The 230,686-nt window shown below is 69.8% G+C and carries 192 protein-coding genes, 3 tRNA genes and 3 pseudogenes (1 of these 198 running past the window's edge); 89 read left to right on the top strand and 109 right to left on the bottom strand.

All coding sequences use genetic code 11. From position 1 onward, the window contains the following. The 8 genes from OG595_RS21595 to OG595_RS21560 form a co-directional block, all read right to left on the bottom strand. Nucleotides 1–271, bottom strand: the 5' portion of a protein-coding gene (locus tag OG595_RS21595) for a TerD family protein (protein ID WP_329283095.1). Its footprint begins 1,769 nt before the window's first position; the window shows 271 of its 2,040 coding nt (coding positions 1–271); the start codon lies at nt 269–271; the stop codon falls past the left edge of the window. A 126-nt stretch (nt 272–397) separates the two neighbouring features. After that, complete coding sequence (locus tag OG595_RS21590) at nt 398–1,057, bottom strand: hypothetical protein (RefSeq protein ID WP_329274293.1); 660 nt, start codon at nt 1,055–1,057, stop codon at nt 398–400. Further along, nucleotides 1,054–1,689, bottom strand: a complete 636-nt coding sequence (locus OG595_RS21585) for an RNA polymerase sigma factor (protein WP_329274291.1) — start codon at nt 1,687–1,689, stop codon at nt 1,054–1,056. The genes OG595_RS21590 and OG595_RS21585 overlap by 4 nt, the downstream gene beginning before the upstream one ends. 68 nt (nt 1,690–1,757) lie before the next feature. Further along, the gene (locus OG595_RS21580) at nt 1,758–2,507 is read right to left on the bottom strand and encodes a TIGR03943 family putative permease subunit (protein ID WP_329274288.1); all 750 of its coding nucleotides are present in this window, start codon (nt 2,505–2,507) and stop codon (nt 1,758–1,760) included. Beyond that, nucleotides 2,504–3,478 (bottom strand): permease, encoded by a 975-nt coding sequence (locus tag OG595_RS21575; protein ID WP_329283093.1) that lies wholly within the window; start codon nt 3,476–3,478, stop codon nt 2,504–2,506. The genes OG595_RS21580 and OG595_RS21575 overlap by 4 nt, the downstream gene beginning before the upstream one ends. A 165-nt stretch (nt 3,479–3,643) precedes the next feature. Next, nucleotides 3,644–4,987: a helix-turn-helix domain-containing protein gene (locus OG595_RS21570; protein ID WP_329274287.1), complete on the bottom strand. Its 1,344-nt coding sequence runs from the start codon at nt 4,985–4,987 to the stop codon at nt 3,644–3,646. A gap of 318 nt (nt 4,988–5,305) precedes the next feature. Next, on the bottom strand, nt 5,306–5,866 hold the full coding sequence (locus tag OG595_RS21565) for a Uma2 family endonuclease (protein WP_329283091.1): 561 nt from the start codon (nt 5,864–5,866) through the stop codon (nt 5,306–5,308). A 224-nt stretch (nt 5,867–6,090) separates the two neighbouring features. Beyond that, nucleotides 6,091–7,596, bottom strand: a complete 1,506-nt coding sequence (locus tag OG595_RS21560) for an NCS1 family nucleobase:cation symporter-1 (RefSeq protein WP_329274284.1) — start codon at nt 7,594–7,596, stop codon at nt 6,091–6,093. A 492-nt stretch (nt 7,597–8,088) separates the two neighbouring features. Between OG595_RS21560 and helR the strand changes: the two genes are divergently transcribed. Beyond that, nucleotides 8,089–10,281, top strand: coding sequence for an RNA polymerase recycling motor ATPase HelR (helR, locus tag OG595_RS21555; protein WP_329283090.1), 2,193 nt, complete (start codon nt 8,089–8,091; stop codon nt 10,279–10,281). Here helR and OG595_RS21550 read toward each other — a convergent pair. Continuing rightward, entirely contained in the window at nt 10,265–10,528 is a 264-nt protein-coding gene (locus OG595_RS21550; RefSeq protein ID WP_329274282.1) for a DUF397 domain-containing protein, read from the bottom strand. The two genes, helR and OG595_RS21550, sit on opposite strands and share 17 nt — an antisense overlap. After that, entirely contained in the window at nt 10,488–11,336 is an 849-nt protein-coding gene (locus OG595_RS21545) for a helix-turn-helix domain-containing protein (protein WP_329274280.1), read from the bottom strand. Before OG595_RS21545 ends, OG595_RS21550 begins: the two co-directional genes overlap by 41 nt. An 83-nt stretch (nt 11,337–11,419) precedes the next feature. Between OG595_RS21545 and OG595_RS21540 the strand changes: the two genes are divergently transcribed. Together OG595_RS21540 and OG595_RS21535 are read left to right on the top strand one after the other, a co-directional pair. After that, nucleotides 11,420–11,860 (top strand): ATP-binding protein, encoded by a 441-nt coding sequence (locus OG595_RS21540; protein WP_329274277.1) that lies wholly within the window; start codon nt 11,420–11,422, stop codon nt 11,858–11,860. Between the two features lie 57 nt (nt 11,861–11,917). Next, nucleotides 11,918–12,229 (top strand): DUF6401 family natural product biosynthesis protein, encoded by a 312-nt coding sequence (locus tag OG595_RS21535; RefSeq protein ID WP_329274275.1) that lies wholly within the window; start codon nt 11,918–11,920, stop codon nt 12,227–12,229. A 4-nt stretch (nt 12,230–12,233) separates the two neighbouring features. Here the strand turns inward: OG595_RS21535 and OG595_RS21530 are convergent, their stop codons facing one another. Further along, nucleotides 12,234–13,526 (bottom strand): helix-turn-helix domain-containing protein, encoded by a 1,293-nt coding sequence (locus OG595_RS21530; protein ID WP_329274273.1) that lies wholly within the window; start codon nt 13,524–13,526, stop codon nt 12,234–12,236. 172 nt (nt 13,527–13,698) lie between these two features. On the opposite strand from OG595_RS21530, the gene OG595_RS21525 reads away from it, so the two are divergent. Further along, nucleotides 13,699–14,253: a hypothetical protein gene (locus tag OG595_RS21525; protein WP_329274271.1), complete on the top strand. Its 555-nt coding sequence runs from the start codon at nt 13,699–13,701 to the stop codon at nt 14,251–14,253. On the opposite strand, the gene OG595_RS21520 is transcribed toward OG595_RS21525, so the two are convergent. Further along, on the bottom strand, nt 14,254–18,069 hold the full coding sequence (locus OG595_RS21520) for a WD40 repeat domain-containing protein (RefSeq protein WP_329274269.1): 3,816 nt from the start codon (nt 18,067–18,069) through the stop codon (nt 14,254–14,256). Between the two features lie 303 nt (nt 18,070–18,372). On the opposite strand from OG595_RS21520, the gene OG595_RS21515 reads away from it, so the two are divergent. Then, nucleotides 18,373–19,572, top strand: coding sequence for a glycoside hydrolase family 64 protein (locus OG595_RS21515; protein WP_329274267.1), 1,200 nt, complete (start codon nt 18,373–18,375; stop codon nt 19,570–19,572). On the opposite strand, the gene OG595_RS21510 is transcribed toward OG595_RS21515, so the two are convergent. Further along, nucleotides 19,565–23,380, bottom strand: coding sequence for an nSTAND1 domain-containing NTPase (locus OG595_RS21510; RefSeq protein ID WP_329274265.1), 3,816 nt, complete (start codon nt 23,378–23,380; stop codon nt 19,565–19,567). The two genes, OG595_RS21515 and OG595_RS21510, sit on opposite strands and share 8 nt — an antisense overlap. A gap of 248 nt (nt 23,381–23,628) precedes the next feature. Between OG595_RS21510 and OG595_RS21505 the strand changes: the two genes are divergently transcribed. Continuing rightward, nucleotides 23,629–24,462 (top strand): NPP1 family protein, encoded by an 834-nt coding sequence (locus OG595_RS21505; RefSeq protein ID WP_329274263.1) that lies wholly within the window; start codon nt 23,629–23,631, stop codon nt 24,460–24,462. 146 nt (nt 24,463–24,608) lie between these two features. Here OG595_RS21505 and OG595_RS21500 read toward each other — a convergent pair whose 3' ends face one another. After that, nucleotides 24,609–25,406, bottom strand: a complete 798-nt coding sequence (locus tag OG595_RS21500; protein ID WP_329274261.1) for a mechanosensitive ion channel family protein — start codon at nt 25,404–25,406, stop codon at nt 24,609–24,611. Between the two features lie 113 nt (nt 25,407–25,519). Here OG595_RS21500 and OG595_RS21495 point away from each other — a divergent pair, with 113 nt between their 5' ends. Next, nucleotides 25,520–26,806: an amidohydrolase gene (locus tag OG595_RS21495; protein ID WP_443073097.1), complete on the top strand. Its 1,287-nt coding sequence runs from the start codon at nt 25,520–25,522 to the stop codon at nt 26,804–26,806. 97 nt (nt 26,807–26,903) lie between these two features. Here OG595_RS21495 and OG595_RS21490 read toward each other — a convergent pair whose 3' ends face one another. The 5 genes from OG595_RS21490 to OG595_RS21470 form a co-directional block, all read right to left on the bottom strand. After that, nucleotides 26,904–27,803: a hypothetical protein gene (locus OG595_RS21490; RefSeq protein WP_329274256.1), complete on the bottom strand. Its 900-nt coding sequence runs from the start codon at nt 27,801–27,803 to the stop codon at nt 26,904–26,906. Nucleotides 27,804–27,892: 89 nt separating this feature from the next. Beyond that, nucleotides 27,893–28,303, bottom strand: coding sequence for a hypothetical protein (locus OG595_RS21485; protein WP_329274253.1), 411 nt, complete (start codon nt 28,301–28,303; stop codon nt 27,893–27,895). 207 nt (nt 28,304–28,510) lie between these two features. Continuing rightward, entirely contained in the window at nt 28,511–29,521 is a 1,011-nt protein-coding gene (locus tag OG595_RS21480) for an ArsR/SmtB family transcription factor (RefSeq protein ID WP_329274250.1), read from the bottom strand. Nucleotides 29,522–29,676: 155 nt separating this feature from the next. Further along, nucleotides 29,677–30,999, bottom strand: coding sequence for a hypothetical protein (locus tag OG595_RS21475; protein WP_329274248.1), 1,323 nt, complete (start codon nt 30,997–30,999; stop codon nt 29,677–29,679). Between the two features lie 106 nt (nt 31,000–31,105). After that, entirely contained in the window at nt 31,106–32,332 is a 1,227-nt protein-coding gene (locus OG595_RS21470) for a PP2C family protein-serine/threonine phosphatase (protein ID WP_329274246.1), read from the bottom strand. A gap of 99 nt (nt 32,333–32,431) precedes the next feature. Between OG595_RS21470 and OG595_RS21465 the strand changes: the two genes are divergently transcribed. After that, a complete protein-coding gene (locus OG595_RS21465; RefSeq protein ID WP_329274244.1) occupies nt 32,432–32,872 on the top strand; it encodes a hypothetical protein in 441 nt (146 codons plus the stop codon). A 2-nt stretch (nt 32,873–32,874) separates the two neighbouring features. Here OG595_RS21465 and OG595_RS21460 read toward each other — a convergent pair whose 3' ends face one another. Then, nucleotides 32,875–33,357, bottom strand: coding sequence for an SH3 domain-containing protein (locus OG595_RS21460; RefSeq protein ID WP_329274241.1), 483 nt, complete (start codon nt 33,355–33,357; stop codon nt 32,875–32,877). A gap of 152 nt (nt 33,358–33,509) precedes the next feature. Here OG595_RS21460 and OG595_RS21455 point away from each other — a divergent pair, with 152 nt between their 5' ends. After that, nucleotides 33,510–34,469, top strand: coding sequence for a hypothetical protein (locus OG595_RS21455; RefSeq protein WP_329274239.1), 960 nt, complete (start codon nt 33,510–33,512; stop codon nt 34,467–34,469). On the opposite strand, the gene OG595_RS21450 is transcribed toward OG595_RS21455, so the two are convergent. Next, nucleotides 34,375–35,781 (bottom strand): aminotransferase-like domain-containing protein, encoded by a 1,407-nt coding sequence (locus tag OG595_RS21450; RefSeq protein WP_329274236.1) that lies wholly within the window; start codon nt 35,779–35,781, stop codon nt 34,375–34,377. The genes OG595_RS21455 and OG595_RS21450 overlap by 95 nt on opposite strands. Nucleotides 35,782–35,867: 86 nt before the next feature. On the opposite strand from OG595_RS21450, the gene OG595_RS21445 reads away from it, so the two are divergent. Together OG595_RS21445 and OG595_RS21440 are read left to right on the top strand one after the other, a co-directional pair. After that, on the top strand, nt 35,868–36,668 hold the full coding sequence (locus OG595_RS21445) for an alpha/beta fold hydrolase (RefSeq protein ID WP_329274234.1): 801 nt from the start codon (nt 35,868–35,870) through the stop codon (nt 36,666–36,668). 39 nt (nt 36,669–36,707) lie between these two features. Beyond that, on the top strand, nt 36,708–38,654 hold the full coding sequence (locus OG595_RS21440) for an FUSC family protein (protein ID WP_329274231.1): 1,947 nt from the start codon (nt 36,708–36,710) through the stop codon (nt 38,652–38,654). 138 nt (nt 38,655–38,792) lie between these two features. Here OG595_RS21440 and snpA read toward each other — a convergent pair whose 3' ends face one another. Beyond that, a complete protein-coding gene (gene snpA / locus OG595_RS21435; RefSeq protein WP_329274229.1) occupies nt 38,793–39,437 on the bottom strand; it encodes a snapalysin in 645 nt (214 codons plus the stop codon). A 256-nt stretch (nt 39,438–39,693) separates the two neighbouring features. On the opposite strand from snpA, the gene OG595_RS21430 reads away from it, so the two are divergent. Continuing rightward, nucleotides 39,694–40,659 carry a LysR family transcriptional regulator gene (locus OG595_RS21430; protein WP_329274226.1) on the top strand — a complete coding sequence of 322 codons (966 nt, stop codon included), beginning with the start codon at nt 39,694–39,696 and terminating at the stop codon, nt 40,657–40,659. Nucleotides 40,660–40,677: 18 nt separating this feature from the next. Here OG595_RS21430 and OG595_RS21425 read toward each other — a convergent pair whose 3' ends face one another. Further along, entirely contained in the window at nt 40,678–42,756 is a 2,079-nt protein-coding gene (locus tag OG595_RS21425; protein WP_329274224.1) for a PhoX family protein, read from the bottom strand. 332 nt (nt 42,757–43,088) lie between these two features. Between OG595_RS21425 and OG595_RS21420 the strand changes: the two genes are divergently transcribed. From OG595_RS21420 to OG595_RS21410, 3 genes are all read left to right on the top strand, one after another. Further along, nucleotides 43,089–44,774, top strand: a complete 1,686-nt coding sequence (locus tag OG595_RS21420) for a VWA domain-containing protein (protein ID WP_329274221.1) — start codon at nt 43,089–43,091, stop codon at nt 44,772–44,774. 164 nt (nt 44,775–44,938) lie between these two features. After that, nucleotides 44,939–46,564, top strand: coding sequence for a methionine--tRNA ligase (gene metG / locus OG595_RS21415; RefSeq protein ID WP_329274219.1), 1,626 nt, complete (start codon nt 44,939–44,941; stop codon nt 46,562–46,564). A gap of 66 nt (nt 46,565–46,630) precedes the next feature. Then, nucleotides 46,631–46,909, top strand: coding sequence for a hypothetical protein (locus tag OG595_RS21410; RefSeq protein ID WP_329274217.1), 279 nt, complete (start codon nt 46,631–46,633; stop codon nt 46,907–46,909). Nucleotides 46,910–46,939: 30 nt separating this feature from the next. On the opposite strand, the gene OG595_RS21405 is transcribed toward OG595_RS21410, so the two are convergent. Together OG595_RS21405 and OG595_RS21400 are read right to left on the bottom strand one after the other, a co-directional pair. Further along, nucleotides 46,940–47,374 carry a PIN domain nuclease gene (locus OG595_RS21405; protein WP_329274215.1) on the bottom strand — a complete coding sequence of 145 codons (435 nt, stop codon included), beginning with the start codon at nt 47,372–47,374 and terminating at the stop codon, nt 46,940–46,942. Beyond that, nucleotides 47,371–47,580 carry a type II toxin-antitoxin system VapB family antitoxin gene (locus tag OG595_RS21400; protein WP_164408396.1) on the bottom strand — a complete coding sequence of 70 codons (210 nt, stop codon included), beginning with the start codon at nt 47,578–47,580 and terminating at the stop codon, nt 47,371–47,373. The genes OG595_RS21405 and OG595_RS21400 overlap by 4 nt, the downstream gene beginning before the upstream one ends. Nucleotides 47,581–47,703: 123 nt before the next feature. Here OG595_RS21400 and metG (OG595_RS21395) point away from each other — a divergent pair, with 123 nt between their 5' ends. Next, the gene (metG, locus tag OG595_RS21395) at nt 47,704–49,428 is read left to right on the top strand and encodes a methionine--tRNA ligase (RefSeq protein WP_329274211.1); all 1,725 of its coding nucleotides are present in this window, start codon (nt 47,704–47,706) and stop codon (nt 49,426–49,428) included. Between the two features lie 18 nt (nt 49,429–49,446). On the opposite strand, the gene OG595_RS21390 is transcribed toward metG (OG595_RS21395), so the two are convergent. After that, entirely contained in the window at nt 49,447–49,896 is a 450-nt protein-coding gene (locus OG595_RS21390; protein ID WP_329274209.1) for a hypothetical protein, read from the bottom strand. A 398-nt stretch (nt 49,897–50,294) separates the two neighbouring features. Between OG595_RS21390 and OG595_RS21385 the strand changes: the two genes are divergently transcribed. Beyond that, the gene (locus tag OG595_RS21385; RefSeq protein ID WP_329274206.1) at nt 50,295–53,483 is read left to right on the top strand and encodes an FG-GAP repeat domain-containing protein; all 3,189 of its coding nucleotides are present in this window, start codon (nt 50,295–50,297) and stop codon (nt 53,481–53,483) included. Between the two features lie 153 nt (nt 53,484–53,636). Here OG595_RS21385 and OG595_RS21380 read toward each other — a convergent pair whose 3' ends face one another. The 3 genes from OG595_RS21380 to aspS all read right to left on the bottom strand — a co-directional run bounded on the left by OG595_RS21380 (nt 53,637) and on the right by aspS (nt 57,630). Then, nucleotides 53,637–54,632, bottom strand: a complete 996-nt coding sequence (locus OG595_RS21380) for an intradiol ring-cleavage dioxygenase (RefSeq protein ID WP_329274202.1) — start codon at nt 54,630–54,632, stop codon at nt 53,637–53,639. A gap of 156 nt (nt 54,633–54,788) precedes the next feature. After that, complete coding sequence (locus tag OG595_RS21375) at nt 54,789–55,730, bottom strand: intradiol ring-cleavage dioxygenase (RefSeq protein ID WP_329274200.1); 942 nt, start codon at nt 55,728–55,730, stop codon at nt 54,789–54,791. 136 nt (nt 55,731–55,866) lie between these two features. Continuing rightward, nucleotides 55,867–57,630 (bottom strand): aspartate--tRNA ligase, encoded by a 1,764-nt coding sequence (gene aspS, locus OG595_RS21370; RefSeq protein WP_329274198.1) that lies wholly within the window; start codon nt 57,628–57,630, stop codon nt 55,867–55,869. Between the two features lie 220 nt (nt 57,631–57,850). On the opposite strand from aspS, the gene OG595_RS21365 reads away from it, so the two are divergent. Continuing rightward, nucleotides 57,851–60,007 (top strand): ATP-binding SpoIIE family protein phosphatase, encoded by a 2,157-nt coding sequence (locus OG595_RS21365; protein ID WP_329274196.1) that lies wholly within the window; start codon nt 57,851–57,853, stop codon nt 60,005–60,007. Between the two features lie 43 nt (nt 60,008–60,050). Beyond that, the gene (locus OG595_RS21360; RefSeq protein ID WP_329274194.1) at nt 60,051–61,463 is read left to right on the top strand and encodes a cytochrome P450; all 1,413 of its coding nucleotides are present in this window, start codon (nt 60,051–60,053) and stop codon (nt 61,461–61,463) included. 45 nt (nt 61,464–61,508) lie between these two features. Here OG595_RS21360 and OG595_RS21355 read toward each other — a convergent pair whose 3' ends face one another. Next, on the bottom strand, nt 61,509–61,670 hold the full coding sequence (locus tag OG595_RS21355) for a hypothetical protein (RefSeq protein WP_329274192.1): 162 nt from the start codon (nt 61,668–61,670) through the stop codon (nt 61,509–61,511). Between OG595_RS21355 and OG595_RS21350 the strand changes: the two genes are divergently transcribed. Beyond that, on the top strand, nt 61,621–62,406 hold the full coding sequence (locus OG595_RS21350) for a BRO-N domain-containing protein (RefSeq protein ID WP_329283088.1): 786 nt from the start codon (nt 61,621–61,623) through the stop codon (nt 62,404–62,406). The genes OG595_RS21355 and OG595_RS21350 overlap by 50 nt on opposite strands. A gap of 90 nt (nt 62,407–62,496) precedes the next feature. Here OG595_RS21350 and OG595_RS21345 read toward each other — a convergent pair whose 3' ends face one another. The 3 genes from OG595_RS21345 to OG595_RS21335 all read right to left on the bottom strand — a co-directional run bounded on the left by OG595_RS21345 (nt 62,497) and on the right by OG595_RS21335 (nt 66,296). Continuing rightward, nucleotides 62,497–63,468 carry a pirin family protein gene (locus OG595_RS21345; RefSeq protein ID WP_329274190.1) on the bottom strand — a complete coding sequence of 324 codons (972 nt, stop codon included), beginning with the start codon at nt 63,466–63,468 and terminating at the stop codon, nt 62,497–62,499. A gap of 127 nt (nt 63,469–63,595) precedes the next feature. After that, on the bottom strand, nt 63,596–65,554 hold the full coding sequence (locus tag OG595_RS21340) for an Ig-like domain repeat protein (RefSeq protein ID WP_329274188.1): 1,959 nt from the start codon (nt 65,552–65,554) through the stop codon (nt 63,596–63,598). A gap of 268 nt (nt 65,555–65,822) precedes the next feature. Next, nucleotides 65,823–66,296: an SseB family protein gene (locus tag OG595_RS21335; protein ID WP_189149430.1), complete on the bottom strand. Its 474-nt coding sequence runs from the start codon at nt 66,294–66,296 to the stop codon at nt 65,823–65,825. A gap of 208 nt (nt 66,297–66,504) precedes the next feature. On the opposite strand from OG595_RS21335, the gene OG595_RS21330 reads away from it, so the two are divergent. The 4 genes from OG595_RS21330 (at nt 66,505) to OG595_RS21315 (ending at nt 71,312) form a co-directional block, all read left to right on the top strand. Further along, entirely contained in the window at nt 66,505–67,365 is an 861-nt protein-coding gene (locus OG595_RS21330) for an intradiol ring-cleavage dioxygenase (protein WP_329274182.1), read from the top strand. A gap of 174 nt (nt 67,366–67,539) precedes the next feature. Beyond that, entirely contained in the window at nt 67,540–69,366 is a 1,827-nt protein-coding gene (locus tag OG595_RS21325; RefSeq protein WP_329274180.1) for an acyl-CoA dehydrogenase, read from the top strand. 293 nt (nt 69,367–69,659) lie between these two features. After that, the gene (locus OG595_RS21320; protein WP_329274178.1) at nt 69,660–70,994 is read left to right on the top strand and encodes a M18 family aminopeptidase; all 1,335 of its coding nucleotides are present in this window, start codon (nt 69,660–69,662) and stop codon (nt 70,992–70,994) included. Between the two features lie 99 nt (nt 70,995–71,093). Next, nucleotides 71,094–71,312 carry a DUF6458 family protein gene (locus OG595_RS21315; protein WP_329274176.1) on the top strand — a complete coding sequence of 73 codons (219 nt, stop codon included), beginning with the start codon at nt 71,094–71,096 and terminating at the stop codon, nt 71,310–71,312. A 21-nt stretch (nt 71,313–71,333) separates the two neighbouring features. Here the strand turns inward: OG595_RS21315 and OG595_RS21310 are convergent, their stop codons facing one another. Beyond that, nucleotides 71,334–71,801 (bottom strand): cupin domain-containing protein, encoded by a 468-nt coding sequence (locus tag OG595_RS21310; RefSeq protein WP_329274175.1) that lies wholly within the window; start codon nt 71,799–71,801, stop codon nt 71,334–71,336. A 52-nt stretch (nt 71,802–71,853) separates the two neighbouring features. Here OG595_RS21310 and OG595_RS21305 point away from each other — a divergent pair, with 52 nt between their 5' ends. Both OG595_RS21305 and OG595_RS21300 read left to right on the top strand, forming a co-directional pair. Then, nucleotides 71,854–72,861, top strand: a complete 1,008-nt coding sequence (locus tag OG595_RS21305; RefSeq protein ID WP_329274172.1) for a helix-turn-helix domain-containing protein — start codon at nt 71,854–71,856, stop codon at nt 72,859–72,861. Continuing rightward, nucleotides 72,858–73,352, top strand: a complete 495-nt coding sequence (locus OG595_RS21300; protein WP_329274170.1) for an LURP-one-related/scramblase family protein — start codon at nt 72,858–72,860, stop codon at nt 73,350–73,352. The genes OG595_RS21305 and OG595_RS21300 overlap by 4 nt, the downstream gene beginning before the upstream one ends. Before the next feature lie 81 nt (nt 73,353–73,433). Here OG595_RS21300 and OG595_RS21295 read toward each other — a convergent pair whose 3' ends face one another. Next, on the bottom strand, nt 73,434–74,231 hold the full coding sequence (locus tag OG595_RS21295) for a carbon-nitrogen family hydrolase (RefSeq protein ID WP_329274167.1): 798 nt from the start codon (nt 74,229–74,231) through the stop codon (nt 73,434–73,436). 273 nt (nt 74,232–74,504) lie between these two features. Between OG595_RS21295 and OG595_RS21290 the strand changes: the two genes are divergently transcribed. Beyond that, nucleotides 74,505–75,329 carry a maleylpyruvate isomerase family mycothiol-dependent enzyme gene (locus tag OG595_RS21290; RefSeq protein WP_329274165.1) on the top strand — a complete coding sequence of 275 codons (825 nt, stop codon included), beginning with the start codon at nt 74,505–74,507 and terminating at the stop codon, nt 75,327–75,329. Nucleotides 75,330–75,465: 136 nt separating this feature from the next. Here OG595_RS21290 and OG595_RS21285 read toward each other — a convergent pair whose 3' ends face one another. Then, nucleotides 75,466–76,809, bottom strand: coding sequence for an MFS transporter (locus OG595_RS21285; RefSeq protein WP_329274162.1), 1,344 nt, complete (start codon nt 76,807–76,809; stop codon nt 75,466–75,468). Continuing rightward, complete coding sequence (locus OG595_RS21280) at nt 76,806–77,468, bottom strand: GntR family transcriptional regulator (RefSeq protein ID WP_329274159.1); 663 nt, start codon at nt 77,466–77,468, stop codon at nt 76,806–76,808. The genes OG595_RS21285 and OG595_RS21280 overlap by 4 nt, the downstream gene beginning before the upstream one ends. A gap of 311 nt (nt 77,469–77,779) precedes the next feature. On the opposite strand from OG595_RS21280, the gene OG595_RS21275 reads away from it, so the two are divergent. Further along, nucleotides 77,780–78,685, top strand: a complete 906-nt coding sequence (locus OG595_RS21275; protein ID WP_329283086.1) for a D-alanyl-D-alanine carboxypeptidase family protein — start codon at nt 77,780–77,782, stop codon at nt 78,683–78,685. 77 nt (nt 78,686–78,762) lie between these two features. Here OG595_RS21275 and OG595_RS21270 read toward each other — a convergent pair whose 3' ends face one another. Genes OG595_RS21270 through pdhA (OG595_RS21260) form a run of 3 tightly spaced genes read right to left on the bottom strand, consistent with a single transcriptional unit; the run spans nt 78,763 to nt 82,560 of the window. Continuing rightward, nucleotides 78,763–80,229 carry a dihydrolipoamide acetyltransferase family protein gene (locus OG595_RS21270; RefSeq protein WP_329274157.1) on the bottom strand — a complete coding sequence of 489 codons (1,467 nt, stop codon included), beginning with the start codon at nt 80,227–80,229 and terminating at the stop codon, nt 78,763–78,765. Nucleotides 80,230–80,239: 10 nt separating this feature from the next. Further along, nucleotides 80,240–81,205 (bottom strand): alpha-ketoacid dehydrogenase subunit beta, encoded by a 966-nt coding sequence (locus OG595_RS21265; RefSeq protein ID WP_329283084.1) that lies wholly within the window; start codon nt 81,203–81,205, stop codon nt 80,240–80,242. Nucleotides 81,206–81,252: 47 nt separating this feature from the next. Further along, nucleotides 81,253–82,560 (bottom strand): pyruvate dehydrogenase (acetyl-transferring) E1 component subunit alpha, encoded by a 1,308-nt coding sequence (gene pdhA, locus OG595_RS21260; RefSeq protein WP_329274154.1) that lies wholly within the window; start codon nt 82,558–82,560, stop codon nt 81,253–81,255. Between the two features lie 321 nt (nt 82,561–82,881). On the opposite strand from pdhA (OG595_RS21260), the gene OG595_RS21255 reads away from it, so the two are divergent. The 4 genes and pseudogenes from OG595_RS21255 to OG595_RS45380 all read left to right on the top strand — a co-directional run. After that, nucleotides 82,882–83,562, top strand: a complete 681-nt coding sequence (locus tag OG595_RS21255) for a response regulator transcription factor (RefSeq protein WP_329274152.1) — start codon at nt 82,882–82,884, stop codon at nt 83,560–83,562. A 149-nt stretch (nt 83,563–83,711) separates the two neighbouring features. Next, nucleotides 83,712–84,113: a pyridoxamine 5'-phosphate oxidase family protein gene (locus tag OG595_RS21250; RefSeq protein ID WP_329274150.1), complete on the top strand. Its 402-nt coding sequence runs from the start codon at nt 83,712–83,714 to the stop codon at nt 84,111–84,113. Between the two features lie 76 nt (nt 84,114–84,189). Beyond that, nucleotides 84,190–84,723 (top strand): annotated as a pseudogene (locus OG595_RS45385) (phosphotransferase); the annotation flags it as partial. Between the two features lie 384 nt (nt 84,724–85,107). Then, nucleotides 85,108–85,677 (top strand): annotated as a pseudogene (locus OG595_RS45380) (phosphotransferase); the annotation flags it as partial. A 146-nt stretch (nt 85,678–85,823) separates the two neighbouring features. Here OG595_RS45380 and OG595_RS21240 read toward each other — a convergent pair. Then, nucleotides 85,824–87,395, bottom strand: coding sequence for a protein kinase domain-containing protein (locus tag OG595_RS21240; protein ID WP_329283083.1), 1,572 nt, complete (start codon nt 87,393–87,395; stop codon nt 85,824–85,826). A gap of 347 nt (nt 87,396–87,742) precedes the next feature. Between OG595_RS21240 and OG595_RS21235 the strand changes: the two genes are divergently transcribed. After that, nucleotides 87,743–89,446 (top strand): Stk1 family PASTA domain-containing Ser/Thr kinase, encoded by a 1,704-nt coding sequence (locus OG595_RS21235; RefSeq protein WP_329274146.1) that lies wholly within the window; start codon nt 87,743–87,745, stop codon nt 89,444–89,446. Nucleotides 89,447–89,538: 92 nt separating this feature from the next. Here OG595_RS21235 and OG595_RS21230 read toward each other — a convergent pair whose 3' ends face one another. Next, nucleotides 89,539–90,081 (bottom strand): bacterial proteasome activator family protein, encoded by a 543-nt coding sequence (locus OG595_RS21230; protein WP_327696154.1) that lies wholly within the window; start codon nt 90,079–90,081, stop codon nt 89,539–89,541. Nucleotides 90,082–90,244: 163 nt separating this feature from the next. Between OG595_RS21230 and OG595_RS21225 the strand changes: the two genes are divergently transcribed. Further along, nucleotides 90,245–90,649, top strand: coding sequence for a hypothetical protein (locus OG595_RS21225; RefSeq protein WP_329274141.1), 405 nt, complete (start codon nt 90,245–90,247; stop codon nt 90,647–90,649). Between the two features lie 30 nt (nt 90,650–90,679). Here OG595_RS21225 and OG595_RS21220 read toward each other — a convergent pair whose 3' ends face one another. Continuing rightward, complete coding sequence (locus OG595_RS21220) at nt 90,680–91,660, bottom strand: NAD(P)H-quinone oxidoreductase (protein WP_329274139.1); 981 nt, start codon at nt 91,658–91,660, stop codon at nt 90,680–90,682. A gap of 163 nt (nt 91,661–91,823) precedes the next feature. Here OG595_RS21220 and OG595_RS21215 point away from each other — a divergent pair, with 163 nt between their 5' ends. After that, nucleotides 91,824–92,876: an ATP-binding cassette domain-containing protein gene (locus OG595_RS21215; RefSeq protein ID WP_329274137.1), complete on the top strand. Its 1,053-nt coding sequence runs from the start codon at nt 91,824–91,826 to the stop codon at nt 92,874–92,876. Then, on the top strand, nt 92,873–93,721 hold the full coding sequence (locus OG595_RS21210) for an ABC transporter permease (RefSeq protein WP_329274134.1): 849 nt from the start codon (nt 92,873–92,875) through the stop codon (nt 93,719–93,721). Before OG595_RS21215 ends, OG595_RS21210 begins: the two co-directional genes overlap by 4 nt. Nucleotides 93,722–93,758: 37 nt before the next feature. Here OG595_RS21210 and OG595_RS21205 read toward each other — a convergent pair whose 3' ends face one another. Genes OG595_RS21205 through pdhA (OG595_RS21180) form a run of 6 tightly spaced genes read right to left on the bottom strand, consistent with a single transcriptional unit; the run spans nt 93,759 to nt 100,828 of the window. Beyond that, nucleotides 93,759–94,865 carry a potassium channel family protein gene (locus OG595_RS21205; RefSeq protein WP_329274132.1) on the bottom strand — a complete coding sequence of 369 codons (1,107 nt, stop codon included), beginning with the start codon at nt 94,863–94,865 and terminating at the stop codon, nt 93,759–93,761. A 43-nt stretch (nt 94,866–94,908) separates the two neighbouring features. Next, the gene (locus OG595_RS21200) at nt 94,909–96,357 is read right to left on the bottom strand and encodes a molybdopterin molybdotransferase MoeA (RefSeq protein ID WP_329274130.1); all 1,449 of its coding nucleotides are present in this window, start codon (nt 96,355–96,357) and stop codon (nt 94,909–94,911) included. Next, on the bottom strand, nt 96,354–97,280 hold the full coding sequence (locus tag OG595_RS21195; RefSeq protein WP_329274128.1) for an NTP transferase domain-containing protein: 927 nt from the start codon (nt 97,278–97,280) through the stop codon (nt 96,354–96,356). Before OG595_RS21195 ends, OG595_RS21200 begins: the two co-directional genes overlap by 4 nt. A 55-nt stretch (nt 97,281–97,335) precedes the next feature. After that, nucleotides 97,336–98,691, bottom strand: coding sequence for a dihydrolipoamide acetyltransferase family protein (locus tag OG595_RS21190; RefSeq protein ID WP_329274126.1), 1,356 nt, complete (start codon nt 98,689–98,691; stop codon nt 97,336–97,338). Further along, complete coding sequence (locus OG595_RS21185) at nt 98,691–99,695, bottom strand: alpha-ketoacid dehydrogenase subunit beta (protein WP_329274123.1); 1,005 nt, start codon at nt 99,693–99,695, stop codon at nt 98,691–98,693. The genes OG595_RS21190 and OG595_RS21185 overlap by 1 nt, the downstream gene beginning before the upstream one ends. Beyond that, nucleotides 99,695–100,828, bottom strand: coding sequence for a pyruvate dehydrogenase (acetyl-transferring) E1 component subunit alpha (pdhA, locus tag OG595_RS21180; RefSeq protein WP_329274120.1), 1,134 nt, complete (start codon nt 100,826–100,828; stop codon nt 99,695–99,697). Before pdhA (OG595_RS21180) ends, OG595_RS21185 begins: the two co-directional genes overlap by 1 nt. A 175-nt stretch (nt 100,829–101,003) precedes the next feature. Here pdhA (OG595_RS21180) and OG595_RS21175 point away from each other — a divergent pair, with 175 nt between their 5' ends. Next, nucleotides 101,004–101,504 carry an Lrp/AsnC family transcriptional regulator gene (locus OG595_RS21175; RefSeq protein WP_329274117.1) on the top strand — a complete coding sequence of 167 codons (501 nt, stop codon included), beginning with the start codon at nt 101,004–101,006 and terminating at the stop codon, nt 101,502–101,504. Nucleotides 101,505–101,523: 19 nt separating this feature from the next. On the opposite strand, the gene OG595_RS21170 is transcribed toward OG595_RS21175, so the two are convergent. Both OG595_RS21170 and OG595_RS21165 read right to left on the bottom strand, forming a co-directional pair. Further along, nucleotides 101,524–102,114 (bottom strand): TetR/AcrR family transcriptional regulator, encoded by a 591-nt coding sequence (locus OG595_RS21170; protein WP_329274115.1) that lies wholly within the window; start codon nt 102,112–102,114, stop codon nt 101,524–101,526. Beyond that, entirely contained in the window at nt 102,111–103,625 is a 1,515-nt protein-coding gene (locus tag OG595_RS21165) for a 3-hydroxyacyl-CoA dehydrogenase (protein WP_329274112.1), read from the bottom strand. Before OG595_RS21165 ends, OG595_RS21170 begins: the two co-directional genes overlap by 4 nt. 183 nt (nt 103,626–103,808) lie before the next feature. On the opposite strand from OG595_RS21165, the gene paaN reads away from it, so the two are divergent. Further along, nucleotides 103,809–105,515 carry a phenylacetic acid degradation protein PaaN gene (paaN, locus tag OG595_RS21160; RefSeq protein ID WP_329274110.1) on the top strand — a complete coding sequence of 569 codons (1,707 nt, stop codon included), beginning with the start codon at nt 103,809–103,811 and terminating at the stop codon, nt 105,513–105,515. Between the two features lie 9 nt (nt 105,516–105,524). Here the strand turns inward: paaN and OG595_RS21155 are convergent, their stop codons facing one another. The 3 genes from OG595_RS21155 to OG595_RS21145 are packed head-to-tail and all read right to left on the bottom strand — an operon-like array spanning nt 105,525 to nt 108,390. Continuing rightward, nucleotides 105,525–106,316, bottom strand: a complete 792-nt coding sequence (locus OG595_RS21155) for a TrmH family RNA methyltransferase (RefSeq protein ID WP_329274107.1) — start codon at nt 106,314–106,316, stop codon at nt 105,525–105,527. Then, a complete protein-coding gene (locus OG595_RS21150; RefSeq protein ID WP_329274104.1) occupies nt 106,313–107,614 on the bottom strand; it encodes an HTTM domain-containing protein in 1,302 nt (433 codons plus the stop codon). The genes OG595_RS21155 and OG595_RS21150 overlap by 4 nt, the downstream gene beginning before the upstream one ends. Continuing rightward, complete coding sequence (locus tag OG595_RS21145; protein ID WP_329274102.1) at nt 107,611–108,390, bottom strand: DUF5819 family protein; 780 nt, start codon at nt 108,388–108,390, stop codon at nt 107,611–107,613. The genes OG595_RS21150 and OG595_RS21145 overlap by 4 nt, the downstream gene beginning before the upstream one ends. A gap of 312 nt (nt 108,391–108,702) precedes the next feature. Between OG595_RS21145 and OG595_RS21140 the strand changes: the two genes are divergently transcribed. Beyond that, nucleotides 108,703–109,851 carry an acyl-CoA dehydrogenase family protein gene (locus OG595_RS21140; protein WP_329274099.1) on the top strand — a complete coding sequence of 383 codons (1,149 nt, stop codon included), beginning with the start codon at nt 108,703–108,705 and terminating at the stop codon, nt 109,849–109,851. A gap of 57 nt (nt 109,852–109,908) precedes the next feature. Here OG595_RS21140 and OG595_RS21135 read toward each other — a convergent pair whose 3' ends face one another. The 4 genes from OG595_RS21135 to OG595_RS21120 form a co-directional block, all read right to left on the bottom strand. After that, on the bottom strand, nt 109,909–110,238 hold the full coding sequence (locus tag OG595_RS21135; protein ID WP_329283081.1) for a rhodanese-like domain-containing protein: 330 nt from the start codon (nt 110,236–110,238) through the stop codon (nt 109,909–109,911). Nucleotides 110,239–110,274: 36 nt separating this feature from the next. Continuing rightward, complete coding sequence (locus OG595_RS21130; RefSeq protein WP_329274097.1) at nt 110,275–111,171, bottom strand: hypothetical protein; 897 nt, start codon at nt 111,169–111,171, stop codon at nt 110,275–110,277. Nucleotides 111,172–111,250: 79 nt separating this feature from the next. Then, nucleotides 111,251–112,702: a DUF2252 domain-containing protein gene (locus tag OG595_RS21125; protein ID WP_329274094.1), complete on the bottom strand. Its 1,452-nt coding sequence runs from the start codon at nt 112,700–112,702 to the stop codon at nt 111,251–111,253. Nucleotides 112,703–112,923: 221 nt separating this feature from the next. Beyond that, a tRNA-Leu gene (locus tag OG595_RS21120) sits at nt 112,924–113,006 on the bottom strand. A 469-nt stretch (nt 113,007–113,475) separates the two neighbouring features. Between OG595_RS21120 and OG595_RS21115 the strand changes: the two genes are divergently transcribed. The 7 genes from OG595_RS21115 (at nt 113,476) to OG595_RS21085 (ending at nt 122,810) form a co-directional block, all read left to right on the top strand. Beyond that, nucleotides 113,476–114,330, top strand: coding sequence for a DUF3662 and FHA domain-containing protein (locus OG595_RS21115; RefSeq protein WP_329274091.1), 855 nt, complete (start codon nt 113,476–113,478; stop codon nt 114,328–114,330). Between the two features lie 10 nt (nt 114,331–114,340). Beyond that, nucleotides 114,341–114,865, top strand: a complete 525-nt coding sequence (locus OG595_RS21110) for an FHA domain-containing protein FhaB/FipA (RefSeq protein WP_164315837.1) — start codon at nt 114,341–114,343, stop codon at nt 114,863–114,865. A 98-nt stretch (nt 114,866–114,963) separates the two neighbouring features. Next, the gene (locus tag OG595_RS21105) at nt 114,964–116,532 is read left to right on the top strand and encodes a Stp1/IreP family PP2C-type Ser/Thr phosphatase (RefSeq protein WP_329283080.1); all 1,569 of its coding nucleotides are present in this window, start codon (nt 114,964–114,966) and stop codon (nt 116,530–116,532) included. 27 nt (nt 116,533–116,559) lie between these two features. Continuing rightward, on the top strand, nt 116,560–117,999 hold the full coding sequence (locus OG595_RS21100) for an FtsW/RodA/SpoVE family cell cycle protein (protein ID WP_329274088.1): 1,440 nt from the start codon (nt 116,560–116,562) through the stop codon (nt 117,997–117,999). Continuing rightward, nucleotides 117,996–119,468, top strand: a complete 1,473-nt coding sequence (locus tag OG595_RS21095; RefSeq protein ID WP_329274085.1) for a peptidoglycan D,D-transpeptidase FtsI family protein — start codon at nt 117,996–117,998, stop codon at nt 119,466–119,468. Before OG595_RS21100 ends, OG595_RS21095 begins: the two co-directional genes overlap by 4 nt. Before the next feature lie 169 nt (nt 119,469–119,637). Continuing rightward, the gene (gene pknB, locus OG595_RS21090) at nt 119,638–121,632 is read left to right on the top strand and encodes a Stk1 family PASTA domain-containing Ser/Thr kinase (RefSeq protein ID WP_329274083.1); all 1,995 of its coding nucleotides are present in this window, start codon (nt 119,638–119,640) and stop codon (nt 121,630–121,632) included. 146 nt (nt 121,633–121,778) lie between these two features. Continuing rightward, nucleotides 121,779–122,810 (top strand): restriction endonuclease, encoded by a 1,032-nt coding sequence (locus tag OG595_RS21085; RefSeq protein WP_329274081.1) that lies wholly within the window; start codon nt 121,779–121,781, stop codon nt 122,808–122,810. A gap of 95 nt (nt 122,811–122,905) precedes the next feature. On the opposite strand, the gene OG595_RS21080 is transcribed toward OG595_RS21085, so the two are convergent. The 6 genes from OG595_RS21080 to OG595_RS21055 are packed head-to-tail and all read right to left on the bottom strand — an operon-like array spanning nt 122,906 to nt 127,561. Beyond that, complete coding sequence (locus OG595_RS21080; protein ID WP_329274078.1) at nt 122,906–123,655, bottom strand: class E sortase; 750 nt, start codon at nt 123,653–123,655, stop codon at nt 122,906–122,908. Nucleotides 123,656–123,714: 59 nt separating this feature from the next. Beyond that, complete coding sequence (locus tag OG595_RS21075) at nt 123,715–125,157, bottom strand: class E sortase (RefSeq protein WP_329274076.1); 1,443 nt, start codon at nt 125,155–125,157, stop codon at nt 123,715–123,717. After that, nucleotides 125,154–125,792: an aminodeoxychorismate/anthranilate synthase component II gene (locus OG595_RS21070; RefSeq protein WP_329274073.1), complete on the bottom strand. Its 639-nt coding sequence runs from the start codon at nt 125,790–125,792 to the stop codon at nt 125,154–125,156. Before OG595_RS21070 ends, OG595_RS21075 begins: the two co-directional genes overlap by 4 nt. Beyond that, complete coding sequence (locus tag OG595_RS21065; RefSeq protein WP_198539328.1) at nt 125,789–125,971, bottom strand: hypothetical protein; 183 nt, start codon at nt 125,969–125,971, stop codon at nt 125,789–125,791. Before OG595_RS21065 ends, OG595_RS21070 begins: the two co-directional genes overlap by 4 nt. Before the next feature lie 44 nt (nt 125,972–126,015). Next, nucleotides 126,016–126,735: a class E sortase gene (locus OG595_RS21060; protein WP_329274071.1), complete on the bottom strand. Its 720-nt coding sequence runs from the start codon at nt 126,733–126,735 to the stop codon at nt 126,016–126,018. Nucleotides 126,736–126,781: 46 nt separating this feature from the next. Then, nucleotides 126,782–127,561, bottom strand: coding sequence for a DUF881 domain-containing protein (locus OG595_RS21055; RefSeq protein ID WP_329274068.1), 780 nt, complete (start codon nt 127,559–127,561; stop codon nt 126,782–126,784). Between the two features lie 142 nt (nt 127,562–127,703). Between OG595_RS21055 and crgA the strand changes: the two genes are divergently transcribed. Further along, nucleotides 127,704–127,958 carry a cell division protein CrgA gene (gene crgA / locus OG595_RS21050; RefSeq protein ID WP_318319019.1) on the top strand — a complete coding sequence of 85 codons (255 nt, stop codon included), beginning with the start codon at nt 127,704–127,706 and terminating at the stop codon, nt 127,956–127,958. Between the two features lie 339 nt (nt 127,959–128,297). Here crgA and OG595_RS21045 read toward each other — a convergent pair whose 3' ends face one another. Next, the gene (locus OG595_RS21045; protein ID WP_329274065.1) at nt 128,298–129,200 is read right to left on the bottom strand and encodes a rhomboid family intramembrane serine protease; all 903 of its coding nucleotides are present in this window, start codon (nt 129,198–129,200) and stop codon (nt 128,298–128,300) included. 111 nt (nt 129,201–129,311) lie between these two features. After that, complete coding sequence (locus OG595_RS21040) at nt 129,312–129,845, bottom strand: peptidylprolyl isomerase (RefSeq protein ID WP_329274064.1); 534 nt, start codon at nt 129,843–129,845, stop codon at nt 129,312–129,314. A 389-nt stretch (nt 129,846–130,234) separates the two neighbouring features. Between OG595_RS21040 and OG595_RS21035 the strand changes: the two genes are divergently transcribed. Continuing rightward, nucleotides 130,235–130,939: a DUF5324 family protein gene (locus OG595_RS21035; protein WP_329274061.1), complete on the top strand. Its 705-nt coding sequence runs from the start codon at nt 130,235–130,237 to the stop codon at nt 130,937–130,939. A gap of 162 nt (nt 130,940–131,101) precedes the next feature. Here the strand turns inward: OG595_RS21035 and OG595_RS21030 are convergent, their stop codons facing one another. Next, nucleotides 131,102–131,629 (bottom strand): GtrA family protein, encoded by a 528-nt coding sequence (locus OG595_RS21030; protein WP_329283079.1) that lies wholly within the window; start codon nt 131,627–131,629, stop codon nt 131,102–131,104. A gap of 475 nt (nt 131,630–132,104) precedes the next feature. On the opposite strand from OG595_RS21030, the gene OG595_RS21025 reads away from it, so the two are divergent. Next, the gene (locus OG595_RS21025) at nt 132,105–133,028 is read left to right on the top strand and encodes a helix-turn-helix transcriptional regulator (protein ID WP_329283078.1); all 924 of its coding nucleotides are present in this window, start codon (nt 132,105–132,107) and stop codon (nt 133,026–133,028) included. A 351-nt stretch (nt 133,029–133,379) separates the two neighbouring features. On the opposite strand, the gene OG595_RS21020 is transcribed toward OG595_RS21025, so the two are convergent. Continuing rightward, nucleotides 133,380–133,452: transfer RNA gene (locus OG595_RS21020), tRNA-Ala, on the bottom strand. A gap of 182 nt (nt 133,453–133,634) precedes the next feature. On the opposite strand from OG595_RS21020, the gene OG595_RS21015 reads away from it, so the two are divergent. Both OG595_RS21015 and OG595_RS21010 read left to right on the top strand, forming a co-directional pair. Further along, entirely contained in the window at nt 133,635–134,183 is a 549-nt protein-coding gene (locus OG595_RS21015; RefSeq protein ID WP_329274058.1) for a helix-turn-helix domain-containing protein, read from the top strand. A gap of 283 nt (nt 134,184–134,466) precedes the next feature. Continuing rightward, nucleotides 134,467–136,455 carry a serine/threonine-protein kinase gene (locus OG595_RS21010; RefSeq protein ID WP_329274055.1) on the top strand — a complete coding sequence of 663 codons (1,989 nt, stop codon included), beginning with the start codon at nt 134,467–134,469 and terminating at the stop codon, nt 136,453–136,455. Between the two features lies 1 nt (nt 136,456). Here the strand turns inward: OG595_RS21010 and OG595_RS21005 are convergent, their stop codons facing one another. Continuing rightward, nucleotides 136,457–137,818, bottom strand: coding sequence for a hypothetical protein (locus tag OG595_RS21005; RefSeq protein WP_329274054.1), 1,362 nt, complete (start codon nt 137,816–137,818; stop codon nt 136,457–136,459). 291 nt (nt 137,819–138,109) lie between these two features. Further along, nucleotides 138,110–138,238 (bottom strand): DLW-39 family protein, encoded by a 129-nt coding sequence (locus OG595_RS21000; RefSeq protein WP_003999697.1) that lies wholly within the window; start codon nt 138,236–138,238, stop codon nt 138,110–138,112. Nucleotides 138,239–138,587: 349 nt separating this feature from the next. Here OG595_RS21000 and OG595_RS20995 point away from each other — a divergent pair, with 349 nt between their 5' ends. Further along, nucleotides 138,588–138,929 (top strand): DUF6344 domain-containing protein, encoded by a 342-nt coding sequence (locus OG595_RS20995; protein ID WP_329274052.1) that lies wholly within the window; start codon nt 138,588–138,590, stop codon nt 138,927–138,929. Between the two features lie 150 nt (nt 138,930–139,079). Here the strand turns inward: OG595_RS20995 and OG595_RS20990 are convergent. The 9 genes from OG595_RS20990 to dnaA form a co-directional block, all read right to left on the bottom strand. After that, nucleotides 139,080–139,153, bottom strand: a tRNA-Ile gene (locus tag OG595_RS20990). Between the two features lie 179 nt (nt 139,154–139,332). After that, nucleotides 139,333–140,220, bottom strand: a complete 888-nt coding sequence (locus tag OG595_RS20985; RefSeq protein ID WP_329274049.1) for a DUF3566 domain-containing protein — start codon at nt 140,218–140,220, stop codon at nt 139,333–139,335. 18 nt (nt 140,221–140,238) lie between these two features. Beyond that, nucleotides 140,239–142,845 carry a DNA gyrase subunit A gene (gyrA, locus tag OG595_RS20980; RefSeq protein WP_329274046.1) on the bottom strand — a complete coding sequence of 869 codons (2,607 nt, stop codon included), beginning with the start codon at nt 142,843–142,845 and terminating at the stop codon, nt 140,239–140,241. A 42-nt stretch (nt 142,846–142,887) separates the two neighbouring features. Next, entirely contained in the window at nt 142,888–144,948 is a 2,061-nt protein-coding gene (gyrB, locus tag OG595_RS20975; RefSeq protein ID WP_329274043.1) for a DNA topoisomerase (ATP-hydrolyzing) subunit B, read from the bottom strand. 410 nt (nt 144,949–145,358) lie between these two features. Further along, nucleotides 145,359–145,946: a DUF721 domain-containing protein gene (locus OG595_RS20970; protein ID WP_329274040.1), complete on the bottom strand. Its 588-nt coding sequence runs from the start codon at nt 145,944–145,946 to the stop codon at nt 145,359–145,361. After that, complete coding sequence (recF, locus tag OG595_RS20965; protein WP_329274037.1) at nt 145,943–147,064, bottom strand: DNA replication/repair protein RecF; 1,122 nt, start codon at nt 147,062–147,064, stop codon at nt 145,943–145,945. Before recF ends, OG595_RS20970 begins: the two co-directional genes overlap by 4 nt. Nucleotides 147,065–147,116: 52 nt before the next feature. Further along, complete coding sequence (gnd, locus tag OG595_RS20960; protein WP_329274035.1) at nt 147,117–147,992, bottom strand: phosphogluconate dehydrogenase (NAD(+)-dependent, decarboxylating); 876 nt, start codon at nt 147,990–147,992, stop codon at nt 147,117–147,119. A gap of 164 nt (nt 147,993–148,156) precedes the next feature. After that, nucleotides 148,157–149,287, bottom strand: a complete 1,131-nt coding sequence (dnaN, locus tag OG595_RS20955; protein WP_329283075.1) for a DNA polymerase III subunit beta — start codon at nt 149,285–149,287, stop codon at nt 148,157–148,159. Nucleotides 149,288–150,210: 923 nt separating this feature from the next. Next, nucleotides 150,211–152,076, bottom strand: coding sequence for a chromosomal replication initiator protein DnaA (dnaA, locus tag OG595_RS20950; protein ID WP_329274033.1), 1,866 nt, complete (start codon nt 152,074–152,076; stop codon nt 150,211–150,213). Between the two features lie 387 nt (nt 152,077–152,463). Here dnaA and rpmH point away from each other — a divergent pair, with 387 nt between their 5' ends. The 9 genes from rpmH (at nt 152,464) to OG595_RS20905 (ending at nt 159,464) form a co-directional block, all read left to right on the top strand. After that, nucleotides 152,464–152,601, top strand: coding sequence for a 50S ribosomal protein L34 (gene rpmH, locus OG595_RS20945; RefSeq protein WP_006381191.1), 138 nt, complete (start codon nt 152,464–152,466; stop codon nt 152,599–152,601). A 21-nt stretch (nt 152,602–152,622) separates the two neighbouring features. After that, the gene (gene rnpA / locus OG595_RS20940; RefSeq protein WP_329274030.1) at nt 152,623–152,994 is read left to right on the top strand and encodes a ribonuclease P protein component; all 372 of its coding nucleotides are present in this window, start codon (nt 152,623–152,625) and stop codon (nt 152,992–152,994) included. Then, nucleotides 152,991–153,344 (top strand): membrane protein insertion efficiency factor YidD, encoded by a 354-nt coding sequence (gene yidD / locus OG595_RS20935; RefSeq protein ID WP_329274028.1) that lies wholly within the window; start codon nt 152,991–152,993, stop codon nt 153,342–153,344. The genes rnpA and yidD overlap by 4 nt, the downstream gene beginning before the upstream one ends. Before the next feature lie 3 nt (nt 153,345–153,347). Then, a complete protein-coding gene (gene yidC, locus OG595_RS20930) occupies nt 153,348–154,628 on the top strand; it encodes a membrane protein insertase YidC (RefSeq protein WP_329274026.1) in 1,281 nt (426 codons plus the stop codon). Nucleotides 154,629–154,643: 15 nt separating this feature from the next. After that, the gene (locus OG595_RS20925; protein ID WP_329274023.1) at nt 154,644–155,159 is read left to right on the top strand and encodes a Jag family protein; all 516 of its coding nucleotides are present in this window, start codon (nt 154,644–154,646) and stop codon (nt 155,157–155,159) included. 181 nt (nt 155,160–155,340) lie between these two features. Then, nucleotides 155,341–156,057, top strand: a complete 717-nt coding sequence (gene rsmG / locus OG595_RS20920) for a 16S rRNA (guanine(527)-N(7))-methyltransferase RsmG (protein WP_329274021.1) — start codon at nt 155,341–155,343, stop codon at nt 156,055–156,057. A gap of 281 nt (nt 156,058–156,338) precedes the next feature. Next, nucleotides 156,339–157,412 carry an AAA family ATPase gene (locus OG595_RS20915; protein WP_164408513.1) on the top strand — a complete coding sequence of 358 codons (1,074 nt, stop codon included), beginning with the start codon at nt 156,339–156,341 and terminating at the stop codon, nt 157,410–157,412. Next, on the top strand, nt 157,409–158,518 hold the full coding sequence (locus OG595_RS20910) for a ParB/RepB/Spo0J family partition protein (protein WP_329274018.1): 1,110 nt from the start codon (nt 157,409–157,411) through the stop codon (nt 158,516–158,518). Before OG595_RS20915 ends, OG595_RS20910 begins: the two co-directional genes overlap by 4 nt. A 328-nt stretch (nt 158,519–158,846) precedes the next feature. After that, nucleotides 158,847–159,464 (top strand): GNAT family N-acetyltransferase, encoded by a 618-nt coding sequence (locus OG595_RS20905; RefSeq protein WP_329274016.1) that lies wholly within the window; start codon nt 158,847–158,849, stop codon nt 159,462–159,464. 83 nt (nt 159,465–159,547) lie between these two features. On the opposite strand, the gene trxA is transcribed toward OG595_RS20905, so the two are convergent. From trxA to OG595_RS20870, 7 genes are all read right to left on the bottom strand, one after another. Further along, nucleotides 159,548–159,877 (bottom strand): thioredoxin, encoded by a 330-nt coding sequence (trxA, locus tag OG595_RS20900; protein WP_329274014.1) that lies wholly within the window; start codon nt 159,875–159,877, stop codon nt 159,548–159,550. Between the two features lie 43 nt (nt 159,878–159,920). Beyond that, nucleotides 159,921–160,892 (bottom strand): thioredoxin-disulfide reductase, encoded by a 972-nt coding sequence (gene trxB / locus OG595_RS20895; protein WP_329274010.1) that lies wholly within the window; start codon nt 160,890–160,892, stop codon nt 159,921–159,923. A gap of 170 nt (nt 160,893–161,062) precedes the next feature. Further along, nucleotides 161,063–161,971, bottom strand: coding sequence for an anti-sigma factor family protein (locus OG595_RS20890; RefSeq protein ID WP_329274007.1), 909 nt, complete (start codon nt 161,969–161,971; stop codon nt 161,063–161,065). Further along, on the bottom strand, nt 161,968–162,678 hold the full coding sequence (gene sigM, locus OG595_RS20885; RefSeq protein ID WP_329274005.1) for an RNA polymerase sigma factor SigM: 711 nt from the start codon (nt 162,676–162,678) through the stop codon (nt 161,968–161,970). Before sigM ends, OG595_RS20890 begins: the two co-directional genes overlap by 4 nt. 25 nt (nt 162,679–162,703) lie before the next feature. After that, a complete protein-coding gene (locus tag OG595_RS20880; RefSeq protein ID WP_329274003.1) occupies nt 162,704–164,422 on the bottom strand; it encodes a protein kinase family protein in 1,719 nt (572 codons plus the stop codon). A gap of 118 nt (nt 164,423–164,540) precedes the next feature. Continuing rightward, nucleotides 164,541–166,805 carry a murein biosynthesis integral membrane protein MurJ gene (gene murJ, locus OG595_RS20875; RefSeq protein WP_329274001.1) on the bottom strand — a complete coding sequence of 755 codons (2,265 nt, stop codon included), beginning with the start codon at nt 166,803–166,805 and terminating at the stop codon, nt 164,541–164,543. A 47-nt stretch (nt 166,806–166,852) separates the two neighbouring features. Then, complete coding sequence (locus OG595_RS20870; protein ID WP_329274000.1) at nt 166,853–169,231, bottom strand: DUF6049 family protein; 2,379 nt, start codon at nt 169,229–169,231, stop codon at nt 166,853–166,855. A 219-nt stretch (nt 169,232–169,450) separates the two neighbouring features. Here OG595_RS20870 and OG595_RS20865 point away from each other — a divergent pair, with 219 nt between their 5' ends. Further along, entirely contained in the window at nt 169,451–170,893 is a 1,443-nt protein-coding gene (locus OG595_RS20865) for a CCA tRNA nucleotidyltransferase (protein ID WP_329273999.1), read from the top strand. 119 nt (nt 170,894–171,012) lie between these two features. Beyond that, the gene (locus tag OG595_RS20860) at nt 171,013–172,590 is read left to right on the top strand and encodes an ISL3 family transposase (protein ID WP_329273997.1); all 1,578 of its coding nucleotides are present in this window, start codon (nt 171,013–171,015) and stop codon (nt 172,588–172,590) included. 115 nt (nt 172,591–172,705) lie between these two features. Here OG595_RS20860 and OG595_RS20855 read toward each other — a convergent pair whose 3' ends face one another. The 4 genes from OG595_RS20855 to OG595_RS20840 form a co-directional block, all read right to left on the bottom strand. Further along, complete coding sequence (locus OG595_RS20855) at nt 172,706–173,152, bottom strand: LppU/SCO3897 family protein (RefSeq protein ID WP_329273995.1); 447 nt, start codon at nt 173,150–173,152, stop codon at nt 172,706–172,708. Between the two features lie 116 nt (nt 173,153–173,268). Then, nucleotides 173,269–174,531 (bottom strand): MFS transporter, encoded by a 1,263-nt coding sequence (locus tag OG595_RS20850; RefSeq protein WP_329273994.1) that lies wholly within the window; start codon nt 174,529–174,531, stop codon nt 173,269–173,271. Nucleotides 174,532–174,637: 106 nt separating this feature from the next. Beyond that, complete coding sequence (locus OG595_RS20845) at nt 174,638–175,720, bottom strand: inositol-3-phosphate synthase (RefSeq protein WP_329273993.1); 1,083 nt, start codon at nt 175,718–175,720, stop codon at nt 174,638–174,640. Nucleotides 175,721–175,762: 42 nt separating this feature from the next. Beyond that, entirely contained in the window at nt 175,763–176,449 is a 687-nt protein-coding gene (locus tag OG595_RS20840) for a PadR family transcriptional regulator (protein ID WP_329273991.1), read from the bottom strand. A 384-nt stretch (nt 176,450–176,833) separates the two neighbouring features. Between OG595_RS20840 and OG595_RS20835 the strand changes: the two genes are divergently transcribed. Further along, nucleotides 176,834–179,566 carry a transglycosylase domain-containing protein gene (locus OG595_RS20835; RefSeq protein WP_329273990.1) on the top strand — a complete coding sequence of 911 codons (2,733 nt, stop codon included), beginning with the start codon at nt 176,834–176,836 and terminating at the stop codon, nt 179,564–179,566. Between the two features lie 153 nt (nt 179,567–179,719). Next, entirely contained in the window at nt 179,720–181,228 is a 1,509-nt protein-coding gene (locus OG595_RS20830) for a glycosyltransferase family 87 protein (RefSeq protein WP_329273988.1), read from the top strand. Nucleotides 181,229–181,310: 82 nt separating this feature from the next. On the opposite strand, the gene OG595_RS20825 is transcribed toward OG595_RS20830, so the two are convergent. From OG595_RS20825 to OG595_RS20815, 3 genes are all read right to left on the bottom strand, one after another. Further along, entirely contained in the window at nt 181,311–182,345 is a 1,035-nt protein-coding gene (locus OG595_RS20825) for an alanine racemase (protein ID WP_329273987.1), read from the bottom strand. A 66-nt stretch (nt 182,346–182,411) separates the two neighbouring features. Next, entirely contained in the window at nt 182,412–183,533 is a 1,122-nt protein-coding gene (femX, locus tag OG595_RS20820) for a peptidoglycan bridge formation glycyltransferase FemX (RefSeq protein ID WP_329273986.1), read from the bottom strand. A 151-nt stretch (nt 183,534–183,684) separates the two neighbouring features. Then, complete coding sequence (locus tag OG595_RS20815) at nt 183,685–183,999, bottom strand: hypothetical protein (protein ID WP_105970260.1); 315 nt, start codon at nt 183,997–183,999, stop codon at nt 183,685–183,687. A gap of 263 nt (nt 184,000–184,262) precedes the next feature. On the opposite strand from OG595_RS20815, the gene rpsF reads away from it, so the two are divergent. The 4 genes from rpsF to rplI all read left to right on the top strand — a co-directional run bounded on the left by rpsF (nt 184,263) and on the right by rplI (nt 186,002). Beyond that, nucleotides 184,263–184,553 (top strand): 30S ribosomal protein S6, encoded by a 291-nt coding sequence (gene rpsF / locus OG595_RS20810; protein WP_329273985.1) that lies wholly within the window; start codon nt 184,263–184,265, stop codon nt 184,551–184,553. Between the two features lie 80 nt (nt 184,554–184,633). Beyond that, a complete protein-coding gene (locus OG595_RS20805; RefSeq protein ID WP_329273984.1) occupies nt 184,634–185,242 on the top strand; it encodes a single-stranded DNA-binding protein in 609 nt (202 codons plus the stop codon). Between the two features lie 58 nt (nt 185,243–185,300). Beyond that, nucleotides 185,301–185,537 (top strand): 30S ribosomal protein S18, encoded by a 237-nt coding sequence (gene rpsR / locus OG595_RS20800; RefSeq protein WP_006381652.1) that lies wholly within the window; start codon nt 185,301–185,303, stop codon nt 185,535–185,537. 18 nt (nt 185,538–185,555) lie between these two features. After that, nucleotides 185,556–186,002 (top strand): 50S ribosomal protein L9, encoded by a 447-nt coding sequence (rplI, locus tag OG595_RS20795; protein ID WP_006381650.1) that lies wholly within the window; start codon nt 185,556–185,558, stop codon nt 186,000–186,002. Nucleotides 186,003–186,216: 214 nt separating this feature from the next. Here the strand turns inward: rplI and OG595_RS20790 are convergent, their stop codons facing one another. Continuing rightward, nucleotides 186,217–187,554: an MATE family efflux transporter gene (locus OG595_RS20790; protein ID WP_329273982.1), complete on the bottom strand. Its 1,338-nt coding sequence runs from the start codon at nt 187,552–187,554 to the stop codon at nt 186,217–186,219. A 459-nt stretch (nt 187,555–188,013) separates the two neighbouring features. Here OG595_RS20790 and dnaB point away from each other — a divergent pair, with 459 nt between their 5' ends. Together dnaB and OG595_RS20780 are read left to right on the top strand one after the other, a co-directional pair. Then, nucleotides 188,014–189,489, top strand: coding sequence for a replicative DNA helicase (gene dnaB, locus OG595_RS20785; protein ID WP_329273981.1), 1,476 nt, complete (start codon nt 188,014–188,016; stop codon nt 189,487–189,489). 64 nt (nt 189,490–189,553) lie between these two features. Further along, nucleotides 189,554–190,939 carry a serine hydrolase domain-containing protein gene (locus OG595_RS20780; RefSeq protein WP_329273980.1) on the top strand — a complete coding sequence of 462 codons (1,386 nt, stop codon included), beginning with the start codon at nt 189,554–189,556 and terminating at the stop codon, nt 190,937–190,939. A 59-nt stretch (nt 190,940–190,998) separates the two neighbouring features. Here OG595_RS20780 and OG595_RS20775 read toward each other — a convergent pair whose 3' ends face one another. Continuing rightward, nucleotides 190,999–191,451, bottom strand: a complete 453-nt coding sequence (locus tag OG595_RS20775; protein ID WP_329273979.1) for a GNAT family N-acetyltransferase — start codon at nt 191,449–191,451, stop codon at nt 190,999–191,001. 5 nt (nt 191,452–191,456) lie between these two features. On the opposite strand from OG595_RS20775, the pseudogene OG595_RS20770 reads away from it, so the two are divergent. Further along, nucleotides 191,457–192,094 (top strand): annotated as a pseudogene (locus OG595_RS20770) (MFS transporter); the annotation flags it as partial. A gap of 75 nt (nt 192,095–192,169) precedes the next feature. Here OG595_RS20770 and OG595_RS20765 read toward each other — a convergent pair. Beyond that, on the bottom strand, nt 192,170–193,036 hold the full coding sequence (locus OG595_RS20765; protein ID WP_329273978.1) for a GNAT family N-acetyltransferase: 867 nt from the start codon (nt 193,034–193,036) through the stop codon (nt 192,170–192,172). A 162-nt stretch (nt 193,037–193,198) separates the two neighbouring features. Here OG595_RS20765 and OG595_RS20760 point away from each other — a divergent pair, with 162 nt between their 5' ends. Beyond that, on the top strand, nt 193,199–193,831 hold the full coding sequence (locus OG595_RS20760; protein WP_329273977.1) for an HAD family hydrolase: 633 nt from the start codon (nt 193,199–193,201) through the stop codon (nt 193,829–193,831). Between the two features lie 310 nt (nt 193,832–194,141). Then, nucleotides 194,142–195,872: a globin domain-containing protein gene (locus OG595_RS20755; RefSeq protein ID WP_443073092.1), complete on the top strand. Its 1,731-nt coding sequence runs from the start codon at nt 194,142–194,144 to the stop codon at nt 195,870–195,872. A gap of 15 nt (nt 195,873–195,887) precedes the next feature. Here the strand turns inward: OG595_RS20755 and OG595_RS20750 are convergent, their stop codons facing one another. The 5 genes from OG595_RS20750 to OG595_RS20730 form a co-directional block, all read right to left on the bottom strand. Further along, a complete protein-coding gene (locus OG595_RS20750) occupies nt 195,888–196,370 on the bottom strand; it encodes an NUDIX hydrolase (RefSeq protein WP_329273975.1) in 483 nt (160 codons plus the stop codon). Nucleotides 196,371–196,545: 175 nt separating this feature from the next. Beyond that, a complete protein-coding gene (locus tag OG595_RS20745; RefSeq protein ID WP_329273974.1) occupies nt 196,546–197,451 on the bottom strand; it encodes a LysR family transcriptional regulator in 906 nt (301 codons plus the stop codon). Nucleotides 197,452–197,676: 225 nt separating this feature from the next. Continuing rightward, nucleotides 197,677–198,846, bottom strand: coding sequence for a cystathionine gamma-lyase (locus OG595_RS20740; RefSeq protein ID WP_329273973.1), 1,170 nt, complete (start codon nt 198,844–198,846; stop codon nt 197,677–197,679). Beyond that, the gene (locus tag OG595_RS20735; protein ID WP_329273971.1) at nt 198,843–199,334 is read right to left on the bottom strand and encodes a low molecular weight protein-tyrosine-phosphatase; all 492 of its coding nucleotides are present in this window, start codon (nt 199,332–199,334) and stop codon (nt 198,843–198,845) included. The genes OG595_RS20740 and OG595_RS20735 overlap by 4 nt, the downstream gene beginning before the upstream one ends. A gap of 8 nt (nt 199,335–199,342) precedes the next feature. Continuing rightward, nucleotides 199,343–199,720 carry a phage holin family protein gene (locus OG595_RS20730; RefSeq protein WP_329273970.1) on the bottom strand — a complete coding sequence of 126 codons (378 nt, stop codon included), beginning with the start codon at nt 199,718–199,720 and terminating at the stop codon, nt 199,343–199,345. 47 nt (nt 199,721–199,767) lie between these two features. On the opposite strand from OG595_RS20730, the gene OG595_RS20725 reads away from it, so the two are divergent. The 4 genes from OG595_RS20725 to OG595_RS20710 all read left to right on the top strand — a co-directional run bounded on the left by OG595_RS20725 (nt 199,768) and on the right by OG595_RS20710 (nt 202,153). Beyond that, nucleotides 199,768–200,085, top strand: a complete 318-nt coding sequence (locus tag OG595_RS20725; protein ID WP_055529165.1) for a cupin domain-containing protein — start codon at nt 199,768–199,770, stop codon at nt 200,083–200,085. A 172-nt stretch (nt 200,086–200,257) separates the two neighbouring features. Beyond that, nucleotides 200,258–200,470, top strand: a complete 213-nt coding sequence (locus tag OG595_RS20720; RefSeq protein ID WP_329273969.1) for a DUF5326 family protein — start codon at nt 200,258–200,260, stop codon at nt 200,468–200,470. Nucleotides 200,471–200,706: 236 nt separating this feature from the next. Beyond that, a complete protein-coding gene (locus OG595_RS20715; RefSeq protein ID WP_329283071.1) occupies nt 200,707–201,615 on the top strand; it encodes an IclR family transcriptional regulator in 909 nt (302 codons plus the stop codon). A 100-nt stretch (nt 201,616–201,715) separates the two neighbouring features. Next, nucleotides 201,716–202,153: an SsgA family sporulation/cell division regulator gene (locus OG595_RS20710; RefSeq protein ID WP_329273968.1), complete on the top strand. Its 438-nt coding sequence runs from the start codon at nt 201,716–201,718 to the stop codon at nt 202,151–202,153. 124 nt (nt 202,154–202,277) lie between these two features. Here OG595_RS20710 and OG595_RS20705 read toward each other — a convergent pair whose 3' ends face one another. Beyond that, the gene (locus tag OG595_RS20705) at nt 202,278–204,263 is read right to left on the bottom strand and encodes a YibE/F family protein (RefSeq protein ID WP_443073091.1); all 1,986 of its coding nucleotides are present in this window, start codon (nt 204,261–204,263) and stop codon (nt 202,278–202,280) included. Between the two features lie 250 nt (nt 204,264–204,513). On the opposite strand from OG595_RS20705, the gene thiC reads away from it, so the two are divergent. Together thiC and OG595_RS20695 are read left to right on the top strand one after the other, a co-directional pair. Beyond that, nucleotides 204,514–206,325 carry a phosphomethylpyrimidine synthase ThiC gene (gene thiC / locus OG595_RS20700; protein WP_329273966.1) on the top strand — a complete coding sequence of 604 codons (1,812 nt, stop codon included), beginning with the start codon at nt 204,514–204,516 and terminating at the stop codon, nt 206,323–206,325. A 205-nt stretch (nt 206,326–206,530) separates the two neighbouring features. Beyond that, nucleotides 206,531–207,637: a hypothetical protein gene (locus OG595_RS20695; RefSeq protein WP_329273965.1), complete on the top strand. Its 1,107-nt coding sequence runs from the start codon at nt 206,531–206,533 to the stop codon at nt 207,635–207,637. A gap of 46 nt (nt 207,638–207,683) precedes the next feature. Here OG595_RS20695 and OG595_RS20690 read toward each other — a convergent pair whose 3' ends face one another. From OG595_RS20690 to OG595_RS20680, 3 genes are all read right to left on the bottom strand, one after another. Beyond that, nucleotides 207,684–208,559 (bottom strand): hypothetical protein, encoded by an 876-nt coding sequence (locus tag OG595_RS20690; protein WP_329273964.1) that lies wholly within the window; start codon nt 208,557–208,559, stop codon nt 207,684–207,686. A 205-nt stretch (nt 208,560–208,764) separates the two neighbouring features. Continuing rightward, nucleotides 208,765–209,883, bottom strand: coding sequence for a metallophosphoesterase (locus tag OG595_RS20685; protein WP_329273963.1), 1,119 nt, complete (start codon nt 209,881–209,883; stop codon nt 208,765–208,767). A 428-nt stretch (nt 209,884–210,311) separates the two neighbouring features. Further along, nucleotides 210,312–211,424 carry a LacI family DNA-binding transcriptional regulator gene (locus tag OG595_RS20680; protein ID WP_329273961.1) on the bottom strand — a complete coding sequence of 371 codons (1,113 nt, stop codon included), beginning with the start codon at nt 211,422–211,424 and terminating at the stop codon, nt 210,312–210,314. Nucleotides 211,425–211,888: 464 nt separating this feature from the next. Between OG595_RS20680 and hisC the strand changes: the two genes are divergently transcribed. The 6 genes from hisC to OG595_RS20650 all read left to right on the top strand — a co-directional run bounded on the left by hisC (nt 211,889) and on the right by OG595_RS20650 (nt 222,210). Further along, nucleotides 211,889–212,968 carry a histidinol-phosphate transaminase gene (gene hisC, locus OG595_RS20675; protein ID WP_329273959.1) on the top strand — a complete coding sequence of 360 codons (1,080 nt, stop codon included), beginning with the start codon at nt 211,889–211,891 and terminating at the stop codon, nt 212,966–212,968. Between the two features lie 257 nt (nt 212,969–213,225). Then, nucleotides 213,226–214,734 carry a cytochrome ubiquinol oxidase subunit I gene (locus OG595_RS20670; RefSeq protein WP_329273958.1) on the top strand — a complete coding sequence of 503 codons (1,509 nt, stop codon included), beginning with the start codon at nt 213,226–213,228 and terminating at the stop codon, nt 214,732–214,734. 21 nt (nt 214,735–214,755) lie between these two features. Then, a complete protein-coding gene (cydB, locus tag OG595_RS20665) occupies nt 214,756–215,760 on the top strand; it encodes a cytochrome d ubiquinol oxidase subunit II (protein ID WP_329273957.1) in 1,005 nt (334 codons plus the stop codon). A 123-nt stretch (nt 215,761–215,883) separates the two neighbouring features. Next, nucleotides 215,884–219,420, top strand: coding sequence for a thiol reductant ABC exporter subunit CydD (cydD, locus tag OG595_RS20660; RefSeq protein ID WP_329273956.1), 3,537 nt, complete (start codon nt 215,884–215,886; stop codon nt 219,418–219,420). A gap of 93 nt (nt 219,421–219,513) precedes the next feature. Further along, nucleotides 219,514–221,028 carry a GAF domain-containing protein gene (locus OG595_RS20655; protein ID WP_329273954.1) on the top strand — a complete coding sequence of 505 codons (1,515 nt, stop codon included), beginning with the start codon at nt 219,514–219,516 and terminating at the stop codon, nt 221,026–221,028. A 114-nt stretch (nt 221,029–221,142) separates the two neighbouring features. Continuing rightward, complete coding sequence (locus OG595_RS20650) at nt 221,143–222,210, top strand: M23 family metallopeptidase (protein WP_329273953.1); 1,068 nt, start codon at nt 221,143–221,145, stop codon at nt 222,208–222,210. 26 nt (nt 222,211–222,236) lie between these two features. Here OG595_RS20650 and OG595_RS20645 read toward each other — a convergent pair whose 3' ends face one another. Together OG595_RS20645 and OG595_RS20640 are read right to left on the bottom strand one after the other, a co-directional pair. After that, the gene (locus OG595_RS20645) at nt 222,237–223,106 is read right to left on the bottom strand and encodes a Cof-type HAD-IIB family hydrolase (RefSeq protein ID WP_329273952.1); all 870 of its coding nucleotides are present in this window, start codon (nt 223,104–223,106) and stop codon (nt 222,237–222,239) included. A 78-nt stretch (nt 223,107–223,184) separates the two neighbouring features. Continuing rightward, entirely contained in the window at nt 223,185–224,087 is a 903-nt protein-coding gene (locus OG595_RS20640; protein WP_329273951.1) for an LLM class flavin-dependent oxidoreductase, read from the bottom strand. A 289-nt stretch (nt 224,088–224,376) separates the two neighbouring features. Between OG595_RS20640 and OG595_RS20635 the strand changes: the two genes are divergently transcribed. The 3 genes from OG595_RS20635 (at nt 224,377) to OG595_RS20625 (ending at nt 227,326) form a co-directional block, all read left to right on the top strand. Next, complete coding sequence (locus OG595_RS20635) at nt 224,377–224,592, top strand: hypothetical protein (protein ID WP_329273949.1); 216 nt, start codon at nt 224,377–224,379, stop codon at nt 224,590–224,592. A 128-nt stretch (nt 224,593–224,720) separates the two neighbouring features. Continuing rightward, nucleotides 224,721–225,326, top strand: a complete 606-nt coding sequence (locus OG595_RS20630; protein WP_329273947.1) for a restriction endonuclease subunit S — start codon at nt 224,721–224,723, stop codon at nt 225,324–225,326. Further along, complete coding sequence (locus OG595_RS20625) at nt 225,323–227,326, top strand: type I restriction-modification system subunit M (protein ID WP_329273946.1); 2,004 nt, start codon at nt 225,323–225,325, stop codon at nt 227,324–227,326. Before OG595_RS20630 ends, OG595_RS20625 begins: the two co-directional genes overlap by 4 nt. A gap of 268 nt (nt 227,327–227,594) precedes the next feature. On the opposite strand, the gene OG595_RS20620 is transcribed toward OG595_RS20625, so the two are convergent. Both OG595_RS20620 and OG595_RS20615 read right to left on the bottom strand, forming a co-directional pair. Continuing rightward, nucleotides 227,595–228,719 (bottom strand): CBS domain-containing protein, encoded by a 1,125-nt coding sequence (locus tag OG595_RS20620; RefSeq protein WP_329273945.1) that lies wholly within the window; start codon nt 228,717–228,719, stop codon nt 227,595–227,597. A gap of 10 nt (nt 228,720–228,729) precedes the next feature. Further along, nucleotides 228,730–230,514: a GmrSD restriction endonuclease domain-containing protein gene (locus tag OG595_RS20615; protein ID WP_329273944.1), complete on the bottom strand. Its 1,785-nt coding sequence runs from the start codon at nt 230,512–230,514 to the stop codon at nt 228,730–228,732. Nucleotides 230,515–230,686 lie beyond the last annotated feature (172 nt).

The raw sequence follows: 230,686 nt of genomic DNA, 5'->3' as shown, positions 1-230,686 counted from the left end.
CCGCGATCGCCGTCAGGTCGAAGGTGATGCGGTCCTCGTTGCCATCGGCAGTGGGCGCCTTGCCGAGCAACTGCACGCTGCCGTCCGCGGCGACGGGGTTGTTGTAGAAGTAGAAGTCCCCGTCGCTGCGGACCTTGCCGTCGGCGGTCAGCAGCAGGACGGAGACGTCCGCGTCGCCCTCCCCCGTCGGACTGCTCCAGCCCAGTCGCACCATCACCGAGCCGACGTCCTCGCTCAACGCGGCCAGACCAACGTTGGCGCCCTTGACCATCTCGTGCACGAGGCCCCCCAGATGCACCGTAGTGACGTGACACGCACCACACCCCGCGCATCAAGGGAACCCTAGCGCCGGTCAGCGACCATTGGCCCCAAATGGTCGGAAGAAACCCCCTGTTCGCTACTTCTTCGGGGTCTCGAAGGCCTCCCGGAACATCGTCCTCGCCTCGTCCGTGGCCTCGGTTGTGCCGCCGCATGTCGGGATGATGCCGTCGTCGGCGGTGACGAGGTAGTGGGCGCCCATCCGGAACTCCGGGGCCTCCGCGAAAGCCCCGTCGTTGCTGAGGCGGACCTCGTCGGTGGGGTTGGCCAGGTTGGGGTCGAGGCGGTACCAGTGGTCGACCCGGAGGATCACGCGGTCGCCCTCTTCGGCCGTCACCGTGCCCTCGAAGGCGAATTCGCGGTGGCGCAGGGAGTCAGGCGTGGGTTCCGCGCACGCTTCCGAGCCGCTGTCCGGGAGCATCAGGGTCAGGGGCTGAAGCTGGGGCACGCTACCGACTCCCGCCGCGCCTGCCCCCGCCTTGTTTGTCGTGTCCTCTCCGCCCTGCGCGACACCCCAGCTGACACCGCCTCCCACCAGCAGCAGTGCCGTGAAGGCCAGTGCCGGTACGAGGCGGCGGCGCGGCCTCGCGTTCTGAACAGCCTTGGTCGGGGCTGTGGTTGGGGCTGTGTTCGTGTTCATCGTGGCCTCCACGAGACGGGTGACGTCGGGTCGCGGAGCCTTCGAGGTCAGTGCCGGGTCCGTGGCCTTCAGGTGGGCCAGCAACTCGTCGTCGTTCATCGACTGCTCCTTCCGTTTCCGTTTCCGGTACCGGTTCCTTGTCCTTCGTCCGTCTCATGTCCGGGGTGCGGGCCGGTCTTTCGCTCCAACTGGGCCGCCAGTTTCTTCTTCGCCCGGTGCAGCCGGATGCTCACGGCGTTCGCGCTCAGGCCGGTCACCTCGGCGATCCGGCTCGGGGTGAGTTCCTCGTACGCCCACAGGAGGACCACCTCCCGGTCCAGCGCGCGGAGTTGGGCGAGTGCCGCGTGCAGGGCGGTGTGGTCGGGGTCCTCCGTCTCCGCCGTCTCCCGCGTCGTGCCCGTCGCCGTCCACGTCAGGCGTTCCAGCAGCGAGCGTCTACGCCGGTCCGCGCGACGGGCGTTGGCCAGGCAGCCGCGGGCCACGCCGTAGCACCAGGGCAGTACGGCGTCGGGGTCGGGGGCGGGGCCTGGGGCGTGCTTCGACGCCTCCAGACCCGGTACGTCGTCGATACGGCGCCACAGCACCAGCAGCGTCTCCGAGAGCACGTCGTCGACCTGGTCGGGGTCCGCGCGCCGCAGCAGATAGCGGTGCAGCGGCTCCGTCACGACGTGTGCCAGCGCCTCGAAGCGGGCCCGCTGATCCCGGGTGGCCCTCTGTTCCGTCTCCGTCATGGATTCCACGACCTGCCCTGTCCGGCACTCGTGGAATCCTTTCACCACCGCTCAGTTACGAGTGACGGTCAGCGTTTCTCGTACGGGTTCGACGGCTCCGCGACCTTCTTCACCGACCCCGCGTCCAGCACCGGCGGCCAGGCCGCGTCCGAGCCCGGTTTCCCCTTGGGCACCCACGTCCCGGTGACCGTGACCCAGGTGTCCGTGACCGGGGCGTCGGCGTCGCGGATCTCGACCTTGCTCGTCGAGGCGTCGGCCGCGCAGCAGGAGACGAGGAGGCGGGTGACGTACCAGGCGCCGTCGTCCCCGTGGGTGACGAAGCCGGTCAGGCGGACGGTACGGCCCTTGAGGGACCGCCCGCTGTCGAAGATCGCGCGCGAGCTGAACTCGCCGACCGTCAGCTCCAGCGGGTTCCCGGCGGGCAGCGCGGGGAAGGTGCCCACGCCCTGCGCGGCCCGCTGAGCCGCCTCCCGGTCGGCGCTGTACGAGCCCAGGGCGGGCGGCGGGAAGAGGAGCAGCGCGAGGGCGGGGAGCGTCAGCAGCCAGGCGACCCGGGGACCGTGCCCGTGCCCATGCCCATGCCCGTGGGCGTCGTGATCGTGGGCGTCGTGCTCGTGGGCGTCCGTGTCCTCCTCGTCCCGCCGGTGCCGCGCCAGTGCGGCCACCGCCCCCAGCAGCACCAGCAGCACCCCGGACACCACCAGGTACGGCCGCAGCCTCTCCTGCACGTACCGCAGATACAGCTCGCTGAACAGCGAGATCCGCAGCACCGCCCCGCCGGTCAGCAACAGCAGGACAGCGGGTCCGTACCGCCTCACAGCAACCACCACCCGACGACGACACTGCTGCTCACCGCGACCACCCACGTCACCGACGAGAACCGGACGGCGAAGGACCGGCCGAAGGTGCCCGCCTGGAGGGCGATCAGCTTCAGGTCGACCATCGGGCCGACCACCATGAAGGCGAGGCGGGCCGTGGGGGAGAAGCCGCTGAGGGAGGCCGCCACGAAGGCGTCCGCCTCGCTGCACACGCACAGCACGACCGCCAGTACGGCGAGCAGCAGCACGGACAGCCATGCCGAGCCGGTGAACACGTCGAGCACGGACCTCGGTACGACGATGTTGAAGGTCGCCGCCGCGCCCGCACCCAGCACCAGGAAGCCGCCCGCGTGCAGGAAGTCGTGCTGGAGCCCGGCCAGGAACCCGCGCCAGCCGAGGGACGGCTGTCCCCCGCTCCCCGAGGTGGGCTTCCGCAGCCACTCCTCCCGCCCGAACCGTGCCCACAGCCAGCCCATGACGACCGCCGTGGCCAGGGAGGCCACCAGCCGCCCGAGCACCATCTTCGGCTGGCCGGGGAAGGCGATCGAGGTCGCCACCAGCACCACGGGGTTGATCGCCGGTGCGGAGAGCAGGAAGGCGAGCGCGGCGGCCGGGGCCACCCCGCGCCGCATCAGACTTCCCGCGACCGGCACGGACGCGCACTCGCACCCCGGGAGGACGACCCCCGCCGCGCCCGCGATCGGCACGGCGAGCGCCTGGTTGCGCGGGAGCAGCCGGGTGAACACCTTCTCCGGTACGAACGCCCCGATCGCCGCCGACACCACCGTGCCCAGCAGCAGAAACGGCACTCCCTGCACCACGACCGCCGTGAACACCGTCCACCAGGCGGCCACGGCGGGCGTGTACAGGTCGAGGGCGACGGTCGGCCCGAGTACGGAGGCGACGGTGACGATCGCGATCAGCGCGACGCCACCCACGACGGCGTACACGAACGCGCGTACGACGAGCATCAGCCCGTCGGCCACACTCCGCCCGCCGGCGCCGTATCCGCCGCCATACCCTTCGCCGTGCTCGCCGTGCTCGCCGTCCAAGCGCCCGTACCGTTCCGATCCGGTCAAATGTTCACAGTTCAGGCCGAAGGGTAGCCGCCCGTACTGTGCGCCGCCTCCGATTCGTCAAAGAGGAGGCTGTGCGGGCGCCGGGCCCAGGGTGGTGGTCCCGGGGGCCGTACGATGCCCCAGCCCCGTCCGGTAGGCGTCGAGCGCGGCCTCGACCCGGCCGGTCCGGCGCAGCAGATCGCCGAGCAGCCGGCACAGGTCGGCGAGGTCGCCGGCGGCGCCCGCGCGCTCCAGGACGCTGAGGGCGCGGACGTAGTGCTCCTCCGCCCGCTCCGTGTCGCGGGCGTCCTCGGCGATGATCCCGAGCAGCCGGTGGGCGGCGGCCGAGTGGACGGCGCCGCGCTCCGAGGACAGGTCCCCGAGTACGTCGTGCAGCAGCGCCGCCGCCTCGTCCGACTTGCCTCGCCGGTGCAGTACGTCGGCCAGCTCGACCGTGACCTGGCTGCTGTAGAGGGCGGCGCGCTTGGCGGACAGCATGGCGTGCGCCTCCCGCAACTCGGCCTCGGCGCGCGCCAGTTCGTTCTGCTGGGCGTACAGATAGCCGCGCATCCAGTGGCAGTTGGCCAGCTCGGTACGGATCTGAAGCTGCCGGTACAGCTCGGAGGCCTTCGCCAGCGAGGCGTCGGCGTCCGCGTACCGCCCCTCGGCGAGCATCGTCCGGGCCACCTGACGGTGCATCCGGGCGACCAACGCCGGATCGCTCACCTGCGGGGCGAGCGCGAGGGCGAGTTCGGCGGCCTGGGCCGCGCGCGCGTGGGCGCCCATGTCCATGTAGGGGGCGATGGAACTGGCGTAGAGGGGGAGGAGAGCGTCCGGGTCGTGCAGCCCGCTGCGGTTCAGCTCGTCGATCGTGGACTCGAGAAGGTATACGGAGTAGCGGAGTTCGCCGGCGAGGTAGTGCGCGACGGCCCGCCCGCGCAGGGCGGGTACCCGGCCGGTCAGGGGCTCGTCGGCCAGACACCGCTCGGCAAGCTCGAAGTGGTTCTGGGCGGCGGCGAGATCCCCGGTGTCCACCCCGCACTCGCCGAGCCCGAGCAGTGCGGCTGCCTCCTCCGCGAGGAGCCCGAGCCGCGCGGCCTCGTCCCTCAGCTCCGCGTACTGCTTGGCCGCCGCCTCGGTCTCGCCGGTGGCGAGGGTGCGCTGGGCGTCGGTGAGGCGCAGCCGTAGATCGGTGGCCAGGTGGGCGGGCCGCCCGGTCACCAACTCCTCGTACGCCACCCCGAGCCGCTCGGCGATGTGCCGCAGCGCCTCGTCGGAGGCCCGGACGCGTCCCGCCTCCAGGGTGGAGATGTAGGCGGGGGTGTAGGCGGGCTCCGCCAACTGCCGCTGTGTCAGCCCCTGCTCGATACGCAGCCGTTGCACCCGGCGCCCGATGACTTCCGGGTCGTCCCGCTCAGCCATCGCCCAACTCCCCTGTGCCCACTTGCCGTTGAGGTCCGTCAACCTCTACGTTAAGCCACGAGTTAAGCGTGCTTAATACGTCGCTGTTGTTGCGAGGTTGCCGTGCTCTCACACTTCAGAGCGGTCTGCGCGGCGATCGTCGCCGCCGCCACACTCATCATCGCGGCGAACGCCGGCCCGGCACGGGCGGCGGAGCCGCATCATGCCGGGCCACTGAGCCAGGAAACGAGCCGGGAACCGGGTCCGACTCAGGGTCGGCCGGGGTAGGTAAGCGTCAGTTCGAGCGGACCGCCAGAACCGCCGGAACCTCGCGCTCGCTCAGAACTCCGCCGTGTCCAGCTCGAACCCCAGGGGCGCGGGCAGGGGCACGGTCAGGCCCAGTTTGTGCTTCAGGCTCTTGGCGTAGTCGTCACCCGAGGGCTCGGAGTACACCAACACCTCGCCCTCGTCCCGGTCGATCAGCAGATAGACGGGGATGTCGGCACGGGCGTAGCCACGGATCTTCTTGTCACGGTCGCGGGCGGCGGTCGAGTCGGAGGTGACCTCGGCGACCAGGAGTACGGGGGCCGGATCGTGCCACTCCTCCTGGTCGTCGAAACTGCCCTTGGGCGCGACGACCAGGTCGGGGATGACATGGCCGGTCTCGGATGCTCCTGGAACGTTCAGGCCGATGCCCGTGTAACTGCGCAAGGCACGGTCAGTGCGGCGCTCGGCCACCTGATCCACGACCTCCGACACGATCTCCTCGTGCTCCCCATTCGCCGGTGGCACCACGTAGATCTCCCCTTCGACCAGCTCTACGCGCCAGCCCTCAGGGGCAGCCGCACTGAACAGCTCGAAGGCCTGCTCGACGCTTGCGCCGCCCAGGTACTCACGCATACGCCTCTCGTAGCGCTCGCCATCGGGATCATCAGGATCGTCGTACGGACCATGAATGGCCTCGCCCTGGTAACCCGCCATGATGATCGGCTCCGCCGTCGCCATGTCAGACCTCCTTCGCTCAGCGCGACAGTCCCAGGGTAGACCGGCGGCCCGAATACGGAATCCTGAACCATTCACTCGAACGAGCGTGCTGTTACGTTTCCGCACACAGCCGCCCCTTGTCAGACTGCGGGCTCCCGGGAACCCACCAGCCGGCTCCTCCCCCCGCTCACCCCGAAGTAGATCGTCCCGGCGACCAGCACCCCGATGAACCACGAGTACGGTCCCAGCGCGGCCCCGTACCCCGAAGGTCCGTACGTCGGGAGGATGCTGGAGAAGATCGCGCCGACCGCCGCCGCCGCGAAGGCGCGGATGTTCCAGCCGCCCTGGAAGCGGAACTCGCCGTCCTCCTTGTAGAGGTCCGGGATGTTCAGCTGGGCCTTGCGGATGAGGTAGTAGTCGACCACCACCACTCCGAAGATCGGGCCCATCGTCGAGCCGATCGCGTTGACGAAACTCGGGGCGTTGTCCCAGGGGTGGAGGGGGTAGAGGAGCAGCGCGATGACCGCCGCGATCAGGCCGCCCCGCTTGAACGAGATGTGCTTCGGGGCCACGTTGGCGAAGTCGAAGGCCGGGCTGACGAAGTTGGCGACGACGTTGATGCCGAGGGTCGCGACGGCGAACGTCAGGGCGGCCAGCAGGACGAGGAACGCGCTGTCGAACTTCGCCGAGATCGCCGCCGGTTCGAGGATGACCTCGCCGTACACCTTGCTGGCGGAGGCCGTTGTCATCGCCGCCACCAGCGAGAACAGGATCAGGTTGACGGGCAGGCCCCAGACGTTGCCCTTCTTCAGGGTCTTCTCGTCCGGCGTGAAACGGGCGAAGTCACCGAAGTTCAGGAACAGCGCGGCGAAGTACGTCACCCAGGTCGCCGCGATGGCCGCTATCGCGGCGAACGAACCCGGCGTCACGTCCAGGCCGGTCGCGTTCTTCGCCAGGGCGGCCAGGTCCTTGGCGGGCATGTCCACCGTGAAGGACAGCGTGCCCGCCTTCACCGACAGGGCCACCGCCAGCACCAGCATCATCAGCCAGACCGCCGGGCCGGCGAAGTCCTGGAACCGGCGGACCGTCTCCATCCCCTTGCTGATGATCAGCAGTTGGGCCGCCCAGACGGCGAGGTAGCAGATGACCTCCAGCCCGCTGTGGTCGAACAGACGGCTCGTCTCGTGCAGGTGCTTCGGGCCGTCGTAGCGGACGAGGAACGCCACGATCGCGCCCGCCGCCGCGCTGGTCTGGGCGCCGTACCAGAAGGTGGCGACGACCGCTCTGACCAGCGCCGGTACGTTCGCGCCGAAGGTGCCGAAGGAGGCACGGGCCAGGACGGGGTACGGGACGCCCGTGCGCACGCCCGCCTTTCCGATCAGCGTCATCAGGTAGTAGATGATCAGTGATCCGACGCCGATGCCGATCAGGAACTTGAAGGTGTTGCCGGCGACCAGGAACAGGCTGGCGGCGAGGAAGTAGCCGTACAGACTGTGTACGTCCGAGGTCCAGACGTTGAAGATGCTGAACGCGCCCCACTTGCGCTCGGTGGCCGGGGCCAGGTCCTCGTTGTAGAGACGGGGGGAGTAGCCCTCCCTGTCCGCGAGCTCCGTATCTCCGCCTGGGTCTCTGACCGTGTCCGTCATCGCGTTCTCTTCCTGCGCGGGTCGCCACGATGGCGCCGGATGACGTAAAGGGAACGGGCGGGGTGTTTCTCCCAAATGCCGCACACGTAACCGGCCTGTCAATGGAAGTTTTCTTCCATCGGGGATTCGGAGCGGGATCGGAGTGGGATCCGTCGCGGAGCGAGCCGCACAGGGACGGGCGCCGCAAAAAACAAAGGCAAGGAGTTCCGCACCCCTTGCCATGTTCAAGATATAGCGCACCGGGGGGCTTGCGGCAAGGCCCCCGTTGTGCCGCAGAATCTCCGGCCTAGGGCCTTGAACTGCGAAAACGGGGAGTCTCGAAGTGCGTGTTCTGTTGTCGGTCCACGGGTCGGGCGGGGACGTCCGGCCGATGGCCGCCGCCCTCGCGGTGGCATTGCGGGAATTCGGGACCGAGGTGCGGGTGTGCGCGCCGTCGTCCGGACGGGAGCTGATGCTTTGAATCCCCTGACCACCACCACGTCCAGCACCACCATGTCCACCACCAGCGCGTTCGACCTCTCTGACCATCTCTCCGCCAAGGCCGACCCGAAGCTGATCGGCCGCGACGAGGAGCACTTCGCCGCCGTCGCGGCGTGCCTGGAGCAGTCGATCGCCGAGCTGACCGGCCGTCTCGACGCCGAGCGCAGGGCACCCGGCGGCACCGGCCGCGACGCCATGGACCGGGACACCGAGATCCACCGGCTCACCGCCCGCCTGCGCGCACTGCGCCGCTTCGGGCTCGACCTGTGCCTCGGCCACATGGTCAGCGCGGACGACCCCGGGCAGGCCGTGTACGTCGGACGCCTCGGCCTCACCGACTCCACGGGCCGTCGGCTGCTGCTCGACTGGCGCTCCCCCGCCGCCGAGCCGTTCTTCGGCGCCACCCACGGCAACCCGATGGGCCTGGCGAGCCGCCGCCGGTACCGCTGGACCGACGGCCGGATCAACGACTACTGGGACGAGGTGTTCGCCCCGGACGGGTTCGACGGACACGCCGCCGCCCTCGACGACCAGTCCGCCTTCATCGCCAGCCTGGGCACCAACCGCTCACCGCGCATGCGGGACGTCCTCGGCACCATCCAGGCCGACCAGGACGCCATCATCCGCGCCGGTTCGCGCGGCGCGCTCGTCGTGGACGGCGGCCCGGGCACGGGCAAGACCGTCGTCGCCCTGCACCGCTCCGCCTACCTCCTCTACGCCGATCCCCGTCTCGGTCATCACCGTCGTGGCGGTGGCGTGCTGTTCGTCGGCCCGCACCGGCCCTACCTCGCGTACGTCGCCGATGTCCTCCCCAGTCTCGGTGAGGAGGGCGTGCAGACCTGCACACTGCGGGACCTCGTCGACGAGGGGGCCGCCGCGGCGGTCGAGGCCGACCCGGACGTGGCCCGCCTGAAGTCGTCCGCCGACCTGGTGAAGGCCCTCGAGAAGGCCGTCGCCTTCTACGAGGAGCCGCCCACCCAGGGGATCACCGTCTCGACCCCCTGGTCCGACGTCCGGCTGACCGCCGCCGACTGGGCCGTCGCCTTCGAATCGGCCCCCGGTGTGCCCCACAACGAGGCCCGCGACCAGGTCTGGGAGGAACTCCTCACGATCCTCGCCGACAAACACGACAGCGACGACCACGACGGCGACCTCGGTGTCTCACCCGACCAGCTCCGCAAGTCACTCGCGCAGGACGGGGAGTTGGTCGCCGCCTTCAACCGCGCGTGGCCGCTGCTCGAAGCGGCCGACCTCGTCGGAGACCTGTGGTCCGTGCCCGCCTACCTGCGGATGTGCGCGCCCTGGCTGACCCCCGAAGAGGTACGGAAGCTGCAACGCGCGGACGACGTTCACGCCTGGACCGTGTCCGACCTGCCGATCCTCGACGCGGCACGCCAGCGGCTCGGCGACCCGGAGGCCGCCCGGCGCAAACGTCGGCACGAGAGCGTCCTCGCGGCCCAGCGCGAGCGGATGACCCAGGTCGTGGACAACCTGATCGACGCCGTACGCGACTCCGGCGCCGACGGTGACGAGGGCGAGGGCCTCGTGCGGATGCTGCGCGGCCGGGACGCCGGGGTCAGCCTGGTCGACGAGTCCGAACTGACCGTCGCCGAAGCGGACTTGCTCGCCGGGCCGTTCGCGCACATCGTCGTGGACGAGGCCCAGGAACTGACCGACGCGGAGTGGCAGATGCTGCTCCTGCGGTGCCCGTCCCGGAGTTTCACCATCGTCGGTGACCGCGCCCAGGCCCGGCACGGGTTCACGGAGTCGTGGGAGGAACGGCTGCGGCGGATCGGGCTCGACCGGATCAACCTGGCCTCCCTCAGCATCAACTACCGCACGCCGGAGGAGATCATGGCGGAGGCCGAGCCGGTCATCCGGGCCGCCCTCCCCGACGCCAACGTGCCGACCTCGATCCGCAGCGGCGGGGTTCCTGTTGCCCACGGCTCGGCGTCCGAGCTGGACGCGCTCCTGGCCACCTGGCTCGACTCACACGCCGACGGCATCGCCTGCGTCATCGGAGACCCCGGGTTCCGGCCGACGCCCCGGGTGCGGTCACTGACCCCGGAACTGTCGAAAGGGCTCGAATTCGACCTGGTGGTCGTCATCGACCCGGAGAAGTTCGGCGAGGGCATCGAGGGGGCCGTGGATCGCTATGTCGCGATGACTCGGGCGACCCAGCAGCTCGTCATCCTGACCAGCTGACGAACGCGGCGAAGGCCTCCGGCGTGAGCGTGAGAGCGCCCAGGTCGGGGGCCTTTGAGTCGCGGATCGCGATGTGGGGGGTCAGGGGGGCTACTTCGACGCAGTCGCCGCCGGTGTTGCCGCTGTACGAGGACTTGCGCCAGGCGGCGGTGCCGAGGGGGGCGCACTCGACACAATCGCCGCCGCTGGAGCCGCTATACGACGACTTACGCCACTGTGCGCTCGCCAGACTCGGGCTGCTCCCCATAGCGTTCCTCCATAAGTCGAGCGATCAGCACCGCCGACTCCTTCGGAGAGAGGGCGTCGGCCTGCAAACGAGCGTATCCGACAGAACGCTCCCTGATCACTTGCGGGTTGGCAGTCATGTGCCCCGCGTCGTAGCTCTCGCTGTAGTGGATGTCGGGGTCGTCATCGAAGCGTAGGAGATTGAACGAGCCCATCATCGCTGCGTGTTCACCTACTGAGAACGGCAGCACCTGAAGCTGGGTCCACGGCTGATCGAAGCAACCCAACAAGTGGGCGAGTTGCCTCCGCATGATCCCCCGGCCACCGATCTGCCGGTGCAGCGCCGACTCATCCAGCACCACGTACAGGACGGGCGGCTGGTCGCGTTTCAAGATCCGCTGGCGATCCATCCGAGCCGCCACCAGCTCGTCGAGCCTGTCCGTTTGATCGACACCCAGTACAGCCCGTGCGTACTCCTCCGTCTGCAGCAGCCCGTACACCAACTGGCACTGATACGTGGAGATATATGTGGCCCTCGCCTCCATCTCCGCGTAAGCCTGGAACCAGTGCGGCAGTTGGCTGCGCAGCACCAACCCCACCAGCCGCGAGAACTCCCCGTCCGTTCCCAGTGCCGCGTCCACCCGTTCCGCGAACTCCCTGGTGGGAACCTTCCTCGCCGTCTCGACCTGGCCCACCAGTGACCCCGTACAGAAGATGCACGCGCCCAACTCCCCCTGGGTGAGGCCCGCTTCCTCTCTCTTCCTGCGCAGCTCGAAGCCGAAGTAGTCCAGCGGCGACGCACTGGGGTCGAGTTCGCGGATGTTGGGCACTGCGGGCCACCCCCAAGCTGACGCTTCGCGTCGTTGGATTCGTTCCGTAGCCCAGCGTAACCACGCCACTCCACTCTGGTGACGTGAATCACGCAACTGACGCAACCGACCTGGACGAAAGCCCACTTGGGCCGAGGTACGGCATGGACTTCACCCTCGGTGACCACTCGGCCCGGCATCTGCGGTGCATCCTGCGGGCGTACCTCGGCTCCTGGGGCATGTCCGACCTCGCCGACTCCGCCACCCTCGCCCTGACCGAGCTGGTCTCCAACGTCGTACGGCATGTCCCCGACCGGCGCGCCACCGTACTGCTGCTGCGGCGGCCCGGCGGGGTCCTCGTCGAGGTCACCGACACGGAACCGAGGGGCCCGGGGTCATCCACAGCTGTGGATGACGAAGGCGGGCGCGGACTCGTGATCGTCGAGGCCGTCACCGACCGCTGGGGCTGGTACAGCCTGCCCGCGCATCCCACACGTACCGGAAAGACCGTCTGGTTCGAGTGCCGGAGCAAGGAGCCGGTGTGATGGAAACCATGACATACCCCTCTCCTTCCTCCCCCTTCTCCCACATACCGTGGAGTGATGTCCCCTCTGGTCAGAATCAGCAGCGCGTTCGCGCCCCGTTTCGCGGAGTTCGCGTTCGAGCCTGCCTTCACGGCCGCCGTGGACCAGCACGTAGCGGAGATAAGGGAACGGATCGCGGCCGGCGGCCCCGGGCTCGTTCCCCGGCAGCCGCACCGCGAAGACCTCACCGACTACGCGCTCGGGTTCCTCGACGCGCTCGACGAACTCGACTGGCGCGAACCCGTCGGGCACGACTACGCGGTGTGCCGCCTGACCGCCATCAGCTGGCTGGTCGAGCGGCACGACCTCCTCGCCACGCCCACCGATTGACGATCTAGCTGTCATAGGGGACCCAGGCCCGCTCGCCCGCGTCGTTCGTGCCGTACCAGTAGTGCGGCATTCCCCTGATGCTCGTCGTGTGGAACGGGCGGCCGTGGTCGTCGACGCGGATCGTGCCGGTGCGGCCCTGGGAGGACCAGTCGAGTTCCAGGTACCAGCGGGCGTCGTACGCCTGTGTCGTCGCGTCGACCAGCAGCACCTCCGGGTCCTCGGCGGAGACGCGGTACGGGAAGCGCACGGCCGGGATGGTGTGATCGGTGTCGGCGCCGTCCTTCGGACGGGCTGTGGGGCGGTTGACATCCAGGTTCACGGTGAAGCGACGGGGCGTGAGGTCGCCGCCGCAGCCCTGGCCCATGGCGTACGCGCTCCCCGCGGCCGGGGTACCGCGGCTGACGACGCGGACGTGGAGTGCCTCCAGGACCACGGCCGTGGACGACCGCCCCTGCACCGAGATCCGCACCCTCGTCTGCCGCCCGTGCACCGCACCCTGCGTCGCCGTCCACGCCCCGGCGTCCTGCTCCACCGGCGGCGGAGGCACTTGTGCGGGCGGCTTGCCGATGACGTAGTCGTGGTCGCAGCCCTTGTCCCAGACCAGGGAGTCGGTGCTCCAGGCGAGGAGGCCGGCCGACGCGGAGTTCCGGGCAGGCGAGGGGGCACCGGTGGCCGACGGCTTCCCCGAACGGTGGGCTACGCCGGCGGCTGAGGTGCCGGCCTCGGAGGAGCGGTCGTCCGACAGGGCGGACACACTGCCCAGAGTGGCGAGCAGCGCGCAGGCGACGGCGGTGGGCGCCAGGACCCGTCGGCGGCGGAACCAGGGGCGGGGAGAGGGATCGGGACAGGGAGCGAGCTGGTCCGGGGCGGGCTCGTCCGGGGAGGGTTCGTCCCCGGGCCGCTCCGCGGAGCCGGTCTCCTCGGCCAGTACCCCGTCCGCGTCCCCGTCCGCGTCCGGTGCCGGTGCCGGTGCCGGTGCCGGTGCCGGTGCCGGTGCCGGAAGCGCCGTCCGGGCCGACCCTGCCGTACTCACCCGCTGCCGGGCCGCCACCGCCGACAACCACAGCCGGTGCAGTGCGAGCCGCTCCTCCGGGGTCGCCTCGCAGAAGGCCGCGAGGCGCTCCACGGGGGCGAAGTCCTGCGGCACCGCCTCGCCCGCGCAGTAGCGGTGCAGCGTGGAGGTGTTCATGTTGACGCGCCGGGCCAGGGAGCCGTAGCTCCGGTCCGTGCGGTCCTTCAGCCCGCGCAGCAGCGCCGCGAACTCCTCGACCACCTCGACGTCGTCCCGAGTCGACACCGTTCCTCCGTCGTCCGCCCGCGTTCCCGTATCCCAGGCACTCATGTCCCTGCACGTCGGACAGGCCGGGATGGTTCCACCGTCGGCGGCCGTTGTCCCGGGCTCCGGTGACCGCCGATGCTCCTGGTGTCACACCGAGCAACCACATACGGATCAGAAAAGGAATACGCACATGAACGACATGAACGTCATGAATGACGGCATGAACAAGAAGTCCCCCGCACACCGTCGGCCGGGCCGCCGCGCGGCCATCGCCGCCGGACTCGTCCTGGCTGTCGGGCTGGGTGTGTCGGCACAGGTGTCGGCGCGGGCGTCCGTCCCTGCCTCCGCGAAGGTGTCCGCCACCGCGCACAAGCCGATCAGCGGCACATCCGGCCAGGTGGTGACCCGGGTCGCCGACTTCTACGGCGCGTACGTCGACGCCAAGGGCGACTACACGGACCCGGACGCCACGCTGGCCACGGCGCTCCGCAAGCACTACCTGACGCCCGCCTTCGCCAAGCGGCTGGCGGCCTGGGAGAAGAAGAACGGGGCGGACGGCGTCCTGCGGGCCCAGAACGTCCCGGTGCGGTGGACGGTGACCGACAACGGCAGCATGGGTCACAGCCATGAGGTCGTCGTCACCCTGACCTTCGGCAGCGGGGAAACGCTGCAGAAGACCAAGCTCTTCGTGCTGGTGGAGCGGTACAACCACATCTCCGGCATCGAGACCACGAGCGCCCGCTAGCTAGCTCCCGCACACCCTCCTGAACCCCGCATCCGGGATGTACGTCCGCCACTGGTCCCGCGACAGGCCGGCGCCCCCCGCCCGGCCGCACACCTCCCGCACCGCGTCCGCCGGGTCGATCGAGTACCGCTGGAGCGGAACGTGGGCGCTCCCCGCGTACAGGGTCTCGCTGTCGGGTGCGAAGGCGAGTGTTCTGATCGCGTCGCCGGGGGTGGTCAGCGGGCCGCCGAGGGGCTGGCGGGTGGGGATGTCCCACAGCTGGAGGGTGCCCTGGTCACCGGCGACGGCCAGGGTGCGGTGGTCGGGGCTGACGGCCAGGGCGGCGGCTGCTTCCGGGCCCCCTTCGAGCGGGACCGGGAACACGCTGCGCAGGGTGCGCGGGTCGCCGCGCAGGTCGCCGTCCCACAGGGCGACGCGGCCGGCCCAGTCGCCCGCGGCCAGCAGGGCACCGTCGGGGGAGAAGCCCAGGGCACCGGTCTCGGCGCCGTGGACCAGGGGGAGTTCGGTGACCCGGCCGGAGGGCGGACGGGCGGACCGGTTGTCGCCGACGAGGAGGCGGCCGTCGGGGCGGGCGGCCAGGGGCATGCCCTCAAGTCCCTTGAGCACGGCGGTTCTGCGGTGCCGGGAGACGTCCCAGACCTCGTCGTCCAGCTTGCCGAGGTCTCCCATGCGGGTGGCGTAGAGGCGGTGGCCGCCCGGGCCGAGGGCGATTCCCACGGCGGCGCCGAGCGAGCCGGAGTTCGGCAGGTCGAGGGTGGTCCGGGCACGGTGGCGTCCGACGTCCCAGACCGTGATGCGCTGCGGCGACGTCTGGACGCCGGGCGCGGAGACCCCGTACGCGAACGTCGTGCCGTCGGGGCTGAACGCGGTCAGGGCCGTCGTGCCCTGCGGGTCCACCGGCAGGGCGGGGTCGTCGGAGACGGGCGGGGACGGGGACGGCAGGGTGCCCAGGGGGTGGCCGCCGTGGGCGTCGAGGAGCCGGAAGCGGTAGTGGGCGCCGGTGGTGCGTTCGGCGGTGACGAGTGTGCGGCCGTCCGGGCTGAGCAGGACGTCGTCCACGGGGTGTCGGCGCCAGGCGGAGGTGGTCACGGGGGCGATGTCGAGGGTGTGGACCGTGCCCTCCTCCAGGTAGCGCAGGGCCGGGTGGCGGCCGGGGACCCAGGTGAGGCCGGGCGAGAGGGTCTCGTTGTTCAGGGGGTGCCGGAACACCGGGCCGTCCGGGTCGTCGAGCCGCCAGACCCGGACCTCGCTGTCGTCGGCCGTCGCGAGCATCGCCCCGTCCGGGCTGAACGCGACGGCGTCCACGCCGAGCGAGCGGATGTCGGCGACCTGGCGTCCGGTGCCCGCGTCCCAGACCCGGACACCGGTGTTCCCGCTGGTCCCGGTGGTTCCGTTGCCCTCGACGCGCCGCCCGGTGGCGGAGAGGACCGCGAACCGGCCGCCGCCCCCGCCACCATCTGCGCCACCGGCTCCGCCTCCGCCGAACACCACCGTCGAGTCCTCGTCGCAGAGTTTCGGGGAGCGCTCCCATGAGCCGTGCACGGGACGGCGGTCCCGGACGTCCCACAGCCGCGGCGCCTGTCCGGCGGGGCAGACGGCGACCAGGCGGCCGTCCGGTCCCGACGCCACATCGGAAAGATCGGCCGAGCCGTGGGTCGCGAACAGGAGACGACCGTCCACCGCCGACCGCAGCTGCACCCGGCCGTCGGTGGTGCCGGCGAGGAAGGTGGCGCCGTCGGAGCCGAAACGGACGTCCGACCAGTCCCCCGGCGCCCGCAGGGAGCTGCCGGTCCAGCTCCGGGTGGCCGTGTCCCACAGCCGGATGCCGTCCTTCCCCGCGAGAGCCAGCACGCGGGCGTGCGGCCCGGCGGTGAAGAGGTCGCCGTCGGGGAGCCTGCCCTCGGCGACGCGCCGCCCGGTCGCCAGGTCCCAGGTCCGCCAGCGGCCACCGCCCGAACTGAGCAGCGTACGGCCGGAGTCGAGGAGGAACCGCTGGGTGTCGTCGGAGGTGGCGGGGTCGGTGAAGGTGCCCCGTTCGGGCTGGGTGAGGGAGCCGAGCAGGGCGCGGCGGGCCTCGGGCAGCGGTGAGATGCGCCAGGCGGCGACGCCCAGCAGCAGCGCGGTGCGCGGGTCGGTCGTCCGCAGACCGTCGGCGATCTCGGCGACCCGGCGGGCCACGTCACCGGTGCGCCGCTTCTCGTTGTCCTCGTGCTGCGTCCACGCGGCGAGGCCGACGGCGAGCGCCACCGCCAGTACGGCGGACAACGCGCCGAGGAGGGTCCGGGAGCGCCTGGCGCTACGGGTCACGGCCCGGCGTTCCGCCTCGCGGGCCTCCAGGGCGGCCGTGAGGAACTCCCGCTCGTGGACCGTCAGTCCGCTGTCCCCGGCCGCGAACAGCTCCTCGGCGCGGGCCAGCCGGCTGCCCCGGTAGAGGGCGCCGGGGTCGCGGTCGTCCAGCCAGACACGGGCGGCCTCGGTCAGACGCCGGTGGTGGCGCAGGCGCTCCCGGTCCTCCTCGATCCAGTCGCGCAGCCTCGGCCAGCAGGTGATCAGCGCCTCGTGGGCGAGCTGGACGCCGTCCTCGTCGGCGGTGAGGAGACGGGCGCGGGCCAGCCGGTCCACCACCACGGGCACGTCGTCGCCGTCCCACGCGTCGAGTTCGGCGCGGGTGAGGGGGCGCCGGGTGTCGGCGGCGCCCTGACCGGGCTCGATCAGGCGCAGCAGCAACTGGCGGGCGGTACGCGCCCGGGCCCCGGACAGCTGCCCGTACACGTCCTCGGCGGTCGCCGCGATGGCGCCCCGGACGCCGCCGGCCGCTTCGTACCCGGCCAGGGTCAGCATCCTGCTGCGGCGGCGGCGCCAGGTCTCCAGCAGGGCGTGCGAGAGCATCGGCAGCGCGCCGGGCTGGTCGAGGACCTCCTCGACGATCCGCGCGGTCAGCTCCCGCTCCACCAGCAGTCCGGCCGCCTGTGCCGGTCCGACGACCACCTCGCGCAGCTCGTCCGCGCTCATCGGTCCGACCAGCAGGCCCGCGCCGCGCAGGGCGTCGGCCAGCTCCCGGTGCTCGGCGCAGCGGGCGTAGAAGTCGGCGCGTACGGCGATGAGGACCTTCAGCCGGCTGTGCGGGTCGCGGGCGGCGAGCAGCAGGTCGAGGAAGTGGGAGCGCTCCCGCGAGTCGTGACAGAGAGTGAAGACCTCCTCGAACTGGTCCACCACCACCCAGCTGTCCGGCTCCCCCTCCTTCGGGGCCAGCAGATGCCCGTACGTCTGCGCGGGCCGGGCTCCGGGGGTGAGCACCCGCAGCACGGCCGGGCACCCGCGCCGCGCCATCTCGTCCCGCAGCAGGGGTATCAGCCCGGCCCGCAGCAGCGACGACTTCCCGCTCCCGGACGCCCCGAACACGGCGGCGAACCGGTGGTTGCACACCAGTTCCCGCACTTCCTCGACGAGCCGGTCCCGGCCGAAGAAGAGCGCGTGGTCGGCGGGCTCGAAGCGGGTCAGTCCGCGGTACGGCGGCGCGGCGTCCGGCGTCTGGGCGCGTACGGTCCCCGCGGCCTCCGCGTCGGCGTCCTTCCACCGGGGTTCCCACTCGCCGAGGTCGCCGCCGCACGCCCGGACGTACCCCTGGAAGACGGTGAACGACGGCAGTTTCCGTCCGGCCGCCGCCTCGGACAGCGAGGTCACCGAGCAGCCGGCCGCCGCGGTCATCGTCCGGTACGACGGCCCGCCCGCGGCCCTGCGCAGTTCGCGCAGCTCATGGGCGAGCCGCTGCACGGGGCCGGCCTCGGGGTCCAGCTGTCTTTCGGGACGCCCCACGGGACCACCACCGTCCGGATCCGGGTGAAAACGATGTTCAGGACGGCCAACCTACGTTTCGTGCACCGGCGTCGTAAACCGCCCCCGATGTGGCGTTGATGACAGCCCACAGAGGCAACCTGGCCGGCCGCCCGAACATCCATCTTGGTCTAGACCTTAACGTGTTCCGTTCACGAGAGCAGCCTGAGAGCGCTCTCAAAGGAGCGACAAGCACCTGCACCGAGCAAGCGACACGAGGAGGACGAACACGTGTTTGCCAAAGGGGAAGTGCGGACCATACGGAAGGCGCGGAGGGTACGGAGGGTGCGCAGGGCACGGCAGGCGCTGGTGCCCCTGGTCGCCGCCGCGGCCGTCGCCACGGGGATCACGGTCGCCGGCCCGGCGCCGTCCCGCGCCGAAGCCGCGGTGCCCACCACCATCCCCCTGGAGTTCAGGAACAACTCCGGGCGCGGCGACCAGATCTACGTCTACAACATCGGGACCCTGCTCTCGACCGGCCGGCAGGGCTGGGCGGACGCGAGCGGCACCTTCCACGCCTGGCCCGCCGGCGGCAACCCGCCGACCCCGGCGCCCGACGCGTCGATCGCCGGACCGGCCGACGGACAGTCGATGACACTCCGGATGCCGAAGTTCTCCGGCCGCGTCTACTTCTCCTACGGCCAGAAGCTCGTGTTCAAGCTGACCACCGGCGGCCTCGTGCAGCCCGCCGTGCAGAACCCCTCCGACCCCAACGCGGACATCCTCTTCAACTGGACCGAGTACACGCTCAACGACGCCGGTCTGTGGCTCAACAGCACACAGGTGGACATGTTCTCGGCCCCGTACGCGGTCGGCGTCAAGAACACCTCGGGCGCCGTCAAGAACACCGGCCATCTCAAGGCGGGCGGCTACGCCGGGTTCTACAACGCCCTCAAGGGCCAGCCCGGCGGCTGGGCCAACCTCATCAGGACCCGCTCCGACGGCACGATCCTGCGCGCCCTCTCGCCCGGCCACGGCATCGAGTCCGGCGCCCTGCCGAGCACCGTCATGGACGACTACGTCAACCGCGTCTGGGCCAGGTACACGACCTCGACCCTCACGGTGACACCCTTCGCGGACCAGCCCGCCACCAAGTACTACGGCAGGGTCTCCGGCAACGTCATGAACTTCACCAACAGCGCGGGCGCCGTCGTCACCACCTTCCAGAAGCCCGACGCCGACAGCATCTTCGGCTGCCACAAGTTCCTGGACGCGCCCAACGACCTGGTGCGCGGCCCCATCTCCCGCACCCTGTGCGCCGGTTACAACCGCTCCACGCTCCTGACCAACTCCAGCCAGCCCGACACGGGTTCGGCGGGCTTCTACCAGGACACGGTGACCAACCACTACGCCCGCAAGATCCACGCCCAGATGGCCGACGGCAAGGCGTACGCCTTCGCCTTCGACGACGTCGGCAACCACGAGTCGCTGGTCAACGACGGCTCCCCGCAGACGGCGTACATCACGCTCGACCCGTTCAACTGACGCACACCGAGCGGTACTTCACCTCCGGTACGTATGTCCGCCACTGCTCCCGCGAGAGGTCGGCCCCGGTGGGCGCCCCCGCGCTCGCCCGGGCGCACACCAGGGCGACCGCCCGTTCCGGGTCGACGGCGTACCGCTGGAGCGGGACATGCGCGCTGCCCGCGAACAGCGTGCCGCTGTCGGCGCTGAAGGCGAGGGTGTCGACCGGCTCGCCCGGCGTGGTCAGCGGCCCGCCCAGGGGCTGTTGGGTGGCGACGTCCCAGAGCTGGAGGGTGCCGGCGCCGCCCCCGACGGCCAGGGTGGCGCCGTCGGGGCTGACGGCCAGCGCGCTCACCGCCTCGGGCTCCTCACCCAGGGGAGCGGGGAAGACGTTGCGCAGGATGCCCGTACGGTCGCTCAACTCCCCGTCCCACAGGGCGACCCGGCCGGTCAGGTCACCCGCGGCGAGGCGCGAACCGTCGGCGGCGAAGGCGAGGGCGCCGATCTGTTCGCCCTGGACGAGGCCCTTCCTGCTGACCCCGGCGGTGGTTCCGGCCGTGACCCCGGCCGTGGTTCCGGCCGGGGGCAGGCTCGCGGTGCGGTTGTCGCCCACGAGGAGGCCGCCGTCGGGGCGCACCGCCAGATGGGTGCTGGTGAGCCCGGTGAGGACAGTGGTCCTGCGGCCGGTCGCGGTGTCCCACGCCTCGTCGGCCGGATCGCCGAGGGCCGGTGTCCGGGCCGCGTACAGGGTGGAGCCGCCGGGGCCAAGGGCCAGGGCGACCACCGGGGCGCCCGACCCGGGTGCCGTCGCCAGGTCCAGGGTCGCCCGGGGCCGGTCCCGGGCCGTGTCCCAGACCGTGAAGCGCTGCGGGGCCGCCTCCCTGCCGGGCGCCGAGACACCGTACGAGAGCGCGTGGCTGTCGGGGCTGAACGCGAGCAGGGCCACCGTGTTCTCCGGGACCACCGGTTCGGCGGGGTCGGCCGAGACGGGCGGGGACGGGGCCGGGAGGGTGCGCAGGAGGCGGCCGTCGGAGGTGGCCCGGAGTTCGAACCGGTAGCCGCGGCCGACGAGTTGCGCGGTGGCGTACGTGCGGGCGTCCGGGCTCACCCGTACCGCCGTCAGCGGGGCCGCCCGCCAGGCGGGGGTGACCGCCGGGCCCAGTTCCAGGCAGTGGACGGCGCCGCCTTCGAGGTAGCGCAGGGTGGTCCGGCGGATGGGGTCCCAGGAAATCCCGTACAGGTGCTGGTTGTTGAGGGTGTGCCGGAACACGGGGGCCGCCGGGTCGGACAGCCGCCACACCCGGATCTCCGTGCCGCCGACGGTCGCGAGGAAGGTGCCGTCCGGGGTGAACGCGGCCCGCTGCGCGCCCGGTTCGGCGAGGTGGGCCACCTCGCGGCCGGACACGGTGTCCCACACCGTCACGCCGGACCCGGAGAGCGCGGCGAGCCGGTCACCGTCGGCGCCGAACACCAGGGCCGTCCGTGACGCCTCGTCGCACAGGCCGCGGGTCCGCTCCCAGGGGCCGGACAGGGTGCGGTGGCGGGCGACGTCCCGGACCCGCGGGGCGCCGCCCGCCGGGCAGACGGCGACGAGGCGGCCGTCGGCGCTCACGGCCGGGGTCACCGGGCCGCCGCCCGCCGCCCGTTCCTCGAACAGCACCCTGCCGTCGGTGACGGACCGCAGGCGCACCCGGTCGTCGTCGACACCGTCCACGAGGTAGGCGCCCGCCGCGACGCCGGTGACGGAGGTGAAGGGGAGGGCACGCCGGTCGCCGGTCCAGCGGCCGGTGGCCGTGTCCCACAGGCGGATGCCGGCACTCCCGGCGACCGCGAGAACGCGGGCGTCGGGTCCGGCCGCGACCACCTCGCCCGCCGGGAGGCGGCCGGAGGCGATCGGGCGGACGTGGACCACGTCCCAGGTCCGCCAGACGCGGTCGTCGACGCTGAGGAGCGTGCGGCCGGAGTCGGCGAGGAAACGTGCCGGGCCGTCGCCCGGCGCCGGGTCGGTGAAGACGGCGTGTTCCGGCTGGGCGAGGGAACCGAGCAGCGCCCGGCGGGCCTCGGGCAGCGGCGAGATGCGCCAGGCGCCGACGCTCAGCAGCATCGCGGTGCGCGGGTCGGTCGTCCGCATCGCGTCGGCGAGGTCCGCGACCCGGCGCGCCGCGGTGTCCGTGCGCTGGCGCACGTTGTCGACGCTCAGGTGCCAGGCGGCCAGCCCACCCGTCAGGGCCACCGCCACGACGGCGGACAGCGCGGCGACCAGGACGCGGGAACGCCGGGTCGCGCGGGCCGCGGCCCTGGACTCCGCGACACGGGCCGCCAGCGCGGTGTCGAGGAACTCCCGCTCCGGCCGGCTCAGCCGGCCCTGTTCCCCGTCCGGCTCACCGGCGAACAGCTCCTCGGCGCGGGCCAGCCTGCTGCCCCGGACCAGCGCGCCCGGATCACGGTCGTTCTCCAGCCAGAGCCGGGTCTCCTCGGCCAGCCGCCGATGGTGGCCCAGCCACTCCCGGTCCTCCTCGATCCAGTCGCGCAGCCTCGGCCAGCAGGTGATCAGCGCCTCGTGCGCGAGCTGGACGCCGTCCTCGTCGACGGTCAGCAGGCGGGCGCGGGCCAGCCGTTCCACCACCACCGGCACCTGGTGGTCGGTGGCCGACTCGGCCAGTTCGGCACGGGACAGCGGGCGCCGGGTGTCCGCGCTGCCCTGTCCCGGCTCGACCATCCGCAGCAGCAACCGCCGTGCGCTGCGCGCCTGGGCGGGGGTCAGCTGCCCGTACACCTCCTCCGCGCTCGCCGCGACGGCCCCGCGCACCCCGCCCGCCGCCTCGTACGCGGCCAGCGTCAGCAGTCGGCCCCGGCGGCGGCGCCAGGTCTCCAGCAGTACGTGCGACAGCATCGGCAGCGCGCCCGGCCGGTCGAGGACCTCCTCGACGATCCGCGCGGTCAGCTCCCGCTCGACCAGCAGTCCGACGGCCGCCGCCGGACGGGTCACCGCCTCCCGCAGCTCGTCCGCCGTCATCGCCCCGACGAGCAGCCCGGCCCCGCCGAGCGCGTCCGCCAGTTCCCGGTGCTCGGCGCAGCGGGCGTAGAAGTCGGCCCGTACGGACACGAGTACACGCAGCCGGTTGTCCGGGTCCCGGGCGGCCAGCAGGAGGCCGACGAACCGGGCCCGCTCGGCGCGGTCGTGGCACAGGGTGAAGATCTCCTCGAACTGGTCGACCACCACCCAGCTCTCCGGGTCGTCGTCCTTCGGTACCAGCAGATGCCCGTACGTCTCGGCGGGCCGCTCGCCGGGCGTGAACACCCGCAGCACGGCGGGGCCGGGCCGCTCCCGGCCGACGGCGCACTCGCGCTGGAGGCGGGGTATCAGCCCGGCCCTCAGCAGCGACGACTTCCCGCTGCCCGACGCCCCGAACACCACCGCGAACCGGTGCTCCCGCACCAGCCGCAGGAGTTCGCCGACCAGTGCGTCCCGCCCGAAGAACAGCTCCTGGTCGCCCTGCTCGAAGGGGGCCAGCCCCCGGTACGGCGCGGCGGTGTCACCCTCGTCGTCCCGGGCGGCGGACGCCGCCTCGTCCTCGGCGTCCTTCCAGCGCAACTCCCACTCGCCCGGGTCGCCCCCGCACGCGCGGACGTACCCCTGGACCACCGCGAGCGACGGCAGCCGCTCCCCGCGCGCCGCCTCGGACAGGGTCGCCGCGGAGAACCCGGCGGCCTCGGCCATCAGCCGGTACGAGGGTCCGCCCGCCGTCCGCCGCAACTCCCGCAGCTCGTGCGCGAACCCCTGCACGGGACCGGCCTGCGGGTCCACAGGTCTCTCGGGACGTCCCATGAGCTCCACCCTCCCCATTCCCCTGCCGCACAGGAGCCACATCACAGGGGAAAACGGTCCGAACGCCATACCTGTTCACAAGGAAAACGGGCGGGGCGGTGAACACGAACTCCGGACGACGGAATTGAACGGCCCGGTGAGAGGGGTGCCAGTCAACTTTCCGGCTGCCAGTGTCGGTCCCGCCACGCCGGACTTCACGGCACGACCGAGCCGTATTCCCGGCACGACCAGGTGGAGAGCACCCGCACATGTTCAAGGCATCCACGCACAGCGACAGGACGTACGGCAGCAGGACGTCCCGCCTCGGCCGGGCCGCGATCGTCGCGGTCAGCGCCGGCGCCCTGACCGTCGGTATCGCGACGAACGCGTCCGCCGCGATCCTGACCCCCCTGCCGGAGAACGCGAGCACCTTCCAGAAGAAGTACCAGCCGCTCTGGGACTACGACACGGACAGCTGCTTCCCCGCGGCGGCCGTCGACGCGAGCGGCAAGCTCAACGGCGGTCTCAACAACAGCGGTTCGATCACCGGCGGCTGCCGGACCGACCACCTCGGCAAGGCCAACACGTACTCGCAGAGCTGGTGCAAGAACGGCTGGTGCGCGTACGTCTACGGTCTCTACTTCGAGAAGGACCAGACGCTGGCCGGCGCCGACGCCTTCGGTCACCGCCACGACTGGGAGTCCGTCGTCGTCTTCCAGAAGCAGGGCGAGGAGAGTCCCCGCTTCCTGTCCGCCTCCCGGCACGGCGGCTACAGCACCCACCCCATCAACGAGGTGCCGATGGGCAGGCTGAACGGCGAGTCGAGCTACAACCGCGTCCAGATCGTCTACCACAAGGACGGCGCGAGCACGCACGCCTTCCGCTTCGCCGCGTGGGGCGAGACCCCGGAGGCCTGGGGTGACGGGGGCTGGGACCACCCGGCCCTGGTCACCATGGAGAACATGGCCGACGCGCCGCGCAACGCGCTGTGGAACTCCACGTGGGGCGACGCCAACTTCCCGCTGACCGGCAATCTCCAGAGCAACATCAACAAGGCCCGGAACGCCGACAGCCGCGCCGCGGCGGCCATCCCCGCGTTCTGACACCCGGGTACGTGACGCACACGGGTACCTGAGGCCCGGGCGCATGACACCCGGGCCGTCCTGAGCAGCCGCCGGTGGGACCAGAGCTCCCCCGCGCCGTCCCACCGGCGGCACCCATTCCGTACGGCACCCCGGCTACATGTCGCTCACATGTCGCGCGGCGGCAGGTCGGTCCGTTCCCGGACCGGCTGGTTGCCGAGGGCGTCCGCGCGGCCCGCCTGATAGGCGCTGACACTTCCCCTGGCCGTCACCGTCTCCCGCTCGGCCGCCGTCAGCATCCGCTCCCAGCGCTGCCGCATCGGCACGATCATGCCGCCGCCGACCCCGACGACCAGGATGCCGACGACCACGGCGAGCGCCGCGTACAGCACCGGCCGGGTGACGTCACGGGCGATGCCCGCCTGGCCGAGGGCGGCGATGACGCCCAGCGCCAGGATGCAGCCCCAGACGACGGTGGCGACCGTACGCCCGTACGAGACGGACGAGAGCGCGCCGCCGACGATCCCGCGCACGGCGTTGGCGATGGCCATCGCCACCACGATGAGGACCACGGCCACGATGCCGCGCGGCAGCCAGGCCACGATGCCGTTGATCATCGTGCTGACCGGGTTGGCGCCGAAGACACCGAGCGCGAGCTGGAGCGTGATCAGCATCAGCGCGTAGTAGACGATCTTGCAGACGATCCCTGTCAGGTCGTAGTCGGAGTCCCGCAACAAGCGTGCGGTACCAGCCCGTTCGGCCAGTTTCTCCGAGCCGACCTTGCGCAGGACGCGGTCCAGGACCCGGGCGATCAGCTTCGACACGAACCAGCCGATGGCCAGGATGATGAGGAACGCGACGAGTTTCGGCACGAACGTGGCGATCTTCGACCAGGCGTCGTTGAGCCCCTGGGTGAAGTCGACGGCGAGACTGGTGCCGCTACCGGCACGGGTGCTGCTGACCATGGGTGGTCTTCCTTCGGTAGGTGATCGGGTGCTGCCGGCCCCCCCTCCTCGTGGATACCAGCGACAGCGGCCGACGGCCGTGGGTGCGCGGCCGAACGAGTGACCGGTCCCACATGGCGGAGACATACGCTGCCCCCGTGACCTCTCCGACCTCGCCGCCCTCTGCCGCCGGCCGCACCGCGCTGGACCTCACCGCCGACCTCCCGGTCCCGGCCCTGGAGGACCTCTACCGCGACCTGCACAGCCACCCGGAACTGTCCCTGGCGGAACACCGCACGGCGGCCCGGCTCGCGGACGCCCTCCGAAAGTCCGGTTACGAGACGACGGAGGGCGTCGGCGGTACGGGCGTCGTGGGCGTCCTGCGCAACGGCGACGGCCCGACGGTCCTGCTCCGCGCCGACATGGACGCGCTCCCGGTGAGCGAGGAGACCGGCCTGCCGTACGCCTCCACCGTCCCCGGTGTGATGCACGCCTGCGGCCACGACCTGCACGTGACCTGGCTGGCGGGCGCGGCCCAGGCTCTGTCGGCGGGCCGGGACACCTGGCGGGGCACGCTGGTGCTGGCCGGCCAGCCCGCCGAGGAGACCGGCGAGGGCGCGCGGGCGATGCTGGCGGACGGCCTGTACGAGCGTTTCCCGCGCCCGGACGCGCTGTTGGCGCAGCACGCGGCGCCCGGCCCCGCGGGCCTCTACCCGCACGTCCCCGGCCTGATCATGTCGGCGTCGACGGACGTCGACATCGTCGTGCACGGCCTCGGAGGCCACGGCTCCCGCCCCGAAACGACGGTCGACCCGGTGGTGACGGCCGCCTACCTCGTCACGCGCCTCCAGACGGTCGTCTCGCGCGAGGTCGCGGCCCGCGACTCCGCCGTCCTGACGGTCGGCGTGATCGAGGCGGGCACCCGGCACAACATCATCCCGGCGACGGCCCGTATCGCCCTGAACCTGCGCACCCAGTCGACCGACGTACGCGACCGCATGCTGACCGCGATCAGGCGCATCGCCCAGGGCGAGTGCCTGGCGGCGGGCTGCCCGCGCGAGCCGGAGATCCAGGTCGGGGCGACCTTCCCGCTGACGGTCAACGACGCGACGCTCGACGAGCGGGTGGCCTCGGTCCACCGGGAGGTGTTCGGCGCGGGCACCGTGTTCGACCCCGGCCCGGCCATGGGCAGCGAGGACTTCGCCCACCTGGCGACGGACGGGCTCCCGTACGCCTACTGGTTCGTGACGACCACACCGGGCGAGGTGTGGAACGCGGCGGAGGGCGGCGACGACCTGATGGCGAAGCTCGCGGCGGTGCCCAGCAACCACAGCCCCCTGTTCGCACCGGACCTGTCGACGGTGGCGCCGGGGGTACGGACGCTGGTGTCGGGGGCGTTGGCGGTGCTGCGACCGGCCTAGAACCGGCCGCTCGGGTTCGCGGCGGGAGGGCGGGCGCCGCCACGGCGGCCGTGCCGAGGCCGGGCGCGGAACCGTGGACGCGGCAGGTCAGGGCAGGTCACGGCGCTGGAAACGCCAGCCGTACTCCGTGCTGCTTCTCGGCGCGGTGGAGCAGCGGTACGAGCACGCTGCGCAGTTCGCGGATCTGGGTGGCGTGCTCGGTCAGGAACTCGGTGCGCAGGTTCAGTCGGGCGGGTTCGCGGACGGCTTCCACCGGGCGCATGCAGGTGGCGTAGGCGCGGCCCATCTCGACTTCGATGGAGGGCAGTTCGGCGGCGGACGCGGCTTGTTTCCGGGCGTCGCCGAGCCCCATGAAGCTCATCTCGTCAGGGACCCGGAAACCCTGCCGGGAGAAGCACGCGGGCAGTTGCCTCAGGACGCGGGCCGTGGCGGGGGCGCGGCGCAACGCGGCGAGTTCGTCGAACCAGGCTCCCTGGAGCGGCACATAGGTGGCACGCAGGGCGGACACCGCGGCGGCGCCTTCCTTCTGGCAGCGGCTTGTCTCGGCCTCGCTTCCGGTACGGGCCGGGGCGTCGCTCACCGCGGGAGTGGGGACTTCGGCGCTCGCGCTCAGTCCGTGACGGGTGATGAAATCCAGATCGGGGACTTCGAAGAACCGGATGAACACGACGGGAATCTGCTGGGGGAGCCGGAATCCGAGCCTGCGCGCGCACGAGTCCGCGGTGGCGCGCGCCACCTGCTGACCGAAGACGTCCAGGCCCTGGGTCCATCGGGCCTCTGCCCCGTCGGCCGGGAGGACCATGCGTACGGGGTCGTCCGGCAGGGTGTGGCTGAGGTGGGCGGGCGCGACGGACACGGGCGACGTGCCCTCGGAGCGCCGGGGATCGGCCGAGCACGCGGTGACCAGCAGAGCGACGGCCACAGCGACGGCCGCAGCGACCGCCGTGCGGGCCGGTGCGCGGTGCGGAAAACGGCGTCGGACGACCGTACGGGGCATCCTGCCCACTCCTCTTCTGGATACCGGCCGCCGGGTGCCGCCACGGACGGCGGCACCCGGCGATGACATGACGTGACGTCGAGGAGACGTCAGTGAGTGATCCAGACGGTGTCGCCGCCCTCCAGCAGACTCGCCACCGTGAACTTGACGCCGTCGCCGACGCTGGTGCACGGGAGGATCTTGTCGACGGCGTAGGAGCCGTCGGTGACCTTTATGTAGCCGGCGTCACAGGTCTGCCAGTAACCGCCGGAGGAGTGGTACAGGCGGCCCGCGTAGTAGTCGTAGTTCCTGGAGTTCGCGTTGTACGCGTAGGTGAGGTTGAGGTCGCTGCAGGTACTGGTGGACGACTTGGTGACGATGGTGCCCGTGCCTTCGTAGGTCGCGGTCGTCAGGTGGCTCGTCACACACGCCTGGGCCGCCGCCGAGGCCGCGGGCGCCAGCGCTACATACGTGCCGGCCGAGGCCAGCGCGAGGGCACCGGCGAGAATGGCTCTGTTCATGGCTCACCCTTCATTTCTTTCCGTGACGTCTGCTGACGCCGGAGACCTTCGCAGACCGGGCCACGCGCCGCCCACGACCTTCGACCGGTGTCGAAAGTCCCGGGCCGGCGGGCGGAAGCGAGCGCTCCGATTACTCGGGGTGATGCGCAGGGGGCTCCTGGGGGCCATGAGCCCGGCCGGGAACACCGCGAAGGCCGTGACGTGTGACTAGAAATCACCTTGCGCGACCGGTTCGGCCGTGCCGAGTCGCGTGGGACGGAGCATCGCCGCTCCGAGTGGGGTGAGGGTGTGCAGCACCGTGTTGTTCGAGCGCAGGCTGCTGATCAGCCCCGCGTCGCGCAGCACGGTGGTGTGGTGCGCGGCCGTAGCGGCGGACACGCCGAGGAACCGCGCCAGTTCCGACGTGGTGGCCCCGAGGGAGAGCGTCCGCAGCGCGGCGGCGCGGGTTCGGCCCAGCAGTGCGGCGAGGGAGGCGTCGGCAGGGCGCACGGGCGTGTCGGGCATGCGAGCGGCCATGGAGTAGACCAGCACCGGCTGGAGGGTGTCGTCGGCCAGCGCGATCGGCTTCCCTCGGCAGAAGTAGGAGGGTACGAGGCGCAGTCCGCGTCCGCCGAGACTCAGGTCCCGGTCCTCGACGTAGTCGACGTGCAGCACAGGTGGATTCCAGCGCATGGCGGGCGACAGACCGGCGAGCAGGCCGTTGATGCCGGTGTCGAGGGTGGCGCGAGCTCGCAGGGCGCGTTCCCCCGCGATGCTCGCCTCGATCCGGTCGCTGTGGGGCGCGATGACGGCCTCGTGGTACTCGCGCAGTGTCCTGACGAACCCCTCACGGGTCTCGCGTTCCACGAGCCGCGGGGCCCAGGCAGGGGCACCGCTGACCCGGTCCAGCAGGCCCACCTCGTGGGCGATCCGCTCGGGTGGGGTGTCGAGGATCGCCGCGAGCCCCCGGTCCAGCCCGTCCGCGGACTCGTGGGGCGTCAGGAAGTCGGGAAAGTACAGCGCGCGCGGCATCAGGGGCACGAGCAGTCGGCGCACCGCCTTGCCGAGCGGTGCGCCCACGAGAGCGGCCCGTGTCTCGCGGTGCCAGGCGGCATCGGCCCAGCGCCCTCGGGAGGTCTGCAGCCGGTGCAGACTACAGATGATCTCCCAGAGCGGATCCGGAGTACTCGCCACCCGGATGCGTAGCAGGTCCGCAGATGTGAAGTGGATGCGCAACATCGGAACCCGTCCCCCGTCCCCGTCCACCCTCGCCCCCAGGAACAGGCTGGTCGACCCGTTTCGCGCAGGCAACCGCTGGTTTCGGCCGCCCACTCCACGTCACCGAGGGCAAGGGCCCCGGCCCCGCGACGCCTGCGGGATCCCCCGGACAGGCCCTACCCGGGCACGTGCTGGGCCGCCACCAGTCTCTCCAACCGCCGCTCGGCGTGCCGGAGCGCCCCGACCCGGCGCCCCGGCACCCGGCGCCTCAACTCGACGACCACCGGCCCGAGTTCACGGGCGTCGGCACTCTCGCCGAGGCTGGTCCACTGATGATGGGCCCGGTCGACGGCCGCCTCGACGGCGGACGCGTCCGGCGGCTGCCCGGCGCTGAGCCGCGTACCCGCGACGGTCAGCCAGGCCCGGCAACTCCGGGCCGGGTCCCCGGCGAACATCGCGAGATCGGCCCGGACCTCGGTCCAGTGCAACGCCTCCTCGGAAGCGGCACCGTGCGCCCGGCAGGCGGCCTGCTCCCACTGGGCGGCCAGCACATCGGCGTCCCCGTGCCGCCCGGCCTGCACGGCGGAGGTGATGAAGGAGTGCGGATCACTGTCCTTGGCGACGTCCTTGGCGACGTCCTTGACGGCGGCGAGTCGACGCGACGTGTCCGCAACCGGGGCCGGTGCCAATGCGGTTGGGCCCGGTGCTTCTGCGGCGGAGCCCCCCTGGGACGGGACGGGCAGGGGCGGCGGGGGCGAGGCCGGCCCGGCGTTCACAACCGCACCGGACACCGCGTCCCACGCCAGCACCACATCCCCGTAAGCCGCCCCCTCCGACGACAACCGCCCGAGCGCCTGCTGATGCAACCGCGCCGCGTCCGGCCGGTACCCGCTGCGCAGAATCGTCGCGACCGTCTTCATGTACGTCGGCACGGCCACCGCCCGCCGGGGCGGCGGCGGAGCCACCCTCCCGTACACGCTCACCCCTCGCCCCGCGCCGAACTGCCGCCCTGTGACGTACTGCCACGCGGCGGCATCGGCGTGCAGGTCGAGGAACAGGGTCGTCGTCCCCGGCGCCCGCAACCGCAGCTCCTCCGCGATCCAGTGCCAGGGGAAGGCGGTGTAGCGGACCGTCGAGGGGGTCGTGCGGGCCAGGGCGAGATGCGGAAGGTGCTGTTTGCGGTCGAGTTGGAGCTGTCCGGTGAGGAAGACGGTGAGCGGCCCGGGGGCCACCGCGGCGGCGCGCAGCCGGGTGAGTACGGCCTGCGGCTCCAGCGGATCGGCGAGTTCGACGACGTTCGCGGTGTCGGTGCCGGCCAGCACGGCGGGAGCGACGGCGGCGAGGACGGGCAGCACGGACGCCGCGTCCACGAGACAGCCCTTGCCCACGGGCGAGGCGGCAAGCAGCAGCGCGGTCCCGGTGGTCGAGCCGGTCGAAGCGGTCGAGCCGGTCGAACCCAGCGGATCCGTCGTATGCAGCGGACCCGTTGCCCCGGCCATTGGGTCCCTCCCCTCACGTCCGTCACACCGTCACGTCGTCGCATGCCTAGGCAGCACCGTAACCGGTGCGACTGCGAAGGGGGATCGGCGGTACGGCTATGGCCCCCTATGGACGGCTTGTACCTGACCCGGGGTCAGCCGCACGCACCGCGAACACCGTCGTGTCGTCGGCGAGACGGCCACCACTGTGCCGCAGAGTGCCGTCCCGTACGAACGCCACCAGCCGCCCCGGATCGGCGGTGCGCGGATCGGCGGTGACGGCGTCGGTGACGCGTTCGCGCAGCGGGAAGAAGGTGCCGTCGGCGTCCCGGGCCTCGGTGACACCGTCGGTGACGAGGAGCAGGGTCTCCGCGCCGCCGAGCGGCACCAGGGCCACGGACGGCAGCCCGCCCCCGCCCGAGGTCAACTCGCTGAGCCCGAGCGGGAGTCCGTCCCCGGGCGGCAGGCTCCGTACACCGTCGGACGACACGATCAGGGAAGGCTCGTGCCCGAAGTTGACGACCTCGACGACGATCTCGCCGACCACCTCGCCGCCGGGCCCGGGCACCCGCTCGCGGGGGAAGCCGATGAGGACGGCCGTGGCGAACCGGTCGCCGTCGTCCCGCCCGACGGCCGCCCGGTAGCGGATGTGCCGCAGCATCCGTACCTCCAGGCGTTCCGCGACCGCCGCGAGCGCCGGTTCGTGGTACGCGGCCTCCCGGAACGTGCCGAGCAGGGCCGCCGCCGCCTCGACCGCGCCGAGCCCCTTGCCCTGGACGTCCCCGATGAGGACCCGGGTGCCGTGCGGGCCGGGCTGGATGTCGTAGAAGTCGCCGCCCACGCGGGCGACGGCGTCGGCGGCGAGATAGACGGCCGCGTGGTCGAGACCGCCCCAGCCCGGCGGCAGCGGGCGCAGCACCGTACGGCGGGTCGTCTCGGCGACGTCCCGCATGTGCAGCATGCGCCGCTCACCGCGCAGCCGGACCACACAGGCGAGGACGGCGAGCACCCCGCCGAGGGCGACGAGGATGAAGTCGGGCAGCCCGGTCTGGTACTGGTGCGGCCAGGCACCGTCGACGAAGACGTAGGTGCCGAGGGACAGGACGGCGAAGACGACGGTGCCGGCCACCCGGCAGAGCGCGGCGGCGATCCCGGGCACCAGCACGATCCAGGAGATGATCCGGAACTCGCCGGTGGTGTTCCAGTCGAGGACCGCGATCATCACGAGCAGCACCAGCGGCGGCACCCAGCCGGCACCGCGCCCGGCGGAGAGGGGCGCCGAGAAGGCGGGGCCCTCGTCCGCGCCCACGGTGCCCACCCGGCCCATCGGGTCCATCGGACCCACCGGCTTCATGGAACCCAGAGAAACACGGCCGACCACCCCTGTCGACTTGCCAGGGGGCCTCTCCAGGTGTGCTCTGGAGGGCGGGGGCGAGGAGAGAGGAACACTCTCATGGCTCAAGCAACGTCCGGTATCCCCGGCAGGTCGGGGAGAACCGCGCTTCCCGACGTCTTCGGCGCCCGGGCCCACCTGGCCGCGAACCGGGCGCTGCCCGTCGTACTCGGGCTGGTCTACGGCTTCTGGGCCGCGGCCAACCGGCGCGACGGCGGGCCCATCACCGGCTGGAACGTCCTCTTCGGCTTCGTGAGCGCGCTGGTGTTCATGGCGGTGCTGGTCGCCGTACGGGCGGTGGCGCCACGGCTGACGCGCGAGCTGCACGCGGCGGCGTGGGGCGCGTTCGCCGGGGTCGCGTTCGGGTTCCTGTACAGCCAGACCGGGGCGAGTGTGCTGCGGTCGTGCGGCAACTCGCTGGCGGTCGCGGCGTCCGTGTCGGCGGTGCTGTTCTACCGCTACTACACGCGCGAGGACGCGGCCGGTCACCGGGTGAGCTGATCTCAGCCGAAGGTGAGGTCCCAGGTGACGTTCCAGCTGAAGCTCCACGTCCCCGAGGCGTTCCCGTGGCCCTGGCCGTGCTCCTGACCGTGACCGTGGCCGTCGTCCTTCCACTCCGGGCACGGGTCGGCGCAGCCGGGCACCGACCGGCCCCCGGTGTCGATGAAGGCCGCGCTCGCCCAGCCGTCGACGCCGGGCAGCCAGTACCAGTGCGGGTTTCCGCGCACGGTCTGTCCGACGACCGCGCAGTCGACCCGGCCGTGACTGCCCGGTGACAGCCGCCCGACGACGGGCGAGTCGGTGGTCGGCTGCTGCCGCAGGTTCAGCTCGCCCGCGGAGACGACGGTGCCCCGGACCCCGGAGCCGTCGGAGCCCCCGGAGCCGGCCGGCGCGGCGGCCGTCGCCGTACCGATGGGTACGGCGGCCAGGATCCCGCCGGTGAACAGGGCCGCGGTCAGGGTCCGCAGGGCCGGGGTGGTGCGCATGATCGGCCTCCTTCTCCCCAAAACCAGGAAACACCCGTTCGGGTGAACGCTCCACCGGAAGCTCCACGCGGAGGCTTGTCCCGCACGCCCATATGCAGTCATATGCCGTCAACCGGCTCGCGTCTCACGCCCCCGGGCCTTTGCCTGGAGGGGTGTCTCACCGTGCGTCCCACCGTCTCCGGAGCGTCCTGTCGGCCGTCCTCACCGCCCTCGCGTGCTTCCTGCTGCCCTTCGGCGCGCTCTCGGCCTGGGCGGCGTACGGGCTCGCCGACACCGGCCGGTACGTCACCACGATGGCGCCGCTCGCCGAGAACCCGTACGTCCAGGACGCCATCGCGGACAACGTCGGCGCCGGGATCGTGCACGCGGTCGACGTCGGCCCGCTCGAAGGCACCGTGAACCACTTCGTGCAGGACGCGGTGCACTCGTTCACCCGCACCGAGGCCTTCCGCACCGCCTGGGACACGGCGAACCGCGCCACCCACGAGGCCGTGCTGCACGCCCTGCGCAGCGACCCCGGCAGGCAACACCCCGGTGACCGCTACGGCAGTTACGGCGGCGAGGGCGCCGTCACCATCGACCTCGCCCCCGTCACCGCCCAGGTCAAGCGCCAACTCACCGCCGACCATGTTCCGTTGGCGAGCCACATCCCCGTCGCGCACACCGAGGTCGCGGTCCTGCCCGCGCAGGATCTCGTACCGCTCCGGAAGGGTTTTCGCGTGCTCGAAGTCGCCGGATTCTGGCTGCCGGTGACCGCCGGCGTCCTCGCGGTCGCCGGGATCGCCCTCGCCGTCCGGCGCCGCCGGGCGATCACGGCGACCGCGCTCGGTACCGCGCTCGGCGGGGCGCTGCTCGGTGTCGCGCTCGTGGTCACCCGCCGGCTCACCCTGGCCGACCTGCCGCCGGGCGTCTCCGCACCGGCCGCGGGTGCCGTCTACGACGCCCTGACGGCCACCCTCCGCACGGTCTCCTGGCTGCTCCTCGCCTTCGGCCTGGCCGTCGCCCTCGGCATGTGGGTCACCGACCGGTACGGCCGCGCCGGGCGATCGCGGCGAGCGTCCGCAGCGCCCGGACCAGGTCCGCTTCAGGCGCGGACGCGAGCCCGAGTCTGACCGCGTCCGGCGCCCGCTGCGGCCCCACGGCGAAGGCGTCCCCCGGCGTGACGGCGATGCCGTGCACCGCGGCGGCGGCCGTGAAGGTGTCCGCCCGCCAGGACGCGGGCAACTCCCACCAGGCGTAGTAGGCGTACGGATCCGACCGCACGGCACCCCCGAACTCCGCCAATTCCCTTGCCAGCAGCCGCTGCCGAAGCGCCGCGTCGAGCCGCTTGGCGGCCACCAGCCGCGCCACGGTCCCGTCCTCGACCCACCGCACCCCGGCCTCCAGTGCGAACCTCCCCGCACTCCACCCGCCCGACCGCACAGCCGCCGCCACGGCTTCCGCCCGGTCGGGCGGTACGACGAGAAAGCCCACGGTGAGCCCGGGCGCGACCCGCTTGGACAATCCGTCGACGACATGGGCCAGTTCGGGGACATGCGCGGCGAGGGGCTCTCCCGAGGCCGTTGTGCCTGTCGTTCCTGTCGTTCCTGTCGTTCCTGTCGCGTCCCTGAGGAACGACCAGATCCGGTCCTCCACCACCGGTACGCCCAACTCCCGCACCACACGAGCGAGTTCACGTTTCCTCTCCTCGCCCATCGTGACCGAGGTCGGATTGTGCAGCGTCGGCTGGACGTACAGCGCGGACAGGGGAGCGGTGCGGTGGGCGGCGGCGAGGGCGTCGGGGCGCAGACCGTCCCGGTCCATGGCGAGGGGGACGAGGGTGATGCCGAGGCGGACGGCGATCTCCTTGACCAGCGGGTACGTCAGCGCCTCGACGCCGACCCGGCCGCCCGGCCGGACCAGCGAGGCGAGGGAGGCGGCGATCGCCTGGCGGGCGTTGCCAGCGAAGAGCACGCCGTCGGGGTCGGGCCGCCAGCCAGGGGTGGCGAGCAGCCCGGCGACCGCCGCCCTGGCCCGGGCGGTACCGGTGGCGGGCGCCGGACGCAGCGCCTCGGTGAGCACGTCGGGGCGCAGAAGCGGCGCGAGCGCCGGGGCGAGCAGCTCCGACTGGCCGGGCGCGGAAGGGTAGTTGAGCTCCAGGTTGACCGGCGTGTCGCTCCTCGCGGCCATGCCGCCCGTCACCGGCTCGGCGAGCGCGCGCCCGCCCGGTGCCGGCGGCGCGGCCCGGACGAACGTGCCTCGCCCGACCTCCCCGACGACCAGTCCACGCCGCACGAGTTCGCCGTACACCCGCCCGGCCGTCGACCCGGCGATCCCGCGCCGGCGCGCGAACGCCCGCTGCGGAGGCAGCCGTTCACCGGGGCGGAGCCGTCCGGTGGCGATGTCGTCGGCTATCCGGTCGGCGAGGCGTCGGTAGTCGTCCATGTGTCCCCCGTACCCGTTCTCGTACATTGCACCGAGTGCAAAGATCCTATTGCACCGAGGAGTTGGGGCGATCTAAGGTCGTTCACATGCCCTCTCTGACACCCAATGCACCTCATAATCCTTTTGCCGCTCTTGCACCTCTTGCACCTCTTGTTCTCGTCCACGGCCACCCCTTCGACCACACGATGTGGAACCCGCAGATCGAGGCGTTCTCGGCCACCCGCCGGGTCATCGCCCCCGACCTGCGCGGCTACGGCGCCTCCCCGGCGGCCCTCGACACCACCACCCCGCTCTCCCGGTTCGCGCAGGACATCGAGGAGTTGCTCGACGAGGCGCGGGTCGAGTCGTGCGTGCTGGCCGGGCTGTCGATGGGCGGCCAGATCGTCATGGAGTGCTGCGACCGGTTCCCGGACCGCGTCCGGGGCGTCGTCCTCGCCGACACCTTCCCCACCCCCGAGACACCGGCGGGCCGCCTCGCCCGGAACGCGGCGGCGGACCGGCTGCTCGCCGAGGGCATGCGCGGGTACGCCGACGAGGTGCTGGAGAAGATGGTGGCCCCGTACGCCGACGCGGACGTCAAGGCCCACGTCCACCGCATGATGACGGCCACGGACCCCCGGGGCGCGGCGGCGGCACTCCGGGGCCGCGCCCTGCGCCCCGACTACCGTCCCCTCCTGACCGGACTCACCGTCCCGGCCCTGGTCGTCGTCGGCGCCGACGACGAGTTCACCCCCGTCTCCGACGCCGAGGCCATGCACGCGGCCCTCCCCGACTCCACGCTCCAGGTGATCGACCACGCGGCCCACCTGCCCAACCTGGAACGCCCGGCGGAGTTCAACAGGGCCCTGACCGACTTCCTGGCGACGCGGATCGACACCGCCGCCTGACCCCACCGGGGCGGACGGGCGAACGACGATAATGGGCCCATGCCCCGCGAGTTCCCCATCGGCCTCACCCCTCCCGACTGGCTGGTGCGGAATCTCCGGCCCCAGCCGGCCCCGCCCGTCAACCGCCCCGCCGTGGCACGTGCCGCCATCGCCATGTCGCTGCCCCTGGCCGTCGGCCTCGCCACCGGCCACGCCGCGTACGGCGCGTTGGCCTCGATGGGTGCCCTCTCGGGCGTCATCGGGGACACCGCCGACGCGTACCGGATGCGCATCCTCAACATCGCGATCCCCCAGTTCTTCGGCGCGCTCGGCGTCACCCTCGGCGCGCTCGTGTACGGCCGGGGGTGGGCGGCCGTCGCCGCCGTCACCTGCGTGGCCCTCGTCTCCGGGATGATCTCGACGATCGGCACGGTGGCCTCCGTGTCCGGGCTGCTGCTGCTCCTGAACTCCGTGATCGGCGCCGGGCTGCCCCTGCCGGGGGCCTGGTGGCTCGCACCGGCGCTGATGTCCGGCGGCGGGCTGCTCGTGCTGGCCCTGGCCCTGCTCGCCTGGCCACTGCGGTCGGGCGTACCGGAACGGGCGGCGGTCGCGCAGACCTACCGTACGGTCGCCGAACTGCTCGCCGCCGGCACCACCGACGGCTACGAGGACGCCCGGTACGCCGTCACCCAGTCCCTCAACAAGTCGTACGACCTCGTCCTCGCCCGGCGCGCCCGCCACCACGGCCGCAGCCCCGAACTCGTGCGCCTGCTCGCCCAGTTGAACGCCATCACCCCCGTCATCGAGGCCGCCCCCGCCGCCCACCAGGCCGGCCGCCCGCTGCCGCCCGAGGTCCCGGAGGCGGTCCGCCACCTCGCCGACGCCATCGAGACCGGCTACACCGGCCCGACCGGGCTGCACATCCCCGCCCCGGCCGACCACACCTCCCGAGCCGTCGAACAGGCCCTGCGGCACGCCGCCGACGTGGTCGGCAGCCGCTCTCCCGACCTGCGCACCGCCGCCGCCGACGACGACCGCCTCGGCAGACCGGCCACCCTGCGCGCCCGCACCGTCCGCGCGGCCCGGGACGTCGCCTCGTCCGGCGACTCCTGGCGCTACGGACTGCGTCTCGCACTGTGCATCGGCCTCGCACAGGTGCTGGTGTCCACCGTCCCCGTACCGCGCTCGTACTGGGTCGCGCTGACCATCACCTTCGTCCTGAAGCCCGACTTCGGCTCCGTCTTCTCCCGGGCGCTGCTGCGCGCCCTCGGCACGGTCGCGGGGCTGGTGATCGCGGCGGGGGTGCTCGTCCAGGTGCCGCGCGGCTGGTGGGACGTACCCGTGGTCCTTCTCCTCGCCACGCTGATCCCGGCGCTCACCCCACGCGGGTACGGCTACCAGACGGCCGCCATCACCCCGGTGATCCTCCTGCTCTCCGACGTCCTCAACCACCAGGGCGCGGCCCTGCTGCTGCCCCGGCTCCTCGACTCCCTCATGGGCTGCGGGATCGCGCTCGTCGCGGGCTACCTCCTCTGGCCGGAGAGCTGGCACACCCGCGTCGGCGACCGCCTCGCCGACGCGGTCGCGGACACGGCACGCTATGTGGAGTCGGCGTTCCGCCCGGACACCGAGGGCGCGGCACGGGCGCGGATGCGACGGCGCCTGTACCGCGATCTCTCCGTCGTCCGTACGGAGTTCCAGCGGGCCCTGACCGAACCGCCGCCCACCGGACGGCGGGCGGCGGCCTGGTGGCCCCTGGTCGTCGCGGTGGAACGCATCGTCGACGCGACGACGGCGGCCCGGGTCCACATCAAGCAGGGCGCCAAGCCACCGTCCGACGCCGAGATCTCCCAAGTCGCCTCCCAACTGAGGGAGTTGTCGGACGGGCTGCGCCGGGTCGAGACGCTGTACGCGGTGCGTACGGACCTCAGCGGACCGGCGGACAGTGTGCTGGAGCCGCTGCGGCAGGAGGTGGCGGCGGCGCGGGCTGTCACATCGCCCAAGTAACCGGAGCCGGGCGACAGAGGGGGGCGCGGGCCGCCCCCGTGCAGAGGGACGGCCCGCGCCTGTGGGGGGTGGGGGCCACTGGGGTGCTGGAGAACTGCTGAGGACTGCTGAGGGACTGTTGACGGCCCGCTGGGGGGACTAACGCAGGGCCTTCGCGAGCCCGTTGGCCCACAGCTGGTTCACGCGGGAGCGTTCGGCCGCGTTCGGGTTGGCGTTGGTGCAGGACGTGCCGGGACCGCCGCCCGACATCAACTCGCTGCACGGCCCGGAGTAGTGGTCGGGCAGCCCGAGCACATGGCCGGTCTCGTGTGCGGTGATACGGGTCGGGTCGTACTGGTCGCTCTGCGCGTAGTCGAGGAAGATGTAGCCGCTGCCGTGGCCGTCCGTGGAGGCGTACGAGCCCTGGGAGCTGTTGCCCTCGCGGTACGTGAAGTCGGCGGCGGACGCGGAGCCCGACTGGAGCTTCACGTTCGTCACCGAGCTGTTCCAGATCGACGTGGAGCGGGCTATCTCGGCGCTGAAGGACGGCGCGCGGGACGCGTTGTAGATGACGGTGACGGCGGCGGCCGAGCGCGGGCTCGCGGCACGCTTCTCGGCGACGGACTTCAGTACGGCCTCGAAGAACGCCTTGTTGGCGGCGGCCTCCTCGGCCGACCCGGCGTACGAGGCCCGCGCGGTGGGACCGGCCGTGGTACCGGCGGTGGCGGGAACCGCCGTACCCAGGACGAGAGTTGCCAGGCTGAGGCCTAACGCCGCCACGGCACCGGGGGTGGACTTTCGCATCGATGACTCCTTGAGTGGGGGGTGAGTCGATCGGTTCGTATCGTGAGTGTCGGTGCCTGTACGGCGGCTGTGATGATGGCAAGTGGCGATAGCCCGCCCCTATCGCCGGACGAGGTGCCGCGGCCTCCAGGGGCGCGGGGCTGTATTGATGTGCGGCTGCGCCGCGGGGCGTAACCAGCCACGGCGGACCCGCACCCTGTGTACCGTCGGATGGCATGGACATGAATGCGTGGGCGATCCGGGCGGAGCCTCCCGCATGGAGCTAGAGGTGAGGCACCTCCGGGCGCTGTGCGCCATCGCCGACACCGGCAGCCTGCACCGGGCCGCCCGCGAACTGGGCGTGGCCCAGCCCTCGTTGAGCACCCAGTTGCGCCGGATCGAACAGGAGCTGGGCGGCGAGCTGTTCACCCGCACCCGGGCCGGCTGCCGTCCGACGCCGCTCGGCCGGGTCGTCCTGAGCCGGGCCCGTCCCCTGGTGGCGGAGATGCGCTCACTGGTCACGGAGGCGCGGGCCGCGGCGGCGGACGGACCGCAGCTGCGCATCGGCTCGACGGCGAGCCGGGCCCTGTCCGGCTGGCTGCGCCGGCTCCGTCAGCGCAGCCAGCCGGAGCCGACCCTCCGCATGGACGTCTCCGCGAACGCGCTGCTGCGCATGGTCGCCGACGGCCTGCTGGACGTGGCGTTCGTGCACGAGGTCGAGGGCTGCCCGCTCAGAATCCCCGACGGCCTGTGCCTGCGCGTACTGGTCGACAGGGAACCCCAGTTCGTGTCCCTGCCCGCCGACCACCCGGCCACCGCGAGTCCTGTGGTCCACCTCGCCGAACTGGCCGGCGACCGCTGGATGGTGGACGAGACGGTCGACGGCGAGTTCGACGCCGTACTGCGCATGCTGCACGCGGCCGGCCTCAACCCCCGTGTCCTGCACGGCGATTACCACACCACGGCCTCGCTGGTGGCGACCGGCGAGGTCATCGCCGTCTGCCAGGCGACCTGCCTGCCGCGCCCCGAGATGGCGGTACGCCGGCTCCACGGCGACCCGCTCGGCGTACGGCTGCTGCTGGCGGCCCGTACGGAGACGGAACTGGACAGGGTGCACCCGGCGCTGGCGGAGGCGTACGAGGAGGTGGCGAGACAGGCACCGGCATACCGGGAGTGGCTGGAACAGAGCACCGTCGCCACCGCGCCCGTCTCCGCCCCGGCCCTCCCGCAAGCCGCCCGCTGAACCACCGGCCCGACCGGCTCAGACGCCGATGTCGCAGCCGTCCGTACGCCACACGGCGACGACCGCCGGGCGGACGATCCTGCCGGGACCGTCGGGCCACGTGCTGGCGGGCTTCTCCACCGAGGCGCCGTCGATCTCGCCCGGGTGCTGCACGGCGACGAGCACCTGCCGCTCCCCGATGACCGGACCGCAGGTCTCGGCGCCGGTCGGCACGGTCAGGAACTGCTTGAGCTCACCGCGCCGGGCACCCTTGGTGGCGACCCCGAACAGCCCGTCGTGGGAGCCGAGTTGGTTGCCGTCCGTGGAGATCCACAGGTTGCCGTGGCGGTCGAAGGCGACGTTGTCCGGGCAGGAGATCGGGCTGACCTTGTCCTTCGGGAAGCCCGCGAAGTAGGTGGCGGGGTCGTTCGGGTCACCGGCGACGAGGAAGAGCGACCAGGCGAACGAGGTGCTCTCGGCCCGGTTCCACCGCTCGGTCAGCTCCAGCACCTGCCCGTGCTTGTTGGAGTTGCGCGGGTTGGCCTCGTCGGCGGCGGCGAAGCCGGCCTTGCCCCGGTTGCTGTTGTTGGTGAGGGCGACATAGACCTTGCCGGTGACCGGGTTGGGCTCGATGTCCTCGGGCCGGTCCATCTTGGTGGCGCCGACCTTGTCCCCGGCGAGCCGCGTGAAGACGAAGACCTCCTCGGCGGTCATGCCGTCGACGTGCGAGACCGCACCCTTGGCGGTGGCGGTCGCCAGCGGGATCCACGTACCGCTGCCGTCGAACTCACCGTCGGCGGGCAGCTTCCCGCTCCCGTCGATCTCGATGGCGGGGGAGTCACCGGTCAGCTTGGCGACGTACAGCGTCCCTTCGTCGAGAAGGGAGAGGTTGTGCTCACGGACAGCGCGCGAGTCCCCGTCCCGCATCCGCTTGCTGCCGACGAACTTGTAGAAGTAGTCGAAGCGCTCGTCGTCGCCGGTGTAGACGACGGGACGCCCGTCGGAGGTCAGCCGGATGGTGGCGGCCTCGTGCTTGAAGCGGCCGAGGGCGGTGTGCTTGCGGGGCGTGGAGGAGGGATCGTACGGATCGAACTCCACCACATATCCGAACCGGTGGACCTCGTTGGGCTCCTGCGCGACGTCGAACCGCTTGTCGAACCGCTCCCACTTGCGCTCGGTGGCGCCGGTGCCGATGCCGTACCGCTTGTCCGTGTCGCGGGAGGCGTTGGCGAAGTACTGGTTGAAGTTCTCCTCGCCGTGCAGGGTCGTCCCCCACGGCGTGGTGCCCCCGGAGCAGTTGTTGAGCGTGCCGAGCACCTTGCGTCCGGTCGGGTCGGCGGAGGTCCTGAGCAGCGCGGACCCGGCGGCCGGACCCGTGATCCGGAACTCGGTGGTGGCGGTGACCCGGCGGTTGAGCGGGTGGCGGAGCACGGGGGTCAGCTTGCCGGTACGCCGGTCGCCCTCGACCACGACGGCCGACAGCCCGTGCGCGGCCCACGCGACCTCGACCTGCTCGCGGGTGGGGTTGGCGGCGTCGTAGCCGCGGAACATCAGGATCTCGTCGGTGTACTCGTGGTTGGCGACCAGGAGCTTCTGGTTCCCGTGCAGGGGGAGCAGCGCGAGGAAGTCGTTGTTGTACCCGAACTGGCCGGCCTGCGCGGCGGCGGTCTGCTTCTCCGGGTCGAAGGCGGGGGCGCCGCGGAGGATGGGCTCGCCCCAGCGGATGACGACGTTCTGGCCATACCCGCCGGGGACGGTCACGGCGTCGGCGGTGTTGGGCGCCACGGGCGTGAAGCGCAGACCACGCGGCACGGAGGAGTGGGACGGGTGGGAGGGGTGAGGCTGGTGGGAGGCCGCGGTGGCCGCTTCCGCACCCTCGGCGCCGACGACGTTCACGGCGGTACCGGCCGCGGTGGCCACGGTGACGACGGCGGCGGCGCGCATCACGGAACGGCGGCTGAGGGCCCCGGCGATCACATCGCCGACGTACTCGTTGGCGCTGGTGTTGGGAACCTCGTGGAAGCAGGCGTCACCACACCGGAAACGGCAGGTCATCGCCGACCGGCCGCCAGGATGCGATCCGGACGACGATCCGATCAACGGCAGCAGCTTGCGCACTTTACTCTCCCCATGGTGTCCCTATACGTGCCTTTGGTGTCAGCGTGACGCTAGGCGGACGGAGGTGCGACGGTGGGGACGCCGGATGAACGAAGGGTGAACCCGTGGGAGCGGTAAGGGTATTGGGGTGCGGGGAAGCCGCGGACGGGACCTGCCGCGGGCCCGGCCGGGGTCTGCCGAGGGGCGGGGCGCGAGGTTGGCGAAGTGGCGCCCTTGACGCCCGTCGGGTTCCGTGAAAGACCCTGCCCAAGATCGTCAATCCGGACCGCTAACCTTACGTGTCCGTCCTGGCCAGGGATTGACGGCTACAACTCACGTGAAGGGTTGCGCACATGGGCATTCTCACTCTCCTGCGGAACGCGTTCGGCAAGTCACGCAAGGGGCGGGACGCCGAGGCGGCGCCCGCGCGGGAGGCGGAGTCGGTTCCTCAGCAGGAGGCCACCGAGCCGAAGATTCCGGCACCGTCACCTGAACCGACCCTGACCGAGTCCCCGACCCCGAAGCCCGCAGCGGCCCCCTCGGTGGTGGACGACCTCGTCTCGGCAGCCTTCGACAACGTAACGGTCCCCAAGCCGACCAGGCCCGTGGACGAGCCGACGCCCGCGCCGACGGTGACCGAGGCGGTACCTCCGGTGACCGAGGTCGTACCTCCGGTGACCGAGGTTGCGGCTCCGGTGGACGAGGTTGCTGCTCCGGCGGCCGAGGTCGTGACTCCGGTCGCCGAGGTTACGGCTCCGGCGGCCGAGGTGGCACCTGCGGTGACCGAGGTCGCGACCGACGCCGAGGTCGCAGCCGAAGCCGAGGTCGCGGAGGAGACCGGGCCGGAACCGGTGGCCGAGGTGGAGACAGAGCCTGAGGCGAAGCCAGAGGCAGAGCCGGTCGCCGAGACCGCGCCGGAGGCTGAGCCGGTCGCCGAGGTGACCCCTGAACCGGAACCCCTTGTCGAGGCGACCCCGGAGCCCGAGCCGGTCGCCGAGGTTGTCCCCGAGGCCGAGGCCGAGGCCGAGCCCGTGGCCGTGGCCGAGGAGCCGGCTCCGGAGCAGGAACCGGTGGCTGAGGTGGCCGAGGTGACTGAGGTCGCCCCGGAACCGGAGCCCGAAGTCGAGGCCGGGGCCGAAGCGGTTGTCGAGCCTGAGCCGGAGGCTGTCGTCGAGCCCGAGCCCGAGGCCGTAGTCGAGGCCGAGCCCGAGGTGACGGCGGAACCGGAACCGGAGTCTGCTCCAGAGGCAGAGGCTGAGGTTGGCTCCGAGGACCTGGTGCCGGCAGCCGCCGACGTGGAGGAAGCCCCACAGGGGCCACCCGCACCCGAAAGCGAAGGCGCCACGGGTGGTTCGAGTGGTGCGGGTGGGGAGACGGACTCGGCCGAGGGCGAAGCCGAGGCCGTGCCCGTACCCGCGAGCCTCCTCACCGCGTACAACTCCGCCGCCGCCACCCTCACCACCCTCGGCCTCGACAACACCCCCGCCAAGATCTACCTCGTCCTCGACCGCTCCGCGTCCATGCGCCCGTACTACAAGGACGGCTCCGCGCAGGCCCTCGGCGAGCAGACCCTCGCTCTCGCCGCCCACCTGGACCCGGAGGCGACCGTCCACGTCGTCTTCTTCTCGACGGAGCTGGACGGCACCGGCGAGCTCACCCTCCCCGACCACGACAACAAGATCGACGAGCTCCACGCCTCCCTCGGCCGCATGGGCCGTACGAGCTACCACGCGGCCGTGGAGGAGGTCGTCAGCCACTACGAGAAGTCCGGCACCGAGCACCCCGCGCTGATCGTCTTCCAGACGGACGGCGCCCCGGACGCCAAGACCCCCGCCACCCAGTCCCTCACGGACGCCGCGGCGAAGCACCCCAGCCTCTTCTTCTCCTTCGTCGCGTTCGGCGAGCAGGAGAACAAGGCCTTCGACTACCTCCGCAAACTGAAGACGTCCAACACGTCCTTCTTCCACGCGGGCCCGACCCCGCGCGAGCTGACGGACACGGAGCTGTACGAGGGCGTACTGGCCAACTGGCGCCCGTAGCCAGTAATCCCGTAAGCCGTGGAGGCGTAACCCGCGGAACCTCACGTACGACGGCCGACAGGGCCCGGGGTCATACCCCGGGCCCTGTCCTCGTAGTCCCCCGCAGTCCCGCCCCACCGGAATCGGCGTCAGCCGGTCTCCCCTCGGACAGTAGGATTTCGCGCATGGCGGCCACTGGATCCGAGAAGCAGGGCGGGAAGGCGTACTACGTCTCCACCCCCATCTATTACGTCAACGACGCTCCTCACCTGGGCCACGCCTACACGACCGTCGCGGGCGACGTGCTCACGCGCTGGCACCGTCAGCGCGGCGAGAGGGTGTGGTTCCTCACCGGCACGGACGAGCACGGTCAGAAGATCATGCGTACCGCGGAGGCGAACGGCGTCAGCCCGCAGCAGTGGGCGGACAAGCTCGTCGACGAAGCCTGGAAGCCCCTCTGGGAGCACCTGAACATCGCCAACGACGACTTCATCCGCACGACGGAGAAGCGTCACACGGACCGTGTCCAGGAGTTCGTCCAGGATCTCCACGACAAGGGCGAGATCTACAAGGGCGGCTACGAGGGCCCGTACTGCGTGGGCTGCGAGGAGTACAAGCTTCCGGGCGACCTCATCGAGACCGACGACATCGCCGAGGACGGGACGCGGACGAAACTCTGCGCCATCCACAAGAAGCCGGTGGAGATCCTCAAGGAGGAGAACTACTTCTTCAAGCTCAGCGAGTACGGCGAGCGGCTGCTCGCCCACTACGAGGCGAACCCGCACTTCATCCAGCCCGAGTCGGCGCGCAACGAGGTCGTGAACTTCGTCCGCCAGGGCCTCCAGGACCTCTCCATCTCCCGTTCCACCTTCGACTGGGGCGTCCCGGTCCCGTGGGACGACAAGCACGTGATCTACGTGTGGGTCGACGCGCTGCTGAACTACGCGACGGCGGTCGGCTACAACGAGAACCCGGAGAAGTTCGGGAACACCTTCCCCGCCGACGTCCACCTCGTCGGCAAGGACATCCTCCGCTTCCACGCGATCATCTGGCCCGCGATGCTGATGGCGCAGGGTCTGCCGCTGCCCGGCAAGGTCGCGGCCAACGGCTGGCTGATGGTCGGCGGCGAGAAGATGTCGAAGTCGAACCTGACGGGCATCAAGCCGCAGGACCTGACCTCCCACTTCGGTGTGGACGCGTACCGCTGGTACTTCCTGCGCGCGATCGCGTTCGGCCAGGACGGCTCGTTCTCCTGGGAGGACTTCTCCGCCCGCTACACGAGCGAGCTTGCCAACGACTACGGCAACCTCGCGTCGCGCGTGGCCGCGATGGTCGGCAAGTACTTCGGCGGCACGCTCCCGGAGGCGACGGCCGCGGGCGAGGCCGAACGGGCCGTACAGGAAGGCATGGCCAAGGCGGTGGCCGAGGCCGACCGCCGGATCGGCGACGAGGTGGACTTCCAGGGCGGCATCCTGGCGGTCTTCGACTTCGTGAAGCAGGTCAACGGCTACATCACGGAGCAGGAGCCCTGGAAGGTCGCGAAGGACGAGTCGCCGGAGGGCAGGGCCCGCCTGGCGACGATCCTCTACACGGCCGCGGAGTCGCTGCGCGCGGTGGCCGTCCTGCTCAACCCGGTGATGCCGGACACCTCGCAGAAGCTCTGGGACTCCCTCGGCGCGGACGCCGTCCTCGGCGCACTCCCCGGCCAGCGGATCGCCGACGCCGCCACCTGGGGCCGGCTCCCGGCGGGCGCGACGATCACCAAGGGCGCGGTGCTCTTCCCCCGTCTGGAGGAGAAGCCGAACGCGTAGTACGCACGCGAGGCCCCGCACCCCTTTCCGGGTGCGGCCGCGTGCCGCCCGGGGGACCCTGCGTCCATGGCGTACAACAAGCTGGAGATCTGGGCCACGGGGGAGTGGCACGGCGTTCGGGGAGCCCGCCCGCTCGGACGGCCCTTCGGGGTGCCGGGCGACTTCACGTGTGGCCGAAGGGAGGCCACAGGCCCGATGCGGCAGTCGCTCAAGGCCGAGCTGAACAGGCTGCTTCAGGTGAACGACCCCGTCGAGGTGGTCATGGAGGACGGCCTCACGCTGTACTTCGCGCCCGGGACAATGGGCCCGTTCCGCATAGCCGGCGGCGAGGACGAGGAGTCCTGACAGCACGAGGCCACGTGGCTACACCGACGTTCAGGACTCGGGGGACTCGGGCTCGGGCTCGGCCAGCCAGACGGTCGACTGGCCCGTACGGCGGGCGACGGTGTCGAAGTCCCGGTCGTGGTGGAGGAGGGTCAGACCCGACAGCTCGGCCGTGGCGGCGACGAGCAGGTCGACCGGCCCGGTCGAGCGGTGCTCACCGTCGTCGGTGAGCAGCTGCTGGACCTCGCAAGCGCGCTGATAGATGCCGTCGGGCATCAGAGTCCAGCTGAACAGCTGCCGCAGACGCTCCTGTTTGGCATCCCGGTCCTTTCCGGAACGGGCAGAAAAGAGAAGCTCCAACTCAGTCAGGTCACAAAGCGCGACCAGCCCGTTGTCGAGGACCTGCTGCCATCGCTCGTCATACGCGTCGCTGCTGAGCAGGCGCACAACGGCCGAGGTGTCGATCAGATACGAGACGTCACTCACCGGCGGTAGTTCCTCTTGTCCAGAAGGATGTCGAAGTCACCTCGCGCTCCCATCTCCCGGAGCTCAGCCAGCGCTATGGCCCGGCTGCGCCGCTTGGCGACTTCCAGCAGCGCGGTGTTGACGGTGTCCTTCTTGGTCTTCGTGCCCAGCAGGACCTGCGCTTCCGCCAGAGCCTCGTCGTCGACCTCGATGAGCAGCTTCGACATGACAGACCTCCCGATATAGATTTGCGACTCACTGAGTATATACAGGCGCCGCGACCGGCCACTCGCGGCTACGATTTCAAGGTTCGCGAAGCAGCGGGAAACCAACCTGGGAGCAGCACCCCGATGGCACGACACCTCATCACCAGCGCCCTTCCGTACATCAACGGGATCAAGCACCTGGGCAACATGGTGGGGTCGATGCTCCCGGCGGACGTCTACTCCCGCTATCTGCGCCAGCGCGGGCACGACGTCCTGTACATCTGCGCGACGGACGAGCACGGCACCCCGGCCGAGCTGGCCGCGAAGGAGCGGGGCATCCCCGTGGCGGAGTTCTGCGCTCAGGCCCACGACGCGCAGAAGGCGGTGTACGACGGGTTCGCGCTGGCCTTCGACTACTTCGGGCGGAGTTCCTCCCCGCAGAACGTGGAGATCACCCAGCACTTCGCCCGCCGGCTCGGCGAGAACGGCTTCATCGAAGAGCGCGCGATCCGCCAGGTGTACAGCCCCGCCGACGGCCGTTTCCTCCCGGACCGGTACGTCGAGGGCACCTGTCCCCACTGCGGCTACGACAAGGCGCGCGGCGACCAGTGCGAGAACTGCACCCGGGTGCTCGACCCCACCGACCTGATCGACCCCCGGTCCGCCATCTCGGGCTCCACGGACCTGGAGGTCCGCGAGACGAAGCACCTCTTCCTGCTCCAGTCGAAGCTCCAGCACGAGGTCGAGGAGTGGGTGACCGCCCACGAGGGCCAGTGGCCCCACCTCGCCTCCTCCATCGCCCGCAAGTGGCTCACCGAGGGCCTGCACGACCGTGCGATCACCCGCGACCTGGACTGGGGTGTCCCCGTCCCGGCGGACACCTGGCCGGAGCTGGCGGCCGAGGGCAAGGTCTTCTACGTGTGGTTCGACGCCCCGATCGAGTACATCGGCGCGACGAAGGAGTGGTCGGACGAGCAGCCGGAGACCAGGGACTGGAAGTCCTGGTGGTACGAGGCCGACGCGGGCGACAACCCGGTCCGCTACACGGAGTTCATGGCGAAGGACAACGTCCCGTTCCACACGGTGATGTTCCCGGCCACCGAACTCGGCGTCCGTGAACCGTGGAAGAAGGTCGACGTCGTCAAGGCCTTCAACTGGCTGACGTACTACGGCGGAAAGTTCTCCACTTCCCAGAAGCGGGGCGTCTTCACCGACCAGGCGCTGGACATCCTCCCGGCCGACTACTGGCGCTACTTCCTGATCGCCAACGCCCCCGAGTCGGACGACTCCTCCTTCACCTGGGAGCACTTCACGGCCACGGTGAACAAGGACCTGGCGGACACCCTCGGCAACTTCGTCAACCGCGTCCTCTCCTTCTCGAAGAAGCGCTTCGGCGACGAGGTCCCGGCGGGCTCGGCGGCCGGCGAGGCGGAGGCGAGGCTGGGCGAGCAGATCGCCGAGCTGCTCGCGGAGTACGAGAACCAGCTGGAGGCACTCCAGTTCCGCAAGGCGGCGGCGGCCCTGCGGGCCCTGTGGTCGGCGGGCAACTCCTACCTGGAGGAGAAGGCCCCCTGGCTGGAGATCAAGACCGACCAGGACGGCGCGGCCCTGACCCTCCGTACGGCGATGAACCTCATCCACCTCTACGCGGTGGTCTCGGAACCCTTCATCCCCGCGACGGCGGCGACGATGCGCGCCGCGTTCGCGCTGCACGGCGACACCCGGACGTGGGTCACCGCCGACGAGGCGAAGTCGCTGTCCGCAGTACCCGAGGGCACCGCCTTCACGGTCCCGCCGGTGCTGTTCGCGAAGCTGACGGACGAGGACCTGGAGACGTACAAGGAACGCTTCGGCGGCGCACCCGAGTGACCACTCGGTCTCCGCACCTCACGCGGTGACACCGAACCGCCCGCCGACTCCCCGGAGTTGGCGGGCGGTTCCTTCGTTCGGGTCGTCGGCGTCCGAGTCGGCGCCCGGCGGACCGGAGGCGAGCCCGAGGGCGTCGCGGGCGGCACTGACGTACTGGAGACCCTCGACCGCGGTCTGCCTCGCGCGCGCGTACTCGGCGGGCGTGCGGGCGGTGGCCAGTTGGCCGCGGGCGGTGTGATGCCGTCCGGTCGCCTCGGCCAACGCCCGCGCGGCGGCCTCGTCGGCCCCAGGGCGCAGACCGGCCAGACTCCCCCCGAGCCGTACCACCCACCGGTTGGCCTCGACCTCGGCGTCCAGCCCCGCCAGGCCGGACTCGGCCGTGGACATCCCCGCCTGCCTGCGCAGAAGGACGACGGAAACCACCGCTCCGACGATCAGCAGCAGCGTGAACGGAACGACGATTCCCATGACTTCCTCCAGTGAGCAGCGAACAGCGAACGTGAACGGAACATGCCGTGAGGTGCGGTTACCCCACTGCGACAGTTCCCATCAAACGCCCCGCCACTGTGCCCTCCCGACGAGAAGTCTGTGTGCCGCCTGCGAACCTCCCGTGTGCGCAGGCCTATCGAGGTTCGGCCGGGCTTACCGGGACATGAGCCGACACGTGGACGTACTACGGGTTCACCGGACGGGGGAGTTCAACCATGGCGCTTCGCGGCACCGCGCACACCGTCGGTCCGTCCGCCGCGCAGCGGGACCACGCCCGGCCACAGAGGGTGGATCCGCCGGTCAGGGACCGTCCCAAGCCCTGGTAAAGTCCGCTCACTTGTGCGAGGGCTGTGTCCCTCCTGAGGAGGGAACTTCACGTGGGCAGACACGCCCCGAGACGGGGCGGGCCGACCGCGCTCGTCTCCGCTTTCATGGTCGCCCTCGCGGCCGGAACCATCACTCTGTTCGCCGCGACACCCGACGGCGGTGGCGCGGCGCAGGCCGCCACGGCATCCGGGACGACCGCGGCGGCCGGGACCGCTGAGATCGTCCTGGACGATCCAAACTCGACGACCCCGCGCACCGAACGCCTGCTCGGGGCGGGCGAGAGCGGCTTCCTGCATCGACAGGCCGACGTCGCGGGCCTGCTGTGGACGAAGTACACGGACGGCACGACCGTCACCGTGCAGGGCCCGAGCGGGGCGTACCAACCGGACCGCGCCACCGGCTGCTACGACATCACCCTGGCGTGCCCGTCGGGCCTCTTCGCGCAGGCCGGCGACATCGTGGCGATGCCGCCCCGCAGCCCCGGCGACCCGGCTGTGCTGTGGAGCCCGGACGGCAGCGCGCTGCGGACCGCCGACCTGCCGTACGGCGACTACATCGGAACGTACGGGTCGACAGTCGTCGCGAGGGACAACGACCGTTCCGCGATGGAACTGATCGACTTCGTCGACGGCGAGCAGCGCGACCGTACGGTGACCGGTCTCACGGGCGACGAGTACCGGCGCTACGAGTTCGGCAGTACCGGTGACCAGGCCGGTGCGGTCCTCGCCTACGCGGTCTTTCAGGACGACCACACCCGCAGGTCCACCATCGGCTACCTCGACTTCGCCACCGCCGAGTTCACCGTGGCTTTCACCGGTGCGGACGATTTCCCCGAGGTCGTACTCACCGAGGACCGGATCGGCTGGTACACACCGGCCTCCGGCCTGCACCTGAAGCCCCGCGCCGACCTCACCGCCGAGGAGACGGTCCCGGTCGCCGGGAATCCCGACACCGGCGAGGTCGTCGACGTCTCTGCTCCCGTTCTCCTCGGGGACTGGCTCGTGCTGACGGACCCGAACGGCGGCAGCACCGCCGTCTCCCTGGCCGACGGCTCCACCCGCACCCTGCTGGACAGCACCTACGGCAATCCGCTGGCCGCCCCCGACGGCTCCGCCCTGGTCACCGGTGGCACCGGCCCGGCCGACTGGTGGATCCAGCGGATCACCGAAGGCCCGGACGGCGCCCCGCAGTTGACGAAGCTGTACAAGGTCGCACCGTACGAGAACGCCAAGAGCGGGGTCGCCCTCAGCCGGGGTCACCTGCGCGTCGCGGAGAACACCTCGGGCGACGACACGACGTCCGTCCGCACCCTCACCACGGACAACGGCACCACGCTGACCGCGTCCGCCGCCAAGAGTGGACAGACGGTCAACCCCATCTGCCCGTACGCGGGCACCGTCTGCTCGGTCCTGTGGGGCAACCACGGCGCGGAGCCCGAGGACGTCTTCCTCCAGCGGACCGGCGGCGGCAAGGAACGCCTGATGTCCATCAACGAGGAATGGGGCAACAGCACACTGGCGTTCGGCACCGGGGGCGGCGCCATCGTCGACGTCTCCGACAACTACGTCGTCTACAACTCCGGCGGCACCGCACCCGCGCAGTACGTGGGCGAGTTCGTCCAGGGCCAGAAGCTGAAGCGCACGATCCGCGCCGCCGCCCTCAACGGCTCCACCCTCTGGAGCGCGACCGGCACGTCCGGTCAGCTCACCTCGTACAGTCTCACCGCGAACAAGGTCCTCGCCACGGTCACCGTCCCGGGCCTCGGCTGCGTGCCGAGCGAGCTCCAGGCGGCGGGCCGCTGGGTGTACTGGGCCTGCGGTACGGCCTCGGCGGGGGTCTACGACACCAAGGCCCGCAAGTCGACCGCCGTCAAGCCCGGTGACGTGCTCCTCGGTGACGGGTTCACCGTCCGGCACGACCACGCCACCGACGAGCTGGTCCTCACCCGGACGCCCACCGGCACCACCCGCGTCCTCGCCTCCCGCGTCCCGGACACCGGTCTGGCAGCGGACCGCCGCTACCGCTGGACGGTCGACGAGTACACAGGGCTGGTCGCCTGGTTCGACGAGTACGAGCAGACACACGTCGCCACCACCGGCGTCGCCCCGTCCACCCCGACCGCGTTCGCCAACGTGATCGAGAACTCCCTCGTGGAACCGCCCACGGCGTCCTCCTACCCCTGGCAGGGCTCCTGGCTGCTCTCCCGCCCCGTCACGTCCTGGTCCCTCACCTTCACCTCGGAGCAGAGCGCCGCGACCGGCCGGCTCACCCGTACGTTCACCGGCGGCGCGGCCCGGGCCTGGTTGTCGGCGAGCTGGAACGGCCGTACGGCGAACGGGACCTACTTCCCCAACGGTGAGTTCGCCTGGACGCTGAAGGCGACCGGCCTCGGCACCTCGGCCCCGGTCACGGTGGTCGCCGGTACGGGCTTCACGGGCCGTGGCTCGGCGGTACGCCACGACTTCACGAGCCTCGACGGGCCGGACGGCCGCGGCGACCTCCTCACCCTGAGCAACTCGGGCGCCCTGGCCTTCCACGACGGCACCGGACGGGGCGGGATCAGCCGCGACAACGGCGAGAACACCGGCACCGGCTGGCCCGCCTCCGTCACCGCCGTCGCCTTCGGCGATCTCAGCGGCGACCGCTGCAACGACGTCCTCGTCAGGATGGCCACCGGGGCCCTGCGCCTGTACAAGCCGCGCTGCGGCTACCCGGTCACGCCGAGCACCTCGTACACCACCCTCGCCACCAGCGGCTGGACCCAGTACGACATCCTCACCTCCCCCGGTGACGTCTCCGGCGACGGCCGCCCCGACCTGATCGCCCGCAAGGCGTCGACCGGCACCGTCCACCTCTACAAGGGCACCAGCGCCGGCAAGCTCTCCGCGCCTGTCACCCTGTACGCCGACTGGAAGGGCTACAAGAAGATCGTCGGCGCCGGAGACCTCGACGGCGACGGCATCGGCGATCTTCTCGCCCAGGACAAGGCCGACAACCTGTACCGGTTCAACGGCACGGGCAGGGGCACCTTCACCGCCCGTACGAAGCTGTTCGGTTCGTGGGGAGCCTCGTACAACGCGGTCGTCGGTGTCGGCGACCTCAACGACGACGGCCGGGCGGACCTCGTCGCCCGGGACACCGCCGGCAACCTGTACCGCCAGAGCGGGGACGGGAAGGGGTCGTTCGGGGCCCGGGCGAAGATCGGGAGCGGCTGGGGCGGCTACAAGTCCCTCTCCTGAACCGCACGTCACTGATCGAGGCGCCCGGGGTGCACGTGACCCCGGGCGCCTCGGCGTCGTACAGGAGCCCGTAGGCACACGCCTACCGGCGAAGGCCCGGAACCTGGGGGAGGGTTCCGGGCCTTCCTTCGCGGACCGCGGACCGTACGTCCGTCAGCTCGCGGAGGCGGAAGGGGAGGCCGTGTCCGCGGGCGACTCGGACGCGCCCGGCTGCACCGTGTCGCCCGTGCCGTCGTTGGTCGCCTCCGGGTCGACGCCCATCGTGATGGAGCCGATCACACCCTTCGCGATGTTCTTCTTGTCGTACTTCAGCTTGAGCAGACCGCCCGCGGTGCCGCTCTGGTCGTAGATGGTGTCCTCGGTGAGCGTGGTGCGCTCGGTCGTCGACGTCGAGTACGGCTCGACCTCGGCGGAGAGCAGCACCGACTCCTCGTCGAGGAAGAACTGGCCGGTGTGGCAGGTGGTGCCGCCCTCGTAGCCGGCGTCCGTCCAGGTGCCGTCCACGTGCACCTTCGTGTGGATGTGGACGGTGCGGCCCCGGTACCAGCCGGGGAAGACCGTCTTGAAGGTGACCCGGCCCTGCCGGTCCGTCTTCCAGGTCCCGCGCAGGTAGCGCTTGTCGTCGGTGGGCTCCTCGTGCACACCGCCACCGCCACCGCCACCGGTGCCGTCGGTGGGCGCGTCGGTCGGCGGCTCACCGGTAGGGGTGCCCGAGGGGGCGTCCGTCGGGGCGCCGCCACCGCCGCCGGTGGAGAGACTCTCGTAGCCGGAGTACAGACCCAGGGCGTCGCAGTGCCAGATGTCGACGGCCGCGTCGACGATCGGCTTGCACGACTCGGAGTCGATCACCCGCAGGCTCAGGGTCAGCGGGATGCCTTCCTTGTCCTCGGTGATGTCCTGGCGGAGCTTGTCCGCGTCGATGTAGTACGGACCCTCCGTGGTCTCCGAGGTGAGCGTGTAGCAGACCTCCGAGCTGGTGCTGGAAGCCTTGGGGGTGGGGTTCTTCCCGCCCTTGCCCGTCTCACCCGCGAACGCGCCCGCCGCGAGTCCGCCCGCGACGCCCACCGCGGCGACCGCTCCGGCGCCGGTGACGACGACCTTCCGACGCGTCAGATCCCTCTTGTGCTTCGGCCCTTGAGTCTCTGTCATGGTCGTGAAACCTAGGCAGGACGCCTGTCAGGACCATGGGAAAGGACTGTGCTTTCCTTTGCCTTTTCATGAACCTGGGAGAAATGCGCGAACGGGGCGGAAAACAGTTGTCCATTTCCCGCCCCCGACGCACTAATCAGGGAAGCCTAACCTTATTCAATTGCTGTCGTGCGTCTCGTCCGGCGCCACACCCATCGTCAGTTCGGCGCGAACTCCGCGCCCGATGTCCCGCTTCTTGTACCGCAGCCGCAGCAGCCCGCCCTCGGCGCCGTTGTCCGGGTAGATCCCGTCCTCGTCGAGGGTCGTACGAGGGGCCGTGTTCGTCGAGTACGGCGCCACCTCCGCCGAGAGCAGCACCGACTCCTCGTCGAAGAACAGCTGACCGGTATGGCAGGTGTGCCCGCCCTCGTAGCCGGCGTCGGTCCAGGTGCCGTCCACGTGCACCTTGACGTGGATGTGGACGCAACGGCCCCGGTACCAGCCCGGGAACACGGTCCGGAAGGTGACGTAGCCGTGCCGGTCCGTCTTCCACGTACCGCGCAGATAGCGCTCGTCGTCGGTCGGCTCCTGGTGGCCGCCGGGACCGCCGGGACCGCCCGTCGGGGGCGGACCCGTGGGTACGTCCGTCGGCTCGCCGGACGGCGGGGTGCCGCCACCGCCACCGCCGTTGCCCATGTCCTCGTAGCCGGAGTAGACGCCGAGCGCCGAGCAGTGCCAGATGTCGACGGCCGCGTTCCGCACCGGCCGGCAGTTCTCGGCGTCGATCACCTTGAGTCTGAGGGTGAGGGGGATGCCCTCCTCGTCCTCGGTGACGTCCTGGCGGAGCTTGTCCGCGTCGATGTAGTACGGGCCCTCGGTGGTCTCCGTGGTCAGCACGTAGCAGGCCTCGGGCGTGCCGGAGGGGGTGCCCGAGGGGGTCCCGGCGGGCAGGCCCCCGGGGCCGTTCGCACCCTTGCCCTCCACTGATCCCTGCGCCGACGCCAGTCCGGCGCCCAGGGCCACCGCCGTGGCCGTCACCGCCGTCGCGCCACCGGCGACGACGACCCTGCGGCGCGTCAATTCCCGCTCTGCTGCTGTCTGTTGGGGGGTTTCAGTCATGACCGGGGAGATTATGAATGGAACCTGTCAAAGCCCTGTGATTCCTGGGGGTGTCATAAGAATGGCTCGGAATCGCCGCCGATTCCGAGCCATTCACCGAGGGCCGCAAAGCCCTCTGTTCCGAATTACCGATGCTTTACTTCGGCTGCGGCTTCCGCACCGAAATGTGCAGCTCCCTCAGCCGCGCCTCCTCCAGCTCCGTCGGCGCGCCCATCATCAGGTCCTGGGCGTTGCCGTTGAGCGGGAACGCGATCGTCTCGCGGATGTTCGGCTCGTCCGCGAGGAGCATGACGATACGGTCGACGCCGGGCGCGATCCCGCCGTGCGGAGGGGCGCCGAAGCGGAACGCGCGGAGCATGCCGGCGAACTCGCGCTCGACCGTCTCCTCGTCGTAGCCCGCGATGCCGAACGCCTTCAGCATGATCTCGGGCTCGTGGTTGCGGATCGCGCCGGAGGACAGCTCCGTACCGTTGCAGACGATGTCGTACTGCCAGGCCAGGATGTCCAGCGGGTCCTGGGTCTCCAGGGCCTCCATGCCGCCCTGGGGCATCGAGAACGGGTTGTGCGAGAAGTCGATCTTCCCGGTCTCCTCGTCCTTCTCGAACATCGGGAAGTCGACGATCCAGCAGAACCGGAACACGTTCTCCTCGAAGTGCCCGGCACGCTTGGCGGCCTCGACCCGCACCGCGCCCATGATCTTCGAGACCTCGTCGAACTCGCCCGCGCCGAAGAACACGGCGTGGCCGGGGGCCAGCGAGAGCCGCTTGGTCAGCTCGGCGACGTTCTCCTCGGTGAGGAACTTCGCGATCGGCCCGGACAGCGAACCGTCCTCCGTGACCCGCACCCAGGCCAGGCCCTTCGCGCCCAGCGTGACGGCGAAGTCACCGAGCTGGTCGAAGAACTTCCGCGACTGGCCGGCGACGTCCGGTACCGGCAGGGCGCGTACGTGCTTGCCGGCGAACGCCTTGAACTCCGAGCCCGCGAAGACGTCGGTGATGTCGACCAGCTCCAGCTGGGCACGCAGGTCCGGCTTGTCGGAGCCGTACTTCAGCATCGCCTCGCGGAACGGGATGCGCGGGAAGGGCGAGGTGACCTCGCGGCCCTTGCCGAACTCGGTGAACAGCTCGGTCATCAGCCGCTCGATCGGCTGGAAGACGTCCTCCTGCTCGACGAAGCTCATCTCGACGTCGAGCTGGTAGAACTCGCCCGGCGAACGGTCCGCGCGCGCGTCCTCGTCACGGAAACAGGGCGCGATCTGGAAGTAGCGGTCGAACCCGGAGATCATCAGCAGCTGCTTGAACTGCTGCGGGGCCTGCGGCAGCGCGTAGAACCGGCCGGGGTTGAGGCGCGACGGCACGACGAAGTCGCGGGCGCCCTCCGGAGAGGTCGCCGTCAGGATCGGCGTGGCCATCTCGTTGAAGCCCAGCGCGGTCATCTTGTGCCGGATCGACGAGATGACGGCCGTACGCAGCATGATGTTGCGGTGCATGCGCTCGCGGCGCAGGTCCAGGAAGCGGTACTCCAGGCGCCGCTCCTCGTTGACCCCGTCCTCGGTGTTGATCGTGAAGGGCAACGGCTGGGCCGCGCCGAGCAGTTCCACCTCGCCGACCTCGACCTCGACCTCACCCGTGGGCAGCTCGGGGTTGATGTTCTCGGCGCCGCGCGAGACGACCTTGCCGTCGACGCGGACCGTCGACTCCTTGGAGACCTTGTCGAGGGCCTCGTAGGCGGGCGTGCCGGGGCGGGCGACGAGCTGCGTGATGCCGTAGTGATCGCGCAGGTCGATGAAGAGGATGCCGCCCAGGTCGCGCCGATTGTGCAGCCAGCCGCTCAGCCGGACGTCGCTGCCGACGTCAGAGGCGCGGAGCTCGCCGCAGGTGTGGGACCTGTACCGATGCATCGTCGTTCATCCAGCCTTCGCGGATCGGGGATCGGGGTCTGTGCCGGCGAAGGTTTCACGTGAAACACCGAAACCTCGGAAAGCACAGACCCAAGGGTACCGGCCGCCCCGAGACCGCTTCCCCGCAATTGTTCGCACGCATACCCTGTACAGCTCCTTCACAGAGTGCCCCGTACAGCTTGGGTGGCACGCTGCGATCACCTCTCCATAAAGTAGGTCAATGCGCACTGGTGAGCCCCTGCCCGCCGTGGGGGACGTCCTGGTCGCCCTCGCAACCGGCATGTGGCATTGGGACACAGCCACACAGCTGGTCACGCTCGACTCCGAGGCGGCCCGCCTGCTCGGCCTGCCCGCAGAGCCGACCACCCTCACCGAGGCCGCGACCCGGGCCCGCCTCCACCCGGTCGACTGGAACGAGATCGTCGGCGTCATCCAGCTCGCCGTCGCCGAGGACAGCATCGCCGAGGTCCGGGTCCGTGTCATGGACGAGCAGGGCCGGGTGATCCGTACCGCACGCAGCCGCGCGAAGCCGACCTTCGACACCGCTCGCAAGGCGTACGACGTGATGGGCACCCTCCAGGAGGTCACCGAGCCCTCGCCCGCCACCGCCGCACGCACCCCCGTCACCGGTGACTGGCGCCGCTCCCGGGAGGCGTTCCTGCTGGACGCGGGCCGGGCACTGGCCGAGGCACGGTCCACGGAGGAGGTGCTGCGGGTCGCGGCGGGCCTGTCGATGCCGGGCTTCTCACCGGACGGCCTCGCCGTCTTCGGCGTCCAGGGCGACCGTCTCACCGTCATCGGCCACCACGGCCAGCGCCCCGGCGACGAGCGCCCCTTCTCCCACATGCCCCTGGAGACCGACTACCCGGCCGCCGAGGTGGTCCGCACCGGCCGGGCCGTCTACCTCTCCTCCCCCGAGGCCTACAAGGCCCGCTACCCCACCGCCTGGCCGCTCGCCCAGGTGTTCGACCGGCAGTCCTGGGCGTTCCTGCCGCTGACCGTCGCGGGCCGCACGATGGGCGCCTGGATGGCGGGCTTCGCCTACCCCGTCAGCTTCATCCCCGACGAGCGCTCGGTCCTGACGACGGTCGCCCGCATGCTCGCCCAGGCACTCTCCCGGGCGGGCGTGGCCGAGTCGGAACGCGAACTGACCGACGGTCTGCAACGCTCGATGCTGCCGACCCTCGGCCCCGAGATACCCGGCATGGAGGTCGCCGCCCGCTACATACCGACCGGCGGCGGCCTCCAGGTCGGCGGCGACTGGTACGACATGATCCCGCTGCCCGGCGGCGGACGCTTCGCCCTGGTCATCGGCGACGTCCAGGGCCACGACGTCCGCGCCGCCGGCCTGATGGGCCAGCTCCGCATAGCGCTGCGCGCCTACGCCTCCGAGGGCCACCGCCCCGACGCGGTCCTCTCCCGCGCCTCCCGCTTCCTGCACGGCATGACCCACTCCGCGGACAGCGCCACCGGCGGCGACCTGCGCTTCGCGACCTGCCTGTACGTCGAGGTCGACCCCGCGACCGGCGTCCTGGAGATCGCCCGCGCCGGCCACCCGGACCCGGCGATCCGCATGGCGGACGGCACCGTACTGACCCGCCCGACGGGAGGCGGCCTGCCCCTGGGCATCGACCCGGACGCCGACTACCCCACCACCCTCCTCGCCCTCGAACCCGGCGAGACCATGCTCCTGTGCACCGACGGCCTGATCGAGACCGGCGGCCACGACCTGGACACGGGCTGGCAGCGCATCCGGACGACCCTGGAGGAACACAAGGGAGACATCAAGAGCGCCGACCTGGAGCACCTGGCAGACGCCCTCGTCCAGGCAGTGCACGGCCCGTTCTCCCACCACACCACCGGCCCGCTGGCGGACCGCCGCGAGGACGACATAGCGCTGCTGCTCCTGAGCCGCCCGGGCGAAGGCGCCACCGACGGCACGCTGCCGCCGGCGGTACGCCCCACGTCCCGGCGCACCATGCTCACGATCGCCCAGGCGGAACCCGAGCGCGTCGCCGTCGCCCGCCAGCAGCTCCGCGAACAGCTCCACGACTGGCCCAGCCCCGACCAGGTCGACTCGGCGGTCCTCCTCGTCTCCGAGACGGCCACCAACGTCCTGGTCCACACCGACGCCGACGCCCTGGTCGTCGCCGAGGTCACGGGTGCCCCGGGCACACGGCGCATCCGCGTCGAGGTCACGGACGTGAGCGACGACCTCCCGCACAAACGCCGCCCGGGCGAACTGGCCTCCTCCGGCCGGGGGCTGATGCTGATCGAGATGCTCGCGGACGCGTGGGGGGTCGACCCCCGGGGCGAGGGCAAGAGCATCTGGTTCGAGCTGTACGAGAAGGACCCCGGGAAAGAGCCGCAGGAGTAGGAAAGGGCACCCCCGGGCGCCCTGAGAAGCGGATGATACGACCATGGCCGTCACGCGTACCGCCCGCAGAACCGCCCCCGGGACCGCGCACACCACCGCTCCCGTCCCCGGCCCCACCGGCCACCCCCTGCTGGGCTCCGCCCTCGACCTCCGCAGGGACCCGCTCGCCACCTTCGTCCGCGCCCAGCGGGAGCACGGCGACGTGGTCCGCCTGACAGCCGGCCCGCCCGGCCTCCGTGCGGTCATGTACTGCGTCTTCTCCCCCGAGGGCGCCCAGCAGGTCCTGGCCACACAGGCCGCCGGCTTCCGCAAGGACAACGTCTTCTACGAGGAGATACGCCAGACCGGGGGCAACGGCCTCCTGACCAGCCAGGACGACGTCTACCTCCGCCAACGACGCCTGATCCAGCCCCTGTTCACCAAAAAGCGGGTCGACGGATACGCCGCGACGATCACCGACGAGGCCGAGGCGACAGCGGAACGCTGGCGGAACAGGCCCGACGTGGACGTCGTACGCGAGATGGACCGGCTGGCGATGCGCACGGTCTCCCGGGTCCTGTTCGGCGCGGACGTGGAAGCCGCGGTGGACGTCATCCACGCCAACTTCCCGGTCATCAGCGCGTACATCAGCGGGCGGGCCTACTCCCCGCTCAGGCTCCCGCGCACCTGGCCCACCCCCTCCAACAGGCGTGCGGAAACGGCGACCCGGGCGGTCTACGAGGTCTGCGACCGGATCATCGCGGCGCGCCGGAGCAACGGGAACGGGACAGCGGACGGGGCGGCCGGGACCGACCTGCTCTCCCTCCTCTCCCAGGCCCAGAACGACGAGGACGGCAGCCTCGACGCCACCGAACTCCGCGACCAGGTCCTGGTGTTCCTCCTCGCGGGCCACGAAACGACAGCGACGTCACTGGCCTTCGCCCTCCACCTCCTGGCCCGCCACCCCGAGGCCAGGGCCCGGGCCCGGGAGGAGGTCGACGCACTGCCTCCGGGCGAGCCCTGCACGGCGGCGACCATGGACCGACTCCCGTACCTGACACAGGTCCTGAAGGAGACGATGCGCCTGTATCCGGCCGCTCCGCTGATGGGCAGGCGGGCGGTGACGGAGACGGAGATCGACGGCCACGTCATCCCGGCGGGCGCGGACGTCCTCGTCTCGCCCTGGGTCACCCACCGCCACCCGGCCCACTGGGACACCCCCGACCGCTTCGACCCGGACCGCTTCACCCCCGACCAGGAGACCGCCCGCCACCGCTACGCATGGCTCCCCTTCGGCGGCGGCCCCCGCGCGTGCATCGGCCGCCACTTCTCGATGCTGGAGTCGGTCCTGGCCCTGGCGGTACTGCTGCGCGAGTACGACATCGAGGCACCGGACAAGGACATCCCGGTGACGGCGGCGGTGACGTTGCAGGCGGTGGGAGAGGCACGGGTGGGGTTGCGGGCACGCCGCCACTAAAGGATGAACATCCTTGCTATGAACTCGGGTCGCGCCTCCTCCTCCCTAGATTCCGAGGCGGAGGTGATGCTCGATGTACGAGCAGAACAACACGCGCAAGGACGCGATCGACATCAGCGACTTCGTGTACGCGGCCACGGGGGCGCGGGTACGGAGGCTGACGACGCCGGACGGGACGCACTGGTTTCCCGCGGCGGACGTACTCAACGAGCTGGGGTACAGGAATCCCAGGAAGACTCTGGCGGACCATGTCCCCACAGAGCACCGAGAGATTCTTGAGACCGTAACTGGAGGGTATGGTCTCAGCATTCCCGCAGGTCGGGAGTGGCGCCGAGACATGCATCTCGTCGATCTCCAGGGTCTGATCCGGTTGGTCAACGGCTGTACCAAACCGTCGGCACAGCCTTTCAAAGCCTGGGCCTCCGAAGTCATCGCCACCATCCAGCGAGACGGCTCCTACTCCCTCGAACCCGCCACCCTGCAACCCACCCCGACCACCGTCACCGCCTACGCGGTCCCCCAGCAACTCGCCGACGCCCTCGTCCGTCTCGAAGAGCGCGTCGACCGCCAGGACGAAACCCTGCGTCATATCGACACCAAACAGAACGTGATCGTCGACATGCTCAGGGACCTCACCCAGACCCTCCGCCGCGCCGGCGACCTCACCCGCCCCGTCCAGGCCCCGGAGCTGACACCCCAACAGCTCCTGTCCAACTGGAAGTCCAGGAACCTCGTCGTCACCGAGGACGTCCACAAGGTCGCCGCCCACCTGGCCCCGGCCCTGCTGCACGGCGGCGCCGACTACAGCGTGGAGGAGATCTCCGTACACACCGGCCTCTCAGCGGACCGCGTCCGCCACAGCCTGGAGCTGCTGTCCGAGCAGGGATGCGTACGCGAGGTCGGCCGTACTCCGGACGACTCGCCGTTCTACGTACTGCCGTAGTCCAGTAGCGCCGACGACAGACGGGCCCGAAGCCGCAAACCAAAGTTGCGGCTTCGGGCCCGGTCGTACAGTACTGAACTTTTCTACGGCCTACAGCCCACCCTCGGACATTCCATGCACCGCCGGCACAGTTCCCAGCCGGCCCTTCTGGAAGTCCTCGAACGCCTGCTCAAGCTCCGCCCTCGTGTTCATCACGAACGGGCCGTAGTGGGCCATCGGCTCACGGATCGGCTGCCCGCCGAGGAGTACGACCTCCAGGTCCGGGCTGTTCGCGTCCTGCAGGTCGTCCGCGCGGACCGTCAGGGACGAGCCCGCGCCGAAGACCGCGGTCTGGCCCTTGTGGACCGGGCGCCGGTCGGCGCCCACGCTGCCGCGGCCGGCGAGAACGTACGCCAGTCCGTTGAAGTCCTCGCGCCAGGGGAGGGTGACCTCCGCGCCCGGGGCCAGGGTCGCGTGGACCAGGCTGATCGGGGTGTGGGTGATACCGGGACCCTGGTGGCCGTCCAGCTCGCCGGCGATGACGCGCAGGAGCGCGCCGCCGTCGTGGGACGTGAGGAGCTGGACCTGGCCGCCACGGATGTCCTGGTAGCGGGGGGCCATCATCTTGTCCTTGGCCGGGAGGTTCACCCACAGCTGGATGCCGTGGAAGAGGCCGCCGGACATCACCAGGGACTCCGGGGGCGCCTCGATGTGGAGGAGGCCCGAACCGGCCGTCATCCACTGGGTGTCGCCGTTGGTGATGGTGCCGCCGCCACCCTGCGAGTCCTGGTGGTCGAAGATCCCGTCGATGATGTACGTGACGGTCTCGAAGCCGCGGTGGGGGTGCCAGGGGGTGCCTTTGGGCTCACCCGGCGCGTACTCCACCTCGCCCATCTGGTCCATCATGATGAACGGGTCGAGGTGCTTGTAGGCGATCCCGGCGAACGCCCGGCGCACCGGGAATCCCTCGCCCTCGAAACCGCTCGGCGCGGTCGTCACGGTGAGCACGGGACGCGCCACGGCGTCGGCCGGAGCGGCCACACGGGGCAGGGTCAGCGGGTTCTCGACGGTCACTGCAGGCATGTCGGGACCTCCTTGTGCGGCCAGTTTAGTTGATTATTGAACTTCCTGCTACCCCTAACAGAGGAGGCCCGGAGGGCATTCCCTCCGGGCCTCCTCAACCGGCCGGGGCCGGCCGGTACGCGCGGTACTAGTTGCTGAAGTACAGGTACTTCCAGGATCCGAACGTCGTCGAGTTCACGTTGTCGCCGGACGCGCCGTCGACGTACACCGACCGTACCCGGGCCCGGATGCCCGACTCACCGGGCGCTCCGAGCTGAACGCCCGACTTGCCGTTGGGGGCGATCGCGAAGTAGTCGGAGTAGGTCGAGTACCAGGTGCCCTGGTAGAAGACCTGCAGGTCGAAGCGCTGCTTGCGGCCCTGGTAGTAGGGCATCGAGGTCGTCAGCACCGGGTCGGTGTTCTTGTGGAACCAGTAGTACGAGACCGAGCCGATCTTGGCGGTCTTGTAGTGCCGGGAAACGGCCGTGGAGATCCTCACCCGGGCGTTGGCGGTGACCCTGACCGTCTTCGGCTCGAAGCGGGTGTCGCCCTTGAAGACGGCCGTGACGTTCGTGTCGCGGGTCATGTCGACGGTCGCGGTGAGGTTTCCGGCGGAGTTGACCTTGCCGGTCTTGATCAGCTTCTTCGGCTTGTCGGTGCCGTGCGGGTCCGACCAGATCTCGACCGTACGGTTCTTGTACGTCGCGCCCAGGTGGGCGGTGAACCTGACGTCGGTGCCGTAGTTGTACAGCCTGCCGTTGTTGTTCAGGGTCAGCGCGGTCTTCGCGAAGGGGACCTCGACCCTGCCGGAGGCGGTGGCCGCCGTGTGCTCGGCGTCGCCCGCGTACGTGACCTTGTAGGTGGTCGTGCCGCCGGTCTGCGGGGTGTCCGTGAAGGAGTACGTGCCGTTCGCCTTCACCGTGACGGCCGGGAGCGCCTTGCCGTTCGGGCTCTCCGTGTCCTTGCGGGTGACCGCCAGCTTGGCACCCGCCGGAAGCGGCAGCGTCGCCGTGATCCTGCCGGTGACGGTGAGCTTCTTGGCCCGGGGGGCCGTGTCGGGGGCGCTGACGGTGAGGTCCGGGGCGCTGAGTGTGGCGTCGGTGAACACCTTGAGCGTGTAGCGGGAGTTCAGCGTGTTGCTCGTCATGGCGAAGAGCCGCGGGGCGTCGGGGGCCCAGATCAGCCGGCCCGCGCCGTAGGCGTCGGCGTCGATACGGCGGACCAGCTTGTCGGACCCGGGCTTGAAGACCGACACCTCGCTGCTGAAGACGTGGGCGACCAGACCGCTCGGGGAGACGTCGCCGTACCCGCTGGACACCGGGTAGCCGCCGGCCTCGGTCAGGTCCCCGCTCGCGTAGGAGAGCCGCCTGTTGCCGTTGACCAGCACCTCGGAGGTGCCGGGGATGAGGTCGACGTCCCCGAAGTAGCTCTGGGCGCTGCTCTTGACGACCACCCGGGGGGTGGCGGCGGACACGTCGAGCACGTTCAGCGAACCCTCCGAAGCGCCGCTGTCGGTGTAGGTCAGCAGGCCGGGGGTCGACAGGTCGGTGTCGAGCAGCGCCGCGTTGTAGTACGGGGCGACCTCCTCCGGGAGCAGGCCGAGGCTCACCGCGTCCGCCTCGCCCGCCGGGTCGATCGCCGGGTCGACGGAACCCAGGTTTCCGTGGGTGGCGCCGTCCTCCCCGGTGACCTTGTAGGAGAACCAGAGCCGACCGCCGGCGAAGGCCAGGTCCCGGGGGTCGGTGCCGGCACCGATGTCGTAGCGGGCCTTGACGGTGAGGCCGAGCGCCGCCGCGTCGAGGGCCACGATCTCGTGGCTGTCCGGCAGGACCGCGTACACGGTCGCGCCGTCGTCGGACACCGCCAGATCGCGTACGCCGTCGAAGCCGACGTTGACGCCGACGAGCGTGCCGCTGTAGTCCGTGGCCAGAACCCGGCCGTTGTCCTGGTCGGCGACGAAGACGCGCTGAAGAGGACCGTCCGCGACCAGGCCGACGGGCGTGGTGACGACGACTGTCTGCGCCGAAGCGGAACCGGCCGCGACGACGGTGAGCGCCGCCGAGCTGAAGAGAACCGCGAGCGCCGTCGCGGCCGAAGTGCTGCGCATACGCACAGTGATGAACCCCCCACAAGGAACCCGGTATCACCGGGAGCTGAGAGCGCCGCGCGACACCCAGACGCGACCGCGGGAAGCGGTGGCCAGTGGGGCGCGGCTGCCAGAAGGAACCCTATGGCATGCCTGTGACAATCACGGAGGGGATTTCCGCCGCGGGACAGAGGACTTCCGGCGCCGGGCAAGACACCGGAGGCCGGGGGGGCGGAGCGACCGAGGGGGTCAGTGGGGCAGGCCGGTGGGGGCAGGGGAGGGGACGGCCTCAGCCGTACATCCTGCGCATCGCGAACTCCACCATCTGCTCGACCGCCTTCGCGTCGAAGACCATGCGGTGTTCGCCCTCCATGTCCACGACGAAGCCGTAGCCCGTGGGCAGCAGGTCGATGACCTCGGCGCCGGTGATCACGAAGTACTTGGACTCCTTGCCCGCGTACCGGCGGAGTTCCTTCAGCGAGGTGAACATGGGGATCACCGGCTGCTGGGTGTTGTGCAGCGCCAGGAACCCGGGGTTGTCGCCGCGTGGGCAGTACACCTTCGACGTGGCGAAGACCTGCTGGAAGTCCTCGGCCGACAGCGAGCCCGTCGTGAAGGCGCGCACCGCGTCCGCGAGGGACGGCGGGGACGGCTCGGGGTACAGCGGCGGCTGCTGGCCGTACCCGCCCGGCATCTGCTGCTGCGGCTGGGCGTACTGCTGCTGCGCAGCACCCCCGTCCCCGTGCTGGCCATATCCATACATGCGCGCAAGAGTACCGAGAGCGCGGCGGAGCGGGGGCGGCCCGGTCCCCTGCTTGCGGCCGGCACGGCCGGACCGTCCCATGGGAAGTCCACAGGTGCCGCTCTGGTTTGCCACAGCCGGCGCTCATACCGTCGACTTCGACAAAGAAACGATCAGGCGGCGGCAAGGCCCGGGTAATACCCGGCGGCACAGACAGAGGGAGACGGCCATGAGCGGACACGGGCAGCATGACCACGCGCACCACGGGGACGAAGAGGTCCACGAGCACGACAGGGGCCTCTCCTACGACCTCCCCGTTCTCGCCCGGCGCCGGATGATCCGTCTGCTGGCCGGTGCGAGCCTGGTGCCGCTGGTGGGCTGCGCCGCCGACGACTCCACGTCCACCTCCTCCGCCGCCTCCGACACCTCGTCCAGCGGCACGTCCTCGTCGTCCGCCGAGTGCGCGACCATCCCGAACGAGACCGCCGGTCCCTACCCGGGCGACGGCTCGAACGGGGTGAACGTGCTCAAGGAGAGCGGAGTCGTCCGCAGCGACATCACGTCCAGCTTCGGGAACTCTGCGGGCGGCAAGGCCGAGGGCGTGCCGCTCACGATCACGCTGACCGTCGTCGACGCGGCCTCCGGCTGCGGGACGCCCAAGACGGGCGCCGCGGTCTACCTGTGGCACTGCGACCGCGAGGGCAACTACTCCCTCTACTCGGACGGGGTCACCGACGAGAACTACCTCCGAGGCGTCCAGGAGACGGACGACAAGGGCCAGGTCACCTTCACGAGCATCTTCCCGGCCTGCTACGCGGGCCGCTGGCCGCACATCCACTTCGAGGTCTACGGCAGCCTGGAGGACGCGACCGCGGCCACGTCGATAACGAACACCTCGCAGCTGGCGTTCCCGAAGGACGTCTGCGAGACGGTGTACGCGACGGACGGCTACAGCCAGAGCGTGCAGAACCTCAGCCAGGTCTCCCTGGAGAAGGACGGCATCTTCAGCGACGGCTACGACCAGCAGCTGGCGACCGTGGAAGGCAGCGTGGACAAGGGATACACGGCCACTCTCACCGTCCCGGTCTAGACCTTTCCCCTCCCCTCAGGGGTCCTCGGGGCGCGTATCGCGTCACAAACGACCGGTTGGGGTTGCGCCTTATTACCGGCGGGTAGCATCATCGTAGGGAAGAAGCTACTAGTTGGTATGCGTATTAGGCGCGAGGAGTCAGTGCCTCGCCGATCTCTCTACGGAGCAGTCGCCATGGGGCACTACAAGTCGAATCTCCGCGACATCGAGTTCAACCTCTTCGAGGTCCTCGGACGCGACAAGCTGTACGGCACCGGTCCGTTCGCGGAGATGGACACGGACACCGCCAGGAGCATCCTCGGGGAGATGACGCGCCTCGCGGAGAACGAGCTGGCGGAGTCCTTCACCGACGGCGACCGCACCCCGCCGGTCTTCGACCCCGAGACGAACACCGCGCCCGTACCGGCGTCCTTCAAGAAGAGCTACAAGGCCTTCATGGACTCGGAGTACTGGCGTCTCGGCCTGCCCGAGGAGATCGGCGGCACCACCGCCCCCCGCTCCCTGATCTGGTCGTACGCGGAGCTGCTGCTCGGCGCGAACCCGGCCGTGTGGATGTACGCGTCCGGCCCGGCGTTCGCCGGCATCCTCTTCGACGAGGGCAACGACGTACAGAAGAGGATCGCCCAGATCGCGGTCGACAAGACCTGGGGCTCGACGATGGTCCTCACCGAGCCGGACGCCGGCTCGGACGTGGGCGCCGGCCGCACCAAGGCGGTCCAGCAGGAGGACGGCTCCTGGCACATCGAGGGCGTGAAGCGGTTCATCACCTCCGGTGAGCACGACATGGAGGAGAACATCCTCCACTACGTCCTCGCGCGGCCGGAGGGCCACGGCCCCGGCACCAAGGGCCTGTCCCTCTTCCTCGTACCGAAGTTCCTCTTCGACTTCGAGACGGGCGAGCTGGGCGAGCGCAACGGCGTGTACGCGACGAACGTCGAGCACAAGATGGGCCTCAAGGCCTCCAACACCTGCGAGATGACCTTCGGTGACCGGCACCCGGCCAAGGGCTGGCTGATCGGCGACAAGCACGACGGCATCCGCCAGATGTTCCGGATCATCGAGTTCGCCCGCATGATGGTCGGCACGAAGGCCATCTCGACGCTGTCGACCGGCTACCTCAACGCCCTTGAGTACGCCAAGGAGCGCGTCCAGGGTCCGGATCTCGCCAACTTCATGGACAAGACGGCCCCCAAGGTCACCATCACGCACCACCCGGACGTCCGCCGCTCGCTGATCACGCAGAAGGCGTACGCCGAGGGCATGCGCGCGCTGGTGCTGCACACCGCCGCCGTGCAGGACGAGATCCAGGTCAAGGAGGCGGCCGGCGAGGACACCGCCGCCCTGGAGGCCATGAACGACCTCCTGCTCCCGATCGTGAAGGGCTACGGCTCCGAGAAGGGCTACGAGCAGCTCGCCCAGTCCCTCCAGACCTTCGGCGGCTCCGGGTTCCTCCAGGAGTACCCGATCGAGCAGTACATCCGCGACGCCAAGATCGACACCCTGTACGAGGGCACGACCGCGATCCAGGGCCAGGACTTCTTCTTCCGGAAGATCGTCCGCAACCAGGGCGCGGCCCTCAACTCCCTTGCCGAGGACATCAAGAAGTTCCTCGCGCCGGGCACGGGCGGCGACGACCTGGCGGTGGCGCGCGAGCAGCTCGCCAAGGCGGCCGTCGAGCTGGAGGCGATCGTCGGTCTGATGCTGACGGACCTGGCGGCGACCGAGCAGGACGTCAAGAACATCTACAAGGTGGGCCTCAACACCACCCGCCTGCTGATGGCCTCGGGCGACGTCGTCGTCGGCTACCTGCTCCTCAAGGGTGCCGCCGTGGCCGCCGAGAAGCTGCGGACGGCGTCGGCGAAGGACGTCCCGTTCTACACGGGCAAGATCGCGGCGGCGAAGTTCTTCGCGGCCAACGTCCTCCCGGGCGTCACCGGTGCCCGCAAGCTCGCCGCGGGCGTGGACCTCGACCTGATGGAGCTGGACGAAGCAGCTTTCTGAGCGCACTCCGCCGTCTTCGCGCACCTCACCACCTTCGCGACTTTCGCGCACTTCGCACCCTTGGTGCATTCAGTTCACTTATTGCGCGTATGCGGCAGGCCAGGCACGGCGGCCCGCACCCGGATCCACTCCGGGGCGGGCCGCCGTCCTGCTGAACCAGGACACACCCCCACGGTCCGTCCGCAGTCCGGAAACTGACTCGCGGGCCAGTTGTCCGGCCTTCACATCCCCGTTACGAGAGCCCGCTCACCATCCCAGGGAGCGGGCGCTATTACGTCGTTAAGGTGAACCCCATGAGCGCACCCCACCGCTTCGACCGCGGCCACACCGACGACTTGATGTCCTTCCTGGCGGCGAGTCCGTCGCCGTACCACGCCGTGGCGAACACCGCCGAGCGGCTGGAGAAGGCCGGCTTCCGTCAGGTCGCCGAGACGGACGCCTGGGACGCGGAGACATCGGCGGCCTCCGCGGCGGGGAGCGGCGGCAAGTACGTCCTGCGCGGCGGCGCGATCGTGGCCTGGTACGTCCCCGAGGGAGCCGCTCCGCACACCCCCTTCCGGATCGTCGGCGCCCACACCGACTCCCCCAACCTGCGCGTCAAGCCGGTGCCGGACATCGGGGGACACGGCTGGCGACAGGTCGCCGTGGAGATCTACGGCGGTCCACTGCTCAACTCCTGGCTCGACCGCGACCTCGGGCTGGCCGGCCGCCTCACCCTCCGGGACGGCACATCGCGGCTGGTGAACATCGACCGGCCCCTCATGCGGGTCCCCCAGCTCGCCATCCACCTCGACCGTGCCGTGAACACCGACGGGCTGAAGCTCGACAAGCAGCGCCATCTCCAGCCGATCTGGGGCATGTCGGACGACGTCCGCGAGGGCGACCTGATCGCCTTCCTCGAAGAGGAGTCCGGGCTCACGCCGGGCGAGGTCACCGGCTGGGACCTGATGGTCCACTCCATCGAACCGCCCGCCTACCTGGGCCGCGACCGGGAGTTGGTCGCCGGCCCGCGCATGGACAACCTGCTGTCCGTGCACGCCGCCGCGGCGGCTCTGGCGTCCGTGGCGACGAGCTCCGCCACCGGCGACGGGGCGCTGCCGTACATCCCGGTCCTCGCGGCCTTCGACCACGAGGAGAACGGTTCGCAGAGCGACACGGGCGCGGACGGCCCGCTGCTCGGCAGCGTGCTGGAGCGTTCGGTGTTCGCGCGCGGAGGATCGTACGAGGACAGGGCGAGAGCGTTCGCGGGCACCGTCTGTCTCTCCTCCGACACGGGCCACGCCGTCCACCCCAACTACGCGGAGCGGCACGACCCGACGCACCACCCGCGCGTCAACGGCGGCCCGATCCTCAAGGTCAACGTCAACAACCGCTACGCCACGGACGGTTCGGGCCGCGCGGTCTGGGCGGCGGCCTGCGACCGGGCCGGCGTCCCGTTCCAGAACTTCGTCTCCAACAACTCCATGCCCTGCGGCACGACGATCGGCCCGATCACCGCCGCGAGGCACGGCATCAAGACGGTCGACATCGGGGTGGCGATCCTGTCCATGCACAGTGCGCGGGAGTTGTGCGGCGCCGACGACCCGCACCTGCTCGCCAACGCGCTCGTGGCGTTCCTGCAAGGCTAGTCGGGCTCTCACGCATACCTGTCGCAGGTCCGGGCACCCGGAAACTCCGGAACAACCGGAACCTCCGGTACGACCGGACCGGACAGGGAGGCAACACTCATGAGCCTCGGCGGATGCATCATCCTCATCGCCGTGGGAGCCATCCTCACGTTCGCCACCGACTGGCAGATGGAAGGGGTCAACCTCGACCTGGTCGGCGTCATCCTGATGATCGTCGGCGTGATCGGCGCCCTGGCGTTCCGCAGCGTGGCCCGGCGCAGGCGGGTGCTGATACCGCCCTCGACGACCGTGATCGACGACGACCGGTACCAGGGCTGACGGTCGTCGCGCGAGGTCGGCCTACACCAGGGCGTGCCCCGTCGTGACGTCCACATGGCCGGGCACGTCGTCGTGCCGGTCGCCCACGCTGAGGGTGCCGGAGGGTTCGAGGACGAGGATCTCGGTGCGGACCGGGGCGTACGGCTTGTGCTCCGTGCCACGGGGGACCGTGAAGGCCGAGCCCTTCGGCAGGACGACCGTGCGCTCGCCGGCCGACTCCCGCAGGGCGATGTGCAGTTCACCGTCCAGAACCAGGAAGAACTCGTCGGTGCCCTCGTGCACATGCCAGACGTGCTCGCCCTCGACCTTCGCGACGCGTACGTCGTAGTCGTTGACGGTGGCGACGATACGAGGGCTCCACACGGCGCTGAAGGAGGCCAGAGCGACGGGGAGGGAGACCGGCTCACCGCCTCTTCCCGCCCTTCCCCCGACGGCCACCACGGCCTTGCCGGCGCTGCTGGGACTGCTGGGACTGTCGCTCGATGCCATGTGCTCATGGTGGGGCGTGACCCGAGCTCTCCACGAGTGCTAGAAATCGCACATGACGCAAGGATCCTCTCAACCCGGCTCTCGGCCCCACCGCGTCGCCGTGATCGTCGACGAGGGCACCAACCCGTTCGAGGTCGGTGCCGCGACCGAGATGTTCGGGCTGCCCCGCCCCGAACTCGGGCTGCCGGGGCCGCTGTACGAGGTGACGGTGTGCGCCCCGACCCCCGAGGTCCGGATGAACCACGGCTTCCTCACCCTCACCGGGGTGGCCGGCCTGGACGCCGTGGACGACGCCGACACCCTCGTCGTGCCGGGCCGCCCGGACAACGTCGTACCGCGTGGCGATGCCGTACTCGACGCGGTACGGCGCACCCACGCGCGCGGGGCACGCGTCGTGAGCCTGTGCACGGGCAGCTTCGCGCTCGCGGAGGCCGGCCTGCTGGACGGCCGCCGGGCGACAACTCACTGGCTGTGGGCGGACACCTTCGGCCGACTGCACCCGCGGGTCCTGCTGGAACCGGACGTCCTGTTCACGGACGAGGGCGACATCCTGACCGCCGCGGGCAGTGCCGCCGCACTCGACCTCGGGCTCCACATCTGGCGTACGGACCATGGTGCCGAGGTCGCCAACGCGGTCTCCCGGCGCCTGGTGTTCGCCGCCCATCGGGACGGCGGGCAACGCCAGTTCGTGGAGCGGCCGGTGCCGCCGGTCCCGGACGAATCACTGGGCCCGCTTCTCGCCTGGGCCCAGGCACGGCTGGCCGAACCGCTCACCGTGGCCGGCCTGGCCTCCCGGGCGGCGGTCTCACCCGCCACGCTCCACCGCCGCTTCCAGTCCCAGCTCGGCACGACACCGCTGGCCTGGCTGACCGGGGAGCGGGTGACGCTGGCCCGCCGGCTGATCGAACGCGGGGAGGAACGCCTCGACGTGGTCGCGGCACGCAGCGGCCTCGGAACGGCGGCGAACCTGCGCGCCCGGCTCCGCCGCGAGACCGGTCTCAGCCCATCGGCGTACAGGCGGCGTTTCGGACCCCTTCGCGGGGAAGCGGTGAGTACATGAGATTCCTCGTACGCGACCGGCTGCTCGGCTTCGGCGACGACTACTGGATCGAGGACCAGCACGGCAACAAGGTGTACCTGGTCGACGGCAAGGCGATGCGGCTGCGGGACACCTTCGAGCTGAAGGACACCCGGGGGCGGGTGCTGATCGACATCCACAAGAAGATGCTCGCCCTGCGGGACACGATGGTGATCGAACGGGACGGCGACCCGTTGGCGACGATCAGACGCAAACGCCTGTCACTGCTGCGCAACCACTACCGGGTGTCGCTGGTGGACGGCACGGAGCTGGACGTCAGCGGAAAGATCCTGGACCGGGAGTTCGCGGTCGACTACGACGGCGAACTCCTCGCCCAGATCTCCCGCCGCTGGCTGCACGTCCGCGAGACGTACGGGGTGGACGTCGTACGGGACGACGCGGACCCGGCACTGTTGATCGCGGTGGCGGTCTGCGTGATCCACCTGGCGGAGAAGGAACGGACGGAGGACTGAGAACCCCAGCCCCTCCGGGGTCCCCCCTCCGGGGGAGGGACGGGTAGGGACGGCGGGGGCGAAACACCCCGGCGCCAGGCGTCAGCGGCGGTGCGGAACCGCCACCCCCAGCACCCTGTCCTTGAGCGCCGGGAACTGCTCGCGCGTCTCCCCCACCTTCGCGGGGTCGAACTCGACCCGCAGAACCTCCTCGCCGCCACCCGCCTCCGCGAGCACCTCGCCCCACGGATCGACCACGATCGAGTGCCCGGCCTGCGGAACTCCCGCATGCGTACCGGCCGTTCCACACGCGAGGACGTACGCCTGGTTCTCGACCGCCCGCGCCCGGGCCAGCAGCGTCCAGTGGGCGCGCCGCCGCTCCGGCCAGCCCGCCGAGAGGACGATCGTCTCGGCACCCGCGTCGACGAGGCCGCGGAAGAGTTCGGGGAAACGGAGGTCGTAGCAGGTGGCGACACCCAGCGTCGTCCCGGGGAGGGCGACGGTCACCAGTTCCTCGCCCGCGCCCATCAGCACGGCCTCGCCCTTGTCGAAGCCGAAGCGGTGGATCTTCCGGTAGGCGGCGGCCAGGTCACCGGCGGGGGAGAAGACGAGGGAGGTGTTGTACAGGGGCCCCTCGGGGTCGCGTTCCGGGATCGACCCGGCGTGCAGCCACACGCCCGCGTCGCTCGCCGCCTTCGCCATCGCCTCGTAGGTCGGACCGTCCAGCGCCTCGGCCTCGGTGGCGAACCGCTCGTACGCGAAGGCCCCCGTCGTCCACAGCTCGGGCAGGACGACGAGATCGGCCCCGGCTTCGTCCCGTACCAGGGAGGCCACGCGCTGCCTGCGCGATTCGACCGATTCGCCCTCTTCTACACCGATCTGGATGAGCGAGGCGCGCACACTACCACCGTCCTGACATTCGAGCCGTTCACACGGGCCTACGATCGTCACACGAAAGCACTGCCGGGGTGCCTCACGGCAGCGTAACTTAACGTTCCAAGACACCCGCTCACAGCTATCCCGCCCGCGCTCCCGCATCCACCGAAACGACACACCGCCACCGATACCGCCGCCGACACCACCACTGACACCAGCGCCGACAACGCCGTCGACACCCGCCGTCATCCGCCGTCACCACTGCCCGCGTACCGACCGCCCGAGGGGTCCCGTTCCGTGAGTCTGCATCCCACTCTCCAGCCCTACGCCGACGCCTGGACCCACTCCATCGACGCGATATCCGAGCTGGTGTCACCGCTCGTGGAGGGCGAGTGGAACCGCCGGACCCCATGCCCAGGCTGGTCGGTCCGTGACCTGGTCTCGCACGTCATCGGCCTGGAGTGCGAGATGCTCGGCGACCCGCGCCCCATCCACACCCTCCCGCGCGACCTCTACCACGTCACCAACGAGCAGCAGCGGTACATGGAGATGCAGGTCGACGTACGGCGGCACCACACGGCCCCGGAGATGACGTCCGAGCTGGAGTACACGGTCATCCGCCGCAACCGCCAGCTGCGCAACGAGACACGGGAGCCGGGGACGATGATCCGCGGCCTCTACGGCCGCGAGACCGCTCTCGTGGACCTCATGCGCAACCGGGCGTTCGACGTGTGGGTGCACGAGCAGGACCTGCGTACCGCCCTCGGCCGGCCCGGCAACCTGGACTCGCCCGGCGCGCACATCACGCGGGACGTACTCCTCAGCGCGCTGCCGAAGGTCGTCGCCAAGGACGCGGGGGCGCCGCGCAGTTCGGCGATCGTCTTCGACGTGCACGGTCCCGTCGAGTTCCTGCGCACGATCCGCGTCGACATCAACGGCCGCGGCACCCTGGAGACGTCACCGGCCCTCGGCCCCGCCGCCAGCTTCGCCCTCGACTGGGAGACCTACGTCCGCCTGGCCTGCGGCCGGGTGACCCCGGAAGCGGTCGCCGACCGCATCAAGACGGAGGGCGACCCGGGCCTCACGGCAGCGATCCTGCGCCACTTCGCGGTGACGCCGTAGCGACACTTTTCAGCGCGGGCCGGGCAGTCCCAGCCCACTTCAGCCCGTCCGGCGTTCGAGGACGAGGCCCGTTCGGGGCCGAAGCGGGGGCCTGGGGGCGGCAGCCCCCAGAGACGCCCGCACCAATACCCCGCACCTACACCGGAACGTGCACCGCAGAAACCCTGCTCACAACCAACCGCTCCGACTCCCGCAGAGCGGCCCGCTTCCGCAACCGCAGAATCTGGCTGACGCCAACCCCCTGCAGCAGGAACACGAACGAGAACGCGACGGCGTAGTTGTCGCCGGTCGCGTCCAGCAGCACACCGACCGCGAACAGCGTCGTCATCGACGCGACGAAACCGCCCATGTTGGTGATCCCCGAAGCCGTCCCCTGACGCTCGGGCGGATTCGCGGGCCGGGCGAAGTCGAAGCCGAGCATCGAGGCGGGCCCGCAGGCACCCAGCACCGTGCACAGCAGCACCAGCAGCCACATCGGGGCGTGACCGGAGCCGGACACCGCCGGGTAGGCGAGGGTCACCGCCCACATCACCGCCGTGGCGCCCACCGTGCCCAGCGCCAGCGGCAGCCGGGCCGTGTGGTGCCGGGCGACGATCTGGCCGTACACCAGGCCGATCACCATGTTGGACAGCACGACCAGGGTGAGCAGCTCCCCCGCCGTCGCCCGCGTCAGCCCCTGCGCCTCGACGAGGAACGGCAGGCCCCACAGCAGCAGGAACACCATCGCCGGGAACTGGGTGGTGAAGTGCACCCACAGGCCGAGCCGCGTGCCGGGCTCGCGCCACGAGGCGGCGATCTGACGGCGCACGTACGCGGCGCCCTGATGCGGGAACGGCTCCGGCTCGTGCCCCTTCGGATGGTCCTTGAGGAACACGAGCATCAGCACGAGCACCACCACACCCGCGACCGCACTGCCCGCGAAGGCCGCCGTCCACCCGACGCCGTGCAGCAGCCGGGCCAGGACGAGCGTCGAGACGAGGTTGCCCGTCATCCCGGCCAGCCCCGCCAGCTGCGCGATCATCGGCCCGCGCCGCGCCGGGAACCACCGGGAACCCAGCCGCAGCACGCTGATGAACGTCATCGCGTCCCCGCACCCGAGCAGCGCGCGGGAGGCGAGAGCCGTGCCGTACGAGGGGGAGAACGCGAAGCCCAGCTGCCCGGCCGTGAACAGCACCGCGCCGATGGCCAGCACCTTCTTGGTGCCGAGCCGGTCGACGAGCAGCCCGACCGGTATCTGCATGCCCGCGTAGACCAGGAGCTGGAGGATCGAGAAGGTGGACAGGGCGGACGCGTTCACGTGGAAGCGGTCGGCGGCGTCGAGCCCGGCCACCCCCAGTGACGTACGGAAGATGACCGCGACGAAGTACACCGAGACGCCGACGGACCAGACGAGGACGGCGCGGCGCCCACCGGGAGGATCGCCGGGCAGCGAACCACGGCCGGAACCGGATCCGGCGGCGGCGACGGGTCCGGGGCTCATCGGACCTCGCCCCGGGCCAGGTTGGAGAACCAGCTGACGTGCCGGTGCACGATCGCGACCGCCGCCTCCGGGTCACCCGAGCGCAGCGCGTCGAGGATCTCCTGGTGCTCGACGAGCGTCTTGGTGATGCGGTCGGGGTGGGCGTGCATGACGGCGACGCCCATCCTCAGCTGCCGGTCGCGCAGTTGGTCGTACAGCCGGGAGAGGATCTCGTTGCCTCCGCTGCGGACGATCTCGGCGTGGAAGCAGCGGTCGGTCACGGCAGCGCCCGCGAGGTCTCCTGCGGCGGCCTGCCGGCGTTGCCGTTCGAGCAGTTCGGTGAGCCGGGCGATGAGCTGTGGCGAGGCGGGCACCGCCTTGCGGATGGTGTGCTCCTCGACCAGCTGGCGGGTCTCGACGACGTCCGCGATCTCCTGCGCGGAGACGGGCAGGACGAGCGCGCCCTTCTTCGGGTAGAGCCTGATCAGCCCCTCGGCCTCCAGGCGCAGCAGCGCCTCGCGCACCGGCGTGCGGGACACCCCGACGGCCTCGGCCAGTTCGCCCTCGGTGAGCAGGGTCCCGCCCTCGTAACGGCGGTCCAGGACACCCTCTTTGACGTGGGCGTAGACGCGTTCGGCGGCGGGAGGTTGCTTCACGTGCTGCACGGCCGGGCTGCTCATGCCCACAGCATAGATACAACACGTACGCATGCGGGCGGGCGTCCGCCATATGGACCGACCTCGTGAACCGATCCCCGTTCGGGGCGTGACGTCGCCACACGGACAACAGTTCAACTTCTGGAAGGGGCGCGGGAACCACGCACAGCTGTACGACGTCTCTCGGAAAGGGAAAATCGGGGAACCCGCCTCAGCACGCGCACAACCAACTGTGCTAGTTACGAGTCACACGAGAGTGGCGTTCCGCCCGTTCGGCCAACTCGGCCGCTCTCCAGGGACATTCGGACGATCCAGACGTAATCGGGGTATTGAAGTTGATAACCGGCATCCAGGGCATCCGTTTTCGTAGAGCCGCAGCCGTGGTGGTCACCACCGGCGCCGTGCTCGCGACCGGAGCGCTCACCGCGGCGCCCGCTCAGGCGGCTCCCGCCGTTCCGACGATCGTCGCCAAGGGCGGCTATCTGATGAACAACGCCAACGGCGCGAGCCTGTACACCAAGGCCGCCGACACCAAGCTCTCCACCGGTTCCACCACGAAGATCATGACGGCGAAGGTCGTGCTGGCGACGGCGAACCTGAACCTCAACACCAAGGTCACGATCCAGAAGGCGTACAGCGACTACATCGTCGCCAACACCGCCTCCTCGGCCGGCCTGATCGTCGGCGACAAGGTCACCGTCCGCCAGCTGCTGTACGGGCTGATGCTGCCGTCGGGCTGCGACGCCGCGTACGCGCTCGCCGACAAGTTCGGCACCGGCTCGACGCGTGCCGCCCGGGTGAAGTCGTTCATCGCCAAGATGAACAGCACGGCCCGGAGCCTCGGCATGACGAACACCAAGTTCGACAGCTTCGACGGTATCGGCAACGGCTCGAACTACTCGACGCCGCGCGACCTGACGAAGCTCGCCAGCAACACCATGAAGAACGGCGCCTTCCGCGCGATAGTGAAGACGCAGAACTTCAAGGAGAAGGTGACCACCAAGACCGGTGGCACCCGCTGGATGAGCTGGGAGAACACCAACAAGCCGCTGCTGTCCGGCTACGCCGGCACCATCGGCATCAAGACCGGCTCCGGCCCGCAGGCCAAGTACTGCCTGGTCTTCGCCGCGACCCGCAACGGCAAGACGGTCATCGGCACGGTCCTCGCCTCCACCTCGGTCGCCAACCGCACGGCGGACGCGAAGAAGCTGATGAACTACGGCTTCGCGCGCCTGGGCTGACACCCGGTCAGCAGTCAGGAAAAGTGGGGGCCTGCCGCGCTCGGCGCGGCAGGCCCCCACTTTTTTGTGCCCGTTCCCTATGCCCAGGTGATGAGCTTCTTCGGCTGCTCCAGGATCGCCGCCACGTCCGCCAACACCTTGGAGCCCAACTCCCCGTCCACCAGCCTGTGGTCGAAGGAGAGGGCGAGGGTCGTCACCTGGCGGGGCTTCACCTTGCCCTTGTGGACCCACGGCTGGAGCCTGATCGAGCCGACCGCGAGGATCGCGGCCTCGCCGGGAGGAAGGATCGGCGTGCCCGTGTCTACGCCGAAGACGCCGACGTTCGTGATCGTCACCGTGCCGCCCTGCATGGCCGCGGGCGACGTCCTGCCCTCCCGCGCCGTGGACACCAACTCGCCGAGCGCCTCCGCCAGTTGCGGGAGCGTCTTGTCGTGGGCGTCCTTGATGTTCGGGACGATCAGGCCGCGCGGGGTGGCCGCCGCGATGCCCAGGTTCACATAGTGCTTGAGCACGATCTCCTGGTTCGCCTCGTCCCAGGACGCGTTGATGTCCGGATGGCGCTTGATCGCGACCAGCAGGGCCTTGGCGATGAGGAGCAGCGGGTTCACCCGCAGACCCGCCAGCCCGTACGAGTCGGGGGCCCCCTTGAGCTCCTCCACCAGCTTCAGTGTCCGCGTCACGTCGACCGTCACGAACTCCGTGACGTGCGGTGCCGTGAACGCCGAGCCGACCATCGCCGCCGCGGTCGCCTTCCGTACGCCCTTGACCGGGACCCGCGTCTCCCGCGTGCCGTCGTACGTGACGGCCGGCGCCGGGACCGCCGGGGTGACCGGCGTCGGGGCGTGCACCGGCTCGGGGGCCACCGGGGCCACCGCGGCGTGCACGTCCTCGCGCGTGATGACGCCGTCGGGCCCCGACGGGGTCACCGTCGTCAGGTCGACGCCGAGATCCTTGGCGAGCTTGCGCACCGGCGGCTTCGCGAGCGGTCGTCCGGCCACCGGGGCCAGGACGGACTGGCCGGGCAGGGCCGCCAGGCCGGCGAGGGCGCCATGGCCGCCGTGGCCGTTCGCCTCCGCCCGCCCGCTGTGGCCGTTCAGCTCCTGCTGGACCGCCGCCGCGACCTCCTGGGCCGGCACCTCGGCACCCTTGCGGGGGCGGCGCTTCGTCGAGGAGACGGACACGCCGTAGCCCACGAGGACCGGCTGGCGGGCCTGCGGCTTCACCTCCTCCGCCGGGGCTTCGGCGGCAGCCGGGGCCGCGTCCTCCACCTCGGCGCCGGCCCCGCCCGTCACGTCCACCGCGATGATCGACATACCCACGTCGACCGTCGTGCCCTCGGGGAAGTGCAGTGAGCGCACGACCCCGTCGTACGGGATGGGCAGTTCGACGGCCGCCTTGGCGGTCTCGACCTCGCACACCACCTGCCCGTCGGTGACGGTGTCGCCCGGCTGGACGTACCACTTGAGGATCTCGGCCTCGGTGAGTCCCTCGCCCACGTCGGGCATCTTGAACTCGCGAACGGACGCGTCAGTCATCGTCGTCACGTCCCTCTCCTCAGTACGCCAGCGAGCGGTCGACGGCGTCGAGCACCCGGTCCAGGCTCGGTAGGTACTCGTCCTCCAGGCGCGCCGGCGGATACGGGGCGTGGTAGCCGCCGACCCTGAGCACCGGGGCCTCCAGGTGGTAGAAACAGCGCTCCGTGATCCGGGCGGCGATCTCCGCGCCCGAGCCGAAGAACACCGGTGCCTCGTGCACCACGACCAGGCGGCGGGTCTTCTCGACCGAGGCCTGGACGGTGTCGAAGTCGAGCGGGGAGACCGACCGGAGGTCGAGAACCTCCAGGGACCGGCCCTCCTCGGCCGCCGCGTCGGCGACCTCCAGGCACAGCTTCACCATCGGGCCGTAGGCGGCAAGGGTGAGATCGGTGCCCGCGCGGACCACCTCGGCCTTGTGCAGCGGGCCCGGGATGGCCTCCGCATTGACCTCGGCCTTGTCCCAGTAGCGCCGCTTCGGCTCGAAGAAGATCACCGGGTCGTCGCTCTGGATGGCCTGCTGCATCATCCAGTAGGCGTCCGACGCGTTGGCCGGGGACACCACCTTGAGACCCGCCACGTGCGCGAAGAGCGCCTCCGGCGACTCGGAGTGGTGCTCGACCGCGCCGATGCCGCCGCCGTACGGGATGCGGATGACGATCGGGAGCTTGATCTTGCCCAGCGCGCGTGCGTGCATCTTCGCGAGCTGGGTGACGATCTGGTCGTACGCCGGGAAGACGAAGCCGTCGAACTGGATCTCCACCACCGGGCGGTAGCCGCGCAGGGCGAGGCCGATGGCCGTGCCGACGATGCCCGACTCGGCGAGCGGGGTGTCGATGACACGGTCCTCGCCGAAGTCCTTCTGGAGACCGTCGGTGACCCGGAAGACACCGCCGAGCTTGCCGACGTCCTCGCCCATGATCAGGACCTTGGGGTCCGACTCCAGGGCCTTGCGCAGCGATTCGTTGATCGCCTTGGCCAGGGCCATGCTTCTGGAAGTCACAGCCTTGGAAGTCGCCGGTTCTGCCGCCATGGTCATGCCCCCTCCACATCTGCGAACGACGCCTGGTAGGCGGCGAACTGGGCCCGTTCCTCGTCCACGAGCGCGTGCCCGTCGGCATAGGTGTGCTCGAACATCGCGAAGGGGTCCGGGTCCGGCATGGCACGGACCACTTCGCGTACTCGCCTGCCCAACGACTCGCTCTCGGCCTCCAGTTCCGCGAAAAATCCCTCTTCCGCGTGGTTTGAGGCCTCAAGGTACGTGCGCAGACGCGCGATCGGGTCCTTCGCCTCCCACGCCACCCGCTCGTCGTCGTGGCGGTAGCGGCTCGCGTCGTCGGAGGTGGTGTGGTCGCCCATGCGGTAGGTGAACGCCTCGACCAGCGTGGGGCCCTCGCCGCGGCGGGCCCGCTCCAGGGCCCACTTCGTCACCGCGAGGACGGCCAGTACGTCGTTGCCGTCCACCCGTACACCGGGGAAGCCGTAGCCCTGCGCGCGCTGGTAGAGCGGGACGCGGGTCTGCCGCTCGGTCGGCTCCGAGATGGCCCACTGGTTGTTCTGGCAGAAGAACACCACGGGGGCGTTGTAGACCGAGGCGAAGGTGAAGGACTCGGCGACGTCGCCCTGGCTGGAGGCGCCGTCCCCGAAGTACGCGATGACCGCCGAGTCGGCGCCGTCCTTGGCCACGCCCATCGCGTAACCGGTGGCGTGCAGGGTCTGCGAGCCGATGACGATCGTGTAGAGGTGGAAGTTGTTGCTGTTGGGGTCCCAGCCGCCGTTGTTCACCCCGCGGAACATGCCGAGCAGATTGGTCGGGTCGACGTCCCGGCACCAGGCGACACCGTGCTCGCGGTAGGTCGGGAAGACGTAGTCGTCGGGGCGGGTGGCGCGGCCGGAACCGATCTGGGCGGCCTCCTGGCCGAGCAGTGAGGCCCACAGGCCCAGCTCGCCCTGGCGCTGGAGAGCGGTGGCCTCGGCGTCGAAGCGGCGGGTCAGCACCATGTCCCGGTACAGACCGCGCAGGTCGTCGGAGGTGAGGGCGGCGACATAGGGGTCGTAGGCGGCGTTCCTGACGCGCCTGCCCTCGGGGGTCAGCAGCTGGACGAGGTCCGGATCGGCGCCCGTCCCGGCGGGCTTCGCCGTCGCCTTCACGGCCGGTTTCGCGGCCGGCTTCCTGGTGGCGGCGCGTTTGGCGGTGACACGCTTCGCGGCCGTGGCCGGTGCGTCGGCGGCCGGTGCGTCGGCGCTCTGGGGAGTGGTGCTCTGGGCGGTGGTGCGGGTGGTACCGGTCTTGCTTCCGGCGCTGCGTCGCGGTTTGCGCGCGGCAGTGCTCTCCACGGTCACGTGTACTCCTCCGTCGGTCCGGCCCCGGGGTTGCCGGGTAACCAGTGCGGTCACCTGTACCCGATACCCGTGCACGGGGTGGGTGCCGCTCGGCCGGGAACAGGCGTGACAGGCGCCCCGGCGAGCGTCCCGCAAGGGTCACGTTACCCAGTGCCTCATATTTCTATGAAACCCCCCTGACCTGCTATTTTGCTTGGAAATCCAAGTAAATTGAGCAAGTCGGGAAGGGGCCCTGGTCACAGCCTTGCAGGGGGCCGGAACAACGGCACGTTATCCCGCTCACCCGGCCCACGGGAAGAGCCGGTGTGTGAGACTGTCCGCGTGCCCGAAGACGGAAAAATCACCGTATTTCTCCTCGATGACCATGAAGTCGTCCGCCGGGGAGTCCATGAGCTGCTCTCGGTCGAGGACGACATCGAGGTGGTCGGCGAGGCCGGTACGGCGGCGGACGCGCTGGCACGCATTCCGGCCACCCACCCGGACGTGGCCATCCTGGACGTACGCCTCCCGGACGGCAGCGGCGTCGAGGTCTGCCGCGAGATCCGCTCCCGGGACACGGGCGTCAAGTGCCTGATGCTGACCTCGTTCGCCGACGACGAGGCCCTCTTCGACGCCATCATGGCGGGCGCGTCCGGATACGTCCTGAAGGCCATCCGCGGACATGAACTGCTGGCGGCCGTACGGGACGTCGCCGCAGGCAGGTCGCTGCTCGACCCGGTCGCGACCGCCCGGGTCATGGAGCGGCTGCGGGACGGCGGAAATCCGGCGAGGGGCGACGAGCGGCTCGCGAACCTCACCGAGCAGGAACGCCGGATCCTCGACCTGATCGGCGAGGGGCTCACCAACCGGGAGATCGGCGACCGGCTGCACCTGGCGGAGAAGACGATCAAGAACTACGTCTCCGGACTGCTGTCCAAACTCGGCATGCAGAGGCGCTCCCAGGCGGCGGCCTACGTGGCGCGGACGCAGGCGGAGAGACAGGGGCCGCGGCAGGGCTTTTGAGGGAGACCCCCCGAGTTCCTGAGGGCCCCAGGTTCCCGAGGGACTCCCCAGGTTCCTGAGGGACTCCCGCCCGAATCGGGACCTAAGGCCCCTTTTCTCGGGGCCAGCGCCCCTGGTGCGCCCGTCCTCCCGCCGCGCAACCTGAGTGCATGCCGACCGACGAACAGCGCGCCGCCGACCTCCTCGGCCGGGTCGAGCACGGCCGGGTGGCGACCAGCATGCGCGCGTTGCCCTTCCTGGCGTCCGCCCGGCACATCGTCGTGGACGGCCGGGTCCTGCTGCGCCTGCACAAGGGGCACGGGTACCACCGGGCATGCGTGGGCGGTGTCGTCGCCTACGGCGCGGATGTTCCGTCCGCACGGGCGCGGAGCCGGTCGTGGTCCGTGCAGGTCGTCGGGGAGTGCGCCGCCGTCGAGCCGACCGCCGCCGAGCTCGACCGGTTCGGCCCCGCACCGCGCTCCGTGGACGGCGTTCCCTTCGATCCCGTCTACCTCCGGGTCGAACCCCAGTTCGCGACAGTGCACTCCGTGATCGAAACCGACTGCCCGTGACTGTCCGCGGTCACCTGTGACTTCCTGTGACAAGCGCCCCGCTCACGCGCCCGGCTCGTGCCCTACCATCTGGCGCGTGCCGCGCTCATCTGTACCACCCCTTGCGTCCCATGCGCCCCCGCTGGGCGCCCTCCTCCGCCAGTACGCCGCCGGGTCCGCGCTGACCTGCGACCCCGTCGACCAAGGGCTGCTGAACCGCGGCTACCGGCTCGCCACCACGCGCGGCCACTACTTCCTGAAGCACCACTTCGACCCCGAGACCGCCGACCCCGCCGCGATCGCCCGTCAGCACCGGGCGACCCAGCGCCTCGCGGACCTCGGCGTCCCGGTGGCCCCGCCCCTGCCGGGCCGCGACGGACGTACGGTCGCCGTCGTCGGCGGCCACGCCTACGCCCTGCACCCCTGGATCGACGGCCGCCACCGCCACGGCGGCCAGCTCAGCACCGGCCAGTGCGGGCGGCTGGGCGCGCTGCTCGGCGTGGTCCACGCGAGCCTGGAACGCGTGATGCCGACACGGGGCCGGGTATCGGGCGATCGGGGCGAGGGCGGGCGCGAGGACGCCGGACAGGACCGGGCGGCCCCACAGGACCTGACCACAGGTAAGGAGAGGGCCGCGGGCCGGGAAGGCGCCGCCGCGCGGGAACTCCCCGCAGGTGCAGGTAGGGGGGAGGACACCGGTCGAGGACGGGCCGCCGGGCAGGGCGACCCCGGCGGCGGCGCCCGACAAACAGAGGCCGGCCGAGGAGAAACCGGCAGAGGGGGAGAGCCCCGGGATCCCGGCGGAGCCGACCACCTCCGGGACGCGACCCGGCGGAGCGGGACCACCGGACGGGGCCGGGCCGCCGCTCCTGCCGGTGCCTCGGCGAAGCCCCTCGCGCCGACCGCGCCCCCACGCCCGGCCGACACCCACCACCGTCCGCCCCACCCCTACACCCCCGCCGGGCAGCCGCAATCGCGGCCGACCGGTTCCAACGGCCTCGCCGATCCCCCGCACACCCCCTCGGCCGACCCCGCCGACACCTTCGCGCTCATCGACGACCTCCTGGCCCACGTACGCCGCCACCGCCCCACCGACGCCTTCGACGAACTGGCCCGCCACCGGCTTCTGGAACGGCGGGCACTGCTGGAGCAGCACGCGGACCGGCGGCCTCCGCCGGGCGGCTCGGTGGGCTGGGTGCACGGGGACTTCCACCCGTTCAACCTGCTCTACAAGGGGGACTCACCGGCCGCGATCGTCGACTGGGACCGGCTCGGTGTGCAGCCCCGCGCGGAGGAGGCCGTACGCGCCGCCGCGATCTTCTTCGTACGGCCCGCCGGCACGCTCGACCTGCCCAAGGTGCGCGCGTACGCGTGCGCGTACCGGCGTACGGCGGGGGCCACGCCCTCCGAACTGGGCGCCGCGGTGCACCGGGTGTGGTGGGAGCGCCTCAACGACTTCTGGATGCTGCGCTGGCACTACGAGCGGGGGGACACCCGCGCCGACTCCCAGTTCCCGGCCGCCTCGGCGCTCGCCGTGTGGTGGACGCGCGAGTACGACGCGGTGTGCGAGGCGTTCGTGGACTGACATCCGCCGGGGGAGCGAACCTGCCACCGGCCACCGGTCCCCGGTGAACGGCACGCGCGCGTGAAGCCCGCTTCGGGCCGCACGCGCGCGTGGAGGACGCTTTCCGTCAACCGGCCGCCGGTTCGCTCCCCGGGGCGGTCGGCAGGTCAGGGGGTGGTGCCCCCGTCAGCACCGCCGACGTCCGTTCCGGGGTCGCCCGACGTCTCGGACGACGGACTCGCCTCGTCCGACGGCTGCGACTCGGTGACCGACGGCTCCACGCTCGTCTCCACGTCCGACGGAGTGGGTGACGGCTCGGTGGAGGGGGTCGCGGACGGTGTGTACGACGGCGTGGCCGACGGTGTCCACTGGGACCCTCCGTCCGAGCCGCTGCCGTCGTCCGTGGCGGTGTTCGACGGCTCTTCGGAGACCTCGTCGCTCGGGCTCGCCGTGGTGTCGTCGGTCGTCGCGGACTGCGAGGTGGCCGGCGACTCCGTGGTGCCGGTGTCGCCGTCCGTGCCGCCGCCGTTCTGCAGGGCGAGGGCGACGCCCGCCGCGATGGCGATCACGGCGAAGAACGCCAGTATCCACAGCTTGCCCCGGCCGCCGCCCCGGTTGCCGTGCCCCTCGAAGCCGCCGTCGTCCCCGCCGCCGTACCCGGCGGGCAGGATCTGCTGGGGGATCTGGGTGGTACCGGCCTGCTCGCCCGGGTGGTTCATCACCGCGGTGCCGGCGAAGCCCCCCGAGGGGGTGTGCCGGCCGTCGTGCATGTCCACGGGCCCGGTGTTCCAGGTGCCGGTGTGACTGCCCTGGTCGTACAGCATCTGCAGGCCGTACTGGATGAGACCGCGCATCTCCTCTGCGGTCTGGAAGCGGTCGTCCGGTTCCTTGGCGAGGGAACGCATGACGAGCCCGTCGAGTTCCGGCGGCGCCGCCTCCGAGACCTGGGAGGGGGGCACCGGAATGTCCTGTACGTGCTGGTAGACCACGGCCAGCGGGGTCTCACCGGTGAACGGGGGCCGCAGCGCGAGGAGTTCGTACAGCAGGCAGCCGGTGGCGTACAGGTCGGAGCGGTGGTCGACGGCCTTGCCGAGGGCCTGCTCCGGGGAGAGGTACTGGGGCGTGCCCATGACCATGCCGGTCTGCGTCATCGTCGTGGACGCCCCGTGCAGCGCGCGGGCGATGCCGAAGTCCATGACCTTCACGGCGCCACCGTGCGTGATGATCACGTTGGCGGGCTTGATGTCGCGGTGCACGATGCCGTGCTGATGCGAATAGGCAAGCGCTTCCAGCACACCGGAGACGATGATCAGCGCCTGCTCGGGCCCCGGCGCCTCGGCGTTGATGAGGAGGTCGCGGATGGTGCGCCCCTCGACGATCTCCATCACGATGTACGGGACGGACTGACCGCCCACGGTGTCCTCGCCGGAGTCGTACACGGCGACGATCGAGTGGTGGTTGAGCCCTGCCACCGACTGGGCCTCGCGCGTGAAGCGGGCCTTGGAGATCGGGTCCTCGGCGAGGTCGGCGCGGAGAAGCTTGACCGCGACGGTCCGCCCCAGGCGTACGTCCTCGGCGGCGAACACCTCGGCCATGCCGCCCCGGCCGAGTCTGTGGGTGAGCCGGTACCGGCCGTCCCCTACCAGTCCGCCGTTGCCCCACAGCTCAGGCGCGTCTGACATACCGCCGCCAGCCGCCTCGGGGTCGGACGGGCCCTGAGCGCGCTGCTGTGCCATCAGTCCTCGCCGTCGTTTCTGCCCGCGGTGCGCGCGGTGTTGTTACGGTCTCCGTCGGCCACGCTACAGCCTCCACGCAAGCCTCCGAGCCGGGAGGCGATCCCGGAAGAGCTCCGGGAGGAACCCGGGTACGAGTCCCGGGCGGACCGGTTATCAAACCCGTTGCGGGTATCGGCGTGCAAATCCCCTGCGCGTCCGTACAGCCCCTGTAACGCTTCCGCGACGCTTCCCTCCCGTACGGTCACGGAACGGGCACCGCGCTTGACGTGTCAGTGCCCTCCGGCAGACTTGGCCCGGAATCAGCCGGTCGATCACGTGTGGCTGTGGAGAAGTTCGGGGGACGCGGAGACATGAGCCAGGACGGCGCACACGGCCGGTACGCGGGGCAGGCGCTCGCCGGCGGCCGCTACCAGCTGCGCGATCTGCTCGGCGAGGGCGGCATGGCCTCGGTGCACCTCGCGTACGACTCGGTCCTGGACCGGCAGGTCGCGATCAAGACACTGCACACCGAACTGGGCCGTGAGCAGGCCTTCCGCGAGCGGTTCCGCCGCGAGGCCCAGGCCGTGGCCAAGCTCACGCACACGAACATCGTCTCGGTCTTCGACACCGGCGAGGACGACGTGGCGGGAACGACGACCCCTTACATCGTCATGGAGTACGTCGAGGGGCAGCCGCTCGGCTCCGTTCTCGACGCGGACGTACGGCAGTTCGGGGCGATGCCCGCCGACAAGGCGCTGAAGATCACCGCGGACGTGCTGGCGGCCCTGGAGATCAGCCACGAGATGGGCCTGGTCCACCGGGACATCAAGCCGGGCAACGTGATGACGACCAAGCGCGGAGTCGTCAAGGTCATGGACTTCGGCATCGCCCGCGCCATGCAGTCGGGCGTCACGTCGATGACACAGACCGGCATGGTCGTCGGCACCCCCCAGTACCTCTCGCCCGAGCAGGCGCTGGGCCGGGCCGTGGACGCCCGCTCCGACCTCTACTCGGTCGGCATCATGCTGTTCCAGCTGGTCACCGGACGGCTGCCGTTCAACGCCGACTCACCGCTTGCGATCGCGTACGCGCACGTCCAGGAGGAGCCGGTCGCCCCCTCGTCGGTCAACAGCGCGCTGCCCCCGGCGGTGGACGCGCTCGTCGCCCGCGCGTTGAAGAAGAACCCGAACGAGCGTTTCCCGAGCGCCGTCGCCATGCGCGACGAGTGCCTGCGTGTGGCCGCGTCCCTCCACCCGGCCGCCCCGAACATCGTCCCGGGCACCCCGGCGCAGAGCGGCACGGGCGTCGCCTCCGCCGTGTTCCCGCCGGTAGACCAGGCGACCCCGGCCCCGCCCGGCTCCGTACGGACCCCGTACCAGCCGACCCCGCACCCGCAGCACGCGAACCCGTACGGCACCACCACTCCGCCCCCGGCGTACGCACCTCCGCACACGCCCCCGCAGACACCGGCTCCGGCGTACGGCTATCCGCAGCAGGCCGCGTACCAGACGCCCGGCGCGTACGTGCCGCAGCACACTCCCCCGGCCGCCTACTCGCCCGCGCCCGCGGCAACGTCCTTCTCCTCCTCCGGAGGCGGACGGAAGAGCAACACCCCGGTGATCGTGGGCTCGATCGTCGTGTCCCTCGTCGCCGTCGGCGGGCTGCTCCTGGCCCTGAAGCTGGGCGGGGACGACAGCGACAACGGCGGCGGGACCGGCACCGGCAGCACCCCGAGCGCCTCGGCGTCGCAGACGACGGGGACGGGGACAGGATCGGGATCGGGCTACAAGGGGCCGGACCTGAGCAAGAAGATCGACGCGGACGAGTGCGCGGAAGCGCCGGAGTCGTACACCGACCCGGACAAGATCCGGCTGCCCGACTTCCGCTACAAGGACCTGACCTCGGTCAAGCTCTGTTTCCAGGCGGCCGGCTGGCGGATGAAGGTCACGCGGATCAACGAGAACACGTTCGGCAAGGACCAGGTCACGGACCAGTTCCCCTCCGCGGGCGCGGACGCCGACCCGGAGAACATGCCGGTGATCGAACTGAGCGTATCGACGGGCTACCCGTCCTGACCGGGCGGTCGTTCATGGAGCGGGGCCCGGCAGCCGGTCGGTCGGCCACCGGGCCCCGCTCCATGAGATCTGGGCCGGACTGACGCAGGAGACTAGAGGTACGGCCCGCCCGTACGTCCGCCGGTACGCGGGTCGTCATCGCCCTCGTGGCCACCCACCCCCGGCGGCAGCGCGCGGCGCATCTGCTCCAGCTGGGCCCGCGCGGCCATCTGCTGGGCGAACAGGGCGGTCTGGATCCCGTGGAAGAGGCCCTCCAGCCAGCCCACCAACTGGGCCTGCGCGATCCGCAGTTCGGCGTCGCTGGGGATCGCCTCGTCCGTGAACGGCAGCGACAGGCGCTCCAGTTCGTCGACCAGCTCGGGCGCGAGACCGTCCTCCAGCTCCTTCACCGAGCTGGCGTGGATCCTCTTGAGCCGGACCCGGCTCGCCTCGTCGAGAGGAGCCGCGCGCACCTCCTCCAGCAGCTGCTTGATCATGCTGCCGATCCTCATGACCTTGGCGGGCTGCTCCACCATGTCCGTCACCGGGATCTCTCGGGAGTCGTCGTCACCGCCGCCGCCGAGAGCCATCCCGTCCTGGCCAACGACCAGGATCTGGGGGTTCTCCGGCGACCTTTCGTTCCTCGGCATCTCCATTCCGTCATTGTCTCGCACCAGGTGGCGGCTGCGGCCGGTGGGTCCGGCCCCGCTCTCCGCGTCCGGGATGCCGGACGGACGGGCGCGTGTGACGCTGGTCCCGTCGAACCCCGGTGACGGGCGAGGCCGACCGGCGACTCCGCAGCGGGAGGAGGCCAGCAACATGACTCCACGGCTCCGCACCCTGCGTACCTGCGGCATCCTGCTCGCCCTGGCGGCCCCCACGCTCGCCGCTTCCCCGTACGGCACGGCACCGCCGTACGACCGCGTCCCGTACGTCGCCCGGCCCGCCCCCGACGCCTCCCGGGCCGGGAGCCCGGCGGGTGAGGGGCGGGAGCGTCCCGGGCGGCGGGAGTCCGCGCCGCCCGACGAGACGACGTACGAGGAGGCCGTGCTCGCCCCCGTGCCCGCCTCGGTCCCGGACGGGCCGCGGGACGCCGACGCCCTGCCCGGCACGGTCTCCGGCCCGGTGCTGCGGATACTGCCGCTCGGCGGCGGGCTGGTCCTGATCGGCTCCGGCCTGGGCCTCGCCCTCCTGACGCTGCGGCTGCGCGTACGGCGGACGTGACCGGCGGGCGTGACCGGCGAGGACATCCCGCTACGGGACGACCAGCAGCACCTTCCCGACGTGCGCGCTCTCCTCCACGAGCCGGTGGGCCGCCGCCGCGTCGCTCATCGGGAACTCGCGGTCGACGACCGGCCGGACCTGACCGGCGGCGAGCAGCGGCCAGACGTGCTCGCGCACGGCGGCCACGATCGCCGTCTTCTCGGCGAGCGGGCGGGCACGCAGCGAGGTCGCGCTGATCGCGGCCCGCTTGGTGAGGAGCGCGCCGATGTTCAGCTCGGCCTTGACTCCGCCCTGCATGCCGATGATCGCGAGCCGTCCGTTGACGGCGAGGGCGCGGACGTTGCGGTCCAGGTACTTGGCGCCCATGTTGTCGAGGATGACGTCGGCGCCGGCACCGTCGGTGGCCTGCTTGAGCTCCTCGACGAAGTCCTGCTCCCGGTAGTTGACGAGGATGTCGGCGCCCAGCTCGGCGCACTGGTCGAGCTTCTCCTTCGTCCCGGCCGTCACGGCGACCCTGGCGCCGACCGCCTTGGCGAGCTGGATGGCCATGGTGCCGATGCCGCTGGAGCCGCCGTGCACGAGGAAGGTCTCACCGGGGCGGAGGTGGGAGACCATGAAGACGTTCGACCAGACGGTGCAGGCCACCTCGGGCAGCGCCGCCGCCCGCTTCAGGTCGATGCCCTCGGGCACGGGCAGCAGTTGCCCGGCCGGGACGGCGACCTTCGTCGCGTAGCCGCCGCCCGCGAGCAGTGCGCACACCTCGTCGCCGACGGACCAGCCGGAGACTCCCGGCCCGAGCTCGGCGATCCGGCCGGAGCACTCCAGACCGGGGTACGGGGAGGCGCCGGGCGGTGGGTTGTAGAAGCCCTGGCGTTGCAGGATGTCGGCACGGTTTACGGCGCCGGCCACCACCTCGACCAGCACCTCGCCCTCACCGGGCACGGGATCGGGGACCTCGGCCCACACCAGCGCCTCGGGCCCTCCGGGTTCGGGAATCGTGATCGCATGCATGAGGGGACGCTACCCCTCGTTCCGGCGAAAACGAGGTGCGGTCCGGGTCCGGGGGAGAGACCGTGGACAGACGTGCGGTCGCGCGAGCGATGAGTTTCCGGCCGGCCGGCGGTCTCCCTCTGCGTCACCCCGTACGCACAAGGACTCCGGAAGGACCCGAATCATGAGCCCACAGGCAGCCAGGGCGGGCCGGGCGGCCGAGGCGCCCGACCTCGCCATCGAGACCGCGGGGCTGGTGAAGACGTTCGGCGAGACCCGGGCCGTCGACGGCGTCGACCTCGCCGTGCCCACCGGCACGGTCTACGGGGTCCTCGGGCCGAACGGCGCCGGGAAGACGACCACCGTCAAGATGCTCGCCACCCTGCTCAGGCCGGACGGCGGCGAGGCCCACGTCTTCGGCCACGACGTGGTGCGCGAGGCCGACACGGTACGCGGCAGGGTGAGCCTCACCGGCCAGTACGCGTCCGTGGACGAGGACCTCACCGGCACCGAGAACCTGGTGCTGCTCGGCCGGCTCCTCGGCCACCACAAGCGGACCGCCCGCGAGCGTGCCGCCCAGCTCCTGGAGGCCTTCGGGCTGACGGAGGCGGCGGCGAAGCAGGTCAAGCACTACTCGGGCGGCATGCGGCGGCGTATCGACATCGCCGCTTCCATCCTCAACACCCCCGACCTGCTGTTCCTCGACGAGCCGACGACCGGCCTCGACCCGCGCAGCCGCAACCAGGTGTGGGACATCGTGCGCGCGGTGGTCGCCCAGGGCACGACCGTGCTGCTGACCACGCAGTACCTGGACGAGGCCGACCAGCTGGCGTCCCGGATCGCCGTCATCGACAAGGGCAGGGTGATCGCGGAGGGCACGAAGGGCGAGCTGAAGGCGTCCGTCGGCGCCGGGTCCGTCCATCTACGGCTGCGCGATCCCGCCCAGCGGCCCGAGGCGGAGGGGGTGCTGCGGCTCGCCCTCGACGCGACCGTGCAACGCGAGCCCGACCCGGTGGCGCTCACGGCCCGCGTCGGGTCGTCGACCGGTGACAACGCGGCCGAGCAGGCGGCCCGCGCGCTCGCCGAACTGGCCCGCCGTGGCATCACCGTCGACAACTTCTCCCTGGGACAGCCCAGCCTGGACGAGGTGTTCCTCGCCCTGACCGGACACGACACCCAGGCCGACACCCGAGCCGACGCCCCGGCCGGCTCCACCGAAGGCGAGGCTGCGGCATGAGCACCGCGACCACCACCACCGAGAAGGAACTCGCCCCCGTCAGCGCCGAGTCGCTCGCCGCGCTGCTCATCACCAGGGACCGGCCACCGCGCCCCAGCGCGCTCTCGGCGTCCCTCACCTTCGGCTGGCGCGCGATCCTCAAGATCAAGCACGTCCCGGAGCAGCTCTTCGACGTCACCGCGTTCCCGATCATGATGGTGCTGATGTACACGTACCTGTTCGGGGGCGCGCTGGCGGGCTCCCCGCGCGAGTACATCCAGTTCCTGCTGCCGGGCATCCTGGTGATGTCGGTCGTGATGATCACGATGTACACGGGCGTCTCGGTCAACACGGACATCGAGAAGGGCGTCTTCGACCGCTTCCGGACGCTGCCGATCTGGCGGCCGGCGGTGATGGTCGGCTATCTCCTCGGCGATGCCCTGCGCTACACCATGGCGTCCGTGGTGATGCTGACGGTCGGCGTCATCCTGGGCTACCGCCCGGACGGCGGAGTGGTGGGCGTGGCCGCCGGTATCGCCCTCCTTCTGGTCTTCTCCTTCGCCTTCTCGTGGATCTGGACGATGTTCGGGCTGCTGCTGCGCACGGAGAAGTCGGTGATGGGCGTCAGCATGATGGTGATCTTCCCGCTGACCTTCCTGTCGAACGTCTTCGTCGACCCGCGCACCATGCCCGGCTGGCTCCAGGCCTTCGTCAACAACAGCCCGATCACCCATGTGTCGTCGGCGGTACGGGAGCTGATGGCCGGCGAGTGGCCGACCGCAGAGATCGCCTGGTCGCTGGGGTGGGCGGGCCTGCTGGTGCTGGTCTTCGGGCCCGTGACGATGCGGCTCTACAACCGCAAGTAGTCAGCGAGGCGATACGGGCTCGCCGGGTTCGACGGGTTCAGTGGTCGCGGATCGGACGGGCGTCGGGCGCCACATGCGCGCCCGGCGTCGCCCGCACGATGGTGATGAGCCGGTCGGCCACCTGGAGCTGCCCGATCGACGGGTCGTCGTAGCCCAGTACGCGATGCCCGCGTACGACGCTCACGACCAGGTCGTCCGTCTCGCGCGGCCCCTTGCCCACCTCGGCCTTTATGACCGGCCGCTCGACGATGTCGAGGCCGCTGCCCTGCTGAATGAGGTCCTCCATGACCATGCCGGCGGCGGGGCTGAGCACCGACAGCCCGAGCAGGCGACCGGCCGCGCTCGCGCTCGTGATGACGGCGTCGGCGCCGGACTGCTTGAGCAGCGGCGCGTTCTCCTCCTCGCGCACGGCGACCACGATCTTCGCCGTGCGGTTGAGCTGCCGGGCCGTGAGGGTGACGAGCACCGCCGTGTCGTCTCGCTGGGTGGCGATGATGATCTGCCGCGCCTTCTGCACCTCGGCCCGCAGCAGTACGTCGCTGCGGGTGGCGTCGCCGACCACTCCGGCGTACCCCTCGGCGGTGGCCGCGTCCACGGCCTTGGAACTGGGGTCGACGACGACGACCTGTTCCTTCTTCAGCCCGGTGACACAGACGGTCTGCACGGCCGACCGCCCCTTGGTCCCGAACCCGATGACAACGGTGTGCTCCCGCAAGGCCGCCCTCCAGCGGTTCTGCCGCCACTCCTCACGTGTGCGTTCCGTGAGGACTTCGAGAGTCGTGCCGACCAGGATGATCAGGAAGAGCACGCGCAGCGGGGTGATGACGAAGATGTTGGTGTACCGGGCGGCGTCGCTGACGGGCGCGATGTCGCCGTATCCGGTGGTGGAGAGGGTGACGGTGGCGTAGTAGAAGGCGTCGAGCAGGCCGACGGAACCGTCGGCGTTGTCGCTGTAGCCGTCGTGGTCGACGTAGACGATGAGTGCGGTACCGACCAGCACCAGCAGAGCCATGGCGACGCGTTTGCCGACCTGCCGGATCGGCCGCTCCACCACGGTCCGGGGAAGTTTCACCCGATAGGTCGCCAGATGCTCGTCCGCCTGGCGGGCGATGGCGTCATGACCCGGCAGTTTCACGTGAAACATCCTCCATCGACGCTGAGTCGGGTGCCGTGCAGCTCCGAATGTTTCACGTGAAACACTCCCCGGCTTCCGTGGCCGCAGCCCAGGGCAGATCGAGCAGTTCCAGTTCCTGCCCGGCCCGTGCGCCGCCCGGCGGTACGACAGCGAGGGCCTCGGCCGCCGCGATACCGCGCAGCATGGCCGGCCCGTTGTAGTGCAGCGGCACGGCCCGGTCGCCGCGCAGGACGACGGGGACGAGTCGGGTGTCGTGCGGGTGCCCGTGCACCTCGTCCTTGAGGGGCAGCGTGTACGGATCGGGCGCCGCCCGTCCCGCGAGGGTCCGCAGCAGCGGCTCGGCGAGGGTGAGCAGCCCGGAGACGGCGGCCAGCGGGTTGCCGGGCAGCCCGACCAGGTGCTGGTTCCCCTTCAGCCGGGCCAGCAGCATGGGGTGGCCGGGCCGCACCTGGACGCCGTTCACCAGCAGTTCGGCGCCGAGGCGGCGGAGGGTGGGGTGGACGTGGTCGACGGGTCCGGCGGCGGTGCCCCCGGTCGTGACGACGATCTCGGCGGGGGAGTTCCTCAGTGCCGCGTAGAGCGCCTCGGCGTCGTCCCCGAGCCTGCGTACGGCGATGACGTCGGCGCCGAGCGAGCGCAGCCAGGGCGGCAGCATCGGGCCGAGCGCGTCCCGGATGAGGCCGTCACGCGGCAGTCCCTCGGTGAGCAACTCGTCGCCCAGGACGAGGACTTCGGCCCGGGGCCGGGGGATCGCGGCGAGGGTGTCGTACCCGGCGGCTGCCGCGAGTCCGAGTACGGCCGGGGTCACGAAGGTGCCGCTCGGCAGCAGCTGGTCGCCGGAGCGGCACTCCTGGCCGCGCGGACGGATGTCCTGGCCGTGGCTCATGTCCCGGGTGGCGTGCAGCCGGCCCTTGTCGTCGGTGCGGCCGTGCTCGCTGCGCAGGACGGCGGTCGTGTCGTGCGGGATACGGGCGCCCGTCGCGATCCGTACCGCGGTGCCGTCGGTGAGCGGCTCGGGCTGCGCGTGCCCGGCGAGGACACCTGCCTCGCGCACGGCCCAGGGTCCGGGGCCGGCCACCGCCCAGCCGTCCATCGCGGACGTGTCGAAGGAGGGGAGGTCGGTGAGGGCCGCGAGGGGAGCGGCGAGGACCAGGCCGAGAGCGGCGTCGAGGGGCACGGAGACGGGAGCCGAGGCGTTACGGGGGACCTGGCGGGCGGCGCGCTCGGCGATGGCGCGGGCCCGGGGCCACGGGGTGGCCCGGGGTCGCTCGGGGGCGGGGGTGGAGCTGCCGGCCGGGTCGGTACCGGTCCTGCCAGGATCGGCATCGGTGCCGGAACCGGTGTCGGCGTCCACGTCGTAGACGCCCTCTCCGGAGGGGGCCGGTACCGCGGAGCCCGCGGGAGCCGGCCCGTCGCCCCGCCTGCCGCTGCCGTTGCCTTCGTTCACGAGGGCGAGCGCCTCCTCGGCGCCGAGGTCGTCCAGGTCGCTGCGGGCGGTCATCCGGCGTCCGGGCGGCTGTCGGAGACCTTGCCCGTGCCGGGCCCGGCGTCGGCGGCCGATGCCTCCTCGGCCCAGCGCAGCGCCAGGGCCACGGCCTTGCGGGTGGCCTCGGCGACCGCCTCCGGGCCTCCCCCGGCCCGGCCCGCCGCGTACCCGACGAGGAACGTCGTCAGGGGGGCGGCCGGCCTGGCCACTCCGTGCGCGGCGTCTCGGGCGAGGTCCAGGAGGAGGTCGGTGTCGACGTCCAGGTCGATGCCCAGTTCGTCCTTGGCTGCGGAAATCCATTCGTCCAACACGTGCCCATGCTCCCTGATGCGTGCTCTGGCGGCGGCGATGTCGTCCCAGGTGTCGCAGTCGAAGGACGCGACGGGATCGGACACTCGGGTGAGTTCCAGCGCGGCGGTCAGCCGGCGCAGCGGCAGGCCGGTGAGGCCACCGTTCTCGAGGGCGAGCGTGTCCAGTTCCCGGCGCAGCGCGGACACCCGGTACGCGGCCACGAGGGGCTGGTCCCGCCCGCCGGGGTCGGTGAGCAGCGCGCCCTCGGCGCCGCTCGTCCGCAGGATGTCGAGGAGCCGCCGTACCGTCGCCGCTCCGAGGAACGGAAGGTCGGCGGAGAGTACGACGACGTGCTCGGCGCCGGTGTGCCGCAGGCCCGCGTCGAGGGCGGCGACGGGTCCGCCGCCCGGCGGGTCCTCGTGGGCCCAGGTGACGGGCCGTGCGGTGGGCCGGGGGCCTGCCACGACCACGGTGGTGACGGCGTCGGCGCAGGCGGCGAGCACCCGGTCGAGCAGCGCGCGCCCGCCCACCCGCACGCGGGGCTTGTCGGCGCCGCCGAGCCGCCGGGCCGCCCCGCCCGCGAGCACGACGGCGTCGTAGCCGTCGGCGCCGGGGGTCCCTGGGGGCTGGGGCTCGTGGGCGGTCACCCTCCGAGTATGCGGTCGCGCGCTGATCACAGGGAACGGGCGCGCGACACCCTGATCACAGTGTGCGCAGCAGCACCGCCGGCTGTTCGACACAGTCCGCCACATAGCGCAGGAAACCGCCCGCCGTACCGCCGTCGCACACCCGGTGGTCGAAGGTGAACGACAGCTGGACGACTTGGCGCACCGCCAGTTCGCCCTCGTGCACCCACGGCTTGGGGACGATCCGGCCGACGCCGAGCATGGCCGCCTCGGGGTGGTTGAGGATCGGCGTGGAGCCGTCGACGCCGAACACGCCGTAGTTGTTCAGCGTGAAGGTCCCGCCGGTGAGTTCGGCGGGGGTGAGGGTGCCGGTCCGGGCCGCCTCGGTCAGGCGCGCGATCTCCGCGCTGAGCGATTCGGCGTTCCTGGTGTGGGCGTCCCGTACGACGGGGACGACGAGCCCGCGTTCGGTCTGGGCGGCGAAGCCGAGGTGGACGCGGTCGAGCCGGACGATCTCCCTGGCCTCCAGGTCGACCGTGGAGTTCAGCTCGGGGTACCGGGCCAGGGCGGTGGTGCAGATACGGGCGAGCAGGGCGAGAAGGGAGATCTTCGGGCCGCCGCCCGCGTTCATCCACACGCGCGTGCGCATCAGTTCCGTCGCGTCGGCGTCCACCCAGCAGGTCGCGTCCGGGATCTCGCGCCGGCTGCGGGAGAGCTTGTCGGCGACGGCGCCGCGGATGCCCTTGAGGGGGACGCGCGTACCTTCGGCGGAGGCGGCGGCGGGGTGTGCGACAGGCACCGGGCTCGCGGCCGGCACCGGGGTCGCGGGCGGGGCCGGGGACTCGGTTCGCGCGGCACCGGCGAGCAGGGCACGCTCCACGTCGGCGCGCAGGATCAGTCCGTCGGGCCCGGAACCGGCCAACTCGCGCAGATCCAGGCCGTTCTCGCGGGCGAGCCTGCGCACGAGCGGCGAGATGACCGCAACGGGGCCGTCGACCCGGGCCGGGGCGGGGGCCTGTACTGCCGTGTCCTGTGCTGCCGTGTCCTTGAGCGGCACCGGAGCGGCGGGCGCCGCCTGTTCCCGCCGTACCCTCCGTCGCCGGGCGGGTGCCTCGGAGGTGCCGTATCCCACGAGCACGTTCCCGGAGCCCTCGGCGGGGTCGTCGGCGGGGTCGGGGTGGGCCGGTGTCCCGACGGCCACCGTCACCAGGGGTGACCCGACGGGGAGTTCGGTGCCCTCCTCGCCGAAGCGGGCGGTGACGACACCCCCGTAGGGACACGGCACGTCGACCATCGCCTTGGCCGTCTCGACCTCGACGACCGGCTGGTCGACGGCGACGACCTCGCCGACCTCGACCAGCCAGCGCACGATCAGCGCCTCGGTGAGTCCCTCGCCGAGGTCGGGGAGCCTGAACTCCAGTACCTGTGCCATCAGCGTTCCGCCTCCCACTGCAGCCGTCCCACGGCGTCCAGCACACGGTCGACACCGGGCAGGTGGTGCCGTTCCAGCATCGGCGGCGGGTACGGGATGTCGAACCCGGCGACGCGCAGGACCGGCGCCTCCAGGTGGTGGAAGCAGCGCTCCGTGACGCGGGCCGCGATCTCCCCGCCCGGGCCGCCGTAGCCGCCCGACTCGTGCACGACGAGGGCCCGCCCGGTCCGCCGTACCGAGGCGCACACCGTCTCGTCGTCGAACGGGACCAGGGAACGCAGGTCGACGACCTCCAGGTCCCAGCCCTCCGATTCCGCCGCCCGCGCCGCCTCCAGGCAGACGGGCAGGGACGGCCCGTACGTGATGAGCGTGGCGCTGCGGCCCGGGCGCCGCACCACCGCGCGTCCGATCGGTTCAACGGCCGGCGGCTCGTCGGGGTTCCAGGAGTCCTTCGACCAGTACAGGCGCTTGGGTTCCAGGAAGACCACCGGGTCGTCGGAGGCGATGGCGGCCCGCAGCAGGCCGTACGCGTCGGCGACCGTGGCGGGTGTGACGACGTGGAGTCCCGGGGTCGCCATGTAGTACGCCTCGGAGGAGTCGCTGTGGTGTTCGACGCCGCCGATGCCGCCGCCGTAGGGCACGCGGACGGTGATCGGCAGGGGCATGGCCCCGCGCGTGCGGTTGCGCATCCGGGAGACGTGCGAGATCAGCTGCTCGAACGCGGGGTAGGCGAACGCGTCGAACTGCATCTCCACGACCGGCCGCAGACCGTACATGGCCATGCCGACGGCCGCCCCGAGGATGCCCGCCTCGGCGAGCGGGGTGTCCGTGCAGCGGTCCTCGCCGAACTCCTTGGCGAGCCCGTCGGTGACCCGGAAGACTCCGCCGAGGGTGCCGACGTCCTCACCCATGACGTGCACGGCGGGGTCGGTGGCCATGGCGTCGCGCATCGCGCGCGTGAGGGCCTGCGCCATGGTGGCGGGCTTGAGGGCGACGGTGGTCATCAGTGCGTCCCCTCCGCCTCGGCCGCGAGCTCGGCCCGCAACTGGGCCCGCTGCTCGCGCAGTTGGGGGGTGGGTTCGGCGTACACCTGGGCGAACAGGTCCATGGGGTCGAGCGCCGGGTCCTGGTTCATCCGGGCGCGCAGGTCGGCGGCGAGCGTCTCGGCGTCCTCGCGCGCGGCCCTGATGCCGTCCTCGTCGAGCAGTCCGCGCGCGGTGAGCTCCTGTTCCAGGAGGTCGATCGGGTCGTGCTCGCGCCAGGCGGTGACCTCGGAGTCGGCCCGGTAGCGCTTGTCGTCGTCGGCGTTGGTGTGCGCCTCCACGCGGTAGGTCACCGCCTCGACGAGCGTGGGACCACCACCCGCGCGCGCGTGGCGTACGGCGTCGCTCAGCACGTCGTACATGGCGACCGCGTCGTTGCCGTCGACCAGGCGGCCCGGCATCCCGTAGCCGACGGCCTTGTGGGCCAGCGACGGGGCGGCGGTCTGCTTGGCGAGCGGCACGGAGATCGCGAAGCCGTTGTTCTGGACCAGGAAGACGACCGGCGCCTGCCACACGGCGGCGAAGTTCAGCGCCTCGTGGAAGTCGCCCTCGCTGGTGCCGCCGTCGCCGACCATGGCCAGCGCGACCACGTCGTCGCCCTTGAGCCGGGCGGCGTGCGCGAGCCCCACGGCGTGCGGCAGCTGAGTCGCGAGGGGGGTGCACAGGGGCGCCACCCGGTGCTCGCGCGGGTTGTACCCGGTGTGCCAGTCGCCGCGCAGCAGCGTCAGCGCCTGTACGGGGTCCACGCCCCGGGCGACCACGGCGAGCGTGTCCCGGTAGCTGGGGAAGAGCCAGTCGCGGTCCTCCAGGACGAGCGCGGCGGCCACCTCGCAGGCCTCCTGGCCGACGCTGGAGGGGTACACGGCGAGCCGGCCCTGCTTGGTGAGGGCGGTGGCCTGCACGTTGTACCGGCGCCCGCGCACCAACTGCGCGTACAGCCGCCGCAGCAGCCCGGGATCCGCCTGCGCCGCCGCCTCGGTGCCGAGGACGCGGTACGGAGCCGCGTCGGGCAGCAGCGGCGCGGGGTCGGTACGGGGCTGCCAGGCGGGCGGCGGCGTGGGCCGGTATGCGCCCCGCTGCTCCATGACCGTCATGACGGCACCTCCTCATGGGAGACGGCTCAGGGCGCGCCACGGATGTGACTCGCCTCACCTACCGATTGTTCGGTCGTCGGCACATTTTGGCTACAGGCACCTTCAGGCTGTGGACAAACGGTTCTCCACAGCCTGAGATGGACGCAGTACGTCCATGACAGGGAGGCGGGGGGACATGGCACCTGAACAAATGGCCGAACGCGCGGAAGGCGGCGGCACCCCGCCGCCGCCCCGTCCGCTGGACGCCATTGATCAGGCCATCCTGCAGATGCTCCAGGCGGACGGCCGCGCCTCGATCCGTTCCGTGGCCGAAAGCGTGCACGTTTCGCGGGCCAACGCCTACGCGCGCATCAACCGCCTCATCGAGGACGGCGTGATCCGCGGCTTCGGTGCCCGCGTGGACCACGAACGCGCCGGACAGGGCACGTCGGCGTACATCACCCTGAAGATCGTCCAGAACTCCTGGCGGACGGTCCGCGAGCAGCTGCGACAGCTCCCCGGCGCCGACCACATCGCCCTGGTGGGCGGCGACTTCGACGTGCTCCTGCTGGTCCACACCCCCGACAACAAGGCACTGCGCGAGCTGGTCCTGATGCGCCTCCAGGCGATCCCGGAGGTGCTCAGCACCCGCACACTGCTGGTGTTCGAGGAGGAGGACCTGGGACCGGAGGCCTGAGGCACCGCCGCCGGGCGGCTCACTCCGGGTTGCGCAGCCCCCCGAAGACCAGCCGCACCACCGCGTCGGAGACCTCGCGCTCGCCCATCCCGCGTCCGTCGGGCCGGTACCACTCCACGACCGAGTTGATCATCCCGAAGACGAGCCGCGTCGCGAGCCGCACCTCCACGTCACCGCGGATGTCCCCCTCGGCGGCGGCGGCCTTGAGCAGGTCGGCGACCCGGTGGTCGAAGTCCCGGCGCCGCTCCAGCGCCCTGCGCTCGGTGTCGGTGTTGCCGCGCATCCGCAGCAGCAGCGTCACGTACGGCAGTTCGGCGATGAGCACCTCGACCATGCGCCGTACGACGTACTCCAGGCGCCCGGCGGCGGTCCCCACGCGCGCGTGCTCCTCGTCGAGGATCCCGAAGAGGCCGTCCAGCGCCCGGCTGACGGCCAGGCGCAGCAGCTCCTCCTTGCCGGTGACGTGGTGGTAGATCGACGACTTGGAGATGCCCGCGGCCCTGGAGAGGTGCTCCATGGAGGTGCCGTCGTAACCGCGCTCGTTGAACACCTGGACGGCGACCTGGAGCAGCGTCGTCGGGGTGTACGTGTCGCGCTTGGCGGTGGTCATGGGGTGCCCTCCCGCTTGTCGGTGGCGTACGCGTGGCGGTAGAGCGCGAGGGACGGCGCGTACCGTCCGCTCGGGTCGCGCTGGTGCAGTTCGTCGAGGATCTCGTGGGCCCAGCTCCGGCCGAGCCTGCGGCTCCATTCGAAGGGCCCGAGCGGGTAGTTGACGCCCAGACGCATCGCCGTGTCGACGTCCTCCTCGGTGGCGACGCCCTTGGCGACGGCGTCGTGCGCGAGGTCGACGATCCTGGCCACCGTACGGGCGACGATCATGCCGGGGGTGTCGCCGAGGACGCTGACGTCCTTGCCGAGCGCCTGGAACAGGCCGATGGCCTCGGAGAGGGTCTGCGGCTGGGTGTCCTGGGAGGCGGACAGGGCGATGCGGGTGGCGCGCCGGTAGTCGAGGGCGAGGTCGAAGTAGACGACGTCACGGAACTCGACGCTGGTCTGCCCGTCGGCGAGGACCAGCTGGCCGCCGCCGGGCAGTACCAGCCGGGTCCCGTGGTCCTCCTCGTCCTCACGGACGGGAACGCCCGCCTCGCGGATCAGCGCGAGGAGGTCGGACGCGGGGCCCAGGTCGCCCTCGGCGACGACGTACGCGGGCGCCTGGGCCTGCTCCGCGGTGTGCGGTTCGGCGCGCTCGGCGTCGTCCCCGTACTCGTACCAGCCCTGCCCGGTCTTGCGGCCGAGGCGGCCCGACTCGACGAGCCGCCGCTGGGCGAGCGAGGGCGTGAACCGCACGTCCTGGAAGAAGGCCTGCCACACGGAGTGGGTGACGGCCTCGTTGACGTCCTGCCCGATCAGGTCGGTCAGTTCGAAGGCGCCCATCCTGAACCCGCCGCACTCGCGCAGCACCGCGTCGATGGTGGCGGGGTCGGCGGACTGTGCCTCGTACGCCGCGAAGGCCTCCGCGTAGAAGGGCCGGGCGAGCCGGTTGACGATGAAGCCGGGGGTGTCGGCGCAGGCGACCGGGGTCTTGCCCCAGGCGCGGGCCATCTCGTACGCGCGCGTGGCCGAGGTGACGTCGGTGGCGAACCCGGAGACGACCTCCACGAGGGGCAGCAGCGGCGCCGGGTTGAAGAAGTGCAGCCCCACGAACCGCCCGGGGTTGCGCAGGACGCCCCCGATGGCGGTGACGGACAGCGAGGAGGTGTTGGTGGCCAGCAGACAGTCGTCGTCGACCACGTCCTCCAGGTCGCGCAGGAGCTTCTGCTTCACGTCGAGCCGTTCGAGGACGGCCTCGACGACGAGGGAGCAGTCGGCGAGTTCGGAAAGGCTCCCGGCGGCGTGCAGCCGGCCCCGTGCGGCGTCCCGGTCGGCCGCCGTCAGCCGGTCCTTCTCGACAAGCCGGTCGAGGCGCTCGACGATCGCGTCGGCGGCGTCCCGGGCCCGCCCTGGCGCGGCATCGAACAGCCGTACGTCGTGACCGGCGACCAGCGCGACCTGGGCGATGCCCTGGCCCATGGTGCCGGTGCCGACGACGGCCACGGGGCTGCTGAGGTCGAGTGCTGTCATGTGCGTGATCCTCCCGCACGGCGTTGTCCACAGATGCGGCGGACCCCCTTGTCCCGACCGATCGTTCGGTTACTCTAACTCTGTCGTGCCTTTTCTGCCCAGGTCATGCCCTTGTTCATGTCCCAGTCATGCCCCGGGTCATGAGCTCAACGAAGTGCTCTTGAGACGAGGAGTTGGTCCCTGATGGCCGCCGAACTCACCGCGCACCAGCTGATCGCCCAGCACCGGTCCACCCTCGACCAGGCGCTGGAAGCGATCCGCACACGCGCGTACTGGTCCCCGCACCCCGAACACCCCAAGGCGTACGGGGAGGACGGCAGTCTGGACCTGGCCGCGGGCAGGGCCGCCTTCGACGCCGTCCTGAACACCCGCCTCGACCTCGGCCAGCCCGGCACGGACGACTGGGTGGGCGGCGAGGTGTCCCCGTACGGCATCGAGCTGGGTGTCACCTACCCGCACGCCGACGTCGACGTGCTGCTGCCCGCCATGAAGGCCGGCCAGCGCGCCTGGCGGGACGCGGGCGCGGAGGTGCGCGCGATGGTCTGCCTGGAGATCCTCAAGCGGATCAGCGGCCGGACGCACGAGTTCGCGCACGCGGTCATGCACACCAGCGGCCAGGCCTTCATGATGGCGTTCCAGGCGGGCGGCCCGCACGCCCAGGACCGCGGCCTGGAGGCGGTGGCTTACGCGTACGCGGAGCAGGTCCGCACCCCCGGCACCGCAGAGTGGAGCAAGCCCCAGGGCAAGCGCGACCCGCTGGCCCTCACGAAGGAGTTCACGCCGGTCCCGCGCGGCATCGCCCTCGTCATCGGCTGCAACACGTTCCCCACGTGGAACGGCTATCCGGGCCTGTTCGCGTCCCTGGCCACGGGCAACGCGGTCCTCGTGAAGCCCCACCCGCGCGCGGTACTGCCGCTCGCACTGACGGTCGGCATCGCGCGCGAGGTCCTGGCGGAGGCCGGCTTCGACCCGAACCTGGTGGCACTGGCGGCCGAGCGCCCCGGCGAGGGCATCGCGAAGACCCTGGCGACCCGCCCGGAGATCCGGATCATCGACTACACCGGCTCGACGGCGTTCGGCGACTGGCTGGAGGCCAACGCCCGCCAGGCGCAGGTCTACACGGAGAAGGCCGGCGTCAACACGGTGATCGTGGAGTCGACCGACAACTACCAGGGCATGCTGTCGAACCTCGCCTTCGCCCTCTCCCTGTACAGCGGCCAGATGTGCACCACCCCGCAGAACCTCCTCATCCCCCGCGACGGCATCCGTACGGAGGAGGGCCACAAGTCGTACGACGAGGTGGTCTCCGGCCTCGCCGCGGCTGTCGGGGGCCTGCTGGGCGACGACGCGCGCGCGAACGGGCTGCTGGGCGCGATCGTCAACCCCGACGTGAAGGCACGGCTGGAGGCGGCGGCCGGGCTCGGCGAGGTCGCCCTGGCCTCACGGGAGATCGTGAACCCCGACTTCCCCGAAGCGGTGGTCCGTACGCCGGTCGTCGTGAAACTCGACGGCACGCGGAAGTACTGGGACGGGGCGGACTCCGAGGCCGCGTACATGAGCGAGTCCTTCGGCCCGGTCTCCTTCGCCGTCGCGGTCGACTCGCCAGAGGACGCGGTGGAACTGCTGCGGCGGACCGTCCGGGACAAGGGCGCGATGACGGTCGGCGCGTACACGACCGACCCGGAGTTCGAACAGACCGTCCAGGAGGCCTGCCTGGAGGAGTGCGCCCAGCTGTCGCTGAACCTGACCGGTGGGGTGTACGTCAACCAGACGGCCGCCTTCTCCGACTTCCACGGCTCGGGCGGCAACCCGGCGGCGAACGCGGCCCTGTGCGACGGCGCGTTCGTGGCGAACAGGTTCCGGGTGGTGGAGGTGCGCCGCCAGGCCTAGGAGACCCGATCAGGCCTCGAAGGCCCGTCCCCCGGTGGCGCTCCAGTGGTACAGCGTCATGGCCACGCTGGTCGCCAGGTTGTAGCTGGAGACCTGGGGGCGCATCGGGAGGGACACCAGGTGGTCGGCACGCGCGCGTAGTTCGGGCGACAGCCCGCTGCGCTCGGAGCCGAAGGCGAGTACGGCGTCGTCCGGGAGCTTCAGCCCCCGGATGTCGTCGCCCTCCGCGTCGAACGCGAACACCGGCCCGGACGGCAGCTCGGCCACCGTGAGTCGCTCGACGGCGGTCGCGAAATGCAGCCCGGCCCCACCGCGTACGACGGTGGGGTGCCAGGGGTCGAGGGTCCCGGTCATGACGACCCCGGTGGCCCCGAAACCTGCGGCGAGCCGGATCACCGCCCCGGCGTTGCCGAGGTTGCGCGGGTTGTCGAGGACGACGACGGGCGCGGTCCGGGGTGTGCGCGCGAGCGCCTCCAGGTTGGCCGCGCGGGAGGGCCGTACGGCCAGGGCGGCCACCGCGGTGGGGTGCGGGCGCGGCACGAGGGACGTGTACGCCGTCTCCGGCACCTCGGTCAGGAGGGCGTCCAGGGTGTCCCGTACGTCCGGAGCCAGCTCGTCGGCGAGATCCAGGGTCGCCCGCCGGTCTGTCGTCACGGCGACCGGGATCCGCGCGCCGAAACGGACGGCGTGCTTGAGGGCGTGGAAGCCGTCGAGCAGGACGGAAGCGCCTGCGAGCCGCTGCCAGTCGGCTACCGCCACGTCGATCGCCGTCCCCGTCGCTGCGTCCGCTGCGTCCGTCATGCGTTGAAGCCTACGTGCGGAGGCTCGGCCGTCTCGTCCGCCGCCGTCTCCTCCACCGCCCTCTCGTCGGCCGTACTCACTTCGGCCGTGTCAGAGGCCCTCCGGTCCGGCACGGCACGCGCGTTGCCCGGCAGACGGTCGAGAAGGCGCACCCGCGCGCGTGTGGCCCCGTCGCCGAGGCGGCGCAGGAAGGACGTCGGCAGGAACACGGCGTCCGCGGCGATCATCGCGAGGGAGAAGAAGGGCAGTCCGAGGACGACGGCGATCACGGCGTGCTCGGTCATCATCACGGCCAGCAGGACGTTCTTGACCCGCCGGTTGAAGAGCGTGAAGGGGAAGGCGACCTGCACGGCCACCGTCCCGTACGTCACCAGCATCACCATCGTCCCGCTCGACGACATCAGGTCGGAGAGCGCGGGCCACGGGGAGAAGTAGTCGAGGTGGAGCGGGTAGTAGACGGCGGTGCCGTCCTGCCAGCGCGAGCCCTGGATCTTGTACCAGCCGGCCGTCGCGTAGATCAGACAGGCCTCGGCCATGATCACGAAGAGGGCCGCGTTGTGCACGAGGTTGCCGACGATGTCGAGGAACATCCGCCCCTCGCCGCCCTGCCCGCGGCGGGCCACGACCCACCACACCCCCTGTGCCAGCCACATGCCCCAGAGGATTCGGGGGGCCAGCGGGTCGCCGCCGAACTCGCCGGCCGCGATACCGCCCAGGAGGAACACCCCGAGGACGCACCAGAGCACGGGTCCCACGCGGTCGGGGGCGGGGTCGTCGCCGAGGGCCACGCGTGCGCGTGCCTTTCGGGCGCGCCGGGCGTCCAGGGACCACACCTGGCCGCAGCGCGTGAACACCAGGTAGAGGGACATCAGGTGCAGGACGTTGTCTCCGCCGTCGCCCATGAAGATGCTGCGGTTCTGGAGCGAGAGCACACCGACCATGAAGAGCACGGACATGGTGCGGGTCCGCCAGCCGAGCAGGAGAAGGAGACTGGCGAGGACCGCGAGGACGTAGACCAGCTCGAACCAGAACTGGCTGCTGGACCACATCAGGACCGTGAAGGCGCCGTTGTCCGCGATGAGCTGCTGGGCGAGATCCCAGCTCCAGGGGCCGTCGGGGCCGTACAGCTCCTGCCGGTGCGGGAACTCGCGCAGCAGGAACAGCAGCCAGGTCGCGGAGAAACCGATCCGCACGACGGCGGTCTGGTGGGGGCCCAGGGCGGTCTCGCTGACGCGGCCGATGCCACGGGAGACCGACCGGGCGAGCGAACGGGCGGCCACGGGGACGAGGCGGGTCATGAGCCGTCCCCCGTCGTCGCGCCGGCCGTGCCCGCCGCCTCGGCGGCCTTCTCGCCGTCGGGGACGGGCCACCAGGACAGTACGCGGTACGTGGGCGTCTCGGGCACCTGCTCCTGGCTCCACTCGGGTGGTCGGACGTTCGTACTGCGGGAGCGGACCTGGACGCGGTCGATCGTGCCGCCGGGGCCGGCCGCGTCCTCGTGGCCGAGACGCAGGACGACGATGCGGCGCAGGTACTGCTCGGCGAGGGCGCCGCGCAGGCCCGAGGGACGGTTCTGGGCGTCGTGCGAGGCGAGGAAGAAGTCCCAGGCCCGGCGCAGTTCGTTCTGCTGGGTGTGGCTCGGCAGCGGATTGCCGTCGATGGCTCTGCCGTCCAGCGCGGAGAGGTCGTACCAGCCGGTCGTCCGGGCGTCGCCGGCCGCGCTACGGACATCGGCGCGGACCTCGACGGCGACGTTCTGCTGCAGCGGGTTGGGGGCGAAGAGCTTCCAGTTCTGCTCGAACTCCGGGTAGATCCAGTCGTCGATCGTCCGGGTGTGCTCCTTGGTGACCGTGTTCGAGGGCGCGACGTGCAGGAAGACCATGCCGAGGTGGACACACGCGGCGACGGCGACGACCGCGACGGCCAGGGCGGCGCCGATCTGGTACGGGAGGGAGAGGGCGGCCAGTGCCGGGCGGGGCGCCTCTGCGGGACCGGGGGAGCCCTCGGGCTCGCCTGGTCCGCCCGGCTCGTCGCGCCCGTGCCCGGCGTCCGGGCCTGCCTCGTACGCGTCCATTCCGCCCCGTCTCCCGATACCGGTCCCACCGCACCCGTGGCGTGCGCACCGGCACGGTACTCAGAGCCACCCGCCCGGCGCAGCCCTCTTCGCACACCTGCACGGCCGATGAACAGCGCCCGGGAGGTCGGATCCGGGAGTTGTCCACAGCCGTTGACACCCTACGGCCCGCCGCCGGACCATCGACTCGGACGGACCGAACGATCGGTCGTCGTCACGCACCCGCCGGTCCCGTCCGTTCCCTTCTTCTAGAACCTGTTCTATCTTGACGCCCCGTCAGGTCACCCGCCCCCGGGCCGAGAGGACAGCACCATGGACTTCAGGTTCAGTGAGGAGCAGCAGGCGGCGGTCGAGGCGGCCCGGGCGGTGTTCGGCGGGGTCGCTCCGGACGGGGTGCCCAGTCCGTCGCTCGTCGCGGGTGCCGTGGCCGACGACTTCGACCGGGTCCTGTGGGAGAGGCTCGCCGGTGCGGATCTGCTGAGCCTGCTGCTCGACGAGGAGTTCGGCGGAGCCGGCCTCGACACCATCGCCCTGTGCCTCGTCCTGCGCGAGTCCGCGAAGGTGCTGGCCAGAGTGCCCCTGCTGGAGAGCTGCGCCGCGGCGGCGACCGTACAGGCCTACGGGAAGGGCGAGTTGAAGGACGAGGTGCTGCGCCGGGCCGGAACCGGCGACCTCGTCCTCACCGTCGCCGCACACGGCCGCACCGGCCACGACCCCGCCGAACTCGCCGTGACCGCGGGCCGGGACGGCGACCTCTGGGTCCTCGACGGAGTCCAGACCGCGGTCCCCTGGGCGCACAACGCCGACTTCGTCCTCGTACCCGCCCGCACGAACGCCGACCGGACCGTCCTCGCCCTCGTCCCCCGCGTCCACGAGGGCGCCCCGCTCGCCGGCGTCACCCTCGCCGAGCAGATATCCACCTCCGGTGAACGGCTCGGCGAACTGCGCCTGGAGTCCGTGCGGTTGCCCGACCGGTACGTCCTCGACGCCGACGCCGCCTGGCCGTGGCTGCGCGATCTGCTGACCGTCGGGACCTGCGCGCTGGCGCTCGGACTGGGCACGGCGGTGCTCGGCATGACCAGCGACTACACCGGCAAGCGGGAGCAGTTCGGGTATCCGCTGGCCACCTTCCAGGCCGTCGCCGTGCAGGCCGCCGACCGGTACATCGACCTGCGCGCGATGGAGGTCACGCTGTGGCAGGCGGCATGGCGGACAAGCACGAGGGCCGCCGGGGCGCTGCCCGTCTCCGGGGACGTGGCCGTCGCCAAGATCTGGGCCTCGGAGGGGGTACGCAGGGTCGTGCAGACCGCGCAGCACCTGCACGGCGGTTTCGGCGCCGACACCGACTACCCGCTGCACCGCTACCACGCCTGGGCCAAGTACCTGGAACTGTCGCTCGGCCCGGCGGCGGCCCACGAGGATGCACTGGGCGACCTGCTCGCGGCACACCAGCTGGGCTGACACCGGACAGCTGACCGCCGGCGGCCACCGGCGCACCTGCTGTCCGGTGTCCGGTGTTCAGGCGACGAAGCCCGGCGCACCCTCGTCGGTGACGACCGGGCGGCCCGCCGCCTCCCACACCTGCATGCCGCCGCCCACGTTCGCCGCGTCGATGCCCTGCTGGACCAGGTAGTTCGTCACCTGGGCCGACCGGCCACCGGAGCGGCAGATCACGTTGACCCGGCCGTCCTGCGGCGCCGCCCCGGTCAACTCGCCGTAGCGGGCGACGAATTCACTCATGGGTATGTGCAACGCACCCTCGGCGTGGCCCGCCTGCCACTCGTCGTCCTCACGGACGTCCAGCAGGAAGTCGCCGTCCTTGAGGTCCGCGACCTCGACCGTGGGCACACCAGATCCGAAACTCATGCCCCGACGATACCCAGGTCAGCCCCCGAGCAGTGCCGCGAGCTCCTCCTCGCGCTGCGCGACCTGGGCCAGAAGCTGTTCGGCGATCTCCTCGAGGAGACGGTCGGGATCGTCCGGAGCGAGCTTCAGCATCGCCCCGATCGCGCCCTCCTCCAGCTCACTGGCGACCAGCGTGAGCAGTTCCTTGCGCTGGGAGAGCCATTCGAGGCGGGCGTAGAGCTCCTCGCTGTGGCTCGGCTTCCACTCGGCGGGCACCGGACCGGCCGCCCACTCCTCGGCCAGCTCCCGCAGCAGCGGCTCGTCACCCCGCCCGTAGGCACTGTTGACCCGGGAGATGAACTCGTCGCGCCGCGCCCGCTCCGCCTCGTCCTGCGCGAGGTCCGGGTGGGCCTTGCGGACCAGCTCGCGGTAGAGCTTGCGGGCCTCGTCGCTCGGGCGGACCCGCTGCGGAGGCCGCACCGGCTGCTCGGTGAGCATCGCCGCCGCCTCCGGGAACAGTCCCTCCGAGTCCATCCAGCCGTGGAACAGCTCCTCGACACCGGGCATCGGCATGACCTGCGCCCGGGCCTCCCGCGCCGCGCGCAGATCCTCGGGGTCGCCGGTGCGCGCGGCCTTCGCCTCGGCGATCTCCGCGTCCAGCTCGTCGAGGCGGGCGTACATCGGCCCGAGCTTCTGGTGGTGCAGGCGGGAGAAGTTCTCGACCTCGATACGGAAGGTCTCGACGGCGATCTCGTACTCGATGAGCGCCTGCTCGGCGACCCGCACGGCCCGCTCCAACCGCTCCTCGGGCCGAGGCCCCTCCGCCGCGCCCTCGGCCTGATCGGCCGCGCCGGACGGCGGCTGCGCGTCGGAGCGCTCCCGCGGCCCTTCGGCTTCGGGCACGGACGAGGACTGCTCAGCTTCCGGGGTCGTCACCCGCCCAGCGTAGGCCACGGCCCACGCGCCCACCGAGGGTCACCGGAGAGCCCCCGAAGTGACCCCACAGCCGTCACCGTCACACGCCCATCTCCGCGTCGATCCGCCCCGCCCGCACCGCCGCCACCAGATCCGCGTGGTCCGCCTCCGTACGGTCGGCGTAGGCCATGGCGAACCTCGCCACCGCCTCGTCCAGCTCGTCGCTCTTGCCGCAGTAGGCGGCGATCAGCCGGGGGTCGGCACTGTGCGCGTGCGCGCGGGCCAGGAGGGCGCCCGTCATCCGGCCGTAGTCGTCGATCTGGTCGGCGGACAGGGCGGCCGGGTCCACGCTGCCCTTGCGGTTGCGGAACTGCCGTACCTGGAAAGGCAGTCCGTCGACCGTGGTCCAGCCCAGGAGACTGTCGCTGACGACCTGCATACGCTTCTGCCCGAGCACCACCCGGCGCCCCTCGTGCACCGGGCCCGCCGCCTCCACCGGGTCGAAACCCGCGGTGGCCAGATGCGGGACCAGCGCCGAGGGACGGGCCTCCTTCACCTGCAGGACCAGGGACTCGCCCTTGTGGTCGAGAAGCAGGACGACGTACGACCGCGCGCCCACGCTCCCCGTGCCGACGATGCGGAACGCCACGTCGTGCACCGAGTGGCGGGCCAGCAGCGGAAGGCGGTCCTCCGGGAGTGTGCCCACGTACTCCTCCAGGGACGCCGCCACCACCACGGCCTCCTCGTCCGGCACCCCCCACAGCACCGGCGGGGCATCCACGAAACGCCGCCCGCCGTCCTCGGTGGCCTCCGTCGACCTGGCCGCGAAACGCCCGCTGGTGTTGCCCCTCGCCTTCTGCGAGACCCGCTCCAGCGTGCCGGCCAGGTCATGGGCGTCCGTGTGGGAGACGAGCTCCTCGTCCGCGATGGCGTTCCACGCGTCCAGCACCGAGAGCTTCGAGAGCAGCCGCATCGTACGGCGGTACGCGCCGACCGCGCCGTGCGCCGCCTTGCGGCAGATGTCCTCGTCCCCGCCCACCTCCCGCCCGGCGAGGACCAGCGAGGCGGCGAGCCGCTTGAGGTCCCACTCCCAGGGGCCCTGGACCGTCTCGTCGAAGTCGTTCAGATCCATCACCAGGCCGCCGCGCGCGTCACCGTACAGACCGAAGTTGCCCGCGTGGGCGTCCCCGCAGATCTGAGCGCGGATCCGGGTCATCGGGGTACGCGCGAGGTCGTACGCCATCAGGCCCGCCGAACCGCGCAGGAAGGCGAACGGGGTGGCCGCCATCCTGCCCACCCTTATCGGCGTCAGCTCCGGGATACGCCCACGGTTGGACTCCCTGACCGCCGTCTCCGCGTCCGGACGGGAGCCGTCCGCTCCGGTGCCGAAGGAGGCGTGCGCGCCGCGCGGAACCTGCCGCCGCAACGCCTTTCCCTCCTCCTTGGGAGAACCCTCCGCCTGCCACCGGGCGAACCCGCCCACCTCGGGAAGCTTGCGCGCCCGGCTCCGCGTCACCGCGGCCCCCGCCGACTCCGTACCGACCTCGGTCATCGCGACCGCCTCCCCCACTCCGCCCACCGCCGCCAACATCAACTGGCGAAGACCGTACAGCCGCACACCGCATCAGGTCAGACCCTGTGGACAAGTCGGGCAACCCGTGGGACGCACTTCATATGAGAGAGACCTCACATCCGCACGCCTCACGAGCACACACCACACGGGGACAACGCGAAACGGCCCTCATCGAGATCCCGATGAGGGCCGTTCACCTGTGCGCGAGGGGGGAGTTGAACCCCCACGCCCTTGCGGGCACTGGAACCTGAATCCAGCGCGTCTGCCATTCCGCCACTCGCGCATTCGCTGTGTCCTCGGGCCCTGTTCCCAGCGGGGCTGGGGCCTTCCGACATCGAGAAGATTAGCACGCTGGAGGTGGTGGGTTCACATCCCTTTCCCTCCGCCCCCGGCCCGCCCGACCGGCCCCGACCGAGCCGGACCGGCCGCGACTTCGTATCAACACGTGCCGGTTCACGTATCAACCTCGTACCGGTCCAGCCCATCTCCCAAGGAGGCGGGCAAGGTGCACAGTCAGGTGCGGGACACTGGTTTGGCGCCGCCTCTACGATCTGGGTACGGCTCGGGGAGTTCGAAAGGGAGCTTCACAGGGAACTTCGTCAGGCGTCGACACCCGTCGACCTGCCTGACAGGGGGAACCAGCCGATTTCCCGGCGCGTGGATACGATCAGTAAGCAGTACCAGGCACGGCATGCACCGCACGCATGGCGCGCATGGCTTTGGACAGAGCAGCAACAAGGAGGAGGTGCCCCATGGGAGTCCTGAAGAAGTTCGAGCAGCGTCTCGAAGGTCTGGTCAACGGCACCTTCGCCAAAGTGTTCAAGTCCGAGGTCCAGCCCGTGGAGATCGCGGGTGCGCTGCAGCGCGAGTGCGACAACAACGCGACCATCTGGAACCGCGACCGGACCGTCGTACCCAACGACTTCATCGTCGAGCTGAGCGCACCGGACTTCGACCGCCTCAGCCCCTACTCCGGACAGCTCGGCGACGAGCTCGCCGGAATGGTCCGGGACTACGCCAAGCAGCAGCGATACACCTTCATGGGCAACGTCAAGGTGCATCTGGAGAAGGCCGACGACCTGGACACCGGTCTGTACCGGGTCCGCAGCCGTACGCTCGCCTCCTCCACCAACCAGCAGGCCCCCGGCGGGCCGGGTCCCGGCGCCGCCGCACCCGCGGCTCCGCCGATGGGCCGGCCCGGCGCGGGCGGCTACGGCTATCCGCCCGCCGCCTCCGCTCCCCCGATGCCGGCCGCACCGCCGCCCGGCGGACGCCTCGGCGCAGCCCCCGCGGGCCCGCCCATGGGACAGCGGCCGATCGCGGGCCGGATGCGGTGCTGGGTCGAGATCAACGGCGCCCGCCACCAGATCACCGGCCCGACCCTCGTGCTGGGCCGCAGCACCGAGGCCGACGTGCGGATCGACGACCCCGGCGTCTCGCGCCGGCACTGTGAGATCCGGCCAGGAACGCCCCCGACGATCCAGGATCTCGGGTCCACCAACGGCATCGTGGTGGACGGGACGCACACCACCCGCGCTACGCTCCGCGACGGCTCGCGAATCGTCGTGGGCAGCACCACCATCATTTACCGGCAAGCCGAAGGGTGAAGCGGGGGCAATGTCAGAGCTGACCCTCACGGTCATGCGGCTGGGTTTTCTGGCCGTACTGTGGCTGTTCGTGATCGTGGCCGTGCAGGTCATCCGCAGCGACCTGTTCGGTACGCGTGTCACCCAGCGCGGGTCGAGGCGTGACAGCGGCCGCCAGCAGCAGGCGGCCGCCCGACAGGCCGCCGCGCCTCCACAGCAACGCCAGCAGCAGCCTTCCGGCGGCGGCAGGCAGCGCCGGGGCGCCCCCAGCAAACTCGTCGTCTCCGAGGGCACCCTGACGGGCACCACCGTCGCCCTCCAGGGGCAGACGGTCACGCTCGGCCGGGCCCACGACTCGACCATCGTGCTGGACGACGACTACGCCTCCAGCAGGCATGCCAGGATCTACCCGGACCGCGACGGCCAGTGGATCGTCGAGGACCTCGGGTCCACCAACGGCACCTATCTCGACCGGACCCGGCTGACTACTCCCACACCGATTCCGCTGGGCGCGCCGATCCGCATCGGCAAGACCGTCATCGAGCTGCGGAAGTAGTGCTACATCATGAATAGGCGCGAGCGGAGCGAGCACGCAGCGGCGGTCCATGTGAAGGCCACCGGCGCGCTCCCGACCGGAGGGTGGGCACCGTGCGGATGTACCCGGAGCCGACGGGCGAGGTGCGCATGAGTCTGTCACTGCGCTTCGCCGCCGGATCGCACAAAGGCATGATCCGCGAGGGCAACGAGGACTCCGGCTACGCCGGTCCCCGTCTCCTCGCGATCGCCGACGGCATGGGCGGCCAGGCCGCCGGTGAGGTCGCCTCCTCCGAGGTGATCTCCACCATCGTCGCCCTCGACGACGACGTCCCCGGCTCCGACATCCTCACCTCGCTCGGCACCGCCGTGCAGCGGGCCAACGACCAGCTCCGCATGATGGTCGAGGAGGACCCCCAGCTGGAGGGCATGGGCACCACGCTCACCGCCCTCCTGTGGACAGGCCAGCGCCTCGGCCTCGTACACGTGGGCGACTCCCGTGCGTACCTCCTCCGGGACGGCGTCCTCACCCAGATCACGCAGGACCACACCTGGGTGCAGCGCCTCGTCGACGAGGGACGCATCACCGAGGAAGAGGCCACCACCCACCCGCAGCGCTCGCTCCTCATGCGCGCGCTGGGCAGCGGCGACCACGTCGAGCCCGACCTCTCCATCCGTGAGGTCAGGGCCGGCGACCGGTACCTGATCTGCTCCGACGGACTCAGCGGCGTCGTGTCCCACCAGACCATGGAGGACACCCTCGCCAGCTACCAGGGCCCCCAGGAGACCGTGCAGCAGCTCATCGAGCTGGCACTGCGCGGCGGCGGCCCCGACAACATCACCGTGATCATCGCCGACGTCCTGGACCTCGACACCGGGGACACCCTCGCCGGGCAGCTGTCCGACGTACCCGTCGTCGTCGGCGCGGTCGCCGAGAACCAGCACAACCAGCACCACCTGCACGACGGCGGCGCCATGCAGACGCCCGCCGGACGCGCCTCCGGGCTCGGCCGGCAGCGGCCCGCGCACGGCGGCGGGGGCGGCGAGTTCGGCCCGCCCGGCTCTGGCGACACCACCGGCTACATCCAGACCGGCGGCTTCGGCGGCTACACCGACGAGGACTTCGTCAAACCCAGCGCCGGCCGCAAGTGGTTCAAGAGAACCCTCTACATCACACTCGCCCTCGCCGTCATCGGAGGCGGCCTGTACGGCGGCTACCGCTGGACACAGACCCAGTACTACGTCGGCGCCAGCGACGAGCACGTCGCGCTGTACCGGGGCATCAACCAGGACCTCGCCTGGGTGTCGCTCTCGAAGGTCGAGAAGGACCACCCCGAGATCGAACTCAAGTACCTGCCCGCCTACCAGCAGAAGCAGGTCAAGGCCACCATCACGGAGGGCGGCCTCAAGGACGCCCAGTCGAAGATCTCCGAGCTGGCCACCCAGGCCTCCGCGTGCAAGAAGCAGGAAGCACGGCGCGCGGCCGACAACGCGAACAACGCCAAGACCGGCGAAGGCGAGGCCGGAGGCACCACGGGAACCACCCGTACCGCCGCCGCGTCCAAGGCAACGCCGAGCCCGACGCCGTCCGGATCGGCGTCCCCGTCCACAACCGCACCCACTCCCACACCCGGCCCCAGCCTCTCCGAGGATGAGCAGAAGCTGGTCTCGCTGTGCGGTAAGCAGTAGGCAAGCCGTGAGGGGCCACTTCATACAATGAGCAGTACAACCAACACCTCGCAGCACCACACGTCCACGATCGGCGCGATCGGCACCCCGAGCCGGCGCAACACCGAACTGGCACTCCTGGTGTTCGCCGTCGTCATCCCGGTCTTCGCCTACGTCAACGTGGGCCTGGCCATCGACGACAAGATCCCCTCGGGCCTGCTCAGCTACGGCCTCGGCCTCGGCCTGATCGCCGGCGTCGGCCACCTCGTCGTACGCAAGTTCGCCCCGTACGCCGACCCACTGCTGCTGCCCCTGGCCACGCTGCTCAACGGCGTCGGCCTGGTCGTCATCTGGCGGCTGGACCAGTCCAAGCGGCTGCAGCGGCTCAGCGTCTACGTCGAGGCGGCCCCCCGCCAACTGCTGTACTCCGCACTGGGCGTGGCCCTGTTCGTCGCCGTACTGGTGTTCCTCAAGGACCACCGCATCCTGCAGCGCTACACCTACATCTCCATGGCCGGCGCGCTCGTCCTGCTGGTCCTGCCGCTCGTCCCGGGCCTCGGCTTCGACAACTTCGGCGCCAAGATCTGGATCAAGATCCCCGGCCTAGGCAGCGTCCAGCCCGGCGAGTTCGCGAAGATCGCCCTCGCGATCTTCTTCGCCGGCTACCTGATGGTGAAGCGCGACGCGCTCGCCCTCGCCAGCCGCCGCTTCCTGGGCCTGTACCTGCCCCGCGGCCGCGACCTCGGACCGATCATCGTGGTCTGGATCATCTCGATCCTGATCCTGGTCTTCGAGACCGACCTCGGTACGTCGCTGCTGTTCTTCGGAATGTTCATCATCATGCTGTACGTCGCCACCGAGCGGACCAGCTGGATCGTCTTCGGTCTGCTGATGTCGGCGGCGGGCGCGGTCGGCGTCGCCAGCTTCGAGTCGCACGTCCAGCAGCGCGTCGAAGCCTGGCTCGACCCGCTCAACGAATACCTCCTCAGCCAGAAGGGCGTCGGGGGCCACACCGAGCAGTCCATGCAGGCCCTGTGGGCCTTCGGCTCCGGCGGCACCCTCGGCACCGGCCTCGGCCAGGGCAACTCCGACCTCATCGGCTTCGCCGCCAACTCCGACTTCATCCTCGCCACCTTCGGCGAGGAACTCGGCCTGGCCGGCATCATGGCGATCCTGCTCATCTACGGCCTGATCGTGGAACGCGGCGTCCGCACCGCCCTCGCCGCCCGCGACCCCTTCGGCAAGCTCCTCGCCATCGGCCTCTCCGGCGCCTTCGCCCTCCAGGTCTTCGTCGTCGCCGGCGGCGTCATGGGCCTGATCCCGCTGACCGGTATGACGATGCCCTTCCTCGCGTACGGCGGTTCGTCCGTCATCGCCAACTGGGCTCTCATCGGCATCCTGCTGAGAATCAGCGACACCGCGCGCCGTCCGGCGCCCGCCCCGGCCCCCAACCCCGACGCCGAGATGACCCAGGTGGTCCGACCGTGAACAAGCCCCTGCGCCGGATCGCTCTCTTCTGCGGGCTGCTCGTGCTCGCCCTGCTCATCCGCGACAACTGGATCCAGTACGTCCGGGCGGACGAGCTCAAGGACGACAAGTACAACCGCCGCGTCGCCATCGAGCGCTACGCCACACCCCGCGGCAACATCATCGTCGACGGCGAGTCGATCACCGGCTCCACCACGTCCGACAGCAGCGACTTCGAGTACAAGCGCTCCTACAAGGACGGCCCCATGTGGGCCCCCGTCACGGGCTACGCCTCCCAGGCGTTCGGCGCGACGCAGCTCGAATCCATCGACGACGGCATCCTCACCGGCAACGACGACCGGCTCTTCTTCCGCAACACCCTCGACATGATCACGGGCAAGAAGAAGCAGGGCGGCAACGTCGTCACCACCCTCAACGCCGCCGCCCAGAAGGCCGCGTACGACGGCCTCAAGGGCCGCGGCAAGGGCGCGGTGGCCGCGATCGACCCGTCCACCGGCGCGATCCTGGCCCTGGCCTCCTTCCCCTCGTACGACCCCTCGGTGTTCGCCGGGAACTCGAACAAGGACTCGGAGGCCTGGACCAAGCTCCAGAAGGCCCAGGACCCCGACGAGCCCATGCTCAACCGGGCCCTGCGCGACATCTATCCGCCCGGCTCCACCTTCAAGGTCGTGACGGCGGCGGCGGCCCTCGAGAACGGCCTCTACACGGACGCCGACGAGAAGACGGACTCGCCGCTCCCCTACAACCTGCCGACCACCACGACCCCGCTGAAGAACGAGGGGACCATCCCCTGCAAGAACGCGACCATGCGCGTCGCCCTCCAGTGGTCCTGCAACACCGTCTTCGGCAAGATCGGCGCCGACCTCGGCAAGGACAAGATGCTCGACGAAGCCAAGAAGTTCGGCTTCAACTCCGAGCAGTTCATCCCCGTCCGCGCCGCCGCCTCCAACTTCCCCGAGAAGATGGACCAGCCGCAGACCGCGCTCAGCTCCATCGGCCAGTTCGAGACCGCGACGACTCCGCTCCAGATGGCCATGGTCGCCTCCGCGATCGCCAACGACGGCAAGCTGATGAAGCCGTACATGGTCGACAAGCTCCAGGCCCCCAACCTCGACGTGCTCGAACAGACCGAGCCCGAGGAGATGAGCCAGCCGCTGAACTCCAAGAACGCCCAGATCCTCCAGTCGATGATGGAGACGGTCGTCAAGGACGGCACCGGCAAGAACGCGCAGATCAGCGGCGTGACCGTCGGCGGCAAGACCGGCACCGCCCAGCACGGCGTCGACAACAGCGAGAAGCCGTACGCCTGGTTCATCTCCTACGCCAAGCTCGCCGACGGCAGCTCACCGGTCGCCGTGGCAGTCGTGGTCCAGGACGAGGACGCCATCCGCGACAACATCTCGGGCGGCGGTCTGGCCGCGCCCATCGCCAAGAGCGTGATGGAGGCGGTCATCAACAGCAAGCAGTGAGCCCCGTCACGTCCCCTTCACATCGGTGCACGTTGCGATACCGGTCCGGTATCGGCTGACGGGCTTGGCCAGGTCACACAAATGAACCCGGGTACCGTAGGCCCGGACGGCACACCGCCGGACCACACACAGGTGCGGTCGGGACCGACGGAGAGGGCTGGTAGGAAGCATGGAAGAGCCGCGTCGCCTCGGCGGCCGGTACGAGCTGGGTCACGTGCTCGGCCGTGGTGGCATGGCAGAGGTATACCTCGCACATGACACCCGCCTGGGCCGCACCGTGGCAGTGAAGACGTTGCGCGCCGACCTCGCGCGCGACCCTTCCTTCCAGGCCCGGTTCCGCCGGGAGGCCCAGTCGGCCGCCTCGCTCAACCATCCCGCGATCGTCGCCGTGTACGACACCGGCGAGGACTACATCGACGGGACGTCCATCCCGTACATCGTCATGGAGTACGTGGACGGCTCCACCCTCCGCGAGCTCCTCCACTCGGGCCGCAAGCTGCTGCCCGAGCGGACGCTGGAGATGACCATCGGGATCCTCCAGGCGTTGGAGTACTCCCACAGAAGCGGCATCGTCCACCGCGACATCAAGCCGGCCAACGTGATGCTCACGCGCAACGGCCAGGTCAAGGTCATGGACTTCGGCATCGCCCGTGCGATGGGCGACTCCGGCATGACGATGACGCAGACGTCCGCGGTCATAGGAACAGCCCAGTACCTGTCGCCGGAACAGGCGAAGGGCGAGCAGGTCGACGCACGCTCGGACCTCTACTCGTCCGGCTGCCTGCTCTACGAACTCCTCACGGTCCGCCCGCCGTTCATCGGGGACTCCCCGGTCGCGGTCGCGTACCAGCACGTACGGGAGGAACCGCAGCCCCCGTCGGTGTTCGACCCCGAGATCACGCCCGAGATGGACGCCATCGTCCTGAAGGCCCTGGTCAAGGACCCGGACTACCGCTACCAGTCCGCCGACGAGATGCGCATGGACATCGAGGCCTGCCTCGACGGCCAGCCCGTCGCCGCCGCGCACGCCATGAGCTCGGCCGGCTACGGCGGCTACGGCTACCCCGACGACCAGGCCACGACCGCCCTGCGCTCCGACGCCGGCGCGACCACCATGCTCCCCCCGATGAGCCCGGACGACGGCGGCTTCGGCTACGACGACCGCTCCCGACGCCGCCAGCCGAAGAAGTCGAACACCTCGACGATCCTGCTGGCCGTGGCGGGTGTCCTCGTGCTGGTGGGCGCGATCCTGATCGGCAAGTGGGTGTTCGACGGGCAGGCTGTCAACGACAGCGCCTTCAAGAACCCCAACTTCGTCAGCCAGTCCAAGGCTGACGCGCAGCAGGCAGCCGTGAACGTCGAGCTGAAACTGACGTTCACCGAGAAGCCCTGCGAGAACGAGCCCAAGGGCAACATCTGCGAGCAGAACCCGAAGGCCGGGGTCGACGTCAAGAAGGGCGACACCATCGCGCTGGTGGTGTCGACCGGGGCGCCGAAGGTGGTCGTACCGAATGTGATCAACCTCAGCCTCGAAGAGGCGCAGGCGAAGCTCACGGGTGACGGCTACCAGTTCACGGTCAAGACCAAGACACGTGAATCCTCGGAGGAACCGAACAGCGTTCTGGACCAGGATCCGGCTTCTGGCCAGGAGGTGGAGAAGGGATCGACGATCACCCTCACCATCGCCAAGGAGGAGGAGAAGTCGACGGTCCCGGACGTCACCGGTCAGGACTGTGACACCGCCAAGCAGCAGATGGAGGACAACGACCTCGTCGGCGAGTGCACGGAGGTCCCGACCGAGGACGACAACCAGGACGGCAAGGTCATCGCGACCTCACCGCAGGCCAACACGCAGGCCGACCCGGGGTCCAAGGTGACCATCCAGATCGGCAAGAAGTCCGAGGAGAAGACCCAGGTCCCGAACGTCGTCGGACAGACCGTGGGACAGGCGAAGCAGACCCTCCAGGCGGCCGGCTTCACCAACATCCAGTTCACCCAGGGCAGCGACCAGAGCGACACCGCCTTCGTCACCGCCCAGGATCCGGTCAAGGACACCGAGGTCGACGACCCCGGCAACACCCAGATCACACTCCAGAGCATCAGCTTCGGAAACAACAACGGCGGAAACAACGGCGACAACGACAACGGCGGCATCTTCGGCTGACCCCGCTTGTCACCTGAGTGAGCCCCGGCATCTGAGAAGGATGCCGGGGCTCACTCATATCCGTGTACGAGATCCGACCAGAACTCCGAATGCCCGAACTCGTTGGACATGTGAGGAAAATCCGACGAGCTGAGGAGACACGGACCGTGATCAACGAAACGGCACTGCTGGAGTCGAAGGCGCTCCGCGCCAGCGCGCTGGACCGGACGGACGTGCTCGACAGGGTGAAGGCACTGTCGCTGCTGCCGGACGGGACGCATGTGACGACGGCGATGGTGGCGACGTACTTCCAGGTCGGCATCAAGGCCATCCGCTCCCTGGTGGTCGACCACGGCGCCGAACCGCAATCCAACGGCTACCGAGTTTTGGCAGGTTCAGAACTAAGCTCCTTCAAGGAGCTTAGTGGGGTCAAATCCCACACACGCCACCTCGCCCTCTTCTCCCGCCGAACGGTTCTGAACGTCGCCATGCTGCTCCGTGACAGCGAAGTCGCACGTCAGGTGCGTGTGTACCTGCTCGACATGGAGTACCTGGTACGCGCGCAGCCTGTGGAAAACCCGGTCAGGACAGACACCTCCTCCCTCGACGACCACATCGATCAACGGATCACCCACATCCTCGGCAAGACCGTCGTCCCCATGTTCAACGCCCTGATCGAAACGTCGGGCGAGCACCGCAAGGAGCTGATCGCCCTGCGGACCGGAGTCCAGCGAGTCGAACAGCGGCTCCGGCAGCACCACGCACGGCTACAGAGGCTCGAAAGCCCGTACGGGGGCCGTCCCCGCCCCGGAGTCATGGCCGCCATGGACGCCATGAACGGCCGCACGTTCGAACACCACATCGCCAAGCTGCTGCGCCGCGACGGCTGTACGAACGTCGTCGTCCAGAGCGGTCACGGAGACCGGGGCGTCGACATCATCGCGCTCACAGCCGACGGACGACGCCTCGTCGTCCAGTGCAAGAGGTTCGCGCCCTACCTCAGCATCACCAGCCCCGACGTCCAGAAGTTCGTCGGCTCGGCCAAGGTGCTGTACAGCGCGGAAGTCGCGCTCTACGTGGCAACGTGCCCCTTCACTCCAGAAGCGCTGAGCATCGCGTCCGAGGCCGGGATCACCGCCGTACATCGCGGGGTACTGGAGGAGTGGGGCGCCGGGGAACCCCTGAAAGTGCTGGAGTAGCCACGGCATGACGCGAAGGGGCCCGAAGCCGCAAAGGCAAGTTGCGGCTTCGGGCCTCGGTCATGCTAACGACAGACCTTCTGCAAGGGAGTCTGTCAACGCAGTTCCTCCGGAACCGTCCGCTTCGAGTCCACCTTCTCCACCCGCACCAGTTCCCCCCACACGATGTACCGGTACTCCGACGTGAACACCGGCGTGCAGGTCGTCAGCGTGATGTAGCGGCCGGGTTTCCGCTTCCCGGACTCCTTCGGGATCGCGGAGAGGACCTGGACGTTGTACTTCGAGGTTTCCGGGAGGGTGTCGTACACCTTGTAGACGTACCAGTCGTTCTTCGTCTCGAAGACGATCGGGTCGCCCTTCTTCAGCTTGTCGATGTTGTGGAACTTGGCGCCGTGGCCGTCCCGGTGGGCCGCCAGGGTGAAGTTGCCCTGCTTCGACTGCGGGAGCGCCGACTTGATCGGGTCCACGTAGTAGCCGGCCACGCCGTCGTTGAGGACCTTCGACGACGTGCCCTTCTTGACCAGGACCTCGCCGTTCTTCATCGCCGGGACGTGCAGGAAGCCGATGCCGTCCTTGGTGTCCAGCGCGCCGGGCCCCGTGTTCGCGTCCGCCCAGTGGTCGCGTACCTCGTCGCCCTGCTTGTCCGCCTCGCGGTCCGCGACGACGTTCGTCCACCAGAGCGAGTACGCGACGAACAGGCCGAGCACCAGGCCCACCGTGATGAGGAGTTCACCGAGAAGGCTCACCGCGGTGGCAAGTCTGCCGACCGGCCTCCGGGGGCGGGCCTGCGACGGGGGAACCGGGGCGTCGGCGGTCTGCTCGTCGTGGTCCGTCGTCGCTGCCACTCTTCATCTGCCCTCACTGCTACTGCACGAGCCCGCCGCCGTCACCGCCGCCGCAACAACTACTGCAGCAACGCATCCGGCTTGCCCTTGCTGCGCGGCCGTTCCTCGACCATCTTGCCCCACACGATCATCCGGTACTTGCTGGTGAACTCCGGCGTGCATGTCGTGAGCGTGATGTAGCGGCCCGGCTTGGTGAATCCCGAGCCGTTCGGAATCGGGTTCAGCACGCTCGTGTTGCTCGGCGACGTGACCGGAAGGATCGCTTCCATCTTGTAGACGTAGTACTTGTCCTGCGTCTCCACGACGATCGCGTCGCCCTTCTTCAGCCGGTTGATGTACCGGAACGGCTCGCCGTGCGTGTTGCGGTGGCCCGCGAGCCCGAAGTTGCCGGTCGCCGCGGACGGCATCGCCGTGGTGAGGCCGCCCTCCGCGTAGTGGCCGACCATGCCCCGGTCCAGCACCTTCTTCTTGCTGGTGCCCTCCGCGATCGGCACCACCACGTCCAGCTTGGGGATGTCCAGGATGGCGAAGCCCTGCCCGGGCTCGAACACCCCCGGCGCGCGCTTCCCGCTCGCCCAGTCGTCCTGGAGGCTGGTCGTCTCGCTCCCGGCCTGCGCGTGCGCCCGTACGTTCGTCCACCACAGCTGGTAGGTCACGAACAGCAGCATCAGTACGCCGGTGGTGATGAACACCTCACCGATCGCCCGGCTCGCCATCACCGCCATTCCCGGCTTCTGCGCGCGCGCCGCCTGCCGTGCCGCGACCCGGGAGAGGGGCGCTCCGTCCGCCGCCGTCTCGGCGGCCACAGCCTCCGAGGCCGCCTGCGGGCCCCCAGGGTGCCCGTGGCGGCCCTTGGCGGCCTTCCGGCGCGCTGCGCGCCCAACGGCCACAGAAGGGCCCTCAGAGGCGCCTGTGGCCCCTGCGGCGGCCGGAGCCCCGGATGTCGACGCGTGGCCGTCGCCTATTCGCGGACCCTCGGCCCGCAGACCGGCAGGCAGGTCCGCCAGGCGCAGCGCCACCGTCTCCTCGTCGATGGGAGGGAGGACCACGGTCGGGGGCGCTGGACGCGTCACCCGAGGGGCCGCGGGAGGGGGCGTGGACGAGGCAGCCGGGGGTGGCACGGGAGAGGCCGCGGGAGGAGGCGCGTACGGCACCTGCTCCTCGTACACCCCCACCTGCCAGTCCTGGGCGTATCCCCGCGTCCCGTACCCCGACTCGGGTCCGGGATCCCGGTGCTCCGCCGCCCCGCGCTCGGCCGAGGCGTCGTAGGGCCGCGCATGACTGCTCCGCCTCCGCCGACCCCGCGCGGGGGGCGGTGGCGCAGGCGGATCGTTCCGCTGGCCCGGCAACGGGTCGCTCAGCGGGTCCGCCAAGCCGTCCACCGCCGCCTCGAACGCGCCCGGCGCCTCGTACGGCTGCTGCTGCCCGTACGAGGTTCCCTGGTCGCCGGTTTCTCCGCCGAAGGCGGCGCCGGACTCGCGCTCGGGGCGCACGGCGGTCACGCCGAGGCCCTGCCCACCACCGGGGCGAGCCCCACAGACCTCGCCACAGCGCCCCGGTCACCGCACTCCGTCAACCAGTTCGCCAGCATCAGGTGACCGTGCTCCGTCAGCACCGACTCGGGGTGGAACTGCACCCCCTCGACCGGGAGCTCGCGGTGCCTGAGGCCCATGACGATGCCGTCGTGCGTACGGGCGGTCACTTCGAGCTCGGCCGGGACCGTGTCCGGCTCCGCCGCCAGGGAGTGGTAGCGGGTCGCCGTGAAGGGGCTCGGCAGGCCCGCGAAGACGCCCCTGCCCTCGTGTTCCACGAGGGACGTCTTGCCGTGCAGCAGCTCGGGCGCCCGGTCCACCACACCGCCGTACGCCACCTGCATCGACTGCATGCCCAGGCAGACACCGAAAACCGGCACCCCGGTGGCCGCGCAGTGGCGGACCATCTCGATGCAGACGCCGGCCTCCTCGGGCGTACCCGGGCCCGGCGAGAGCAGCACACCGTCGAAGCCGTCCTGCGCGTGCGCCGTCGACACCTCGTCGTTGCGCAGCACCTCGCACTCGGCGCCCAGCTGGTACAGGTACTGGACCAGGTTGAAGACGAAGCTGTCGTAGTTGTCGACGACGAGAATCCGTGCGCTCACTGGTCGTTCACCGTCACATCGTTGAAGGGGAGGAGAGGTTCGGCCCAGGGGAAGACGTACTGGAAGAGGACGTAGACAACCGCCAGCGCCAGTACGAGGGAAAGCAACGCCTTCACCCACGCGTTCCCTGGCAGATGCCGCCAGATCCAGCCGTACATGCCGTCCCTTCCGTCGCCCACGGCACCCGACTCGCGGCACCGGACTCACGCCGTACCTCACCAGATTAACGGCGCAGCGCCGCAGGTTTCCCGGCCTCCACAGGCTGTGTGGAATCCAGGTGCGCCCAGACGATCAGCCGATGACTGTGTCCCCACTCCGGATCGCACGTGGTCAGCGTGAGATAACGACCCGAACGCGTGTACCCGCTCTTACGTGGCACAGGATCGATCACCTCAATGTCCGTGGGTACGGTTTTGTAGGGGCCTTTGTCGATCCGATACGTGAACCACGTCGTACCGTCCGTCAGCACCACCGCGTCCCCCCGGCGCAGCCTCGGGAAGTCCTTGAACGGATCGCCGTACGTGCGCCGGTGACCGGCGACCGAGAAGTTGCCCTCCTGGCCGAGCCGCGCGGTGGTGGCGTAGTGGCCGAGGCCCTTCTTCAGGGTGTTCGTCCTCGTGTCCTCGAGCACGGGCTTGTTCCACGTGAAACCGAGCCGCGGGATGTACATGATCGCGAAGGGCTTGCCCGGCGTGTAGGGCACTGGGGACTTCGGGCCGGCCGTCGGGCCCGTGGTGCTCGCCGGGGTGGCCGACGGCGCCGGTGACGCCTGCGGCGCCGTGCCCTGCGACCACTGTTCCTGCAACTGGTGGATCTGGTCGTCCATGACGGTGTCGGCCTTCACGCCCGTCCAGAACAGCACGTACACGACGAAGAGCACGATCAACGTGCCCACCGTGACGCACAGTTCGCTGACCGTCCTGATGATCACGCGCCCCGACACAGGCCCCCCAGCGGTGAGCTAACGGCTGCTTCAGCTGCTGTTCCAGCTACTCCACAGGCTTCGCGTAGTGCAGGTCCACTGTGCCCGAGTAGCCGGGCAGAGTCACCGTCCCGTCCTCGTCGACCTGCCAGCCGAGCCCGTAGACGTTGACGTACACCATGTAGTTCTGGATCGCCTTGGACGCCGTGAGCGCGCTCCTCAGCTTCTCCGGGTCACCGATCGCCGTGATCTTGTACGGGGGTGAGTAGACGCGCCCCTGGAGGATCAGGGTGTTGCCCACGCAGCGGACCGCGCTGGTGGAGATCAGGCGCTGGTCCATGACCTTGATGCCCTTGGCCCCGCCCTGCCACAGGGCGTTCACCACGGCCTGCAGGTCCTGCTGGTGGATGACCAGATAGTCGGGCTGCGGCTCGGGATAGCCGGGGAGCTTCGCGGTGGCGTTCGGCGGAGCGTCATTGAGGGTGACGGTGAGCGCCTCGCCCTTGACCTTCTGGGTGCCCGCCGCCTTCTCCAGCGCCGCCAGTTTGGCGTCCTCCGCCTCGGTACTGCCGTCGTCTCGCTCGGCGAGCGCCTCGACGTCGTCACGCAGGGCCGCGAGCGATTCGTCGAGCCGGCCGTTCTTGTGGCTGCGGTCCTGGATGAGGTCCGAGAGCTTCAGCAGGGAGGCGTCCGTGCGGATGTTCGTGCCCTTGGCGGTGTCGAAGCTCGTGAAGAAAATCAGCCCCGCGAGGGCGAAGACCCCCACGGTGAGCACCCGCACCGGGCGGAATCGGCGGTTACGGGCGGGACTGGGCTCCGTCCCGGGAGAGTCGGCAGAATTGCTCAACGTACCCTTATCTCCTTCGGCGCCGCGGAAGCACTACGCTAACGGACGCCCGGGGGAGCACTAAGTGTCCCCTTGTACGCTGCCCCGGAGCCCGACCCAGTTCCCTGCGCGGCCACGCAGCGCATCGACAGGAGAGACCCTCGTGCCGAAGTCACGTATCCGCAAGAAGGCCGACTACACGCCGCCGCCCGCGAAGCAGGCGACGGCCATCAAACTGAACAGCCACGGCTGGGTCGCACCGGTCATGCTGGCCATGTTCCTCATCGGCCTGGCCTGGATCGTTCTGTTCTACGTGACCGACGGCACGCTGCCGATCGACTCACTGGACAACTGGAACATCGTGGTGGGCTTCGGCTTCATCGCCGCCGGATTCGGTGTCTCCACGCAGTGGAAGTAGGGCTCTCAGGGCTCTGCCCAGGGCTTTCCACTGAGTTATCCACAGCTGCGATTGATTTTCCACACCCCGCCTGGGGAAAAGACGACGATCTGTGGATAACTCATCGAGTGTTGACGCCGGTACGACTGCCACACCGGTAATCGCAAGCTTGTTCGCCCCCTGTCTGACCTGGGAAAACTCCGGTCGGTGACAGGGGGCACAGCTGTTCCCGCACACTGTGCACAGGTAGCGCCACGGACTGTGGACAACAGGCACTCAGTGACAGGCGGGATGGGCCGGAGAGGGCCGCGGGGGGGGCGGAGCGGGCTGTAACCGGGCTGGACGAGGCGGAACGGCCTGCTAGATGAGCTGGCCCGTGCGGATCAGGGTCATGACGACCACCGCGACCAGGACCACCCCACAGACGCCGTACTGGACCAGGGACCGGCGCTCACGCGGGGCGTGGACCATGGCGTAGCCGATGACGACGCCGGCGACCAGGCCGCCGATGTGTGCCTGCCAGGCGATGTTGCTCGCCCCGAAGGTGAAGATGAGGTTGATCACCAGCAGGGCGAGGATCGGCCGCATGTCGTAGTTGAGGCGGCGCATCAGGACGGCGGTCGCGCCGAAGAGGCCGAAGATGGCGCCGGAGGCTCCGAGCGACGGCTGGTTCGGGGCGGCGATCAGATATGTCAGAGCACTGCCCGCGAGGCCTGAGACCAGATACAGCGCGAGGTAGCGGGCGCGGCCGAGGGCGGCTTCCAGAGGGCCGCCGATCCACCACAGGCTGAGCATGTTGAAGATGATGTGCATGGGGTTGCCGTCGGCGTGCAGGAACATCGACGTCAGGAGCCGGTACCACTGTCCCTCCGCGACGCCCTCCATCGAGCCGAGGCCCGGGAAGTAGGCGCTGCCGACGAGTTCGAAGCGGGCCGTGAAGTCGTCGCCGATAGACAGCTGGAGCATGAAGACGGCGACGTTGAGGCCGATCAGGATCTTGGTGAGGAGCCTGGGGTCGGCCGTGACGGTGCCGCCTGCGAGGGTGCGGGGGGTGGAGGCGCTCGCCGCGTGTCCGGTGCCGGAGCCGTTGCGCACACATTCCGGGCACTGGAAGCCGACGGAGGCGCTGACCATGCACTCGGGGCAGATCGGGCGTTCGCAGCGGGTGCAGCGGATGCCCGTGTCGCGGTCCGGGTGGCGGTAGCAGGTGGGCAGACTCTGGGCGTCCTGCGGGCCCTGTGGGCTGCCTGGCGCCTGATCCATGGGGTCCCCTAAGTCCGTCAAATCCGTCGTCGTGTGCAATGCAACGCACCGCCCCGCACATCCTTACGGATGGGCGGGGCGTTTGGTTCCCTGTGGAAGGGCTCCCGGGGCTCAGCTCTCGCGGGTCTCGACGACGACCGACTCGATGACGACGTCGTTGACCGGGCGGTCGGTGCGCGGGTTGGTCGACGCGGTCGCGATGGCGTCCACGATCTTCTGGCTGGCCGCGTCGGTGACCTCACCGAAGATGCTGTGCTTGCGGGTCAGCCAGTCCGTCGGGGAGACGGTGATGAAGAACTGCGAGCCGTTGGTGCCCGGTCCGGCGTTGGCCATGGCGAGCAGGTACGGCCTGTCGAAGCGGAGGTCCGGGTGGAACTCGTCCTCGAACTGGTAGCCGGGACCGCCGGTGCCGTTGCCGAGCGGGTCACCGCCCTGAATCATGAAGCCGCTGATCACCCGGTGGAAGACCGTGCCGTCGTAGAGCTTGTCCTTGGACTTCTGACCCGTCGTCGGGTTGGTCCACTCACGCTCGCCGGTGGCGAGCTCGACGAAGTTCCGGACCGTTTTGGGCGCGTGGTTCGGCAGAAGCCGGACTTCGATGTCGCCGTGATTGGTCTTCAGGGTGGCGTAAAGCTGCTCAGCCACGATCTGCCTTCCGTCGTCCGCTTGTGACTCCCAGATCCTCGCACGGTCCACACCGCGCGTCGCCCGGCGCCCTCCTTCGAGGGAGAGTCCAGAATTTCCGCTTGCGCTCCGCCGCTTCGGAGAAAACCGGCCGAGTAGGCACGGGACGGGGGCACGGCGCTGCGATCCGTGGCATTGTCGACGACAAGCTCCCGATGCCCTGTATTCATCGCTAATGCATGTGATCGTCATCCGCTGTCACAAGCGATCGGTCCGGTGCCGGCAGTCCCTTGCGATCGGCCGTCCCTGACCCGGATGCCCGCCCTCACATGCCTCACGGCGTATTGCCGGGCATGATCCGTAAAAGGGTGGAGAGTCGATAACCGTACGCCACCGACGAGGAGGATCCCGTGACCCGCATTGACAGCGTGCGCGCCGCTACCAGCTCGGCGAAGGACAGCGTCCTGCACGCCGCGGACGTGGTGGCGCCCTACGCCGACACAGCCAAGGACAGGGCCACGCAGTACGCACACGAGGCACGCGTACGGCTTGCGCCCAAGGTGTCCCAGGCTGCGGAACAGGCCCGTGTCCAGTACGGCGCGCATCTCGCGCCGCGGCTGGAGCAGGCCCGTACGCATGTGCCGCCGAAGGTCGACCATGCCGCCCATGAAGCAGCCGTCCGTACCGCCAGGGCCGCCCGCCAGGCCGCCGACTACACCGGGCCGCGCGTGGAGCGCGCGGTCGCGGCGGCCGGACCCGTACGAGATGAGGCCGCAGCGCGCGGTGCCGCGGCGTTGGCCGCGCTGCGCGGTCAGGTCACACCGAAGGAGATCAGGAAGCTGGCCCGCAAGCACCAGCGTCGGGCCCGGGCCGGTCGGCTCGCCAAGGGGCTGGCCGTGGCGGGCATTTTGGCCGGCGGTGCCTTTGCCGCGTGGAAGTGGTGGGACAAGCAGGCCAACCCCGACTGGCTGGTCGAGCCGCCCGCCGCGACCGAGGTTCCGGAGACCGGGCGTCTGACGTCCGTGGACGGCACCGGTCAGTCGGTCCTGGATCCCGAGGTCCAGGCGAAGGAGGCCGAGTCGGAGGCGGCGGAGGGCGACGAGAACCACCGCTGACGGTTCCTGTGTGGTGTCGTTCGTGAGGTCGCTGTGGGCGGGGGGCTTTCAGGCTCCCCGCCCACGGCGATGTTTCACGTGAAACGTGACGGGACGGTGTTTCACGTGAAACACCGTCGGCCGAAACGGCGTCGGCAGGGATCTACCCGCGAGGTGCCCTCGTCAGGAAACGGCCAGTCGCATGTTCGTCCTCAGGCCGCCGATGCCCTTCAGGGCCGGAGCCCGGCGGAGGTCGCGGCGGACGGGCTTGTCCCGGCCGGCGGCGAAGACGAACAGGCGCAGGACCAGGAAGCGGCCTGTACCGGCGATACCGGAGGCGCCGAGGTAGACGATCTGCTCGGTCAGCATGCTCGGCGAGGACTGGGCCAGGTGCAGGGCGAACATCGCGACGCAGGTGACGATGTAGGCGGCGGTGGCCGAGCCCGCCGACTGCCAGTGCTGGCGCCATCCGGCCCGTCGGCCGGCCCCGAAGGTGAAGCGGGCGTGGAGTTCGGTGCACAGGATGGTCGAGGCGACCGTGATCAGCGCGTTCGCCAGTGTCCAGGGCATCGTCGCGGCGAGCAGTGCCACGGCGCCGCTGGAGAGGAGTCCGACGCCACCGCCGCACAGGACGAACCGCGCGAAGGAGGCGAGCGGCCCGGGAGTGGCGGCGCCGGTCGTCCTCGTGGCCCCGGGCGCTTCCGTGCACAGCGTCGCGCCGGTCGGCCCGGGCTTCGGCGGGAGCAGCGTCTTCACGGCGGTTTCCTTACGGGCGGCGGGCTGTGAACCTCTGTGGATCACGGGGATCAACCGGGTTCAACGATGCCGTCGCGCGCTTGTGGAAACGATGATGTGTACTCCCGAACCGGGGGTGTAGCCAGCCCCACCCTCGGGGTGCGGGTGGCGCTACTCCGGGCGTCCCAGGACTCGGTGCACCGGACCACCGCTTCGTTATGAAACGGCAAATACCCAGCTCACGCGCTCCCTTCGCATACTCCGCCGACAGTCCGCGGGGTTATTGTCGCGAGACCGTTCAACAACGTCGGGGGACAGCATCGTGAGCAGTTGTGCCGATGAACAGGCGATGGGTAGGACACGGTCCATACACGCGGACGAGGGCACGAACTCATTAGCGGCACTGACCGGACAGGACAGGACCTGTGTCGAGGTGTACCGGCTCGTGATCATGCGACCGCACTGGGGTGTCGCGGAGATCGCCCAGGAACTCGGTGTCGGAGCGGCCGAGGTCCGTACGGCCCTGGGGAAACTGGCTGATCTCTCGATGCTCGGGCCGGCCGACGAGACGGACGACGTGGTTGCGGTTCATCCCGAGGTCGGTCTCGCCTCCTACATCCACCGGCGGGAAGTGGAGATCCGCGCCCAGCAGATGGAACTGGCATCCATGCGTGCCGTCACCTCGGATCTGGCCGCCGTCTTCGCGGCTCAGCGGACACGACACGAAAACGCGGGCCTGGAGCGCCTGGAGGGCGTCAGCAGCGTACGGAATCGGTTGTCCGAGCTGTCCCGGCAGGCGACGTCCGAACTGCTCGCCTTCATGCCGGGCGGATCTCCTGGCCGGGAGGCGCTGGAAGCCAGTCGTCCGCTCGACGAGAAGAGCCTGGCCTCGGGTGTGACGCTGCGGACGGTCTACCTGGACGGCGTGCGCGACGACCGGGCGACGACGGAGTACGCGCGCCGGCTCTCGGAGCTCGGTGGGGAGATCCGGACCGCCCCGTCACTGCCTCTTCGCATGCTGATCGCCGACCGGTCGGCCGCGCTGCTGCCCATCGACCCGGAGGACACCAGGGCCGGCGCCGTCGTCGTCCACGCGCCGGGTGTGCTCAGCGCGTTGGTGTCGCTGTTCGACATGGTGTGGGACCGCGCGTCGCCGCTGGGTGTGCGGCGGGCGAACGCGGCGGAGGACCCCACCCCGCAGGAAGTCACCCTGCTGAAGCTGCTCGCCCAGGGGCAGACGGACGACGTCGCCTCGCGCAAGCTGGGCCTGTCACTGCGCACGACGCGGCGGCTGATGGCAGGCATCACCGCCAAGCTGGGGGCGCGCAGCCGATTCGAGACCGCGGTCCTCGCCACCCGCGCGGGCTGGCTGTAACTCCCGGCGTTCCGGCCCTGCCTGCCTTGCCGGGTGACCCGGGCAGGGCAGGCCATCGGCCCGGCCCGGGTGGCCTCGGGCCGCCGAGAACCCGGCCCGCGCTGTCCCGCACTGTTCGGACATTTCCTGAGCCGCTCAACCCCGCCTGTCCTCCAGCCGATCCGGTCGTCGGCAGCCGGGCGGGTCCGGCCCCTCGCCGCCATCGACTGGTCCGGCTCGGTTCCACGAACGCGTGGCCGACGCGATCCAGCGGCGCGGCACGTCGTCGACTCGCACGCCCAGCGTGTGGGCGCGGACAGGAAAAAATGCCCTCTGGACTGCGTTTCCGCAGTCCAGAGGGCATTTCGGGTGTGGAGCCTAGGGGAGTCGAACCCCTGACATCTGCCATGCAAAGACAGCGCTCTACCAACTGAGCTAAGGCCCCGAATGGAAGGCGTCCGCCCAGAACAACCAGCTACTGGTGGGCGCCGACGACCAGAGTACCGGGTCACCCCCGGTATCTCGCAAAAGGATTGGGGGTCCCCGTGGACGACCACTCTCCGTAAGATGCTCGACGTGGTTCGCTACAGCGAACCGCGGTATTTGGGGAAGCGATGGGGAGACGCAATGGATGCCGCACAGCAGGAAGCCACCGCAAGAGCGCGGGAGCTTCAGCGGAACTGGTACGGGGAGCCGCTGGGGGCGCTCTTCCGTAAGCTCATCGACGATCTTGGACTCAACCAGGCTCGTCTCGCGGGGGTACTGGGGCTGTCCGCGCCGATGCTGTCACAGCTCATGAGCGGCCAGCGGGCCAAGATCGGCAATCCGGCAGTGGTGCAGCGCGTGCAGTTGCTGCAGGATCTGGCCGGTCAGGTCGCGGACGGCAGCGTCAGCGCGGCCGAGGCGACCGAGCGGATGGACGAGATCAAGAAGTCCCAGGGGGGATCGGTGCTCAGCAACACCACGCAGTCGACGTCGAGTTCGGGGGCGCCCACGGTGAAGCGGGTGGTCCGCGAGATCCAGTCGCTGCTGCGCTCGGTGTCCGCGGCCGGCGACATCATCGACGCGGCGGAGACCCTCGCCCCGACCCACCCGGAACTGGCAGAGTTCCTCCGGGTGTACGGCGCGGGCCGCACCTCCGACGCCGTGACGCACTACCAGTCCCACCAGAGCTGAGCCGTCGGCCCGGCCGCCGACCGGGGGTTCGGCGGCCGGGCCACGGCACAGGGGGGCAGGGGGGAGGGTGGCGGGCGTACGGGACCAGGCCGGGACAGGTGAAAGGACGGGGGCCCACGACATGAACCGGGGAGCGGCGACGGGCAGTTGGGGAAACAGGTACGGAGACAGGTTCTGGGTGGGCAGGGTGACAGCGGGCTCCGGAGTGGGGTAGGAGGAGCCGTACCATTCACCGGTCCGGAACCGACCGAGCGGTGATCCGAAGGGGGATCGACGCAGAGCCATGGGTGAGGTCTTCGCCGGCCGGTACGAACTGGCCGATCCGATCGGGCGTGGGGGAGTCGGCGCCGTCTGGCGCGCCTGGGACCACCGCCGACGCCGGTATGTGGCCGCCAAGGTCCTGCAGCAGAGCGACGCCCACTCACTGCTGCGCTTCGTCCGCGAACAGGCCCTGCGGATCGACCACCCGCATGTCCTCGCCCCGGCCAGCTGGGCCGCCGACGACGACAAGGTCCTGTTCACCATGGACCTGGTCGCCGGAGGCTCGCTCGTCCATCTGATCGCCGACTACGGCCCGCTGCCGCCGGCGTTCGTATGCACCCTGGTCGACCAGCTCCTCTCCGGCCTCGCCGCCGTGCACGCGGAGGGCGTCGTGCACCGCGACATCAAGCCCGCCAACGTGCTGCTCGAAGCGACCGGTACGGGCCGGCCTCGGCTGCGGCTGTCCGACTTCGGCATCGCGATGCGGCTGGGCGAGCCACGGCTGACGGAGACCGACTACGTGGTGGGCACGCCCGGCTACTTCGCCCCCGAGCAAATGCTGGGCGCGGACCCGGACTTCCCCTCCGACCTGTTCGCCGTGGGCCTCGTCGCGCTCTATCTCCTGGAGGGCGCCAAGCCGGACTCCAAGGCCCTCATCGAGTACTTCGCGGCGCACGGCACGCCCAGCGCCCCCAAGGGCATACCCGAGCCGCTCTGGCAGGTCGTGGCGACGCTGCTGCAACCGGACCCGCAGGCGCGGTTCCGCACCGCCACGGGCGCGCGCAAGGCCCTCGCCCAGGCCGCCGAACTCCTGCCCGAGCCCGGCCCCGACGACGAGCTGATCGAGATCTTCGACCAACTCGGCCCGCTCCCCAAGGGCTTCGCCCCGACCGGCCCCCTCAAACCGTCCCCCGGTGTGACCACGAACGGCGGCGCGCGCACCGGCACAGCGACGGGCAGGTCCGACACCGGCGCCGGACGCGGCGAGCCGGACAGCATGCCCACCGGCATGGACACCGGCCCGGGAGCAGCCCGCCGATACGACCCGTACCGCGAACCCAACCCGGACGGCACGCCCACCGGCCCGGCGACCGGCGGCACGCACACAGGGCCCGGGCACAAGCCGATGCCGGGTCCGACACCCGGTCAGGCGCCGGATCCCGGGCCGGCACCGGGAGCCGTCCCCCCGCCCTCCGGACCAGGCACGGGTGCCCTGCCCGCCAGGCCGGTCAAGGACCCCACGCCCGCAAGCGCCGGGTCCGGAGCCGGGCAGGCCTGGCCGTCATCGGGCGCCGCCCCGAACTGGCCAGGTGCCGGCTCCGTACCGGGTCCGCCCCCGCGGCCGGACAGCGCCGGTGCCGCCGAACAGGGCCCGCAGGCTTCACCGACTCCGCCGACGTACCCCGCTCACCCTGCGCACCCGGCTCACCTCGCTCAGCGGAACGGCGTCCCGCCCCAGCCGGACGCCGCGCCTCCACGCCCGTCTCACCCCCCTCTCCCCCCGGCGGTGGTCCCGCCCCAGCCGTCCAGCATGTCGGACACGGGGAGCTTCCACCTGCCCCCTCCCCAGGTCACCGTCGCCTCCGGCACATCACTGCACGAGCACTCCCGGCACCGGCCGGCGCAGCCCTCCACTCCCCCCACGGCTGTCCCGCTCGCGGCGCCGGGAGCGGTCCACGCGCCCCCGCCCTTCGAGGTCCCGTCCTTCGGTGCCGCACCCTTCGAGCCCGCGCATCCGGCCTCCCCCCACCAGCCCACGCCCGGGACAGCAGTGCAGGCCCCGACCGCGACCGCGACTCCCACTCCGACACTGCGGCAGGACGCGTACGCCTCGTCCTCGTCGTACGCCGACCGGTCCCCGCAGGCCACGTTCGCCCCGCAGGCGGTTCCGCAGCACCGCGGCCGACGCCGTCAGCGTCGCCCCGGTCCGCCCGCGAAGGTGGCGATACCGGTTCTGTTCCTCGCCCTGGCCTGCTACGCCGTGGGTTTCTGGGCCCTGTTCCGCATCTGAGCTAAGTGCGGCCGGCCCGCCGCCGGGCGACCAGCGTCCACAGTGCGAGCACCAGCACCAGCACGCTCCCCGCCCCGATGCCGCTCACCGCGACGACCTGCATGGCGGCGTCACCGCCCCCGCCGCTCCCGTCCGCCCCGTCGTCGGCCCCCATACCCCCCGCCACCACACCCGACGTCCAGCCTCCGGCCACCTCCCGGTCCTGCTCGGTGACCGCGAACGCGTCCCGGGGCACGGACTGCCCCAGGTACTCGGGTGCGTCCTGCGCCGTACCGCTCACCTGCACCCGCAGCGTCAGCCCGTACGGCCCCGCGCCGAATCGTTCCGTCACCTGCTCTGCGAGATGGACGACGAGGTAGTACGAGCCGGCGAACCGCATCCCGCTCGTCCGGTCGCCGACGCCGTAGCGGTTGGCGTAGGCGACGGGTGGCAGCGGATCGAGGGCGACAGAGATCTGGCGGCCGTCGTAGAGGAAGCCCTCGTCGTCGACGTACCCGCGCGCGGGGTTGTAGAGGGACATGACGAGCGCGCTGCTGACGCTCTGGCCGCCGCCGCTGGAAACACCGCTGGAACTGCCCAGTTCGGCAACCACGTGGAGTTGCTGCCCCCAGTCGACGGGCACCCGGTAGAACCGTGTCCGGCCGGGCGTGATGTCGTCCTGCCAGACACCCTGCCCCACCGCGGTGGCGGCGGCGAAGCCAGCGCCGCCCTCGCGGTGGACGGCGTCACCGGTGAGCGGGTCGGGAGAAGCGGAGTTCCAGGACTCGGGGGTCTCGGGCGCGGTCGTCGCGACCTTGTTCACGAGGCCCGGCTCCGACACGTAGGCCAGCTCCAGGTCCCAGTCGTCCGACGACGAGCCCGCCGAGTCGATGCGGTCCACGACCACGTAGTACGTACCGGCTTCCTGACACGCCGTCGTCTCGCCGTCGGTCGCGCGCGACGCCCAGGCGGCGACCGGATGCGGGCTGCGGGAGGCCCCGAAGCGTGTGCTGTCGTAGGAGCAGGAACGGGCGTCCGCGTCCTGCACGGCCACCCTGACACCGTCGGAGGAGGAGACCGCCGTGCCCTGCCGGGGAACGGCGGTGGCGGAGACGTACGCGTTCGACGTGGCGTCGAGCGCGAGGCGGAAGTAGATCCTGCCGTTGACCGGGAGGGTGCTCCGGTAGGTCCCGCCGGGCTCCAGCCGCACGGCGTCCGTGGTGCTGGCGGCCCCCTCGACGGCCTGGGCGCCCTCGGCGAAGGCGTACGTGTCCGCATCCGGCGCGGCGACCGCCGCGGAGCCGGCCCCCGGGCCCGCGCCCATTGCCGCCACAGCACACAGCACCGCCGCCACGACCGCGCCCCGTACCGTGCGCCGCCCCATCACGCGCCACCCCTCGTCAACGCCTCGCCATGCCCCGCCGTGCCCGAACCGTCCAACGTCCGCGCGACATCCGGGCACGGTCTCTGCCCGGACCGTCGCCCATCCTGCCCCGCCGGGAGTCCCGGCACGCCCGCAATTCGTACGAGCGCCCGAAACAAGCCTCTCCAAGGCACTCAATTTGCCCAAGCGATCACTTTGTTCACGACAGCGAACCATGCTTCGCGTCCCCCGACAGCACAAAACCCCGACCGCGTCGGCGGCCGGGGTCTGTTCACAGACTGATGTCGATACTCAGGAACCCGTGGGCACGGAGTCGGTCGCCTCCGTCCACAGATCCTGCTCGGCGCGATCCGCCTGGATCTGGCGGTACACGAGGAGCCCGCCGATGGCGGCCAGTGCGACCAGGAGAAGCTTCTTCACCGTGCGACCTCGTCTTTCCTTGACGTAGGGGACCTCTGGCGCCCGACTATACCCTCCGACCGAGACCGATCGGTGACCTGCTCCGGCCCCCAACTCCCGCCCGGCGCACAGCAGTAGAAGCGGACGACACCGCTCCGATCGGAGGGTGATCACATCTCCACGTACCGTGACTATTCGCCCCGTTGCACCCGAATTCCTCCATGCCTTCACGCCTATCAACCACTTTGCGACCATTCGAGTGGTGTTCATCTGAAGATCGACGCGCCACGGGCGTCGGTCCACCACTTCGCGGTCGCCATACACATCATGAGGAAAGTACGCAAATCGCCCAACCTGAAAGTGAGGGGCAATGGCCCAGAACAAGGTCATGAAGCTGTGGACCGTCGTCGTCACCGCCTTCCTGGCGCTGTGCACGACGCTCGGCCTGATCACGACGACCGCCACCGCGGCGGTAGCCGAGAGCCACCCGACGCGCAAGTGCACCGCGACCGCAGCACTGCCCGCGCCGGCCGACGGGGCCTGGTCCTACGCCCGGTCCCTGCCCCCCACGATGAAGCAGCGCATCCGAGCCGAGGCCCACGGCTCCTCCCCGAGTTGCCGTCACCGCTCACCCGCGGACACGGACGCCGAGACGGAAGCCGGCCCGCAGACCGACACGGACGCCGAGACGGCCCCACAGCCGCCGTCCTGACCCCGCCCGCGGGGCACCAGGCACCATGACCCTGACCCTCGTGTGATCCCCCTCCCCATGTAGCGGCGAACTTGCGTACAAAGCCACACGGAGAAGCACCAGGACAGACGAAAGACCCCCAACCATCACTGGCTGGGGGTCTTTTCGCTGTGGGGCTAACAGGATTTGAACCTGTGGCCTCATCCTTATCAGGGATGCGCTCTAACCAACTGAGCTATAGCCCCGCCGCGCTCTGCGGTGTATGTCCCGCGCGCTGACCTCTGAAGATTAGCGCACGACGCGGCCAGTCCCAAAATCGATAGCCGGGCGACGGGCGGGCGACGTTCGAGAACATCCCTCACCCGCGCCCCACCTGCGCTTCACCGGTGGACTCACCGGTTCACGCGGCAGTTCACGCCGCAGTTCACTCGTCCTCGGCGAGCGTCAGCTCGATGCCGCCGACGAAGCCCGCGGAGAGGTTGTAGATGAACGCGCCGAGCGTCGCCAGCGCCGTCGCGAGGACGACGTCGATGACCGCGATGACCGACGTGAACAGCACGACGTTCCGGAGCGAAAGGAACGACTGGAGGTCGAAGCCGTTCGACTCGTTGGAACCCGTGGCCTCGGAGATCGTGCCGCCGACGGTCGAGAAGACGCCCATCGCGTCCATGACCATCCACAGGACCACCGCCGCCACGATCGTGCAGATGCCCAGCGCGATCGACAGCAGGAAGCTGACCTTCATCACCGACCACGGGTCGGCCTTGGACACGCGCAGCCGCGCCTTGCGCGTACGGGGCAGGGTGCTCGCCCCCGTACGCGGGCGCCGTACGGCCCCCGCAGGAGTGGCCTGAACCTGCGCCGGTGCCTGGACCGGGGCCGCGGGGACGGCCGCAGCGGCCGACGGGTAGGCCTGCGGCGGGTGGTAGGGCCCAGCGGACTGCTGCGGCTGCCGCTCACCGGGCAACGGCGACTGCGGCGGCGCGGCGGGCTCCACCACCGGCATGGCACCCGGGGCGGCCTGGCCCCCGCCGGCCCCGTACTGCTGGGTCTGCGGACTTCTGGCGTCCGTCACGGTTCCCCCCTGGGATCCTTGGGATCCACGTGTGTCGGGCGAGCGCTTGCCGCTCGTGCGCGGCTTGATGGCCTGCAGGTTGGTCGTGTGCGGATCTGTCGCACTGTGCGCGTCCCTCGCACCCTGCTGCCCATCGGTCGCACGCGCGGCGGAGCCACGACCGCCGCCGTCTTTGTCCGTACCGGTCGAGGGACCGGACGAACTGCCGGACGAACCGGCGCCCGTGGCTCCGCTCACGTTGACTCACTCCTCGCGCTACTCCGACGAGGACTGATCGCCCTCGTCCGGGCCGATGGTCGCGGTACCCTCGGCCGACTCGTCCACGGCGTCCTCGCCGTCGACCGCCTCGGCCTCGCTTCCCGCCTCGGCGTTTCGTGCGATGCCGACCACGGCATCGCGCTTGCCCAGGTTGATCAGTTGGACGCCCATGGTGTCACGGCCCGTCTCCCTGACCTCATTGACTCGCGTACGAATCACACCGCCGGAGAGCGTGATGGCGAGGATCTCGTCGGTCTCCTCCACCACCAGCGCACCGACGAGAGAACCGCGGTCCTCGACGATCTTGGCAGCCTTGATACCCAGGCCGCCACGCCCCTGGACGCGGTACTCGTCGACATTGGTCCGCTTCGCATACCCGCCGTCGGTAGCAGTGAACACGAACGTACCGGGTCGAACAACATTCATCGAGAGCAGCTGGTCTCCCTCACGGAAGCTCATGCCCTTGACACCCGAGGTGGCCCGGCCCATCGGACGCAGTGCGTCGTCCGTCGCCGTGAACCTGATCGACTGTGCCTTCCTGCTGATCAGCAGCAGATCGTCCTCTGCCGATACGAGTTCGGCGCCGATCAGTTCGTCGTCGGAACCGTCCTCCGTCTCACGGAGGTTGATCGCGATGACACCGCCCGAACGCGGGGAATCGTAATCCTTCAGAGGCGTCTTCTTCACCAGACCACCCTTGGTGGCCAGCACGAGGTAGGGCGCCGCCTCGTAGTCGCGGATCGCGAGGATCTCCGCGATCGCCTCGTCCGGCTGGAAGGCCAGCAGGTTGGCGACGTGCTGTCCACGCGCGTCACGTCCGGCGTCGGGCAGCTCGTACGCCTTCGCCCGGTAGACACGGCCCTTGTTGGTGAAGAACAGCAGCCAGTGGTGCGTGGTCGACACGAAGAAGTGGTCGACGATGTCGTCTTCCTTGAGCTTCGTGCCCCGCACGCCCTTGCCGCCTCGCTTCTGCGAGCGGTAGTCCTCGGTCTTGGTGCGCTTGACGTAGCCACCGCGCGAGATCGTGACGACGATGTCCTCTTCGGCGATCAGGTCCTCGATGGACATGTCACCGTCGAACGGAACCAGCTTGGAGCGCCGGTCGTCGCCGAACTTCTCCACGATCGCCGCGAGTTCCTCGCTGATGATGCCCCGCTGGCGCACGGGCGAGGCGAGGATCTCGTTGTACTCACGGATCTTCGCCTGCAGCTCGTCGTGCTCGGCGACGATCTTCTGGCGCTCCAGAGCCGCCAGCCGGCGCAGCTGCATCTCCAGGATGGCGTTGGCCTGGATCTCGTCGATCTCCAGGAGGCCCATCAGGCCCTCGCGCGCGATCTCGACGGTGTCACTGCGCCGGATCAGCGCGATGACGTCGTCGATGGCGTCCAGGGCCTTCAGGAGGCCACGCAGGATGTGCGCGCGCTCCTCGGCCTTGCGCAGCCTGAAGCGCGTACGCCGGACGATGACCTCGATCTGGTGCGTCACCCAGTGCCGGATGAACGCGTCCAGGGACAGGGTCCTCGGTACGCCGTCCACCAGCGCCAGCATGTTCGCGCCGAAGTTCGTCTGGAGGTCGGTGTGCTTGTAGAGGTTGTTCAGCACCACCTTGGCGACCGCGTCCCGCTTCAGGACGATGACCAGGCGCTGGCCCGTACGGGACGACGTCTCGTCGCGGACGTCCGCGATACCGCCGACCTTGCCGTCCTTCACCAGGTCGGCGATCTTCTGCGCAAGGTTGTCCGGGTTGACCTGGTAGGGGAGTTCGGTGACCACCAGGCACTGGCGGTTCTGGATCTCCTCGACGTCGACGACCGCGCGCATCGTGATGGAGCCACGGCCCGTGCGGTACGCCTCCTCGATGCCCTTACGGCCCACCACCAGCGCGCCGCTGGGGAAGTCGGGGCCCTTGATGCGCTCGATCAGCGCGTCGAGCAGCTCCTCGTGCGAGGCCTCGGGGTTCTCCAGGTACCACTGGGCGCCGGACGCGACCTCGCGGAGGTTGTGCGGCGGGATGTTGGTCGCCATACCGACCGCGATGCCCGCGGAGCCGTTGATCAGCAGGTTCGGGAAGCGCGCCGGCAGAACCGTCGGCTCCTGGTTGCGGCCGTCGTAGTTGTCCGTGAAGTCGACGGTCTCCTCGTCGATGTCACGGACCATCTCCATGGACAGCGGCTTCAGCTTGCACTCGGTGTACCGCATGGCGGCGGCCGGGTCGTTGCCCGGGGAACCGAAGTTGCCGTTGGAGTCCACCAGCGGCATCCGCATCGACCACGGCTGCGCGAGACGGACCAGCGCGTCGTAGATCGAGGAGTCGCCGTGCGGGTGGTAGGTGCCCATGACGTCACCGACGACGCGGGCGCACTTGTAGAAGCCCTTCTCGGGCCGGTAGCCGCCGTCGTACATGGCGTACAGGACGCGGCGGTGCACGGGCTTGAGACCGTCCCGTACGTCGGGCAGCGCGCGCGACACGATGACGGACATCGCGTAGTCGAGGTACGAGCGCTGCATCTCGGTCTCGAGCCCGACGGGCTCGACGCGCAGCGTGATCCGGCCCTCTTCGGGCGTGCCCGGGCCGGCGGGTGAAAGAGGTGTCTCGTCGGTCATTGCTGGTGAAGATCCTTTCTGATGCGGTCAGCTGAGACCGACTCAGATGTCGAGGAAGCGGACGTCCTTGGCGTTGCGCTGGATGAACGCGCGGCGCGCCTCGACGTCCTCGCCCATCAGGACCGAGAACAGGTCGTCGGCCTGCGCGGCGTCGTCGAGCGTGACCTGGCCGAGGACCCGGTGCTCCTGGTCCATCGTCGTGATGCGCAGTTCCTCGGCGTTCATCTCGCCGAGGCCCTTGAAGCGCTGGACCGAGTCGTCCCGGGTGCGCTTGCCGTTCTGCCTGCCGTGCTCGATCAGCGCGTCGCGCTCACGGTCCGAGTACGCGTACTCGAAGTCGTCCCGGCCCCACTTGATCTTGTACAGCGGGGGGCGTGAGAGGAACACGTGTCCGGCCTCGACCAGCGGGCGCATGAAGCGGAACAGGAAGGTCAGCAGCAGGGTGTTGATGTGCTGCCCGTCGACGTCGGCGTCCGCCATCAGGATGATCTTGTGATAGCGCAGCCTCGCGATGTCGAAGTCCTCGTGGACCCCGGTACCGAAGGCGGAGATCAGTGCCTGGATCTCCTGGTTCTGGAGGATCTTGTCGATCCTGGCCTTCTCCACGTTGAGGATCTTGCCGCGGATCGGGAGGATCGCCTGGTACTGCGGGTTGCGGCCGGACTTGGCCGAGCCGCCGGCGGAGTCACCCTCGACGATGAAGATCTCGCACTTGGTGGGGTCGTTCGACTGGCAGTCGGACAGCTTGCCCGGCAGGGACGCGGTCTCCAGCAGGCCCTTGCGACGGGTGAGGTCACGGGCCTTGCGGGCCGCCACGCGCGCGGTGGCCGCCTGGATGCCCTTGCGGATGATGTCCGAGGCCTCGTTCGGGTTGCGGTCCAACCAGTCGTTGAGGTGCTCGTAGACCGCCTTCTGCACGAAGGTCTTCGCCTCGGTGTTGCCGAGCTTGGTCTTCGTCTGCCCCTCGAACTGGGGCTCCGCCAGCTTGACCGAGATGATCGCGGTCAGACCCTCGCGGATGTCGTCGCCCGTGAGGTTGTCGTCCTTCTCACGGAGCAGCTTCTTGTCGCGCGCGTACTTGTTGATCAGCGAGGTCAGCGCGGCACGGAAGCCCTCCTCGTGCGTACCGCCCTCGTGCGTGTGGATGATGTTCGCGAAGGAGTACACACCCTCCGTGTAACCGCTGTTCCACTGCATCGCGACCTCCAGGGACAGGCTCTTCTCCCTGTCCTCGGCCTCCAGGTCGATGACGGTCGCGTGCACCACTTCTCCCTTGCGGGAGTTGAGGTACGTCACGTAGTCGACGATGCCGCCCTCGTAGTGGTACGAGACGGTCCTGACCTCGTCCTTCGCGTCGGCACCCGCCTCGTCCGCCCCGGTGGTGGCCTTCGCCACCTCACGCTCGTCCGTGAGGTTGATCGTCAGGCCCTTGTTGAGGAAGGCCATCTCCTGGAAGCGCCGCGAGAGCGTCTCGAAGGAGTACTCGGTCGTCTCGAAGATGTCGGCGTCGGCCCAGAAGGTGACCGACGTGCCGTGCTCGGTCGTCGCCTCGTGCTGGGCCAGCGGAGCAGTCGGGACGCCCAGCTTGTAGTCCTGCGTCCAGCGGTAGCCGTCCGTCCTGACCTCGACCGCGACCCTGCTGGACAGGGCGTTCACGACGGAGACACCGACGCCGTGCAGACCGCCGGAGACCGCGTAGCCGCCGCCGCCGAACTTGCCGCCCGCGTGGAGCACGGTCAGCACGACCTCAAGGGCCGGTTTGCCCTCGGACGGGACGATGCCCACCGGGATGCCCCGGCCGTTGTCGACGACGCGCACGCCGCCGTCGGCGAGGATCGTCACGTCGATGGTGTCCGCGTGACCGGCCAGCGCCTCGTCGACGGAGTTGTCGACGACCTCCTGCACCAGGTGGTGCAGGCCACGCTCACCGGTCGAACCGATGTACATGCCGGGTCGCTTGCGGACCGCGTCCAAACCCTCGAGGACGGTGATGGCGCTGGCGTCGTACGAGGCGGTGACCTCGTCGTTCATGGAGATCGCCTCGACGTTCGCGCCGGCGTCGGTGGACGGGATGTTCTCGTTGGGGTTGCCGGAATCGGCCACGAAGCGCCCTTTCTGGCACAGCACAAGCCGAACTCCGGAGTCCTCTCTTGGAGAGGGCGGCCGGAGCGGCTGCGGCGTGTTGCGTTGGTAAGCCTTAGTCAGCGGTGCACACCATTTCCCGGTGGTCCCCTCCAACGGGGCGGGATTAGCTCCCAGTCTACCGGTAGCGCCGACAGTGATGGGGGTTTGCCGGTACCTGAGTCCGCATGTGCCGCCCTCAACCGGTCTCTCCCGAGTCCCCATATACGGAGCGGGGCTCCAAGGGGCTTGGAGTGGCACTCAGCGCTTCCGGGTGTCAACCCTTGGCTACCGGGGAGTCAAGTAGGGATTCGCGAACGCGCGCACGACCGTCCGCGGGTTCCGGCCGCCCGTTCCATGTGACACAGCTCACCCACAGTGAATGGCGGGGCTCACCCGTAGGTGTCACCGGGGCCGACGCTCCCGGGCGCCCGCAGCGGGCCGAAACGCCGGGCCGGACCATGGGGTCCGAGCACCTTGATCAGCCGCACCCTGCCCTGCCCGAGATCCTCGTTCAGCCGTGCGACCAGCTGCGGCGCCAGCAGCCGTACGTTCGTCGCCCACGCCGTCGAGTCGCAGCGCACGGTCAGCACCCGCTCGTCCTCGTCGTACGACTCCGGCTCACAGTGCTTGGCCAGGTCCTCACCGACGATCTGCGGCCAGCGGCCCATCACCCCGCCCACCGCGGCCGGCGCCTCCCAACCGCGCTCCGTCACCAGCCGGTTGATCGCCGCCCCGAGCGCCATGGGATCACGTCCGTCACGGCCCGAGCCGGAACGCAGACCACCCCCGCGCCGCGACTGCTTCTTCTGCTGGGCCGCGTCCCCACGCGCGCGTGCCGCCTCTTTCGCCGCCCTGAGCGCCACCCGCGCGAGATCCACCCCCGAGGGCTCGGGAACCGGCTTGGGGGCCGCAGCGGCTGCGGGGGATGCGGGGGATTCCTCCGGGCTCTGCCCGGACACCGACCGGTCGGCAGTCATACGCGCTCCACCGCCCCCTCCGACACCGAGTACCGCGCCCCCGCCAGCACGTGCGGCACGTCGTCGTCGACCGCGGCCGTCACCAGCACCTGCTCACCGGGCGCCACCAGCTCCGCCAGCCGCTCCCGGCGCCGGGTGTCCAGCTCGGCGAACACGTCGTCGAGGACCAGCACCGGCTCGTTCCCCTCGGCCCGCAGCAGGTCGTACGAGGCCAGCCGCAGCGCCAGCGCGTACGACCACGACTCGCCGTGGGACGCGTACCCCTTGGCGGGCAGCTGGCCGAGCTTGAGATGCAGATCGTCCCGATGCGGTCCCACAAGGGTGACGCCCCGCTCGATCTCCTGCTTGCGGACCTCGGCCAGGGCCCCCATCAACTGCTCGTACAGCTCCTCACGCGCGTGTGCCTCGCCCGGCGCCGACGGCCTGTACTCCAGGGCGAGCGGACCGCCGCCGGGCGCCAGCTGCTCGTACGCCTTGTCGGCCAGCGGCTGGATCGCGGCGATCAGGTCGAGCCGCTGGGCCAGCAACTCGGCCCCCACGCGCGCGAGATGCTGGTCCCACACGTCGAGCGTCGACAGGTCCATCGTGCGCCCGCCGTGCCGCCGCGCCAGCGCCGCCGACTTGAGGAGCGTGTTGCGCTGCTTGAGAACCCGGTCGTAGTCGGAGCGCACACCGGCCATCCGCGGGGAGCGCAGGGTGATCAGCTCGTCGAGGAACCGCCGCCGCTCACCCGGGTCGCCCTTCACCAGCGCGAGATCCTCCGGCGCGAACAGCACCGTCCGTACGATCCCCAGTACGTCACGAGGCCTGACCTGCGACGACCTGTTGATGCGGGCGCGGTTCGCCCGGCCCGGGTTCAGCTCCAGTTCGACCAGCTGCTGCCGCTCGCCCTGCTTGACCTGCGCCCGGATGATCGCCCGGTCGGCGCCCATCCGGACCAGGGGGGCGTCCGAGGAGACCCGGTGGCTGCCCAGCGTGGCGAGATAGCCGACCGCCTCCACGAGGTTGGTCTTGCCCTGCCCGTTGGGGCCCACGAACGCGGTGACGCCCGGTTCGAGCGGGACATCGACCTCGGCGTACGAGCGGAAGTCGGCCAGCGACAGATGCGTGACGTGCATGGTCGTTCGCCGACCTCCCCCGGATCTGTGGACCGCTGAGCGGTCCTGTGGATTACTTCGTCTCGACCGCGTGGCCGCCGAACTGGTTGCGCAGCGCCGCGATCATCTTCATCTGCGGGGAGTCGTCCTGCCGGGACGCGAACCGCGCGAACAGCGACGCGGTGATCGCGGGCAGCGGAACCGCGTGGTCGATGGCGGCCTCCACGGTCCAGCGGCCCTCCCCGGAGTCCGCGGCGAAACCGCGCAACCGGTCCAGGTGCTCGTCCTCGTCGAGGGCGTTGACCGCCAGGTCGAGGAGCCAGGAACGGATGACGGTGCCCTCCTGCCAGGACCGGAAGACCTCGCGCACGTCCGTGACGGAGTCGACCTTCTCCAGCAGCTCCCAGCCCTCGGCGTAGGCCTGCATCATCGCGTACTCGATGCCGTTGTGGACCATCTTCGAGAAGTGCCCGGCACCCACCCTGCCCGCGTGCACCGCGCCGAGGTCGCCCTTCGGCTTGAGCGCCTCGAAGACCGGCTGCACCTTGGCGATGTCCTCGGCGTCGCCGCCGTACATCAGCGCGTAGCCGTTCTCCAGGCCCCAGACGCCGCCGGAGACACCGCAGTCGACGAAGCCGATGCCCTTGGCCGCCAGCTCCTCCGCGTGCTTCTCGTCGTCCGTCCAGCGCGAGTTGCCGCCGTCCACGACGACGTCGCCGGGCTCCAGGAGCTCGGCGAGCTCGTCGACGGTGGACTGGGTCGGGGCGCCTGCCGGGACCATCACCCACACCACCCGCGGGGCGCTGAGCCCGTCCACAAGCTCCTTCAGGCTGTGCACATCGGCGACGTCCGGGTTGCGGTCGTATCCGATGACGGTGAGACCTGCGCGGCGGATCCGCTCGCGCATGTTGCCGCCCATCTTGCCGAGGCCGACGAGACCGAGCTCCATCAGTTGTTCCTTAGGTTGCGACGTGGCATGAGGGCACTCGTGCTGCTCGTGCCCACGTCCGAGCCTAAACCCGGACGCCCACGCACATCTGTGGGCATACGCGCTCAAACGTATGCCCCCACCTGCGATGTTCCTCGTCGGAGGCGATCAGCGGCTCGGAGGACTCAGCCGCTGAGACGGACCGGCATGATCAGGTACTTGTACGCCTCGTCCGCCTCGGCGTCCACCGCCGGCTTGCCGCTGAGCAGCGCGGGCTTCGTGGACGTCGTGAAGGAGAGCTGGGCGACCGGGGAGTCGATGGCGCTCAGGCCGTCCAGCAGGAACGTCGGGTTGAAGGCGATCGAGACGTCGTCGCCCTCCAGCTGGGCGTCGACCCTCTCCACAGCCTGTGCGTCGTCGCTGGAACCGGCCTCCAGGATGAGCACACCCTGCTCGAAGCTCAGCCGCACCGGGGTGTTCCGCTCGGCCACCAGGGCCACACGCTTGACGGCCTCCACGAAGGGGGCCGTCTCGATCACGGCGATGGAGTTGAACTCCGTCGGGAACAGCGAGCGGTACTTCGGGAGGTCGCCCTCCAGCAGACGCGTCGTCGTGCGACGGCCGGCACCCTCGAAACCGATGAGGCCCTCGCCCGCGCCCGAGCCGGACAGCGCCAGGATCACGCTGTCGCCGCTCGTGAGCGCCTTGGCGGTGTCCAGGAGCGTCTTGGCGGGCACCAGGGCCACCGCCGACGCCTCCGGGTCCTCCGGCTTCCACAGGAACTCACGGACCGCGAAGCGGTAGCGGTCGGTCGAGGCCAGCGTCACCCTGTCGCCCTCGATCTCGATGCGCACACCGGTGAGGACGGGCAGCGTGTCGTCACGGCCGGCCGCGATGGCCACCTGGGCGGCGGCGGAGGCGAAGACCTCACCGGGCACCGTGCCGGTGGCGGTCGGCATCTGCGGCAGCGCCGGGTACTCCTCCACAGGCAGTGTGTGGAGGGTGAAGCGGGAGGAGCCGCACACCACCGTCGCCCGTACACCGTCTGTGGAGATCTCCACCGGGCGGTTGGGAAGGGCCCGGCAGATGTCGGCGAGCAGCCGGCCCGACACCAGGACCGTGCCCTCCTCGTCGACTTCGGCCTCCACCGACACCCGCGCGGAGACCTCGTAGTCGAAGCTCGACAGGCTCAGCTGGCCTTCCTCGGCCTTCAGCAGGAGGCCGGCGAGGACAGGGGCCGGTGGACGGGCCGGGAGGCTGCGCGCCGCCCAGGCAACTGCCTCCGCGAGTACGTCGCGTTCCACCCGGATCTTCACTGTTGCCGCCTCCTGCTGTTGCCGGCGCTTCTCGGCCTGCCTGGCTTCGTCGTCTGTCTCGGTGTCGTCGGTCCCTGTGCTGGGAAGGACACCGGGAACAGTCTGACGCACAGCACTGACAGTAGGTGCCTCTCGGGTCAAGTCGTGACGAGGGACAGCCGGGCTCCCGACAGCGAGTTGTGCACAGGACCCACTTCGAAACGGATTCCGAGCTCTCTCTAGTTGTCAGTAGTAGTAGGGGCTGTGGATACCGTGGATAACCCCGTTTTCGCAGCTCAGGCGGCAAATTTTGTCCACTGACCCTGTGGGTGGAGGCGGTGGATAACCCGGCCTCTCTGTGGAGAACAGAAAGTTCTGCACACCCCATGCACAGCCGGGGGCGACTTCTCCCCAGCGCCGTCCCCAGCTTTACCCACCTTTCCCACAGCCCAACCGGACGCCTTGGTGTGACGCCTTTCACTCGACGTGGTGAGGAGGCGCGTCGTGTTGCCGAACAGTGGACAGGGGTGTGGAGAAACCGGTGATCGCTGGGGACAACCGGCCGCAGCCTGTGGGCCGCCGGTGGACAACTCCGTGCACAGCCTGTGGATCATTTCTTTGTCCACAGCCTGTGGAGATCTTTTGTCCACCAATCCACAACCACCTGACCTGGTCTGATGGTCTATCACCAGCCTGGCCTGTGGACACAGTCTGGACAACTTCTGGGTCCCCAGGGTGTGGACGCGAGAAAGTCACCAAATCTGTGGAGGGTGGCCGTAACTCGGCGCGCGTTCGAACAGCGGGTTGCGGTACGGCAACGCCCGTCGCGTGCCAGAAGTGGCGAGGGCCCCGGCCGACACCCCTCAGGGAGCCGCCGGAGAACGGCGAAGGCGCCCCTGGGACACATCCCCAGGGGCGCCTTCGGTGTCGTGACGGCGCTGCTGTCAGCCGTTCTTGATGCGGTTGGTCAGCTCGGTGACCTGGTTGTAGATGGAGCGGCGCTCGGCCATCAGGGCGCGGATCTTGCGGTCGGCGTGCATGACGGTCGTGTGGTCGCGGCCGCCGAACTGCGCGCCGATCTTCGGCAGGGAGAGGTCCGTGAGCTCGCGGCACAGATACATGGCGATCTGACGGGCCGTGACCAGCTGGCGCCCGCGCGAGCTGCCGCAGAGGTCCTCGACCGTGAGGCCGAAGTAGTCGGCGGTCGCCGCCATGATGGCCGGCGCGGTGATCTCGGGGGTCGAGTCCTCGCCACCCGGGATCAGGTCCTTGAGGACGATCTCCGTGAGGCCGAGGTCCACCGGCTGCCGGTTGAGCGACGCGAACGCCGTCACCCGGATCAGCGCGCCCTCCAGCTCACGGATGTTGCGCGAGATGCGGGAGGCGATGAACTCAAGGACCTCCGGCGGGGCGTTGAGCTGCTCCTGGACCGCTTTCTTGCGGAGGATGGCGATCCGCGTCTCCAGCTCGGGCGGCTGGACGTCGGTGATCAGACCCCACTCGAAACGGTTCCGCAGCCGGTCCTCCAGGGTGACCAGCTGCTTCGGCGGCCGGTCGCTGGACAGCACGATCTGCTTGTTGGCGTTGTGGAGCGTGTTGAAGGTGTGGAAGAACTCCTCCTGCGTCGACTCCTTGTCCGCGAGGAACTGGATGTCGTCGACGAGCAGGATGTCCATCTCGCGGTAGCGCTTGCGGAAGCTGTCGCCCTTGCCGTCGCGGATGGAGTTGATGAACTCGTTGGTGAACTCCTCCGAGCTCACATATCGCACGCGCGTGCCGGGGTAGAGGCTGCGCGCGTAGTGCCCGATGGCGTGGAGCAGGTGCGTCTTGCCGAGTCCCGACTCCCCATAGATGAAGAGAGGGTTGTATGCCTTCGCGGGTGCCTCGGCCACGGCGACTGCCGCCGCGTGGGCGAATCGGTTCGACGCTCCGATGACGAACGTGTCGAACAGGTATTTGGGGTTGAGGCGTGCGGTGGGCTCGCCGGGGCCGGGGGCCGGGGTCTGCCGCGAGGCCGGCGAGCCGGGTGCGCCGCCGCCGGGACGCACGGCGCCCCCGGGTCCGCCCCGGTGCGCGTGACCGCCGTTCGACGGGGAGTCCGACAGGTCGCGGCGGCCGTCGCGCGGCTCGTACTCGGAGCGCTGCTGTCCGTAGTCACCGCGCTGCTGCTCGTAGTCGGAACGCTGTTGTTCGTACGGTGAGCGGTCGCGCGGGGGCTGCTGGCGGTAGTCCGAGGACGGTGACGCGTACGGGTCGCGCTCCGGGAAGCCGAGCCGGGGCTGCTGCCAGCCGTAGTCGTCCTGGGTCGGCCGGGGCCAGGCGCCGGGATCGGGGCGCTGGTACTCGGAGGGATAGGCGGGGCGGGCGGTGGGGAGCTGGTCCGCGTGGGAGGGCTGCTGGCCGTCGCGTGTCTGGGAGTGGTCGTCGGCGCGGTGGCGGCCGTATCCCTGGTACGGGTCGCGGGTCTGCGGGTGCTCGGGCCCCTCGTAGCGCGACTGCGGCGGGGCGGGGGGTGCGGGCGGGGACTGCTCGTCGACGGAGTCGTCCACGGTGATCGCGATGCGGATCGGCCGGCCGCATTCCCGGCTGAGTGTCTCGCTGACGATCGGCGCGAGGCGGCCTTCGAGCACACCTTTCGCAAATTCGTTCGGTACGGCGAGCAGTGCGGTGTCCGCGACCAGGGCCAGCGGCTGGCAGCGCCTGATCCAGCGCTCGTCCTTCACCTCGACGCCCTGCCCACGGCCCTCACCGAGGAGATGTTCCAGCACTCGTGGCCACACTGCGGCAAGATCGGCAGGTACGTCAGCCACAGGGCACGCTCTCTCACGGGTCCCACGAACGTGTGGTTCTGGGACGTATCGGGATGTACTTCGGGTGGGACGGGCGATAGGGAGTCCGGCCACGGTAGTCAGGGCGACCGGTGCGGTTCAAGTTGTTGTCCCCAGGCTGTGGATAGTGTCTCGCCCCGGGTGCTGGTTTGACCGGATGGCGTAGCCCCGCGTACCGTGACCAGGTCGAGTTGTCGATGGCTGCTGCCGCCTGCCTCCGATGGGCATAGATCACGTACGAGTGCTCCTACCAGGGCATCCTTCAGTGATCGGGAGCGGTGCAATCGGGCGTAAGCGAGCTACTCGTGGGCGCACGGTGACAGCCAAGACGGCACCCCGGTATCTACCGATTCTTTCTGGAGCCCCCGAGTGAGCAAGCGCACCTTCCAGCCGAACAACCGTCGCCGCGCGAAGACCCACGGCTTCCGCCTGCGGATGCGCACCCGTGCCGGTCGCGCGATTCTCGCGAACCGCCGTGGCAAGGGTCGCGCGAGCCTGTCCGCCTGATCCTGATCAGGTCATGACGTCGTGCTGCCTACCGAGCATCGGCTGAGGCGGCGCGAGGAATTCGCGACCGCGGTACGACGGGGCCGCCGGGCCGGCCGTCCGCTCCTCGTCGTCCACATTCGTAGCGGTACCACGGACCCGCACGCGCCTGGGGAGAGCGCTCCCCCGACGCGTGCGGGTTTCGTCGTCAGCAAGGCAGTCGGCGGCGCGGTCGTCCGCAACAAGGTGAAGCGCAGGCTTCGCCACCTGATGCGCGACCGAGTCGCCGAGCTGCCCCCCGGTAGCCTGGTAGTCGTACGAGCGTTGCCCGGTGCGGGCGACGCCGACCATGCACAGCTGGCCCGAGACCTGGACGCCGCTCTGCAGCGGCTGCTGGGAGGGGGCGCGCGATGAAGTACCCGCTGCTGGCTCTGATCAAGCTGTACCAGTGGACGATCAGTCCGCTGCTCGGGCCCGTGTGCAAGTACTACCCGTCGTGCTCCCACTACGGCCATACGGCCATCGACCGGCACGGTGCGGTCAAGGGGACGGCACTGACCGCCTGGCGCATCCTGCGGTGCAACCCGTGGTCGCTCGGCGGTGTGGACCATGTCCCCCCGCGCAAGCGCCCGCGGTGGCACGAAATGCTGCGCAACACCTGGCATGCACGCAAGGGCGGGACCTCCGCCGCCGGCGCGGCCATCGGGGGACAGAATCCTTCGAGTCCGGCCGCCGAGACCCCGTCCCATGTCCAAGGAGCATGATTAGTGGACACGATTGCCAGCATTTTCAGCTTCATCACGACACCCGTTTCCTGGGTCATCGTCCAGTTCCACAGTGTGTACGGCGCGATCTTCGGCCCTGACACCGGCTGGGCCTGGGGCTTGTCCATCGTGTCCCTGGTGATCCTGATCCGCATCTGCCTGATCCCGCTCTTCGTGAAGCAGATCAAGGCGACCCGGGCCATGCAGACGCTGCAGCCCGAGATGAAGAAGATCCAGGAGCGCTACAAGAACGACAAGCAGCGCCAGTCCGAAGAGATGATGAAGCTGTACAAGGAGACGGGCACCAACCCGCTCTCCTCGTGCCTTCCCATCCTGGCGCAGTCTCCGTTCTTCTTCGCCCTGTACCACGTCCTGAACGGCATCGCCTCGGGCGACAAGATCGGGGTCATCAACGCCGAACTGCTGGAGAGTGCCCGGAAGGCGCACATCTTCGGCGCTCCGCTGGCCTCGAAGTTCATGGACAGTTCGAGCAAGGTCGAGGCCCTCGGCGCCTCGATCACGGACGTCCGGGTCATCACCGCGATCATGATCGTCCTCATGTCGGCGTCGCAGTTCTACACACAGCGCCAGCTGATGCTGAAGAACGTCGACACCACGGTGAAGACCCCGTTCATGCAGCAGCAGAAGATGCTGATGTACGTCTTCCCGGTCATGTTCGCCTTCTTCGGCATCAACTTCCCCGTCGGTGTCCTCGTCTACTGGCTGACCACCAACATGTGGACCATGGGCCAGCAGATGTACGTCATCCGCAACAACCCGACGCCGGGCAGCAAGGCGCAGGCCGCTCACCTGGAGCGCCTCCAGAAGCACGTCACGCAGCACGGCAGGACCCGCAGCCGCGGTGAGCGTGCCATCGTGAAGGCCATCGTCGCCAAGGGCCGCGACCGCAACGAGTTCGAGCGCAAGTTCATCAACGGTCTCAACAAGGCGGGCCTCGCTGCCCAGCCCGACGGCACGGTGACGAAGGGCGTGAACCCGGAGCTCGCCGAGACCGAGGACGGTACGCCCGCCGCCACCGCCAAGCGTCAGCAGCCCAAGCGCCAGAGCAAGTCCCAGCGTCAGTCCGGCGCCAGGTCGGCGGGGGGTTCCGAGCCGGAGACCCCGACGACGTCGCTGATCAAGTCCGACGAGCCCGACGACGCCAAGCCGGCCGGAGGAGCCGCCAAGCAGGCCGCCTCCAAGCCCGCGTCCGGTACCCGCAGCAAGGCCCAGTCCGGACAGCGCAAGGGTCCGCAGCGTCCCAAGTCCCCGTCCAAGAAGTAAGAAGGAGTCCATCCCGTGACGGAAGGCACCACCACCTCCGCCGCAGCCGAGGGTGTCGACACCCTGTCCCGCCTGGAGCAGGAGGGTGAGATCGCGGCGGACTACCTCGAAGGTCTGCTGGACATCGCCGACCTCGACGGAGACATCGACATGGACGTCGAGGCCGATCGCGCCGCTGTCTCGATCATCAGCGACGCGGGCGGCCGTGATCTGCAGAAGCTGGTCGGCCGGGACGGCGAGGTACTGGAGGCCCTCCAGGAGCTCACGCGCCTGGCCGTGCACCGGGAGACCGGGGACCGCAGCCGGCTGATGCTCGACATCGCGGGCTACCGCGCCAAGAAGCGTGAAGAGCTCTCGGAGCTGGGCGCCAAGGCCGCGGCCGAGGTCAAGAGCTCCGGTGAGCCCGTCAAGATGAAGGCGATGACCCCGTTCGAGCGCAAGGTCGTGCACGACGCGGTGAAGGCCGCGGGCCTGCGCAGCGAGTCCGAGGGCGAGGAGCCCCAGCGCTTCGTCGTCGTCCTTCCCGCCTGATCGGTACGCACGTCCTTCCGGCCCCGTCTGTTGCGCAGGCGGGGCCGAACTTTGTCAGCCTGTAGTTCCCGGCAGCTGTTGGCCCCTTGTTCGTCCCCCGGTGGTCCTCGACAGCTCCAGTCCCTGTAGTCCTGGTGATCAGCGCCCAGTGCGCTCATGCGGTACGGAAGGACGGTCCCCCGTGACGGAGGCAGCGGAGCTCCCCCCGGCGCCCGAGCAGGCGCGCGAGGTGTTCGGCGATCGCTTCGCGGACGCGGTCCGATACGCGGAACTGCTCGCCGAGGCGGGTGTGCAGCGCGGGCTGATCGGTCCGCGTGAGGTGCCTCGCCTGTGGGAGCGGCACCTGTTGAACTGTGCGGTGCTCTCCGAGGTCGTGCCGGAGAACGTGACGGTGTGCGATGTCGGTTCGGGTGCCGGTCTGCCCGGCATTCCCCTGGCGCTGGTCAGGGAGGACCTGAAGATCACGCTGCTCGAACCGTTGCTGCGCCGGACCAACTTCCTCAGCGAGGTCGTCGAGCTGCTGGGCCTGGACCATGTCACGGTCGTCCGTGGCCGTGCGGAAGAGGTCATGGGGACGCTCCAGCCGGTCCATGTGGTGACGGCGCGCGCCGTGGCCCCGCTGGATCGTCTGGCCACCTGGGGCATTCCTCTGCTGCGTCCGTACGGGGAGATGCTCGCGCTCAAGGGCGACACGGCAGAGGAGGAGCTGAAGGCCTCGGCCACCGCACTGAGCAAGCTCGGGGCGGTCGAGACGTCCATCCTGCATGTGGGTGAGGGCGTGGTGGACCCGCTGTCGACCGTCGTGCGGGTCGTGGTCGGGGAGAGTCCGGGCGGAGTGCGGTTCGCGGCGAAGCGGGCCAAGGCGGCTCGGACAGGGCGGGTGCGGCGTCGGCGCTGATCTTCACGTTCGTTGATCCGTCCTGACGACGAGACTTACTCCACACAAGCTGCCTAACCTACACATCTCGGAGTGTCGCGCGGCCAGGGCCCTGGCAGGTGGGCATCTTGTTTCACGTGAAACGTCGCTCACTGCTGCACGGCATCATCAGCCGCGGCCGGGCCGCGGCCGCACCCCGCGACCGAAAGCCTCTTGGTTCACCCAGAGAGGTAACGGAGTTGTCCACAGAGGTGGATTTCTCCACAGAACACCAGGCCTCACTGGTTCACGACCCCGAAGACATGGCAGGCTCTGTTCATTGCGAGCCTGAAGTCGAGGAGAGTGAATCCTTGCGGTCCAACGCCAACATCGCGGGACCGATGACCGATCCGGTCCCCGGTCCCCGAACCGAGTCGATTGGGGAGGATGTTTCACGTGAAACACCGCCCCCGATGGACGACACTCCCATCGGTCGTGCTGCCCAATTGGCGGTGGAGGCTCTGGGGCGGGCCGGCGAAGGCCTGCCACGGCCGGAGCGGACCCGTGTCATGGTGGTCGCCAACCAGAAAGGCGGAGTGGGGAAGACGACGACAACCGTCAACCTCGCCGCCTCGCTGGCCCTGCACGGGGCTCGCGTCCTCGTTGTGGACCTCGACCCTCAGGGCAACGCTTCCACGGCGCTGGGGATCGACCATCACGCCGATGTTCCTTCCATCTATGACGTGTTGATCGACAGCAGGCCACTCTCGGAAGTCGTTCAGCCGGTCCCTGACGTCGAGGGCCTCTTCTGTGCACCCGCCACCATCGATCTCGCCGGTGCGGAGATCGAACTGGTGTCGCTGGTGGCACGAGAGAGCCGGCTTGAGCGAGCGATCCAGGCGTACGAGCAGCCTCTGGACTACATCCTCATCGACTGCCCGCCCTCGCTCGGCCTTCTGACGGTCAACGCACTCGTCGCCGGCGCCGAGGTTCTCATTCCGATCCAGTGCGAGTACTACGCACTGGAAGGCCTGGGCCAGCTGCTGCGCAACGTCGATCTGGTTCGGGCCCATCTCAACCGTGACCTTCAAGTAACGACGATCCTGCTCACCATGTACGACGGCCGGACGCGCCTCGCGTCCCAGGTCGCGGACGAGGTGCGCAACCACTTCGGCGACGAGGTGCTGCGGACGAGCATTCCGCGCTCGGTCCGAATCTCCGAGGCGCCGAGCTACGGACAGACGGTGCTCACCTACGATCCAGGATCGAGTGGCGCCCTGTCCTATCTTGAGGCGGCCCGGGAAATCGCGCTGAAGGGTGTCGGCGTCAGCTATGACGCGCAGCACGCCCACATCGGCGCACAGAGCGAACAGAGCATTGTGGAGGGTATTCAGTGAGCGAGCGACGGAGGGGGTTGGGTCGTGGTCTCGGCGCACTGATCCCAGCTGCACCGACCGGAGACAGGCCGACGCCACCGGCGATGGGGGGCACCGCCTCCACCTCACCGGCCGCGGTTCCCGTACTCACGGCTGAGCGCGGAGTGGCTGCGGCGAAGGTTGCCACGTTGCCGCCTGTTTCACGTGAAACAGAGGATGCCTACTCGAACGAATTCGGGGAGGTCCCGGCGCCTCCCATCGGCGCCCACTTCGCCGAGCTGCCCATCGACTCCATCACGCCGAACCCGCGACAGCCGCGTGATGTGTTCGACGAGGACGCACTGGCGGAGCTGGTCACCTCCATCAAGGAGGTCGGTCTCCTCCAGCCGGTCGTCGTGCGGCAGGTGGGTGCCACCAGCTACGAGCTCATCATGGGCGAGCGGCGCTGGCGGGCCTGCCGTGAAGCGGGCCTTGAGGCGATCCCGGCGATCGTGCGGGCCACGGACGACGAGAAGCTCCTGCTGGACGCACTGCTGGAGAACCTCCACAGGGCTCAGCTGAACCCACTGGAGGAGGCGGCGGCCTACGACCAGTTGCTCAAGGACTTCCACTGCACGCACGATCAGCTGGCGGACCGGATCGGCCGTTCCCGGCCGCAGGTTTCCAACACCCTGCGTCTGCTGAGGCTCTCGCCGGCGGTCCAGCGCCGTGTCGCCGCCGGAGTGCTCTCCGCCGGGCACGCTCGTGCGCTTCTCTCCGTGGACGACTCGGAGGAGCAGGACAAGCTGGCCCACCGGATCGTGGCCGAAGGGCTTTCGGTACGGGCCGTCGAGGAGATCGTGACCCTGATGGGCTCGCGGCCGACGGCGGCTACGAGGTCCAAGGGGCCGCGGGCGGGTGCCCTGGTGTCTCCGGCGCTGACCGATCTCGCAGGTCGTCTCTCGGACCGCTTCGAGACACGGGTGAAGGTCGACCTGGGGCAGAAGAAGGGCAAGATCACTGTCGAGTTCGCCTCGATGGAAGACCTTGAGCGCATCCTCAGCTCTCTCGCCCCGGGCGAGGGTCCGGTTCTTCAGAAGAGTCTTCTGGACGACGACTCCGACAACTCCGAGGACTCGGAGGACTGAGAGCTTGGTCGGCCCGGGCGGCTTCCGCCCGATCGGCGGCCGGAGCGGGCTGTGTCCGGTGCACACCGGACACAGCCCGCTCTTTGCTTGCAGACGGTATCGATGCGATCGCTTCGTGGATACGATGCGTTCGGGATGGCGCATTCAACTGGCAACACCTCTGAGTTGGGGAGGCGAGGGCCATGCGAACGGTGAGCCGCACCGGACTGGTGAGCGCGGGTCTGGGACTGGGCGCGGTCGGCGGGTTCGTCGGCAGTCTGCTCAGGGAACGGAGCGCTCTGACAGCCGCTCGCGACGCTGCGGGCGAAGGAAGCGAGGAACAGCCTTCATGGGGCGTCGGCTCGTACCGCTCACGCTGGACAACCTTCAGGACCTTCCCAAGCGCTGTCGCGCGTGTGTCTTCTGGGAACTGGATCCCGTCAGCGGGGAAGCCGCACTGAAGGCAGGAACACCCGCGCTGGAGAAGGAAGCGTGGATCTCGGCCGTTCTCCTCGACTGGGGTTCCTGCGGCCGTGTCGTCTACGTCGACGACAATCCAGTGGGGTTCGTGCTCTACGCCCCTCCGGATTACGTCCCCCGGTCCACGGCGTTCCCGACGAGTCCCGTCTCGCCCGACGCGGTGCAGCTGATGACCGCCTTCATCATGCCGGACTACCAGGGGCAGGGACTGGGGCGCGTGATGGTGCAGACGGTCGCCAAGGATCTTTTGCGGCGGGGCTTCAAGGCGATCGAGGCGTTCGGGGACGCCCGCTGGAAGGAGACGGCCTGCGTCCTGCCCGCCGACCATCTGCTGGCCGTGGGCTTCAAGACGGTGCGACCACATCCTGTGCATCCCCGGCTTCGTCTGGAGCTGCGGACGACCCTCTCCTGGAAGGAAGACGTGGAGCTGGCGCTTGACCGTCTCCTGGGGGCAGTACAGAAGGATCCGGTGCTTCGGCCGCTCTAGGGGCTGATGTACGCGAGTGGGCCGGCCCTTTCGGACCGGCCCACTGGATGTTTCACGTGAAACATCGGCTACTGCGTCGCCTACTAGGCGATGAAGTCCTCAAGGTCACGCACGATCGCGGCCTTCGGCTTGGCGCCGACGATGGTCTTGGCGACCTCGCCGCCCTGGTAGACGTTCAGGGTCGGGATGGACATCACGCCGTACTTGGCGGCGATACCCGGGTTCTCGTCGATGTTGAGCTTGACGACCTCGATCTTGTCGCCGTACTCGGCGGCGATCGCTTCGAGCGACGGCGCGATCTGGCGGCACGGTCCGCACCAGGCGGCCCAGAAGTCGACCAGGACAGGCTTGTCGTTCTTGAGGACGTCCTCGTCGAAGGAATCGTCGGTCACGTTCTTCAGGGTGCCGGCCACAGGGGGCTCCTTAACTCGATGCTGCGGTGGGGCGGACGGGGGGTCAGACAGAGGTTTTCTCGGGCTCGGCCTGCTCCTCGTTGTCCGCCAGAGCGGCGAGGAACCGCTCGGCGTCCAGAGCGGAGGAACAGCCGGTGCCGGACGCGGTGATCGCCTGGCGGTAGGTGTGGTCGACCACGTCACCGGCCCCGAAGACCCCGCTGAGGTTGGTTCGCGTCGAGGGCGCGTCGACCTTCAGGTAGCCCTCTTCGTCGAGGTCCAGCTGCCCCTTGAAGAGTTCGGTACGCGGGTCGTGACCGATCGCGATGAACAGGCCCGTCACGGCCAGGTCGGACAGCTCGCCGGTCTTGAGGTTCCGCAGCTTCAGCGAGGCGAGCTTCGGGTCGCCCTGGATCTCGGCGACCTCGCTGTCCCAGATGAAGCGGATCTTCGGGTCGGCGAAGGCGCGCTCCTGCATCGCCTTGGAGGCGCGCAGGGTGTCCCGGCGGTGGACGATCGTCACCGACTTGGCGAAGCGGGAGAGGAAGGTCGCCTCCTCCATCGCGGTGTCGCCGCCGCCGATCACGGCGATGTCCTGGTCCTTGAAGAAGAAGCCGTCGCACGTCGCGCACCAGGACACGCCGCGGCCGGACAGGGCGTCCTCGTTCGGCAGTCCGAGCTTGCGGTGCTGCGAACCTGTGGCGACGATGACGGCCTTCGCCTTGTGCACGACGCCCGCGGTGTCCGTGACGGTCTTGATGTCACCCGTCAGATCCACGGCGATGATGTCGTCCGCGACGAGCTCGGCGCCGAAGCGCTCGGACTGGGCACGCATGTTGTCCATGAGATCGGGACCCATGATCCCGTCCTGGAAGCCGGGGAAGTTCTCCACCTCGGTGGTGTTCATGAGCGCACCACCGGCTGTCACGGCGCCCTCGAAGACCAACGGCTTCAGCGACGCGCGTGCGGTATAGAGCGCCGCCGTGTAGCCGGCGGGCCCGGAGCCGATGATGATCACGTTTCGGACGTCGCTCACGGCGTGTTTCCTCGTTTCTGGACGGCTTCGTACGACCGGTGGGAGCCTCTCTCAGAACTCTCACCCCACCCAACGGATCCTACGGGGCCCGCATTCCCGCTGTGTCCGGGCACACAGGGGCGCCACTCGGCAGGGGATGCCGCAGGAGGGAGGAGCCGAGGCGTCCGCGCTCAGGAACGCGCGTAGGACTGCTTCAGCAGAACTTCTCCGGGAGAGGGCGATGACTGCTTCGCACAGGCCGAGTCGACGACGTAGGCGGTGACGCGGGTGGTGTCGCCTGCTGCGGGCAACACGACGAGATACGCGTCGGTTCCGTCGTAGGTGCCGCGTTTGACGCCGAGGACGGACGCATCGGTGCGTCCGATGCCCTTCATGACGCAGTCCGGGGCCGACGTCGGATCGACCTTGAGGGTGTCCTCGTGTGTGTCGGTCGGCGGGTCACTGGGGTAGATCTGGATGCCGACCGACGGCCCCCCACTGCGGGTGCTCTTCTTGCCGCCCTGGCCCTTGAGGAGTTCGGCGACCTGGTTCTCGACCTTCTGCCCGGAGAACGTGCTCGCAGCCTCGTGTTGTTTGTTGTCGTCGCCGAGAGACGACACCAGCAGGGAGCCGAGCCCCAGGGCGGCGGCGGTGAAGACGGTGCTCAGGACGATGGTCCGGCGTCGCCCGCGTCGCACACGGTCCTTCCGACCCGGTCCGGTGGCCGCGTGAGCGTGGCCCGTGGGACGGTCCGAAAGCCGTTCGACGGCGGGCGATGTTTCACGTGAAACATGCGTGCCCTCGGTCTCGCCGGAGACGGCGCCGGCGGCGCCGACCGATACCGGGGTGTTCAGCGGGGCCTCGGCGGCGAGCGCGGCGTCGATACGGTCGGCGATGTCGTCGGGCATGTGCACAGGGCTGGGCATCGTGCCGAGGAGGCCGCGGACCTCCTCCAGAGAGGCGTACACGTCGGCGCAGAGAACACACTCGTCCAGATGCCGTTGTACGTCTGCTGTCCGGGACGGTGTGAGCAGGCCTTCGGTGAGGTCGGAGATCTCCGTGACGTCCGGGTGTCCGGCCGTGTCGGTCGTGGATGTCACGCTCGCCCACCTCCGCCCTTCACAGCAGCTGAATCGCTTGGTCCTGCATCCGTCGGTCCCGCTGCGGGTGGGACGGATGTCCCCTCCGCCCGGTTCCGTCCGTCCTCCGATTCCTTGCCGGCACCGGTGTTTTCCGGCCGCAGATGGGTGAGGAGCGGGAGCAGTCTGGCTCTTCCTCGGGCGCAGCGGCTCTTCACCGTCCCCGTGGGCACGTCGAGGACGCGGGCTGCCTCCGCGACCGGGTAGCCCTGCATGTCCACCAGGACGAGGGCGGCGCGCTGATCGGGCGGGAGGGTGCCGAGCGCCTCGATGAGCTGGCGGTGCAGATCCTTGCGCTCGGCCGGGGCCGACGCCGACTCGTGCGGTTCGAGCAGCTGCTCCAGCCGTTCTGTGTCGTCGACCGGTGAGGTCTTGCGGGAGGCGGCCTTGCGGGCACGGTCGAGACAGGCGTTCACCGTGATGCGGTGCAGCCAGGTCGTGACGGCCGACTGGCCCCGGAAGGTGTGGGCGGCCCGGTAGGCGGAGACGAGGGCGTCCTGGACGGCGTCAGCGGCCTCCTCGCGGTCCCCCAGCGTCCGCAGGGCCACTGCCCAGAGCCGGTCACGATGCCGACGCACGATCTCACCGAAGGCGTCGGGGTCACCGTCGACATGGCGGGCGAGGAGGTCCTGATCGCTCACTCCGTCGAACGCGGTGCCTTCCGCCATGGGCCCCCTTCCTTTCGGTGGATCGTCAGCCGGTGAACTTGAGGTCCGTTATGGCCTGTTTGAAGCCCGCGTTGCTGAACGAGTCACCGGATGCGTACGGCAGGGCGGTGAACCAGACCAGCACGTACTGGCTCTTCACGGGCTTGGCGACCGTGACCTTGGCGGTGGTCTCCTTGGTTGTCACCGTACCGAGCTTCGTCATCGAGGTCAGAGGGACCGACGAACTCGATGAATCCGTCGCGTACAGCGTGACCGTGGTGTGGTCCCCGCCGAAGAGGAGCCCTATCGAAGCGGCTGAGACCTCTTTGGCCGAGCCGAAGTCGTAGACGATGCCCACGCCGGGCTTGTACGCCGGGTTCATGTCCGGACCGTCGGTGTAGCTCGCGGTGCGCCAGTACGTCGAGCTGTCGTTGTCGTACGTCTTGTCCACGTCCCCGGGGTGCTGGGCCTTGCCCTTGGCGACGTACTCCTCCGCACCCTGGATCTTCAGCGTGGTGACCGGCTTCGCCTTGTCGGTGTTCTTGTCGTTGTCGTCCGGTGTCTGGGTCTGCTTGGTGTCGTCGGAGCCGCTGCGGTCGATGAGCGCGTCAGCGAGCTGCCAGCTCCCCAGACCGAGGGCGGCGATCAGCAACGCGGACACAGCCCATTTCAGGGCCTTGCCGGTGCGGCTCTGCAGCGGGGGCGGTGGGGTGGGCAGGGGCTGGGTGAGGCCCGGGCGGGGGGCCTGACGGCCGTACGAGCCCTGCTGGTAGGTCGTGCGCTGGTAGTCGGGCGGGGCCGTGAACACCGGCTCAGGCGGGCGGATGCGGGGCATCTCGCCGATCGCCTTGACCAGTTCTTCGGGCGTCGTGCACGCGGACTCGTGGCGTGAGGCGGTGGCGCCGTCGTTGGCGAGCGCGCGCATCGCGAGTTCCGACAGCCCGCGGTGGACTCCGGCACGCACCTGGTCGGGCGCGATGAGACCGACGCCCTTGGGCAGCCCGGACAGGCCGTACGCGTCGTTCTCGTACGGCCAGCGCTGGGTGAGCGAGGCGTACAGCAGGGCGCCGATCGCCTCCGTGTCGGCGCGCTGCGGGGTGTCCGAAGTGATGCCGCGCAGGGCGGCGTTGACCGCGAGACCGCGGATGCGCCACTGACCGGACGAACTGCGCAGGATGGTGCCCGGAGTCAGGCGCAGATGCGCTAGGCCCTCCCGGTGGGCGGCTGCCATGGCGGAGGCGATCTGGCTGACCATCTGGTACGCGTCGTGCGCCTCCAGTGGACCGGCGGCCAGGAGGGCGGTCAGCTCCGTCGCGTCGGGCAGCCACTCGTGGACGACGTACACGAGGTCGTTCTCCTCGACGGCGTCGAGGACCTGCACGAAGCGGGGGTCGCCGAGCAGTGCCGAGGAGCGGGCCGCGGCCAGTACGGAACGCGCCCGTGAGTGGTCCGCGGGCAGGATGTGCACGCCGACGGCGCGACGCAGCTTCTCGTCTACCGCGCGCCAGCTGCTGAATCCGTCCAGTCGGGTGACGCACTCCTCCAGGCGGTAGCGCCTGGCGAGTTTGTGACCGCTGTGCAGTTCGGGCGGTGAGGCCTTTCCGGGACTCTCGGTCCCGCCGCTCCCCTGTGCCTCGTCGTTGTCCGTGTCCCGCTCCCGGTTCTGGGCCACGCCGTCGGCCGTGGACTCGTCCGCCTTCGCGGTCAGCGGCTCGTCGCCGCTGTTGTCTGCCACGTCGACGGCAGCCGTGCTCCGTTCCGCCACCGTCGCTCCTGCCTCCCCATCCTTTGCGAGCTCTCCGACGCCAAACCCAATTGTGCCCACAGTCCACCACTCTGCACGACACGCGGTAGCGGACGATGGTTGTGCGCTTTCCCTCGACTCATCGCCCCAGTCGCCCGCGCACCATACCCACCAGCGAGTTCAGTTCTTCAATGCGCATACGGCGGGCGGCGACGTAGAAGACGACGAGCAGGACGGCACCGCCACCGAGCAGGGAGGCGAAGGAACCGCCGACGCCCTGGCCCAGAGTGTGGCCGATGCCGTAGCAGGCCGCGCCGCTGAGGAGCGCGGCCGGTACCGAGGCGATGCCCAGCCGGGCGTACGTCCGCAGGACACGGGTGCCGTCGAGGTCGCCGCCGAGGCGCTTGCGCAGCCGGTTCCAGGCGACGCCCACACCGATCGCGTACGCGAGGCCGTACGAGGCGGCCATGCCGACCACGGCCCAGCGGGCAGGCAGCACGAAAAAGCAGAGGGCGGAGGCCGTCGCGTTGACGGCGGCCACGATCACCGTGTTGTAGAAGGGCGTGCGGGTGTCCTCGTACGCGTAGAACGCGCGCAGGACGACGTACTGCACGGAGTAGGGGATCAGGCCCAGGGCGAAGGCCATCAGCATGAAGCCCATGTTGGTGGCCTCGGTGGTGCCCGAGGAGCCGAAGATCAGGGTGCACATCGGGATGCCGAGGGCCACGAAGCCGAAGGCGATGGGCACGATCGCGACGGCGGTGGTGCGCAGTCCCTGGGAGATGTCGTCGCGGACCGCACCCGCGTCGCCCTCATGTGCCGAGCGGGCCAGCCGCGGCAGCAGCGCGGCCATCAGGGAGACGGTGATGATGGCCTGGGGCAGGCCCCAGACGAGCTGGGCGTTGGCGTAGGCCGCGAAGCCGGTTCCCTGGATCTTCGGGTTCTCGCCGGCGGCGGCGGTGGCCAGCTGGGTGACGACGAGGGCGCCCGCCTGGTTCGCGAGGACGAACAGGATCGTCCACTTGGCGAGCATCGCCGCCTTGCCGAGGCCGTGGCCCTTCCAGTCGAAGCGCAGCCGCATCCTGAAGCCGGTCTCGCGCAGATACGGGATCATCGCGAGGGCCTGGACGACGAGGCCGAGCAGTACGCCGATGCCGAGGAGCCGCTGGCCTTCCGGCGGGATGGTGGTGACCTTCATGCCGGAGTCGGCCGCGCTGCCGTAGACCCAGATGAACATGCCGAGGGTCACGATGATGACGACGTTGTTCAGGACCGGCGTCCACATCATCGCGCCGAACTTGCCGCGCGCGTTGAGGATCTGCCCCATCACGACGTGGATGCCCATGAAGAAGATGGTCGGCAGGAAGTAGCGGGTGAAGGTGACGGCGACCTCGTTGGCCGCCGGATCGTTGGCGATCTTCACCGACAGGGCGCGTACCAGCAGGGGAGCCGCGAAGACCGCGAGTGCGGTGAGTGTGCCGAGGGCCACCATGACGAGGGTGAGCAGGCGGTTCGCGTACGCCTCGCCTCCGTCGTCGTCCTCCTTCATGGCGCGCACGAGCTGCGGGACGAAGACGGAGTTGAGGCCGCCGCCCACGGTCAGGATGTAGATCATGGTGGGCAGCTGATAGGCGACCTGGAAGGAGTCGCCCAGCATGCCGAGGCCGAGCGCCGACACGATCAGCGCCGAGCGGACGAAGCCGGTGAGGCGGGAGACCATCGTGCCCGCCGCCATGACGGCGCTCGACTTCAGGAGGCCTGCGGCCCGACTGCCCTTCTTGGGGGCCGCCGGTGCCGTGGCGGGGGCGGGTGTCGCCTGGGGGGTGAGCTGCATCGTGGCGTCGGCAGCCGGGACCTGGGCCCGTGGGGCGCCATGGCCAGGGGCGGGCGATGGGGACGGGCCCGGTACCACCGGAGGCTCCACCGGCCCCTGCCCGCCGCCCTGCTGCTGGTCCCGGAAGAGATGCGCGAAGGCGTCCGGCTCGTGCCGCTGCTCCCCGGCCTGGGAGACCAGGGCGTCGACGCCCACGTACTGGGTGGTGCGGGCATCGTCGCCGTACGGCAGGTACTGCGTGGCTCCGTCCGGCTCGGGGGCCGGGGTCCGGGCCCACACGCTCGGGTCGGGGGCGTACGGCGCCTGCGCGGGCTGTCCGTAGAGCGGGGCCGGCTGCTGGTACGTGCCGGGGGCCGGCGGGGGGTGCGCGGCGCGGTCGTAGAGCGCCTCGGCCACCGGGTCCTGGGCGGAAAGGTCCTGGGCCCGGTACGGGTCCTGGGTGTATGCGTCCTGGAGGTACACGTCCGCGGGGGACTGCGCCGGTACCTGGCCGTCCTCGGGCGGCGGACCCTCGGGGGAGCCCGAGTCGCCCGCGCCCTGACCGCGGTCACCGTCGTACGGCGCGTTCATGGTTACCCCACCTCATCGTTCACCGGGCCCACCGGCCACGACATCGCTCAACGGTCCACTCTCTCACCCGTCCCGGACGGGCCGGCGCTTTCCGGTGCGGTGTTCGGCGTCGGGTCACTCGGCTGCTCCGGGGCGTCTGCCCCCACCGCTGCGTCCGACTCCCCCTGAGGACGGCTCTCGTCGTCCTCGTGGTTCTCGTCGGCACCGGCGTTCTCATCCGTGCTCTCGTCCCCGTGCCCGTTGCCGGACTCCTGGGCGCGCCGGGCCGCGGCGCGCTTGCGCTGTGTGTACATGCGCAGACCGGCGAGTACGAGCAGCAGGAAGCCGCCGCCGATGACCAGCATCGCCATGGCCGTGAACTCGGTGACCCGCACGTCGAAGGCGACAGCCGGGCCGTACTTCTGGCCGTCCTTCGTGTACAGCTGGGCGATCACGGTGATCGGGCCGTTGGCGTTGGACGACGTGGTGAACTTCACCGACTGGCTGTGCCCGCCGGAGACCGCGATGTCCTGTTCCTGGTAGTCGTCGTCTCCGATCTTGAGCCGGGTCGGGTTCGTCGAGGTCACCCGCAGTACGAGGTTGTCGACGGGCTGGACCAGGTTGTTCTGGACGGTCACCGGGATGGTGGCGCTGCCGCCGGAGAGCTTCGTCTCCGACTTCTTGATCAGCCTGACCTGGTCGGTCAGCTCGTCGAGGTGCCGCTCCACGCCCCGGCGGAAGCTGTCCGCCTCGCGGGACCGACCGCGCCAGGACGTGGCCATCTCACGGTTGATGGCTCGTCCGAAGGGGGTCTCCACGCGGGTCTCGTCAGTAAGGATGATCTTGAAGTTGTCGAGCTTGTCCTGCGTGGTCGCGATCTGGGCGAAGGCCGACCGGGGCAGCTGCTGCTTGCGCAGTGTGGCGGGGTACGAGGACACCGAGGGCACCTTCGTGGTGGCGCCCGGGTCCGGCTTCGTGTCGGCGGTCGCGGTGAGTTCCTGCGGCTGGGACCAGTTCGAGTCCTGGAGGGCCGTGATCGCCTTCTCCATGGTCTGGGCCTGGCTCGCGGTCGGCATGCGCTGCGGGGCGACGACGATGGTGCGCTGCTTGTCGGTCTGGAGGGTGGTCGTCAGACTCGTGGCGAGGAACTTCTGTACCGCGAGCGTGGCGCTGCCGGCACTTGTCATGTCGCCCTGGAAGGCCGCGGACAGCCGCGTGTCCGCGACGACAGCGGTGGTGCCCCCGCCGATGGGGCGCGCCGCGGAGGGCGTGTACGGCAGGTCGCCGGTCTCCTTGAGGCTGTCGCTGCGCGCGATCACCTTGTCCGCGCCCGTCGAGGTGGCGATCTTGACGATCGACGGGTCGACGGCACCGTTCACCGGCCACGCGAAGTCGGTGCTCGGCGTGATGTGGAGGATCGTCTCCACGGTGCCGACGGCAACGTCCGTGGCGCTCTTGAGATGGCTCAGCGTGCCGGTGACGTTCTTGCCGTTGTGCGCGATGGAGGCGAGGTCGGGATCGCCGAAGGGGAGGGCGACGACTTCCTTGCCCTCGACCGCGTCCTGGAGTTGGTTGAGCCACTGCTTGGCGACCGCCTGACCGGTGCCGGGGGTGCTACCGGTGCCGTCGGCGCCCTGGATGCCGTAGCCGCCGGCCATCGCGTCGACAGAGGCCAGCAGGTCGGGGTCGATCACCCAGGTGACGTCGAGTTCCTTGCCCAGGGAGAGCATCTGCTCCAGGCGTCCGCCCGGGGAGATCTCCGCGGCGAGGTCGTCGTTGAGGAAGACGGGCGTCTGCTGCTCGCCCGGGCCCGTCTCCGCCGTCATGTGGACCGTGGAGATCAACGGCCACAGATACGTCGTCCGGGTCCTCGTGTCCGCCTCCTCGGGCTGCCACGGCAGGAACGTCCGCTTGATTCCCAGCACCTGCTCGTACGGTGCCGCGGATGTCTCGCCGGACAGGGAGACGCCGAGCTCGTAGACGCCGTCCTGGCCGAGGTCCAGCTTGTCGACCGGAACGGAGATGGTGAAGGGCTGGGCGACGCCCGGAGTGAGCTTCGAGAACTTCTCGACGTACTTGCCGCCGACCTCCGTCCCGTCGGCGCCGGATACGTAGTCGGTGCGCGCGGCGACGTCGTCGATCCCCGAGCGGGTGGTCAGCAGCTGCCCCACGCGCAGGTCCACGTGGGCGTCCGTGACCGCCCGCTTGCCCTTGTTGGTGACCGTGCCGGAGACGGTCACCGTGTCCCCGTCCGTCGGGGCGCTGGGAGTGAGCGAATCGATGGAGACGACGACTGGATCGGACCCTGCGGCATACGCGGGTTGTCCGGTGGGTAGTTGGAGCAGACCGGCCAGCAGGGGCGCCCCCGTGAGCAGCACTCCGGCTCGCCGGAACCACCGGCGCGCGAGAGAGGGAGTCAGCCCCGGGAAGTCTGCCGCCTCGGCCACGCGTTCGCCCGTCCCTCGTCGTCAGTGGTCGTCGGAATGTGCGTCCACGCATGGTAACGATGCGCGCTGAGGGGAAGTGCCGCGGACTGCTCCACAAGATCGTGGAACCTCCGTCGGCTGTCCTCTATGTGCGTGTATCGATGGAGGAGTCCCCGGCCAAGTGCGTGGACGTTTTATGAAGGCGCGGGCTGTGGCCCGGGCCACGTACCCTTTTCTGTTGTGCCGAACGCCAACGAAGACAATGCCAGTGCCCTGAGCCAGGTGCAGCACCACGCGGTGAGTGAGCTGCTGCGGGTGGCCCCGGTCGCCGACGACCTTGCCCGCCGATTCCAGGAAGCCGGGTTCTCGCTTGCCCTGGTCGGCGGCTCCGTCCGGGACGCGCTGCTGGACCGGCTCGGCAACGACCTGGACTTCACGACCGACGCCCGCCCCGAGGACGTGCTGAAGATCGTCCGGCCCTGGGCGGACGCCGTGTGGGAGGTTGGGATCGCCTTCGGCACGGTCGGGGCTCAGAAGGACGGCTTCCAGATCGAGGTGACGACCTACCGGTCGGAGGCGTACGACAGGACCTCGCGCAAGCCCGAGGTGTCGTACGGCGACTCCATCGAGGACGACCTCGTCCGGCGCGACTTCACGGTGAACGCGATGGCCGTGGCACTGCCGGAGAAGGTGTTCATCGATCCGTACGGCGGACGTGAGGATCTGGCAAGGCGGGTGCTGCGCACGCCGGGCACGCCTGAGGAGTCCTTCTCGGACGACCCGTTGCGGATGATGCGGGCCGCGCGGTTCGCCGCCCAGCTGGACTTCGAGGTGGCACCCGAGGTCGTCACCGCGATGACCGACATGTCCGGCCGCATCGAGATCGTCTCGGCGGAGCGGGTACGGGACGAGCTGAACAAGCTGATCCTGTCCGCGCACCCGCGCAAGGGCCTGGCGCTGCTGGTGGACACCGGTCTTGCCGAGCACGTACTGCCCGAGCTGCCGGCCCTGCGCCTGGAGCGCGACGAGCACCATCGGCACAAGGACGTCTACGAGCACACGCTGATCGTCCTGGAGCAGGCGATCGAGCTGGAGCAGGACGGTCCCGACCTCGTTCTCCGCCTCGCCGCGCTGCTGCACGACATCGGCAAGCCGCGCACTCGGCGCTTCGAGGAGGACGGGCGAGTCTCGTTCCACCACCACGAGGTGGTCGGGGCGAAGATGACTAAGAAGCGGATGACGGCGCTCAAGTACTCCAACGACCTGGTGAAGGACGTCTCGCGTCTCGTCGAACTCCACCTGCGCTTCCACGGGTACGGCACCGGAGAGTGGACGGACTCGGCGGTCCGCCGCTATGTCCGGGACGGGGGCCCTCTCCTCGACCGTCTCCATAAGCTGACCCGCTCCGACTGCACCACGCGGAACAAGCGCAGGGCCACGGCACTTTCGCGCGCGTACGACGGCCTGGAGGAACGCATCGCCCACCTCCAGGAGCAGGAGGAGCTGGACTCCATCCGTCCCGACCTCGACGGTAACCAGATCATGGAGATCCTGGGCGTCGGGCCCGGTCCGGCGATCGGGCAGGCGTACAAGTTCCTCCTGGAACTGCGGCTGGAGAACGGGCCGATGGAGCGGGAGTCGGCCGTGGCGGCACTCAAGGAGTGGTGGGCAGAGCAGGGGTGAGGCGTGAAACGGCGCGATGTTTCACGTGAAACATCGGGTTCTGTCGACGATCTTGTGATCCGGACGGTTGAACGGGTCGTGCCGACTGTTCGCGATCATGCATCGCGTGCTCTCGTGATGTGCTCTTGGAGCTGTTTCCGCACCTGTCCGCGCTGCTGATCGAGGAGGTCGAACGACGGCCGGAAAAGGTGGTGTTGAGGACGCGGGTGCGGGCCACGACTGGGGCCTGCCGGTGCGGCCAGAGGTCGGCTCGGGTGCACGGTCGGTACGTACGGAGGTTGCGCGATGTCGCCGTTGGCGGGCTCGGCGTGGTGATCGAGTTGTGCGTGCGCCGATTCCGCTGCGAGAACCCTGACTGCACAGCGGTGACGTTCGCCGAACAGATCGCGGGGCTGACCACCCCGCACAGTCGCTACAGCCCGCTGCTGCGTGGGGTGTTAACGCGGGTCGGGCTGGCGCTGGCCGGCAGGGCAGGAGTCCGACTCGCGGCCGCGGCCGGTATCACCGTGGGCAAGGACACGCTGCTGCGGCTGGTCAGAGCCCTGCCCGACCCGGAGATCGGCGAGGTGGAGGTACTCGGTGTCGACGACTTCGCCTTCCGTAAAGGCCGCCACTACGGCACTGTGCTCATCGACATGGCCACCCACCGTCCACTGCACCTCTACGACGGACGTGAGGGAGAGGATCTGACCGCCTGGCTCCGCGGTCACCCTGAGGTGAAGGTCATCTGCCGTGACCGTTCCGGCGGATACGCGGAAGGTGCACGGGTCGGGGCACCGCAGGCCGAGCAGGTCGCTGATCGCTATCACCTGTGGGCCAACCTCGGACAGGCGGTCGAGAAGTCGGTGAACGCCCATCGTTCCCGCCTGAGCGAACCAGTTCCCGCAACTGACGGTAACTCCGATGCCCTGGAGGCGGAGCCCGAGGAGGTCCAGCCATCGACGGAGCTGAAGATCGTGACGCGGTTGCGTGAGCAGCATGCCGCCGCCCACGAACTGTGGGAGAAGGGCATGTCCAAGGCGGCGATCGGCCGGAAACTCGGGCTGCACCAGGCCACCGTCCGCAAGCTGGTCAACGCCCGCTCCGCGGACGAAGTCGTCGCCAAGAGCCTGCAACGGGCGCATATCGTCGATCCGTACGTCGGCCACCTGCACCGGCGCTGGAACGAAGGTGTCAGAAACGCCGCCCAGCTCTACCGCGAGATCCAGCAACTGGGCTATCCCGGTGGCGAGTTAGCCGTCCAGCGTCATCTGCGGCGCTACCGAACCGGGCGCGGACATGCACCCGTCCCCGGCCCCAAGCCGCCATCGGTCCGCGAGGTCACCTCCTGGATCATGACCCACCCCGAGCACCTCCGGGACGAGGACGCCGACAAGCTCCACCGCCTACGCAAACGAGATCCCGAGCTCGACCGGCTCACCCTCCACGTCAGGAAGTTCGCCGCGATGATGACCGGACGCCACGGCGACCGCCTCGAAGACTGGATCACCAACGCTGAGCAAGACACACTAACCCCGCTCGCAGGCTTCGCCCGCAACCTCCGCCGCGACTTCGACGCCGTCCGCAACGGACTGTCCCTGCCCCACAGTTCCGGCGCCGTCGAGGGCAACATCAACCGGCTGAAGATGCTGAAACGCCAGATGTTCGGCCGGGCCAGCCTCGATCTCCTACGCAAACGCGTCCTACTCGCACGGTGAGTCTGAACTGTCCGGATCACAAAATCGTCGACAGAACCAAACATCGCGCCGGAACAGACAGCGGGCGGTGTTTCACGTGAAACACCGCCCGCTGTGCGTATGTGCTGTGTCTTGCTCAGACTTCCTTGAGGCAGAGCACGACGTCGTGGCTGCTGCCCTGCTGGTAGTAGGCGATCGTCGACTCAGTGACGGCCTCGCACTTGTCGGCGTCGCTGGTGTTGTCGAACTTCTGGACAACCTTGTACTGGGCGTCGCTGGAGGTGCAGCCGACCTCGTTGAGGTCGGGGTTCGTCTCCGTGCCGTCGTTGTGCATGCAGGCGCCCACGGACGTCGTCTCCGCGTCACTCTGGCCGAAGTACCACTTGCCACCGGCGATGGCTATCGCGACGACGATGAACACGCCTATGCGCAGCAGCTTCTTGCTGAAGCGGTTGGCCGGCGCGGGCGGCGGGACCGGAACTCCCTGGAACGGGGCACCCTGGTGCGGCGGGTACGGCTGGGGTGCCGTCGGCTCGGTGGGAACAGGGGCGTTCGGGTTCTGGTCCTGTGGCGGAGTGGTCACTTCGGGGGTCCCCCTTGGGTATGGGCGTGCTTGGCGTGAAGTAAGACGCACGTAAATTACCGGGACCCACTGACAACTCTGTACCTCAGAGTGACTCTGTGGCCTTCATGTGACACTTACCGACGTTCAAAGCGGGCCATAGTCATAGCAATTACCCCGTAGATAACGGCGATCGTGACCAAGAGGGGCACCGAGCGGCCGTCGGAGGGCAGCATCAGGGCTGCCACCCCGGCCGCGCCGACGAAGGCGACGTTGAACAGCACGTCGTAGACGGAGAAGATCCGACCGCGGAAGCCGTCGTCGACCGCGGACTGGACGATGGTGTCCGTGGCGATCTTCGAACCCTGCGTGACGAGGCCGAGGACGAACGCCGCGATGAGCATGGGCACCTCGGCGAACGCCAGGCCCAGCCCGGGCACCAGGACTGCCGCCGCTCCGGCGCACACCACGATCCAGCCGCCGGGACCGAGCCGTCCGGCCGCCGCCGGTGTCATCACGGCCGCGACGAAGAAACCCGCCCCGGAGATGCCCACCGCGAGGCCCAGCAGGGCCAGCCCGTCGTCGGAGCCGTCCGACCAGGCGTACCGGCAGAGCATCAGCACCATGACTGTCAGGGCGCCGTAGCAGAACCGCATCAGCGTCATGGCGGCCAGCGACCAGGCCGCCTCCCGGCGCCCGGGTGCGGCAAGGTGCCGTACGCCTGCCGCCAGGCCGCGCGCGGTGCCGGTGAGCGCAGCCCTCAGCCGGGGCTGCACCAACTCGGGTTCGGGGCCGAGCAGTTCCCGGTCGAGGCGGAGGGAGCCGAGTGACGCGCAGAGGTAGAGGGCCGCACCCAGGAGGACCACCGCGGCGTCCGAGTCGGAGGCGACGATTCGGACGACGAAGGCGAGTCCGCCGCCTGCCGTGGCAGCGAGAGTGCCGGCCGTCGGGGAGAGCGAGTTGGCGATCACCAGCCGCTCGTCGTCGACCACGCGCGGCAGCGACGCCGAGAGCCCGGCCAGGACGAAACGGTTGACGGCGGTGACGCAGAGGGCGGAGACATAGAAGAGCCAGTCGGGGACATGGCTCAGCATCAGGACCGCCGTCACGCATGCCAGCAGGGCGCGCAGCAGGTTGCCGTACAGGAAGACCTGGCGGCGTCGCCAGCGGTCCAGCAGGACGCCCGCGAAAGGGCCCACCAGGGAGTACGGCAGGAGCAGAACCGCCATCGCGGAGGCGATCGCGGCCGGTGAGGTCTGTTTCTCCGGCGAGAAGACGACGTACGCGGCGAGTGCGACCTGAAAGACGCCGTCGGCGCACTGGGAGAGCAGCCGTACGGCGAGCAGGCGCCGGAAGTTGCTCAGGCGCAGGAGTACCCGCAGGTCACGCACGACAGCCATGGGGCACAGCCTCACATACGAGGAGGGTCCCCGGGCGGATGACCCGGGGACCCTCGACGGGCAGGAGCGACAAGCCTGTTGGGGCTTGACCGGCGCTGGACTCCTCTCAGCGCTCGACTTCGCCCTTGATGAACTTCTCGACGTTCTCCCGTGCCTCGTCGTCGTAGTACTGGACCGGCGGGGACTTCATGAAGTAGCTCGACGCGGAGAGGATCGGGCCGCCGATGCCGCGGTCCTTGGCGATCTTCGCGGCACGCACGGCGTCGATGATGACGCCGGCGGAGTTCGGGGAGTCCCAGACCTCCAGCTTGTACTCCAGGTTCAGCGGGACGTCGCCGAACGCACGGCCTTCCAGACGGACGTACGCCCACTTGCGGTCGTCGAGCCACGCCACGTAGTCCGACGGACCGATGTGGACGTTGTCGGCGCCCAGCTCGCGGTCGCGGATCTGGGAGGTGACGGCCTGCGTCTTGGAGATCTTCTTGGACTCCAGGCGCTCGCGCTCAAGCATGTTCTTGAAGTCCATGTTGCCGCCGACGTTCAGCTGCATCGTGCGGTCCAGAACCACGCCCCGGTCCTCGAACAGCTTCGCCATCACACGGTGCGTGATCGTGGCGCCGACCTGCGACTTGATGTCGTCGCCGACGATCGGGACGCCCGCCTCGGTGAACTTGTCCGCCCACTCCTTGGTGCCGGCGATGAAGACCGGGAGGGCGTTGACGAAGGCGACCTTGGCGTCGATGGCGCACTGGGCGTAGAACTTCGCCGCGGCCTCGGAACCCACGGGGAGGTAGCAGACGAGGACGTCGACCTGCTTGTCCTTGAGGACCTGGACGATGTCGACCGGGTCCTGGTCGGACTCCTCGATGGTCTCGCGGTAGTACTTGCCGAGCCCGTCGAGGGTGTGGCCGCGCTGGACCGTCACACCCGTGGAGGGGACGTCGCAGATCTTGATGGTGTTGTTCTCGGAGGCGCCGATGGCGTCCGCGAGATCGAGACCGACCTTCTTCGCGTCTACGTCGAACGCGGCGACGAACTCCACGTCACGGACGTGGTACTCCCCGAACTGCACATGCATGAGTCCCGGGACCCTGGCCGCCGGATCGGCGTCCTTGTAGTACTCGACTCCCTGTACCAGTGACGCGGCGCAGTTGCCCACGCCGACGACGGCTACGCGAATGGAACCCATTCGGTTGCTCCCTGTGTGTACGAGTGAGGACCTGAGAGGCCCTCACGTGGCGGTGTCGTCGGACGGACCGGTCCGGGAGTCGTCCTCCCGGGACCGGGGCAGGCCGCCCGGCGCTCCAGATGTGGTGTCCTGCGAGTCGGGTTCCCCGGAAACGGCACCTTTGAGGTCCCGCCCGGCCCGCTCGCTCTCGATGAGCTCGTTCAGCCAGCGCACTTCGCGCTCCACGGACTCCATTCCGTGGCGCTGGAGCTCAAGGGTGTAGTCGTCGAGGCGCTCCCGGGTACGCGCCAGCGAGGCGCCCATTTTCTCCAGACGCTCCTCCAGCCGGCCTCGGCGGCCCTCGAGCACGCGCATGCGTACATCGCGGGACGTCTGACCGAAGAAGGCGAAACGAGCGGCGAAGTGCTCGTCCTCGTACGCGTCCGGGCCCGTCTGTGAGAGCAGCTCCTCGAAGTGCTCCTTACCTTCCGCCGTCAACCGATAGACGATCTTGGCGCGGCGACCTGTGAGCTGAGCGGCGAGCGCGTCCTCGGGCGCACTGCCGGGCTCCTCGATCAACCAGCCGTTAACGACCAGCGTCTTGAGGCAGGGATAGAGCGTGCCGTAGCTGAAGGCGCGGAACACACCCAGTGACGTATTGAGTCGTTTGCGCAGCTCATAGCCGTGCATCGGTGACTCGCGGAGCAGGCCGAGGACAGCGAACTCGAGGATCCCGGCACGCCGGCTCATCGTCGCCTCCCCTCTCCCACGGTCCCACCGTGACGGTCTCCGGCACTGTTTATGCCGAGCTGATGTATCGACTCGATACATCTAGACGATAGAACGGCCCTGCGGATGCGACAAGAGGGGATGTCGTGAACGGGATCACATCACCGATTCGTAGGAAGCAAGTTGCCTGGTTTGGGGTGAACTTCGGGGCTAGACAGGTTTTGACGGTGCGTAGTCTGTGCGCCATGCAGTCCACCGGGAACCGAGTGACGTTTGGGGACGTCGTCGTGCTTGGTGCGGTACGGATGAATGCGAACACGGCCGCATCCGTACTTTGGGGGGACCGGAAACCAGCCGCCGTTTCCAGGCGCGCACGGGTGCGCCTGCCCAAGGAGTAATCGTTCGATGAGCGAGCACCGTCGCAAACCGCCGCAGCCGCAGGGAGGCGGACGTGCCGCGGCCCGACGCGGCCAGTCCGGCCCGTCCTCCGGCCGCCGCGCGGCACCGCGAGGCGCAACCGAGTCTCCTTCCGATTCCTATGGATCGGATTCCTATGGGTTGGGTCCCTACGGAACGGAAGACGACGAGCGCCAGTCCGGAGGACGTGCCGAATCCCGGCGCGCCTCGCAGAGAAGTACTGGCGGGCGTCGCAGAGGGCCCGAGGGCGGCGGACGCCGCGGGGGTCCCAACGGCCCGAACGGGCCCGGACGCGGCAGAGGCCGTGCGGCCGGCCCGCCACCCAAGAAGCGCTTCATCGACTACCCGCGCGCGGGGAAGTACGGAGCGGTGCGCTGGATTCCGTCGTGGCGGCAGGTGACGGGACTGTTCATCGGCTTCGTCGGCAGCCTGGTGGCGGTGGCCGGCATCGGCTACGCCCTGGTGGGCGTGCCGGATGTCGCGAAGGCCGCCAATGCCCAGAACAACGTCTACTACTGGGCCGACGGCAGCCAGATGGTGGCGACCGGCGGCGAGACGAACCGCCAGATCATCGGTTACGAGCAGATTCCCCCGGCGATGCGGTACGCCGTGATGTCGGCCGAGAACAAGACGTTCGAGACCGACAGCGGTGTCGACCCGATGGGTATCGCCCGGGCTCTGTTCAACATGGCCAAGGGCGGTCAGACACAGGGTGGTTCGACGATCACCCAGCAGTACGTGAAGAACGCCCGCCTGGACGACCAGTCGCAGACGCTCACGAGGAAGTTCAAGGAGCTGTTCATCTCCATCAAGGTCGGCACCAACGTCGACAAGAGGGAGATCATGGCCGGCTACCTGAACACCGCCTACTACGGCCGTGACTCCTACGGGATGCAGGCAGCCGCACGCGCGTACTTCAACAAGAACGCCAAGGACCTGGACCCCAGTGAGTGTGCCTTCCTGGCCGCGGTGCTGAAGGGCGCCACGTACTACGACCCGGCCGGCGCGCCGTCCGTAGACCCCGCGAACGCCACCCAGGCCAAGAACACCAAACGGGCCGTGGAGCGCTGGAAGTGGATCCTCGACGAGGAGGTCAAGGACGGGCGCATGACCGCGGCCGAGCGTGCCAAGTACACGACCTTCCCGAAGATGCAGAACCCGCGTTCCAACACCGCGCTGGGCGGACAGATCGGCTATCTCGTCGACCTGGCCAAGGGCTACCTCATCAACAACACCGACAAGACCGGGATCACCGCCGACCAACTGCAGCAGGGCGGCTACTCGATCTACACGACCTTCGACAAGAAGAAGGTCCAGGCGCTGGAGAAGGCGGTCACCAAGGTCCGGAAGGCGAACATCAAGCCCGACGAGCGCCCCAAGACCGACAAGTACGTTCAGTTCGGCGGGGCATCCGTCGACCCGACGACGGGCGCGATCAAGGCCGTCTACGGCGGTGAGGACGCTACCAAGCACTTCACCAACAACGCCGACACGACGGGTGCCCAGGTCGGTTCGACGTTCAAGACGTTCGTACTCGCCGCCGCGATGAAGTGGGGCGTCCGGGATCCGGATCTGGAAGCGACACAGGCGCAGGACGAGCGGACCCAGGTCTCCCCGGACAGCATCTACAGCGGCAAGAACAAGCTGAAGATCAAGAACTACGACGACACCATCTGGAAGGACAAGGACGACAAGGAGTGGCTGCAGCGCAACGACGGCGACGAGTCGTACAACGCGCCCAGCTTCCGGATCGACCTGCGTGAGGCGATGCGGGTCTCCGCCAACTCCGCCTATGTCCAGCTCGGCATGGATGTGGGTCTGGACAAGGTCAGGGAGTCCGCCACCGACGCCGGCCTTCTCGACAGCAGTCTGGCCAGCGCCGACTTCCCGTCGTTCTCGATCGGTACCTCGGACCCGAGCGCGATCCGCATGGCAGGCGCCTACGCGACCTTCGCGGCCAGCGGCAAGCAGAACACCCCGTACTCGGTCGAGACGGTCACCAGTAAGGACGGCACGGTCTTCGAGCACGAGAAGATCGCCAACGCCAAGCAGATGTTCACCGCCCAGGTCGCCGACAACGTCACCGACGTCCTCAAGACCGTGGTCGACGAAGGAACGGGTACGGCGGCGCAGCTGACCGGCCGCGAGGTGGCCGGCAAGACCGGTACCACCGACGGCAACAAGTCGGCCTGGTTCGTCGGCTACACCCCGCAGCTGTCCACCGCGATCAGCATGTTCCGGATGGACGACGACGAGACCAACAAGAACCGCGAGTTCCTGGAGATGTACGGCACGGGCGGCCAGGAGAAGATCCACGGTGCCTCGTTCCCGGCCGAGATCTGGCACGACTACATGGAACAGGCACTCAAGGGCACGCCGTCGAAGGACTTCCCGACCCCCGAGCCCTACGGCGAGGTCGTCGACGAGGACCCGCTGCCGAGCCCGACGCCTTCTGTCACCGAGTCGGAGGAAGCGCCGCCGACGCCGAGCCCGACGCCCACCGAGGAAGAGGTCGAGCCCTCCCCCTCGCCGTCACCGAGCGAGACCTGCGGCACCTTCGACGTCACCTGCCAGGACACCGGAGGGACCGATACGGGCGGCACGGACGAAGGCTCTACCGACGGCGGAGTGACATCCAGTCCGACACCCACGGAGAGCGACAACGAAAGCAACGGCAACGCGAACGGCAACGGTGGCAATAGCGGAGGCATCTTCGGCTGACCGAGCGGTTGGCCGAAGCGGCGCCCGGTTTGGGTGTTTCACGTGAAACACCGATCCGATTCACGCTGTTTCACGTGAAACATGGGGCCGTCGCACCGACCAGGTGCGACGGCCCTCGGCGTATTCCTAGGCGCGTACGGCAGGATGTGGCCCATGCCCAGTGCAGAGACGACGCAAGCGAGCGTGCGCGAGCCGGACCCGGTACGGCCGACCAGGGACGACGAGATCGCCGTGGCCGGCAGTGAGCTGATCGGCGGCCCCATCGGACGGCGTGCCCTGCTGGGGACGTCCTGGTGGACACCGGTACGAGTGGTCGCGCTCGTGGCGATCGGCATGTTCGCCCTCGGGCTGGTCCAGAAGGCGCCCTGCTACAACGGCGGCTGGTTCTTCGGCGCCAGCACGCAGTACACGCACGCCTGCTACTCCGACATTCCGCACCTCTATCAGGGACGCGGATTCGCCGACGGACTCGTGCCGTACTTCGACAAGCTCTCCGGCGACATGGAGTACCTCGAATACCCGGTGCTGACCGGCGTGTTCATGGAGGTCGCCGCCTGGCTCACGCCCGGCAGCGGGACCATCCAGCACCAGGAGCAGTGGTACTGGTTCGTCAACGCCGGAATGCTGATGGTGTGCGCGGCGATCATCGTCGTATGCGTCTCACGCACGCACGCGCGGCGCCCCTGGGACGGTCTGCTGGTCGCTCTGGCGCCCGCCTTCGCGCTCACCGCCACGATCAACTGGGACCTGCTGGCGGTCGCCCTGACGGCCGCCGCGATGTTGATGTGGTCCCGTGGCCGGCCGCTCGCCTTCGGTGTCCTGCTGGGGCTCGCCACGGCCGCCAAGCTCTATCCCTTCCTGCTGCTGGGCCCACTGCTCCTGCTGTGCTGGCGAGCGGCCAAGTGGCGGCCGTTCGGCAAGGCGCTCGGAGGAGCTGTCGTCGCCTGGCTCGCGGTGAACCTTCCGGTGATGTACTTCGCCTTCGACGGCTGGTCGAAGTTCTACACGTTCAGCCAGGAACGGGGCGTCGACTTCGGTTCCTTCTGGCTGGTCATCGCCCAGCGCTTCGACTATCCGTTCAGCACCGAGACCGTCAACACCTTCGCGATGCTGCTGATGCTGGCGTCGGCCGCGGGCATCGCGGCACTCACACTGACCGCCCCGCGCCGGCCGCGCTTCGCCCAGCTGGTCTTCCTGATCGTCGCGGCCTTCATCCTCACCAACAAGGTCTACTCACCCCAGTACGTCCTGTGGCTGGTCCCCCTCGCCGTTCTGGCCCGCCCGAAATGGCGGGACTTCCTGATCTGGCAGGCGTGCGAGGTCGCGTACTTCCTGGGTATCTGGATGTACCTCGCCTACACGACCAGCGGTGACGCCCACAAGGGCCTGCCCACCGAGGGCTACCAATTCGTCATCGGCGTTCACCTGGTGGGCACGCTGTACCTCTGCGCCGTGATCGTCAGGGACATCCTCATGCCGGAACGGGACGTGGTGCGCAGGGCCGGTGACGACGATCCGTCGGGAGGCGTGCTCGACGGCGCGCAGGACGTCTTCGTACTCGGCCCAGCGGCCCATCCGCCGCGGCACGCCGCGCACTTCGACGGGCCGCAGGTGGAGTGGGGCAGCCAGCGGGGGCAGGAGGACGACGAGCGTTCGCTCTGAGCGAACACGGCTTGGAGGCGCCATGTGAAAGGCCGTACACGGACTCCGTGTACGGCCTTTCAGGCAATCTGCGCCAGACGGGTCAGCGGTCGACGATCCGGTCGAACTGCGTGGTGGTGTGGCGCAGATGGGCCACCAGTTCCTCGCCGACCTTCGGCTCCCGGGCGTCCGCCGAGGGCACGAAGAGGATCGAGACCTGCATGTGCGGCGGCTCGGCGAACCAGCGCTGCTTGCCGTCCCAGACGAACGGGGCGAGATTCCGGTTGACCGTGGCGAGGCCGGCGCGGGCGACGCCCTTGGCGCGCGGCATGACGCCGTGCAGGGCCTTGGGGGCCTCCAGACCCACCCCGTGCGACGTACCGCCCGCCACGACCACCAGATAGCCGTCCGAGGCCGCTTTCTGCTGCCGGTAGCCGAAGCGGTCGCCCTTGGCCACGTGAGTGACGTCCAGGACCGCGCCGCGGTACTCCGTGGCCTCGTGGTCCCCCAGCCACAGCCGGGTGCCGATACGGGCGCGGAAGCGGGTCTGCGGGAACTGCTGCTGAAGTCGCGCGAGGTCCTCTGCCTTGAGGTGGCTGACGAACATGGTGTGCAGGGGCAGCCTGGCCGCGCGCAGTCGGTCCATCCAGCCGATGACCTCCTCCACGGCGTCCGAGCCGTCGGTGCGGTCCAGCGGCAGGTGGATCGCGAAGCCTTCGAGGCGCACGTCCTCTATGGCGGCGTGCAGCTGGGGCAGATCCTGCTCGGTCACACCGTGACGCTTCATGGAGGACATGACCTCGATGACGACACGGGCTCCGACGAGGCCGTGCACCCCGTCCACCGACGACACCGAGCGGATGACGCGATCGGGCAGCGGCACGGGCTCCTCGCCCCGCCTGAAGGGCGTCAGCACCAGGAGGTCCCCGCTGAACCAGTCCTTGGTCCGCGCGGCCTCGTACGTCGTTCCGACGGCCAGGATGTCCGCGCCCAGCCGCGTGGCCTCCTCGGCCAGCCGCTCGTGCCCGAAGCCGTAGCCGTTGCCCTTGCAGACCGGGACGAGCCCCGGGAACTGCTCGGACACGTGCTTGTGGTGCGCACGCCAGCGCGCGGTGTCGACGTAGAGCGTGAGCGCCATGGCCGGGACCTGGAACCTTCCTCGTGGTTGTGGTGAATCAGAGGTGCGAACGGGAAAACCGGTACATCAGCGGCGCGACATGTAGATGTCGAGCGCCTTGTGGAGCAGCTTGTTGAGCGGGAAGTCCCACTCACCGAGGTACTCGGCAGCTTGCCCGCCCGTACCGACCTTGAACTGGATCAGACCGAAGAGGTGGTCCGTCTCGTCCAGCGAGTCGGAGATGCCGCGCAGGTCGTAGACCGTGGCGCCCAGTGCGTAGGCGTCGCGAAGCATCCGCCACTGCATGGCGTTCGAGGGCCGGAACTCCCGCCCGATGTTGTCCGAGGCGCCGTAGGAGTACCAGACGTGCCCGCCGACGATCAGCATCGTCGCGGCCGACAGGTTCACTCCGTTGTGGCGGGCGAAGTAGAGCCGCATCCGGTTGGGGTCCTCGGTGTTGAGGGCCGTCCACATGCGCTGGAAGTACGACAGCGGGCGGGGCCGGAAGTGGTCGCGCACCGCTGTGATCTCGTACAGCCGCTGCCACTCCTCCAGGTCTTGGTAGCCGCCCTGGACGACCTCGACACCGGACTTCTCGGCCTTCTTGATGTTGCGGCGCCACAGCTGGTTGAAGTTCTGGTGGACCTCTTCCAGCGAACGGTTCGCGAGCGGCACCTGGTAGACGTAGCGAGGCTGTACGTCGCCGAAGCCGGCCCCGCCGTCCTCGCCCTGCTGCCAGCCCATGCGGCGCAGCTTGTCGGCGACCTCGAAGGCGCGCGGCTCGATGAAGTCGGCCTCGATGTCGCGCAGCCGCTTCACGTCCGGGCTCTGGATGCCCGCCTTGATGGACGCGGCCTCCCAGCGGCGGATGATCACCGGCGGGCCCATCTTCACGGAGAAGGCGCCCTGCTGCTTGAGATGCGCCAGCATCGGCTGGATCCAGTCGTCAAGATTCGGCGTGAACCAGTTGATGACCGGGCCTTCGGGCAGATAGGCGAGATACCGCTTGATCTTGGGCAGCTGGCGGTACAGCACCAGACCGGCACCGACGATCTCGCCCGTCCGGTCGTCGAACCACCCGAGGTTCTCGGAGCGCCACTCCGCCTTGACATCTGCCCAGGCCGGAACCTGCATGTGGCTCGCCGACGGCAGGCTCTGGATGTACGCCAGATGCTGCTCACGGCTGATCGTCCTCAGGGTCAGGCTCATTCCGGGCGCTCCTCGGGCTGGTGTGTCCCCATGGGTACAGGGGCTCCGGCTCTCGCGCCGAAGCCTACTGCGCCCTGCGAGCGCCTCGTCTGGCCGTATGGCACCTATGCCCCGGCCTTGCCTCGGCCGGGGCACCGGGGGCTGGCCCGCGTCAGCCGATCACGCCACCGAAGAGGCCGCCGTGCGCCATGCCGAGGAAGAATCCGACCGCTGCGGCGCCGAGGCCCAGGATCAGTCCGAAGCGTTCGCGGGTCGTCTCGGAGACGAACTGTCCGTACGCGCCGGTGAGGATCCCCACCAGGCCGGTCCAGGAGCTGAGCAGATGCAGGCTGTGGAACATCGCCGTGACGAAGGCGGTCACTCCGAGCACCAGCGTCACGGCGAGCAGGCTGTCCTGGAGCGGATGGGGCTTGCCGTCGGTGGCGAAGAGAGATCCGGCGGTGTTGGGTCGCAATGCCTGTGCCATGTGGCACCTCCTGCGGAAGGCGGCGCATCGTAGCGCCATACACACCCGATGTGTACAGACTGACGGTGACCGGGGCCTGATTTCAACCGGAAGCGCAGTGCGGGTACTCTGTACCGTCTGCACCGGTGTCTGCCCATGCCGTGACGAGCGATCCCTTCGGGGACCTCCGACTGTCAGTGGCTGCCGATACCGTTGCGTACGCATAACAACCCTCCTGCCACGGAACGACCGTGGCCGCTGAGTCCAAAGGAGGTGGGTTCCACATGCGTCACTACGAAGTGATGGTCATCCTCGACCCCGAGCTGGAGGAGCGCGCAGTCGCCCCTCTGATCGAGAACTTCCTCTCCGTCGTCCGTGAGGGCAACGGAAAGGTCGAGAAGGTCGACACCTGGGGCCGTCGTCGTCTCTCGTACGAGATCAAGAAGAAGCCCGAGGGCATCTACTCGGTCATCGACCTGCAGGCCGAGCCTGCGGTCGTCAAGGAGCTCGACCGCCAGCTGAACCTGAACGAGTCGGTCCTCCGGACCAAGGTCCTCCGCCCCGAGACCCACTGAGCCTCCCGCTCAGCTGGTCCCGGGATTTCGAGTAGCAGCACCAAAAGCAGCCAGCAGCAAACCCGCCGAGAGGTTCCCCTATGGCAGGCGAGACCGTCATCACGGTCGTCGGCAATCTTGTCGACGACCCCGAGCTGCGCTTCACCCCCTCCGGTGCGGCGGTCGCGAAGTTCCGTGTCGCGTCCACCCCGCGCACCTTCGACCGGCAGACCAACGAGTGGAAGGACGGCGAAAGCCTGTTCCTGACCTGCTCGGTCTGGCGTCAGGCAGCGGAGAACGTGGCCGAGTCGCTCCAGCGAGGCATGCGCGTCATCGTGCAGGGCCGGCTGAAGCAGCGGTCCTACGAGACCACCCAGGGCGAGAAGCGCACGGTCTACGAGCTGGACGTCGACGAGGTCGGCGCCAGCCTGCGCAGCGCCACCGCCAAGGTCACCAAGGCCGCCGGCCGAGGCGGCCAGGGCGGTTACAGCGGCGGCGGTGGAGGTGGCGGCCAGCAGGGCGGCGGCTGGGGTGGAAACTCCGGCGGCGCTCCGCAGGGCGGCGGCGCTCCGGCCGACGACCCCTGGGCGACGAGCGCTCCCGCTGGTGGCAACCAGGGTGGCGGCGGCGCTGGTGGCGGCGGCTGGGGTGGAAACTCCGGCGGCTCCGGCGGTTCCGGTGGCGGCTACTCGGACGAGCCCCCCTTCTAGGCCTTCGGGCCGAGGGGTGGGCCGTACCCACACTTCTTGATCACACAGGAGAAACACCATGGCGAAGCCGCCTGTGCGCAAGCCTAAGAAGAAGGTCTGCGCTTTCTGCAAGGACAAGGTCCAGTATGTGGACTACAAGGACACGAACATGCTGCGGAAGTTCATTTCCGACCGCGGCAAGATCCGTGCCCGCCGCGTGACCGGCAACTGCACGCAGCACCAGCGTGACGTCGCCACGGCTGTCAAGAACAGCCGTGAGATGGCGCTGCTGCCCTACACGTCCACCGCGCGATAAAGGAAGGGTGACCGACTAATGAAGATCATCCTTACCCACGAGGTCTCCGGCCTCGGTGCCGCGGGCGACGTCGTAGACGTCAAGGACGGCTACGCTCGCAACTACCTGATCCCGCGGAACTTCGCGATCCGTTGGACCAAGGGTGGCGAGAAGGACGTCGAGCAGATTCGTCGCGCTCGCAAGATCCACGAGATCCAGACCATCGAGCAGGCCAACGACATCAAGGCCCGCCTCGAAGGCGTCAAGGTCCGTCTGGCCGTCCGCTCCGGCGACGCCGGTCGTCTCTTCGGTTCCGTCACCCCGGCCGACATCGCCACGGCGATCAAGGCTTCCGGTGGCCCCGAGGTCGACAAGCGCCGCATCGAGCTGGGCTCGCCGATCAAGACGCTCGGCGCCCACGAGACGTCTGTGCGTCTGCACCCCGAGGTTGCCGCCAAGGTCAACATCGAGGTCGTCGCCGCCTAAGCGCTGCGCTCGCTGAAGCGGTTGGGGCCGCACCCTTCGGGGTGTGGCCCTTCTGCGTGAGCGGACTCGCGGGCGGTGGCCTGGCGAGTCGGGCGGTCTGGTTCCATGGGGAACCTGAGCACGCCGATGTTTCACGTGAAACGGCAGGAATCGGGTCGATGTTTCACGTGAAACAGGAGCCGTGGAGCAGCACCGTACGGTCCTCTCCGTGATTTCAGCGCGTGGCGCCCGTGACCATCCAGCGGCCTGAGCGGGCTCGCAGCCACAGAGTCAGCATGCGGACGGTCATCATGAGCGTCATCGCACCCCAGAGGGCGGTGAGGCCGCCACCGAGTGTCGGTAGGAGCAGGGCCACCGGTGTGAAGACGGCGAGTGTGATCAGCATCGCCCAGGCCAGGTAGGTGCCGTCGCCCGCGCCCATCAGCACACCGTCGAGGACGAAGACGATCCCGCAGATCGGTTGCGACAGCGCGACCATGAGCAGCGCAGGCAACGCCGTGTCCTTGACCATGGTGTCGCTGGTGAACAGGGGCAGGAACAGCGGACGGCTGACGATCACCAGCAGGCCCAGCACGATTCCGGTGGCGATGCCCCACTCGACCATTCGGCGGCAGGCCTGGCGGGCACCCCTGGTGTCGTTCGCGCCGAGGTAGCGCCCGATGATGGCCTGCCCTGCGATCGCGATCGCGTCGAGCGCGAAGGCGAGCAGACTCCACAAGGACAGGATGATCTGGTGTGCGGCGACGTCCGCGTCCCCGAGCCGTGCCGCAACAGCCGTGGCGATCATGAGGATCGCCCGCAGGGAGAGGGTGCGCACGAGAAGCGGCACGCCCGCCTGGGCAGAAGCCCGTATCCCCGCGGTGTCGGGGCGCAGTGAGGCGCCGTGCCGGCGTGCGCCCCGGACGACGACCGTGAGATAGGCCGACGCCATGCCCCACTGGGCGATCACCGTGCCCCAGGCGGAACCGGCGATGCCGAGATCCGCGCCGTAGACGAGGCCCAGGTTCAGGGCGGCGTTGGCGACGAAGCCGGCGATGGCGACGTACAGCGGGGTTCTGGTGTCCTGGAGTCCGCGCAGGACGCCGGTTGAGGCGAGGACGACGAGCATGGCCGGGATGCCGAGCGCGGAGATCCACAGGTACGTGGCCGCGTACGGGGCCACCGTGTCCGAGGCGCCGAAGAGGTCCACGAGTGCGGGTGCCGAGGGCAGGACGACGGCGATGACCGCGCACCCGAGCAGCAGGGCGAGCCAGATGCCGTCCACTCCCTGGCGGATGGCGGCCTGGAGATCGCCCGCGCCGACGCGTCGGGCGACGGCGGCCGTGGTGGCGTACGCGAGGAAGACGAAGACACTGACCGCTGTGGTGAGCAGGACGGAGGCGATGCCGAGTCCGGCGAGTTGCGCCGTGCCGAGGTGGCCGATGATCGCGCTGTCGGCCATGACGAAGAGGGGCTCGGCGATGAGCGCGCCGAAGGCAGGGACGGCCAGTGCGACGATCTCTCGGTCGTGCCGGCGCCGGGCAGCCTTGGGTTCAGCGGGAGCCTGTGTCATGACCACCAATCTAATCTTCCACAGGTAAGAGATGCAATGCGCTTGTGACTATTACCTCTCCGGCTGAGGCGCGCGTTGCGGTGTGCTGCTCGTGGAGATCTTGGCCCGATGTGGAAAGTTTTTCTTCTGCACAGCCGGTGGATGGGAAACGCACTGGTCAGAGGTGGTGTGTCGAAAGTCGCGAAAGCTTGTTCACAGGGCTGTCCACCGGGTCGTGCACAGGTTTTGCGGAGTTCTCCACAGCATCGGGGCCGTCGTCCACATGGCCTGTGGATAACCAGATTGGCTGACGGTGCGGACGGGCCTACGGTGGTGCGGCGCCCGCTCCTTCTCCCAGCCTCGGAAACGTCACAAAACCGACGCGCCGGAACCGGAGTTGGGCGTCTTATTTGTCAGTGCCGTGCCGTAGAAAAGAGGGGCACGGCGAGGTCCGCTCTGCGGACGGGAGGAGGTGGCTCGGTGAGTATTTCCGAGCCCTTGGACGATCCGTGGGCCGACAGCGGTCCCAGTGATCGTCTGCCACCCTCCCGACAACGCCGCGAAGGAGGCCGGGGCCGCGACGAACAGCACGACCGCGGTCGCGAGAACGGCGCCTGGGAAAGCGAGAGCACCGCTTTCGAGCGTGTACCGCCCCAGGATCTCGACGCCGAGCAGTCGGTCCTCGGCGGCATGCTGCTGTCCAAGGACGCGATCGCCGACGTCGTCGAGGTACTCAAGGGCCACGACTTCTACCGGCCCGCGCACGAGATCGTCTACACGGCGATCCTCGATCTCTATGCGAAGGGCGAGCCGGCCGACCCCATCACGGTCGCGGCCGAACTCACCAGACGGGGCGAGATCACCAAGGTCGGCGGCGCTCCCTATCTGCACGCGCTGGTGCAGACGGTGCCGACGGCGGCGAACGCCGAGTACTACGCGGAGATCGTGCACGAGCGGGCGGTCCTGCGGCGGCTGGTCGAGGCGGGAACCCGCATCACCCAGATGGGATACGCGGCCGACGGGGACGTCGACGAGATCGTCAACAGCGCCCAGGCCGAGATCTACGCGGTCACCGAGCAGCGCACCACGGAGGACTATCTGCCGCTCGGCGACATCATGGAGGGCGCGCTCGACGAGATCGAGGCGATCGGCTCACGTTCGGGGGAGATGACCGGTGTGCCGACCGGGTTCACCGACCTCGACCAACTCACCAATGGTCTGCACCCCGGCCAGATGATCATCATCGCGGCCCGCCCCGCCATGGGTAAGTCGACGCTGGCGCTGGACTTCGCCCGTGCCTGTTCGATCAAGCACAACATGCCCAGCGTGATCTTCTCCCTCGAAATGGGCCGCAACGAGATCGCCATGCGTCTGCTGTCCGCCGAGGCACGTGTGGCCCTTCACCACATGCGCTCCGGCACGATGACCGACGAGGACTGGACCCGGCTCGCGCGCCGTATGCCTGACGTGTCGGCCGCGCCGCTGTACATCGACGACTCCCCGAACCTGTCGATGATGGAGATCCGTGCCAAGTGCCGCCGCCTCAAGCAGCGCGCCGACCTGAAGCTCGTGATCATCGACTACCTCCAGCTGATGCAGTCCGGCGGCAAGCGTTCCGAGAGCCGCCAGCAGGAGGTCTCCGACATGTCGCGAAACCTGAAGCTCCTCGCCAAGGAACTGGAGCTGCCGGTGATCGCGCTGTCGCAGCTGAACCGTGGCCCCGAGCAGCGTACGGACAAGAAACCCATGGTCTCCGACCTGCGTGAGTCCGGCTCCATCGAGCAGGACGCGGACATGGTGATCCTCCTGCACCGCGAGGACGCCTACGAGAAGGAGTCGCCGCGCGCGGGCGAGGCGGACATCATCGTGGGCAAGCACCGAAACGGCCCGACGGCGACGATCACGGTCGCCTTCCAGGGTCACTATTCACGGTTCGTGGACATGGCCCAGACGTGACGCGTGCCCCGCGGAGGGGGGAAATGTGCTCGACGCAACGCGGCACGACCGATGGACTTGTCCCATGACAACACCTCAGGACGAGCTTCTTCCCGGCACGCGGCGGGCCCTGCTGCATCGGATCGCCGCTGCCCAGAGCGAGGGGCGGGCGCCGTCGTTGGTCGCGGCGGTGGTGCGCGGTGGAGAGACGGTGTGGACAGGGGCGCGTACTTCGGTGGACGGCCACGCCCCCGATGCCGACGTGCAGTACCGGATCGGTTCGATCACCAAGACCTTCACCGCTGTACTGGTGATGCGGCTGCGCGACGAAGGGCTTCTCGACCTCGTCGATCCGTTGGAGAAGCATCTGCCGGGTACCGGCGCGGGGGAGGCCTCCATCGCCGAACTGCTCGCGCACACCGGTGGGCTGGCGGCCGAGTCGCCCGCACCCTGGTGGGAGCGGACACCGGGATCACTGCGACCCGAGCTGGCCGACGTACTCGGGGACCGGCCGTTGCTGCATCCCGTGGGCCGACGCCACCACTACTCGAACCCTGGCTACAGCGTTCTCGGCGCGCTGGTCGAGGAGTTGCGAGGTGCTCCGTGGGAGGACGTGCTGCGCCGTGAGGTGCTCGAACCCTTGGGGCTGGAGCGGACCAGCGGGCAGCCGCAGGCGCCGCACGCGGGTGGCTGGGCCGTGCATCCCTGGGCCGATGTGCTGCTCCCGGAGCCGACGGAGGATCTCGGACGGATGGCACCGGCCGGTCAACTCTGGTCCACCACAGGAGACTTGGCGCGCTTCGCCGCCTTCCTCGCCAAGGGGGACGACCGGGTGCTGAGTGCCGCGTCGGTTGCGGAGATGCGTACGCCGGCCGCTCCGCCCGAGCCGGAGGACGTGGCCGAGGGTTCGGCGTACGGCCTGGGTATGCAGGTCCAGTACCGGGACGGCCGACTGCTGGTGGGGCACGGAGGATCGCTGCCCGGGTTCCTCGCGAGTCTCACCATCAGCGTGGCGGACGACCTGGCGGCCGTCGTCCTGGCCAACTGCACCTCTGGTCCGCCGGTGTCCGCGGTCGCCGCCGACCTCGTAAGGATCGTCGCGGAGGCTGAGCCGCGGATTCCCGAGCCGTGGCGCCCGTTGCCCGAAGTCGACAGAGGTGTACTGGAGTTGACGGGCCAGTGGTACTGGGGGACCACCCCTTATGCGCTGAGGCTGTCGGTCGACGGGGGCGTTTCGCTGGGTCCCTTGGCCGGCATCGGCCGCCGCTCGCGCTTCAGGCCGAACGGCGACGGAACCTGGACGGGCCTCGACGGCTACTTCGCCGGAGAGCTTCTGAGGGCCGTACGAGGGCCGAACGGAGTCGTGGACCACCTGGACCTCGGGTCGTTCGTCTTCGTGCGTCAGCCGTACGACGAGGGGGCGTCCGTGCCGGGTGGGGTGGATCCGGAAGGGTGGCGCGGGATCAGCTAGGCGCCGACTGCGGAGAAGCGTCATGTTTCACGTGAAACATGACGCTTCTCCGCAGTGTTTCAGAGCTGGAGTTTGAAGCCCACATGTGAAGGCGTGAAGCCGAGCCGTTCGTAGAAGCGGTGGGCTTCCGTGCGCGTGACGTCCGAAGTCAGCTGAACCAACTGGCAGTTCTCCCGGCGCGACGTGTCGATCGCCCACTCGATGAGCAGGCCGCCAAGACCGTTGCCGCGTTCGGCGGCGTGCACACGCACACCCTCGATGATCGACCGGGTCGCGCCCTTGCGGGACAGTCCCGGAACGATCGTCAGCTGGAGCGTGCCGACCACGTGCCCCTCGCGGGCCGCGACGACCAGATGCTGGTTCGGGTCGCCGGCCAGACGGGCCAGTGCGGTCAGGTACGGGGTCAAGTCGTCCGGTGACTCGCGCTGCGCGCCCAGCGGGTCGTCGGCGAGCATGCCGACGATCGCGGGAACGTCCGCCATGGTCGCGGGCCGTATCTCAAGATCTCCCATGGTCGCACCCTATGCGGGGAGGTTGGAACACCCAGGTGCTGCTCGCCATGGCGATGACCGTTCTCGGCTTCGGCGGTGTCTTCGCCGCCATCACCTGCATCGCGCCGATGATGACCCACGTCGCCGGTTTCACGGACGGCTCCGTCACCTGGCTGCTGGTCCTCTTCGGCGTCGGCATGGTCGGGGGCAACCTGGTCGGCGGCAGGTACGCGGACCGCGCCCTGATGCCGCTGCTGTACGTCTCCCTGGGTGCCCTGGCCGTCGTACTCGCCCTCTTCACGGTCACCGCCCATCACAAGGTCCTCGCGGCCGTCACGATCGCGCTGATCGGTGCGCTGGGCTTCGCCACCGTCCCGCCGTTGCAGAAGCGGGTCCTCGACCAGGCGCACGGTGCGCCGACGCCGGCCTCGGCCGTCAACATCGGTGCCTTCAACCTCGGCAACGCACTCTCGGCCTGGCTCGGAGGCATGGTGATCGCGGCGGGTCTCGGCTGCACCGCCCCCACTGGGTCGGCGCCGCTCTCGCCACCGGCGCCCTGCTCCTCGCCTTCGTGTCGGCTGCCCTGGAGCGGCGCGCCGGTGGACGCGGTGCAGTCGTCACCGGCGACCCGTCTGTCAGGCAGCAGGCAGCGCTCCGCCGGTGACCCGGGCCGGGCGGCGCGAGATCGGAGCCGCCGCGTCTTCCGGCAGCCGGTGTGTGCGTCTCTGGCCGCGGGTCCTCAGCCCGCTGCCACCGTCAGGGGTGCGAAGCGCCGCTTCCAGTCACCGGGCAGTTCGGGGATTCCGTAGGTCATCACCGCGTTGAGGTCCAGCGCCGCCAGCCCGCGTTCCTTCACCCATGCCAGCAGTTCCTCGTGCCGTACGTCGATGTCCGTGCGCAGCGGGCGGTCCGTACGGGCGGCGAGTGAGCCGAGGAGTGCCTTCGCCGTCGCCGTGTCTCGGGCGATCAGCGGACCGACGACATGGGTGTCCATGTTGGGCCAGGCCGCCGCGTAGCCGATGATCCGGCCGTGCTCCTCGGCGACGCGCAACTGGTCGGAGAAGGCGGGCAGCCGAGTGATGATGGGGGTGCGGTCGGTGCCGAACACCTCCTCGTCGAGCCGGATGATTTCGGCGAGATCCTCGGCCGTGGCCGCGCGCGTGGCGACTTCGGGCTCCGGCCCCCGAGGCGTGAAGTGGCCGCGCACCATCACAGCCTCGCCGCTGACCTTGAAGCCGAGTTCTTCGTAGAGAGGGCGGCCGTTCGGGGTCGCGTGGAGGGTCAGTGGCGTGGTGCCCATCGCGGCGACGACGTGCCGCATCAGCCGACGTCCGACGCCCTGTCCGGCGTGCCGCTCGGCGACCAGCACCATGCCGATGGCTCCCAACTCGGGGTTTCCGTACAGTCCGTACTCGGTGACGACACATGCGGCGACCAGTCCGCCGCCGGGGTCGTCGATGCCGTAGCCCTTCCCGGCCGTGAGCAGGAGACCCCACTTGTGCTCCTCACGGGGCCAGCCCCGGTCCTCGGACAAGTCGGCGCAGGCGGTGAGATCGCGATGCGTCAGACGGCGGACGGGCAGCTCAGCGAGGGAAGGAGTCGGCACGCAGGTCAGGCTGTCCGACCGGCGCCCCCGACGTCCACCTGTTTGCGGCCGTACGCACGCTCTTTTGGCCATGTCGTGCCGGTCCGTGCAGGGCATGGACAGATGTTTCACGTGAAACGCTGAGCATCGGTCATCGGACGACAGGCCATAGCCTCGGCACCCATGACGAGACTGCATCTCTTCGACCTCGACGGAACACTGCTGCACGGCTCGGCGGCCCCCGTCGAGATATCCCGGCAACTCGGGCTCGACCGCGAAATTGCCGAGTTGGAGCGGGACTTCGTGGCACGGCGTGTCGAGCCTGTGGAGTACGCCCGGCGCGTGCGCCTTCTCTGGGCGGAGTTGACGGTGGCCCATGTCGACGCGGCCTTCGCGGAAGCGCCCTGGCTGCGGCGGATCAGGGAGACATGGGACGAGATCCGGAGCCGAGGGGAGTACTGCGCTGTCGTCTCTCTGTCGCCCTCGTTCTTCGTCGAGCGGCTGACAGGGTGGGGCGCGCATGCGGCGCATGGCTCGCGCTTCCCGGCGGTGCCCTTCACGGAGCCGCTGGACCCCGCCGGAATCCTGACGCCCGCGGCCAAGGTGGAGATCGCGGACCGGCTCTGCGGGCGGTTCGGGCTGACCCGGACGGACTGTGTCGCGTACGGCGATTCGCTCTCCGACGCGGAACTCTTCGCGGTGGTACCCGTTTCTGTCGCGGTCAACGGCGACAGCCATCTGGTGGGCCTCGCGACCCACACGTACGCGGGGCAGGATTTGTGGGATGCCTATGAATTGGTGTGCGGCGCCCGGTAGTTGAGGGAATTGATGGTTCGCCCCTTGCTCGTCTGCGGTGAACAAGGGCGGGACTTGTGCGCTCGCCGACGGCCGGTATGGTCGACTCCGGTTCCTGTCCGTACCGGGGGTTCGTATCCCGCACGCGTGGCAAGAGCGGGGCAATGGACCCTAAGGGGACGGAGAGATCGAAGACTCGTATTTCCGGTTACGCGGCGGAGGCACGGGTTGAATGTGGCCGCATTGGACAGGGGGCGAACGGGGAAAGCAAGCCGTCAGCGGGGGAACGCGAGCACATTCCGACCCAGGAAGTGCGCAGACCGACCGAAAGATGTTCGAGGCGAGGCAGACCATGGACGCTCCGACCACCACGTCGGCCGACAACGGCACTTCCGACGGCAGCGGCGGGGGCGGCTGGTTCAAACCGCGCAAGCAGCCGGAGACGCCCCCGGGCGGTGAGCAAGAGGCAACAGAAGGCAATCGACTGGCCGCGTTGCGTCCCGTGGGAAGGCCCACTGCAAGCGCCGCCACGAGCCCTTCGCCGGATGCCCACACCCGTCAGGACGGGGCCGAGCCTCCGCCGAGGGAAGATCGAATACCCGTGCCGCCGGCCCCTGAACCCCCGGCGATGCCTCCGACTTCCGCACCTCTGCCTCCGCTGCCCCTCGTTCCCGCGTCACCGCTTCCCGCGCCCTTCACTCCCGCGCCTGCGGCCACCGAGACCCCGGTTCGCCCCCCCTTCGCCCCGGTGACCCCGGCTTCCACGGCGTCGGCTTCCGACACGTCGACGGGGGCCCCCGACCCAGTTCCCCCCGCACCGCTCCTCAGCCCGGTGCCGGCTCTCGCGGTCACCACCTCCGAGGCTTCCCGCACTCCCCCCGCGCAGCACTTCGAACCGCGCCTGCCTGTGCAGCCGCACCCTCCGGCTTCCGAGCCGCTCCAGCAGCCGTCCCCGGACGCGGTGCTCATCCGGCGGACCATGGAAGCGGTCGGTCCTGTCGCCGACAAGGCCACCTCGTACTTCTACGCGCTCCTCTTCGTACGCCATCCCGAACTGCGTTCACTTTTCCCGGCCGCCATGGACACCCAGCGGGACCGGCTGCTCAAAGCACTCCTCACCGCCGCCGAGCACATCGACAACACCGAGGTCCTCGTCGCGTATCTGAAGAACCTCGGCCGCGGCCACCGCAAGTACGGCACCCGCCCCGAGCACTACCCGGCCGTCGGCGAGTGCCTCATCGGCTCACTGAGCCGGTATGCCGCCGAGATCTGGGACCCGGAGACCGAAGCGGCCTGGGTACGGGCGTACACGACGATGGCGCAGGTGATGATCGACGCTGCCGCTGTCGACGAACTGCGCGCTCCGCCGTGGTGGTACGGGGAGGTGGTCTCGCACGACCGCAGGACCCCGGACGTCGCCGTCATCACCGTCCGGCCCGACCAGCCGTACCCGTTCCTCGCCGGGCAGTACACGAGCCTGGAGACGCCGTGGTGGCCCCGCATCTGGCGGCACTACTCATTCGCCTCGGCGCCCCGCTCCGACGGTCTGCTGTCGTTCCACGTGAAGGCGGTGCCTGCGGGCTGGGTCTCCAACGCGCTGGTACACCGTGCCCAGCCCGGAGACATCGTCCGGCTCGGACCGCCCGCCGGCGCGATGACCGTCGACCACACCACCAACAGCGGCCTGCTCTGTCTGGGTGGAGGCACCGGAATCGCGCCCATCAAGGCACTGGTCGAGGACGTCGCCGAGCACGGTGACAGGCGGCGGGTCGAGGTCTTCTACGGTGCCCGTACAGATCTCGACCTGTACGACATCGACACCATGCTGCGGCTTCAGCAGAGCCATTCCTGGCTCTCGGTGCGCGCGATCATAGACCAGCAGGCGAATCTCCAGCTTCCCGACGCCGTACGGGAGTACGGGCCCTGGTACGAGTACGACGCCTACCTGTCGGGCCCGCCCGGGATGATCCGCAGCGGTGTGGACGCGCTGCTGCGCGCCGGAATCCCCGCGGAACGGATCCGCCACGACTCGGTGGAGGAACTGGTCGCCACCGGCAACTGACCCGGCTGCGCGCTGTCAGCCCAGGTCGGGCGCGTGCATCGCCCGTACACCCTCGATGTTCCCGTCCAGATAGTGGCGCAGCGAGAGCGGTACGAGATGGACGGAGGCAATGCCGACCCGGGTGAAGGGGATACGGACGATCTCGTACTCGCCGCAGGGCTCGTCGATTTCGGGGCCGTGTCGCAGCGAGGGGTCCATGGTCTCCAGACGGCAGACGAAGAAGTGCTGGACCTTCACGCCCGTGGCGCCGCCGTCCGCGCCGATGTGCTCGACGGTGTCCACGAAGCAGGGCACCACGTCGGTGATCTTGGCACCCAGCTCTTCGTGCACTTCACGGTGCAGGGCGTCGACGACGGTCGCATCGTCCGGTTCGACGCCGCCACCCGGAGTGAGCCAGTAGGGATCAACACTCGGCTTGGTCCGCTTGATGAGGATCAGGTCGTCGCCATCGAGCAGGATGGCGCGTGCGGTGCGCTTGACCACGGGTCGGACGGTCATGGGAGAAATGTGGCCCGGCTGGTTCCACGTGAAACATGTCGGCCCCCCACGAAGTGCTCTCGACGAAGCAAAGGCGCTGGACCGCATGAGGTGAAATGCCTGTTTCACGTGAAACATCGCAGAGCTCCGCAGAGGTCCTCAGGGTCTACAGAGGGATCCCAGGCCGTACCGAGGCTCAGCCCCAGTGGGCCGCCGCGTGCTGGAGCCATTCGTGCGCCCGCGCGATGTGCGGCAGCGCCAGTGTGCCGGTGCGGACCACCAGGAAATACGTGCGCAGTGGAGGCACCGCCGGATCGTGCAGAGCGACCACCTCGCCGCGTTCCAGGGCGGGCGCGCACAGATACCGGGGCAGTACCGCGAGTCCCGCACCCGCGGCCGCGCAGGCGAGCACCGCACGCAGGTCGGGGACGATGACGGTGCCCGAGGCGGTGGGGTGGGAGCTGAAGACGGAGGCCCAGTAGCGGGCGACGAGTGGCAGCGATTCGTGGACCTCCACCACAGGGAGGTCCTGCAGGACGGACGCCCCCTTGCGGCGCAGCTTCCCGGGGGCGACCTCGGCGGCCCAGCGCGGAGCGGCTACCAGGACGTGCTCCTCGTCGCAGAGCGCAGTCGCTGTGAGCAGGGTGCCGCGCGGACGGGTCGTAGTGATGGCCAGATCATGATGCCCGGCGGACAGGCCTTCCAGGGTTTCCTCGGCATTGCCGAAGGAGACACGCAGGGCGAAGCCCTGGCCGTCGTCCCCGGTCAGCTCCGTAAGTGCGGGCAGCGCGCGTTCCGCGGTGAACTCCGGTGGCCCGGCCAGGTGCAGCGTGCGTACGGAGGAGTCCTCGTCCAGGCCGGTCTCGGTGATCTCCACGAGCGCGTCCAGATGTGGCGCGGCCTTGTGCGCGAGCTCGTCGCCGATGGTCGTGGGGGTCACACCACGGGCCTGGCGCAGGAACAGAGGGCGCCCCAGCTGCCGCTCCAGGGTGCGGATCTGCGAGGTGACGGCAGGCTGCGAGAGGCCGAGCAGAGCGGCGGCACGAGTGAAGGAGCCGGCTCGGTGGACGGTCACGAAGGTGCGCAGCAAGGCCAGGTCCACGACGCGCGCTCCTCCTTCCCTGCCCTTCCTCAGCCCCCCGCTCCGCCCAACTATAAATAAGTCGATAGGGCCCTGTCGCTACAGTGATTGGACACTGACACAGAGTCAACTAGCCTTGTGCGCGCGGTTCTTCGCGCGGGGAATCGCGGCGGTCCGAGCCACGAGGGGGGAGGCTCGGACCGCCATCGGCCATAGCGGACCATCTCCCGGCCCCGGCCCGACAGGTCAGTCCGTCGACTCCTCCAGCGCGCGCAGCACATCCGCCACCAGGTCGTCCGGGTCCTCGGCGCCGACCGAAAAACGAATGAAGCCCTCGGGCACCGCGTCCCCGCCCCACCGGCCGCGCCGTTCGGCCGTGGACCGGACCCCGCCGAAGCTCGTGGCGTCGTCCACGAGCGTCAGAGCGTCGAGAAAACGGTCGGCACGCGCGCGCGTGGGCAGCGCGAAGGAAACCACACACCCATAGCGCCGCATCTGCTGCGAAGCGATCTTGTACGAGGGATCCTCCGGCAGCCCCGGATAACGCAGCCCTGTCACCTCGGGCCGCCCGCGCAGGGACTCGGCGAGAACCTGCGCGGTGGCGTCCTGCCGGTCGACACGCAAGGGGAGCGTGGCGATCGACCGGTGCGCGAGCCAGGCCTCCATGGGCCCGGGAATCGCCCCGGCGATCTTCCGCCACCGCCGTACGGCGGCCATCGCGGAGGGGTCCGTACCGGTGACGTAACCGAGCAGCACGTCGCCGTGCCCGGTGAGCTGCTTGGTCCCACTGGCCACGGAGAAGTCGGCGCCGAGTTCCAGCGGGCGCTGGCCGAGCGGAGTCGCCAGGGTGTTGTCGACGGCCACAAGGCAGCCACGCGCGTGTGCCGCCTCGGCGAGCCGCCGTACGTCGCACACGTCGAGTCCGGGGTTCGACGGCGTCTCGATCCACAACAGCCGCGCGTCGTCGAGAACGTCGAGCTGAGCGTTGCCGCCGGTCGGCGCGGTGCGCACCTCGATGCCGTACGCCTCCAGTTGGGCCCGGACCAGGGGCAGCGCCTGGTAGCCGTCGCCGGGCAGGACGACGGTGTCCCCGGTGCTCAGCTGGGAGAAGAGCACCGATGAGACGGCGGCCATCCCGGAAGCGAAGACGAGCGTCTCGACGCCGTCCTGTTCCGGTGCCTCCAGCTCGCCGATGGCGCGCTCCAGCAGCGTCCAGGTCGGGTTCTCGTCGCGGCCGTAGGTGTAGGGGCCGGTGGGGGTGCCCGGCAGGTGGTAGTGGGCCGCGAACACCGGGCCGGGGAGGGCCGGCGCGTGCTTGACCGGCTCGGGCAGCCCGGCCCGCACCGCGCGCGTGCCGTCGCCCATGCCCGGGTTCGCGCGAACGCCCGAACCCTCGTTCGCGCCCGAATCAGTCATACCGGTCGTCCTTCCACTTCCGTCTGCACCGTGGCGAGCAGGCCCACGCTCGCCGCCTCCACCATCTCAAGGCACTCCTCGAAGCCGTCCATACCCCCGTAGTACGGGTCGGGGACATCCAGATCCGTACCTGCTGCGGGATCGTACGAGCGCAGCAGGCGGACCTTGTCCGCATCCTGCGGAGTGGGCGCCAGACGGCGCAGGGCCTTCAGATGGCCCGTGTCGAGGGCGACGACGAGGTCGAGACGGGCGAACCACGCGGCCCGGAACTGGCGGGCCGCGTGATCGCCGTCGTAACCGGCGGCCGCCAGCACGGAGACCGTGCGGGGGTCGGCGCCGTCGCCCTCATGCCAACCGCCCGTACCCGCACTGTCGACCTCTACGAGGCCCGCCAGCCCGGCCTCCTCCACGCGCGCGCGGAAGACGGACTCCGCCATCGGGGAGCGGCAGATATTGCCGGTGCAGACGAAACAGACGCGGTAGGGCATCGGGCTCCTCAGTCCTCGTCGGGAAGGACCATGTGCAGCGCCCAGGACACGATCGAGATGATCAGGCCGCCCAGGACGGCCGTCCAGAAGCCCTCGACGTGGAAACTCAGGTCGAACTTGTCGGCCAGCCATGAGGTGAGCAGCAGCATAAGGGCGTTGACCACGAGCGTGATCAGGCCGAGCGTGAGGATGAACAGCGGGAAGGTGAGCACCTTCACGAGCGGTTTGACCAGGAAGTTCACCAGGCCGAACAGGAGGGCGACGACAACCAGTGTGCCGATCTTCTTGCCCGTGCTGTCACCGGTCAGGGTGATCTTGTCGAGGACCCACACGGCCACGCCGAGGGCGCCCGCGTTGGCGATCGTCTTGACTAGGAAATTCTTCATGTGTCTGATCGTGGCAGAAGAGATCGGTTACGAGGTGGGCGAGGGCGATGAAGGCATTCCGGTTGGATGAACTGGAGGCGGAACGTGCCGCCAACGACGGTGCCTACCTGCAGTTCCTGCATGAACGGAACATGTCGGTCGGCCTGTACGCACTGGACGCGGGCGAGCAGGACCCGCAGCAGCCCCATCGCCAGGACGAGGTGTACTTCGTGGTGAGCGGGCGGGCCGCGATCACGGTCGGCATGGAGACGACCCAGGTGGCACGCGGCAGTGTCGTGTACGTGCCGGCCGGGGTGGCTCACAAGTTCCACCACATCAGCGAGGATCTGCGGGTCATGGTGGTCTTCTCTCCGCCCGAGGGCTGACCCGCTGCCTCGGGGTTCCCTAAGGGATCGATCAGGGGAGGACAAGGGATGCGAGGCCCCCGCCGGACCCCCTGTCGGCCCTAGCATCGAAGGCGGAACATCGAATGTCCCGGCACGAGCGAAGGGCACAGGCCCCGGCGGATGCGACGGGCCGAGAGTGAGGAAAAGGGCGATGCGAGAGATCTTCGCGGGAATGCCGTGGTGGGTGAAGTGGGTCGCGGTGCCGGTCATCGCCCTCGTCGTGTTCGGCGGGCTGATAGTGACCGTCGTCGGAATCGTCGTAACCCTGCTGTTCAAGTTGCTGGTCTTCGTCGCCCTCGTCGGCGGACTCATCTACGTCGTACGGAAGTTCATGTCGAGCTCGTCGTCGCGCAGCGACTGGTGAGAGCCGTGGGGCGAGAGGGGCACGGGAACCGGTGGGCGGGACGGCGCGGGCGCCGGTAACAGAATTCGCCGGTTCGCTCGGGTGGGGGAAGTTTCCCGTACGGGCCGTCTGCGCGCGGTGACAGGCGGTTAGAGTCCGGAATTCGACGCGGGGACAACCCTCGCGGACGGCGTACCCCCTCTTCCCGTGCCCTTCCGCACGGGCAGCCCCCCTCGCCTTCGAGAGTGACCCTCGTCATGGTCGACACCGCACCCGCGGAACCACAGGCTCCACCCGTTCAGCGCCGGCCCGAGCAGCGGACCGCGCCCTCCCCGAGGACTCGCGGCCGACCCGCCGAGAGGCCAGGGCCGTCCCTCGTGCCCGCCCTCGTCCCCGTGCCGCCCGCCGAACCGCTCCCTACGGCGACCCTCATCGGCTCCGTGCAACGGGCGATGCGCCTGCTGGAGTCCGTCGCCGCCCACGAGCACGGCGCACCGGCCAAGCAGTTGGCCCGCGAGACCGGCCTCGCCCTCCCGACCGCGTACCACCTCCTGCGGACGCTCGTCTTCGAGGGCTATCTGCGGCGAGAAAAGGGGCTGTTCTTCCTCGGTGAGGCGGCCGAGCGGCTGGGCAGCAGCGGTGCGAGGCAGAAACGTCGCAGCACGGTGGTGGACGCACTCGCGCACTGGCGGGACACCATCGGCGTACCCGTGTACTACGCGGTGTACCGCGACGGCGAGATCGAGGTCATGTGCGTCTCCGACACCCCCGGCAACCCGGCGGTGGAGGAATGGGCGGACTTCCGTGAGACCGGGCACGCGCACGCCATCGGACAGTGCCTGCTCTCCCAGTTGGACGAGCAGTGCCGCCGGGACCATCTCGACCGTCACCCCGTACAGGCTGTCACCCCCTACACAGTGCGTGACAGCCACACGCTGCTGCGCCGTCTCGACCGGATGCGGCGCATGGAACTGGTCGTGGAGCGGCAGGAGTACGCGCTGGGCACGGTCTGCGCGGCGGTTCCGATCACCATCGGTTCCACGGCTGCCACTTTGGCCATTTCTCTTCCTTCCCACCAGGCTGATCGACTGCTAGACGCGGCACAGCAGTTGCAGACAGAGGTAGGAAGACTGCTGGGGTCACTCGCGATCTCTATCAGTATCTGAAAACTCACTCCTTGTGATTCATCGTGTACTTTCAGCAAGATTCGAGCAGTATCAGAGCGATGATTCCAGGCCAGTCCACGGCAAGTGACGGGGTTAGGCGATGCGCGAGTCGGTGCAGGCAGAAGTCATGATGAGCTTTCTTGTCTCGGAGGAGCTCTCCTTCCGCATTCCGGTGGAGCTGCGCTACGAGACCTGTGATCCCTATGCCGTCCGGCTGACCTTCCATCTGCCTGGCGACGCCCCTGTGACCTGGGCCTTCGGACGCGAGCTGCTGATCGACGGGGTGGGGCGCCCCTGCGGGGACGGAGATGTGCGGATCTCGCCCGCCGACGCCGATGTCCTGGGCGAGGTGCTGATCCGGCTTCAGGTCGGCGCCGACCAGGCGCTGTTCCGCTCCGGTGCGGCGCCGCTGGTGGCCTTCCTCGACCGCACGGACAAGCTCGTGCCGCTGGGGCAGGAGCGTTCCCTCGCCGACTTCGACGCCCACCTCGACGAGGCGCTGGACCGCATCCTGGCGGAGGAACAGAGCGCGGGCTGAGCTTGATGCGCGCCGAGTCCCCGACAGTGCTGTAACGCTTCTCCTCGCGCCGGGGAGAAGCGTTACAGCAGTACTCCGCGCACAGCCCTGCTTCGGTGCGGGCCCGGAGCGGATGCCGGCCGCGTCAGTGCTTGCGGCGACGGCCCTTCCCGGCGCGGGCCGGGGCCGCCTCGGTCGCCGCTCCCGCCATCGCTGCCGCAGCACCTGTCCCCGGTCCGGCCCCCGCTGCCGCTCCTGCGGCCGGTGCTGCCGTGCCCGGGCGGTCGGCGGAGACCATCAGGGCGGCCAGGAGCGTGGTCACCGGCACGGACGCGACAAGGCCGATCGAGCCCACCAGGGTCCGCACGATCTCCTCCGCGACGAGTTCGCTGTTGGCGACGGCCCCGACGCTGCTCTGCGCGATCGAGAAGAGCAGCAGCAGCGGCAACGCGGCACCCGCGTAGGCGAGGACGAGAGTGTTGACGACGGACGCGATGTGGTCACGGCCGATGCGGATGCCGGCGCGGTACAACCCGCGCCATCCCATTGTCGGATTGGCCTCGTGGAGTTCCCAGACCGCCGATGTCTGCGTCACCGTCACATCGTCCAGGACACCGAGCGAACCGATGATGACGCCCGCGAGCAGCAGGCCGCTCATGTCGATGGACGGATACAGGCCATGGATCAGGCCCGTGTTGTCGTCCGTGTTGCCGGTCAGTGCGGCCCAGCCGATGAACAGGGAGCCGAGGACGCCGATCAGCACCAGCGAGATCAGGGTGCCGAGCACCGCCACGGATGTACGGGCCGAGAGGCCGTGGCACATGTAGAGCGCGATCAGCATGATGGCGCTGGCTCCGACCACCGCCACGACCAGCGGATTCGAGCCCTGGAGGACCGCCGGCAGGATGAAGAAGGTCAGGACCATGAAGCTGACCGCCAGTGCGACCAGCGCCATCACACCGCGCATGCGTCCCACGATCACGACGGCGAGCGCGAAGATGCCGGCCAGCAGGGCCATGGGGAACCTGCGGTTGACGTCGGCCACCGAGTACTGAAGGTCCTTCGGCGCCGAGGGCTCGTAGGCGACCACGACCTTCTCGTCCTGGTGCAACTGCCGTGACTGGTCGGGCTGGACGATCTCCGTGAACGTACGACCCTTGTCGGCACCGGTGTCGACCCGGATCGTCGCCCTCTTGCAGTCGCCGGTCGCCTGCTGCTGGGCCGAGGAGCCCTCGGCGGTCGACGTGTCGCCGGTCGGGGTCTCCCCCGAGGCGTTGACAGACTTGCAGTCCACCGCGACGACCTTGGTGACCGTGGCCTCCTGGGTCTGCCGGTCGAAGCCCACGCCGGTGCGCTCGTGAGCCGGGGCGCCCCCGGGCCACAGCACCACGAGCCCGACTACGACCGCCACGGCGAAGGGGATCAGGATCGCCCCGATGATCTTCCGGAGGTGGATGGAGACAGGGGCCGCCGGGCCATGGCTGTGACTGTGGCCGTGTGCGTGACCGTGGTTGTCATCGGGCCCGTGGGCGTCGCCGTGCCCGTGCCCAGGCCCGCGCCCGTCACCAGGCCCGTGCCCGCCGCCAGAACCGCCGCCAGGTCCGCCGCGGTGACCGTCGCCGTGGCCGTCCCCGGGGTGCCCATGGTCGGCGCCCCGACCCGGGCCGGATCCGTGATCGTGACCACCGCCTGGTCCGGGGCCAGGACCTCGGCCGCCACCGGAAGAGGGAAGAGGTCCGAACCGTCCGGTCCCGGGCCCCTGGACTCCGAAGCCCGGGCCTTGGCCGCCCGGACCCGGCCGGCCACCTTGGCCTGCCCCTGCCTCAGGCATTGGCATCGGCCCCGGATTCGGCCTCGGATTCGGCCTTGCTCCGGGCCCGTAGCCGCGATCGATCCTCCGGCCGGGCCCGTATCCAGGACCGCCACCCGGTCCGGTCGCCCCACCGGCGCTGTCTGTTCCCGACCCGGGCCCGGACACACCGCCGGGGCCGCCGGAGCCGTTGCTGGACCGGAGCACGCGGCCTTGGCCGGTATCGCCGCCGTTTCCATTGCCCGGCCCAGAGCCGTGTCCGGCACGGCTTCCGTGCGGTGGCTCGGAGGACGGGTACGGGGGTCCTTGCGTCGTGGTCACCGCCCGATCATCGCAAGAACGGCAGGGGCCCTCTGTTCACCTCGCCCAAATTGACGCTAGCGTGGAGGCACCTTTGCACACGCGGGAGCTCGGAGCACCGGGCTGAGAGGGCGCTGACCTCCGTCTTAGCGATGTTTCACGTGGAACATGTGGAACGAGTGATGTTTCACATGAAACATCGGCAGACGGAATCCGCTGCGTCGACCGCTGAACCTGTTACCGGGTAATGCCGGCGTAGGGAGTAGGTCTCATGACCATCAAGGACACACGCACGCCTGCCTCCGACCAGGACCGACAGCCCATCGAGGGCGAACAGTCCCAGGAGGCCGGGAAGTCCGTGGGCTGGCACAAGGGGTATGTCGGTGGCTCGCGCCCCGACCTGCGGGTGCCGGTCCGTCAGGTGCACCTCACCAACGGGAAGTCGGTCAGTCTGTACGACACGTCAGGCCCGTACACCGATCCGCAGGTCGACACCGACGTCCGCAGAGGGCTGGCCCCGCTGCGCGACAACTGGATCATCGCCCGCGGCGACACCGAGGAGTACGCGGGCCGCCCCCTCCGCCCGGAGGACGACGGAATCAAGCACACCTCGCCGCGTGGCGGGCTCAGGAACCTCGACGCGGTGTTCCCCGGGAGGCCCCGGCAGCCGCGCCGGAGCCGGAACGGACAGGCGGTGACGCAACTCGCGTACGCCCGCCGCGGGGAGATCACGCCCGAGATGGAGTTCGTGGCGGTCCGGGAGAACGTGGACCCCGAGGTGGTCCGCGAGGAGATCGCCGCCGGACGGGCGGTACTGCCCGCGAACGTCAACCACCCGGAGATCGAGCCGATGATCATCGGCAAGCGGTTCCTGGTGAAGGTCAACGCCAACATCGGCAACTCCGCGGTCACTTCCTCCATCGAGGAAGAGGTCGAGAAGATGACCTGGGCGACTCGCTGGGGCGCCGACACGGTCATGGACCTGTCCACCGGCCGCAACATCCACACCACCCGCGAATGGGTGCTGCGCAACTCCCCCGTTCCCATCGGCACGGTGCCGCTCTACCAGGCGTTGGAGAAGGTGGACGGCAGGGCCGAGGAACTGACCTGGGAGATCTACAAGGACACGGTCGTCGAACAGGCCGAGCAGGGCGTGGACTACATGACGGTGCACGCGGGCGTCCGCCTCGCGTACGTACCGCTCACCGCGAACCGTAAGACCGGCATCGTCTCGCGTGGTGGATCGATCATGGCGGCATGGTGCCTGGCGCACCACAAGGAGTCCTTCCTGTACGAGCACTTCGAAGAACTGTGCGAGATCCTCGCCGCCTACGACGTCACCTATTCCCTCGGCGACGGTCTGCGCCCCGGATCGATCGCGGACGCCAATGACCAGGCACAGTTCGCGGAGTTGCGGACGCTCGGGGAACTCAACAAGATCGCGAAGCGTTTCCATGTACAGACGATGATCGAAGGCCCGGGACATGTCCCGATGCACAAGATCAAGGAGAACATCGACCTTCAGCAGGAGATCTGTGATGAAGCTCCGTTCTATACGCTCGGCCCGCTGACGACGGACGTCGCGCCGGCGTACGACCACATCACTTCCGGCATCGGTGCCGCGATGATCGCCTGGTGGGGCACGGCCATGCTCTGCTACGTCACACCCAAGGAACACCTGGGTCTGCCCAATCGTGACGACGTCAAGACCGGCGTCATCACCTACAAGATCGCCGCCCACGCAGCCGACCTCGCCAAGGGGCACTCAGGTGCGCAGGAATGGGACGACGCGCTCTCCGACGCCCGATTCGAGTTCCGGTGGGAGGACCAGTTCAACCTGGCACTCGACCCGGACACAGCACGGGAGTTCCACGACGAGACCCTGCCGGCCGAGCCCGCCAAGACGGCCCACTTCTGCTCGATGTGCGGGCCGAAGTTCTGCTCGATGAAGATCTCGCACGACATCCGCCGCGAGCACGGCGGCACGCTGAGTACTCCGGTGGAGATCGAGCAAGGCATGGCGCAGAAGTCGAAGGAGTTCGCGGCGTCGGGTAATCGGGTCTATCTGCCGATCGCGGACTGACACCGGCCCCGGGTGTCGGCTCGGGCCGGTTCGTTGTGGTTTGCGTCTCCAGGGATGAGTGAGTTTCGAGTTGCTCACAGGATGGTGCCCTGGAGACGCGGCGGTCACGGGTTTGTGGGGAGGACGGCCGACGCGTTCCGGTGCGAGCGGTAACGGAAGGGACAAGCCTCCCCGTTCCTTGATCGTTCTGTCTAACCTCCGTGCCATGGGCGGAATCGATGTTGCCAACGGAGTGGTGGGAGCCGTAATCGGCATGGTGTTCGCAACGCTGTTCCAACAGCCGTTGCAGGACGCCTGGTTCCGGCTGCGGAAGCGGTCGGTCAGTGTGGTGCGCGGGCTGCGGCAGCGGGAGGAGAGCGGTACGGCCTGGCAGACGTTCTCGCTCGGGCCGCTGCACACCTCCGCGCTGATCGTCGAAGGGGACGGTGCTGTGGCGATCGCCCCCGAGGACGTGCACGTGCATGTGCTCGACCAGGAGGTAGTGCTCCCCGAGGAGATGGCCGGCTGGCGGGACGAGATTGAGGCGGAGAACGAGCGGCTGCGGGCGGAGGGGCGGACACCCGTGTGGAACGGCCCCCGCTACGCGGTCGAGTCGTTCGACATCTCCCGGACGGCCCTGGCCGAGCATCCGGAGGTCCACATACGCCTGCGGCCCACCGATTACTACACGTTCCTCGCCACTCAGCAACTGGACCGCAGGCTGCCGGACGGCACGACACTGCGCAGCCGCCATCTCGACCCGGACGATCCGCTGGTCGCGCCCGCGTTCCTCCAGTGCAGCTTCGGCGTGAACATCGCCGTGGTGACGGCCGACGACATGCTGGTCGTCAGCAGGCGCAGCAACCGGGTCCGGACGGGCCAGGGCCTGTGGAACTCGTCCGTCAACGAAGGGATGTCACGTCACATCGACTCCGCAGGCCGAAACGCGCCCGAACTGCACGCGGTGGCCCGCCGCGGTATGCGCGAGGAGCTCTCGCTGGAGCCCCACGAGTACTCCCTCGTGCTGCTGGCCTTCGTCGTCGACGTGGAACGGCGGCAGTGGAGTGCCCACTTCCACGCCCGGCTTAAGGACATCACCCGCGAGGGTCTGCAGGCTCGGATGAGCCGAGGCGCGGCCGACCGCTGGGAGCACCAGACGATCGACTACGTGCCGTTCCGCCCGGCCGACGTCGCCCGGTACATGCTGCACGCCGACCGGATCCACCGATGGGCACCGGTCGCCCCGGCCCTGTACCACCTGGCCCTGGTCCATGTGCACGGCCGTACGCCTGTGGAGCGCGCGGAAGCCCAGGTGGTCAGACGGCTCCAGTAGCCGCCCGCTCCACCTGAGTCCCGGGTCCGGCATCCGGACCGGCCGGTCACTCCGGCGGGTGGTCCGGGCCCCCGAAGTCAGGGCTGCTGAAGTCCGGGCTGGAGAAGCTGGGACGGTGGCTCGTCGTCGAGCCGTCATCGGGGCTGCTGAAGCCGGGCCGGTTGTAGCCGAGGTGGGGCATGCGGCCGGTGGTGGGTTCCGGGGCCGGTTTGCGGTTCATGGCCGCCGTACCGGGGTCGGCGAGGGCGTCGCGGAGGAACGGCATGATGCCGCGCTCCAGCAGGGCCTCACGCCAGGCTTCCCTGGCCTGCGCGACCTCCCCGGTCAGTTCGCCGTATCCCCCGGCCTCCTCCGCCTCCGGGCTGTTGCGCAGGGCGGTGAGAAGCAGGCCGACCGCGGCGACGAGTATCGCTGCCGCGGTCACCGCACCGAACACCCATCCGGTGGTGAGCATGGTCTGGGCGAACGTCGGCTCGGGGTCGAGCATCTTGAGGATGTAGCCCACGAGCAGGAAGATCGCCGCGGCCGTGCCCGCGAGGACGGGAGCCAGGACCGCGACGACGGCGACGGCGCCCGCCCCGGCGGTCTCGGCGGCGATCTCGCCCATGCCGGCGGCGAGTCCCATCGAGTCCGTACCCGGCTCGCTGGAGCCGGATTCGTGGAGGGACGACTGGGTGGACGGCGCCGGGTGGCGCAGTTCGTCGCGGACCTTCACGTAGTGCTGGTATTCGGCCGCCGCGGCGACCGTGATGAGCGCGGTGGCGTTGAGTGCCATGGTGCGCAGTTGTTCGGGGTTCAGCCGCTGACCGACGGCGGCCAGCTCCGGGCGGTGTGGGGCGGAGCGCAGCGCCTCATCGAGGATCCGCTCGTATTCCTGGCGGTCCTCGTTCAGCAGGTGCTGCGGAACGCTGTTCATGTGCATCCCCCGATGCTCCGTAGGGCTTGGGGCTCGGCATGCTGACGAGCCGTCGGGCAGAAACGGAGGGGAGCCTGCTACGGATAAGCCGATGGTAGAGCGGCGACGGCGCGCGGTGACAGGGGGTTTGAAGAATTTGCCGTACGACTGTCCCCCGTCCGATGCGGTTCGTGGTCGGACGACGCCTGCCCGGGAAGCGCGCGGATATCCGTCAGAGGTCCAGTGGAAGTTCCTGGACCAGCAGTTTTCCGGCCATGGTCACGCCGCCGTCCATCGCGATGGCCAGTCCGTCGGCGTAGACATGCGGATGTTCGATGTTCGGACCCGAGTTGTCCTCGCCGTCGTCCTCGGTGCCGACGTCGCCCACCAGATACGGGATGGGGCTGTGGCCGTGAACGATGCGGGCGCCGCCGTACGTATCGAGGAGGGAGCGTACGGCCTCGGCACCGCCCTCGTCGCGGAAGGAGAAGCGCTTGGTGAACTTGCGGAACAGATCCCACACCTCGTCCGCGTCGTTGCGCGTGATCGTCTCGCGGACGGTGTCGTTGACCGCCTCGATCGAGTCGCCGTAGTCGAGGTAGGCGGTGGTGTCCGAGTGCACGAGCAGGTGGCCGTCGACCTCCTCGATCGCGTCGAGACGGGCCATCCACTGGAGGTGGTGGTCCTGAAGGCGGTCCATGTCGGTCTTCTGGCCGCCGTTCAGCAGCCAGGCCGCCTGGAAGGTGGCCGTGCCCGCGCCCGAGTTGACGGGGGTGTCACCGAACCGTTTGGCGCCCAGCAGCAGCAGTTCGTGGTTGCCCATGAGGGCCTTGCAGTAGCCGCCGGCCGCGGCTGCCTCGGCGGACAGCCGCATGACCAGGTCGATGACGCCGATGCCGTCCGGACCGCGGTCGGTGAAGTCGCCGAGGAACCAGAGCCGGGCGGTGCCCGCGGACCAGTTGCCCGCGCTGTCGATCAGGCCCTGTTCCTGGAGGGCCCCCACCAGTTCGTCGAGATAGCCGTGGACGTCGCCGACGACGAACAGAGGCCCCGGGCCGTCGGCGGCCAGGGCCGCGGGATCGACGGTCACCTGAAGCGTGTCACCGCGGTTGATGACGGGCAGGTCGCGTTGGGTGGGTGTGTACCCGTCGGGGTATTCCTCCAGGTCGGGCAGGGTCTGCGCACTCTCCGCGGGCTCCTGGACCTCGGTGTCGGCCGCCCCGGCGGTGACGTCCCCGGGGGCCGTGCCGTCAGTGTGCGGACCGGCCTCATGGACATAAGCGGGCACCCGGAAGTCGCGCAACGTCGCCGTCCGCGTCACCTCGGGTCCCTGACCGGCCCCCTGAGTCATCGACCCCTCCACCATCGCGCCGCATCTGCACCGCATCGGACTGCCTGGTCGCAGGGGCCCGCGGTGTCGTGGGCCCATCATAGGAATGCGGATCGCGCCATGTGATGACCCAGGGGTGGTGAATCGGCGAAGCAGCCCAGTTCACCGCGGCTTTCGCCCCGATTCGGAAGGGCTTTCCCGTCTGCTCCCGCCCCGGACCTGCCTGCTTCGTACCCCGCCGCGCACCGCGAACACCTCACTGCGGACACCGACGCTTCGTACGATCATGACACCGGCGCCCGTGAACAGTCCGGACGCCGGTGTCCCGCGTTCCTGAACGGGGCCGGGCTCCCGCTTCCCCCGCGGGGCCGACCCCTCGTACGGCCCCGCTCGCCGGGAACCCGCCCCGCACAAGCCCACTTTCCCCGCCCCTCACCACCGCCCCCGGATCACCCTTCCTCGGGCGACCGCGGAGGACTGACCGTCGTGCGCGGCGGACGGCGCTGTGAGGACGTCCGCACGATCAGTTCGGTCGGTATCACCTGCTCTACCGGCAGGTCGGAGTCGAGGTTCTCGATGGCGTCGATCAGGAGCTGGACCACCGCCGTGCCGATGCGGCGCGGTTTCAGGGAGAGGGTGGTGATCGGCGGCTCCGTGGTGGCGTACACCGTGGACTCGCTGCAGCAGACGAGCAGAAGGTCGTCCGGGACGCGCAGGCCGTAGCGCCGGGCCGCGGCCAGCAGATCGGTGCCGTTCGGGTCGAAGAGGCCGTAGACGGCGTCCGGGCGGTCCGGGCGGGCCAGCAGCCGGTCGGCGGCCACGGCGCCCGCGCACGGGTCGTGGGCCGGGTAGGACTCGTACACCGGGTCCTGGCCGACCCGCTCGCACCAGTTCAGGTACGCCGTGGTCGAGAGATGGGTGTAGGTGTCGGTGGTCGTCCCCGTCAGCAGGCCGATGCGGCGGGCGCCGGCGTCGGCCAGATGGTCGAGGATGCCCAGTACCGCCGCCTCGTGGTCGTTGTCGACCCACGCTGTGACCGGGAGCGAGCCGGCCGGGCGGCCGTCGGAGACGACGGGCAGCCCCTGCCGGACGAGCTCGGTGACCACCGGGTCCTGGTCGGACGGGTCGATGACGACCGTGCCGTCCAGGGCGACGTTCGACCACACGTCGTGGCGCGAGGTCGCGGGGAGGATGACCAGGGCGTAGCCCCGGGCGAGCGCGGCCGAGGTGGCGGCCCTCGCCATCTCCGCGAAGTACGCGAACTCGGTGAAGGTGAAAGGTTCATCCCCGTACGTGGTCACGGTCAGGCCGATCAGTCCTGACTTGCCGGTACGGAGGGTTCGGGCCGCGGCCGACGGGCGGTAGCCCAGTCGGTCGGCGACCTCTCGGACATGCCGCCGGGTGACGTCCGGGAGCCGGCCCTTCCCGTTGAGGGCGTCGGAGACGGTCGTGATCGAGACCCCGGCGGCGGCGGCCACGTCTCTGATGCCTGCTCGGCCCGGCCTACTGGCTCTTCGGGTTGTCTCCGCGCGGCTCACCTGGTGCTTCCCTGCTGCTGTCATGGCGAGCCGATAGTAGGGCTCATGCGGTGGGGTAGTGCGGACGCATATGCAGTCGTTGACAGGCACGTTTCTGCATGGTCAAAAGTTATCAACTGCCTTAGAAAAGAAGCCAGTTGAACGATATTACTGCCCTACCTGACTTGTCGGCGCACATAGGCCTGCCAAGTGACCGATGTTTCGAAGAGGTCTCAACTCACCTCTACGAGGGATGCGCGCCACGGCGTGAGCCACCGGCGCGTGCCGAGAAGCGCAATGCGCCCCCCAATTCGTACAACTTTGTACGGTGATACCCCTGATGCCCATGGGGCGGATGTGACGGGTACGCGGAGCGCGGCGGAGGCGTTCTGGACGCGACGGGCCCGTACGCAGTCGCGCCGAATCCTCATAAGGTGTGAAGCATTGGTACCCGGTAGCCGGCGGCGGGTGACCGTGCTGAGCCGGTGGTGGTCACGAGGAGGACTGCGGTGAGCGAGACGAGCCCCAGGCTGCGCGCCGAGCTGGAGGGGATCCCCACCTACAAGCCGGGCAGGCCGGCCGCGGCCGGCGGTCCGGTGGCCTACAAACTGTCCTCGAACGAGAACCCGTACCCGCCGCTGCCCGGCGTGCTGGAGACCGTGACAGCCGCGGCGGGGACCTTCAACCGCTATCCGGACATGGCCTGTACGGAGCTGATGAGCGAGTTGGCGGAACGGTTCGCCGTGCCGGTCCCCCACGTCGCCACCGGCACCGGCTCGGTCGGTGTCGCACAGCAGCTGATCCAGGCCACCAGCGGGCCCGGCGACGAGGTGATCTACGCCTGGCGGTCCTTCGAGGCCTATCCGATCATCACGCAGATCAGCGGCGCCACGTCGGTGAAGGTCCCGCTGACGCCCGGTGATGTGCACGACCTGGACGCGATGGCGGACGCGATCACCGACCGGACCCGGCTGATCTTCGTCTGCAACCCCAACAACCCGACGGGGACGGTCGTGCGGCGGGCCGAGCTGGAGCGGTTCCTGGACCGGGTGCCCGGTGACGTGCTCGTGGTGCTCGACGAGGCGTACAAGGAGTTCGTCCGCGATGCCGAGGTGCCGGACGGGGTCGTGCTCTACCGCGACCGGCCGAACGTCTGTGTGCTGCGGACCTTCTCCAAGGCGTACGGCCTCGCCGGGCTCCGGGTCGGGTTCGCGATCGCCCACGAGCCGGTGGCGGCGGCGCTGCGCAAGACGGCGGTGCCGTTCGGGGTGAGCCAGCTCGCCCAGGACGCGGCGGTGGCCTCACTGCGGGCCGAGGACGCGCTGCTCGGGCGGGTCGGTTCACTGGTGTCCGAGCGCACGCGGGTGGTCGACGGGCTGCGCGGGCAGGGCTGGACGGTGCCCGAGACCCAGGCGAACTTCGTGTGGCTGCGGCTGGGGGAGCGCACGGTGGACTTCGCGGCGGTGTGCGAGCGGGCCGGAGTGGTCGTCCGGCCGTTCCCGGGCGAGGGGGTCCGGGTGACGGTCGGCGAGACCGAGGCGAACGACGTCTTCCTGAAGACGGCGGAGGTGTTCCGCAAGGAGCTCTAGTCCAGCTCTGGTCCAGGTCCCGGGCGTCGGCACCCGACCGGCTCTCGGACTGTCGGTACCTAGCCTGACCGGCCCTTTTCCGTCAAGGGTCGGTCAGGTCTCGTTTAGGGACCCCCCACCCCTGCAAGTTCGAACGGGCATGCGCCATAATTGCTTGTGAATGTGAACGCGTTCACAAGCGCACCCGGTATGTCCTTCTCCCGCGGAGTGGCAACCGGGACAGACCGCCACAATGGCCATGGACGTAAGGAGGAGATGTGGACATCGCTTTGGCGCCCGAGACTCTGGCCCGATGGCAGTTCGGCATCACCACCGTCTACCACTTCCTGTTCGTCCCGCTGACGATCTCCCTCGCCGCGCTCACCGCCGGCCTGCAGACCGCCTGGGTGCGCACAGAGAAGGAGAAGTACCTCAAGGCCACGAAGTTCTGGGGCAAGCTCTTCCTGATCAACATCGCGATGGGTGTCGTCACCGGCATCGTGCAGGAGTTCCAGTTCGGCATGAACTGGTCCGACTACTCGCGCTTCGTCGGCGATGTCTTCGGTGCCCCGCTCGCCTTCGAGGCGCTGATCGCCTTCTTCTTCGAATCCACCTTCATCGGGTTGTGGATCTTCGGCTGGGACAAGCTCCCGAAGAGGATCCACCTCGCGTGCATCTGGATGGTCTCGATCGGCACGATCCTGTCGGCGTACTTCATCCTCGCGGCCAACTCCTGGATGCAGCACCCCGTCGGCTACCGGATCAACGAGCAGAAGGGGCGCGCCGAGCTCACCGACTTCTGGCTGGTCCTCACCCAGAACACCGCGCTGACCCAGGTCTTCCACACCCTCTCCGCGGCCTTCCTCACGGGTGGCGCCTTCATGGTCGGCATCGCCGCCTTCCATCTGACCCGCAAGAAGCACATCGACGTGATGAAGACCTCGCTGCGGCTCGGCCTGGTCACCGTCGTCATCGGCGGTCTGCTCACCGCGGTCAGCGGTGACTTCCTCGGCAAGGTCATGTTCAAGCAGCAGCCGATGAAGATGGCCGCCGCCGAGGCCCTCTGGGACGGAGAGTCGCCCGCGCCCTTCTCCGTGTTCGCCTACGGCGACGTCGAGGCCGGCCACAACAAGGTCGCCATCGAGATCCCCGGCCTGCTGTCCTTCCTCGCCAACGACGACTTCAGCTCGTACGTCCCCGGCATCAACGACGTCAACAAGGCCGAACAGGAGAAGTTCGGGCCCGGCGACTACCGGCCCAACATCCCGGTCGCCTACTGGGGCTTCCGCTGGATGATCGGCTTCGGCATGACGTCCTTCGCGATCGGGCTCGCCGGACTCTGGCTGACCCGCAAGAAGTTCATGCTGCCGCAGCATCTGCGGGTCGGCGACGACGAAGTGCCGCATCTCTCGCTGATCCCCGGGAAGGCACTCGGCCCGACGCTCACCAAGTGGTACTGGCGCATCGCGATCCTCACCCTGGGCTTCCCGCTGATCGCCAACTCCTGGGGCTGGATCTTCACCGAGATGGGCCGTCAGCCGTGGGTCGTGTACGGCCTCTTCCAGACCCGGGACGCGGTCTCGCCCGGCGTCTCGCAGGGAGAGGTCCTCACCTCGATGATCGTCTTCACCGCGCTCTACGCGATCCTCGCCGTCATCGAGGTCAAGCTGCTGGTGAAGTACGTCAAGGCCGGGCCGCCCGAACTGACCGAGGCCGACCTCAACCCGCCCACGAAGATCGGCGGCGACTCCCAGGACGCCGACAAGCCGATGGCCTTCTCCTACTAGGCCCAGGGAGCTGGAAACGCCATGCAACTTCACGACGTCTGGTTCGTCCTCATCGCCGTCCTGTGGATCGGCTACTTCTTCCTGGAGGGCTTCGACTTCGGGGTCGGTGTCCTCACCAAGCTGCTCGCCCGGGACCGGGCCGAGAAGCGGGTCCTCATCAACACCATCGGGCCCGTTTGGGACGGCAACGAGGTGTGGCTGCTGACGGCGGGCGGCGCGACCTTCGCCGCCTTCCCCGAGTGGTACGCCACCCTCTTCTCCGGCTTCTATCTGCCCCTGCTGCTCATCCTGGTCTGCCTGATCGTGCGGGGCGTCGCCTTCGAGTACCGGGTGAAGCGGCCCGAGGAGAACTGGCAGCGCAACTGGGAGACCGCGATCTTCTGGACCTCGCTCCTCCCGGCGTTCCTCTGGGGTGTGGCCTTCGCCAACATCGTGCGCGGGGTGAAGATCGACGCGGACTTCGAGTACGTCGGGAATCTCGCCGACCTGCTCAACCCGTACGCCCTGCTCGGCGGCCTGGTCACCCTGTCGCTGTTCACCTTCCACGGCACGGTGTTCGTCGGCCTCAAGACCGTCGGGGACATCCGGGAACGGGCGCGCAAGCTGGCGGTCCGCGTCGGACTCGTCGCCGCCGTGGTCGCGCTCGCGTTCCTGGGCTGGACCCAGGCCGACAAGGGCGACGGCGGCTCGCTGGCCGCGGCGGTCGTGGCCGTGCTCGCACTTGTGGCCGCACTGGGGGCGGCCCAGAAGGGGCGTGAGGGTTGGGCGTTCGCGTTCTCCGGGGTCACCATCGTGGCCGCCGTCGCGATGCTCTTCCTGACGCTCTTCCCGAACGTCATGCCGTCCTCGCTCAACGCGGACTGGAACCTCACGGTCACCAACGCCTCGTCGAGCCCGTACACACTGAAGATCATGACGTGGTGTGCGGGGATCGCCACCCCCGTGGTCCTGCTCTACCAGGGCTGGACGTACTGGGTGTTCCGCAAGCGGATCGGCACGCAGCACCTCGCCGAAGCCGCGCACTGAGTCGTTCTCGCCCGCTTCAGCTCGGCCCGCGTCATCTCTGTCTGCGTCATCTCTGTCCGTGGGAGGTGGTTTCACGATGTTTCACGTGAAACATCGTGAAACCACCTCCCTGGACCGAAGGGCATGTTTCACGTGAAACCAATCGATCCGCGGCTCCTTCGGTACGCCGGCGCCACGCGCCGATTCCTGCTGGCGGTCGTCGGCCTCGGTGCCGTCGGTGCGGGCCTGGTCATCGCGCAGGCCATGCTCATCGCCGAGGTGGTGGTCGGCGCGTTCCAGCACGACCTGTCGGTCGCTGAACTCCGTACGCCCCTGTTGTTGTTGGTGGCCGTCGCCGGTGGTCGGGCGGTGGTCTCCTGGCTCACCGAGCTGGCTGCCCACCGGACGAGCGCGGCGGTGAAGTCGGAGCTGCGTGGACGGTTGCTGGAACGGGCCGTCGCGCTCGGTCCCGGTTGGCTGAGCGGGCAGCGGACCGGGTCGCTGGTCGCCCTCGCCACGCGGGGGGTCGACGCGCTCGACGACTACTTCTCGCGCTATCTGCCGCAGCTGGGGCTCGCGGTGGTGGTACCCGTGGCCGTGCTGGCGCGGATCGTCACCGAGGACTGGGTGTCCGCCGCGATCATCGTCGGCACCCTGCCGCTCATTCCGGTCTTCATGATGCTGATCGGCTGGGCCACGCAGTCCCACATGGACCGTCAGTGGCGGCTGCTGTCCCGGCTCTCGGGCCACTTCCTCGATGTCGTGGCGGGGCTGCCGACGCTGAAGGTGTTCGGCCGGGCCAAGGCACAGGCCGAGTCGATCCGGCGGATCACCGGTGAGTACCGGCAGGCGACGATGCGAACCCTGCGGATCGCCTTCATCTCGTCCTTCGCGCTGGAACTGCTGGCCACGCTGTCCGTCGCGCTGGTCGCGGTGACCATCGGTATGCGGCTCGTGCACGGCGAGATGGACCTGTACATCGGGCTCGTCGTTCTCGTCCTCGCGCCCGAGGCGTATCTGCCGCTCAGGCAGGTGGGCGCCCGGTTCCACGCGGCGGCGGAGGGGCTGGCCGCGGCCGAGGAGATCTTCGCCGTACTGGAGACGCCGGTGCCGGAATCCGGGACCGGGGCGGTTCCGGAGGGCGGCGTGGCCTTCGAGGGCGTGACCGTGCGGTATCCCGGGCGCTCGGTGGACGCGGTGACGGACGCCTCCTTCTCTGTCGAGGCCGGCGAGACGGTCGCGCTCGTCGGGCCGAGCGGCGCGGGCAAGTCGACGCTGCTGCACGCCCTGCTCGGGTTCGTACGGCCGACGGAGGGGCGGGTGTGCGTCGGGGGAGCCGACCTCGCCGGCCTCGACCTGGAGCAGTGGCGTTCCCGGGTGGCCTGGGTGCCGCAGCGGCCCCACCTGTTCGCCGGGTCGATCGCCGAGAACGTACGGCTGGCCCGCCCCGACGCCGACGACACCGCCGTACGCAGGGCACTGGCCGATGCCGGTGCGCTGGAGTTCGTGGACGCGCTGCCCGAGGGTGTCCACGCGGCGCTCGGTGAGGACGGGGCCGGGCTCTCCGCGGGGCAGCGGCAACGGCTTGCGCTGGCGCGGGCGTTCCTCGCGGACCGGCCTGTGCTGCTGCTCGACGAGCCGACGGCCGCGCTGGACGGGGAGACCGAGGCCGAGGTCGTGGCCGCCGTACGGCGCCTGGCCGTCGGACGGACGGTACTGCTGGTCGTGCACCGGCCGGCGCTGCTGGCGGTGGCGGACCGGGTGGTGCGGCTGGCGGAGACCGTCCGCCCCGCTCATCTGCCGGGCGCCGAGCAGATCGGCGGTTCCTTCGGCGCCGACGGGCTTGTCGCGGGCGGTCCGCAGAGCGCGCAACTCCCTGTGCTCGACGAGGAAGAGCTCGTGCCCGGGGCTCCCGCGGAGCGACTCCGTGTGCTCGCGCGGGTGCGGGCCATGTCCGGGGCCCGGCGCGGGCGGCTCGGACTCGCGCTGCTGCTCGGCAGTCTCGCGCTCGGCAGTGCCGTCGGGCTCATGGCGACCTCCGGGTGGCTCATCTCGCGCGCCTCGCAGCAGCCGCCCGTGCTGTATCTGATGGTCGCCGTGACGGCCACGCGGGCCTTCGGGATCGGGCGGGCCGTCTTCCGGTACGCGGAGCGGCTGGTGTCGCACGACGCCGTGCTGCGGATGCTCGCGGACACCCGGGTCGCTGTCTACCGGCGCCTGGAGCGGCTGGCGCCCGCCGGACTGCGGACGACGCGGCGCGGCGACCTGCTGTCGCGGCTCGTCGCCGATGTGGACGCCCTCCAGGACTACTGGCTGCGCTGGCTGCTCCCCGCCGGGGCCGCCCTCGTCGTCTCCGCCGCCTCCGTCGGGTTCACGGCGTGGCTGCTGCCGGAGGCCGGGGCTGTCCTCGCCGCCGGACTGCTCGCGGCCGGCGTCGGCGTCCCCCTCGTGACCGGCGCCGTGGCGCGGCGCGCCGAACGCCGGCTCGCCCCGGCCCGCGGAGCACTCGCCACGCACGTGACCGACCTGCTGACAGGCACCGCCGAGGCGACGGTCGCGGGCGCCCTGAACGGACGTACCGAGCAGGTACGGCGGGCCGACTCGGTGCTCACCCGGATCGCCTCCCGCGCAGCCACCGCCACCGCGCTCGGCGACGGACTCACCGCGCTGGTGTCCGGGCTGACCGTGGCGGCCACCGCCCTCGTGGGTGCCCAAGGAGTCGCCGACGGGCGGCTCGGCGGAGTGCTGATGGCCGTTGTCGTCCTCACTCCCCTGGCCGCCTTCGAGGCCGTCCTCGGGCTGCCGCTCGCCGTGCGCTACCGGCAGCGGGTGCGCAGGAGCGCGGAGCGCGTGTACGAGGTCCTGGACGCGCCCGAGCCCGTACGCGAACCCGAACAGCCGCTGCCCGCGCCGCTGTCGCCGTTCCCTGTCGTCGTCAGGGAGCTGGCCGCCCGCCACGCCGGACAGGACCGGGACGCGCTCGCCCGCCTCGACCTCACCCTCGACGAAGGGCACCGGGTCGCCGTCGTCGGCCCGTCCGGGTCCGGCAAGACGACGCTCGCCCAGGTGCTCCTGCGGTTCCTGGACGCGGACGCCGGCTCCTACACGCTGGGCGGCGTGGACGCGTACGCGCTCGACGGCGACGACGTACGGCGGCTGGTCGGGCTGTGCGCCCAGGATGCCCACCTCTTCGACAGCTCCGTGCGCGAGAACCTGCTGCTGGCGAGGAAGGACGCGACCGAGGACGACCTTCGCGGAGCCCTCGTGAGGGCGCGGCTGCTGGACTGGGCCGAGTCGCTGCCCGACGGGCTCGACACGTTCGTCGGCGAGCACGGGGCGCGGCTGTCCGGCGGACAGCGGCAACGGCTGGCGCTCGCCCGGGCGCTGCTCGCGGACTTCCCGGTGCTCGTGCTCGACGAGCCCGCCGAACACCTCGACCTGCCGACCGCCGACGCGCTCACCGCCGATCTGCTGGCCGCGACCGAGGGCCGTACGACCCTGCTCATCACCCACCGGCTTGCCGGTCTCGACGCCGTGGACGAGGTGATCGTCCTGGACGAGGGGCGGGTCGCGCAGCGGGGGACGTACACGGAGCTGGTCGCCGTCGAGGGGCCGCTGCGGCGGATGGCGGAGCGGGAGGCGGAGTCCGAGCAGTTGGCGTTGGTGGCGGCGGTGCGCTAGTCCCCTGTTCGCCTGTCCCCTGCATCTCTGGCTGCCAGAGGAGTCGTCGCCGCTCGACTTTCGCGGACAAACTGGAGTAATTAGGCTCGTGGGATGTCCGACCTGCCTCCTCGTCCCGAGCCGTGCGTGCCGCAGTTGCTGGAGGCGATGCGGGCTGTCGGGAGCGGGCTCGGGCCGCACGCCACGCTGGAGCGGATCTGCGCGACGGCGACCGCCCTGGTGGACGCCGGGCGCGTGGCCATCGGGGTCCTCGCCGAGGACGGCAGCGGCTTCACCGACTATGTGCACCACGGTGTCGACGAGGAGACCGTCCGGTGGGTCGAGCCGATCCGGGTGCACGGCGAGGTCTTCGGGAACCTGTACCTGGGCGACAAGCGCGGCGGCGGCCCGTTCACCGAGCACGATCTGACCCTGGTCCGGGTGCTGGCCACCGAGGCGGGCATCGCCATCGGCAACGCCCGCCTCTACGAGGCCGCCAGACAGCGCGAGCGCTGGATCGACGGATCCGTGGCCGTGACCACCGCGCTGCTCTCGGGCGGTGACATCGGCGACTCCCTCCGGACCGTCGCCCGACAGGCCCGCCGGCTCTCCGGGGCCGCGGCCGGGATCGTGCTGCTGCCCACCGCCGAGGGCGGCCTGGAGATCGTCGCCGTGGACGCGGAGCGCCCCTCCGACGCGCTCGGCGTGATCATCCCGCCGGAGAGCGAGATCGTCGCCGAACTCCTCGACGGCGAGCCGGTGTTCGTCGCGGACGCGGCCACCGACCCCCGGCTGGCCTTCCACACCGCACTCGTCCGAGACTGCGGCCCCACCATGCTGCTGCCCCTGCAGAGCGACGGCCGCGTCGTCGGCAGCCTCGCCATGCCCCGCGCGCGGGGCGAGCGCGTGTTCACGGAGACGGAGCGCGCGCTGGCCGTCCAGTTCGCCGCGCAGGCGGCGCTCGCGCTGATGATGGCCGAGGCACAACGCGACCGGGAACGGCTCGCGGTGTACGAGGACCGCGACCGGATCGCCCGTGACCTGCACGATCTCGTCATCCAACGGCTGTTCGCCACCGGGATGATGCTGGAGAGCGCCCAGCGCGGGCCGGTCGCGCCCGAGGTGCGGGACGGTGTCGGCAGGGCCGTCGACGAACTCGACGTCACCATCCAGGAGATCCGCACCGCGATCTTCGCGCTCCAGGACGATCCCGGAGAGGTGCCGTCCGAGCTGTCCACGCGGGTGCGGCGGGAGATCCACATGGCAGCCGTGGCACTCGGCTTCAAGCCCTCGCTCCGGGTGGTCGGTCCGGTCGACACCGCCGTCGGCGAGCCGACCGGCAAGAACCTCGTCGCCGCTCTGCGCGAGGGGTTGTCCAACGCCTTCCGCCACGCCGGGGCGTCCCGGATCGATGTCGTGGTCGACGCGGACGTGACCCTGCCGGACGGTCGGCCGGGCGTCCGGCTCACCGTCGCCGACGACGGTGTCGGCATTCCCGAGGGCGGCCGGCGCAGTGGCCTAAGGAACCTGAAACGGCGTGCAGAGTCGCTGGGTGGCGACAGCAGGCACGGCCCCGGCAGCGGCCCGGACGGCGGCGGTACGACGGTCGTGTGGCAGGCCCCGTACTGAGGCCACCGCGGGGCCTGTTGCGGGGCCCGCTGCTGGGCCGTTCGTGGCAAGGGGTCCCCCAGGCGTACGACTTGAACAGGCACCCGGCCCGGTTTGCGGTGCACGATCGCTGACATGGGCTCACGTCGCCGTCATCCGCTGCTCGTTCCGGCACTGCTGTGCGCGCTCGCGGTCCTGGTCGCCCGGCCCACGGCCGCCTCGGGCGAGGACGCGGACCCCGGACCGGGCTCCGCCACGGACTCGGGCCTCAGCACCGAGGTGACCCGGCTGTACGCGGATGCCGCCGTGGTGACGCAGCAGTACGAGGCCGGACGCCTCGAGTCCGAGGCGGAGGGGGCCAGGGCCCGGCGGTACGAGGAACTCCTCGTCCGCGAACGGCGGGACATCGCCGTCCTGCACGAGGACCTGGGCCGGATCGCACGCGGCCAGTACCGCAGCGGAGGCGGCCTGCCGCTCACCGCGCAGATGCTGCTCGCGGACAGCCCCGAGGAGCTGATGCGCGGTCAGCGGGCCGTGTGGCAGGCCGATCTCGCCGTCAACAACGCCATCGACAAGAGCCGGCGCGCGGAGGCCCGGCTCGCCGCCGACGAGGCGAAGGCGGCGGCGCAGTGGCAGAGGCTGGAGCGGCGCAACGGCGAACTCGCCGAGCTGAAGCGGTCGATCGAGGCGAAGCTGGAAGAGGCCCGCTGGACACTCCAGGGCCGGGCGGACGCCTCGGTCGCGGCGGGCTCGTGCCGGGGCGCCGTCCGGCTCGACCAGCCGGATCCCGGGACGATGCCGGAGTACGTCACGCCCGTGGAGACGTACGAGCTCTCCGCGAGTTTCGGCAGCGGCGGCGACCGGTGGGCGAACGGGCACACCGGGCAGGACTTCGCGGTACCGATCGGCACTCCGGTGCGGGCGGTCGGTGCGGGCACCGTGGCGTCGGTGTCGTGCGGGGGCGCCTTCGGCATCGAGATCGTGATCGAGCACCCCGGGGGCTACTACACGCAGTACGCGCACCTCGCCGCCGTCACCGTCGACCAGGGGCAGCGGGTGACCCCGGGCCAGTGGATCGGCCAGACCGGCACGACCGGCAACTCGACCGGCCCGCACCTGCACTTCGAGGTACGCGTCACACCGGAACTGGGCTCCGGGGTGGACCCGGCGGCGTGGCTGACGGCGCGCGGGGTGCAGTTGTAGGACGCGGTCCCCGGACGGCGGCTTCCTCAGAGGCGTTCCGCGAGCAGCCGCTCGATCACGACGGCCACCCCGTCCTCGTTGTTGGGCGCCGTGTGTCCCGAGGCCGCCGCCACGACGTCGGGATGCGCGTTGCCCATCGCGTACGACCGGCCCGCCCAGGTGAGCATCTCGACGTCGTTCGGCATGTCCCCGAAGGCGACGACCTCCTCGGACGAGATGCCCCGCTCGGCGCAGCACAGGGCCAGGGTGCTCGCCTTGGAGACGTCGGGGCCGCTGATCTCCAGCAGGGCGCTGGGGCTGGAGCGGGTCACGGTGGCACGGTCGCCGATCGCGAGCCGGGCGGTGGTGAGGAACGCGTCGGGATCCATCGTGTGGTGGAAGGCGAGGATCTTGAGCACGGGCTCACCGTCGCTCGGCCCGCCCGGGGCCAGCAGCTTCTCGGCGGGCGCCAGATTGTCCGGCACCTCCATGTGCAGCTTCGGATACTGCGGCTCCTGGTGGAAGCCGTACGTCTGCTCCACGGCGTACACGGTCCCCGGCGCGGCCTCGCGCAGCAGCCGTACGGCGTCCAGCGCGTTGTCCCTGGCCAGCTCCCGCACCTTCACGAAGCGGTGGGTGCCGGGGCCGCCGTGCAGGTCGACCACGGCGGCGCCGTTGCCGCAGATCGCCAGGCCGTGACCGTGGACGTGTTCGCTGACGACGTCCATCCAGCGGGCCGGGCGGCCCGTGACGAAGAAGACCTCGACACCCGCGGCCTCGGCGGCGGCAAGGGCGGCGACCGTGCGCGGGGACACCGACTTGTCGTCGCGCAGCAGCGTGCCGTCGAGGTCGGTGGCGATCAGGCGGATCGGGAGGGCGGCGGCGGGGGTCTCGGGCTCTCTGGTCGCTGAGGTCACCCGCCCATTCTCGCGTATGTGTGTGCACGCCCGTGCGGCGGTCCGCCCAGGTGAGTGGCGGCCCCGACCGGTGCCGGGTCAGAGCAGCTGCGCCGGCGCCTCCTGGGCGATGCGCTCGAAGACGCTCTCGTCTGCCGCGAAGTCGGAGTCGGGGATGGGCCAGTGGATCACGATCTCGGTGAAGCCCAGCTCCTGGTGCCGGCCCGCGAAGTCGACGAACGCGTCCACGGACTCCAGCGGACGACCCCGGTCCGGGGTGAACCCGGTGAGCAGGATCCTGTCGAGCCCGCTCACGTCCCGGCCGATCGCGGCGCAGGCGTCGGCCAGTTTCTCGGTCTGCCCGCGCAGGGCCCGCACCGACTGCTCGGGCGTTCCGCTCTCGAACAGCCGGGGGTCACCGGTCGTCACCCACGCCTGTCCGTGCCGTGCCGCGAGCTTCAGCCCGCGCGGCCCGGTGGCGGCCACCGCGAAGGGCAGGCGGGGGCGCTGCACACAGCCCGGGATGTTGCGCACCTCGTGGGCCGAGTAGTGGTCGCCCTGGTACGAGACACCGTCCTTGCCGTCCTCGGTCAGCAGCTTGTCGAGAAGCGAGACGAACTCACCGAACCGGTCTGCCCGCTCCCGGGGTGTCCACGGGTCCTGGCCCAGCGCGGTGGCGTCGAAGCCGGTGCCGCCCGCGCCGATACCGAGGGTGATCCGGCCGTTCGACACGTCGTCGAGCGAGATCAGCTCCTTGGCCAGCGTCACCGGGTGCCGGAAGTTCGGCGAGGTCACGAGAGTACCCAATCGCATACCCTGCGTAGCCGTCGCCGCTGCGGTCAACGTGGGTACCGCCCCGAACCACGGCCCGTCCCGGAAGGTGCGCCAGGAGAGGTGGTCGTAGGTGTACGCGGCGTGGAAGCCCAGCTCCTCGGCTCTCTGCCACAGTTTCTGTCCGTCGTTCCATCGATGGATCGGCAGGATCACAGTGCTCAGACGCATGCTCTCGACGATAAACGAGACCGGCGGGGTGCCCCACCGGGTGTGGTGACGTCGTCAGGTGACGCGGATCAACTCGCCGCCCTCGGCGGGACAGTTGCCGTGCCGACATTTCTCGAAGCTAGCTTCGAGGTGTAGTGTCTTCAGTGTCATCAAGGATCGGGCGGGGCCCGGACTCGGTGTGCAGTGCCGTATGTGAACCGCCGCACCACCCTGCCGGGCGTCCAAACCATGCAGGGTGGCGCGGCTCAACCATCCCCGCACAGTGTGCAGAGACAGAAAGGACATCCTCGTGAGGAATGCCGTTACCCATCATGCATGGTCCCTCCCGCCGAGGGCCATCAAGGCCGTGGTGCCGCTCGTAGTGATCATCGTCGTGGTCGTGGTCGGCGCCTTCGCCGTGGGGCAAGGTCCGGCGGCGCTGACCATGGTCGTCATGGCTCTGCTGGCCGCCGTCGCGGAGGAACTGGTGCGCGCTGCCATGCGGTACTGGATGCGCGTCGCCTGACCGCGGGCGGTGGGGTGCGGGTGCGGGTGCGCACCCGCACCCGCACCCCACCGCCCACGCGCGTGACCATGGTGGATCGACAGTGCCGGGAAGAGGACGGAGGGGCCGTGAAAGGAGACGATGTATCCATGGTCTGGGACCACGAGATCCCGCTCGGGAGCCTGTGTGAAGTGAAGGCCGGTCCGTCCGGGTCCTTGCTGGACAACCTGCACGACGGCCCCGACGGAGTGCCGGTGATCTCACCGCCGGATCTCACCGACGACCACACAGTTGACACCCGGCGGCTACGGCGGGTGCCGTGGGACGAGACGAAACGCCTCTCCCGGTTCTCGCTGCGGGAGGGCGACATCCTCGTCGTGCGGCAGGGGACGCTCGGCCGACTGGCGCTGATCGAGGCAGAACACGCCACATGGTTCTACGGTTCGTCCTGTCTGCGCATCAGGCCCCAGCGGGACCGTGTCCTGCCCGAGTATCTCGTGTCGTACCTGTCGTATCCGCCCGTGCAACGGTTCATGCTGGGCCAGTCCATCCCGGGTACGGTGCCCTCGCTCAACTCGGTGATGCTGAACGAGTTGCCGGTCACCGTGCCGCCCCTGGACCGGCAGCACGCTGTCGTCGAAGCCCTGGCGGACGTCGACAACCGGATCAGGATCCAGCGGCAGATGGCCGATCGCCTGGAGGCACTGCGGCCGGCCATCTTCGGAGAGCTGATCCAGGGAGTGAGGAGCACATGAGCCTGATCACCGTCAGTCAACTGGGACAGGCCTTCTTTGCCGCTGCCGACATCCTGCGCGGCAGGATGGACGCGTCGCAGTACCGTGACGTCATCTCCGCGATGCTGGTTCTCAAGCGGGTCTCGGACCAGCCCGGCATCCTTCGGGTGCCTGACCGTGCGCGCTGGTCCCAGATCGTCGACTACGAGGGCAAGGCGCCGGGGCGTGTGCTCAACGAGGCGCTGTGGGAACTTGAGCAGAGCAACCCCGAAGTGCTGAAGGGCGTGTTCGAGGCCGTCGACTTCGACGTGAGGCTGAGCCCCGCCGAGTTGAAGGCACTGGTCGGTCACTTCGACCGTATTCCGTTGAACGACGGCGACCTGGAGTTCGGCGACACGGTCGGCCGTGCCTACGACCACCTCCTGGGCGCGTTCGCCGACAGCGAGGGGAAACGCGGCGGGGAATTCTTCACGCCCCGTTCCGTGGTCCGGCTGATGGTGCGCCTGGTCGGCCCGCGGAAGGGACAGTCGGTCTACGATCCGTTCGCCGGTTCTGGAGGCATGCTCGTCCAGGCCGGACGGTACGTCGAGGAGCATGGTGGGGAGGGCGCGGACCTCGCTCTCTTCGGGCAGGAGATGAACGCCGCGACGTGCTCCACGGCCCGGTTGAACCTTCTGCTGCACGGCCTCACGGACAGTTCCGTGCTCTGCGGGGACACACTGACCGATCCGCTCCACTCACTGGGAAACGGCCACCTCAGGCGCTTCGACCGTGTGCTGACCAATCCTCCCTTCTCGATGAACTACTCAGAGAAGGAGATGAGGCATCCGGAGCGGATGAAGTACGGCTGGACACCCGAGCGGGGCGGGAAGGCCGATCTGATGAACGTTCAGCATGTGCTGGCCACACTCCGTCCGGAGGGGGTCGGAGCGGTCGTCACCCCGCACGGTGTGCTGTTCCGGGGCGGGGCGGAGGCGGAGATCCGCCAGGGAATCGTCGAGGACGGCCGACTCGAAGCGGTGATCGGTATCGGACCGAACGTCTTCCACGGCACGGCCATCCCCGCCTGCATCCTGGTGCTGCGCGGCACGGACGGGACACCGGCGGATCAGCGCGGCCAGGTGCTGTTCGTCAACGCCGAGCGCGAAGTGGTCACGGGGCGGTCGCAGAACCGCCTGGAGCCGCAGAACGTGGAGAAGATCGTGGGCGCGTTCCGCGAGTGGTCGGACATCCCCGGCTTCTCGCGTGTCGTGTCCCTGGATGAGATCGCGGACAACGGCTTCAACCTCAACATCCGGCGCTACGTCGATGCGGGTCCGCCCGCCGAGCCGTCGCTGGACGTCCGTGCCGCGCTGTTCGGCGGGGTGCCGAGAAGCGAGGTCGACGCGGAAACGAGGAGGTTCCAGGTCTTCGGAATCGGCGTCGCAGACCTGTTCACGACGAAGGGCTCCGGCTACCTCGACTTTCTGGGCAGCGGTTGCGAGGCGACCGCGGCGCGTATCCCGGAACTGGCCGCTGCCCGAGAGAGGGACTTCGTCGACCACTGCCGTTCCTGGTGGCGGGCAACGGAATCACGCGTTGTCGAACTCGCTGGCACCAGCAGGCTGTTGATGTTGCGTTCCCGGCTCCTGGCCTCTTTCCGTGAGGAGCTCCTGCCGGCCGGGATCCTGGACCGGTACCAGTTGACCGGTGCCTTCGCGGCATGGTGGGACGTTCGGCAGGACGACCTCAGGAGCCTGGACCTCCGAGGCTTTCCCGGGGTGATCGACCGGTGGGCGGTGGCCGACGGCCGACCTCCGTATCTCCCTGGGAACCTGGCGCGCGAACGAGTACTTGATGTCCTTGGCAACGACCTTTGCTCTCGCGTGGAGAGGCTTGCTGCCGCCGAGCGCCAGGGACTGGTCGACGTCTACCGCTCATGGGGTGACCGGTACGGGACTTCTTACACGGACCTGGAGAGGCAGAGCGAGGCTGCTGCGGAACGACTCAGAACCCGCCTGAAGGAACTCGGTTACACCTGACCGGTCCGCCTCGGGCCTGACGCCGCTGGCCAGGCGCGGAACCCGCTGTCCCCGTCACCTCCTGGTCGGCCGCCAGACCGAGGTGAGCGCGGCGACCGGGTCGGTGCCGGCCGGTGTCATGGGCCACTGTTCCCCGTCGTCGTCCCGGGAGCAGGGGTACCAGCGGGCGCCGGGGCCCCGGCGCAACTCGATGCCGTGGTCCCGGCGCGCTCGGTTCCCCCTGGATGTTCGGTGCCAGGACTCCGTACGGCCGAGCGCTGCGGCGTCATCAGGCGGTCGAGTCCGGGTCGTAGCCGCGGAGGATGCCCACGAACCGGTCGAGTAGGGCTGTGGCCTCGTCGTCCGGATACCCGCTGTTGAAGTGCATGACGCCGTTGCGGACGTCTTTCACACGGCGGAGCAGGCCGACGAAGTGGCCACGGTCCACCCCGGGCCAGTTGAGCTTCTTCCAGCGTTCCTCGTCGTCGAGCAGCCGGACGTACTCGCCGAACATCAACTGATCGACCTGTCTGCGACGTCGGTCCCTGTGTACTTGTCGCACGTCGTCCTCGCCGTACACCCGGCCGAGGCAGCGGCGGAGGCGCCGCTCGATCTCACCGAGTACGAAGAACGGGCGTGCGATGGCCACGAACTGGTCGGCGAGGTCCGCTGTGGTGACGATGCCGGTCACTGATCCTGCGGCACTGCGCACCAGGACGAAGCCATATGCCTGGATCATGGGAACTACCGGCAGGAGGTAGGCGGTCGACTCGACTGCGTGGTACTCGCTGGTGAGGGCGTTCCGGACGGTGGCCTCCCGGCCGGTGGCGTGCATATGGGCGATGGAAGCCCAGGTGACGACTCCTTGCAGGGTGCCCAGGCCGTCGAGGACGGGCAACTGGGAGAAGCCGCGTTCGGCCATGATGCTCATGGCCTTGGGCAGCGTGTCGTCGGGCATGACGGAGACGGCTCCACCGACGGCTGAGGCGAACACGCTGATCCGCAGCGCGGTCTGTGGCAGCAGGCCGACGGGATCCTCCCCGGGCTCCTCGTCCGGGGACCCGTCGGAATCCGGTGTGTCGCCCGTGTCCACTGGTTGAAGAGGGTCCCGGCCGATGTGGCTCAGGTCCTCGACGTCAACAGCCTGATGGGTGTCCGGGGCGGCGCCACCGGGCGGGTGCCCCTGTACGGAACCGGCATCGCTGTCGGCCAGACGCACCACACGGATCTCGCCGTCGATGGGGCCGACGGCGAGATCCGGCACTGTGGTCAGCCCGGCGTTGCTCAGGTCGAGCGAGACGCGTGACACCGCCGCATGGTTGCGGAACTGGATGTTCCAGTGCGCGAGCAGCTGACGTCGGCTCAGCGTGGCACCGGCCAGGCCCGCCACGTCGAGTTCACCCGAAGCTGACATCGACTTCCTCTCAGACCGTCGTTTTGCCCATGGCCCGTTCCACGAGACTCAGCAAGCGCGCGGCCCGGTCCCGGTAGAACGCGTCGAAGTCGTCGTCGTGGAGGGTTTTCGGGCTGATGTGGTGGGTTCCGACCATGTCGTCAAGCCAGTCGCCGCTGATTCCAGCCGCCTTCTCCAATGCGACGAGGTAAATGGAAGGTGGGTTGCCGCCGATGGTCTGGTACGCCTGGAACGACAGGGCGGTCTTGTTGACGATGCTGGTCATCCGCGCGCTGTCAGCCTCATTGCGGTCGAACCACGCCTTGGGGAAAACCTGCCGGATGTCGACGGACCAGCCCGTCAGGTTCTGCTCGCTGATGGCCTCGTCCGGGAAGCGCCAGTCCACCGCGCCTTCCTTCATCAGCAGTGCGTAGATGCCTTTGTAGGCGGCGCTGTTGCGTGAGGTCAGCCGGTGCAGGCGCTGCTCCTGGAAGGAAGCCTCGGCGATGGTGTCCGGCTCGGGGCCGCCATCGGTCAGCCAGGCGATGACCTGTTCCACGTCACGGACGAAGCGGGTGTCCGTAACCCCTCCGTACAGCTCGCCGAGCACGCCGCACCAGTACCAGCGGGCCAGTCCCTCCCTGATCGCCGGCTCCTCGCACGTTTTCCGGCCGAGGAGTGCGGCGATGGCCGCCAGTGGGACCAACTGCGAGCCGTACGGCAGGTCCCTCTCCTTGAAGACGTGCTGCGCGGCGAGGAACTTGCCGACCCAGGCGAAGGCACTGGTGACTTCGGGGGCGAGTGCGCTGTAGTCGGCCAGAGGCAGGTGCAGCAGATCACGGCGCTTACAGCTGACCGCAGGTGGACTGGCCGTTCCCGGGTTGTCCACCAGGAACCGCTGTTTGCGCTGCCAGGTCTGCACGAGAGCGATCGTCTGGAGAAAGTCCAGACTGGTCAGTCCGGTCTCATGCCGACTGTCTGCGTCGATGGAACCGAGAACCGGATACGCGGTGCTGAGCATCTGCTTGGTCGTCCTCCAGTCCTCACTGAGACTGAAGTCCCGGCCGTGTTCACGGCTGTACCGGTCGTCTCCGGCGTAGGTCGCGGTGAGCAGTTCGAACACGTTGAGGACCACACCACCGGTGTTGACTCGCTCGAAAACCGAGCAGACAGCGTCCTTCTGCGTTTCCTTGGGCAAGCGGATCAGCGGCACCTTGAAGCCCTTGACCGTGTCGATGACCTTCGCCTGGAACGCGGACCAGGTGTCCCAGCGGTCATCGGACGCGCTGACGTAGGCGCGCTGCCACCTGCCGGTGGCGTCCGCGTCGAATATCAGGTTCAGCGGGAAGAAGCCGGCCGTACATTCGGCTTCTCTGCTGGACAGATCCAGGAACGTCCGTCCGAAGGAGCCTCGTAGGAGGCGATCCGCGGGAATGGACCGGATCGCCTCGTCGCGGTCGGACTCCTCATTCACCGCCAGCGAGATGTCGATGTAGTACCAGCGTTGGACGGGCTTGTTCCGCGCGTCGCTCGTCTCCACCGGCCGGTCCGACCGCAGCGCCTGGAAAAGGGAGGTCAGCCTCTGTTGCCCGTCCAGCAGAAGCTGCTCGGGAACGATGCCCGGCTTTACCACGGTTCCGTACAGTGGCCGTGCCTTGAACTGCGCCTCGCCGCCCGTGTCCAGCGTCATGGCCACGCCCAGCGGGTAGTCGAGTGTCACCGTGGCCAGCAGAGCGCGGATCCGGTCGTCGTCCCACTTCCACTGACGCTGGAAGTCCGGCAACTGGATCTTTCCGACCGCGACGTCGTCCAGCATTCTGCCCAGGCTTGGGCCGTCCAGCGCCACCACGTGTACCCCCTGAGTCGTACCGGTGCCGCCCTGTACCGCTCCGCGAACTCCGGCGCGCGGGTGTACTGCCGACGGGCATGTCCCATCGGATCATGCCCGAAGTGCGGTTGCCGCAGAAGCCGTTTGCCGCGATCGCCGA

It is taken from the genome of Streptomyces sp. NBC_01451 (assembly GCF_036227485.1).
GTDB lineage: Bacteria > Actinomycetota > Actinomycetes > Streptomycetales > Streptomycetaceae > Streptomyces.
This window is presented reverse-complemented; position numbering and strand designations above follow the sequence as displayed.

Bases quoted from the DNA above. Each gene is read 5' to 3' on its own strand.
- OG595_RS20835 (WP_329273990.1), top strand. From the start codon at position 176,834: ATGAGCGAGCACCGTCGCAAACCGCCGCAGCCGCAGGGAGGCGGACGT.
- OG595_RS21550 (WP_329274282.1), bottom strand. From the start codon at position 10,528: ATGGGGAGCAGCCCGAGTCTGGCGAGCGCACAGTGGCGTAAGTCGTCG.
- OG595_RS20760 (WP_329273977.1), top strand. From the start codon at position 193,199: ATGACGAGACTGCATCTCTTCGACCTCGACGGAACACTGCTGCACGGC.
- murJ (WP_329274001.1), bottom strand. From the start codon at position 166,805: ATGAACGCGCCGTACGACGGTGACCGCGGTCAGGGCGCGGGCGACTCG.
- rpsF (WP_329273985.1), top strand. From the start codon at position 184,263: ATGCGTCACTACGAAGTGATGGTCATCCTCGACCCCGAGCTGGAGGAG.
- OG595_RS21390 (WP_329274209.1), bottom strand. From the start codon at position 49,896: ATGGGAATCGTCGTTCCGTTCACGCTGCTGCTGATCGTCGGAGCGGTG.
- OG595_RS20915 (WP_164408513.1), top strand. From the start codon at position 156,339: ATGGCAGGCTCTGTTCATTGCGAGCCTGAAGTCGAGGAGAGTGAATCC.
- OG595_RS20655 (WP_329273954.1), top strand. From the start codon at position 219,514: ATGTCCGACCTGCCTCCTCGTCCCGAGCCGTGCGTGCCGCAGTTGCTG.
- gnd (WP_329274035.1), bottom strand. From the start codon at position 147,992: ATGGAGCTCGGTCTCGTCGGCCTCGGCAAGATGGGCGGCAACATGCGC.
- OG595_RS21265 (WP_329283084.1), bottom strand. From the start codon at position 81,205: ATGGCCCTGGCCAAGGCGATCAACGAATCGCTGCGCAAGGCCCTGGAG.
- OG595_RS21005 (WP_329274054.1), bottom strand. From the start codon at position 137,818: ATGGGGCGGCGCACGGTACGGGGCGCGGTCGTGGCGGCGGTGCTGTGT.
- metG (WP_329274219.1), top strand. From the start codon at position 44,939: ATGGCGGCCACTGGATCCGAGAAGCAGGGCGGGAAGGCGTACTACGTC.
- OG595_RS20640 (WP_329273951.1), bottom strand. From the start codon at position 224,087: ATGCGTCTGAGCACTGTGATCCTGCCGATCCATCGATGGAACGACGGA.
- OG595_RS20815 (WP_105970260.1), bottom strand. From the start codon at position 183,999: ATGGCACAGGCATTGCGACCCAACACCGCCGGATCTCTCTTCGCCACC.
- OG595_RS20790 (WP_329273982.1), bottom strand. From the start codon at position 187,554: ATGACACAGGCTCCCGCTGAACCCAAGGCTGCCCGGCGCCGGCACGAC.
- OG595_RS21500 (WP_329274261.1), bottom strand. From the start codon at position 25,406: ATGGTCAGCAGCACCCGTGCCGGTAGCGGCACCAGTCTCGCCGTCGAC.
- OG595_RS21175 (WP_329274117.1), top strand. From the start codon at position 101,004: ATGGCACCTGAACAAATGGCCGAACGCGCGGAAGGCGGCGGCACCCCG.
- OG595_RS20775 (WP_329273979.1), bottom strand. From the start codon at position 191,451: ATGGGAGATCTTGAGATACGGCCCGCGACCATGGCGGACGTTCCCGCG.
- OG595_RS21200 (WP_329274130.1), bottom strand. From the start codon at position 96,357: ATGACCGCCCGCAGCGACCTGGACGACCTCGGCGCCGAGGAGGCGCTC.
- OG595_RS21490 (WP_329274256.1), bottom strand. From the start codon at position 27,803: ATGCCCCGTACGGTCGTCCGACGCCGTTTTCCGCACCGCGCACCGGCC.
- OG595_RS21300 (WP_329274170.1), top strand. From the start codon at position 72,858: ATGAGATTCCTCGTACGCGACCGGCTGCTCGGCTTCGGCGACGACTAC.
- OG595_RS20750 (WP_329273975.1), bottom strand. From the start codon at position 196,370: ATGACCGTCCGACCCGTGGTCAAGCGCACCGCACGCGCCATCCTGCTC.
- OG595_RS20685 (WP_329273963.1), bottom strand. From the start codon at position 209,883: ATGACTCAGGGGGCCGGTCAGGGACCCGAGGTGACGCGGACGGCGACG.
- OG595_RS21150 (WP_329274104.1), bottom strand. From the start codon at position 107,614: ATGACCCGCCTCGTCCCCGTGGCCGCCCGTTCGCTCGCCCGGTCGGTC.
- OG595_RS21420 (WP_329274221.1), top strand. From the start codon at position 43,089: ATGGGCATTCTCACTCTCCTGCGGAACGCGTTCGGCAAGTCACGCAAG.
- OG595_RS21575 (WP_329283093.1), bottom strand. From the start codon at position 3,478: ATGCTCGTCGTACGCGCGTTCGTGTACGCCGTCGTGGGTGGCGTCGCG.
- OG595_RS21340 (WP_329274188.1), bottom strand. From the start codon at position 65,554: ATGCGCAGCACTTCGGCCGCGACGGCGCTCGCGGTTCTCTTCAGCTCG.
- OG595_RS20730 (WP_329273970.1), bottom strand. From the start codon at position 199,720: ATGAAGAATTTCCTAGTCAAGACGATCGCCAACGCGGGCGCCCTCGGC.
- OG595_RS21045 (WP_329274065.1), bottom strand. From the start codon at position 129,200: ATGGATCAGGCGCCAGGCAGCCCACAGGGCCCGCAGGACGCCCAGAGT.
- OG595_RS21315 (WP_329274176.1), top strand. From the start codon at position 71,094: ATGAGCCTCGGCGGATGCATCATCCTCATCGCCGTGGGAGCCATCCTC.
- OG595_RS21480 (WP_329274250.1), bottom strand. From the start codon at position 29,521: ATGTTGCGCATCCACTTCACATCTGCGGACCTGCTACGCATCCGGGTG.
- OG595_RS21495 (WP_443073097.1), top strand. From the start codon at position 25,520: ATGGCGGAGACATACGCTGCCCCCGTGACCTCTCCGACCTCGCCGCCC.
- OG595_RS21430 (WP_329274226.1), top strand. From the start codon at position 39,694: ATGGAGCTAGAGGTGAGGCACCTCCGGGCGCTGTGCGCCATCGCCGAC.
- OG595_RS21280 (WP_329274159.1), bottom strand. From the start codon at position 77,468: ATGAGCAGCCCGGCCGTGCAGCACGTGAAGCAACCTCCCGCCGCCGAA.
- OG595_RS20780 (WP_329273980.1), top strand. From the start codon at position 189,554: ATGACAACACCTCAGGACGAGCTTCTTCCCGGCACGCGGCGGGCCCTG.
- OG595_RS21170 (WP_329274115.1), bottom strand. From the start codon at position 102,114: ATGACCACCGCCAAGCGCGACACGTACACCCCGACGACGCTGCTCCAG.
- OG595_RS21535 (WP_329274275.1), top strand. From the start codon at position 11,918: ATGTCCCCTCTGGTCAGAATCAGCAGCGCGTTCGCGCCCCGTTTCGCG.
- OG595_RS21445 (WP_329274234.1), top strand. From the start codon at position 35,868: ATGCCCTCTCTGACACCCAATGCACCTCATAATCCTTTTGCCGCTCTT.
- OG595_RS21305 (WP_329274172.1), top strand. From the start codon at position 71,854: ATGACGCAAGGATCCTCTCAACCCGGCTCTCGGCCCCACCGCGTCGCC.
- OG595_RS20620 (WP_329273945.1), bottom strand. From the start codon at position 228,719: ATGTCAGCTTCGGGTGAACTCGACGTGGCGGGCCTGGCCGGTGCCACG.
- OG595_RS21225 (WP_329274141.1), top strand. From the start codon at position 90,245: ATGACTCCACGGCTCCGCACCCTGCGTACCTGCGGCATCCTGCTCGCC.
- OG595_RS21570 (WP_329274287.1), bottom strand. From the start codon at position 4,987: ATGGCTGAGCGGGACGACCCGGAAGTCATCGGGCGCCGGGTGCAACGG.
- OG595_RS21510 (WP_329274265.1), bottom strand. From the start codon at position 23,380: ATGGGACGTCCCGAGAGACCTGTGGACCCGCAGGCCGGTCCCGTGCAG.
- OG595_RS20995 (WP_329274052.1), top strand. From the start codon at position 138,588: ATGGCCCAGAACAAGGTCATGAAGCTGTGGACCGTCGTCGTCACCGCC.
- OG595_RS21100 (WP_329274088.1), top strand. From the start codon at position 116,560: ATGAGCAGTACAACCAACACCTCGCAGCACCACACGTCCACGATCGGC.
- sigM (WP_329274005.1), bottom strand. From the start codon at position 162,678: ATGGCGGAAGGCACCGCGTTCGACGGAGTGAGCGATCAGGACCTCCTC.
- OG595_RS21105 (WP_329283080.1), top strand. From the start codon at position 114,964: ATGTACCCGGAGCCGACGGGCGAGGTGCGCATGAGTCTGTCACTGCGC.
- OG595_RS20720 (WP_329273969.1), top strand. From the start codon at position 200,258: ATGCGAGAGATCTTCGCGGGAATGCCGTGGTGGGTGAAGTGGGTCGCG.
- aspS (WP_329274198.1), bottom strand. From the start codon at position 57,630: ATGCATCGGTACAGGTCCCACACCTGCGGCGAGCTCCGCGCCTCTGAC.
- cydD (WP_329273956.1), top strand. From the start codon at position 215,884: ATGTTTCACGTGAAACCAATCGATCCGCGGCTCCTTCGGTACGCCGGC.
- OG595_RS21250 (WP_329274150.1), top strand. From the start codon at position 83,712: ATGCCGACCGACGAACAGCGCGCCGCCGACCTCCTCGGCCGGGTCGAG.
- OG595_RS20740 (WP_329273973.1), bottom strand. From the start codon at position 198,846: ATGACTGATTCGGGCGCGAACGAGGGTTCGGGCGTTCGCGCGAACCCG.
- OG595_RS20970 (WP_329274040.1), bottom strand. From the start codon at position 145,946: ATGACTGCCGACCGGTCGGTGTCCGGGCAGAGCCCGGAGGAATCCCCC.
- OG595_RS21470 (WP_329274246.1), bottom strand. From the start codon at position 32,332: ATGAAGCCGGTGGGTCCGATGGACCCGATGGGCCGGGTGGGCACCGTG.
- OG595_RS21320 (WP_329274178.1), top strand. From the start codon at position 69,660: ATGAGCGCACCCCACCGCTTCGACCGCGGCCACACCGACGACTTGATG.
- OG595_RS21215 (WP_329274137.1), top strand. From the start codon at position 91,824: ATGAGCCCACAGGCAGCCAGGGCGGGCCGGGCGGCCGAGGCGCCCGAC.
- gyrA (WP_329274046.1), bottom strand. From the start codon at position 142,845: ATGACCGACGAGACACCTCTTTCACCCGCCGGCCCGGGCACGCCCGAA.
- metG (WP_329274211.1), top strand. From the start codon at position 47,704: ATGGCACGACACCTCATCACCAGCGCCCTTCCGTACATCAACGGGATC.
- OG595_RS20845 (WP_329273993.1), bottom strand. From the start codon at position 175,720: ATGGGTTCCATTCGCGTAGCCGTCGTCGGCGTGGGCAACTGCGCCGCG.
- OG595_RS21230 (WP_327696154.1), bottom strand. From the start codon at position 90,081: ATGGAGATGCCGAGGAACGAAAGGTCGCCGGAGAACCCCCAGATCCTG.
- helR (WP_329283090.1), top strand. From the start codon at position 8,089: ATGTCCACCACCAGCGCGTTCGACCTCTCTGACCATCTCTCCGCCAAG.
- OG595_RS20690 (WP_329273964.1), bottom strand. From the start codon at position 208,559: ATGCACATGAACAGCGTTCCGCAGCACCTGCTGAACGAGGACCGCCAG.
- OG595_RS20755 (WP_443073092.1), top strand. From the start codon at position 194,142: ATGTTCGAGGCGAGGCAGACCATGGACGCTCCGACCACCACGTCGGCC.
- OG595_RS20905 (WP_329274016.1), top strand. From the start codon at position 158,847: ATGGGGCGTCGGCTCGTACCGCTCACGCTGGACAACCTTCAGGACCTT.
- OG595_RS21365 (WP_329274196.1), top strand. From the start codon at position 57,851: ATGCGCACTGGTGAGCCCCTGCCCGCCGTGGGGGACGTCCTGGTCGCC.
- OG595_RS21525 (WP_329274271.1), top strand. From the start codon at position 13,699: ATGAACGACATGAACGTCATGAATGACGGCATGAACAAGAAGTCCCCC.
- OG595_RS20850 (WP_329273994.1), bottom strand. From the start codon at position 174,531: ATGGCTGTCGTGCGTGACCTGCGGGTACTCCTGCGCCTGAGCAACTTC.
- OG595_RS20825 (WP_329273987.1), bottom strand. From the start codon at position 182,345: ATGGCGCTCACGCTCTACGTCGACACCGCGCGCTGGCGTGCGCACCAC.
- OG595_RS21505 (WP_329274263.1), top strand. From the start codon at position 23,629: ATGTTCAAGGCATCCACGCACAGCGACAGGACGTACGGCAGCAGGACG.
- OG595_RS21410 (WP_329274217.1), top strand. From the start codon at position 46,631: ATGGCGTACAACAAGCTGGAGATCTGGGCCACGGGGGAGTGGCACGGC.
- OG595_RS21185 (WP_329274123.1), bottom strand. From the start codon at position 99,695: ATGACCACCGTCGCCCTCAAGCCCGCCACCATGGCGCAGGCCCTCACG.
- rpsR (WP_006381652.1), top strand. From the start codon at position 185,301: ATGGCGAAGCCGCCTGTGCGCAAGCCTAAGAAGAAGGTCTGCGCTTTC.
- OG595_RS21325 (WP_329274180.1), top strand. From the start codon at position 67,540: ATGGGGCACTACAAGTCGAATCTCCGCGACATCGAGTTCAACCTCTTC.
- OG595_RS21380 (WP_329274202.1), bottom strand. From the start codon at position 54,632: ATGACAGAGACTCAAGGGCCGAAGCACAAGAGGGATCTGACGCGTCGG.
- yidD (WP_329274028.1), top strand. From the start codon at position 152,991: ATGAAGTACCCGCTGCTGGCTCTGATCAAGCTGTACCAGTGGACGATC.
- OG595_RS21220 (WP_329274139.1), bottom strand. From the start codon at position 91,660: ATGCATGCGATCACGATTCCCGAACCCGGAGGGCCCGAGGCGCTGGTG.
- OG595_RS21440 (WP_329274231.1), top strand. From the start codon at position 36,708: ATGCCCCGCGAGTTCCCCATCGGCCTCACCCCTCCCGACTGGCTGGTG.
- OG595_RS21375 (WP_329274200.1), bottom strand. From the start codon at position 55,730: ATGACTGAAACCCCCCAACAGACAGCAGCAGAGCGGGAATTGACGCGC.
- OG595_RS21165 (WP_329274112.1), bottom strand. From the start codon at position 103,625: ATGACAGCACTCGACCTCAGCAGCCCCGTGGCCGTCGTCGGCACCGGC.
- femX (WP_329273986.1), bottom strand. From the start codon at position 183,533: ATGAGCCTGACCCTGAGGACGATCAGCCGTGAGCAGCATCTGGCGTAC.
- OG595_RS21565 (WP_329283091.1), bottom strand. From the start codon at position 5,866: ATGCGTGAGTACCTGGGCGGCGCAAGCGTCGAGCAGGCCTTCGAGCTG.
- OG595_RS21015 (WP_329274058.1), top strand. From the start codon at position 133,635: ATGGATGCCGCACAGCAGGAAGCCACCGCAAGAGCGCGGGAGCTTCAG.
- OG595_RS20830 (WP_329273988.1), top strand. From the start codon at position 179,720: ATGCCCAGTGCAGAGACGACGCAAGCGAGCGTGCGCGAGCCGGACCCG.
- OG595_RS20695 (WP_329273965.1), top strand. From the start codon at position 206,531: ATGGGCGGAATCGATGTTGCCAACGGAGTGGTGGGAGCCGTAATCGGC.
- OG595_RS21475 (WP_329274248.1), bottom strand. From the start codon at position 30,999: ATGGCCGGGGCAACGGGTCCGCTGCATACGACGGATCCGCTGGGTTCG.
- recF (WP_329274037.1), bottom strand. From the start codon at position 147,064: ATGCACGTCACGCATCTGTCGCTGGCCGACTTCCGCTCGTACGCCGAG.
- pdhA (WP_329274120.1), bottom strand. From the start codon at position 100,828: ATGACGGTCATGGAGCAGCGGGGCGCATACCGGCCCACGCCGCCGCCC.
- OG595_RS21360 (WP_329274194.1), top strand. From the start codon at position 60,051: ATGGCCGTCACGCGTACCGCCCGCAGAACCGCCCCCGGGACCGCGCAC.
- OG595_RS21110 (WP_164315837.1), top strand. From the start codon at position 114,341: ATGTCAGAGCTGACCCTCACGGTCATGCGGCTGGGTTTTCTGGCCGTA.
- OG595_RS20725 (WP_055529165.1), top strand. From the start codon at position 199,768: ATGAAGGCATTCCGGTTGGATGAACTGGAGGCGGAACGTGCCGCCAAC.
- thiC (WP_329273966.1), top strand. From the start codon at position 204,514: ATGACCATCAAGGACACACGCACGCCTGCCTCCGACCAGGACCGACAG.
- OG595_RS21235 (WP_329274146.1), top strand. From the start codon at position 87,743: ATGAGCCAGGACGGCGCACACGGCCGGTACGCGGGGCAGGCGCTCGCC.
- OG595_RS21310 (WP_329274175.1), bottom strand. From the start codon at position 71,801: ATGGCATCGAGCGACAGTCCCAGCAGTCCCAGCAGCGCCGGCAAGGCC.
- OG595_RS20650 (WP_329273953.1), top strand. From the start codon at position 221,143: ATGGGCTCACGTCGCCGTCATCCGCTGCTCGTTCCGGCACTGCTGTGC.
- OG595_RS20715 (WP_329283071.1), top strand. From the start codon at position 200,707: ATGGTCGACACCGCACCCGCGGAACCACAGGCTCCACCCGTTCAGCGC.
- OG595_RS21145 (WP_329274102.1), bottom strand. From the start codon at position 108,390: ATGGACGCGTACGAGGCAGGCCCGGACGCCGGGCACGGGCGCGACGAG.
- OG595_RS21330 (WP_329274182.1), top strand. From the start codon at position 66,505: ATGAGCGGACACGGGCAGCATGACCACGCGCACCACGGGGACGAAGAG.
- OG595_RS21400 (WP_164408396.1), bottom strand. From the start codon at position 47,580: ATGTCGAAGCTGCTCATCGAGGTCGACGACGAGGCTCTGGCGGAAGCG.
- pknB (WP_329274083.1), top strand. From the start codon at position 119,638: ATGGAAGAGCCGCGTCGCCTCGGCGGCCGGTACGAGCTGGGTCACGTG.
- OG595_RS21485 (WP_329274253.1), bottom strand. From the start codon at position 28,303: ATGAACAGAGCCATTCTCGCCGGTGCCCTCGCGCTGGCCTCGGCCGGC.
- OG595_RS20805 (WP_329273984.1), top strand. From the start codon at position 184,634: ATGGCAGGCGAGACCGTCATCACGGTCGTCGGCAATCTTGTCGACGAC.
- OG595_RS21140 (WP_329274099.1), top strand. From the start codon at position 108,703: ATGGACTTCAGGTTCAGTGAGGAGCAGCAGGCGGCGGTCGAGGCGGCC.
- OG595_RS20735 (WP_329273971.1), bottom strand. From the start codon at position 199,334: ATGCCCTACCGCGTCTGTTTCGTCTGCACCGGCAATATCTGCCGCTCC.
- OG595_RS21190 (WP_329274126.1), bottom strand. From the start codon at position 98,691: ATGGCACAGGTACTGGAGTTCAGGCTCCCCGACCTCGGCGAGGGACTC.
- OG595_RS21335 (WP_189149430.1), bottom strand. From the start codon at position 66,296: ATGTATGGATATGGCCAGCACGGGGACGGGGGTGCTGCGCAGCAGCAG.
- OG595_RS21465 (WP_329274244.1), top strand. From the start codon at position 32,432: ATGGCTCAAGCAACGTCCGGTATCCCCGGCAGGTCGGGGAGAACCGCG.
- OG595_RS21585 (WP_329274291.1), bottom strand. From the start codon at position 1,689: ATGACGGAGACGGAACAGAGGGCCACCCGGGATCAGCGGGCCCGCTTC.
- OG595_RS20840 (WP_329273991.1), bottom strand. From the start codon at position 176,449: ATGAGCCGGCGTGCCGGGATCCTCGAGTTCGCTGTCCTCGGCCTGCTC.
- OG595_RS21205 (WP_329274132.1), bottom strand. From the start codon at position 94,865: ATGTTTCACGTGAAACTGCCGGGTCATGACGCCATCGCCCGCCAGGCG.
- OG595_RS21590 (WP_329274293.1), bottom strand. From the start codon at position 1,057: ATGAACGACGACGAGTTGCTGGCCCACCTGAAGGCCACGGACCCGGCA.
- OG595_RS21155 (WP_329274107.1), bottom strand. From the start codon at position 106,316: ATGACGGACGCAGCGGACGCAGCGACGGGGACGGCGATCGACGTGGCG.
- OG595_RS21460 (WP_329274241.1), bottom strand. From the start codon at position 33,357: ATGCGCACCACCCCGGCCCTGCGGACCCTGACCGCGGCCCTGTTCACC.
- OG595_RS21125 (WP_329274094.1), bottom strand. From the start codon at position 112,702: ATGACCGAGGTCGGTACGGAGTCGGCGGGGGCCGCGGTGACGCGGAGC.
- cydB (WP_329273957.1), top strand. From the start codon at position 214,756: ATGCAACTTCACGACGTCTGGTTCGTCCTCATCGCCGTCCTGTGGATC.
- OG595_RS20680 (WP_329273961.1), bottom strand. From the start codon at position 211,424: ATGACAGCAGCAGGGAAGCACCAGGTGAGCCGCGCGGAGACAACCCGA.
- OG595_RS20710 (WP_329273968.1), top strand. From the start codon at position 201,716: ATGCGCGAGTCGGTGCAGGCAGAAGTCATGATGAGCTTTCTTGTCTCG.
- OG595_RS21450 (WP_329274236.1), bottom strand. From the start codon at position 35,781: ATGGACGACTACCGACGCCTCGCCGACCGGATAGCCGACGACATCGCC.
- OG595_RS21560 (WP_329274284.1), bottom strand. From the start codon at position 7,596: ATGACGGACACGGTCAGAGACCCAGGCGGAGATACGGAGCTCGCGGAC.
- rplI (WP_006381650.1), top strand. From the start codon at position 185,556: ATGAAGATCATCCTTACCCACGAGGTCTCCGGCCTCGGTGCCGCGGGC.
- OG595_RS21285 (WP_329274162.1), bottom strand. From the start codon at position 76,809: ATGAGCCCCGGACCCGTCGCCGCCGCCGGATCCGGTTCCGGCCGTGGT.
- paaN (WP_329274110.1), top strand. From the start codon at position 103,809: ATGGCCGCCGAACTCACCGCGCACCAGCTGATCGCCCAGCACCGGTCC.
- OG595_RS20615 (WP_329273944.1), bottom strand. From the start codon at position 230,514: ATGCTGGACGACGTCGCGGTCGGAAAGATCCAGTTGCCGGACTTCCAG.
- OG595_RS21010 (WP_329274055.1), top strand. From the start codon at position 134,467: ATGGGTGAGGTCTTCGCCGGCCGGTACGAACTGGCCGATCCGATCGGG.
- OG595_RS20630 (WP_329273947.1), top strand. From the start codon at position 224,721: ATGGTCTGGGACCACGAGATCCCGCTCGGGAGCCTGTGTGAAGTGAAG.
- OG595_RS21345 (WP_329274190.1), bottom strand. From the start codon at position 63,468: ATGCCTGCAGTGACCGTCGAGAACCCGCTGACCCTGCCCCGTGTGGCC.
- OG595_RS20625 (WP_329273946.1), top strand. From the start codon at position 225,323: ATGAGCCTGATCACCGTCAGTCAACTGGGACAGGCCTTCTTTGCCGCT.
- snpA (WP_329274229.1), bottom strand. From the start codon at position 39,437: ATGCGAAAGTCCACCCCCGGTGCCGTGGCGGCGTTAGGCCTCAGCCTG.
- OG595_RS21025 (WP_329283078.1), top strand. From the start codon at position 132,105: ATGCGACCGCACTGGGGTGTCGCGGAGATCGCCCAGGAACTCGGTGTC.
- OG595_RS21210 (WP_329274134.1), top strand. From the start codon at position 92,873: ATGAGCACCGCGACCACCACCACCGAGAAGGAACTCGCCCCCGTCAGC.
- OG595_RS21115 (WP_329274091.1), top strand. From the start codon at position 113,476: ATGGGAGTCCTGAAGAAGTTCGAGCAGCGTCTCGAAGGTCTGGTCAAC.